At 53.9% G+C, this 226,287-nt stretch carries 242 protein-coding genes, 1 tRNA gene and 1 other annotated feature (1 of these 244 only partly in view); of the genes, 88 read left to right on the top strand and 155 right to left on the bottom strand.

The window, feature by feature from the left end:
- A protein-coding gene (locus tag E3U32_RS18710; protein ID WP_134349969.1) for a heme ABC transporter ATP-binding protein crosses the window boundary here: on the top strand, positions 1-504 show its 3' portion. The gene continues 276 nt to the left of window position 1, outside the view; the window shows 504 of its 780 coding nt (coding positions 277-780); its start codon lies off the left edge, out of view; its stop codon occupies positions 502-504.
- Positions 505-537: 33 nt separating this feature from the next.
- Here the strand turns inward: E3U32_RS18710 and selO are convergent, their stop codons facing one another.
- From selO to thrS, 14 genes are all read right to left on the bottom strand, one after another.
- Positions 538-1,980 (bottom strand): protein adenylyltransferase SelO, encoded by a 1,443-nt coding sequence (selO, locus tag E3U32_RS18705; RefSeq protein WP_134349968.1) that lies wholly within the window; start codon positions 1,978-1,980, stop codon positions 538-540.
- A 61-nt stretch (positions 1,981-2,041) separates the two neighbouring features.
- Positions 2,042-2,758, bottom strand: coding sequence for an EAL domain-containing protein (locus tag E3U32_RS18700; protein WP_134349967.1), 717 nt, complete (start codon positions 2,756-2,758; stop codon positions 2,042-2,044).
- Between the two features lie 293 nt (positions 2,759-3,051).
- The gene (locus E3U32_RS18695; RefSeq protein ID WP_134349966.1) at positions 3,052-3,516 is read right to left on the bottom strand and encodes a C40 family peptidase; all 465 of its coding nucleotides are present in this window, start codon (positions 3,514-3,516) and stop codon (positions 3,052-3,054) included.
- Positions 3,517-3,589: 73 nt separating this feature from the next.
- On the bottom strand, positions 3,590-4,345 hold the full coding sequence (gene btuD / locus E3U32_RS18690; RefSeq protein ID WP_134349965.1) for a vitamin B12 ABC transporter ATP-binding protein BtuD: 756 nt from the start codon (positions 4,343-4,345) through the stop codon (positions 3,590-3,592).
- Positions 4,345-4,896 carry a glutathione peroxidase gene (locus E3U32_RS18685; protein ID WP_134349964.1) on the bottom strand — a complete coding sequence of 184 codons (552 nt, stop codon included), beginning with the start codon at positions 4,894-4,896 and terminating at the stop codon, positions 4,345-4,347. The genes btuD and E3U32_RS18685 overlap by 1 nt, the downstream gene beginning before the upstream one ends.
- Positions 4,897-4,931: 35 nt before the next feature.
- Positions 4,932-5,912 (bottom strand): vitamin B12 ABC transporter permease BtuC, encoded by a 981-nt coding sequence (gene btuC, locus E3U32_RS18680; protein ID WP_134349963.1) that lies wholly within the window; start codon positions 5,910-5,912, stop codon positions 4,932-4,934.
- Positions 5,913-6,016: 104 nt separating this feature from the next.
- Complete coding sequence (ihfA, locus tag E3U32_RS18675; protein WP_003857805.1) at positions 6,017-6,316, bottom strand: integration host factor subunit alpha; 300 nt, start codon at positions 6,314-6,316, stop codon at positions 6,017-6,019.
- A 4-nt stretch (positions 6,317-6,320) separates the two neighbouring features.
- Positions 6,321-8,708 (bottom strand): phenylalanine--tRNA ligase subunit beta, encoded by a 2,388-nt coding sequence (pheT, locus tag E3U32_RS18670; protein WP_134349962.1) that lies wholly within the window; start codon positions 8,706-8,708, stop codon positions 6,321-6,323.
- 15 nt (positions 8,709-8,723) lie between these two features.
- Positions 8,724-9,707: a phenylalanine--tRNA ligase subunit alpha gene (pheS, locus tag E3U32_RS18665; protein ID WP_134349961.1), complete on the bottom strand. Its 984-nt coding sequence runs from the start codon at positions 9,705-9,707 to the stop codon at positions 8,724-8,726.
- Between the two features lie 62 nt (positions 9,708-9,769).
- Positions 9,770-9,894 (bottom strand) — a sequence feature (Phe leader region).
- Complete coding sequence (gene pheM, locus E3U32_RS23670) at positions 9,845-9,889, bottom strand: pheST operon leader peptide PheM (protein ID WP_001386830.1); 45 nt, start codon at positions 9,887-9,889, stop codon at positions 9,845-9,847. It overlaps the preceding feature by 45 nt.
- Before the next feature lie 117 nt (positions 9,895-10,011).
- Positions 10,012-10,368: a 50S ribosomal protein L20 gene (rplT, locus tag E3U32_RS18655; RefSeq protein ID WP_000124850.1), complete on the bottom strand. Its 357-nt coding sequence runs from the start codon at positions 10,366-10,368 to the stop codon at positions 10,012-10,014.
- Positions 10,369-10,419: 51 nt separating this feature from the next.
- Positions 10,420-10,617: a 50S ribosomal protein L35 gene (gene rpmI / locus E3U32_RS18650; protein WP_003030583.1), complete on the bottom strand. Its 198-nt coding sequence runs from the start codon at positions 10,615-10,617 to the stop codon at positions 10,420-10,422.
- Between the two features lie 97 nt (positions 10,618-10,714).
- Positions 10,715-11,257, bottom strand: coding sequence for a translation initiation factor IF-3 (gene infC, locus E3U32_RS18645; protein ID WP_059443439.1), 543 nt, complete (start codon positions 11,255-11,257; stop codon positions 10,715-10,717).
- A 3-nt stretch (positions 11,258-11,260) separates the two neighbouring features.
- Positions 11,261-13,189, bottom strand: a complete 1,929-nt coding sequence (gene thrS / locus E3U32_RS18640; RefSeq protein WP_025757343.1) for a threonine--tRNA ligase — start codon at positions 13,187-13,189, stop codon at positions 11,261-11,263.
- Between the two features lie 215 nt (positions 13,190-13,404).
- On the opposite strand from thrS, the gene yncL reads away from it, so the two are divergent.
- On the top strand, positions 13,405-13,605 hold the full coding sequence (yncL, locus tag E3U32_RS23915; RefSeq protein ID WP_080471855.1) for a stress response membrane protein YncL: 201 nt from the start codon (positions 13,405-13,407) through the stop codon (positions 13,603-13,605).
- 98 nt (positions 13,606-13,703) lie between these two features.
- A complete protein-coding gene (gene yniD / locus E3U32_RS18630) occupies positions 13,704-13,811 on the top strand; it encodes a small membrane protein YniD (protein ID WP_008500658.1) in 108 nt (35 codons plus the stop codon).
- A gap of 80 nt (positions 13,812-13,891) precedes the next feature.
- Here yniD and E3U32_RS18625 read toward each other — a convergent pair whose 3' ends face one another.
- Positions 13,892-14,650: a DUF481 domain-containing protein gene (locus E3U32_RS18625; protein ID WP_134349960.1), complete on the bottom strand. Its 759-nt coding sequence runs from the start codon at positions 14,648-14,650 to the stop codon at positions 13,892-13,894.
- Positions 14,651-14,945: 295 nt separating this feature from the next.
- Here E3U32_RS18625 and pfkB point away from each other — a divergent pair, with 295 nt between their 5' ends.
- The 3 genes from pfkB to E3U32_RS18610 all read left to right on the top strand — a co-directional run bounded on the left by pfkB (position 14,946) and on the right by E3U32_RS18610 (position 17,241).
- Positions 14,946-15,878, top strand: a complete 933-nt coding sequence (pfkB, locus tag E3U32_RS18620) for a 6-phosphofructokinase II (RefSeq protein WP_134350746.1) — start codon at positions 14,946-14,948, stop codon at positions 15,876-15,878.
- A gap of 106 nt (positions 15,879-15,984) precedes the next feature.
- Positions 15,985-16,275, top strand: coding sequence for a type V toxin-antitoxin system endoribonuclease antitoxin GhoS (gene ghoS, locus E3U32_RS18615; protein ID WP_134349959.1), 291 nt, complete (start codon positions 15,985-15,987; stop codon positions 16,273-16,275).
- 105 nt (positions 16,276-16,380) lie between these two features.
- Positions 16,381-17,241, top strand: a complete 861-nt coding sequence (locus tag E3U32_RS18610) for a fructosamine kinase family protein (RefSeq protein WP_008500662.1) — start codon at positions 16,381-16,383, stop codon at positions 17,239-17,241.
- A gap of 36 nt (positions 17,242-17,277) precedes the next feature.
- On the opposite strand, the gene E3U32_RS18605 is transcribed toward E3U32_RS18610, so the two are convergent.
- Positions 17,278-17,814 carry a YniB family protein gene (locus tag E3U32_RS18605; RefSeq protein ID WP_134349958.1) on the bottom strand — a complete coding sequence of 179 codons (537 nt, stop codon included), beginning with the start codon at positions 17,812-17,814 and terminating at the stop codon, positions 17,278-17,280.
- A 148-nt stretch (positions 17,815-17,962) separates the two neighbouring features.
- Between E3U32_RS18605 and hxpB the strand changes: the two genes are divergently transcribed.
- From hxpB to E3U32_RS18590, 3 genes are all read left to right on the top strand, one after another.
- The gene (gene hxpB / locus E3U32_RS18600; protein ID WP_134349957.1) at positions 17,963-18,634 is read left to right on the top strand and encodes a hexitol phosphatase HxpB; all 672 of its coding nucleotides are present in this window, start codon (positions 17,963-17,965) and stop codon (positions 18,632-18,634) included.
- A gap of 100 nt (positions 18,635-18,734) precedes the next feature.
- Positions 18,735-19,325 (top strand): metal-dependent hydrolase, encoded by a 591-nt coding sequence (locus tag E3U32_RS18595; protein WP_134349956.1) that lies wholly within the window; start codon positions 18,735-18,737, stop codon positions 19,323-19,325.
- Positions 19,326-19,452: 127 nt separating this feature from the next.
- Positions 19,453-20,844: an L-cystine transporter gene (locus E3U32_RS18590; RefSeq protein ID WP_134349955.1), complete on the top strand. Its 1,392-nt coding sequence runs from the start codon at positions 19,453-19,455 to the stop codon at positions 20,842-20,844.
- Between the two features lie 48 nt (positions 20,845-20,892).
- Here E3U32_RS18590 and cedA read toward each other — a convergent pair whose 3' ends face one another.
- The gene (cedA, locus tag E3U32_RS18585; protein ID WP_435659355.1) at positions 20,893-21,249 is read right to left on the bottom strand and encodes a cell division activator CedA; all 357 of its coding nucleotides are present in this window, start codon (positions 21,247-21,249) and stop codon (positions 20,893-20,895) included.
- An 86-nt stretch (positions 21,250-21,335) separates the two neighbouring features.
- Here cedA and katE point away from each other — a divergent pair, with 86 nt between their 5' ends.
- Entirely contained in the window at positions 21,336-23,585 is a 2,250-nt protein-coding gene (gene katE / locus E3U32_RS18580; RefSeq protein ID WP_134349953.1) for a catalase HPII, read from the top strand.
- A gap of 89 nt (positions 23,586-23,674) precedes the next feature.
- Here the strand turns inward: katE and chbG are convergent, their stop codons facing one another.
- The 7 genes from chbG to osmE all read right to left on the bottom strand — a co-directional run bounded on the left by chbG (position 23,675) and on the right by osmE (position 29,527).
- Positions 23,675-24,424 (bottom strand): chitin disaccharide deacetylase, encoded by a 750-nt coding sequence (gene chbG, locus E3U32_RS18575; protein ID WP_134349952.1) that lies wholly within the window; start codon positions 24,422-24,424, stop codon positions 23,675-23,677.
- 11 nt (positions 24,425-24,435) lie between these two features.
- Complete coding sequence (locus E3U32_RS18570; RefSeq protein WP_134349951.1) at positions 24,436-25,791, bottom strand: 6-phospho-beta-glucosidase; 1,356 nt, start codon at positions 25,789-25,791, stop codon at positions 24,436-24,438.
- Between the two features lie 110 nt (positions 25,792-25,901).
- Positions 25,902-26,720: a transcriptional regulator ChbR gene (chbR, locus tag E3U32_RS18565; protein ID WP_059310970.1), complete on the bottom strand. Its 819-nt coding sequence runs from the start codon at positions 26,718-26,720 to the stop codon at positions 25,902-25,904.
- Between the two features lie 29 nt (positions 26,721-26,749).
- Complete coding sequence (chbA, locus tag E3U32_RS18560; protein WP_134349950.1) at positions 26,750-27,097, bottom strand: PTS N,N'-diacetylchitobiose transporter subunit IIA; 348 nt, start codon at positions 27,095-27,097, stop codon at positions 26,750-26,752.
- Between the two features lie 47 nt (positions 27,098-27,144).
- Positions 27,145-28,503 carry a PTS N,N'-diacetylchitobiose transporter subunit IIC gene (chbC, locus tag E3U32_RS18555; RefSeq protein WP_134349949.1) on the bottom strand — a complete coding sequence of 453 codons (1,359 nt, stop codon included), beginning with the start codon at positions 28,501-28,503 and terminating at the stop codon, positions 27,145-27,147.
- Positions 28,504-28,583: 80 nt separating this feature from the next.
- Positions 28,584-28,901: a PTS N,N'-diacetylchitobiose transporter subunit IIB gene (gene chbB / locus E3U32_RS18550; RefSeq protein ID WP_008500676.1), complete on the bottom strand. Its 318-nt coding sequence runs from the start codon at positions 28,899-28,901 to the stop codon at positions 28,584-28,586.
- A 281-nt stretch (positions 28,902-29,182) separates the two neighbouring features.
- Complete coding sequence (gene osmE / locus E3U32_RS18545; protein WP_010430142.1) at positions 29,183-29,527, bottom strand: osmotically-inducible lipoprotein OsmE; 345 nt, start codon at positions 29,525-29,527, stop codon at positions 29,183-29,185.
- Between the two features lie 221 nt (positions 29,528-29,748).
- On the opposite strand from osmE, the gene nadE reads away from it, so the two are divergent.
- Entirely contained in the window at positions 29,749-30,576 is an 828-nt protein-coding gene (nadE, locus tag E3U32_RS18540) for an ammonia-dependent NAD(+) synthetase (protein WP_134349948.1), read from the top strand.
- Positions 30,577-30,689: 113 nt separating this feature from the next.
- Positions 30,690-31,568 (top strand): excinuclease Cho, encoded by an 879-nt coding sequence (cho, locus tag E3U32_RS18535; protein ID WP_134349947.1) that lies wholly within the window; start codon positions 30,690-30,692, stop codon positions 31,566-31,568.
- On the opposite strand, the gene ves is transcribed toward cho, so the two are convergent.
- The 7 genes from ves to astC all read right to left on the bottom strand — a co-directional run bounded on the left by ves (position 31,546) and on the right by astC (position 39,259).
- Complete coding sequence (gene ves, locus E3U32_RS18530; RefSeq protein WP_134349946.1) at positions 31,546-32,103, bottom strand: environmental stress-induced protein Ves; 558 nt, start codon at positions 32,101-32,103, stop codon at positions 31,546-31,548. The two genes, cho and ves, sit on opposite strands and share 23 nt — an antisense overlap.
- 297 nt (positions 32,104-32,400) lie before the next feature.
- Positions 32,401-32,898 carry an ATP-independent periplasmic protein-refolding chaperone Spy gene (spy, locus tag E3U32_RS18525; RefSeq protein ID WP_134349945.1) on the bottom strand — a complete coding sequence of 166 codons (498 nt, stop codon included), beginning with the start codon at positions 32,896-32,898 and terminating at the stop codon, positions 32,401-32,403.
- Positions 32,899-33,236: 338 nt separating this feature from the next.
- Positions 33,237-34,202, bottom strand: a complete 966-nt coding sequence (gene astE / locus E3U32_RS18520) for a succinylglutamate desuccinylase (RefSeq protein ID WP_134349944.1) — start codon at positions 34,200-34,202, stop codon at positions 33,237-33,239.
- 9 nt (positions 34,203-34,211) lie between these two features.
- Complete coding sequence (gene astB, locus E3U32_RS18515) at positions 34,212-35,537, bottom strand: N-succinylarginine dihydrolase (RefSeq protein WP_134349943.1); 1,326 nt, start codon at positions 35,535-35,537, stop codon at positions 34,212-34,214.
- Positions 35,524-37,011 (bottom strand): succinylglutamate-semialdehyde dehydrogenase, encoded by a 1,488-nt coding sequence (gene astD / locus E3U32_RS18510; RefSeq protein ID WP_134349942.1) that lies wholly within the window; start codon positions 37,009-37,011, stop codon positions 35,524-35,526. Before astD ends, astB begins: the two co-directional genes overlap by 14 nt.
- Positions 37,008-38,042 (bottom strand): arginine N-succinyltransferase, encoded by a 1,035-nt coding sequence (gene astA, locus E3U32_RS18505; RefSeq protein ID WP_134349941.1) that lies wholly within the window; start codon positions 38,040-38,042, stop codon positions 37,008-37,010. Before astA ends, astD begins: the two co-directional genes overlap by 4 nt.
- Positions 38,039-39,259 (bottom strand): succinylornithine/acetylornithine transaminase, encoded by a 1,221-nt coding sequence (gene astC, locus E3U32_RS18500; protein ID WP_134349940.1) that lies wholly within the window; start codon positions 39,257-39,259, stop codon positions 38,039-38,041. The genes astA and astC overlap by 4 nt, the downstream gene beginning before the upstream one ends.
- A gap of 433 nt (positions 39,260-39,692) precedes the next feature.
- On the opposite strand from astC, the gene xthA reads away from it, so the two are divergent.
- From xthA to E3U32_RS18470, 6 genes are all read left to right on the top strand, one after another.
- The gene (gene xthA, locus E3U32_RS18495) at positions 39,693-40,499 is read left to right on the top strand and encodes an exodeoxyribonuclease III (RefSeq protein ID WP_134349939.1); all 807 of its coding nucleotides are present in this window, start codon (positions 39,693-39,695) and stop codon (positions 40,497-40,499) included.
- 6 nt (positions 40,500-40,505) lie between these two features.
- A complete protein-coding gene (locus E3U32_RS18490; protein WP_134349938.1) occupies positions 40,506-41,189 on the top strand; it encodes a TVP38/TMEM64 family protein in 684 nt (227 codons plus the stop codon).
- A gap of 15 nt (positions 41,190-41,204) precedes the next feature.
- Positions 41,205-42,365 carry an ABC transporter substrate-binding protein gene (locus E3U32_RS18485; RefSeq protein WP_435659354.1) on the top strand — a complete coding sequence of 387 codons (1,161 nt, stop codon included), beginning with the start codon at positions 41,205-41,207 and terminating at the stop codon, positions 42,363-42,365.
- Positions 42,338-43,867, top strand: coding sequence for a thiamine ABC transporter permease (locus tag E3U32_RS18480; protein WP_134349936.1), 1,530 nt, complete (start codon positions 42,338-42,340; stop codon positions 43,865-43,867). Before E3U32_RS18485 ends, E3U32_RS18480 begins: the two co-directional genes overlap by 28 nt.
- Complete coding sequence (locus E3U32_RS18475; protein WP_134349935.1) at positions 43,867-44,487, top strand: ATP-binding cassette domain-containing protein; 621 nt, start codon at positions 43,867-43,869, stop codon at positions 44,485-44,487. Before E3U32_RS18480 ends, E3U32_RS18475 begins: the two co-directional genes overlap by 1 nt.
- 73 nt (positions 44,488-44,560) lie before the next feature.
- Positions 44,561-45,868 carry a sulfurtransferase gene (locus tag E3U32_RS18470; RefSeq protein WP_134349934.1) on the top strand — a complete coding sequence of 436 codons (1,308 nt, stop codon included), beginning with the start codon at positions 44,561-44,563 and terminating at the stop codon, positions 45,866-45,868.
- On the opposite strand, the gene E3U32_RS18465 is transcribed toward E3U32_RS18470, so the two are convergent.
- Together E3U32_RS18465 and E3U32_RS18460 are read right to left on the bottom strand one after the other, a co-directional pair.
- Positions 45,865-46,482 carry a CDP-alcohol phosphatidyltransferase family protein gene (locus E3U32_RS18465; protein WP_134349933.1) on the bottom strand — a complete coding sequence of 206 codons (618 nt, stop codon included), beginning with the start codon at positions 46,480-46,482 and terminating at the stop codon, positions 45,865-45,867. The two genes, E3U32_RS18470 and E3U32_RS18465, sit on opposite strands and share 4 nt — an antisense overlap.
- Positions 46,475-47,044 carry a carboxymuconolactone decarboxylase family protein gene (locus tag E3U32_RS18460; protein WP_134349932.1) on the bottom strand — a complete coding sequence of 190 codons (570 nt, stop codon included), beginning with the start codon at positions 47,042-47,044 and terminating at the stop codon, positions 46,475-46,477. The genes E3U32_RS18465 and E3U32_RS18460 overlap by 8 nt, the downstream gene beginning before the upstream one ends.
- A gap of 75 nt (positions 47,045-47,119) precedes the next feature.
- On the opposite strand from E3U32_RS18460, the gene E3U32_RS18455 reads away from it, so the two are divergent.
- Entirely contained in the window at positions 47,120-47,536 is a 417-nt protein-coding gene (locus E3U32_RS18455; RefSeq protein ID WP_134349931.1) for a pyrimidine (deoxy)nucleoside triphosphate diphosphatase, read from the top strand.
- Here E3U32_RS18455 and E3U32_RS18450 read toward each other — a convergent pair.
- The gene (locus E3U32_RS18450) at positions 47,496-47,774 is read right to left on the bottom strand and encodes a YnjH family protein (protein ID WP_134349930.1); all 279 of its coding nucleotides are present in this window, start codon (positions 47,772-47,774) and stop codon (positions 47,496-47,498) included. The two genes, E3U32_RS18455 and E3U32_RS18450, sit on opposite strands and share 41 nt — an antisense overlap.
- A gap of 227 nt (positions 47,775-48,001) precedes the next feature.
- Between E3U32_RS18450 and gdhA the strand changes: the two genes are divergently transcribed.
- Positions 48,002-49,345, top strand: a complete 1,344-nt coding sequence (gene gdhA, locus E3U32_RS18445; RefSeq protein WP_134349929.1) for an NADP-specific glutamate dehydrogenase — start codon at positions 48,002-48,004, stop codon at positions 49,343-49,345.
- Between the two features lie 107 nt (positions 49,346-49,452).
- Here gdhA and E3U32_RS18440 read toward each other — a convergent pair whose 3' ends face one another.
- From E3U32_RS18440 to E3U32_RS18430, 3 genes are all read right to left on the bottom strand, one after another.
- Positions 49,453-51,366 carry a DNA topoisomerase III gene (locus E3U32_RS18440; protein ID WP_134349928.1) on the bottom strand — a complete coding sequence of 638 codons (1,914 nt, stop codon included), beginning with the start codon at positions 51,364-51,366 and terminating at the stop codon, positions 49,453-49,455.
- A gap of 4 nt (positions 51,367-51,370) precedes the next feature.
- The gene (gene selD, locus E3U32_RS18435) at positions 51,371-52,414 is read right to left on the bottom strand and encodes a selenide, water dikinase SelD (protein WP_134349927.1); all 1,044 of its coding nucleotides are present in this window, start codon (positions 52,412-52,414) and stop codon (positions 51,371-51,373) included.
- Between the two features lie 116 nt (positions 52,415-52,530).
- Positions 52,531-53,082, bottom strand: a complete 552-nt coding sequence (locus E3U32_RS18430; protein WP_134349926.1) for an NAD(P)H nitroreductase — start codon at positions 53,080-53,082, stop codon at positions 52,531-52,533.
- Between the two features lie 167 nt (positions 53,083-53,249).
- On the opposite strand from E3U32_RS18430, the gene sppA reads away from it, so the two are divergent.
- The 4 genes from sppA (at position 53,250) to E3U32_RS18410 (ending at position 58,300) form a co-directional block, all read left to right on the top strand.
- Complete coding sequence (gene sppA / locus E3U32_RS18425) at positions 53,250-55,106, top strand: signal peptide peptidase SppA (protein ID WP_134349925.1); 1,857 nt, start codon at positions 53,250-53,252, stop codon at positions 55,104-55,106.
- Positions 55,107-55,167: 61 nt separating this feature from the next.
- A complete protein-coding gene (gene ansA, locus E3U32_RS18420; protein WP_010430087.1) occupies positions 55,168-56,184 on the top strand; it encodes an asparaginase in 1,017 nt (338 codons plus the stop codon).
- 9 nt (positions 56,185-56,193) lie between these two features.
- A complete protein-coding gene (gene pncA, locus E3U32_RS18415) occupies positions 56,194-56,835 on the top strand; it encodes a bifunctional nicotinamidase/pyrazinamidase (protein WP_134349924.1) in 642 nt (213 codons plus the stop codon).
- A 208-nt stretch (positions 56,836-57,043) separates the two neighbouring features.
- Positions 57,044-58,300, top strand: coding sequence for a glycoside hydrolase family 18 protein (locus tag E3U32_RS18410; protein WP_134349923.1), 1,257 nt, complete (start codon positions 57,044-57,046; stop codon positions 58,298-58,300).
- 62 nt (positions 58,301-58,362) lie between these two features.
- Here the strand turns inward: E3U32_RS18410 and E3U32_RS18405 are convergent, their stop codons facing one another.
- Positions 58,363-58,641: a YeaC family protein gene (locus tag E3U32_RS18405; RefSeq protein ID WP_134349922.1), complete on the bottom strand. Its 279-nt coding sequence runs from the start codon at positions 58,639-58,641 to the stop codon at positions 58,363-58,365.
- Positions 58,642-58,682: 41 nt separating this feature from the next.
- Positions 58,683-59,096, bottom strand: coding sequence for a peptide-methionine (R)-S-oxide reductase MsrB (gene msrB / locus E3U32_RS18400; RefSeq protein WP_134349921.1), 414 nt, complete (start codon positions 59,094-59,096; stop codon positions 58,683-58,685).
- 341 nt (positions 59,097-59,437) lie between these two features.
- Here msrB and gapA point away from each other — a divergent pair, with 341 nt between their 5' ends.
- Together gapA and E3U32_RS18390 are read left to right on the top strand one after the other, a co-directional pair.
- Complete coding sequence (gene gapA, locus E3U32_RS18395; protein ID WP_010430074.1) at positions 59,438-60,433, top strand: glyceraldehyde-3-phosphate dehydrogenase; 996 nt, start codon at positions 59,438-59,440, stop codon at positions 60,431-60,433.
- A 72-nt stretch (positions 60,434-60,505) separates the two neighbouring features.
- A complete protein-coding gene (locus E3U32_RS18390) occupies positions 60,506-61,390 on the top strand; it encodes a D-hexose-6-phosphate mutarotase (protein WP_134349920.1) in 885 nt (294 codons plus the stop codon).
- Between the two features lie 96 nt (positions 61,391-61,486).
- On the opposite strand, the gene E3U32_RS18385 is transcribed toward E3U32_RS18390, so the two are convergent.
- Complete coding sequence (locus E3U32_RS18385) at positions 61,487-62,233, bottom strand: MipA/OmpV family protein (protein WP_134349919.1); 747 nt, start codon at positions 62,231-62,233, stop codon at positions 61,487-61,489.
- A 432-nt stretch (positions 62,234-62,665) separates the two neighbouring features.
- Here E3U32_RS18385 and yeaG point away from each other — a divergent pair, with 432 nt between their 5' ends.
- The 3 genes from yeaG to E3U32_RS18370 all read left to right on the top strand — a co-directional run bounded on the left by yeaG (position 62,666) and on the right by E3U32_RS18370 (position 66,558).
- Entirely contained in the window at positions 62,666-64,600 is a 1,935-nt protein-coding gene (gene yeaG, locus E3U32_RS18380; RefSeq protein ID WP_008500713.1) for a protein kinase YeaG, read from the top strand.
- A 74-nt stretch (positions 64,601-64,674) separates the two neighbouring features.
- Positions 64,675-65,958, top strand: a complete 1,284-nt coding sequence (locus tag E3U32_RS18375; RefSeq protein ID WP_134349918.1) for a YeaH/YhbH family protein — start codon at positions 64,675-64,677, stop codon at positions 65,956-65,958.
- Between the two features lie 99 nt (positions 65,959-66,057).
- Positions 66,058-66,558 (top strand): YbaK/prolyl-tRNA synthetase associated domain-containing protein, encoded by a 501-nt coding sequence (locus E3U32_RS18370; RefSeq protein ID WP_008500735.1) that lies wholly within the window; start codon positions 66,058-66,060, stop codon positions 66,556-66,558.
- A gap of 21 nt (positions 66,559-66,579) precedes the next feature.
- Here the strand turns inward: E3U32_RS18370 and yoaI are convergent, their stop codons facing one another.
- Positions 66,580-66,684, bottom strand: a complete 105-nt coding sequence (gene yoaI, locus E3U32_RS18365) for a small membrane protein YoaI (RefSeq protein WP_134349917.1) — start codon at positions 66,682-66,684, stop codon at positions 66,580-66,582.
- A gap of 145 nt (positions 66,685-66,829) precedes the next feature.
- Between yoaI and E3U32_RS18360 the strand changes: the two genes are divergently transcribed.
- Positions 66,830-67,276, top strand: coding sequence for a DUF441 domain-containing protein (locus tag E3U32_RS18360; protein WP_024908579.1), 447 nt, complete (start codon positions 66,830-66,832; stop codon positions 67,274-67,276).
- On the opposite strand, the gene E3U32_RS18355 is transcribed toward E3U32_RS18360, so the two are convergent.
- Complete coding sequence (locus tag E3U32_RS18355) at positions 67,260-68,051, bottom strand: AraC family transcriptional regulator (RefSeq protein ID WP_134349916.1); 792 nt, start codon at positions 68,049-68,051, stop codon at positions 67,260-67,262. The genes E3U32_RS18360 and E3U32_RS18355 overlap by 17 nt on opposite strands.
- Positions 68,052-68,150: 99 nt before the next feature.
- On the opposite strand from E3U32_RS18355, the gene E3U32_RS18350 reads away from it, so the two are divergent.
- Positions 68,151-69,338 carry a CynX/NimT family MFS transporter gene (locus E3U32_RS18350; RefSeq protein ID WP_134349915.1) on the top strand — a complete coding sequence of 396 codons (1,188 nt, stop codon included), beginning with the start codon at positions 68,151-68,153 and terminating at the stop codon, positions 69,336-69,338.
- 31 nt (positions 69,339-69,369) lie between these two features.
- Here the strand turns inward: E3U32_RS18350 and E3U32_RS18345 are convergent, their stop codons facing one another.
- On the bottom strand, positions 69,370-70,077 hold the full coding sequence (locus E3U32_RS18345) for a CTP synthase C-terminal region-related (seleno)protein (RefSeq protein ID WP_134349914.1): 708 nt from the start codon (positions 70,075-70,077) through the stop codon (positions 69,370-69,372).
- Positions 70,078-70,178: 101 nt separating this feature from the next.
- Between E3U32_RS18345 and E3U32_RS18340 the strand changes: the two genes are divergently transcribed.
- Positions 70,179-70,523 (top strand): DUF488 domain-containing protein, encoded by a 345-nt coding sequence (locus E3U32_RS18340; protein ID WP_134349913.1) that lies wholly within the window; start codon positions 70,179-70,181, stop codon positions 70,521-70,523.
- On the opposite strand, the gene E3U32_RS18335 is transcribed toward E3U32_RS18340, so the two are convergent.
- Positions 70,524-70,829: a hypothetical protein gene (locus E3U32_RS18335; RefSeq protein WP_134349912.1), complete on the bottom strand. Its 306-nt coding sequence runs from the start codon at positions 70,827-70,829 to the stop codon at positions 70,524-70,526.
- An 80-nt stretch (positions 70,830-70,909) separates the two neighbouring features.
- Positions 70,910-71,164 (bottom strand): putative hemolysin, encoded by a 255-nt coding sequence (locus E3U32_RS18330; protein ID WP_134349911.1) that lies wholly within the window; start codon positions 71,162-71,164, stop codon positions 70,910-70,912.
- 309 nt (positions 71,165-71,473) lie between these two features.
- Between E3U32_RS18330 and E3U32_RS18325 the strand changes: the two genes are divergently transcribed.
- Together E3U32_RS18325 and E3U32_RS18320 are read left to right on the top strand one after the other, a co-directional pair.
- Positions 71,474-72,502, top strand: a complete 1,029-nt coding sequence (locus tag E3U32_RS18325; RefSeq protein ID WP_134350745.1) for a sensor domain-containing diguanylate cyclase — start codon at positions 71,474-71,476, stop codon at positions 72,500-72,502.
- A 45-nt stretch (positions 72,503-72,547) separates the two neighbouring features.
- On the top strand, positions 72,548-72,646 hold the full coding sequence (locus tag E3U32_RS18320) for a YoaK family small membrane protein (RefSeq protein WP_014883431.1): 99 nt from the start codon (positions 72,548-72,550) through the stop codon (positions 72,644-72,646).
- Positions 72,647-72,777: 131 nt separating this feature from the next.
- On the opposite strand, the gene E3U32_RS18315 is transcribed toward E3U32_RS18320, so the two are convergent.
- The 3 genes from E3U32_RS18315 to E3U32_RS18305 all read right to left on the bottom strand — a co-directional run bounded on the left by E3U32_RS18315 (position 72,778) and on the right by E3U32_RS18305 (position 76,483).
- Positions 72,778-73,026, bottom strand: a complete 249-nt coding sequence (locus E3U32_RS18315; RefSeq protein ID WP_047348918.1) for a GlsB/YeaQ/YmgE family stress response membrane protein — start codon at positions 73,024-73,026, stop codon at positions 72,778-72,780.
- Between the two features lie 284 nt (positions 73,027-73,310).
- A complete protein-coding gene (locus E3U32_RS18310) occupies positions 73,311-74,795 on the bottom strand; it encodes a sensor domain-containing diguanylate cyclase (RefSeq protein ID WP_435659350.1) in 1,485 nt (494 codons plus the stop codon).
- A 167-nt stretch (positions 74,796-74,962) separates the two neighbouring features.
- The gene (locus E3U32_RS18305) at positions 74,963-76,483 is read right to left on the bottom strand and encodes an EAL domain-containing protein (protein ID WP_134349910.1); all 1,521 of its coding nucleotides are present in this window, start codon (positions 76,481-76,483) and stop codon (positions 74,963-74,965) included.
- Between the two features lie 236 nt (positions 76,484-76,719).
- On the opposite strand from E3U32_RS18305, the gene E3U32_RS18300 reads away from it, so the two are divergent.
- Entirely contained in the window at positions 76,720-78,219 is a 1,500-nt protein-coding gene (locus tag E3U32_RS18300; protein WP_134349909.1) for an EAL domain-containing protein, read from the top strand.
- A 290-nt stretch (positions 78,220-78,509) separates the two neighbouring features.
- Here E3U32_RS18300 and E3U32_RS18295 read toward each other — a convergent pair whose 3' ends face one another.
- The 3 genes from E3U32_RS18295 to icd all read right to left on the bottom strand — a co-directional run bounded on the left by E3U32_RS18295 (position 78,510) and on the right by icd (position 80,505).
- Entirely contained in the window at positions 78,510-78,755 is a 246-nt protein-coding gene (locus tag E3U32_RS18295) for a DUF2543 family protein (protein ID WP_134349908.1), read from the bottom strand.
- A gap of 74 nt (positions 78,756-78,829) precedes the next feature.
- Positions 78,830-79,177 (bottom strand): DUF1304 domain-containing protein, encoded by a 348-nt coding sequence (locus E3U32_RS18290; RefSeq protein ID WP_134349907.1) that lies wholly within the window; start codon positions 79,175-79,177, stop codon positions 78,830-78,832.
- Between the two features lie 77 nt (positions 79,178-79,254).
- Positions 79,255-80,505, bottom strand: coding sequence for an NADP-dependent isocitrate dehydrogenase (icd, locus tag E3U32_RS18285; RefSeq protein ID WP_032657958.1), 1,251 nt, complete (start codon positions 80,503-80,505; stop codon positions 79,255-79,257).
- 117 nt (positions 80,506-80,622) lie between these two features.
- Here icd and rluE point away from each other — a divergent pair, with 117 nt between their 5' ends.
- From rluE to E3U32_RS18255, 6 genes are all read left to right on the top strand, one after another.
- Complete coding sequence (gene rluE, locus E3U32_RS18280) at positions 80,623-81,276, top strand: 23S rRNA pseudouridine(2457) synthase RluE (RefSeq protein WP_134349906.1); 654 nt, start codon at positions 80,623-80,625, stop codon at positions 81,274-81,276.
- Positions 81,277-81,285: 9 nt separating this feature from the next.
- Entirely contained in the window at positions 81,286-81,759 is a 474-nt protein-coding gene (locus E3U32_RS18275) for an NUDIX hydrolase (protein WP_134349905.1), read from the top strand.
- A 40-nt stretch (positions 81,760-81,799) separates the two neighbouring features.
- Positions 81,800-82,912, top strand: coding sequence for a tRNA 2-thiouridine(34) synthase MnmA (gene mnmA / locus E3U32_RS18270; protein WP_134349904.1), 1,113 nt, complete (start codon positions 81,800-81,802; stop codon positions 82,910-82,912).
- Positions 82,913-82,939: 27 nt separating this feature from the next.
- Complete coding sequence (gene hflD, locus E3U32_RS18265) at positions 82,940-83,569, top strand: high frequency lysogenization protein HflD (protein ID WP_013097081.1); 630 nt, start codon at positions 82,940-82,942, stop codon at positions 83,567-83,569.
- Positions 83,570-83,588: 19 nt separating this feature from the next.
- On the top strand, positions 83,589-84,959 hold the full coding sequence (purB, locus tag E3U32_RS18260) for an adenylosuccinate lyase (RefSeq protein WP_134349903.1): 1,371 nt from the start codon (positions 83,589-83,591) through the stop codon (positions 84,957-84,959).
- Between the two features lie 410 nt (positions 84,960-85,369).
- On the top strand, positions 85,370-86,041 hold the full coding sequence (locus E3U32_RS18255) for an SOS response-associated peptidase (protein WP_134349902.1): 672 nt from the start codon (positions 85,370-85,372) through the stop codon (positions 86,039-86,041).
- 125 nt (positions 86,042-86,166) lie between these two features.
- Here the strand turns inward: E3U32_RS18255 and E3U32_RS18250 are convergent, their stop codons facing one another.
- The gene (locus tag E3U32_RS18250; protein ID WP_049056778.1) at positions 86,167-86,739 is read right to left on the bottom strand and encodes a flavin reductase family protein; all 573 of its coding nucleotides are present in this window, start codon (positions 86,737-86,739) and stop codon (positions 86,167-86,169) included.
- Between the two features lie 128 nt (positions 86,740-86,867).
- Between E3U32_RS18250 and E3U32_RS18245 the strand changes: the two genes are divergently transcribed.
- Positions 86,868-87,767 carry a LysR family transcriptional regulator gene (locus tag E3U32_RS18245; RefSeq protein WP_045374596.1) on the top strand — a complete coding sequence of 300 codons (900 nt, stop codon included), beginning with the start codon at positions 86,868-86,870 and terminating at the stop codon, positions 87,765-87,767.
- A gap of 54 nt (positions 87,768-87,821) precedes the next feature.
- Here the strand turns inward: E3U32_RS18245 and E3U32_RS18240 are convergent, their stop codons facing one another.
- The 3 genes from E3U32_RS18240 to E3U32_RS18230 all read right to left on the bottom strand — a co-directional run bounded on the left by E3U32_RS18240 (position 87,822) and on the right by E3U32_RS18230 (position 90,242).
- Positions 87,822-89,090 carry a Y-family DNA polymerase gene (locus E3U32_RS18240; protein ID WP_134349901.1) on the bottom strand — a complete coding sequence of 423 codons (1,269 nt, stop codon included), beginning with the start codon at positions 89,088-89,090 and terminating at the stop codon, positions 87,822-87,824.
- 2 nt (positions 89,091-89,092) lie between these two features.
- A complete protein-coding gene (locus tag E3U32_RS18235) occupies positions 89,093-89,512 on the bottom strand; it encodes a translesion error-prone DNA polymerase V autoproteolytic subunit (protein WP_134349900.1) in 420 nt (139 codons plus the stop codon).
- Between the two features lie 172 nt (positions 89,513-89,684).
- Positions 89,685-90,242, bottom strand: a complete 558-nt coding sequence (locus tag E3U32_RS18230) for a recombinase family protein (protein ID WP_134350741.1) — start codon at positions 90,240-90,242, stop codon at positions 89,685-89,687.
- A 127-nt stretch (positions 90,243-90,369) separates the two neighbouring features.
- On the opposite strand from E3U32_RS18230, the gene E3U32_RS23815 reads away from it, so the two are divergent.
- A complete protein-coding gene (locus E3U32_RS23815) occupies positions 90,370-91,185 on the top strand; it encodes a hypothetical protein (RefSeq protein ID WP_286164392.1) in 816 nt (271 codons plus the stop codon).
- Positions 91,186-91,228: 43 nt separating this feature from the next.
- On the opposite strand, the gene E3U32_RS18220 is transcribed toward E3U32_RS23815, so the two are convergent.
- The 20 genes from E3U32_RS18220 to E3U32_RS18125 form a co-directional block, all read right to left on the bottom strand.
- Complete coding sequence (locus tag E3U32_RS18220; protein WP_134349899.1) at positions 91,229-92,410, bottom strand: tail fiber domain-containing protein; 1,182 nt, start codon at positions 92,408-92,410, stop codon at positions 91,229-91,231.
- Between the two features lie 112 nt (positions 92,411-92,522).
- Positions 92,523-96,329, bottom strand: coding sequence for a phage tail tip fiber protein (locus tag E3U32_RS18215; RefSeq protein WP_166790960.1), 3,807 nt, complete (start codon positions 96,327-96,329; stop codon positions 92,523-92,525).
- Positions 96,330-96,393: 64 nt separating this feature from the next.
- On the bottom strand, positions 96,394-96,870 hold the full coding sequence (locus E3U32_RS18210) for a hypothetical protein (protein WP_134349898.1): 477 nt from the start codon (positions 96,868-96,870) through the stop codon (positions 96,394-96,396).
- Between the two features lie 85 nt (positions 96,871-96,955).
- On the bottom strand, positions 96,956-97,573 hold the full coding sequence (locus E3U32_RS18205) for a tail assembly protein (protein ID WP_134349897.1): 618 nt from the start codon (positions 97,571-97,573) through the stop codon (positions 96,956-96,958).
- Positions 97,566-98,285, bottom strand: a complete 720-nt coding sequence (locus tag E3U32_RS18200) for a C40 family peptidase (protein ID WP_134349896.1) — start codon at positions 98,283-98,285, stop codon at positions 97,566-97,568. The genes E3U32_RS18205 and E3U32_RS18200 overlap by 8 nt, the downstream gene beginning before the upstream one ends.
- Before the next feature lie 2 nt (positions 98,286-98,287).
- Positions 98,288-99,025 carry a phage minor tail protein L gene (locus E3U32_RS18195; RefSeq protein WP_016063063.1) on the bottom strand — a complete coding sequence of 246 codons (738 nt, stop codon included), beginning with the start codon at positions 99,023-99,025 and terminating at the stop codon, positions 98,288-98,290.
- A 55-nt stretch (positions 99,026-99,080) separates the two neighbouring features.
- The gene (locus tag E3U32_RS18190) at positions 99,081-99,419 is read right to left on the bottom strand and encodes a phage tail protein (RefSeq protein ID WP_134349895.1); all 339 of its coding nucleotides are present in this window, start codon (positions 99,417-99,419) and stop codon (positions 99,081-99,083) included.
- Complete coding sequence (locus E3U32_RS18185) at positions 99,416-102,553, bottom strand: phage tail tape measure protein (RefSeq protein WP_134349894.1); 3,138 nt, start codon at positions 102,551-102,553, stop codon at positions 99,416-99,418. Before E3U32_RS18185 ends, E3U32_RS18190 begins: the two co-directional genes overlap by 4 nt.
- Positions 102,537-102,809 (bottom strand): phage tail assembly protein T, encoded by a 273-nt coding sequence (locus E3U32_RS18180; protein WP_010429901.1) that lies wholly within the window; start codon positions 102,807-102,809, stop codon positions 102,537-102,539. The genes E3U32_RS18185 and E3U32_RS18180 overlap by 17 nt, the downstream gene beginning before the upstream one ends.
- A gap of 50 nt (positions 102,810-102,859) precedes the next feature.
- The gene (gene gpG, locus E3U32_RS18175) at positions 102,860-103,291 is read right to left on the bottom strand and encodes a phage tail assembly chaperone G (RefSeq protein WP_134349893.1); all 432 of its coding nucleotides are present in this window, start codon (positions 103,289-103,291) and stop codon (positions 102,860-102,862) included.
- A 10-nt stretch (positions 103,292-103,301) separates the two neighbouring features.
- Positions 103,302-104,045 carry a phage tail protein gene (locus tag E3U32_RS18170; protein ID WP_134349892.1) on the bottom strand — a complete coding sequence of 248 codons (744 nt, stop codon included), beginning with the start codon at positions 104,043-104,045 and terminating at the stop codon, positions 103,302-103,304.
- Positions 104,046-104,054: 9 nt separating this feature from the next.
- Positions 104,055-104,456: a phage minor tail U family protein gene (locus E3U32_RS18165; RefSeq protein WP_134349891.1), complete on the bottom strand. Its 402-nt coding sequence runs from the start codon at positions 104,454-104,456 to the stop codon at positions 104,055-104,057.
- The gene (locus E3U32_RS18160) at positions 104,453-105,031 is read right to left on the bottom strand and encodes a phage tail protein (RefSeq protein WP_032623278.1); all 579 of its coding nucleotides are present in this window, start codon (positions 105,029-105,031) and stop codon (positions 104,453-104,455) included. Before E3U32_RS18160 ends, E3U32_RS18165 begins: the two co-directional genes overlap by 4 nt.
- 9 nt (positions 105,032-105,040) lie before the next feature.
- Complete coding sequence (locus E3U32_RS18155) at positions 105,041-105,283, bottom strand: DNA breaking-rejoining protein (RefSeq protein ID WP_286164391.1); 243 nt, start codon at positions 105,281-105,283, stop codon at positions 105,041-105,043.
- 25 nt (positions 105,284-105,308) lie between these two features.
- Positions 105,309-105,635, bottom strand: a complete 327-nt coding sequence (locus E3U32_RS18150; RefSeq protein WP_134349889.1) for a DUF2190 family protein — start codon at positions 105,633-105,635, stop codon at positions 105,309-105,311.
- Between the two features lie 82 nt (positions 105,636-105,717).
- A complete protein-coding gene (locus tag E3U32_RS18145; RefSeq protein WP_353620396.1) occupies positions 105,718-107,751 on the bottom strand; it encodes a ClpP-like prohead protease/major capsid protein fusion protein in 2,034 nt (677 codons plus the stop codon).
- Positions 107,678-109,177: a phage portal protein gene (locus E3U32_RS18140; RefSeq protein WP_134349888.1), complete on the bottom strand. Its 1,500-nt coding sequence runs from the start codon at positions 109,175-109,177 to the stop codon at positions 107,678-107,680. The genes E3U32_RS18145 and E3U32_RS18140 overlap by 74 nt, the downstream gene beginning before the upstream one ends.
- Positions 109,174-109,389: a hypothetical protein gene (locus E3U32_RS18135; RefSeq protein WP_001704123.1), complete on the bottom strand. Its 216-nt coding sequence runs from the start codon at positions 109,387-109,389 to the stop codon at positions 109,174-109,176. The genes E3U32_RS18140 and E3U32_RS18135 overlap by 4 nt, the downstream gene beginning before the upstream one ends.
- The gene (locus tag E3U32_RS18130; protein ID WP_134349887.1) at positions 109,386-111,488 is read right to left on the bottom strand and encodes a phage terminase large subunit family protein; all 2,103 of its coding nucleotides are present in this window, start codon (positions 111,486-111,488) and stop codon (positions 109,386-109,388) included. Before E3U32_RS18130 ends, E3U32_RS18135 begins: the two co-directional genes overlap by 4 nt.
- Positions 111,488-111,976: a DUF1441 family protein gene (locus E3U32_RS18125; protein WP_134349886.1), complete on the bottom strand. Its 489-nt coding sequence runs from the start codon at positions 111,974-111,976 to the stop codon at positions 111,488-111,490. Before E3U32_RS18125 ends, E3U32_RS18130 begins: the two co-directional genes overlap by 1 nt.
- Positions 111,977-112,376: 400 nt before the next feature.
- On the opposite strand from E3U32_RS18125, the gene E3U32_RS18120 reads away from it, so the two are divergent.
- Positions 112,377-112,817, top strand: coding sequence for a hypothetical protein (locus tag E3U32_RS18120; RefSeq protein ID WP_020884622.1), 441 nt, complete (start codon positions 112,377-112,379; stop codon positions 112,815-112,817).
- A 446-nt stretch (positions 112,818-113,263) separates the two neighbouring features.
- Here the strand turns inward: E3U32_RS18120 and E3U32_RS18115 are convergent, their stop codons facing one another.
- The 18 genes from E3U32_RS18115 to E3U32_RS18035 all read right to left on the bottom strand — a co-directional run bounded on the left by E3U32_RS18115 (position 113,264) and on the right by E3U32_RS18035 (position 125,036).
- On the bottom strand, positions 113,264-113,509 hold the full coding sequence (locus E3U32_RS18115; protein WP_134349885.1) for a hypothetical protein: 246 nt from the start codon (positions 113,507-113,509) through the stop codon (positions 113,264-113,266).
- Between the two features lie 378 nt (positions 113,510-113,887).
- The gene (locus E3U32_RS18110; protein ID WP_134349884.1) at positions 113,888-114,421 is read right to left on the bottom strand and encodes a hypothetical protein; all 534 of its coding nucleotides are present in this window, start codon (positions 114,419-114,421) and stop codon (positions 113,888-113,890) included.
- A complete protein-coding gene (locus E3U32_RS18105) occupies positions 114,421-114,954 on the bottom strand; it encodes a lysozyme (protein ID WP_134349883.1) in 534 nt (177 codons plus the stop codon). Before E3U32_RS18105 ends, E3U32_RS18110 begins: the two co-directional genes overlap by 1 nt.
- Positions 114,954-115,256, bottom strand: coding sequence for a hypothetical protein (locus E3U32_RS18100; protein ID WP_134349882.1), 303 nt, complete (start codon positions 115,254-115,256; stop codon positions 114,954-114,956). Before E3U32_RS18100 ends, E3U32_RS18105 begins: the two co-directional genes overlap by 1 nt.
- Before the next feature lie 82 nt (positions 115,257-115,338).
- Entirely contained in the window at positions 115,339-115,749 is a 411-nt protein-coding gene (locus E3U32_RS18095) for a hypothetical protein (RefSeq protein ID WP_134349881.1), read from the bottom strand.
- 81 nt (positions 115,750-115,830) lie between these two features.
- Positions 115,831-116,436 (bottom strand): hypothetical protein, encoded by a 606-nt coding sequence (locus E3U32_RS18090; protein ID WP_134349880.1) that lies wholly within the window; start codon positions 116,434-116,436, stop codon positions 115,831-115,833.
- Complete coding sequence (locus E3U32_RS18085) at positions 116,433-116,789, bottom strand: RusA family crossover junction endodeoxyribonuclease (RefSeq protein ID WP_134349879.1); 357 nt, start codon at positions 116,787-116,789, stop codon at positions 116,433-116,435. Before E3U32_RS18085 ends, E3U32_RS18090 begins: the two co-directional genes overlap by 4 nt.
- Positions 116,782-117,078 carry a Ref family recombination enhancement nuclease gene (locus E3U32_RS18080; protein WP_134349878.1) on the bottom strand — a complete coding sequence of 99 codons (297 nt, stop codon included), beginning with the start codon at positions 117,076-117,078 and terminating at the stop codon, positions 116,782-116,784. The genes E3U32_RS18085 and E3U32_RS18080 overlap by 8 nt, the downstream gene beginning before the upstream one ends.
- A gap of 139 nt (positions 117,079-117,217) precedes the next feature.
- A complete protein-coding gene (locus E3U32_RS23665; protein WP_164879454.1) occupies positions 117,218-117,385 on the bottom strand; it encodes a hypothetical protein in 168 nt (55 codons plus the stop codon).
- Positions 117,386-117,569: 184 nt separating this feature from the next.
- Entirely contained in the window at positions 117,570-117,893 is a 324-nt protein-coding gene (locus tag E3U32_RS18075) for a hypothetical protein (RefSeq protein WP_134349877.1), read from the bottom strand.
- A 146-nt stretch (positions 117,894-118,039) separates the two neighbouring features.
- Positions 118,040-120,025, bottom strand: coding sequence for an ATP-binding protein (locus tag E3U32_RS18070; RefSeq protein ID WP_166790958.1), 1,986 nt, complete (start codon positions 120,023-120,025; stop codon positions 118,040-118,042).
- Complete coding sequence (locus E3U32_RS18065; protein ID WP_134349875.1) at positions 120,018-121,058, bottom strand: DNA cytosine methyltransferase; 1,041 nt, start codon at positions 121,056-121,058, stop codon at positions 120,018-120,020. Before E3U32_RS18065 ends, E3U32_RS18070 begins: the two co-directional genes overlap by 8 nt.
- A gap of 470 nt (positions 121,059-121,528) precedes the next feature.
- On the bottom strand, positions 121,529-121,762 hold the full coding sequence (locus E3U32_RS18060) for a hypothetical protein (protein ID WP_435659349.1): 234 nt from the start codon (positions 121,760-121,762) through the stop codon (positions 121,529-121,531).
- 195 nt (positions 121,763-121,957) lie between these two features.
- Positions 121,958-122,614 carry a DUF1627 domain-containing protein gene (locus tag E3U32_RS18055; RefSeq protein WP_134349873.1) on the bottom strand — a complete coding sequence of 219 codons (657 nt, stop codon included), beginning with the start codon at positions 122,612-122,614 and terminating at the stop codon, positions 121,958-121,960.
- 17 nt (positions 122,615-122,631) lie between these two features.
- Positions 122,632-123,372, bottom strand: coding sequence for an ATP-binding protein (locus E3U32_RS18050; RefSeq protein WP_134349872.1), 741 nt, complete (start codon positions 123,370-123,372; stop codon positions 122,632-122,634).
- 2 nt (positions 123,373-123,374) lie between these two features.
- Positions 123,375-124,292 (bottom strand): helix-turn-helix domain-containing protein, encoded by a 918-nt coding sequence (locus E3U32_RS18045; protein ID WP_134349871.1) that lies wholly within the window; start codon positions 124,290-124,292, stop codon positions 123,375-123,377.
- Positions 124,293-124,314: 22 nt separating this feature from the next.
- Positions 124,315-124,767, bottom strand: a complete 453-nt coding sequence (locus E3U32_RS18040) for a toxin YdaT family protein (protein ID WP_134349870.1) — start codon at positions 124,765-124,767, stop codon at positions 124,315-124,317.
- Entirely contained in the window at positions 124,767-125,036 is a 270-nt protein-coding gene (locus E3U32_RS18035) for a transcriptional regulator (RefSeq protein ID WP_074135992.1), read from the bottom strand. The genes E3U32_RS18040 and E3U32_RS18035 overlap by 1 nt, the downstream gene beginning before the upstream one ends.
- 72 nt (positions 125,037-125,108) lie before the next feature.
- Here E3U32_RS18035 and E3U32_RS18030 point away from each other — a divergent pair, with 72 nt between their 5' ends.
- The 9 genes from E3U32_RS18030 (at position 125,109) to E3U32_RS17990 (ending at position 134,076) form a co-directional block, all read left to right on the top strand.
- Complete coding sequence (locus tag E3U32_RS18030; protein ID WP_134349869.1) at positions 125,109-125,600, top strand: helix-turn-helix domain-containing protein; 492 nt, start codon at positions 125,109-125,111, stop codon at positions 125,598-125,600.
- An 865-nt stretch (positions 125,601-126,465) separates the two neighbouring features.
- Positions 126,466-126,738, top strand: coding sequence for a hypothetical protein (locus tag E3U32_RS18025; protein WP_134349868.1), 273 nt, complete (start codon positions 126,466-126,468; stop codon positions 126,736-126,738).
- 222 nt (positions 126,739-126,960) lie between these two features.
- Positions 126,961-128,865 carry an exodeoxyribonuclease VIII gene (locus E3U32_RS18020; RefSeq protein WP_134349867.1) on the top strand — a complete coding sequence of 635 codons (1,905 nt, stop codon included), beginning with the start codon at positions 126,961-126,963 and terminating at the stop codon, positions 128,863-128,865.
- On the top strand, positions 128,852-129,091 hold the full coding sequence (locus E3U32_RS18015) for a DUF4060 family protein (protein ID WP_039261940.1): 240 nt from the start codon (positions 128,852-128,854) through the stop codon (positions 129,089-129,091). Before E3U32_RS18020 ends, E3U32_RS18015 begins: the two co-directional genes overlap by 14 nt.
- A gap of 61 nt (positions 129,092-129,152) precedes the next feature.
- Positions 129,153-129,368, top strand: coding sequence for an excisionase family protein (xisR, locus tag E3U32_RS18010; protein WP_010429804.1), 216 nt, complete (start codon positions 129,153-129,155; stop codon positions 129,366-129,368).
- Positions 129,368-130,654 carry a site-specific integrase gene (locus E3U32_RS18005; protein ID WP_039261939.1) on the top strand — a complete coding sequence of 429 codons (1,287 nt, stop codon included), beginning with the start codon at positions 129,368-129,370 and terminating at the stop codon, positions 130,652-130,654. The genes xisR and E3U32_RS18005 overlap by 1 nt, the downstream gene beginning before the upstream one ends.
- Before the next feature lie 73 nt (positions 130,655-130,727).
- Positions 130,728-131,399: a two-component system response regulator PhoP gene (phoP, locus tag E3U32_RS18000; protein ID WP_028019015.1), complete on the top strand. Its 672-nt coding sequence runs from the start codon at positions 130,728-130,730 to the stop codon at positions 131,397-131,399.
- On the top strand, positions 131,400-132,863 hold the full coding sequence (gene phoQ, locus E3U32_RS17995) for a two-component system sensor histidine kinase PhoQ (protein ID WP_134349866.1): 1,464 nt from the start codon (positions 131,400-131,402) through the stop codon (positions 132,861-132,863).
- Between the two features lie 91 nt (positions 132,864-132,954).
- Positions 132,955-134,076 (top strand): cupin domain-containing protein, encoded by a 1,122-nt coding sequence (locus E3U32_RS17990; protein ID WP_134349865.1) that lies wholly within the window; start codon positions 132,955-132,957, stop codon positions 134,074-134,076.
- An 89-nt stretch (positions 134,077-134,165) separates the two neighbouring features.
- On the opposite strand, the gene E3U32_RS17985 is transcribed toward E3U32_RS17990, so the two are convergent.
- Both E3U32_RS17985 and pepT read right to left on the bottom strand, forming a co-directional pair.
- Positions 134,166-134,657, bottom strand: a complete 492-nt coding sequence (locus E3U32_RS17985) for an REP-associated tyrosine transposase (RefSeq protein ID WP_134349864.1) — start codon at positions 134,655-134,657, stop codon at positions 134,166-134,168.
- A gap of 96 nt (positions 134,658-134,753) precedes the next feature.
- Positions 134,754-135,977, bottom strand: coding sequence for a peptidase T (pepT, locus tag E3U32_RS17980; protein WP_134349863.1), 1,224 nt, complete (start codon positions 135,975-135,977; stop codon positions 134,754-134,756).
- A gap of 237 nt (positions 135,978-136,214) precedes the next feature.
- On the opposite strand from pepT, the gene potA reads away from it, so the two are divergent.
- The 4 genes from potA to potD are packed head-to-tail and all read left to right on the top strand — an operon-like array spanning position 136,215 to position 140,023.
- Positions 136,215-137,363 (top strand): spermidine/putrescine ABC transporter ATP-binding protein PotA, encoded by a 1,149-nt coding sequence (potA, locus tag E3U32_RS17975; RefSeq protein ID WP_166790977.1) that lies wholly within the window; start codon positions 136,215-136,217, stop codon positions 137,361-137,363.
- Entirely contained in the window at positions 137,347-138,204 is an 858-nt protein-coding gene (potB, locus tag E3U32_RS17970) for a spermidine/putrescine ABC transporter permease PotB (RefSeq protein WP_134349861.1), read from the top strand. Before potA ends, potB begins: the two co-directional genes overlap by 17 nt.
- On the top strand, positions 138,201-138,992 hold the full coding sequence (gene potC, locus E3U32_RS17965; RefSeq protein WP_134349860.1) for a spermidine/putrescine ABC transporter permease PotC: 792 nt from the start codon (positions 138,201-138,203) through the stop codon (positions 138,990-138,992). The genes potB and potC overlap by 4 nt, the downstream gene beginning before the upstream one ends.
- Positions 138,989-140,023, top strand: a complete 1,035-nt coding sequence (potD, locus tag E3U32_RS17960; protein WP_134349859.1) for a spermidine/putrescine ABC transporter substrate-binding protein PotD — start codon at positions 138,989-138,991, stop codon at positions 140,021-140,023. Before potC ends, potD begins: the two co-directional genes overlap by 4 nt.
- A gap of 47 nt (positions 140,024-140,070) precedes the next feature.
- On the opposite strand, the gene E3U32_RS17955 is transcribed toward potD, so the two are convergent.
- Positions 140,071-141,300, bottom strand: a complete 1,230-nt coding sequence (locus E3U32_RS17955; RefSeq protein WP_134349858.1) for an EAL and HDOD domain-containing protein — start codon at positions 141,298-141,300, stop codon at positions 140,071-140,073.
- 237 nt (positions 141,301-141,537) lie between these two features.
- Between E3U32_RS17955 and E3U32_RS17950 the strand changes: the two genes are divergently transcribed.
- On the top strand, positions 141,538-143,469 hold the full coding sequence (locus tag E3U32_RS17950; RefSeq protein ID WP_134349857.1) for a methyl-accepting chemotaxis protein: 1,932 nt from the start codon (positions 141,538-141,540) through the stop codon (positions 143,467-143,469).
- Between the two features lie 45 nt (positions 143,470-143,514).
- Here the strand turns inward: E3U32_RS17950 and cobB are convergent, their stop codons facing one another.
- From cobB to lolC, 5 genes are read right to left on the bottom strand one after another with little or no spacing between them, the layout of a single operon-like run.
- Positions 143,515-144,336: a Sir2 family NAD+-dependent deacetylase gene (gene cobB, locus E3U32_RS17945; RefSeq protein ID WP_047348973.1), complete on the bottom strand. Its 822-nt coding sequence runs from the start codon at positions 144,334-144,336 to the stop codon at positions 143,515-143,517.
- Positions 144,337-144,350: 14 nt separating this feature from the next.
- Positions 144,351-145,262, bottom strand: coding sequence for an N-acetylglucosamine kinase (nagK, locus tag E3U32_RS17940; protein ID WP_134349856.1), 912 nt, complete (start codon positions 145,260-145,262; stop codon positions 144,351-144,353).
- Between the two features lie 53 nt (positions 145,263-145,315).
- Positions 145,316-146,560: a lipoprotein-releasing ABC transporter permease subunit LolE gene (lolE, locus tag E3U32_RS17935; protein ID WP_134349855.1), complete on the bottom strand. Its 1,245-nt coding sequence runs from the start codon at positions 146,558-146,560 to the stop codon at positions 145,316-145,318.
- Positions 146,560-147,261 carry a lipoprotein-releasing ABC transporter ATP-binding protein LolD gene (gene lolD, locus E3U32_RS17930; protein WP_134349854.1) on the bottom strand — a complete coding sequence of 234 codons (702 nt, stop codon included), beginning with the start codon at positions 147,259-147,261 and terminating at the stop codon, positions 146,560-146,562. Before lolD ends, lolE begins: the two co-directional genes overlap by 1 nt.
- Complete coding sequence (gene lolC / locus E3U32_RS17925) at positions 147,254-148,453, bottom strand: lipoprotein-releasing ABC transporter permease subunit LolC (RefSeq protein WP_166790957.1); 1,200 nt, start codon at positions 148,451-148,453, stop codon at positions 147,254-147,256. Before lolC ends, lolD begins: the two co-directional genes overlap by 8 nt.
- Positions 148,454-148,709: 256 nt before the next feature.
- Between lolC and E3U32_RS17920 the strand changes: the two genes are divergently transcribed.
- The 3 genes from E3U32_RS17920 to ldtC all read left to right on the top strand — a co-directional run bounded on the left by E3U32_RS17920 (position 148,710) and on the right by ldtC (position 154,495).
- Positions 148,710-149,783 (top strand): acyltransferase family protein, encoded by a 1,074-nt coding sequence (locus tag E3U32_RS17920; RefSeq protein ID WP_134349852.1) that lies wholly within the window; start codon positions 148,710-148,712, stop codon positions 149,781-149,783.
- A 149-nt stretch (positions 149,784-149,932) separates the two neighbouring features.
- Complete coding sequence (gene mfd, locus E3U32_RS17915) at positions 149,933-153,379, top strand: transcription-repair coupling factor (RefSeq protein WP_134349851.1); 3,447 nt, start codon at positions 149,933-149,935, stop codon at positions 153,377-153,379.
- A 150-nt stretch (positions 153,380-153,529) separates the two neighbouring features.
- On the top strand, positions 153,530-154,495 hold the full coding sequence (ldtC, locus tag E3U32_RS17910; RefSeq protein WP_134349850.1) for a L,D-transpeptidase LdtC: 966 nt from the start codon (positions 153,530-153,532) through the stop codon (positions 154,493-154,495).
- Between the two features lie 74 nt (positions 154,496-154,569).
- Here the strand turns inward: ldtC and bhsA are convergent, their stop codons facing one another.
- Entirely contained in the window at positions 154,570-154,827 is a 258-nt protein-coding gene (bhsA, locus tag E3U32_RS17905; RefSeq protein WP_134349849.1) for a multiple stress resistance protein BhsA, read from the bottom strand.
- Positions 154,828-155,071: 244 nt separating this feature from the next.
- Between bhsA and comR the strand changes: the two genes are divergently transcribed.
- Positions 155,072-155,707, top strand: a complete 636-nt coding sequence (gene comR, locus E3U32_RS17900) for a TetR family copper-responsive transcriptional repressor ComR (protein WP_134349848.1) — start codon at positions 155,072-155,074, stop codon at positions 155,705-155,707.
- A 59-nt stretch (positions 155,708-155,766) separates the two neighbouring features.
- Here comR and E3U32_RS17895 read toward each other — a convergent pair whose 3' ends face one another.
- The 22 genes from E3U32_RS17895 to yceD all read right to left on the bottom strand — a co-directional run bounded on the left by E3U32_RS17895 (position 155,767) and on the right by yceD (position 174,440).
- Complete coding sequence (locus E3U32_RS17895) at positions 155,767-156,306, bottom strand: glycine zipper 2TM domain-containing protein (RefSeq protein WP_008500779.1); 540 nt, start codon at positions 156,304-156,306, stop codon at positions 155,767-155,769.
- 193 nt (positions 156,307-156,499) lie between these two features.
- Positions 156,500-157,804 (bottom strand): NAD(P)/FAD-dependent oxidoreductase, encoded by a 1,305-nt coding sequence (locus tag E3U32_RS17890; protein WP_134349847.1) that lies wholly within the window; start codon positions 157,802-157,804, stop codon positions 156,500-156,502.
- A gap of 237 nt (positions 157,805-158,041) precedes the next feature.
- Positions 158,042-158,584, bottom strand: a complete 543-nt coding sequence (gene ycfP / locus E3U32_RS17885; RefSeq protein ID WP_008500781.1) for an alpha/beta hydrolase YcfP — start codon at positions 158,582-158,584, stop codon at positions 158,042-158,044.
- Between the two features lie 34 nt (positions 158,585-158,618).
- Positions 158,619-159,644 carry a beta-N-acetylhexosaminidase gene (gene nagZ, locus E3U32_RS17880; RefSeq protein WP_063956716.1) on the bottom strand — a complete coding sequence of 342 codons (1,026 nt, stop codon included), beginning with the start codon at positions 159,642-159,644 and terminating at the stop codon, positions 158,619-158,621.
- An 11-nt stretch (positions 159,645-159,655) separates the two neighbouring features.
- The gene (gene thiK, locus E3U32_RS17875) at positions 159,656-160,480 is read right to left on the bottom strand and encodes a thiamine kinase (RefSeq protein ID WP_134349846.1); all 825 of its coding nucleotides are present in this window, start codon (positions 160,478-160,480) and stop codon (positions 159,656-159,658) included.
- Positions 160,461-161,108 carry a penicillin-binding protein activator LpoB gene (gene lpoB, locus E3U32_RS17870; RefSeq protein WP_134349845.1) on the bottom strand — a complete coding sequence of 216 codons (648 nt, stop codon included), beginning with the start codon at positions 161,106-161,108 and terminating at the stop codon, positions 160,461-160,463. Before lpoB ends, thiK begins: the two co-directional genes overlap by 20 nt.
- Positions 161,109-161,118: 10 nt before the next feature.
- Complete coding sequence (locus tag E3U32_RS17865; RefSeq protein ID WP_134349844.1) at positions 161,119-161,493, bottom strand: YcfL family protein; 375 nt, start codon at positions 161,491-161,493, stop codon at positions 161,119-161,121.
- 1 nt (position 161,494) lies between these two features.
- Positions 161,495-161,854: a purine nucleoside phosphoramidase gene (hinT, locus tag E3U32_RS17860; protein ID WP_006809243.1), complete on the bottom strand. Its 360-nt coding sequence runs from the start codon at positions 161,852-161,854 to the stop codon at positions 161,495-161,497.
- Positions 161,855-162,113: 259 nt separating this feature from the next.
- The gene (gene ptsG, locus E3U32_RS17855; RefSeq protein WP_134349843.1) at positions 162,114-163,547 is read right to left on the bottom strand and encodes a PTS glucose transporter subunit IIBC; all 1,434 of its coding nucleotides are present in this window, start codon (positions 163,545-163,547) and stop codon (positions 162,114-162,116) included.
- A gap of 297 nt (positions 163,548-163,844) precedes the next feature.
- Positions 163,845-164,639, bottom strand: a complete 795-nt coding sequence (locus tag E3U32_RS17850) for a metal-dependent hydrolase (protein ID WP_045284990.1) — start codon at positions 164,637-164,639, stop codon at positions 163,845-163,847.
- 10 nt (positions 164,640-164,649) lie between these two features.
- Positions 164,650-165,654, bottom strand: coding sequence for a DNA polymerase III subunit delta' (gene holB, locus E3U32_RS17845; RefSeq protein WP_134349842.1), 1,005 nt, complete (start codon positions 165,652-165,654; stop codon positions 164,650-164,652).
- On the bottom strand, positions 165,651-166,292 hold the full coding sequence (gene tmk, locus E3U32_RS17840; protein WP_134349841.1) for a dTMP kinase: 642 nt from the start codon (positions 166,290-166,292) through the stop codon (positions 165,651-165,653). Before tmk ends, holB begins: the two co-directional genes overlap by 4 nt.
- Positions 166,282-167,304, bottom strand: a complete 1,023-nt coding sequence (yceG, locus tag E3U32_RS17835) for a cell division protein YceG (RefSeq protein WP_134349840.1) — start codon at positions 167,302-167,304, stop codon at positions 166,282-166,284. The genes tmk and yceG overlap by 11 nt, the downstream gene beginning before the upstream one ends.
- 2 nt (positions 167,305-167,306) lie before the next feature.
- Entirely contained in the window at positions 167,307-168,116 is an 810-nt protein-coding gene (pabC, locus tag E3U32_RS17830; protein ID WP_134349839.1) for an aminodeoxychorismate lyase, read from the bottom strand.
- Between the two features lie 120 nt (positions 168,117-168,236).
- On the bottom strand, positions 168,237-169,478 hold the full coding sequence (fabF, locus tag E3U32_RS17825; protein ID WP_134349838.1) for a beta-ketoacyl-ACP synthase II: 1,242 nt from the start codon (positions 169,476-169,478) through the stop codon (positions 168,237-168,239).
- Between the two features lie 92 nt (positions 169,479-169,570).
- The gene (acpP, locus tag E3U32_RS17820; protein WP_003857954.1) at positions 169,571-169,807 is read right to left on the bottom strand and encodes an acyl carrier protein; all 237 of its coding nucleotides are present in this window, start codon (positions 169,805-169,807) and stop codon (positions 169,571-169,573) included.
- A 154-nt stretch (positions 169,808-169,961) separates the two neighbouring features.
- The gene (gene fabG / locus E3U32_RS17815; protein WP_010429699.1) at positions 169,962-170,696 is read right to left on the bottom strand and encodes a 3-oxoacyl-ACP reductase FabG; all 735 of its coding nucleotides are present in this window, start codon (positions 170,694-170,696) and stop codon (positions 169,962-169,964) included.
- A gap of 12 nt (positions 170,697-170,708) precedes the next feature.
- The gene (gene fabD / locus E3U32_RS17810) at positions 170,709-171,638 is read right to left on the bottom strand and encodes an ACP S-malonyltransferase (protein WP_134349837.1); all 930 of its coding nucleotides are present in this window, start codon (positions 171,636-171,638) and stop codon (positions 170,709-170,711) included.
- 15 nt (positions 171,639-171,653) lie between these two features.
- Positions 171,654-172,607: a beta-ketoacyl-ACP synthase III gene (locus E3U32_RS17805; protein ID WP_023311150.1), complete on the bottom strand. Its 954-nt coding sequence runs from the start codon at positions 172,605-172,607 to the stop codon at positions 171,654-171,656.
- A gap of 6 nt (positions 172,608-172,613) precedes the next feature.
- Positions 172,614-173,648 carry a phosphate acyltransferase PlsX gene (gene plsX, locus E3U32_RS17800; RefSeq protein WP_134349836.1) on the bottom strand — a complete coding sequence of 345 codons (1,035 nt, stop codon included), beginning with the start codon at positions 173,646-173,648 and terminating at the stop codon, positions 172,614-172,616.
- 80 nt (positions 173,649-173,728) lie between these two features.
- Positions 173,729-173,902 (bottom strand): 50S ribosomal protein L32, encoded by a 174-nt coding sequence (rpmF, locus tag E3U32_RS17795; RefSeq protein WP_003857964.1) that lies wholly within the window; start codon positions 173,900-173,902, stop codon positions 173,729-173,731.
- A gap of 16 nt (positions 173,903-173,918) precedes the next feature.
- A complete protein-coding gene (gene yceD, locus E3U32_RS17790; RefSeq protein WP_134349835.1) occupies positions 173,919-174,440 on the bottom strand; it encodes a 23S rRNA accumulation protein YceD in 522 nt (173 codons plus the stop codon).
- A 140-nt stretch (positions 174,441-174,580) separates the two neighbouring features.
- Here yceD and E3U32_RS17785 point away from each other — a divergent pair, with 140 nt between their 5' ends.
- On the top strand, positions 174,581-175,165 hold the full coding sequence (locus tag E3U32_RS17785; protein ID WP_047348996.1) for a Maf family protein: 585 nt from the start codon (positions 174,581-174,583) through the stop codon (positions 175,163-175,165).
- A 79-nt stretch (positions 175,166-175,244) separates the two neighbouring features.
- Here the strand turns inward: E3U32_RS17785 and rluC are convergent, their stop codons facing one another.
- Positions 175,245-176,192 carry a 23S rRNA pseudouridine(955/2504/2580) synthase RluC gene (rluC, locus tag E3U32_RS17780; RefSeq protein WP_134349834.1) on the bottom strand — a complete coding sequence of 316 codons (948 nt, stop codon included), beginning with the start codon at positions 176,190-176,192 and terminating at the stop codon, positions 175,245-175,247.
- A gap of 572 nt (positions 176,193-176,764) precedes the next feature.
- Here rluC and rne point away from each other — a divergent pair.
- Complete coding sequence (gene rne / locus E3U32_RS17770; RefSeq protein WP_134349832.1) at positions 176,765-179,890, top strand: ribonuclease E; 3,126 nt, start codon at positions 176,765-176,767, stop codon at positions 179,888-179,890.
- Positions 179,891-179,931: 41 nt separating this feature from the next.
- On the opposite strand, the gene E3U32_RS17765 is transcribed toward rne, so the two are convergent.
- On the bottom strand, positions 179,932-180,834 hold the full coding sequence (locus E3U32_RS17765; protein ID WP_407057594.1) for a LysR family transcriptional regulator: 903 nt from the start codon (positions 180,832-180,834) through the stop codon (positions 179,932-179,934).
- 145 nt (positions 180,835-180,979) lie between these two features.
- Between E3U32_RS17765 and E3U32_RS17760 the strand changes: the two genes are divergently transcribed.
- On the top strand, positions 180,980-182,194 hold the full coding sequence (locus E3U32_RS17760; protein WP_134349831.1) for an MFS transporter: 1,215 nt from the start codon (positions 180,980-180,982) through the stop codon (positions 182,192-182,194).
- A gap of 75 nt (positions 182,195-182,269) precedes the next feature.
- Here the strand turns inward: E3U32_RS17760 and flgL are convergent, their stop codons facing one another.
- The 11 genes from flgL to flgB all read right to left on the bottom strand — a co-directional run bounded on the left by flgL (position 182,270) and on the right by flgB (position 192,166).
- Positions 182,270-183,223, bottom strand: a complete 954-nt coding sequence (gene flgL / locus E3U32_RS17755; protein WP_134349830.1) for a flagellar hook-associated protein FlgL — start codon at positions 183,221-183,223, stop codon at positions 182,270-182,272.
- 14 nt (positions 183,224-183,237) lie between these two features.
- A complete protein-coding gene (flgK, locus tag E3U32_RS17750) occupies positions 183,238-184,878 on the bottom strand; it encodes a flagellar hook-associated protein FlgK (protein WP_134349829.1) in 1,641 nt (546 codons plus the stop codon).
- A 75-nt stretch (positions 184,879-184,953) separates the two neighbouring features.
- On the bottom strand, positions 184,954-185,907 hold the full coding sequence (gene flgJ, locus E3U32_RS17745) for a flagellar assembly peptidoglycan hydrolase FlgJ (RefSeq protein WP_134349828.1): 954 nt from the start codon (positions 185,905-185,907) through the stop codon (positions 184,954-184,956).
- The gene (locus tag E3U32_RS17740) at positions 185,907-187,004 is read right to left on the bottom strand and encodes a flagellar basal body P-ring protein FlgI (protein ID WP_134349827.1); all 1,098 of its coding nucleotides are present in this window, start codon (positions 187,002-187,004) and stop codon (positions 185,907-185,909) included. The genes flgJ and E3U32_RS17740 overlap by 1 nt, the downstream gene beginning before the upstream one ends.
- A gap of 12 nt (positions 187,005-187,016) precedes the next feature.
- Positions 187,017-187,715, bottom strand: a complete 699-nt coding sequence (gene flgH, locus E3U32_RS17735; RefSeq protein WP_134349826.1) for a flagellar basal body L-ring protein FlgH — start codon at positions 187,713-187,715, stop codon at positions 187,017-187,019.
- 57 nt (positions 187,716-187,772) lie between these two features.
- A complete protein-coding gene (gene flgG, locus E3U32_RS17730) occupies positions 187,773-188,555 on the bottom strand; it encodes a flagellar basal-body rod protein FlgG (RefSeq protein ID WP_008500810.1) in 783 nt (260 codons plus the stop codon).
- Between the two features lie 11 nt (positions 188,556-188,566).
- Complete coding sequence (locus E3U32_RS17725; RefSeq protein WP_049007894.1) at positions 188,567-189,322, bottom strand: flagellar basal body rod protein FlgF; 756 nt, start codon at positions 189,320-189,322, stop codon at positions 188,567-188,569.
- A 20-nt stretch (positions 189,323-189,342) separates the two neighbouring features.
- Positions 189,343-190,593: a flagellar hook protein FlgE gene (gene flgE, locus E3U32_RS17720; RefSeq protein ID WP_134349825.1), complete on the bottom strand. Its 1,251-nt coding sequence runs from the start codon at positions 190,591-190,593 to the stop codon at positions 189,343-189,345.
- Positions 190,594-190,619: 26 nt separating this feature from the next.
- Positions 190,620-191,330: a flagellar hook assembly protein FlgD gene (flgD, locus tag E3U32_RS17715; protein WP_134349824.1), complete on the bottom strand. Its 711-nt coding sequence runs from the start codon at positions 191,328-191,330 to the stop codon at positions 190,620-190,622.
- A gap of 11 nt (positions 191,331-191,341) precedes the next feature.
- Positions 191,342-191,746: a flagellar basal body rod protein FlgC gene (gene flgC, locus E3U32_RS17710; protein ID WP_008500814.1), complete on the bottom strand. Its 405-nt coding sequence runs from the start codon at positions 191,744-191,746 to the stop codon at positions 191,342-191,344.
- Between the two features lie 3 nt (positions 191,747-191,749).
- Entirely contained in the window at positions 191,750-192,166 is a 417-nt protein-coding gene (gene flgB / locus E3U32_RS17705; RefSeq protein ID WP_023311135.1) for a flagellar basal body rod protein FlgB, read from the bottom strand.
- A gap of 157 nt (positions 192,167-192,323) precedes the next feature.
- Here flgB and flgA point away from each other — a divergent pair, with 157 nt between their 5' ends.
- The 3 genes from flgA (at position 192,324) to flgN (ending at position 193,800) form a co-directional block, all read left to right on the top strand.
- On the top strand, positions 192,324-192,983 hold the full coding sequence (gene flgA / locus E3U32_RS17700) for a flagellar basal body P-ring formation chaperone FlgA (protein ID WP_134349823.1): 660 nt from the start codon (positions 192,324-192,326) through the stop codon (positions 192,981-192,983).
- 93 nt (positions 192,984-193,076) lie between these two features.
- Positions 193,077-193,370 (top strand): flagellar biosynthesis anti-sigma factor FlgM, encoded by a 294-nt coding sequence (flgM, locus tag E3U32_RS17695; RefSeq protein ID WP_008500817.1) that lies wholly within the window; start codon positions 193,077-193,079, stop codon positions 193,368-193,370.
- Between the two features lie 4 nt (positions 193,371-193,374).
- Positions 193,375-193,800, top strand: a complete 426-nt coding sequence (gene flgN, locus E3U32_RS17690; RefSeq protein WP_134349822.1) for a flagella biosynthesis chaperone FlgN — start codon at positions 193,375-193,377, stop codon at positions 193,798-193,800.
- A gap of 59 nt (positions 193,801-193,859) precedes the next feature.
- Here the strand turns inward: flgN and murJ are convergent, their stop codons facing one another.
- The 4 genes from murJ to rimJ all read right to left on the bottom strand — a co-directional run bounded on the left by murJ (position 193,860) and on the right by rimJ (position 197,704).
- Positions 193,860-195,395 carry a murein biosynthesis integral membrane protein MurJ gene (murJ, locus tag E3U32_RS17685; protein ID WP_134349821.1) on the bottom strand — a complete coding sequence of 512 codons (1,536 nt, stop codon included), beginning with the start codon at positions 195,393-195,395 and terminating at the stop codon, positions 193,860-193,862.
- A gap of 129 nt (positions 195,396-195,524) precedes the next feature.
- Positions 195,525-196,448 carry a Gfo/Idh/MocA family protein gene (locus tag E3U32_RS17680; RefSeq protein WP_134349820.1) on the bottom strand — a complete coding sequence of 308 codons (924 nt, stop codon included), beginning with the start codon at positions 196,446-196,448 and terminating at the stop codon, positions 195,525-195,527.
- Between the two features lie 2 nt (positions 196,449-196,450).
- On the bottom strand, positions 196,451-197,110 hold the full coding sequence (locus E3U32_RS17675) for a YceH family protein (protein ID WP_134349819.1): 660 nt from the start codon (positions 197,108-197,110) through the stop codon (positions 196,451-196,453).
- Positions 197,111-197,119: 9 nt separating this feature from the next.
- Complete coding sequence (gene rimJ / locus E3U32_RS17670) at positions 197,120-197,704, bottom strand: ribosomal protein S5-alanine N-acetyltransferase (protein ID WP_134349818.1); 585 nt, start codon at positions 197,702-197,704, stop codon at positions 197,120-197,122.
- Positions 197,705-197,940: 236 nt separating this feature from the next.
- On the opposite strand from rimJ, the gene mdtH reads away from it, so the two are divergent.
- The 9 genes from mdtH to E3U32_RS17620 all read left to right on the top strand — a co-directional run bounded on the left by mdtH (position 197,941) and on the right by E3U32_RS17620 (position 204,613).
- The gene (mdtH, locus tag E3U32_RS17665; protein ID WP_134349817.1) at positions 197,941-199,149 is read left to right on the top strand and encodes a multidrug efflux MFS transporter MdtH; all 1,209 of its coding nucleotides are present in this window, start codon (positions 197,941-197,943) and stop codon (positions 199,147-199,149) included.
- 123 nt (positions 199,150-199,272) lie between these two features.
- The gene (locus E3U32_RS17660) at positions 199,273-199,833 is read left to right on the top strand and encodes a lipoprotein (RefSeq protein ID WP_023311126.1); all 561 of its coding nucleotides are present in this window, start codon (positions 199,273-199,275) and stop codon (positions 199,831-199,833) included.
- Between the two features lie 126 nt (positions 199,834-199,959).
- The gene (gene pyrC / locus E3U32_RS17650; RefSeq protein WP_134349815.1) at positions 199,960-201,006 is read left to right on the top strand and encodes a dihydroorotase; all 1,047 of its coding nucleotides are present in this window, start codon (positions 199,960-199,962) and stop codon (positions 201,004-201,006) included.
- A gap of 74 nt (positions 201,007-201,080) precedes the next feature.
- Complete coding sequence (gene dinI / locus E3U32_RS17645) at positions 201,081-201,326, top strand: DNA damage-inducible protein I (protein ID WP_008500826.1); 246 nt, start codon at positions 201,081-201,083, stop codon at positions 201,324-201,326.
- 274 nt (positions 201,327-201,600) lie between these two features.
- Positions 201,601-201,855 (top strand): biofilm formation regulator BssS, encoded by a 255-nt coding sequence (bssS, locus tag E3U32_RS17640; RefSeq protein WP_008500827.1) that lies wholly within the window; start codon positions 201,601-201,603, stop codon positions 201,853-201,855.
- A gap of 115 nt (positions 201,856-201,970) precedes the next feature.
- A complete protein-coding gene (gene solA, locus E3U32_RS17635; protein ID WP_134349814.1) occupies positions 201,971-203,089 on the top strand; it encodes an N-methyl-L-tryptophan oxidase in 1,119 nt (372 codons plus the stop codon).
- Between the two features lie 58 nt (positions 203,090-203,147).
- The gene (locus tag E3U32_RS17630) at positions 203,148-203,261 is read left to right on the top strand and encodes a YceO family protein (protein ID WP_134349813.1); all 114 of its coding nucleotides are present in this window, start codon (positions 203,148-203,150) and stop codon (positions 203,259-203,261) included.
- Positions 203,262-203,469: 208 nt separating this feature from the next.
- Positions 203,470-204,036: a cytochrome b gene (locus E3U32_RS17625; protein ID WP_134349812.1), complete on the top strand. Its 567-nt coding sequence runs from the start codon at positions 203,470-203,472 to the stop codon at positions 204,034-204,036.
- Between the two features lies 1 nt (position 204,037).
- Positions 204,038-204,613, top strand: coding sequence for a YceI family protein (locus E3U32_RS17620; RefSeq protein ID WP_134349811.1), 576 nt, complete (start codon positions 204,038-204,040; stop codon positions 204,611-204,613).
- Positions 204,614-204,654: 41 nt separating this feature from the next.
- Here E3U32_RS17620 and E3U32_RS17615 read toward each other — a convergent pair whose 3' ends face one another.
- A complete protein-coding gene (locus tag E3U32_RS17615; protein WP_134349810.1) occupies positions 204,655-205,704 on the bottom strand; it encodes a rhodanese-related sulfurtransferase in 1,050 nt (349 codons plus the stop codon).
- Positions 205,705-205,925: 221 nt separating this feature from the next.
- Here E3U32_RS17615 and E3U32_RS17610 point away from each other — a divergent pair, with 221 nt between their 5' ends.
- The 3 genes from E3U32_RS17610 (at position 205,926) to E3U32_RS17595 (ending at position 208,685) form a co-directional block, all read left to right on the top strand.
- Positions 205,926-206,852, top strand: coding sequence for a Kdo(2)-lipid IV(A) acyltransferase (locus E3U32_RS17610; RefSeq protein ID WP_134349809.1), 927 nt, complete (start codon positions 205,926-205,928; stop codon positions 206,850-206,852).
- Between the two features lie 143 nt (positions 206,853-206,995).
- On the top strand, positions 206,996-208,213 hold the full coding sequence (gene mdtG, locus E3U32_RS17600) for a multidrug efflux MFS transporter MdtG (protein WP_134349808.1): 1,218 nt from the start codon (positions 206,996-206,998) through the stop codon (positions 208,211-208,213).
- A 97-nt stretch (positions 208,214-208,310) separates the two neighbouring features.
- Complete coding sequence (locus tag E3U32_RS17595) at positions 208,311-208,685, top strand: MysB family protein (protein ID WP_134349807.1); 375 nt, start codon at positions 208,311-208,313, stop codon at positions 208,683-208,685.
- A 6-nt stretch (positions 208,686-208,691) separates the two neighbouring features.
- Here the strand turns inward: E3U32_RS17595 and E3U32_RS17590 are convergent, their stop codons facing one another.
- The 3 genes from E3U32_RS17590 to mdoG all read right to left on the bottom strand — a co-directional run bounded on the left by E3U32_RS17590 (position 208,692) and on the right by mdoG (position 213,078).
- Positions 208,692-208,919: a YceK/YidQ family lipoprotein gene (locus tag E3U32_RS17590; RefSeq protein WP_047349021.1), complete on the bottom strand. Its 228-nt coding sequence runs from the start codon at positions 208,917-208,919 to the stop codon at positions 208,692-208,694.
- 84 nt (positions 208,920-209,003) lie between these two features.
- Positions 209,004-211,532, bottom strand: a complete 2,529-nt coding sequence (gene mdoH / locus E3U32_RS17585; RefSeq protein WP_134349806.1) for a glucans biosynthesis glucosyltransferase MdoH — start codon at positions 211,530-211,532, stop codon at positions 209,004-209,006.
- Positions 211,525-213,078 carry a glucans biosynthesis protein MdoG gene (gene mdoG / locus E3U32_RS17580; RefSeq protein ID WP_032638672.1) on the bottom strand — a complete coding sequence of 518 codons (1,554 nt, stop codon included), beginning with the start codon at positions 213,076-213,078 and terminating at the stop codon, positions 211,525-211,527. The genes mdoH and mdoG overlap by 8 nt, the downstream gene beginning before the upstream one ends.
- Before the next feature lie 254 nt (positions 213,079-213,332).
- On the opposite strand from mdoG, the gene mdoC reads away from it, so the two are divergent.
- Positions 213,333-214,472, top strand: a complete 1,140-nt coding sequence (gene mdoC / locus E3U32_RS17570) for a glucans biosynthesis protein MdoC (RefSeq protein WP_134349805.1) — start codon at positions 213,333-213,335, stop codon at positions 214,470-214,472.
- A 34-nt stretch (positions 214,473-214,506) separates the two neighbouring features.
- On the opposite strand, the gene ymdB is transcribed toward mdoC, so the two are convergent.
- From ymdB to csgB, 5 genes are all read right to left on the bottom strand, one after another.
- Complete coding sequence (ymdB, locus tag E3U32_RS17565) at positions 214,507-215,049, bottom strand: O-acetyl-ADP-ribose deacetylase (RefSeq protein ID WP_134349804.1); 543 nt, start codon at positions 215,047-215,049, stop codon at positions 214,507-214,509.
- 106 nt (positions 215,050-215,155) lie between these two features.
- Positions 215,156-215,476 carry a type 1 fimbrial protein gene (locus E3U32_RS17560; RefSeq protein WP_134349803.1) on the bottom strand — a complete coding sequence of 107 codons (321 nt, stop codon included), beginning with the start codon at positions 215,474-215,476 and terminating at the stop codon, positions 215,156-215,158.
- Positions 215,477-215,636: 160 nt separating this feature from the next.
- Entirely contained in the window at positions 215,637-215,969 is a 333-nt protein-coding gene (csgC, locus tag E3U32_RS17555) for a curli assembly chaperone CsgC (protein ID WP_134349802.1), read from the bottom strand.
- Positions 215,970-216,030: 61 nt separating this feature from the next.
- Positions 216,031-216,483, bottom strand: a complete 453-nt coding sequence (gene csgA, locus E3U32_RS17550) for a curli major subunit CsgA (RefSeq protein WP_134349801.1) — start codon at positions 216,481-216,483, stop codon at positions 216,031-216,033.
- Positions 216,484-216,524: 41 nt separating this feature from the next.
- Positions 216,525-216,980 (bottom strand): curli minor subunit CsgB, encoded by a 456-nt coding sequence (csgB, locus tag E3U32_RS17545; RefSeq protein WP_134349800.1) that lies wholly within the window; start codon positions 216,978-216,980, stop codon positions 216,525-216,527.
- A 764-nt stretch (positions 216,981-217,744) separates the two neighbouring features.
- Here csgB and csgD point away from each other — a divergent pair.
- Genes csgD through csgG form a run of 4 tightly spaced genes read left to right on the top strand, consistent with a single transcriptional unit; the run spans position 217,745 to position 220,086 of the window.
- Positions 217,745-218,395, top strand: a complete 651-nt coding sequence (gene csgD / locus E3U32_RS17540) for a biofilm master transcriptional regulator CsgD (protein WP_134349799.1) — start codon at positions 217,745-217,747, stop codon at positions 218,393-218,395.
- A gap of 4 nt (positions 218,396-218,399) precedes the next feature.
- The gene (gene csgE, locus E3U32_RS17535) at positions 218,400-218,789 is read left to right on the top strand and encodes a curli production assembly/transport protein CsgE (RefSeq protein WP_134349798.1); all 390 of its coding nucleotides are present in this window, start codon (positions 218,400-218,402) and stop codon (positions 218,787-218,789) included.
- Positions 218,790-218,812: 23 nt separating this feature from the next.
- Positions 218,813-219,226 (top strand): curli production assembly/transport protein CsgF, encoded by a 414-nt coding sequence (gene csgF / locus E3U32_RS17530; protein ID WP_134349797.1) that lies wholly within the window; start codon positions 218,813-218,815, stop codon positions 219,224-219,226.
- A gap of 26 nt (positions 219,227-219,252) precedes the next feature.
- On the top strand, positions 219,253-220,086 hold the full coding sequence (gene csgG, locus E3U32_RS17525) for a curli production assembly/transport protein CsgG (RefSeq protein ID WP_134349796.1): 834 nt from the start codon (positions 219,253-219,255) through the stop codon (positions 220,084-220,086).
- 43 nt (positions 220,087-220,129) lie between these two features.
- Here the strand turns inward: csgG and E3U32_RS17520 are convergent, their stop codons facing one another.
- The 4 genes from E3U32_RS17520 to ghrA all read right to left on the bottom strand — a co-directional run bounded on the left by E3U32_RS17520 (position 220,130) and on the right by ghrA (position 223,044).
- Positions 220,130-220,612, bottom strand: coding sequence for a DUF1097 domain-containing protein (locus E3U32_RS17520; RefSeq protein WP_134349795.1), 483 nt, complete (start codon positions 220,610-220,612; stop codon positions 220,130-220,132).
- Between the two features lie 96 nt (positions 220,613-220,708).
- Complete coding sequence (locus E3U32_RS17515) at positions 220,709-221,263, bottom strand: TorD/DmsD family molecular chaperone (RefSeq protein ID WP_134349794.1); 555 nt, start codon at positions 221,261-221,263, stop codon at positions 220,709-220,711.
- Positions 221,264-221,283: 20 nt separating this feature from the next.
- Positions 221,284-222,021 (bottom strand): phosphatase, encoded by a 738-nt coding sequence (locus tag E3U32_RS17510; RefSeq protein ID WP_134349793.1) that lies wholly within the window; start codon positions 222,019-222,021, stop codon positions 221,284-221,286.
- Positions 222,022-222,105: 84 nt separating this feature from the next.
- Positions 222,106-223,044 carry a glyoxylate/hydroxypyruvate reductase GhrA gene (gene ghrA, locus E3U32_RS17505; protein WP_134349792.1) on the bottom strand — a complete coding sequence of 313 codons (939 nt, stop codon included), beginning with the start codon at positions 223,042-223,044 and terminating at the stop codon, positions 222,106-222,108.
- A 232-nt stretch (positions 223,045-223,276) separates the two neighbouring features.
- Between ghrA and E3U32_RS17500 the strand changes: the two genes are divergently transcribed.
- Positions 223,277-223,364 (top strand) — tRNA-Ser (locus tag E3U32_RS17500).
- A gap of 132 nt (positions 223,365-223,496) precedes the next feature.
- On the opposite strand, the gene E3U32_RS17495 is transcribed toward E3U32_RS17500, so the two are convergent.
- On the bottom strand, positions 223,497-224,402 hold the full coding sequence (locus tag E3U32_RS17495) for a LysR family transcriptional regulator (protein ID WP_134349791.1): 906 nt from the start codon (positions 224,400-224,402) through the stop codon (positions 223,497-223,499).
- Positions 224,403-224,511: 109 nt separating this feature from the next.
- Here E3U32_RS17495 and E3U32_RS17490 point away from each other — a divergent pair, with 109 nt between their 5' ends.
- Both E3U32_RS17490 and E3U32_RS17485 read left to right on the top strand, forming a co-directional pair.
- Entirely contained in the window at positions 224,512-225,372 is an 861-nt protein-coding gene (locus E3U32_RS17490; protein ID WP_134349790.1) for a pirin family protein, read from the top strand.
- Positions 225,373-225,392: 20 nt separating this feature from the next.
- Positions 225,393-226,070: an isochorismatase family protein gene (locus E3U32_RS17485; RefSeq protein WP_134349789.1), complete on the top strand. Its 678-nt coding sequence runs from the start codon at positions 225,393-225,395 to the stop codon at positions 226,068-226,070.
- The last annotated feature ends 217 nt before the right edge of the window (positions 226,071-226,287 follow it).

The raw sequence follows: 226,287 nt of genomic DNA, 5'->3' as shown, positions 1-226,287 counted from the left end.
TGGCCGGTTGAAGCGGTCGTCGGCATGGGGCGCGCGCCCTGGACCCGCACGCCTGAAGCATCGGTTATTGAGGAGGTGATGGCCGTCACCGGTTGTTTACCGCTGGCGGGCAGGCAGTTTGCGGCGCTTTCCGGCGGTGAACAGCAGCGCATCCAGCTCGCCCGCGCGCTGGCTCAACTCTGGTGCGACGGTGCGCCGCGCGGCTGGCTGTTCCTTGATGAACCTACGTCGGCGCTGGATCTCTATCATCAGCAGCATCTGCTGCGCCTGCTGAAATCCCTGACCCGTCGGGGACATCTGCACGTGTGCGCGGTGCTGCACGACCTCAATCTGGCGGCGCTGTGGGCGGATCGCATCCTGCTGCTGCACGGCGGAAAAATCGTGTCCCAGGGGAAACCAGAGACCGTTTTACAGGCCGATGCGCTGGCGCGCTGGTACGGCGCGCAGGTCCACATTGGCAGTCATCCGGCTCACGCCGCGCCGCAGGTATTTCTTGCCCCCTGACCGGGCTGGTAAACCGCCACCCGGCAAATAGGGTTAGCTCGAGCAGCTTACCTCCAGCCGCTTGCCCCAGTCAGGCGGGCGGCTTACATAGTCATCATCCCGGTCGGCAAACGGCGTGCGCAACGCCACGTGCAGACGGTGTAACTCGTCGTATTCGCCCTGCTCTGCCTGCTCAATCGCCCGCTGCGCCAGCCAGTTGCGCAATACCATCGCCGGGTTCGTTGCGTTCATCTGCGTCTGGCGGGTGGCGTCATCCACCTGCTCCTGCTGCAGCCGCGTGCGGTACTGAGCAAACCAGTCGTCAAACGCCTGCCTGTCAATAAACTCGTCGCGCAGCGGCGAGGCCGCGCTGTGCTGCTCCGTCTGGCCCAGCATTCGGAAGGTCCGGGTATAATCGCTGCCCTCACGCGCCATCAGAGCAAACAGACCATTGAGGATGTCGTTATCGCCCCTCTCCTGCGTCACCAGCCCCAGCTTGTTGCGCATCAGCGTGCCATACTCTCGCAGCAATATGTCCTGATAGCCGTCAAGCGCATCGTTCAGGGCATCCACATCGATAAACGGCGACAGGGTTTGCGCAAGGCGCTGCAGGTTCCACAGGCCAACCGCAGGCTGATTGTCAAAGCTGTAACGTCCCTGATAGTCGGAATGGTTGCAGATATACCCAGGCTGATAATCATCCAGGAAACCAAACGGACCGTAATCAAAGGTCAGCCCGAGGATCGACATATTGTCCGTATTCATGACGCCATGGGCAAAGCCGACCGTTTGCCAGCGGGCAATCAGGGTGGCGGTGCGGGCCACCACATCCCTGAACCAGAGAACGTATTTATCTGCCTCGCCCTGCAAATGTGCCCAGTGGTGACGAATGGCAAAGTCAGCCAGCTGGCGAACCTTGTCCTGCTCGCGACGATAGTAAAAGTGCTCGAAATGGCCGAAGCGCAAATGGCTTTGCGCAATGCGCATCAGCATTGCCCCTTTTTCCATCGTTTCGCGTGCAACCGGTGTATCACTGGTGACAATCGACAGCGCTCGGGTAGTCGGTATACCCAGCGCATGCATCGCTTCAGAGGCCAGACATTCGCGAATGGTTGAACGCAGTACCGCGCGCCCGTCGCCCATCCGCGAATAGGGGGTAAGCCCGGCGCCTTTCAGGTGCCAGTCAACCGTCTCCCCGCTGGGAAGCCGTTGTTCGCCGAGCAGGATCCCCCTGCCGTCGCCCAGTTGACCCGCCCAGACGCCAAACTGATGTCCGCTATAGACCTGCGCCAGAGGTTGCATACCGGCGAGCAACGTTTCGCCTCCCCAGACGCCAGCGCCCTCAGAACGCTGAAACAGCTCAGGCGGAATAGCCAGTTCATCGGCCAGCCGATCGTTATGCCAGATAAGACGTGAATTTTGTAATGGTGTTGGTTTGAGTGCGGTATAAAAGCCAGGCAACTCGTCATGCCAGTGAGCAGTAAAAGACAGGGTCATAAGTCCTCCTGCTTTTAGTGTAGAGGGTTTACCCGGACTTAAACACGGGCGAAAGCAAGGGTTATCGCTGCTGAACCAGCGTAGTGACGTGTTCTGCAGAGACGGCAGGCCAGAGCGCCCCCTGCATTGCGCCAAAATTGAAGGACAGGACGCGCTGCAACAGGCCGTGGTCGTCAATGCCCGAAACGATCACCGACTGGCAGTGCGGCGTAATTTGCCAGAGGATGGCGCGCATAAATGGCTCAAAAGAGAGCTCAGGAGCACGCTGCTGAATGAAACCCTTGTCGAGAATGACCCGTTTAAATAATCCATCATAGACCGCTTTGAGCGATGCAGCGCCTGCGCCAAAGTTTGCCAGAACCAACGGAAAATGGATCGCCATTCTCGCCAGCTGCAGATCGTCCTTTCCGTTATTTAAACCTGGATAGTTCTCATTAACAGTAAACTCAAGAAACGGATAACGCTCAAGGATTGAAACAGCGTTCCCATTACTTAATAAAAATTCAACAATTACAGGTGTAATATTGATCCATGCAATTAACTGATGCTGAATAAAAAACAGTTTGCAGGTATCAAGCAATTGCAGTTTTTCGTTAAACAGTTCTAACTCTTCGGCTGCTGAAAGCCTTGGGATAACGAGTTCAGTGGGGATCCTCACATCGCTGCCGACGCCAGTAAAATTAACCAGAATTTCTAAACCTTTAAGCTCACCTGCACTATTACGGGCAGGCAAAAGCATCAGTTCAGACTGGTAAGCATTATCTAGCGTAATAATCATTGCACTCGCCCCGCATTAAAGATGAGAGAGGACATCCTGGAGCAATTGCCGACACAATTCCACTGTCTTGATTTTAATAAGATTAATTTCATTAGTTCCGTATTAATTTTCAGATTTATCCCTGAATCTAAAATAATCTTATCCTGGTTACAGAATAATAGCCAGTTTTAGATAAAACAGACACATGCGAGCTTACATAATTTTAGGCAAATTTAACTTTAATCATCTTATTTGAGAAAAACGGCATGGTTTATTAGTTACCATGCCGTCATAAGAGATGCGTCCGACGAAGTCTATATACGTCGTGCCTGCCAGAAATTTTTACGCCAGTAAACATTATCAAGAGATGAGCGCATCACGCCGCGACTGGTTGAGGCGTGAATAAACTGATTGTCTGTATCATATATCCCCACATGAAGACCGCTTTCACCCGATCCGGTTTTGAAGAAAACCAGGTCCCCAGGCAGAAGATCGTCTTTATCAATTTCAGTACCGATTTCAGCCTGTTTGCGCGTTTCGCGCGGTAGCTGTAAATCAAACTTGTCGCGAAATGTCATCAGAACAAAGCCGGAACAATCCACACCACCCCGGCTCATGCCGCCGTAGCGATAAGGGGTGCCGCGCCAGTTGCTCAGCTGATCGTTGAGGCTGGCGATGACGGTGATCGAATCTGAAAGCCGTGGGTTAGGCGGCGTGGCACGATGGCTACTGCATCCCGCAAGAAAGAGTGCGGCCATCAGGATAAACCAGAATCGCATTTCAGACGAATCCTCTGCTTTTTTTATTCTTTTCGTAATTTAGCGTGCAATTGTGCTAACAGGCAAGAAACGGTTACTCCTGCCCGGTAGAAATCAGCATCTTATGTCCCTCTATATCTAGCCTGCGAAACGACATATTGTACGCGCGGGCAAGATTGGGTGGCGTAAGAACCTGATCCCGCGTACCGCTGGCGATCATCTTTCCACGCGACAGCAGCCACACCCGGTGGGCATGACGCAAGGTATGGTTGAGGTCGTGACTGCTCATCACCACGGCGATGCCTTTTCGGCTCAGGGCGCTTAACAGCGTATCCAGCGCCGCCTGCTGCGCCACATCCAGACCGCTCATGGGTTCATCGAGCAGCAGCATCCGCCCGTGAGGATTACCTGCCGGGTGGATCTGAACGATAACAGCCGCCAGACGCACCCGCTGCCATTCCCCCCCGGAAAGCTGGCTGGCATGCCGGGACAGTTTATCTTCCAGCCCCAGGGCCGCAGCCACGTCCGTCAGCAGTGCCGTATGTTGTTTGTCGTGCAAATGCAGCATCAGATAGTGCCAGACAGGCATGGCAAAGGGTGGCAGTTGCTGCTGAACGAGGTAACTGCGCCGATGCGCCAGCGAGACCGGCGACCAGTCGGCAAGCGTATGCTCCAGCAACGTTATCCGCCCTGCTCCGCCGGTCAGGCCTGCCATCCGCGCCAGCAGCGTGCTTTTCCCTGCGCCGTTCGGCCCAACAAGATGCAGGATTTCTCCCGCATTGAGGGTACCGGTTATCGGTTCCAGACGTCCCTTCTCGGCAACGTCCGTGAGCTGCATTAGCAAAGACATTATTTCGCCAGCGCCAGCTTGATAGATTCCATGACAATCGGATCTTCAGGCGTCATATCCGGTGAAAAACGCTGAACGACCTGGCCATCACGGCCAATCAGGAATTTTTCGAAGTTCCACAGAATGTCGTCCGGATAGAGCGGCGCGCGGCCTTTGCTGGCCATGCGTTCATAGAAACCGCTTCCTTCCGGCGCAACGGCTTTCGGTGCGGCAGCGATCAGCTTCGTATACAAAGGATGGCGAGCTTCACCGTTGACGTCGATTTTGCTGAACAGTGGGAACGTCACGCCGTAGGTGGTGCTGCAAAACGTTTTGATTTCCTCTTCGCTGCCCGGCTCCTGTCCCAGGAACTGATTGCATGGGAAACCCAGCACGGTGAAACCGTCCTTCTCCCAGGCCTTCTGAATGTTTTCCAGCTGCTCGTACTGTGGCGTCAGGCCACATTTGGATGCCACGTTGACGATGAGCAACACGTTACCTTTGTAGCCTTCAAGCGTAGTGTTTTCGCCATCAATGGTGGTCACTTCAGTATTCAGGATATCTGACTGCATAGCATTCCCTCAGGTTGTCTTACGGGTATAGTGATTTAACGTCCAGCTTTTAATAGTAGCCAGATAAATACCGGCGCGCCCAGCGTGGCGGTCACCACGCCAATGGGTAGCTCTGCGGCTGTCAGGGCAAGCCGGGCGATGATATCGGCGACCAGCAGCGTGACGGCCCCGGCAACAGCCGAGGCCGGAAGTAAGGTTCGATGGTCCGTGAGGCCACATAGCCGCAGCATGTGCGGAATAACCAGACCGATAAAGCCAATCGCGCCCGCCAGGGCGACGCTAACGCCGACCAGCCAGCCAATGGCGATGACCAGCACATTACGCCAGAACCCTATTGGCATCCCGAGCTGGCGGGCGGAGGTTTCACCCAGCGCGAGCATATTCAGCGGCTGCGCCTGCAGGGCAGCCCACGCGATAACCGGTACCAGCAGCGCCATTAGCCATCCCTGGTGCCAGTCAACGCCGCCAAAGCCGCCCATCATCCAGTACATCAGCTGGCGCAAGTCAAAGGATGTCGAGAAGTAGACCGCCCAGGTCATCAGCGCGCTGCAGATTATCCCCAGCGCCACGCCGGCAAGCAGCAGGCGGCTGGTGGATAAGTGCCGTCTGGCGAAGCGAAGAAGGATCGCTGTTATCACTAATGCGCCGAGAATAGCGCTCAGGCTAATCCCCCATCCGGAGAGTTCTCCCCCGCCCAGCATCACCGCCGCAATCAGCCCCACGCCTGCGCCGTTCGACACGCCGAGCAGCCCGGGCTCCGCCAGCGGGTTATCAAACAACGCCTGCATAATGGTACCGCACAGCGCCAGCGAGGCACCTACCAGAATCACCGCGACGGTGCGCGGTAGACGAATTTGCCAGACGAAGAGCTGCCCGTCAGGCCCCCACCAGCTTCCGGGCCCTATCCATCTGTCGCCGGCGCAGAGGCTTACACCCGCGGCGACAATGAGCAACAGCACCAGCAAAAACAGGCGACGTCGATCGGAACGGTGCTGGCGATGGGCATAATCAAGCATATGTACGGTTATTAGTAGCGTGAGATGTAATTGATTTTACGGTGGGTTTACCAGAGAGCGCAAAGAAAAAAGGCCGCGTGGGCGGCCTTTTTGGTTAGTTCATATTACTCTGCTTTGGGCGTTGCGTTTTCGACACGGCTTTTTAACTTCTGGCCGGGTCTGAAGGTCACCACGCGGCGGGCTGTAATGGGAATATCTTCCCCCGTCTTCGGGTTGCGACCCGGACGTTGGTTTTTGTCTCGCAAATCAAAATTGCCAAAACCGGAGAGTTTTACCTGCTCACCATTTTCCAGAGCACGACGGATCTCTTCGAAAAACAGCTCTACCAGCTCTTTGGCATCCCGTTTGCTAAGCCCAAGCTTATCAAACAGATATTCTGACATTTCAGCTTTTGTAAGCGCCATAGGTTCAATCCCTCAATGATGCCTGGAATCGCTCTTTTAATGCCTCTACACATTTGGCGACGGTAGCGGCAATCTCCTCTTCTTCGAGTGTACGGCTGGTATCCTGAAGGATAAGGCTAATAGCGAGGCTCTTGAAACCTTCTGCTACGCCCTTGCCGCGGTACACGTCAAATAAGTTTACGCCAACTACCTGATTTACGCCAACTTTCTTACATTCGGCCAAAATATCTGCTGCGGGCACGTTTTCCGCGACCACAACCGCGATGTCACGGCGGTTTGCCGGGAAGCGGGAGACGTCCTGAGCCTGAGGAATCACGCGGTCTGCCACCAGGTTCCATTCCAGCTCAAACACGATGGTACGGCCGTTCAGGTCCAGTTTACGCTCCAGCTCAGGGTGAACAACCCCAATGAAACCAACGCGTTTACCGTCTAAATAGATGGCCGCGCTCTGGCCCGGATGCAGCGCCGGGATGGCTTCTGCGCGGAATTCAATTTCAGATAATTTACCGGTCAGATCCAGAATCGCTTCCAGATCGCCCTTCATATCGTAGAAATCAACCGTGCCTTTTGCCAGGTCCCAGTGCTCTTCATAGCGGTTACCGCTGATAGCGCCAGCCAGCATGAGATCCTGACGGATGCCTAAATTTGCCTGATTATCCGGCACAAAGCGCAAACCGCTTTCGAAAATTCGCACGCGGTTTTGCTGGCGATTCTGGTTATAAACGATAGTGCCCAGCAGCCCCGTCCACAGGGACAGACGCATTGCAGACATTTCGCTGGAGATTGGGCTTGGCAGGATCAGCGCTTCCTGGCCCGGGTGGATCAGCTGCTGCAGTTTTGGATCAACAAAGCTGTAGGTGATCACTTCCTGGTAGCCTTTGTCGTTCAGCATGGTTTTCACACGCTTCAGGGACAGGTCGGCTTCACGGTGGGAACCCATCACCAGACCGGCCTGGACAGGCTCGTCAGGGATGTTGTTGTAGCCGTATACGCGGGCCACTTCTTCCACCAGATCTTCTTCGATTTCCATATCGAAACGCCAGGATGGCGCAACGGCTTTCCACTCGTCCTGGCCTTCGGTCACGTCGCAACCCAGACGCTTCAGGATATCGGTCACCTGCGCATCGGCAACATGGTGCCCAATCAGGCGATCCAGCTTGCTGCGACGCAGGGTGATGGTTGCGCGCTTCGGCAGAGTCTCTTCACTGGTGACGTCGATAACCGGGCCCGCTTCACCGCCGCAGATGTCGATCAGCAGACGGGTCGCACGTTCCATCGCTTTGTACTGCAGCGCCGGGTCAACGCCGCGCTCGTAGCGATGTGAGGCATCGGTGTGCAGGCCATGACGACGTGCGCGACCGGTGATAGAGAGCGGGCTGAAGAACGCGCATTCCAGCAGCACGTTTTGCGTCTCATCGTTCACGCCAGAGTGTTCACCGCCGAAGATACCACCCATTGCCAGCGCTTTAGCGTGGTCGGCAATAACCAGCGTGTCAGCGTTCAGTTTCGCTTCGCTGCCGTCCAGCAGAACCAGGGTTTCACCCTCTTTCGCCATACGGACCACAATACCGCCTTCGATACGATCTTTATCGAACGCATGCATCGGCTGGCCCAGCTCCAGCAGAACGTAGTTAGTCACGTCAACTACCGCATCGATAGAACGGATACCGCAACGACGCAGTTTTTCTTTCATCCACAGCGGGGTTGGCGCTTTAACGTTGATGCCTTTCACCACGCGACCAAGATAGCGTGGGCAAGCATCCGCAGCGTCAACCTGAATAGGCAGCACGTCACTGATGGTCGCTTCAACCGGGGCGATCTCCGGCGCGTTCAGCTCGGTCTGGTTCAGCACGGCAACGTCGCGCGCCACGCCGATGATACCTAAGCAGTCAGCGCGGTTTGGCGTGACGCTGATTTCGATGGTGTTGTCATCAAGCTTCAGATATTCGCGGATATCGGTGCCGATTGGCGCATCCAGCGGTAGCTCAATGATGCCGTTGTGATCGTCGGAAATACCCAGCTCGGAGAACGAGCACAGCATGCCTTCAGACGGCTCACCGCGCAGTTTGGCAGCTTTAATTTTGAAATCACCCGGCAGCACCGCACCCACGGTCGCCACGGCCACTTTCAGCCCCTGACGGCAGTTTGGCGCACCGCAGACGATATCCAGCAGACGGTCGCCGCCCACATTAACCTTTGTTACGCGCAGTTTGTCAGCGTTAGGGTGCTGACCGCACTCCACCACTTCACCAACCACCACGCCGTTGAATGCCCCTGAAACCGGCTCAACACCATCCACTTCCAGACCCGCCATGGTGATCTGGTTAGAAAGCGCGTCGCTGTCCAGCGTGGTATTCACCCATTCGCGTAACCACAGTTCACTGAATTTCATTGTTCTGTCCTGCCCTTATTTAAACTGTTTGAGGAAACGCAGATCGTTTTCGAAGAATGCACGTAAGTCGGTCACGCCGTAGCGCAGCATGGTCAGACGTTCCATGCCCATGCCAAACGCAAAGCCGGAGTAAACTTCCGGATCGATACCCACGTTGCGCAGCACGTTTGGATGCACCATGCCGCAGCCCAGCACTTCCAGCCATTTGCCGTTTTTACCCATCACGTCAACTTCCGCAGACGGTTCAGTGAACGGGAAGTAGGACGGACGGAAACGGACCTGCAGATCTTCCTCAAAGAAGTTGTTCAGGAAATCGTGCAGCGTGCCCTTCAGGTTGGTAAAGCTGATGTTTTTATCAACAATCAGGCCTTCCATCTGATGGAACATTGGGGTGTGGGTCTGATCGTAGTCGTTACGATAGACGCGGCCCGGCGCAATGATGCGGATTGGCGGTTCCTGATCCTTCATGGTACGGATCTGAACGCCTGAGGTCTGGGTACGCAGCAGACGCGTAGCGTCGAACCAGAAAGTGTCGTGGTCAGCACGAGCCGGATGATGGCCAGGAATATTCAGGGCGTCGAAGTTGTGGTAATCATCTTCGATTTCCGGGCCAGTCGCCACGGTAAAGCCGAGCTCACCGAAGAAACTTTCAATGCGGTCAATCGTACGTGTGACCGGGTGCAGACCGCCGTTTTCAATACGACGACCCGGCAGAGAAACGTCGATCGTCTCTGCGGCCAGACGCGCGTTCAGCACCGCACTTTCCAGCTCAGCTTTGCGCGCATTCAGTGCCTGTTGCACCTGCTCTTTGGCATCGTTAATCACCGCACCCGCTGCCGGGCGTTCTTCTGGCGGCAGTTCACGCAGGGTAGTCATTTGAAGGGTCAGGTGCCCTTTCTTACCAAGATATTCGACGCGGACATTGTCTAACGCGGCAACATCTGAGGCCTGATTAATGGCGGCTGTTGCACTGGCAACCAGCTCTGCGAGATGTGACATGATTTTCCTCATTATGTCGGTGCAGACACCGATCTGGTGGAGTTATTCTCTCAAATTCAGGCACAAAAAAAGCCTCCATCGGGAGGCTTATCTGGCGCTGTTTTTCGTTTCATCTTTCACGCGCTAGCCTCCTGAACTCAGGTGCTAAAGTAAAAGAAGAAGCGGAAAATAGCAGCATTCATGCTTGCGTTACCTTGTAGGGTAAAAACCGTTAAGACCTTATTGAAAAGCCTGGACCGGTAAAAGTCAATGTTCTGATGATGTTAAAACAAAAGAGGGAGCAAAGCCCCCTCTTTCAACTGGCTTATGCCAGTGCTGCTTTCGCTTTTTCGACCAGAGCGGTGAACGCTACTTTATCGAATACTGCGATGTCAGCCAGGATCTTACGGTCGATTTCAACAGAAGCTTTTTTCAGGCCGTTGATGAATTTGCTGTAAGAAATACCGTTCTGACGTGCTGCTGCGTTGATACGCGCAATCCACAGTTGACGGAACTGACGCTTACGTTGACGACGGTCACGGTAAGCGTACTGACCTGCTTTGATAACAGCCTGGAAGGCAACGCGGTATACGCGTGAACGCGCACCGTAGTAGCCTTTAGCTTGTTTCAAAATTTTCTTGTGACGTGCACGTGCAATTACACCACGTTTTACGCGAGCCATATGTGCTCTCCTGTATCTATATTCTTAGTAAAAAAATTAAACGTTAACGGCTTATGCGTACGGCAGGCACGCGATAACCAGACCCAGATCGCCTTTAGAAACGAGGCCTTTTGGACGCAGGTGACGTTTACGCTTAGTAGATTTTTTGGTCAGAATATGACGCAGGTTTGCGTGCTTACGCTTAAATCCACCACCACCGGTTTTTTTGAAGCGCTTAGCAGCACCGCGTACGGTCTTAATTTTTGGCATCTTAATAACTTCCACTTCGCATTGTTAAATAAACGAAACATAGGCGAACAAAACCTATGAAACCCGAAGGCTCCACAGATTTTGCTGCTTGAAGGCCTTACTGTTTCTTCTTAGGAGCGAGCACCATGATCATCTGGCGGCCTTCGATCTTCGTAGGGAAGGATTCGACTACTGCCAGTTCACTCAGATCTTCACGGACGCGATTAAGCACTTCCATGCCGATCTGTTGGTGGGCCATCTCACGACCGCGGAAACGCAGTGTGATCTTGGCCTTATCGCCATCTTCCAGAAAGCGAATCAGGCTGCGGAGTTTTACCTGATAATCGCCATCGTCGGTACCAGGACGGAATTTAATTTCCTTAACCTGGATAACTTTTTGCTTCTTCTTCTGTTCCTTAGAAGACTTACTCTTTTCATAAAGGAACTTGCCGTAGTCCATAATACGACAAACTGGCGGTTCGGCGTTAGGGCTGATTTCAACTAAATCTACTCCAGCTTCTTCAGCTTTTTCGATCGCTTCTCTCAGACTCACAATCCCCAGTGGTTCACCTTCAAGATCTGTTAAGCGAACTTCCTGGGCGCGAATCTCGCCATTGATACGATTCGGACGTGCCGTTTGAACTCGTTTTCCGCCTTTAATACCTTATTCCTCCAGTTGTTGAAGACTGCGGCTGCGAATCTCTTGTTGCAGCTTCTCAATCACTTCACTTACGTCCAGGCTGCCCAGGTCTTTACCACGGCGGGTGCGAACGGCAACTTTGCCTGCTTCCACCTCTTTATCACCACAGACCAACATATACGGGACACGACGTAAAGTGTGCTCGCGGATTTTAAAGCCAATCTTCTCATTTCTCAAGTCTGCTTTTACGCGAATGCCCGCATTTTGAAGTTTCTGCGTCAATTCTTTAACGTAATCCGCCTGAGAATCGGTAATATTCATCACGACAACCTGCACTGGCGCAAGCCAGGTTGGGAAGAAGCCTGCAAACTCTTCGGTCAGGATGCCGATGAAGCGCTCCAGAGAACCGAGGATTGCACGGTGAATCATTACCGGCACCTGACGCTCGTTGTCTTCGCCAACATAAGAGGCGCTAAGACGCTGAGGCAGGGAGAAGTCCAGCTGTACAGTACCGCACTGCCAAGCTCTGTCGAGACAGTCATACAGGGTAAATTCAATTTTCGGACCGTAGAATGCGCCCTCGCCCAGCTGGTATTCGAACGGAATGCCGTTCTCTTCCAGCGCCACGGCAAGATCCGCTTCTGCGCGATCCCATGTCTCATCGCTACCGATACGTTTTTCCGGACGCGTTGAGAGTTTGACCACGATTTTCTCGAAGCCAAAGGTGCTGTACATATCGTAGACCATACGAATACAGGCGTTAACTTCATCACGTACCTGATCTTCCGTACAGAAGATATGCGCATCATCCTGAGTAAAGCCACGAACACGCATCAGACCGTGCAGCGCACCTGATGGTTCGTTACGGTGGCAGCTACCGAACTCCGCCATACGCAGCGGCAGATCGCGGTAGGATTTCAGACCCTGGTTGAAGATCTGAACGTGGCCTGGGCAGTTCATTGGCTTAATGCAATATTCACGGTTCTCAGAAGAGGTGGTGAACATCGCATCTTTGTAGTTGTCCCAGTGGCCGGTTTTTTCCCACAGCACACGGTCCATCATGAACGGGCCCTTCACTTCCTGATACTGGTACTCTTTCAGCTTGGAGCGTACGAAGGTTTCCAGTTCACGGAAGATAGTCCAGCCATCGTTATGCCAGAACACCATACCCGGCGCTTCTTCCTGCATGTGGTACAGGTCAAGCTGCTTACCGATTTTACGGTGGTCACGCTTCGCGGCCTCTTCCAGGCGCAGCAGGTACGCGTTCAGGGCTTTTTTATCGGCCCACGCGGTACCATAAATACGCTGCAACATCTTGTTGTTGCTGTCGCCGCGCCAGTAGGCACCCGCGATCTTCATCAGTTTGAAGTGATGACAGAAGCGCATGTTCGGCACGTGCGGTCCACGGCACATGTCGACGTATTCTTCGTGATGATACAAGCCAGGCTTGTCATCATGCGAAATGTTTTCGTCAAGAATTGAGACCTTGTAGCTCTCGCCACGCTTCACGAAGGTTTCACGCGCTTCGTGCCAGCTGACTTTCTTCTTGATGACGTCATAGTTCGTTTCGGCGAGCTCGTGCATACGTTTTTCGAGCGCGTCTATATCTTCCTGAGTCAGGGTGTGATCAAGGTCAACGTCGTAGTAGAAACCATTGTCGATAACCGGACCGATCGCCATTTTGGTGTTTGGCCACAGCTGTTTGATAGCATGGCCAAGCAGGTGCGCGCAGGAGTGACGAATGATCTCCAGACCTTCTTCGTCTTTCGCGGTAATGATTGCAAGCGTCGCATCGTTTTCGATCAGATCGGACGCATCAACCAGTTCACCGTTAACGCGGCCGGCGATGGTCGCCTTCGCGAGACCAGGACCGATGTCCAGGGCAACATCCATTGGGCTAACAGCGTGGTCGAAATGGCGTTGGCTGCCATCAGGAAGAGTAATTACAGGCATTTTATATCCTTATTTGCAGTGATGCCCCACACATAAGAGCATATACAAAGAAAATAATCGTGATTTGACAATAGATTACGACACCATCTGACCAACAATCGTCAAATTGGTTCGTCATCATTCACCTGCCGAAAATCAGACTACGTCGGATTTACAGCAAGGCTTGTAATGTTAACACTAACAAAAGGGAGATTGCACCCTCTGCCGGCAGATTGATGCGCTGGCACTTTCGCATGAATTTGCAGGTCGCATATTCCCGGTGCTCGCATTCCAGAAATGCTGGGCTACTCTTGAACAGGTCTTTAAACCCAAAGGTGCATACCATGAACGTATCTAGTAGAACGGTTGTGATATTGAACATCCTTTCAGCCACAGGTTTATTGTTGATTCTCGCCGAACGATTCCACTGGTTCTGAGCCTAACCCTGCGCTGGCATAACCCAATCGATCCTGAGAAGGGGCATATTTCGGCCCTGTTTGGTAGACTGTGGATATCAACGGACAAGGATTAGGTTATGCCAACAAAACGATTTGCCGTAAAACACTGGAAAATGGTGCTGGTGCTGATTGCCATCTGCGGCGCAATGCTGCTACTTCGTTGGGCGGCAATGATTTGGGGCTAGAGGCGAATAGCAGTAATCAGAAGGGACGTCAAAAGGCCTGAGCTGAAATACGGGCCGACAACATCATCGGCCCGCCATTATTACATTCTGTAACCCAGTGAAATCGTGGTTCTGCGATCGGTATGATCCGGTGCAGTTTCTGGTGGTGAAGAGTTCCAGGTCACGTTGTAAGCCACTTTCAGACCAAAGTGCTCGTTGATAGCCACGTTCAGCGCCGTCTCAGAGTTCAGCGTCGTATCGTCGGCACCAAATACTGAAACACCCTGGGTAAATTTGGTGTTGTCCGTCATCTGCCAGGCATAGGTACCGGAAGCGTAACCGAGCGGTTGGGTTTTGGTATCACCATCGGTGTACTCGTCATAACGCACACCCGGACCGAATTCAAAGCGGAAGCTGTGTACCGGACCATTCAGGAACTGGCGACCATAACCGGCGGTAAACACATCGCGCTGACGATATCCGTTGTAACGGTCGGTTAACCAGCTTGCCTGACCAAACAGGTAGTCATAGTCAGTCATGTTGTAACGGCTACGTCCGCCTGCCGCATATTTCTCGGAAGAGCGTTCGTCATTAGCGGACGTGTTGCTGGCATTGCCCCACAGAGACCAGGCGGTGTTGCTACCGTACCAGGTGAGCGTACTGTCCGCCGTCAGAGAAGAGCTTTTCGTGTTACCGGATTGTGCCAGATACCCTGCGTTCAGGTTACCTTCAAAAGGTTTTTTCGCGGTGGTGGGATCGTCCATGACAGTAAAAACGGTATCATCGGCGGCTGCGTTCATAGCTGCAAACACGCCACCCGCCAGCATCAGTGCAGCGGGAACTGTCTTTAAAAGCTTCATTTTATTAAGGAGTCCGTACAACAAAAAAAGAGACCACACGGTCCCGGAATCTTTCTTGAGGATCAATGACAAGGCGTCCAGAGAAAGGTAACAAATTATAAAAAGCCGCAAATAACATAGCAATGTTTTCTTATTTCATTTTTTGAATAAGAACGATCCCAAAAAGCGTTTTATTTTATATAACCCGCGCCTCACTTTTCGTCAGTATTCATATTTAAAATCATACTGTTATTTACATTGCCTTCCTGACAAATGGTGCCAGACTAATAAGAACCCACGCTAAAAGGAGGTAATGATGGTTTCTATCTACACCCTGACGCTCTCCCCTTCCCTTGATTCCGCAACCCTGACGCCGCAGATTTACCCGGAAGGTAAATTGCGCTGTAGCGCCCCTGTCTTTGAGCCCGGCGGCGGCGGTATCAACGTGGCGCGCGCCATTACGCACCTCGGCGGTAAAGCGACGGCAATTTTCCCCGCCGGCGGTGCCACCGGCGAACACCTGGTCTCTCTGCTGGCAGATGAACAGGTGGCCGCAGAGACCGTCGAGGCCAAAGACTGGACGCGGCAAAACCTGCATGTCCACGTGGAATCAAGCGGCGAGCAGTACCGTTTTGTCATGCCTGGTGCGAAACTTAGCGATGATGAATTTCGTCAGCTTGAAGAGAAAGTGCTGACGATAGAAAGCGGTGCGCTGCTGGTAATAAGCGGTAGCCTGCCGCCCGGCGTAAGCCCGGAAAAGTTAACCGCGCTGATTCAGGCCGCGCAGCAACGCGGGATCCGCTGCATTGTCGACAGCAGCGGCGAGGCCCTGCTGGCGGCCCTGGTACCGGGCAATCTTGAGCTGGTCAAACCCAACCAGAAAGAGCTTAGCGCACTGGTCAACCGCGCGTTGACGCAGCCTGATGATGTTCTCACTGCCGCGCAGGAGCTGGTACGCAGCGGCAAAGCACGACGCGTCGTGGTTTCCCTTGGCCCTCAGGGGGCACTGGCAGTTGATGAAACGTCGTCCGTTCAGGTTGTCCCGCCGCCGATGAAAAGTCAGAGCACGGTAGGCGCTGGCGACAGCATGGTGGGCGCGATGACGCTGAAACTGGCGCAGGGCGCGTCGCTGCTGGAAATGACACGTTATGGCGTGGCGGCAGGCAGTGCCGCAACCATCAACCAGGGCACGCGTCTTTGTTCGTTATCCGATACGCAAAAAATTGTCGATTACCTGTCCCGAAATTAACGCCTGTTCCCCTTCATCTTTATGGAGGGGAATGTCATCTCTGAGTCGCCAAACGCAAACTATCGACTATGCTAAGAAAACTTCCATGATAACAATGAGGTGAATTATGAGCAGTGGTGACATCACCCGCTACGTCGTTACCATCAACCTTCATGAAGCATCGCTGACCGAGCTGAATGAGCTCAATAACGCCTTCACCCGGGCTAATTTTCTCCTCACGCTCACGGATGACGAGGGCAATGTTCATGATTTAGGCACCCTGGCATTTGGCCTGATAACCCCCCTGAGCCAGGAAGAGGTTCATGCGCTGGGCGCCAGTCTGGTGGAAAGTGTGACCGACAAGCCAGCCGAAATTGACGTGAAAACCTGGGAAAGCTGGCAGAAAAAAGAACAATAAGTGCCCTGTATGAATTTAAACCGCTCAGGTGTGCGTTAGTTCGTATTTTTTTACCGCAATTATGCGCTAACTTTATGATCTGGCAGACAACATGGGAGAGAGAACATGTGGCAGGCTATCAGTCATCTTTTAAGTGAGCAACTGGGTGAAGGTGAAATCGAACTGCGTAACGAACTGCCAGGCGGTGAGATCCATGCCGCGTGGCATTTACGCTACGCTGGGCGCGATCTTTTCGTTAAATGCGACGAGCGAGAGTTGCTCCCGATATTTACCGCCGAAGCCGACCAGCTGGAGCTACTGTCGCGCAGTAAAACGGTGACCGTCCCGCAGGTCCTGGCCGTGGGTAGCGACCGCGACTACAGTTTTCTGGTCATGGAATATCTCCCTGCCCGCCCGCTGGATGCCCACAATGCTTTCATTCTCGGTCAACAGTTAGCGCGCCTGCATCAATGGAGCGACCAGCCGCAGTTTGGTCTCGATTTTGACAATGATCTCTCCACCACGCCACAGCCCAACGCCTGGCAGCGCCGCTGGTCGACGTTTTTTGCCGAGCAGCGCATTGGCTGGCAGCTTGAGCTGGCCGCTGAGAAAGGGCTTGAGTTTGGCAATATTGATGCCATCGTCGAGCATGTTCAACAGCGTCTGGCATCCCACCAGCCTCAGGCCTCTTTGCTTCACGGCGATTTGTGGTCCGATAATTGCGCGCTGGGTCCCAACGGCCCCTACATCTTCGACCCGGCCTGCTACTGGGGTGACAGAGAGTGCGATCTTGCCATGCTGCCGCTACACCCTGAGCAGCCACCGCAGATATACGACGGGTACCAGTCTGTTTCCCCCCTGCCGCCCGGCTTCCTCGATCGCCAACCGGTATACCAGCTTTATACGCTGATGAACCGTGCCATTCTTTTTGGCGGTGAACACCTTGTTAACGCGCAGCGGGCGCTGGAGCGCATGCTTGCCGCCTGAGAAGAGAACGGGTGGCCTTACCGCCACCCTTATCAATTACAGAAAACCGAGCAGTGAGAAAAAGAAATATCCCGCCACAATGATGAGCACGGGAAGGATATAGAGCGGGAAAATCTGCAGGAAAATGGTATGACGCGGAACAACAATACGGGATTCAATCTGCTCCCGACTCATTCCTTCCGGACCTTTGGCCTGTTCCAGAATTAACTGGTCCTCAACGCCTTCGCGTAAAAAGCGCGTCTGGCGGCTCATTCGCGCGCCAGAGGCCTGCAGGGCCAGGGCGACAAAGATGAGGGCGTAAATCACCCAGAAGCCGATATTCAACTGATGCTGAAAATCCGGGGTGGGTGAGTTGAACCAGAAGACATTCAAAAATGGCGTATTAAAACGCATCATCTCAATCATGACATGAGCGAAATCAAGCATTACCGCATTGATACCCGGCTGTTTTTCGCTGTGATCGTACATAAATTTGAGCACTGAAATCAGCGTAGAAATGACGGCAGGAATAAAAATCACCCAGCCAGCAATACGTTTTAAGACCGCGATGCGTCCAGCTTGTTGATACGTCATCAGTTCCTCTTCATAAAGACGCGTTATTTGTGCCTAAGTCTACCTGCTGGTCATCAATTTCGCCCGCTCTTTAAAAGCAATATGCTAAATTGCAGAGTGTGCTTAGCACTTATCGTCTGTCGAACACCCTGGATAAGGAGACGTTGTGATGTCGACACCGCGCCAAATTCTTGCCGCAATTTTTGACATGGATGGATTACTGATCGATTCCGAACCGTTGTGGGATCGCGCCGAACTGGACGTCATGGCCAGCCTTGGCGTTGATATCAACCGCCGTAATGAACTTCCTGATACGCTGGGTCTGCGCATCGATATGGTGGTTGAACTGTGGTTTGCCCAACAGCCATGGGTTGGACCCGGTCGCGATGAAGTGACCGCACGCATTATCAGCCGTGCCATTTCGCTGGTAGAAGAGAACAAGCCGCTGCTGCCCGGCGTACGTGATGCTGTCGCGCTGTGCAAAGCTCAGGGGCTGAAGGTCGGCCTGGCCTCGGCTTCACCACTGCATATGCTGGAAAAAGTGCTCACCATGTTTGAACTGCGCGACAGTTTCGACGCCCTGGCGTCCGCTGAAAAACTGCCTTACAGCAAACCCCACCCGCAGGTCTATCTGGACTGCGCCGCTAAGCTGGGCCTTGATCCGCTCAACTGTGTTGCTCTGGAAGATTCCGTTAACGGTATGGTGGCGTCGAAAGCCGCGCGGATGCGCTCCATTGTGGTGCCTGCGGAAGAAGGCCGCCACGATCCCCGCTTTGCCCTTGCCGATGTGAAGCTCACTTCACTGGCAGAGCTCACGGCGCAGCACCTGCAGGGCGGTTAACGCCCCCCTCCGGTTGTGACAAACAGTTACACCGTCACCTCTTCCGCCTACTGTATAAAAACCCTATACTGTATGAATTGACAGTTTTGTGGGTTTTATCATGACGGCGGAAGGCCACCTGCTTTTTTCTATTGCGTGCGCAGTATTTGCCAAAAACGCTGAACTCACTCCTGTGCTGGCGCAGGGGGACTGGTGGCATATTGTCCCTTCCGCCGTTTTGACCTGTCTGTTGCCCGATATTGACCATCCCAAATCCTTCCTCGGTCAGCGCCTGAAGTGGGTGTCGAAACCCATTGCCCGCGCGTTCGGCCACCGGGGGTTTACGCACAGTCTGCTGGCCGTGTTTGGCCTGCTGACGCTCTTCTATTTAAAAGTGCCCGATAGCTGGATAGTTCCCGCCGATGCCATTCAGGGAATGGTGCTGGGTTATTTAAGCCATATTCTCGCCGATATGCTCACGCCTGCGGGCGTGCCGCTGCTGTGGCCCTGCCGCTGGCGTTTCCGTTTTCCCATCCTTGCTCCTCAGAAAGGTAACCAGCTTGAGCGCGCGCTGTGCATGGCGCTGTTTGCTTACGCCGTCTGGATGCCACAAACATTGCCCGAAAACAGTGCAGTCCGCTGGTCTTCCCAGATGATTAATTCGCTGCAATTTCAGTTTAATCGCTTTATTCATCACCAGATTGAACAGTAAACCGACAAAATCATCCCGTTTGTCATAACCCATTCCATTTGGATATAAGCGCTACATCACACTTCTGCTAACCTTCCGCCAACAGGATCGGTAAAAACCGACCCGATAATAAATCAGGAGAACGGAGATGAATTTTCCACTCATCGCGAACGTCGTTGTGTTCGTTGTATTGCTATTGCTTCTCGCGCAGGCGCGCCACAAACAGTGGAGCCTGGCGAAAAAAGTGCTGGTTGGTCTGGCCATGGGTGTCGTATTTGGTCTGGCATTACAGGCGATTTATGGCTCCGATAATCCAGTTCTGAAAGATTCTATTCAGTGGTTCAACATTGTCGGTAACGGCTATGTCCAGCTGCTGCAGATGATCGTTATGCCGCTGGTGTTCGCCTCTATTCTGAGCGCCGTTGCGCGCCTGCATAGCGCAACTCAGCTGGGCAAAATCAGCTTCCTGACCATTGGTACGCTGCTGTTTACCACGCTGATTGCCGCGCTGGTGGGTGTGCTGGTAACCAACCTGTTTGGCCTGACTGCCGAAGGTCTGGTTCAGGGGAGTGCTGAAACGGCGCGTCTGACCGCGATTCAAACCAACTATGTGGGTAAAGTGGCTGACCTGACCGTGCCGCAGATGGTGCTCTCCTTCATTCCGAAGAACCCGTTTGCTGACCTGACCGGCGCGAGCCCAACCTCCATCATCAGCGTGGTCATTTTCGCCGCGTTCCTCGGCGTGGCGGCGCTGAAGCTGCTGAAAGACGACGCGCCAAAAGGCGAACGTGTGCTGACCGCGATTGATACCCTGCAAAGCTGGGTGATGAAGCTGGTTCGTCTGGTGATGCAGTTAACCCCTTACGGCGTCCTGGCGCTGATGACCAAAGTGGTTGCCGGCTCTAACCTGCAGGACATCATTAAGCTGGGTAGTTTCGTCGTCGCCTCTTATCTGGGCCTGGGCATTATGTTCGTAGTGCACGGTATCCTGCTGGGCGTGAACGGCGTCAGCCCGCTGAAATATTTCCGTAAAGTCTGGCCGGTACTGACCTTTGCCTTCACCAGCCGTTCCAGCGCCGCGTCTATTCCGCTGAACGTTGAAGCGCAAACCCGTCGTCTGGGCGTGCCTGAATCCATCGCCAGCTTCTCTGCCTCCTTTGGCGCGACCATTGGTCAGAACGGCTGTGCGGGTCTGTACCCGGCAATGCTGGCCGTGATGGTCGCCCCGACGGTGGGTATCAACCCGCTGGATCCAGTATGGATTGCCACGCTGGTCGGGATTGTTACCGTAAGCTCCGCAGGCGTTGCGGGTGTTGGCGGTGGCGCAACCTTCGCCGCGCTGATTGTTCTGCCTGCGCTGGGTCTGCCGGTCACGCTGGTCGCCCTGCTCATCTCCGTTGAGCCGCTGATCGACATGGGCCGTACCGCGCTGAACGTGAGCGGCTCCATGACCGCCGGAACGCTGACCAGCCAGTGGCTGAAGCAGACTGACAAAGCGATTCTGGAAAGTGAAGACGACGCCGAGCTGGCGCACCGTTAATCACTGTAGAAATAAAAAAACCGCCTGATGGCGGTTTTTTTATGGCTGTTATTCTTCAACCTCTTCATCCTGGCGGATCTGCATCGCCCACCGCTGCGCCGCTTCCGGCACTGTAAAAGTGGGAGAGCGGCGGAAATGTTCGCCGATCAGCACAAAGGCCACGAATTTACCCCGCAGTTGCCAGACATCGCGATACCCCTCCACTTTCAGGGCATGGTCAGGCGGCGCGGGCTCAACGCGGGGCACGTAGCTAATAACCTGGCGGTTTTGTTGACGAAGAGGTTTCATAAGCGACTGGTTCACTAAAGCAAATTCTTGAAGCAGGAAAATCCTATGATAGCCGATCCTGCTGCCTTCCGTCGCGCACCGAGTGGGTGAGATAGCTCCTTTCGTTAAGGACGGCATGTGAAAACTCTTAGTTCGCGAGCCATCTCGCGACATTGTTCTATCCTTAATAGGGTTTTTAGCAATGAATCAAGGAGAATCGTGCAATGTCGAACAAAGATAAAACACATCAATCACCCATTCATGGCACTGAAGAATCTCAACCGGGCATGGACTCTCTCGCCCCTTCAGACGGCTCTCACCGCCCCTCCCCTGGCCCTTCCGCCCCTGGCGAACAGCCTACCGCACCGGGAAGTATGAAATCCCCGGACACCGGGAACGAGAAGCTGAAATCCCTTGAGCCGCACCGTAAAGGCGGTGAAGGTTTTGCGCTCACCACCAATCAGGGCGTACGCATCGCAGATGATCAGAACTCCCTGCGCGCCGGGGCGCGTGGGCCAACCCTGCTGGAAGACTTTATCCTGCGGGAAAAAATCACCCATTTTGATCACGAACGGATACCGGAACGCATCGTCCACGCGCGCGGTTCCGCTGCGCACGGCTACTTCCAGCCATACAAGAGCCTGAAAGCGATCACTAAAGCGGATTTCCTCTCCGACCCGGATAAAATCACCCCGGTGTTTGTGCGTTTCTCCACCGTGCAGGGTGGCGCGGGTTCAGCAGACACGGTGCGCGATATCCGCGGCTTTGCCACCAAGTTTTATACCGAAGAAGGTATTTTCGATCTGGTAGGCAACAACACCCCGGTGTTTTTCATTCAGGATGCGCATAAATTTCCTGACTTTGTCCATGCGGTAAAACCGGAGCCCCACTGGGCCATACCACAGGGACAAAGTGCGCACGACACCTTCTGGGACTATGTCTCCCTGCAGCCTGAAACCTTGCATAACGTGATGTGGGCGATGTCAGACCGGGGCATTCCGCGCAGTTATCGTACGATGGAGGGATTTGGTATTCATACCTTCCGTCTGATCAACGCCGAGGGAAAAGCCACGTTTGTCCGTTTCCACTGGAAGCCCGTTGCGGGTAAAGCCTCCCTGGTATGGGATGAGGCGCAGAAGCTGACCGGGCGCGATCCGGACTTCCATCGCCGCGAGCTGTGGGAATCCATTGAAGCAGGTGACTTCCCGGAGTATGAACTGGGCCTGCAGCTCATTCCGGAAGAGGACGAATTTAAGTTCGATTTCGATCTTCTGGACCCGACGAAGCTGATCCCGGAAGAGCTGGTGCCGGTTCAACTGGTGGGTAAAATGGTGCTCAACCGCAACCCGGATAATTTCTTTGCCGAAAACGAGCAGGCCGCGTTCCACCCGGGGCATATCGTGCCGGGGCTGGATTTCACCAACGACCCACTCTTACAGGGACGTTTGTTCTCGTATACCGATACGCAGATCAGTCGTCTTGGCGGGCCGAACTTCCACGAAATTCCGATTAACCGGCCAACCTGCCCGTACCACAACTTCCAGCGTGACGGGATGCACCGTCAGGATATTGATACCAACCCGGCCAACTATGAACCGAACTCCATCAACGATAACTGGCCGCGTGAAACCCCTCCCGGACCGAAACGCGGTGGATTCGAATCGTATCAGGAGCGTATCGATGGCAACAAAATTCGCGAACGCAGCCCGTCATTCGGCGAGTATTACGCCCACCCGCGCCTGTTCTGGAACAGCCAGACGCCGATTGAGCAGCAACACATTATCGGCGGCTTCAGCTTTGAACTTAGCAAAGTGGTACGCACATACATCCGAGAGCGCGTGGTCGATCAGCTAGCGCATATTGATATTCAGCTTGCCCAGAGCGTGGCGGATAACCTGGGTATTACGCTGACCGATGAACAGCGCAACCTGGCTCCGCCAAAAGAGGTTAACGGCGTGAAGAAAGATCCGTCGCTGAGCCTTTATGCGGTGCCGGGTGGCTCGATTAAGGGCCGCGTAGTCGCCATCCTGCTGAACGACAAAACCCGCGCCAGCGACGTGCTGGGGATCATGCAGGCGCTGAAAACCCAGGGCGTGCACGCCAAACTGCTCTATTCGCGCATGGGTGAAGTGACCGCCGATGACGGCTCCGTGCTGCCGGTGGCAGCGACCTTTGCCGGTGCGCCGTCGCTGACCGTTGATGCGGTGATTGTGCCGTGCGGGGATATTGCCAGCCTGCTGAACAACGGTGACGCCGTTTATTACCTGCTGGAAGCCTATAAGCACCTTAAACCGATCGCGCTGTCCGGCGATGCGCGACAGTTTAAAGCGCAGCTGAAGGTGGCAGAACAAGGTGAGGACGGCATTGTCGAAGGAGATAACGTTGACAATGCGTTTATGACGAAGCTGTTTGATTTGCTCGCCGCACACCGCGTCTGGTCTCGCAGCAGTAAGATTGACCTGATCCCGGCGTGAAAAAAGCCGGGTGGCGCTTGCGCTTACCCGGCCTACATTTCGACTGGTTTTGTAGGCCCGGTAAGGCGAAGCCGCCACCGGGCTTTGTTTTAAAGATCCCCGAAAGTCCCCAACCGATACCCACGCTCTGCAATGGCGTATTTCAGCGAGGCCGACGTCAGCACATCCAGCTCCGCCAGACGCGGCCAGCAGTAGGCGCTCTTACGCACGGTATTATCCACAAAGGCAGGATGCGCCATCACTTCCACCGACGTTTCACCACGGGCGGCGGAATCATCCAGCACCTTCAGGAACAGCGCTTCGTCGATTTCATCGCCATAAAACGCGCTGCTGAACCCCGCTGTGGTTGTCACCGCGCACTCCGGCAACCCGCGTATCTCGCGATCCACACGCATCGCCACGCCCTTGCGCTGAGTAAACGCCGCGACAATCGGGAAAATCGCCGGGATCATATGCACGTGGTGATGGCTGTCGATGTGCGTCGGTGCCTGACCAAACACGTCAACAAAGCGGTTGAACTGACACTCCAGTTCGCGGGTAATCTCATCAAGCGGCAGAGCGCCCTGCTCCGCCAGTTCCCAAATCCACTTGCCCAGATGTCCTTCGCGGGTCAGGCCAGGCATCGGCGAAAGCGGCATCCCGAGCGTCAGCACAAAATGCATGCCGACGCCCAGCGCTGGCACTTCGCGGCTCAGCTGCGCCGCGTGTTCAACCGCTTCACCATTAACCAAAGCCGTTGTAGAGGTCACAACCCCCCGGCGACAGGCTTCAATAATGCCGTAGTTTTGGCCTTTCGAGAGGCCAAAATCATCGGCATTAACGATCAGCAGGTTTTCCATTGTGCATCCTCTCAGTGCTGTTTGAACTTCAGCTTCTCGATCGTGGCGGCAAAGTTCGGCAACCATTTTTCATGCGCCAGAATCATCTCCCTGGCCAGCTGCTCCGCATCGCGGTCAGAATGCACCAGCGGGCTAAGGTTCAGCGCCAGCAGCACGTCATTGAGTTCACCGCTTAGCGCCGCGTTGCTGGCAGCCACTTCAAAGCCTTTGATGGTGTGGATAAGACCCATGACCTTATCATCAAAATGGGTGATGCGCGGATGAGGTTTTGCGCCATCGCGCCCCAGGATGCAGGTCATCTCAACGGCCCAGTCAGCCGGGATGTTGTCGATGTGACCGTGATGCGGCACGTTAACGTAGTGCTCCGCCTGCTTGTCATTGTAAATGGCGTTGATGACTTCACATGCGGCATCGGAGTAGTAGGCCCCGCCGCGCTGCTCAAGTTCTTTCGGTTTGACGTTCAGGTTCGGATCTTTATACAAATCAAACAGCTGTTTCTCAACTTTCTGTACTATTTGTGCACGCGCTCCGCCTTTATAGTACTCGCCCATTTCGATAGCCAGCATCTCTTTCTGCTTGAAGTAGTAGAGCAGATAAGAGCATGGCAGCAGATTCAGGGAGCGGATTAACCCTTCGCTGAACGGCAGATCGAAGATATTTTTCACCGATGCGGCAGTCAGGCGGCCGGAAGCCACACCGTCGAGCAGTTCGGCAAAACGCGATTTTCCGTTCACGATAACGTCTTTAATAAACACCATGTGGTTCAGGCCGAACAGATCGATAGAGAGATCGTCGTTGTCGGTCAGCTCCAGCACGTCACGAATGAACATTTTCATGCCAATCGGAATATTACAGACGCCGATAAACCGTTTGAACCCGGTGTGGCGATAAACCGCCTCGGTCACCATCCCGGCCGGGTTGGTAAAGTTAATCACCCACGCGTTCGGGCAGACCTCCTGCACATCTTTGACGATGTCGAAAATGACCGGAATGGTGCGCAGACCTTTAAACAAGCCGCCCGCGCCGTTGGTTTCCTGCCCCAGATAACCGTGGCTCAGGGGAATGCGTTCGTCCAGTTCACGCGCTTTGAGCTGGCCCACGCGCAGCTGGGTGGTCACGAAGTCAGCGTCTTTTAATGCCTGGCGACGATCGAGCGTCTTATGCACGGTCAAGGGTACACCGGCTTTTTCAACCATTCGTTTGCACAGGTCGAAAATGATATTCAGTTTTTCCTGACCTTCCTCAACGTCAACCAGCCATAATTCGCTGACCGGTAATTCATGATAACGTTTCAGGAAACCTTCCAGTAATTCCGGGGTATAGCTGCTGCCGCCACCAATGGTCACGACTTTTAATTTCTTTTGCATAACATCTCCCTTCGTGTATCAGGTTAATCGCCTGCAAGGTATAGCGGACTCTTCCCGCTATTTGGGCAAGCAATCAAGGCAATATTTGTGGCGAATGAAATCGCCAGGTACTAATTAATTACCGTCAAATTTTTCCGGTAACTGTTTGGTGTGAATGAGGTAAATTTCTTAAAGGTTTTTATAAACAGGCTGGGGCTACTGTAACCGGACTCATAAGCAATATCGGTGACAGAATAGTTGGTAATTTCCAGCTGTTTTTTGGCAAAGTTAATGCGGATTTCATTAATAATCTGCACGGGCGTTTTACGATAATAACGCTGCGTCGCACGGGTCAGATATTCCTGGGATTTTCCCGACAGAGAGACCATATTTTCCAGCGCGTTTTCGCTGAACTGACCTTTATCGTGCATCAGTTCAACGGTGCTGCGCAGCCATTGCGGGATATCATCCGTCACCTGCTGCTCTTCACGATGATGACGCAGTCGGTTCATCACGTAGAAGGTGACCGTTTCAATAAACTCATCAAATTCATTGTCGCGGAAGTTAAGCGAGGCAATTACCGTTTCAATCCAGGTCATGAACTCGTTTTTGACCCGATAGACCTGGGACGCCACAAAACAGAACGGCACCAGCGGCAGGTAGTGCTTCTCAAAGAAGCGTCTGCTGACGCCCACGTTCAGAATGCGGGTCGCACCAAATTCGTAAAAGCTCTGGTGATGGGATCCCATCGGCAGGAAGACAAAATCCCCTCGTTCGAGCAGAACGCGCTTGCCGTTGATCTCCTGGTAGTAGCGACCGGTCAGAACAATCGTGAACTCGTAGTAGTCATGCTGGTGCAGACCACTGGCGCTTTCCGTCTTGTTGTAGATAACCACGTGAAAATTCTTGCCATTAAACAGCTGCTGCTCAAGTGCGGTTTTAATTTCCATCGTGCTGACCTCCTGCCACTCAGTCTGACTTACTGCATCTTCTCGTGAAGCTCGATTAGCTCCGCCACCAGCTCACGCGCCAGCATCGACGTCATCAGATGATCCTGCGCGTGGACCAGCACCAGACTGACCTTCATTTTTCCTTCACCCTGATCACCTTCAATCAGCTTTGTCTGCACCAGGTGCGCTTCATTCAGCGCCATACGGGACTGGTCCATCATGGTTTTCGCGGCGGCGAAATCCCCCTGCTTGGCCTGCTTGAGTGCGGCATACGCCAGGCTGCGGGCCTGCCCGGAGTTGATGATAAGACCCATCACCACTTCTTCGAGATCGTTCTCTGCGGTTTCTTCTGCAACGATACTATCCAAATCTAACATCTTTAAGCTCCTTGTGGCTGGCGCGAGCTGCCCCGCGCCGGTCAATCTTAGAATTTCAATGAGAGGGCAATATCCTCTTCGCTCTCTTCTTCATCGATGATGGTGGCGGCTTTGTTCGCAATCGCCACAAACGGCATATAGAGCAGGGTTGCAATCCCGAGGTTGAATATCGCCAGCAGGAAGGCTGCAACGCTACCGTTGGTGTTGAAGAAGGCGCCCAGACCCGCCGGCATGGTCCACGGTGCAATGTTGGTGACTGGCGGAATGATGCCCATGTAATACGCCGTCAGGGTAATAGCGGCCAGCAGCGGCTGAATCAGGATGAACGGAATGAACATCACCGGGTTCATGATGATTGGCAGACCGAACAGAATCGGTTCGTTAATCTGGAAGATGCCTGATGGCAGCGCCAGCTTCGCGACCTGACGGTAATCAGCGCGACGAGAGACAATAAAGACCGCGATGATCAGACCCAAGGTCGCCCCGGTACCACCCAGGAAGATATAGGAGTCAAGCATCGGCTTCGCCCACACATGGAAGGTTTTACCCGCTGCCAGCGCCGCGTCAACGGAGCCGTACTGCTGGTAAAGCGCAACGTTTTCCAGTGCCCATGGGGTCATAATCCCGCTGTCCAGCGCGGCCAGTGCCAGTGAACCATGCACGCCGAAGAACCACAGCAGAGAAGTGAAAATCACATACGCCCAACCAACCACGCCACCCATCGACGCCAGCGGCGTAGAGATAGAATCCATGATGATCTGGTGGAAGTTCGTGCCCCAGTGAGAAAGCGCCCAGGCAATAATCCCCATAATGGAGAGGATAATGAAGCCTGGAATCAACGCGGAAAATGAACGAGATACAGATGCCGGTACGCTATCCGGCAGGCTGATAACCCAGTTGCGACGGATAATAAAGGTGAACATCTCCGCCACCACCAGACCGATAACAATACCGGAGATGATGTTAGCCCCGCCCAGCCAGTTGGCACCAACGGCATAGGCTTCACCGACGCTGTAAGGGGTTACGGTCATAAAGGCGGCAACGGATAATAACCCGGCGGCAAGTGGATCCACTTTCCGCTCTTCTGCCAGCGCCATCCCAATAAAGAAAGGCGCCATCAGCGACATAATCCCCAACGTACCGTTATAGACGTTGCCGCCGATGGCTTTTAAACCGTTAAGGGTTTCAATAGTGGACGCGTCTAACCGAATTCCTAATGAATAAAAGAAGGAACCTTCACCAAAGCTCAGAAAAACGTTGTTAATTAAAACGAACATGGCCCCGGCCAGCGTCAACGGCATTAATTTAATAAAGCCGTTTTTGATGGCATTAACGTGAGGCTGCTTTCCTATTTTAACAGCAAAAGGAAGGAGTACCTTTTCAAGTGAAGCGATGACTTTACTCATAGGAAAATACCCTTAAATGCCGCAACAGAGGTTACGGCGTAATTGTGTGTGAAATTACTCTTTGACGGGAAAAATAAAAATTAATTAGCAGCTTTTTTAATTGCTGCCACAGCAGCTTTCAGTACACCTAAACCATCAATCTTGCCGTACAGCCCCGAGTCGATCACCTCGACCGGTTTATTGGGTAACAGTCGTTGTATTTCGGGCAACATATAGGCAATTTGCGGTCCCAGTAAAACAACGTCGGCGGTCTGGCCCTTTTCGCCCGCCAGCGTCTCTGGAAACGCTTCAATCACCACAGGGACTTCATACTTTTCAGCCTGCGCACGCATCTTTGACACCAGCAGTGAGGTTGACATGCCCGCTGAGCAGAACAGGTAGATATGTTTCTTTTCCATCGTAATTTCCCTCTTGTATGACTACCTGCCATCGCGCTATCACTCGACTCGCTGTCCCGGCAGACAGGTAGCTTGCGTACTGTTGTTTGTCGTTGGAGTGAGTATACGCAATGGTACAGACAGGGGATAATTCTGGATAGACTCAAATTGTCTCTCATTGACCTGGCTTGTTGACTCCCTTCACATTTCGGGCAAATAATTCGCGCAAAGAAATAAGATTTACGTATGCATAAAAAAACCGGCCCATGGGCCGGTTTGTTAACATTCTCAGGTAAGCAGCGTTACTGCGCCTTAGGTGCCTGCGGATCGGTATCGTATTCAGCACAGGTCTGATAGCCGGAGTTAATAACATGACCGGTATCATCCAAGGCGACAAAGTAGGTTTCTGCCTTACCATCACGTTGACCCAGGATATAGGTCTGGCAGGTCCCTTTCGCATGAATCATGGTCACTTCAGAAGAAGGTTTACCGGCAATCGCAGCCACCTGCGAACGGGTCATCCCTTTTTTGACGTCTTTCACTACGGGCTGCGTAAACTGATCCTTGGTGCGATCGTAAGCCGTACACCCTGCCAGCATAGTCAGTACCGCCGCTGCGCTAAGAATTCCTGCTACGTTCTTGTTCATATTCCGTCCTCTTGTTTATCAGCGTGTTATCTAAGCATGGGATAAAAAGTACTATTGTTCAACTTTGTGAATTGTGCCAGACGAATTTCGGAAAATTCTAATAAAACAACGATAACCTGCTAAATCGACGCAAATTAACGCACTCGAAACTGTGATCCTTGTCGTTTCTCGCCCAAAGGGTTAGTTTTAACAGTTAACACATTCTGTTTATGGGGGGCGTGATGGCTCTGCAACAAGAGATTATCCAGGCGCTGGGCGCGAAGCCCGCGGTAGATGCAAATGAAGAGATCCGCCGCAGCGTGGATTTTTTAAAATCGTATTTAAAAACGAACTCTTTCCTGAAATCTTTGGTGCTGGGCATCAGCGGCGGCCAGGATTCGACGCTGACCGGCAAGCTCTGCCAGATGGCGATTTCAGAGCTGCGCGACGAGACGGGCGATGAGACGCTGCAGTTTATCGCTGTACGTCTTCCTTATGGCGTACAGGCCGACGAGCAGGATTGCCAGGACGCCATTGCCTTTATCCAGCCTGACCGCGTGCTCACCGTCAATATTAAAGGATCGGTGCTGGCAAGCGAGCAGGCGCTGCGCGAAGCGGGTATTGAGCTAAGCGATTTTGTTCGCGGCAACGAGAAAGCCCGCGAGCGCATGAAAGCGCAGTACAGCATCGCCGGGATGACCAAAGGCGTCGTCGTAGGCACCGACCATGCGGCAGAAGCGATCACCGGTTTCTTCACCAAATACGGCGACGGCGGCACCGACATTAACCCGATCTTCCGCCTCAACAAGCGTCAGGGTAAGCAGCTGCTTGCCGCTCTGGGCTGCCCTGAGCATCTCTATAAGAAAGCACCGACAGCGGATCTGGAGGACGATCGTCCTTCCCTGCCGGATGAAGCGGCCCTTGGCGTCACCTATGACAACATTGATGATTATCTGGAAGGTAAAAAACTGGATGACGGTACCGCGAAAATCATCGAAAGCTGGTATCTGAAAACCGAACACAAACGTCGCCCTCCGATTACGGTGTTTGACGATTTCTGGAAAAAATAAACGCAAAACGGCAACCCCGTTTCGTAGGCCGGGTAAGCGCAGCGCCACCCGGCTCTTTTTTAACCACCACACACCTGCTACACTGTATACCTGAACAGTATATGGAGTGGTATGTGAGCAGGCGTCAATCCGCCCCGCGTCTTGAGTTTGAAGCGGCGGCTATCTACGAATATCCCGAGCACCTTCGCCCCTGGCTTGAGGCACTGCCTAAGCTGCCGGGCGTGTACATTTTTCACGGTGAAAGCGACACTCTGCCGCTCTATATCGGCAAAAGCGTCAATATTCGAAGCCGGGTGTTATCCCATCTGCGTACGCCGGACGAGGCCGCCATGCTGCGCCAGTCGCGACGTATTACCTGGTTCCAGACGGCGGGAGAAATGGGCGCGTTATTACTGGAAGCGCGGTTAATCAAAGAACAACAACCGTTGTTCAATAAGCGCCTGCGCCGCAATCGTCAGCTCTGCTCCCTGCAGATAACCGCCGGCAAACCGCAGGTTGTCTACGCGCGCGAAGTCGATTTTTCTCATGCCCCGAATCTCTATGGGCTGTTCGCCAATAAACGTGCCGCACTCCAGGCGCTGCAAACGCTGGCGGACGATCTACAGCTTTGCTACAGCCTTTTGGGTCTGGAGGCAACCACCCGCAGGCGCGCCTGTTTCCGATCCGCGCTGAAGCGCTGTGCGGGCGCCTGCTGTGGGAAAGAGAGCGTTGAGGCGCATCACGCCCGGCTCCTCGCAGGCCTGGCGACCATCAGCGTTAACTGCTGGCCGTGGGAAAATGCCGTCGCGCTAAAAGAAGTGGGTGAAGCGATGACCCAATATCACATTGTCAACAACTGGTTCTGGCTGGGCGCCGTCGACGACATCAACGACGCGGCAACCTTGTTGCGCACGCCCGCCGGGTTTGACCACGATGGCTACAAAATTCTCTGTAAACCCGTTTTAGCCGGTAAGTTTGAGGTCATTGTGCTCAATGACCTGGCAGCCACGTGATTTCGCTGAACAACAGGGTACCCTGAGGCTCCAGCAGACGCAGAGTATGGGTCCCCTCCTCCCAGCTGGCACCCTGATCGGCTGTCAGCAATTTATCGCCCAACTGCCATGCACCGCTTAACACGAAGACCACGCCCCCGCGTGTTCCAAAGGTGGTAAAGGTACGGTCGGCAACGCGCACCTTCGCCTGACAGCAGTCGCGACGGGTCATAATGTTGAAGTCCATCGCCATCTTTCCATCCGAAAGCAGCGCCTTTACCGGCAGGTCGCCGGCAAAACTGTAGGGCTGATGGTGCTTGAGGATATGAAAGAACGCCTGACCGGCATCGAGCGTCACCTCCCCTCCTTCCAGCAAGGTAATCACCCGATCGACGCCGGGGAAAGAGGAGAATTCGCCGTTGCTGGCGATAGTCGCGATACTGGCACGCCAGTGAAAATCGCGCGTCGCGGGAGGGAAACAACAAATCTCACGCGTTTCGCCAGCACCATTGCGCCAGAGGCTGACCGGCATCTTACGGATATCAAAGAACTCCATCACCACTCCTGAATGGCACAACCCGTGCCAGGGCAAGGATATCGCTATCGTTGCTGTCTTGTTTGTTATCGTTGGGTATTCACAGACACAGTATCGGCAGCAGAGCGGACAGGCCTTAGCAGAACGTTAATAAAAATTCTAACGCCATGACTCTACAAACATTCTCTGAAGCGACTACAGGAGAATACCGCGCTGGCGGCGGCAGACAAGAGGGCAGGAAAGAAAAACCGCCGGTCCTGTCCACAGCGGTTGCGCTTTTGTGGACAGGATCCCGGCGGTCTTAAGAGAGTGAACCGATTATTCGGTTGGTGCTGGCATTTTACCTTCCATCGCCGGACGTTCTGTCAGACGCTTCTCAAAATTCGCATTAAATTGTTTTTTCTGTTCCGGCGTCAGAATGTTGTAGATCTTATTCTGGGTTTCCATATGAGCCAGCATGCGGGCTTTGTGCTGCTCGGCCATTTTGTCGATCTGCGCTTCGGCTTTCGCCTTATCGAAGCTGTCGCTGGCGATGATGTCATGCATCGCACGACGCTCTTCAAGCGGAGGACGTTTCATCTGGTCGCGTTCGCTTTTCTTGATGTCGCGGATCTGCTGCTTCTGCGCATCCGTCAGGTTGAGATCCTTAAACATCATCATCTCGTTGTGCATACCCGGCTTGCCTTTATGATGCATCATCATTTTGCCTTCAGCAGGCGCAGCAGCGGTAGTGGTCGCGGTATCTGCGGCGAACGCCATGCTAGTAGCGCCCAGAGCCAGGGTAGAAGCAACAAACAGTGCAGTAAACTTACGCATAATTTATTTCCTTTCTTTCAGTTATTCTTCGGCGCTATGCCGTGTTGACGAGATTAACTTTACGGGGTTTATCGTCAATTAGTCAGAGCAACGGTAAAACAATGAAAGTGTAAAAAACAAATTTTCGCCAAATGTGGAGGAAATAAGGATAAAGCGTGGAGAGTTGCAACAAAAAATATTCAATACGATGATTTTAAAGAAATTAAGCAGAAGTATAGCGAAGTGAAGATTAATAATAAAGCAATTCACCAGGAATATTCCGCAAAAGAAGGGTGAGCGCTTTAAACGTTAAGAAAAGAGATTGTATTTCCCCTCCCGGATGACAAGAGGGGAAACGTTCAGGATATTTTTTCCAGCATCAGTCCGGCTCGCAGGCCAAACGCCACGGTGGGATTCGGGAATAAAACATACTCGGTTTTTTTTTGTACCTCGTAACGCTCTTCGCCATCTTCAGCCAGCAGCGCCCCTTTGCGAAACGGCGTGAAGTTCAGGGTGTGCGCGGCCATATGAAGCAGGAAGGCATCGCTGCGGCGCGTGATCTGCTGCACGACCCGATACCGCTCAACGGGCTGATGCGCGTGCTCGGGAACCGTCCCGCCCAGCAGCGCCCGAAGGGCAAGGTGCGTTGGCGCAAAGCGGGACAGATCGTTCTGGCCGAACGGCAGTGCTTTTCCCAGCTCCAGCGTACAGGCCAGCGCGCCGAAGTTTTCACAGGTAAAGTGGGTAAACGTTCCGCCCGGCGACTGATGAAATACCAGCGCCTCCAGCCCCGCGTCACCCAGCCAGCTCAGGAATGCTTCATCCCACGGCTGATTGCGCTGCGGCAGAACGCCAAAGCGGACATGGTAAGACGCGCGAATGGCGGTATGCAGATCAAGATGCCAGCGCGCGGGTCCCGCAGCCGCAAAAAACGCGGTCACGACGTTCTCCAGCCACTGTGCCCGCGCCGTTTCGTCACTCTGCGGGAACTGCGACCAGCGCCCGCCGAACATGCGGTTAATGTCACTCACCAGATACCGTTTGTTTTGCGCCAGCGCAGGCGGATTCCCGAGCACCACCAGCACGCGGCACGTAAGCGCAATCTCTCCGCGATACAGCGCGCGCAGCAGCAGGTCAACAATCTCAACGGGCGCCGTTTCATTCCCGTGGATGCCCGTTGAAAGCAGCAGCGACAGCTCGCTTTTTGCACCCGGCGTCAGCTCAAGCACCCCGCGCCCCAGCCAACGCCAGCGGAATGAGGGGCCCTGCCCCTCATTCTGTTCCGGCGTTTCATCGGCCAGGGTCAGTGCCAGTAAATTTTCCATACCCACTCCTTAGCGCTGGAACGGATAAACCGATCCCAGCTGCAGGATTGATGTTAACGCGTCCAGCGCCTCGCGCCCTTCGCGCAGCAGCTGCGGGTCGACCAGGTCAGCCTGCGTTAGCCGGTCGCGATAGTAGCGTTCGACCCAGTCATTCAGCCGCGTAAAGAGCGTATCGTTCATCATGACCGCCGGGTTCACCGCCTGCATTTCGTCCTGGGTTAATACCACGCGCAGGCGTAAACAGGCTGGACCACCGCCGTTGGCCATGCTTTCACGCAGGTCAAACACGCGCAGCTCGTCAATCGGGTTATCGGCCTTTACCATCTCCGTCAGGTATCGCCACACTCCGTTATGATCCCGGGACTCTTGCGGCAGGACCAGCATCATGCTGCCGTCATCGCGGCTCAGCAACTGGCTATTGAACAGATACGTTTCGACCGCATCCTGCACGCTGACCGCCTGCGTTGGCACCTGAATCGGCATAAATCCAGGCACGCGTTCACGCAGCGTGGCAAGCAGCGTATCCTGATGGGCAAACGCCTGCTCGTGGCAGAACAGCACCTGGCGGTTAGAGACGGCAATCACGTCGTTATGGAACACGCCCTGGTCGATCACCTGCGGGTTCTGCTGGGCAAAAATTACCTGTGAAGGATTAACCTGATTCAGGCGGGCGACCGCCTGGCTGGCCGCCAGCGTCTGGCGCGCGGGATAGCGAACAGGGGCGGAATGACCACCCTCCTCGCGCCCGTAGATAAACAGCTGCACGCCAGGATCGCCGTAATCGCCCCCCAGACGGTTATGGTTGGCGGCACCTTCGTCGCCAAACATCGCCACCTGCGGCAGGGCCTGATGCACCTCAAAATGGGCGTCATGCTTGAAAATGGCGCGCAGCACGCGCTCGGTGGTTTCCGCTTCGGTGGCGCGGTGGAATTTGTTATTCAGGTTCGCCACCGTCAGATGGACTTTGCCATCCAGGGTATCGGCTGACGGTGCGACGGTCGCGGCGTTTGCGACCCACATCGAGGAGGCGGAGCTTGCCGCAGAGAGAAGGTGCGGCGTCTGCGTACCCGCTTTTTCGACCACCTGCTCATCGCTGCCGGTGAAGCCGAGCTGGCGTAACACCGCCACGTTCGGGCGTTCCTGCGGCGGAATAACCGCCTGCGGGAAACCGGCATCCGCCAGCGCCTTCATTTTTAGCAGCCCCTGCTTCGCCGCCAGCTTCGGGTTTGAGACCTGAAAGCGGTGCTTCGTCGAGGCTTCATTACCAAAGGAGAGACCGGCATAGTGGTGCGTCAGCCCCACCAGCCCGTCAAAGTTAACTTCACGCGCTTTCATGACGATCCCCTCCGGTAAAATCCAGCCCCGGGTTGAGCGTTTCCGGCAGCGTCAGCGCCGGGGTTTCCAGGCTCGCCATCGGCCATGCACAGTAATCCGCAGCATACCACGCGCTGGCGCGATGGTTGCCCGACGCGCCCACGCCGCCGAATGGCGCGGTACTCGCCGCACCCGTAAGCGGTTTGTTCCAATTCACAATCCCGGCGCGCGCTTCCAGCAGCAGTTGTTCAAACTTCTCGCGATGCGGCGAAATCAGCCCGCTCGACAGGCCGTAGCGGGTGTTATTGGCCATTGCAATGGCCGCATCAAAATCGTCGTAGCGCCAGACGCACAGCAGCGGGCCAAAGACCTCTTCATCCGGCACGTTGCTCGCCCCGCTCATTTCAACGATGCCCGGCGTCAGCAGCGAGGTACCCGGCTGAACCTGCTTCGGCTCGAGTAAGGTTTTCGCGCCGCGCGCGACGTGGTCCTGCCAGGCCTTCAGCACGTTCAGCGCGGCCTGCTCGGAAACCAGCCCACCGATAAACGGCTGCGGGTCGGCATCCCACGCGGCTGGCACCAGACGCGCGCTCACCTCTACCAGACGTTTCAGGAAAGCATCCCCCTGCACGCCCCGCTTCACCAGCAAACGGCGGGCGCAGGTGCAGCGCTGTCCGGCGGTAATAAAGGCGGACTGAATCGTCAGGTGCACCGCGGCGTCGATATCATCAGGGTCTTCCACAATCAGCGGGTTATTGCCGCCCATCTCCAGCGCCAGAATTTTCTCCGGCTGTCCCGCCAGCTGGCGATGCAAGTGATAGCCCGTACCGGCGCTGCCGGTGAACAACAGACCGTCGATATCGCTCAGCGCGCTCAGCGCCTGACCGGTTTCACGACCACCCTGCACCAGATTCAGCACGCCCGGCGGCAGGCCAGCCTGTTCCCACAGCTTAACCACCGCCTCGCCGGTGAGCGGCGTTAACTCACTCGGTTTGAAAATAACGGTATTGCCCGCCAGCAGCGCGGGCACAATATGGCCATTCGGCAGATGCCCCGGGAAGTTGTACGGACCAAACACCGCCAGTACGCCGTGCGGGCGGTGGCGCAGCGTGGCCGCGCCGTCCGGCATGTCGGTGTGCTGTTCGCCGGTGCGGGTGTGGTACGCCTTCACCGAAATGGCGATTTTATTGATCATCGCCGTCACTTCCGTTGCCGCTTCCCAGCGCGGCTTGCTGGTTTCAGACGCGATGATGCGCGTCAGTTCGGCTTTGTTCGCTTCCAGCAGCCCGGCAAATTTTTCAACCATTGCCTGGCGCACGGCGAAAGGCTGTTTTGCCCACGCCGGAAACGCGCGGCGAGCGGCATGACAGGCCTGTTCTACCTGCGCGGCGCTGGCGTCGTTCCCCTTCCAGAGCACCTCTTTACCTACCGGATTGGTCTTTACGCGCTGTTCGCCTTCGCCCGTGACCCAGTCACCGTTAATCCATAATGTCATGCTGTTTTCTCCTCAGGGCAGAGACGCACCAGGCGAACCTTATCGCCGGCGTTACATTTCAGGGCATCCAGCTCCGCAGCCGTCAGCACCAGACGTTCACATTTCGGGTTGGTCCGCACCAGCATGGCGCGGAAGTTGGTGTAATTTTCGTTCGACACAAGGCATGCCGGCCAGTCACCCGGCGCGGGCTGGCCTTCAGAGACCTCAACCAGCCGGCTTTTACGGATTGCGCGTACGCGGTCGATATCGCATTCAAGCGTAGGCCCACCGTCAAAGATGTCGACATAGTTACGGTAGCGGAAGCCCTCTTTCTCCAGCACCGCGCGGGCAGGCGCGGTTTGCGGATGAACTTCGCCGATCACCGCCTGCGCTTCCGGCGTTAAGAAATGGGTATAGATAGGATGCTTTGGCATCAGCTCCGCGATAAACGCTTTCTGACCGGTACCGCACAGGTAGTCCGCCCGGCTGAACTCCATTGAGAAGAAGCGCTCGCCCAGGCTCTCCCAGAACGGTGAGTATCCGGTGTCGTCGATCACGCCGCGCATCTCTGCGACCACTTTTTCGTTAAAGCGATCGCGGAAGGCAGCCATAAACATAAAGCGCGATTTGGAAAGCAGATAGCCGTTGCCCTCTTTGCGCCACGCCGGGTCGAGGAACAGCGTGCAGAGCTCGCTGGCGCCCGTGTGGTCGTTACAGAGAAACAGCGTAGGCAGCGCGTTATAGACGTTCAGTTCTTTCGAGGCATGAACCATGGTGCCGACGCGGTAGTTGTACCACGGGTCGTTAAGCCCAACGGCCACTTCAATGGCGCAGATCCCGGCCACGGTCCCCGTGTCGGTGTCTTCCAGCACGAACACATACCCCTGTTCGCTTTTTGGCAACGTCCCCTGCCAGGTTTGCAGGGCGCGCTCAATGCGCGCCGACAGCGTTTTTTCATCGGCAGGAAGCGAGGTCAGCCCGCCTCCCGTCTTACCGGCAAGCTGCATGAGCCCGGCGATATCGCCGCGCTCAACGGGACGGATGACCATCATGATGACACCCCGGACTTCACCTGTTCACACGCCAGCGCAAAACGATCCAGACCGGTTTGCACCTCTTCCTCGCTGACAATCAGCGCAGGAGCAAAACGCACCACGTTGGCACCGGCAATCAGTACCATCACGCCCATTTTTGCCGCTTCCTGTGAAATAAGTTTAGCTTTTCCAGCAAACTCAGAGGTGAGTTCACAGCCAATTAACAGCCCCAGCCCGCGAATTTCTTTAAACATCCCCGTTTTGCTGTTGATGGCATTCAGGCGTTCAACGAACCAGTCGTGACGTTGTTTAACGCCTTTCAACACCTCAGGCGTGTTAATGATGTCGAGAACCTGTCCGGCAACGGCGGTTGCCAGCGGGTTGCCGCCGTAGGTGGTGCCATGGGTGCCCACGGTCATCACGCTGGCGAATTTATCGGTGGTCAGCATCGCCCCAATCGGGAAGCCACCGCCCAGCGCTTTTGCGGTAGAGAGAACGTCCGGCGTGACGCCGTAATGCATATAGGCATACAGCTCGCCGGTGCGGCCCACGCCGGTCTGCACTTCGTCGAAAATCAATACCGCGTCGTGACGGTCGCACAGCTCGCGCAGCCCCTGCAGGAAGGCTTTTTGCGCCGGTAGAACGCCGCCCTCGCCCTGCATCGGCTCTACGATCACCGCGCAGGTGGTGTCGTTAATCAGCTCGCTGGCGGACTGCAGATCGTTATAGATGCCGTGGCGAATATCCGGCGGCAGCGGTGCGAAATCCTGCGAGTAGGAAGGCTGGCCGCCCGCGCTGACGGTAAAGAGCGTGCGCCCGTGAAACGCATTTTTAAACGCCACGATGCCGCTCTTGTGGGTACCAAATTTATCGTGCGCATATTTGCGCGCCAGCTTCAGCGCCGCTTCGTTGGCTTCTGCCCCCGAGTTACAGAAAAAGACTTTTTCAGCAAACGTCGCGTCGATCAGCTTTTTGGCCAGACGCAGCGCAGGCTCGTTGGTGAAGCCGTTGCCGGTATGCCAGAACTTCGCCGCCTGGTCGTTCAGCGCCTGACGCAGCGCCGGGTGTGCATGACCCAGCGCATTCACCGCAATCCCACCTGCAAAGTCGATATACTCTTTACCCTGCTGATCCCACAGGCGCGAGCCTTCCCCACGAACCGGAATAAAAGCCGCCGGAGCGTAAACCGGCATCATCCATTCATCGAAATTTTCACGCGTAATTGACAGAGACATAGCGACCTCATCCGGTAAATAAAAAGTTATTTGAATGTTAAATAATTGAGTGTTTGCACTGTGAATGTATATTGCAGCCTTCGTGCCAGCCAGCGATAAAAATGCATAAACGGGTTGGAGCATCAGAATATCAATGAGTTACAATATGGAGTTATTCACTGTTAGTGCATAAAAAGTGAATATTTTTACGACAAGCGGCGCTTTGCCGCATGAAAATCAGAAAGAGTATGCACGAGCCAAATATAATTCTGGAATTGTGATCGCTCGCGAAATTTATCGGTCATTTACGCCCTGTTTGGGGGCGAAGCGCGTCAGAATGGTGCAAATATTGCACCACTGGCATTATCTGTCGCAGTTATTGGTGGATCCCCGTAACAGTTGTCGCAAATTCTGCTACCATCCTTGCACTATTCACCTTGCACTGGCAGCGACTATGAAATTTGTCTCTTTTAATATCAACGGCCTGCGTGCCCGCCCTCATCAGCTTGAAGCTATCGTTGAGCAACATCAGCCAGATGTGATCGGCCTGCAGGAGACCAAGGTTCACGACGACATGTTCCCCCTCGAAGAGGTGGCGAAACTTGGTTACAACGTCTTTTATCACGGTCAGAAAGGACACTATGGCGTCGCGCTGCTCACCAAAGCGCCGCCGGTTTCCGTGCGTCGCGGCTTCCCCGGCGACGGTGAAGAGGCGCAGCGTCGCATCATCATGGCGGAAGTGCCTTCTGCGCTTGGAAATATCACGGTCATTAACGGCTATTTCCCGCAGGGTGAGAGCCGCGATCACGAGACAAAATTCCCGGCCAAAGCGAAGTTTTATCAGGATCTGCAGGACTACCTGACAACCGAACTCAAAAAAGAGAATCCGGTGCTGATTATGGGCGACATGAATATTAGCCCGACGGATCTGGATATCGGTATTGGCGAAGAGAACCGCAAGCGCTGGTTACGTACCGGCAAATGCTCCTTCCTGCCGGAAGAGCGTGAGTGGATGGAGCGCCTGCTGGGCTGGGGCCTGGTGGATACGTTCCGCAATGCCAACCCGGAAACGCAGGACCGCTTCTCGTGGTTTGACTACCGCTCAAAAGGCTTTGACGACAACCGTGGCCTGCGTATCGATCTCCTGCTGGCCAGTTCACCGCTGGCGGAACGCTGCATTGAAACCGGGATCGACTACGATGTCCGCAGCATGGAAAAACCGTCTGACCACGCGCCGGTGTGGGCTAAATTCAAGCTGTAATGACGCGTGAACAGTCGAAAAATCGCATTCCTGTGCGCCCTTCTGGGCGCATTTGTTCTGACGTTTGTCGTGCTTCCCCCGGGCACACTCTCCCTGGAAGGGATTAAAACTCACCAACAGGCGTTACTCTCCCATGTTGACCACGAACCGCTACGAAGCGCGCTGATCTTTTTTGCGCTCTATGTGCTGGTCTCCGCCCTGTCGATACCCGGCGCGGCAATCTTGACCCTGCTGGGCGGTGCGCTGTTTAGCCTGTGGGAAGGCACCGTGCTGGTCTCGTTTGCCTCGACGCTCGGGGCCACGCTTGCGATGCTCGCCAGCCGTTATCTGCTGCGAGACTGGGTCCAGCGCCGCTTTGCTCAGCAGATGAAAACGGTGAATGCCGGCATAGCGCATGACGGCGCGGGCTATCTTTTTGCCCTGCGCCTGATGCCGCTGTTCCCGTTTTTTCTGGTGAATTTGCTGATGGGTCTGACCCGCATTGGAGTCTGTCGCTACTGGTGGGTTAGCCAGGTCGCCATGCTGCCGGCCACGGTTATCTTTCTGAACGCCGGACGCGAGCTGGGAAACGTGTCATCGCTCCGCGATATTTTGTCGCCGGGCATGCTATTCGCCTTTACACTATTGGGGTTATTACCGCTGGCTAGCCGATGGCTGTTTTCCCGTTTCACCTCTTCGTTCAAAAAGTGAGGCATTATGCGCCGTGTGCGTTTTTGCGCGTTTCTGACTGGTCTGCTGCTGACCGCCCCCCTCTGTGCCGCCGACAGCTGGCACGCTATCCAACAACAGGCCAAAGGCCAGACCGTCTGGTTTAACGCCTGGGGCGGCGATCCGGCGGTCAACCGCTATCTGGAGTGGGTCAGCGGTGAGATGCAAACACACTACGCCATTACCCTCAAAATCGTCCCGCTGGCGGACGCTGGCGATGCGGTAAAACGGATCCAGACGGAAGCCGCCGCAGGGCGTAAGACGAACGGCTCAGTCGACCTGCTGTGGGTTAACGGGGAAAACTTCCGCACGTTAAAAGAGGCTAACCTGCTGCAGACCGGGTGGGCACAGAGGTTGCCAAACTGGCGCTATGTCGATACCCGCAAACCCGTAACGGAAGATTTTGCCATTCCAACCGACGGCGCGGAATCGCCGTGGGGCAGCGCGCAGCTGACCTTTATCGGCCGTAAATCCAGCATGCCGACGCCGCCGGAGGATCCTCAGGCGCTGCTGGCCTACGCGCAGCAGCACCCGGGCAAGGTCAGCTATCCTCGCCCACCCGATTTTACCGGCACGGCATTTCTCGAGCAGCTGCTTCTGACGCTCACCGCTCACCCGCAGGCGCTGGAAAAGGCACCCGATAACAGCTTTGCCCAGGTGACGTCGCCGCTCTGGGATTACCTCGACAAACTCCACCCGCTGCTGTGGCGAGAAGGCAAAGACTTTCCGCCGTCACCTGCACGCATGGATAACTTGCTTGCCAGCGGTAGTCTGAACCTGTCGCTGACCTTCAACCCTGCGCATGCGCAGCAAAAAGTCGCCCGCGGCGAACTGCCCGCCGACAGCTACAGCTTTGGTTTTCACGGCGGAACGATTGGCAACGTCCATTTTGTGGCGATTCCGGCGAATGCCAGCGCGAGCGCAGGGGCAAAGGTGGTCGCCAATTTCCTGCTTTCACCGCAGGCGCAAATCCGCAAAGCCGACCCGGCCGTCTGGGGAGATCCGAGCGTGCTGGATGCAAACGCATTGCCAGAAGGTGAAGCGAAACAGCTGCTGGCCCACACGCCACAGGGCCTGCCGAAGGTGCTTGCAGAGCCGCAGTCCGCCTGGGTAAACGCGCTGGAGCAGGAATGGCTGCGTCGTTACGGCACCCGCTAAGCGGGCTTGTCTGGCTGGCGATGGCGGTTATCTATCTGCCGCTCCTGCCCGCCGGTGCAATGCTGTTAGCACCGGCGTTTTCTGTGACAAACTGGCAGCTGCTGCTCAACGACCCGCAGCTGCCTCAGGCAACCGTCGCCACGCTGGTATCAGCGCTCATTGCCACGCTGGGTGCCTTGCTGATTGCCCTTATCCTCGTCAGCCTTTTCTGGCCCGGCAAACGCTGGCGACGCCTCACTACGCGCCTGCCGTGGCTGTTGGCGATCCCGCACGTGGCGTTCGCCACCAGCGCGTTACTGCTGTTTGCCGAGGGCGGTTTGTTTTATCAGGTCTGTACCGTCTGTACGGCTCCATTTGACCGCTACGGCGCCGGACTGGGTGTGACGCTTGCCGTCAAAGAGAGCGCGTTTGTGCTGTGGGCCATTTACGCCGTGCTGCCGGAAAAACGGCTCGCGCAGCAAAAGATCGTCCTGCAGACCTTCGGTTACGGACGGTTTCAGATACTTAACTGGCTGATCCTGCCGACGATCGCCCCGGTCCTCGGGGCGGTGATGCTGGCGGTACTGGCGTGGTCGCTGTCGGTGGTGGATGTGGCGATCGTTCTCGGCCCCGGAAACCCGCCAACCCTGGCCGTGCTGGCCTGGCAGTGGCTGAGCCAGGGCGACGCGCAGCAGCAGGTAAAAGGGACGCTGCTGTGCCTGCTTCTCCTTCTGCTGCTGGCCGCCCTTGCCGCCCTGGGGTACGGCCTCTGGAAAACCTGGCGTCGCAGGGTTCCTGACCTCACCGGAACACGCCGCAGGTCTCAGCGCGTTCTGCCTGAACGTGCATTAAGCGGCTTTCTGCCCGCATGCGGCATACTGTGCGCTGCGGTTCTGCTCATGCTGGCGCAGCGAGACGATATCGGGCCCGTGGGTTCCAGCCTTTCCTTCGGCCTGCTGTCGAGCCTGATTGCCCTGGTCATCAGTTTTCTCTGGCTGGAATGGGGGCCACAGCGCGGCGCAGCGTGGGTGTGGTTACCGCTTGCCCTTCCGGCACTGCCGCTCGTCACCGGCCAGTACGCGATTGCGTTGCGCCTGGGGCTCGACGGGCACTTTGCCGCCGTGCTCTGGAGCCATCTGCTGTGGGTATTACCGTGGATGCTGCTGGTGCTGCAGCCCGCCTGGCGCCGGATCGATCCCCGGCTTATCCTTACCGCCAGAACGCTCGGCTGGCGACGGGCAAAAATCTTCTGCCTGCTGAAATGCCCTTTGCTGTTGCGCCCTGCACTGCTGGCCTTTGCCATCGGTTTTTCAGTCAGCATGGCGCAATACATGCCGACCCTGTGGCTGGGCGCGGGGCGTTTCGCCACGCTGACCACCGAGACCGTCGCGCTCAGCAGCGGGGGAAGCATCCCGGTTCTGGCTAACCGGGCGCTGGGGTTACTGCTGGTTACGGGGGCAGTGTTTGGCCTTGCCGCACTGCTATCACGGCTCGCGGGCCGCTACCGACAAGGATTACGTTAATGCTGAAGGTAAAAGATCTCACCATCGAACCGCTTTTCCGCGAGGTCAATTTTTGCGTGCCCCGCGGAGAGATTATCACCCTGATGGGCACCTCCGGCAGCGGGAAATCGACCCTTTTTGCCTGGATGGTCGGCGCACTGTCGGACGATTTTCAGGCGCGGGGCGAACTGTGGCTCGATGCGCGTCGCTGCGACGGCCTTCCCGTGGAATCTCGCGGGCTGGGCATTCTCTTTCAGGACGCGCTGCTGTTTGACCCTTTCAGCGTCGGGCAAAATTTGCTGCTGGCGTTGCCTGAGCGGATCGTCGGACACGCGCGTCGGGAAGCGGTCGAGCAGGCGCTGGATTCCGCCGGGCTGGGCGACCGTTACGCCAGCGATCCGGCCACCCTCTCCGGCGGGGAGCGCGCCCGGGTCAGCCTGCTGCGCGCCCTGCTCGCTGAGCCGCAGGCGCTGCTGTTGGATGAACCGTTCAGCCGCCTCGATAAAGCGTTACGGGCGTCATTTCGGGCATGGGTATTTGACGCCGTCCGCGAACGCGATATCCCGGTGGTGCTGGTCACGCACGATGAGGACGATATTCCGCCCGGAGGCGAGCGGATTGAGATTTCTCGCTGGCAATAATGTGCTAACGCAATGTTTTCCGTTTCGGGAGAGACGACAATGCCCCCCTCTTTTATTGACGTCAGGTTATTCGATGAAACGTGTTTCTCAACTGACCGCGCTGGCCCTGCTCTGCGGCCTCGCCTCTTTTTCCTCTCTGGCGGCTGATATGCCCAACGCGATGACGCTGTCTCAGCTTCAGGCACAGCACGGCATGCCTGTCGACACCCGCGCCAGCGCGTTCTATAACGGCTGGCTGCAAACGCTCAGCGGCCCCTCCGGACATGAACCCGCCGCACTCAACCTGGCAGCGGCCTGGCTGGACGCGATGAGCGACGAGCAGATTGCGCTCTGGGCCAAACAGCATCAGCTTACGCCTGCGACAGCCATTGCGCTGTACGGTGACGAGAGCGATAACCAGGCGGTGAAAGCGCGTCTGGAGAAGGCCGGATACCGCCATGTTTCGCTTCTCAGCGATGCCCTGCAGACGCCCGACCGCCTTCAGCGCCTGCCTCATTTTGAACAGCTCGTCTACCCGCAGTGGATCCACCGCCTCCAGCAGGGTAAACCCGTGACCGCCGCGCCGGCGGGTGACTGGAAAGTGATTGAGGCCGCCTGGGGCGCACCGAAGTTTTACCTGCTGAATCACATTCCCGGCGCGGGCTACATCGACACCAACGAGGTGGAAAGCGAGCCGCTGTGGAATAAAGTCTCCGACGACAAGCTAAAAGCGATGCTGGCGAAGCACGGGATCCGTCACGACACTACCGTCATCTTGTATGGCCGCGACGTTTACGCCGCCGCGCGCGTGGCGCAGATTATGCTGTATGCAGGCGTGAAGGATGTCCGTATTCTCGATGGCGGCTGGAAGGCGTGGTCGGATGCAGGCCTGCCGGTTGAGCGCGGTACGCCCGCGAAAGTCACACCGGCCCCTGATTTTGGCGCGCCGATCCCCGGCCAGCCGCAACTGATGGTCGATATGGAGCAGGCGCGCGGGATGCTGCACCGCCAGGATGCCTCCCTGGTCAGCATTCGCTCGTGGCCGGAATTCATCGGCGAAACCAGCGGCTACAGCTACATCAAGCCAAAAGGTGAAATTGCCGGTGCCCGCTGGGGCCACGCAGGCAGTGATGCCACCCACATGGAGGATTTCCATAACCCGGATGGCACCATGCGCAGCGCTGACGATATCGCCGCCCAGTGGAAGCGCTGGAATATTCGACCGGAACAGCACGTCGCGTTTTACTGCGGCACCGGGTGGCGGGCGTCAGAAACCTTTATGTACGCCCGGGCGATGGGCTGGAAGAATGTCGCCGTCTATGACGGCGGCTGGTACGAATGGAGCAGTCACCCGCAGAACCCGGTCAGCACCGGCGAGCGCGGGCCAGAGAGTGCTCTCTAAGGGTTGAGGGACTTCAGCGTCACATAACCGCTCCAGATGCGCGTTGTGGTGGTCAGCCAGCACAGCGCGCCGAATACCCACGCAAACAGCGCAAAGTGTGCCGGGAAAAGGCAGCACAGCACAAACAGCGCGATGGTCTCTGTCCCTTCCGTTAACCCACCGATGTAATAAAACGATTTGTGCGCATAACCGGGGTTGTCAATGTCGTGCTTCGCGGCCAGCGCCGCAAAGGCCAGAAAACTGCTGCCGGTGCCGATAAACGCAAACAGCAGCCAGGCGGCGGCCAGTGAATTCTCTGCAGGAGCAGCCAGCGCAAAGCCAAACGGTACGAGGGCGTAGAATAAAAAATCGAGCGCGATATCGAGAAATCCCCCCGCATCCGTCAGCCCTCTCCGGCGCGCCAGTGCACCGTCCAGACCATCCAGTAAACGGTTGAGCACGATGGCGGCAAGCGCGGCCGGATACCAGCCAAGAGCCAGAAACGGCAGCGTCAGCACGCCGATGGCAAACCCGGACAGGGTTAATCCGTCGGGCGTGATGCCCGGCTTATCCAGCAGGGACACCAGACGATTCAGGGCCGGTTTTATGCGCGGGTGCAGGTGGCGATCAAGCATGGGGAGTCTCGTTAAACGTGGCGCACAGCCCCTGAGCCGGAATGTCCAGGGCGGCATTAAAGCGGGCAGAGAGATTCTGAAACGCAATGAGCGCCGTCATCTCGGTAATGGCATCATCCGTAAAGTGGCGTTTCAGCGCCGTTCTGATTGCCTCATCCGCCCGAGGAGGCGTGGCGGTCACCGCCTCGGCGTAGGCCAGCGCCGCGCGCTCTTGCTCAGTGAATAAAGCTGAATCATGCCAGTTCCCCACGGCCTGGACTTTATCCAGCGCACCGCAGCGCTCGGCCAGCCGCAGGCTGTTGGCATCAACACAGAATGCGCAGTGACAGAGTTGCGACACCCGCGTCATGAGCAGCGAACGCAGCACGGGCGTCAGGCGCGCGTGACGACGCTCCAGAAATCCGACAAACAACGCCACCAGCCAGAAAAGACGCGGCATGCGCCCCCACCAGCGCGTGGGGTTAAGCACGGCGCCAAAATGTTTTTTCTGCATGGCGGCAATCGGTTTTAAACTCGCCGGAAGGGTTGGGATGGGCTCGACCCAGGTGGACGTCTCTTTCACCGGATTCTCCTGATGGCTGGACTCTGACAAAGGGCACGATAATATGGTGTTTTACGTTATCAAGTATTGACGCCCATGCTAAAAACAATTGATGTCGTTGCGGCCATCATCGAAAAAGACGACAAAATTTTACTGGCGCAGCGCCCTGCCCACGCTGACCAGCCCGGGATGTGGGAATTCGCAGGTGGAAAAGTGGAAGCCGGAGAGACGCAGCCCGAGGCGCTTGTTCGCGAACTGTGGGAAGAACTCGGCATTCAGGCCTGGCCGGGGCAGTACGTGGCGAGCCACCAGCGGGAAGTCTCGCAGCGGGTAATCAACCTTCATGCCTGGCACGTTCCTGCTTTTAGCGGCGAGCTCGCGGCGCACTACCACAGCGCGCTGGTGTGGTGTACGCCTGAAGAGGCGTTTGGCTACGCCTTAGCCCCAGCGGATATTCCGCTACTGGAAGCGTTTATTGTTTTACGCGACGCCAGACCAGCGGGTTCGTGCTGATGGTGCGTTCATCGCGCTGGCACTGCAACAGGACACCATCCGCTTTCACCACGGCCCCTTCCGAGTAGTTCTGATTCTGATAGATGCAGCACTGATTGCAGGGCTGCACCGTTTGATTCTGGCCGCTGGAGCTAAAAACCTCCGGCGGTATATTCACTTCCACATCCGGGCGAATGCGGTCAGCCTGAGCGCCTGCGGTCAACATTAAAGCTAACGTGGCCATCACGTAACGGTTCATAGACTTACCTTCCTGTTTTGTCCTGATAATGACTATAACGGTAAATCGCGCAGAACCTTTAATTTAACGCGCCATCGCTTTTGGTTATGACTCAGCCCGGGTCATTAATTTCCCTTTCGGCATAAATTTCTGCTTGCTTCACAAAGCGGTACGGGTGGTATAGTCAAAAAAACAACACAAATCGCCTACGTCATATACAAACATTATTATAAGAGGTTCTTATATCTATGGATCAGACACGCACTCTGGAAAGTTTCCTTGCCCATGTTCAGCAGCGCGACCCGCACCAAAGCGAGTTTGCCCAGGCCGTTCGTGAAGTGATGACCACCCTGTGGCCCTTCCTTGAACAAAACCCGCGTTATCGTCAGATGTCTCTGCTTGAACGCCTGGTCGAGCCAGAGCGCGTGATCCAGTTCCGTGTGACCTGGGTGGACGATCGTAATCAGGTTCAGGTTAACCGCGCGTGGCGCGTGCAGTTTAACTCCGCCATCGGCCCGTTTAAGGGTGGGATGCGCTTCCACCCTTCCGTGAACCTGTCGATTTTGAAATTCCTCGGCTTCGAGCAGACGTTTAAAAATGCGCTGACCACTCTGCCGATGGGCGGCGGTAAAGGCGGCAGCGATTTCGACCCGAAAGGCAAAAGCGAAGGCGAAGTCATGCGCTTCTGCCAGGCGCTGATGACCGAACTCTATCGCCACCTGGGCCCGGATACCGACGTTCCTGCCGGTGATATCGGCGTGGGCGGACGTGAAGTGGGCTTTATGGCCGGGATGATGAAAAAGCTCTCCAATAACAGCGCCTGCGTCTTTACCGGCAAGGGGCTGTCGTTTGGTGGGAGCCTGATCCGCCCGGAAGCCACGGGGTACGGCCTGGTCTATTTCACCGAGGCCATGCTCAAGCGCCACGGTTTAGGCTTTGAAGGCATGCGCGTGGCGGTGTCCGGCTCCGGCAACGTGGCGCAATACGCTATCGAAAAAGCGATGCAGTTTGGCGCCCGCGTGGTGACGGCGTCAGACTCCAGAGGCACAGTGGTGGATGAAGCCGGCTTCACGGCGGAGAAACTGGCACGCCTGTGCGAAATTAAAGCCAGCCGCGATGGCCGTCTCGCAGACTATGCCGCGGAGTTGGGTCTGACGTATCTGGAAGGCAAACAGCCGTGGAGCGTGCCGGTGGATATCGCCCTGCCGTGCGCAACGCAGAACGAACTGGATGTGGACGCCGCGCGTACCCTGATTACCAACGGCGTGAAGGCGGTGGCCGAAGGGGCGAATATGCCGACCACCATCGAAGCGACCAATCTGTTCCTGGAAGCGGGCGTGCTGTTTGCGCCGGGCAAGGCCGCAAACGCGGGCGGCGTGGCGACCTCCGGCCTGGAGATGGCGCAAAACGCCGCGCGTCTCGGCTGGAAGGCGGAGAAAGTGGATGCACGCCTGCACCATATCATGCTGGATATTCACCACGCCTGCGTGGAGTATGGCGGCGAGGCATCGCAAACCAACTACGTGCGCGGGGCGAATATCGCCGGGTTCGTGAAGGTGGCGGATGCAATGATTGGGCAGGGCGTGCTTTAAACTTTTGCTGCGTTCTCGCTCTGTAGGCCCGGTAAGGCGTAGCCGCCACCGGGCTTTTTTTCAGGCCGCAGCGCTGCTTTTCGCCGGGTGGCGGCTTCGCCTTACGTTTAAGAGGCTGCCGCGCTCTTTTTCTTTTTAAACGGCTTTTTCGCACCGCCGCCCGGTGCCACCATTCCTCTGAACCGCTTCACCGGCGTGCTGCGCGCCTGATCGATCAGCTGGTACAGCGTCCCCACCAGCGGCTGCATAAAGTCCTGATAGCGGCACTGCTTTTCGCTGATCTGCGTCAGCACCGACTCCCAGTGTGCGGTCATGTCCGGCCTGGCGGCCAGCTCCGGCAGAGAGTGGATTAGCGCGCGGCCCGGTTCCGTTGAATGGATGTAGCGTCCCTTTTTCTCCAGGAAGCCACGCTTAAAGAGCAGCTCAATGATCCCCGCGCGGGTTGCTTCCGTACCCAGACCATCGGTGGCGCGCAGGATCTTCTTCAGATCTTTATCCTGCACGAACCGGGCGATCCCGGTCATCGCTGAAAGCAGCGTCGCATCAGTGAAATGGCGCGGAGGCTGGGTCTGACGCTCAACCACTTCGCCCTTCTCGCACAGCAGTTCATCGTCTTTAGCAACGACCGGCAGCGGCGTGCCGTCGTTCTCTTCGTCACGTTCTTTGTTACCCAGCAGCGTACGCCACCCCGCTTCTGCCAGGAAACGCGCTTTGGCGACAAATTTCCCTTTGGCGATCTCCAGTTCGATCACGCACTTACGGAATACCGCATCCGGGCAGAACTGCATCAGATACTGACGCGCAACCAGGTTATAGACCTTCGCTTCGTTTTCGGTCAGATTCACGTTGCTGGCGCGGGCCGTTGGGATAATCGCGTGGTGGGCATCCACCTTTTTATCATCCCAGCAGCGGTTATGGGTGTCCGGGTTTACCGCCGGCTGCGGGAGCAGATCCGGCGCGTGGACGCTAATGGCGTTCATCACCGAATGGCGTCCGGCAAAGTGCTCTTCCGGAAGATAGCGGCTATCCGAACGCGGATAGGTGATGAGCTTATGGGTTTCGTAGAGCTTCTGGCAGATATCCAGCACGTTCTGCGCGCTCAAGCCAAACTTTTTGGCGGCCTCAATCTGCAGCGCAGACAGCGAGAACGGCAGCGGCGCGGGTTCTGATTCCCGTTTATCGTTATAGCTGGTGACGATTGCCGGCTGACCGGTAATGCGGTTAACCACGTGTTCCGCCAGCGGACGGTGCAGCAGGCGCCCCTCTTCATCCTGGTAGGATTCACAGGCGTCGCTCGGCTGCCAGACGGCGGTAAAGCGCTCGTCTTTCGGGGTGACGATATGCGCTTTCACTTCAAAGAAATCTTTGGCGACGAAGTTCTCAATCTCTTCGTCACGACGCACGACCAGCCCCAGCACCGGCGTCTGCACGCGACCCACGGAGAGTACGCCCTGATAGCCCGCGTTACGCCCGAGGATGGTGTAGGCGCGGGTCATGTTGATACCGTACAGCCAGTCCGCGCGCGCGCGCGCCAGCGCGGAGACGCACAGCGGGATAAACTCGCTGTTGGAACGAAGACGCGAGATCGCACGCTCGACCGCCTGCGGGTTGAGGTCGTTGATGAGGCAGCGCTGTACCTGCTGGCGCTTTTCCGGCGCCAGTTCAAGATAGTCCAGCACTTCATCCACCAGCAGTTGTCCTTCCCTGTCCGGGTCACCCGCGTGCACGATTTCAGCGGCTTCATGCAGGAAGCGCTTGATCACGTTCAGCTGTTTGGTGACCGAAGGCCGGGGCTGCAGGCGCCATTTTTCAGGCACGATGGGTAGATCGTTCAAATTCCAGCGGGCGTAGCGGCTGTCATAGACATCCGGCTGCGCCTGCTCAAGCAGGTGACCAATACACCAGGTGACCACCTGCCCGTTACCGCATTCGATAAAGCCATCGCCCTTGCGATGCGGTTTAGGCAGCACGTCGGCAATGGCTCGGGCCAGACTCGGCTTTTCGGCAATAAACAACCGCATCGAATTAACGGATCTCAATCATCGGTCGGCCACCGCGTGCTGTGACCAGCTCGCCGATCGCCGTCAGGGTAATGCCAAACTCGGCGGCTGTCGCCTGAACCTCGGCTTCAGATTCCGGCGTGACCGCCAGCAGCAGGCCGCCGGAGGTTTGCGGATCGCACAGCAGGTTGCGCCATTCTTCCGGCATTTCACCCATCAGGTGGCCGTAGCTGGCGAAGTTGCGCTGGGTACCGCCCGGGACTGCACCCTGAGCAATGTACTCTTCTACGCCCGGCAGCTTCGGCACGTCCTGATACCAGACCTTCGCCTGCACGCCCGCGCCCTGACACACCTCGGAGAGGTGTCCCAGCAGACCAAAACCGGTTACGTCGGTCATCGCCTTCACGCCGTCGATATTGGCGAATGCTGCACCTGCGAGGTTCATCTGGCACATAACTTCTGTCGCCAGACCTTTGTGTTCCGGTTTCAGCAGGGATTTTTTCTCGGCGGTGGTCAGCACGCCAATACCCAGCGGCTTGGTGAGGAACAGCTTGCAGCCCGCCTGCGCGGTGCTGTTGCGCTTCACGCGTTCGGTAGGGACCACGCCCGTGACGGCCAGGCCGAAGATAGGCTCCGGCGCATCAATCGAGTGACCACCGGCCAGCGCAATTCCCGCCTGCTGGCAGGCAAAACGACCGCCATCAATCACCTCGCGGGCAATTTCCGGCGCAAGGGTGTTGATTGGCCAGCCCAGAATGGCGATGGCCATAATCGGTTTGCCGCCCATGGCGAAGATATCGCTGATGGCGTTGGTGGCCGCAATGCGCCCGAAATCGAACGGGTTGTCGACAATCGGCATAAAGAAGTCAGTGGTACTGATAATACTGGTGCCGTTACCTAAGTCATAAACTGCAGCATCGTCGCGCGTTTCATTGCCGACAAGCAGGTTCGGGTCGACAAACTTCGCCTGTTCACTGTGCAGGATGGTCTCCAGCACTTTCGGGGAAATTTTACAACCGCAACCGGCTCCGTGGCTGTATTGCGTTAAACGAATGGTTTGCTCGCTCATGGACGTCTCCTGTCATCTCAATCGCGCTATGGTAGCGCTCATTCCATAAAGAGGTAAGTATGACTGTCTGAATTCTGCGGCAGATGCTCAGAATCCAGACAGTTTAGCGTGCGTTATCAGAAACGGCTGACGAAAGGCGTCGTGTCCGGCACGCTGATGGTGCTGGAGGCTTTAAGCTGCGGGGTACCGAGATAGAGGAAACCGACAATTTTGTCATGCTCACCGCAGCCAAAACCGTCACGGACTACCGGGCTTTCGGTCAACGGACCGGTGCGCCAGATACCGTTAAACCCTTGTGCAACGGCGGCCATTTGCATCGCCATCACTGCACAGCCTGCAGACATTTCCTGTTCCCAGACGGGCACTTTATGGTCAGCCTGGCATTTTGCCACGACAGCGACGATCATCGGGGCGCGGAACGGGGCATTACGCGCCTTGTCGATCCCCTTCTCATCCTGCCCTGCGGCAACCGCGCCCTGCTCCAGCAGTTGGCTGAAACGATCGCGCCCTTCGCCTTCAATCACAAAGAAGTGCCACGGCTGCAGCGTGCCATGATCGGGGGCACGCATACCGGCACGCAGAATGTTCTCCATCTGCTCGCCTGCCGGGGCAGGTTCGGCCAGGCGGGAAGCGCTACGGCGGTTAACAAGCAGTTCGAGTGCGTCCATTGGTTAACTCCTTTCTTGAAATTTACTCACAAAATTAACACGACGGCAGATTTTGTTACAGCCTGGCAGGCGATTCCTGCTGACAAGTGGCGGTTGGGTCATTACGATAACCCAACATTACCGTCCAGTGGCGACGGAAACAGTCATTTTCTGGTTAGGGAGAATACATGCGAACCCTTTGGCGAATTATTGCCGGTTTCTTTAAATGGACGTGGAGACTGCTCAACTTCGTCCGCAACCTGGTGATGAATATCTTCTTCATCTTCCTGGTTCTGGTTTGCGCGGGCATCTGGATGCACATCAGCAGTGCAAATCAGGCGCAGCACTCAACGCGCGGCGCGCTATTACTCGATATCACCGGCGTGATCGTTGATAAGCCTTCCACCAGCAGTCGCCTGAGCGTGATTGGTCGCCAGCTGTTTGGCGCAACTTCAGACCGTCTGCAGGAAAACTCGCTGTTCGATATCGTTGATTCCATCCGTCAGGCGAAAGACGATCGTAACATCACCGGGATCGTGCTGGATCTGAAAGATTTTGCCGGAGGCGATCAGCCTTCAATGCAGTACATCGGTAAAGCGCTGCGCGAATTCCGCGACAGCGGCAAGCCGGTTATTGCCGTGGGCGACAGCTACAGCCAGGGGCAATATTATCTGGCGAGCTTTGCCAACAAAATCTGGCTCTCCCCTCAGGGTACGGTCGATCTGCACGGCTTTGCCACCAACGGCCTGTACTACAAGTCTCTGCTCGACAAGCTGAAGGTCACCACCCACGTCTTCCGCGTCGGGACCTATAAATCTGCGGTTGAGCCGTTTATCCGCGATGACATGTCCCCTGCCGCCCGTGAAGCAGACAGCCGTTGGATTGGCGAACTGTGGCAGAACTATCTGGGCACCGTTGCCGCTAACCGCCAGATAACGCCTGAGCAGGTGTTCCCTGGCGCGCAGGGCGTGCTGGAGGGTCTGCGCAAAGTTGACGGTGATACCGCGAAATATGCGCTTGATAACAAACTGGTTGATGCCCTGGGCACCAGCGCCGAGATTGAAAAATCCCTGAGCAAACAGTTTGGCTGGAGCAAAGAGGACAAAAATTACAGCGCCATCAGCATGTATGATTACTCGACGAAAAAACCGGATGAGAACGGTGACAGCGTTGCGGTCGTCTTTGCGAACGGTGCCATCATGGACGGTCAGGAGACCCCGGGGAACGTGGGCGGCGATACTACCGCGTCACAAATCCGCGATGCTCGCCTCGATCCGAAAGTGAAAGCGATTGTCCTGCGGGTGAACAGCCCTGGCGGCAGCGTCAGTGCCTCTGAGGTGATCCGCGCTGAGCTGGCTGCGGCACGAGCCGCCGGCAAACCGGTAGTCGTATCAATGGGCGGAATGGCCGCCTCCGGGGGGTACTGGATCTCAACGCCAGCCAACTACATCATCGCCAACCCAAGCACGCTGACCGGCTCAATTGGCATCTTCGGGGTCATCAACACCGTGGAAAACAGCCTGGATTCTCTGGGCGTGCATACCGATGGCGTTGCCACCTCTCCGCTGGCGGATGTGTCGGTGACAAAATCCCTGCCGCCAGAAGTCTCTGAGATGATGCAGCTCAGCATTGAGAATGGCTATAAGCGCTTTATCACCCTGGTAGCGGACTCGCGTAAAAAGACGCCTGAGCAGATCGACCAGATTGCACAGGGCCACGTCTGGACCGGCCAGGATGCGAAGAGCAACGGTCTGGTCGACAGCCTGGGCGACTTTGATGACGCGGTGAAGAAAGCCGCCGAACTGGCGAAGCTCAAGCAGTGGCATATCGAGTATTACCAGGACGAGCCGTCGTTCTTCGATATGGTCATGGACAGCATGTCCGGCTCGGTACGCGCCATGCTGCCGGAGGCGATGCAGGCTTACCTGCCAGCGCCGGTCGCCACGGCGGCGAAAGCGATGAAGGCGGAAAGCGATAAGCTCGCGGCCTTTAACGATCCACAAAGTCGTTACGCGTTTTGCCTGACCTGCGCTAACGTCCGTTAAAACCGTCCCCTCTTCTCGCGAAGGGGGGATTTTTTCTTTTGAATAACAAGAACTCACTACCATGCAGAAGAAATCGATTTATGTAGCCTACACCGGCGGTACCATCGGTATGCAGCGCTCTGAAAACGGCTATATCCCTGTCTCCGGTCATCTTCAGCGTCAGCTTGCGCTGATGCCAGAATTCCACCGTCCGGAAATGCCTGACTTTACAATCCACGAATACGAGCCGTTGATGGACTCTTCCGATATGACGCCGGAAGACTGGCAGCACATCGCGGACGACATTAAAGCCCATTACGACCAGTACGACGGCTTTGTGATCCTGCATGGTACCGACACCATGGCCTTTACCGCCTCGGCGCTCTCCTTCATGCTGGAGAACCTCGGCAAGCCGGTCATCGTCACCGGGTCGCAAATTCCGCTGGCGGAGCTGCGCTCAGACGGTCAGATCAACCTGCTTAACTCCCTGTACGTTGCGGCGAATTACCCGATTAACGAAGTGTCGTTGTTCTTTAACAACCGCCTCTATCGCGGGAACCGCACCACCAAAGCCCATGCCGACGGTTTTGACGCCTTCGCCTCGCCAAACCTGCAGCCTTTGCTGGAGGCGGGCATTCATATCCGTCGTCTGGGAACACCGCCTGCGCCAAATACCGCCGGCGAGCTGATTGTGCATCCGATCACTCCGCAACCGATTGGCGTGGTCACCATCTACCCGGGTATCTCTGCGGATGTGGTGCGTAACTTCCTGCGCCAGCCTGTCAAAGCGCTGATTTTGCGCTCCTACGGCGTAGGCAATGCGCCGCAGAACGGCGAATTCCTGAAAGAGCTCCAGGAAGCCAGCGAGCGCGGGATTGTGGTGGTAAACCTGACGCAGTGTATGTCCGGTAAAGTCAACATGGGCGGCTATGCCACCGGCAACGCGCTGGCGCATGCGGGAGTAATCAGCGGCTTCGATATGACCGTTGAGGCAACGCTGACTAAACTTCACTATTTACTGAGTCAGGATCTGGATATTCAGTCCATTCGCAGCGCGATGATGCAAAACCTGCGCGGCGAACTGACGCCTGACGAATAAGGAGGTCTCATGAAGCAACGCGCCCTGCTCCTGGTCGATTTGCAAAATGATTTCTGCGCGGGCGGTGCGCTGGCCGTCGCCGAAGGTGACAGCACCGTTGACGTGGCAAACACGCTGATTGACTGGTGCAAAGCCCGCAGTGAAGCGGTTGTCGCGAGTCAGGACTGGCACCCGGCTAACCACGGCAGCTTTGCCAGCCAGCACAGCGTTGAGCCTTTCACTCAGGGTGAACTCGACGGATTGCCACAAACCTTCTGGCCGGATCACTGCGTGCAGCAGACGGAAGGCGCGGAGCTGCATCCGCTCCTGAATCAGAAGGCCATCGATGCGGTGTTCCATAAAGGTGAAAACCCGGCTATCGACAGCTATAGCGCGTTTTTTGATAACGGGCATCGCCAGAAAACAGCGCTGGACGCGTGGTTACGTCACCATGAAATCACGGAGCTGATTGTGCTGGGCCTGGCAACGGATTACTGCGTGAAGTTTACCGTGCTGGACGCGCTCCAGTTAGGCTATACCGTCAGCGTGATCACCGACGGCTGCCGCGGGGTGAACATTCAGCCGCAGGACAGCGCCCAGGCGTTTATGGATATGGCCGCGGAAGGCGCAACGCTGTATACGCTCGAAGACTGGCTGGAGACGCAGGCGTAAGCCTTTTTTAGCCGGGTGGCGCTGCGCTTACCCGGCCTACAAAACCAAAGAAAGTAGGCCAGCCGCCACCCGGCATTTCTTCCCCAATCCCCATAAAGTGAACTCCCTCGCATCCTCAGCGAAGCGGCAATGCTATTCTCGTCAGGTTGTTTTTTCGCCACGCCTTTTCTGTGGCGTGGTTGTTTTGTTTAGTCAAAGAGGAACTTGTATGATACGTTTGCCCTTGCTGGCAGCATTGCCCTTGCTTTGCGCGTCACTTGCCTCAGCCAATTCCCTGATGTCCGTGGGCTACTTCAATGGGGGTGGCGATGTCACCGCCGGACCGGGTGGCGACATCAACAAATTAGACGTCCGCCAGATTACTCATCTGAACTACTCGTTTGGTCTGGTCTATAACGATGAAAAAGACGAAACCAACGCCGCACTGAAAGATCCGGCAAAGCTGCACCAGATCTGGTTATCACCCAAAGTCGCCTCCGACCTCGCATTAATCCCTACCCTGCGTAAACAAAATCCGAACCTGAAAGTCCTGCTCTCCGTTGGCGGCTGGGGCGCGCGTGGTTTCTCTGGCGCAGCGGCAACCAAAGAGAGTCGCGCGGTATTTATCCGCTCCGCGCTGGAGATTGTCGACAAATACGGTCTGGACGGGATCGATCTCGACTGGGAGTATCCGGTAAACGGTGCATGGGGACTGGTCGCAAGCCAGCCCGCCGACCGGGATAACTTCACCGCCCTGTTAAAAGAGATGCGCGCTGCCTTCGGGCACAAAAAGCTGGTTACCATTGCGGTGGGTGCCAATGCGGAAAGTCCGAAAAGCTGGGTGGATGTCAAAGCCGTCGCTCCGCTGCTCGACTACATCAACCTGATGACCTACGACATGGCGTACGGTACGCAGTACTTCAACGCCAACCTGTATGACTCCCGCGCCTGGCCGACGGTGGCCGCCGCGGACAAATACAGCGTGGATTTTGTGGTGAACAACTATCTGGCCGCCGGGCTGAAGCCGCAGCAGATGAACCTCGGAATCGGTTTCTATGGCCGCGTGCCAAAGCGCGCGGTGGAGCCGGGCATTGACTGGACGAAACCCGATGCGCAAAAAAATCCGGTCACGCAGCCCTACTTCGGACCTCAGGAAATAGAGTTGTTCAGGTCACTCGGCTATGACCTGAGCAAAGATACCTACGTGAAGTACAACGATATCGTGAAGAAGCTGCTGAACGATCCGCAAAAGCGTTTTACCGAGCATTGGGATGAACAGGCAAAAGTGCCGTGGCTGTCGGTGAAAGGTGCCGATGGCAACGCGCTGTTTGCGATTTCGTATGAGAACCCACGCTCCGTTGCGATAAAAGCGGGCTATATCAAAGAGAAAGGTCTCGCCGGGGCAATGTTCTGGGAGTACGGTGCGGATGACGAAAACCTGCTAGCGAAGCAGCTGGCGGAGTCGCTCGGGATCCCGCATAAGTAGTGAGGCAATCAAGCCCTCTCCCCTGTGGGAGAGGGTTGGGTGAGGCCATCACCCCCACACCGTTATTGCATTTTCATCGTCACAATCGGCTTCGGCGTGATGCCAAAGTCCTCTTTCAGCTCACGCTTGCTCTTCATCACCATCTGACCCTGGGTGTCGATCGTCATGTGCTGCGCGTCGGTGTTATTGCGCGCCTGCCACAGCATTACCAGCTGCAGGCTGTTCTCTTTTTGCTCCGGCGTCAACGCGACGCCATCGGGCCATTTTCCCAGCTCTACGGCGGTTACCAGGCGCTGATAAATCTCCGGCGTCATGCCGTTAATCATGTCATCAATATTCAAAATCGTCCCCTTTCAAAGGAATAATTTGCTGAATCGTTTTTTCAACCCTTGATCTGGTCGCCGTTTTCGTCGTCAGTGAAGCTCATTGAAGCCGAATTCACGCAGAAACGCTCACCCGTTGGCTGAGGGCCATCCGGGAAGACGTGTCCCAGGTGCGCATCGCAGGTGCCGCAGCGAATTTCCGTGCGCACCATACCGTGCGACGAGTCGGTCAGGTAGCGGATTGCCTCATCGCTCACCGGCTCGTAAAAGCTCGGCCAGCCGCAGCCAGAATCAAATTTCGTTTGTGAATTGAACAGAGGGGCATCACAGACCAGGCAGTGGTAGACGCCGTCTCGCTTGTTGTGCAGTAAACGCCCGGTGAATGGCGGTTCCGTTCCGTGATTCTGCGTCACGTAAAACTGCATTTCTGTGAGGTTTTTTTTCAAATCATCAGGGTTACGTTGGTTCGACATATGCTTACATCTCGCTGTAGAAACAGACATCTTTTAACCCGGATTCTAACAAAACATTAACACCCTTGCGTGCACTTTTGATCTAAACTTATGTGTCGCGAAAAGGCGGTCAGGCAATTGTGATCATGTTCACATTTTTATCCTGCGAGGACTTTAAAATTCCGGGCGCAGCCCCCATTTGGTTGCAAGCTCAAAGGGAAAGTGAGGCGAGTCAGTCGCACAAACGTTAGTCACAGGATTGATTTGTCGCAATGATTGACACGATTCCGCTTGACGCTGCGTAAGGTTTTTGTAATTTTACAGGCAACCTTTTATTCACTAACAAATAGCTGGTGGAATATATGACTATCAAAGTAGGTATCAACGGTTTTGGCCGTATCGGCCGTATTGTTTTCCGTGCTGCTCAGAAACGTTCTGACATCGAAATCGTTGGTATCAACGATCTCCTGGACGCTGAATACATGGCGTACATGCTGAAGTACGACTCAACTCACGGTCGTTTCGACGGCACCGTTGAAGTGAAAGACGGCCACCTGGTTGTTAACGGTAAAACCATCCGCGTTACTGCTGAGAAAGACCCAGCTAACCTGAAATGGAACGAAATTGGTGTTGACGTTGTAGCTGAAGCTACCGGTATCTTCCTGACCGACGAAACCGCGCGTAAACACATCACCGCTGGTGCGAAGAAAGTTGTTCTGACTGGTCCTTCCAAAGACAACACCCCAATGTTCGTTCGTGGTGCAAACTTCGAAAAATATGCTGGCCAGGATATCGTATCTAACGCATCCTGCACCACCAACTGCCTGGCGCCGCTGGCTAAAGTTATCAACGACAACTTCGGTATCGTTGAAGGCCTGATGACCACCGTTCACGCTACCACCGCTACTCAGAAAACCGTTGATGGCCCGTCTCACAAAGACTGGCGCGGCGGCCGTGGCGCGGCTCAGAACATCATCCCATCTTCTACCGGTGCTGCTAAAGCTGTAGGCGTTGTACTGCCAGAGCTGAACGGTAAACTGACTGGTATGGCGTTCCGCGTTCCAACTCCTAACGTATCCGTTGTTGACCTGACCGTTCGTCTGGAAAAAGCTGCTTCTTATGAAGAAATTAAGAAAGCAATCAAAGCTGCTTCCGAAGGCGCAATGAAAGGCGTTCTGGGCTACACCGAAGACGACGTTGTATCTACCGATTTCAACGGCGAAGTGTGCACTTCCGTGTTCGATGCTAAAGCAGGTATCGCACTGAACGACAACTTCGTTAAACTGGTATCCTGGTACGACAACGAAACCGGCTACTCTAACAAAGTACTGGACCTGATCGCTCACATCTCCAAATAAGTTGAGATGAGTGCTTGATCCAAAAAGGCGACTTCGGTCGCCTTTTTTATTTATAAGACAGAGGATTGCTTAATGATTAATAAAATTTTTGCACTTCCGGTAGTCGAACAACTTACCCCTGTGCTTTCCCGCCGTCAGATTGACGGTGCCGACGTTATCGTCGTTGACCATCCACGCGTGAAGGCCTCCGTGGCGCTGAACGGCGCTCACCTGCTCTCCTGGAAACCGGAAGGTGAAGCCGAAGGTTTATGGCTGAGCGATGCGACCTCTTTCAAAAAAGGGGCGGCTATCCGCGGTGGTGTACCGATCTGCTGGCCGTGGTTCGGCCCGTCCGCACAGCCGGGTTTGCCTTCTCACGGGTTTGCCCGTAACCAGCAGTGGACCCTGAAAGCGCATAATGAAGATGAAAACGGCGCAGTGCTGACCTTTGAGCTGCAGGCGAATGATGAAACCCGCGCCCTCTGGCCGCACGATTTCACCCTGTACGCCCGCTTTAAGCTGAGCAAAACCTGCGAAATCGAACTGGAAGCCCACGGTGAATTCGAAACCACCGCTGCCCTGCATACCTACTTCAACGTGGGTGATATCAGCGCAGTGAAGGTGAGCGGCCTTGGCTATACCTTTATCGACAAAGTAGATAACGCCAAAGAAGGTAAACTGAGCGACGGGGTACAAACGTTCCCTGACCGTACCGACCGCGTCTATCTGCACCCGGAAGCCTGCAGCGTGATCCACGACGGCGCGCTGAACCGTGGAATTGAAGTCGTTCATCATCATCACAGCGACGTCGTGGGCTGGAACCCGGGTCCGGCGCTTTCTGTCAGCATGGCCGACATGACGGATGAGGGTTACAAAACGTTTGTCTGCGTGGAAACCGCCTGCGTGAGCACCCCGCAAAAAGCGAGCGACGAAAAGCCGTCTCGTTTAGGGCAGACGATTAAAATCGTGAAGCGCTAAGGTATTTATCCTCCCCTGCTTCACTGCACCACACCAAAGCAAACGGGGCGCAAGCGCCCCGTTTTGATGCACGGATTGCACGATTTCAGTGCACAATCAGAACTTGTAGGTCACACCGACAGAGAAAATACCTGCCCATGATTTATCAACCATCGGGCTATCCTTCACTTCATCGCTCAAACGCTCATAGCGACCGGTACCGTATACGCTCCAGTCACCGAGGAAGTTGTAGCTCGCGGTCAGCTCCAGGTAGGGATCCCAGCCGTCATCTGCGCTATAGCTTTTCAGACCACTGCGGCGGGACTCGTTTTTAGACACGCCGTAATAGTAGTCGTTGTAGTTCTCGCTGTTGTACTGCACACCGATACCTGGCGTCAGGGTCAGCGCACCGTTGGTGTAGCGATATAACCACGCCAGATCCCAGATAAAGCCGTTGCTGTTATCCAGCGTATCACCCGCCAGGGCAGTTCGCAGGAAACCATACTGGGTGTTATGCACATACGAGAGACCCGCCATCATGGAGCTTTTGCGCTTGTCGAGCTGGCGAAGCGCATGGCTGTCGCTGTCTCCCGGCTTGAAGTGCGTTGGGTCGTAGTAGGCCATGATGGAGAGCTTATCGGCCGTATCGTTCCAGAGATAGTAGCCGCCGCCTAGCCCACGGAACCAGACGTTATCGCCTTCATAGGTGACAACGGGAACGGGATAAACATCGCGGTCATACTGTTTATACGGGCTGTTAATGACGCCAACGCCCGCACCAACCGTCCACTGACTTTCCGCCTGTGCGGTGCTCACTGCGGTCGCGGCAAGGATGCCCAATGCCAGAAGTTTGAGTTTGGTCACAATCCATTCTTTCCTGTAGTCAAATAATCAGCGGATGAAGTGTAACCGCCATTCCCGTACATCCCAAAATTTTTTGCCTGCTAATCAGTCTGATTAACCCGTTATTTTTAACTTTTCAGATGACAACCCACTTTCATTTATATGACCACTGTATGAAAAAGGTGCTTTTGGCTTAGAACCACAGTGGAAATTTTTGGATGAGTTATTGATATGTCATTGAAAGTAGATTTTATCGGCATGCAAGTTTTGCAAATGCCATCTACGCTTTAATTTAAGAAGAGTTTTCCTGAACACCCTGCGGTTCTTAGCGTCTGACCTGGCACACAGGTTGCTGCTCTGGCAGTGAGGTGCGAGAGATTCTCTTCCGGGAGCCTCCACTACTCATACGAACGGCTCTTATCCTGTGCTAAAAAAACGAAAGGACGGCATGCCATGAATATATTCGATCACTATCGCCAGCGCTATGAAGCTGCCAAGGACGAAGAGTTCACACTGCAGGAGTTTCTTACCATCTGTCGGCAAGATCGCAGTGCCTATGCCAATGCGGCAGAACGGCTATTGATGGCTATTGGTGAGCCAAACATGGTTGATACTGCCCTGGAACCCCGGCTTTCCCGTCTCTTTTCGAATCGGGTAGTCGCCCGATACCCGGCGTTTGAAGAGTTCTATGGTATGGAAGATGCCATCGAACAGATTGTTTCCTATCTGAAGCATGCCGCTCAGGGTCTGGAAGAGAAGAAACAGATCCTCTATTTACTCGGTCCGGTGGGTGGCGGTAAATCCTCGCTGGCTGAACGCCTGAAGTCGCTGATGCAGCGCGTCCCTATCTATGTACTGAGCGCTAACGGCGAGCGCAGCCCGGTGAACGACCATCCGCTGTGCCTGTTTAATCCGCAGGAAGATGCGCAAATTCTGGATAAAGAGTATGGCATCCCGCGTCGCTATCTCGGCACCATCATGTCACCGTGGGCGGCTAAACGTCTTCACGAGTTTGGTGGCGATATCACCAAATTCCGCGTGGTGAAAGTCTGGCCATCTATCCTCGAACAGATCGCCATCGCCAAAACAGAACCCGGTGATGAGAACAACCAGGACATTTCGGCCCTGGTGGGTAAAGTCGACATCCGTAAGCTGGAAAACTTCGCGCAGAATGACCCGGATGCCTACGGTTATTCGGGTGCCCTGTGCCGCGCTAACCAGGGGATTATGGAATTCGTCGAGATGTTTAAAGCACCGATCAAAGTGCTGCATCCTCTGCTGACGGCTACTCAGGAAGGGAACTATAACGGGACGGAAGGTATCTCCGCCCTGCCGTTTAACGGAATTATTCTCGCCCACTCAAACGAATCTGAATGGGTGACCTTCCGCAATAACAAAAACAATGAGGCCTTCCTTGACCGTGTTTACATCGTCAAAGTGCCTTATTGCCTGCGGATCTCCGAAGAGATCAAAATTTACGAGAAACTGCTTAATCACAGTGAGCTGGTGCATGCTCCCTGCGCGCCGGGCACCCTGGAAACGCTGTCTCGCTTCTCCATCCTTTCGCGTCTGAAAGAGCCGGAAAACTCCAGCATCTACTCTAAAATGCGCGTCTATGACGGTGAGAGCCTGAAAGATACCGATCCGAAAGCGAAGTCGTACCAGGAATACCGCGATTACGCCGGGGTCGATGAAGGGATGAACGGTCTGTCCACGCGTTTCGCGTTTAAGATCCTCTCCCGCGTCTTTAACTTCGACCATGCGGAAGTGGCGGCCAACCCGGTTCATCTGTTCTACGTGCTGGAACAGCAAATCGAACGCGAGCAGTTCCCGCAGGAGCAGGCTGAACGCTACCTTGAGTTCCTGAAAGGTTACCTGATCCCGAAATACGCTGAGTTCATTGGCAAAGAGATCCAGACGGCCTACCTGGAATCCTATTCAGAATACGGGCAGAACATTTTCGACCGTTATGTCACCTATGCTGACTTCTGGATCCAGGATCAGGAGTACCGCGATCCGGATACCGGCCAGCTGTTTGACCGTGAATCCCTGAACGCGGAGCTGGAAAAAATCGAGAAGCCTGCCGGGATCAGCAACCCGAAAGACTTCCGTAACGAGATTGTGAACTTCGTCCTGCGCGCCAGAGCGCATAACAACGGACGCAATCCGAACTGGACCAGCTACGAGAAACTGCGCACGGTCATTGAGAAGAAAATGTTCTCCAATACCGAAGAACTGCTGCCGGTGATCTCGTTTAACGCCAAAACCTCAACCGATGAGCAGAAAAAGCACGACGATTTTGTCGACCGTATGATGGAAAAAGGCTACACCCGCAAACAGGTTCGCCTGCTCTGCGAATGGTATCTGCGCGTGCGTAAATCGTCTTAAAACAAGTGCCCGGTAGCGTTTAGCGCTTGCCGGGCCTACAAAATGCAAGTTGGCAAATGCAGTACGGGGGGTATATGACCTGGTTTATTGACCGGCGTCTTAACGGCAAAAACAAGAGCACGGTGAACCGCCAGCGCTTCTTGCGTCGTTATAAAGCGCAAATTAAACAGTCTATCTCCGAGGCCATCAACAAACGCTCGGTGACCGACGTCGACAGCGGCGAGTCTGTCTCCATCCCCACCGATGACATCAGCGAACCGATGTTTCATCAGGGGCGAGGCGGCCTGCGCCATCGCGTACACCCAGGTAATGACCACTTCGTTCAGAACGACAGAATCGAGCGTCCTCAGGGCGGCGGCGGTGGTTCAGGAAGCGGTCAGGGACAGGCCAGCCAGGACGGTGAAGGTCAGGACGAATTTGTCTTCCAGATCTCGAAAGACGAATATCTCGACCTGTTGTTTGAAGACCTGGCGCTGCCGAATCTGAAAAAGAATCAGCATCGTCAGCTAAATGAATATAAAACCCACCGCGCGGGCTATACCGCAAACGGCGTGCCCGCCAATATCAGCGTCGTGCGTTCATTACAGAATTCGCTGGCGCGACGCACGGCCATGACGGCAGGTAAACGTCGTGAACTGCGCGAGCTGGAGAGCAGTCTGAAGGTTGTGGAAAACACGGAGCCAGCGCAACTGCTGGAAGAGGAGCGCCTGCGTAAAGAGATTGCAGAGCTGAGGGCGAAGATCGAACGGGTCCCGTTTATCGACACCTTCGACCTGCGCTACAAGAACTACGAAAAACGTCCGGAACCTTCCAGCCAGGCGGTGATGTTCTGCCTGATGGACGTTTCCGGCTCAATGGACCAGGCCACCAAAGACATGGCGAAGCGTTTTTATATTCTGCTCTACCTGTTCCTGAGCAGAACCTATAAGAACGTGGAGGTGGTTTATATCCGCCACCACACTCAGGCGAAAGAGGTAGATGAACATGAGTTCTTCTACTCGCAGGAGACCGGTGGGACCATTGTATCAAGCGCCCTGAAGCTGATGGATGAAGTGGTGAAAGAGCGTTACGACCCGTCGCAGTGGAATATTTATGCTGCGCAGGCGTCGGATGGCGATAACTGGGCCGACGACTCACCGCTGTGTCACGACATTCTGGCGAAGAAAATCCTGCCGGTAGTGCGTTACTACAGCTATATCGAAATCACCCGTCGCGCACACCAGACCCTGTGGCGGGAGTATGAACATCTGCAGTCGATGTTCGATAATTTTGCCATGCAGCATATCCGTGACCAGGATGATATTTATCCCGTGTTCAGGGAGCTGTTCCACAAGCAATCTGCCACCAGCAATGCATAATCCCACAGCCAGCGAACTCGCTGGCTGTTCTCTTTCGACCCCGTTCATCCCGTGCTAATGTAGCAAGCTGCATACTGGATTATCACCGGGAAAATCGTTATGACTGACGACGTTATTGGAACAGGGACCCACCAGCAACTGATTACCTTACTCACCGAGCAGGGCGCACGCTTTCGCGTCATGGAGCACGAGGCGGTCGGGAAGTGCGAAGCGGTGAGTGAAATTCGCGGGACCGACCTGCGGCAAGGTGCAAAAGCCCTGGTCTGCAAAGTGAAGGGTAATGGCGTAAAAAAACACGTGCTGGCGATCCTGGCCGCCGATCTGCAGGCCGATCTCAGCCAGCTTGCCAGCCATTTTGGTGGGCTAAAAGCCTCTCTCGCCAGCCCGGCCGAAGTCGATGCCCTGACCGCCTGCGTTTTCGGCGCTATCCCGCCCTTTAGCTTCCATCCTGATTTGGCGCTGGTTGCCGACCCGCTGCTGTTTGAGCGCTTTGACGAAATCGCGTTTAACGCCGGCCTGCTGGAGAAATCCGTGATTATGGATACCCAGGACTACCTGCGCATCGCCCGTCCCGAGCTTGTGACATTCCATAAAGCGTAACCGCGATGACGGGCGTTTCTGTCAGCCCTTTCTATCCAGAAACAGCACGGAGGCGACGAGAATAACGGCTATAGCGAAAAACGATGAGGAGATAATCAGCGTTTCAACAAACATGTGATCGTTCATGACGGCGACCCCTTTTGCGGTATCTGCCTTTGTTTTAATCCGTGTAAATGACAAGGTTATGACAGCGATAAAATCTTTTTAAAACTGTCCTGCGCCGTTTTTCCGCGTACAGTAATCAGGTTGATTATTTTGGCAAGGATTCCCTATGTTTGACCCTACTCTGCTCATTCTTCTGGCACTCGCCGCGCTCGGCTTTGTCAGCCATAACACCACCGTCGCCATCTCGATTCTGGTGCTGATTATTGTTCGCGTGACCCCGTTAAATACCTTTTTCCCGTGGATAGAAAAACAAGGCCTCACCATCGGGATCATCATTTTAACCATTGGGGTAATGGCGCCCATCGCCAGCGGCACGCTTCCCGCCTCAACGCTGCTGCACTCGTTTGTAAACTGGAAATCGCTGGTGGCGATCGCGGTGGGGATTTTCGTCTCGTGGCTGGGCGGACGCGGCGTGACGCTAATGAGCAGCCAGCCCTCGCTGGTGGCGGGTCTGCTGGTGGGTACCGTGCTGGGTGTCGCACTCTTTCGCGGCGTTCCGGTGGGCCCGCTGATTGCGGCAGGCCTTGTCTCTCTGTTTATTGGGAAGTCGTAGTCAGGCTGGCCATATAACGCGCCGGTGTCTGACCCAGCCCCTTCTTGAACATGGTGATAAACGCGGTGGTAGAGTCATAACCCAGTGACTGTGCCACCTGCTGTACCGATTTCCCACCAATCAAATGCTGTAGCGCCACAATCAGCTGCAGCTGGTGCCGCCAGCGGCGAAAGCTTAAGCCGGTCTCTTTCACCACCAGCCGTGCCAGGTTGCGTTCGCTCATGGCAAAGTGGCTCGCCCACTGCGCCAGCGTCTGCCAGGCCGCGGGCTCTTCCGCCATTTTTTCGCTCATCAGCCGGATTTTTGGATGGGGCGAGACGGGCAACTGCAGATGCTCCTGGCGCTGGATCGGCAGCTCGTCAAACAGGACGTCCACCAGGCGCGATGTCGCCGCAAGAGAGAGCTGTTCACGCGATTTTTCCGCGAGCGATAAAATCAGTTCCCGCACCAGGGGGGAGATTTTCAGGGTGCAGCAGCGCTCGGGCAAGCTGGCAGCTCCCGGTTCAATGAACAAAAAGCAGAGCTGCGCACCCGGCGTAGCCCTGTTGCTGTGCGGCATTTGGCCGGGGATCCAGACGGCGTACTGGGGCGGTACCATCAGCATGGCATTTTCCACTTCACAGGTGATCGCACCGCCAAGGGCCAGAATCAGCTGCCCCTTACGGTGATGATGCCGGGGAATATATTGTTCCTCCGTCACCACGCGGATGCGAAATGCGACGGCCGCATCATGTTGGCTATCAGGATCGTAGCCGTCCAGTCCAAGACCAATCATCAGGTTGTCCGATATTAGCGATAAACTGTCATTTTAGCCTGATTTCAACCGCTGAGAAAATCGGTATTGTGTGCGCTCGCTTGAACGTATGAGAACATAATGACTACTGCTATTCGCACTTCAGGAAAACACGGCGCGCTGCTGATTGCAGGTATCCTGATGATGGCCACAACGCTTCGCGTCACCTTTACCGGGGCAGCCCCGCTGCTCGATACTATTCGTCTTGATTATGGCTTAAGCACGGCGCAAACCGGTCTGCTGACCACCCTGCCTCTGCTGGCCTTCGCCCTTGTCTCGCCGCTCGCCGCCGGGGTGGCCCGGCGTGTCGGCATGGAGCGCAGCCTGTTTATTGCCCTGCTGCTGATTTGCGTCGGAATTGCCGTGCGCTCCCTGCCTTCCGCCGCCCTGCTTTTCATTGGAACGACGGTCATCGGCTGCGGTATAGCGCTGGGGAATGTGCTGTTACCGGGATTAATTAAACGCGACTTTCCGGGTCAGGTGGCGAAACTCACCGGAGCCTATTCCCTGACGATGGGCGTGTCGGCGGCGCTCGGTTCGGCGCTGATTGTTCCCCTGGCGCAGGGCGCGGCGGGCTGGCATGGCGCACTGCTGATGCTGATGGTGTTTCCGCTGGTCGCGCTGCTGCTCTGGCTGCCACAGTGGCGACAGAAGCACGTCGCGACGGTAACGGGCGCTGGCGCGCTGCATAATCGCGCGATCTGGCGCTCGGCCCTTGCCTGGCAGGTGACGCTCTTTTTGGGAATTAACTCTCTGATTTACTACGTGATCATCGGCTGGCTACCGGCAATATTGCTCAGCCACGGCTATAGCGAAGCGCAGGCCGGCTCGATGCACGGTCTGTTACAGCTGGCTACGGCCGTGCCGGGGCTTGCCGTTCCACTGATCCTCCACCGTCTGAAGGATCAGCGGGCGATAGCCGGCGCGGTGGCGCTGATGTGCGCGATAAGCGCGGCGGGGTTGTGGTTTATGCCTGACCTGGCGGTGATGTGGACGCTGGTGTTTGGCTTTGGCTCCGGGGCAACGATGATCCTCGGCCTGACGTTCATCGGCCTGCGCGCCAGCTCTGCACACCAGGCTGCGGCGTTGTCCGGAATGGCGCAGTCGATTGGCTACCTGCTCGCCGCCTGCGGTCCCCCGCTGATGGGGAAAATTCACGATACCGCAGGAGACTGGCAAATCCCACTTCTGGGCTGCGCGCTGGCCGCCATGATAATGGCCATCTGCGGCGTGTTAGCCGGGCGAGACCGGGAGATCGCGCCCCGTTAAATCCAGAGGCAGACCATCGGGTCTGCCTTTTTTACCCGCGCGCCGCGCGTAGCATCGCCTGCACCAGCACGACCGGACGTCCTTCCAGCGCGGCACGCTCATGCTGGAATAAGGTGATCACAAAGAATGGATGCGTAACCAGTTCCGCGGCACGAATTTCTCCCTGGTCGTCCCAGCCCGTAACATGCATATCACCGCTTTCCAGCGCCTGTGCAAACGCCGGCGACACGCCATAGTTACAGTGATACCCCTCTTTAATTTCCGACCTGCCGTAGGCTTTCGCAATCAGCGTATTATTACGCAGCTCAATCGCATCGGTTTTTTCCACCAGCGAGCAGGTCAGCGGCGCAATCACCATGGTGCCTTCGGTATCCGTCTCAGCATGTGCCGCATCGCTCCAGCCCAACACATTACGGGCATACTCAATCAACGCATGCTGGAACCCACCGCAGGTACCAAGGAATGGAATGCTGTTTTCACGGGCGTAGCGCGCGGCGATAAAAGCGGCTTCCGTGTTTTTATAGGGGCTTGCAGGAACCAGCCAGATAGCATCGTAGCCCACCAGATCCTCAGGGCTTGTCAGCTCCGTGGTAGCAAGCCAGTCGTAATCGGCGGTGAGGTCAAGGACTGCGGCGGCGTCGTCAATAGCCAGCGGGATCGCCTGATGCGCAATAACATTGGGATTGTAATCGCCCACCAGCGCAATGCGCAGCGTCGATTTAACCGGGAGGTGTTCCATGAAAGGTTCCTTATGCCAGAGAATTATCAGATAACATAAGGAACCTCAGACTACCGATCTTCTGCAATTATCACAATACCTTAAATTGGGAGGGTGGAATTATGATTCAATGCAAACGCGTATACGAACAGGCAGGTCCGGGCGACGGCTATCGGGTTCTGGTGGACAAACTGTGGCCACGCGGGGTTAAAAAAACAGACCTCGCGTATGATGAATGGTGTAAAGCGCTCACACCTTCGAATGAATTACGCAAGGCCTTTCACAGCGAAACCATTGATTTTTCAGCCTTCAGTCAGGCCTATCGTGAAGAGCTGGCGCGGCATGCGGACGAAGGAATGCGCCTGGCGGCACTGGCAAAAAAGCAGACCGTCACCCTGCTCTACGGCGCAAAAAACACGGAGCAAAATCACGCCCTGGTTTTAGCCGACTGGCTGCGCCATCTGTAATCAGCCGATCGTCAACTCATCCACGATTTGCGGCGCTTCATCCGGGGTGAGCGGCATCAGATGTTCGGGGCGAACAAACGCAAAGCCGTGCTGATTGTCGAAGGCGTAGACATCACCCGTCACCAGCCAAAGCGCGCGGTCTGCGGTAGCGGGTAACTGCGTCATTACGCCATTGACCGGGTTAACGAAACGCATTCCAGGCTGGCAAAGGCCAAACAGCTCAACAGATTTACCAATATTGCGACGGCCAGACGCCGTACGGGCACCCACGATCATCGCCATGCTGCCCGGTTTAAGCTGAAACATACTTCTCTCACGATAACGGTAGCCAGGAACTGGCTAAGAATAATCCTAAAGAGAAGTGTATCGCAGACAATATTACTTTGTCACCTGGTGGGTTGCGGATGATCGCGACGATAGAGCGTCCATTCATCGATCACTTCACCACCCGGTAATTTGCACTCGGTACGGACGCCCTGCGGGCTTTGAACCGGGATCTGTTCCCCGCCTTTCTCCAGGCAGTAAACGGAAGCCGGGTTTGCCATACCGATAACGTGTGGCGGTTTCGGCGCATCAGGTGGCGTTGCTTTTGTAGTGCAGGCGACTAAGGGGAAAGCCAGCGCCAGAAGCATAAATCTCATCTCTTTGATCCTTTTGACATCATTACAGACTAAGGGTAACGGGTCACCGCCGCTTTCTCCATGATTTCTCCATTTTAACTGCACTTTTCATCACTACAGTGTGGCATGTTCTCAATATGACCAGAGAACATCATTCCGTAATCAAGATGTCTTTGCCCCGGTCTCAACAACGGGGCCTTTTTTCTCGCTCGCTGCCCTCACCCTGCATATATTAAATTTCCTATATTCATGTTTTACTATGCCCGAAGTCTAAAAACTCAGCATAACATGCAGATGCAGACGTCTTCTGCCTGGGAGTCACTCTACGTCATGTCGGATATTATCCTTGCCCGTGTTTCAGAAACCCTCGCCACTGAACAATCCCTTGAAAGTCTCGTTCGTCAGCTGCTGGAGATGCTGGAGATAGTGACCGACATGGAGTCAACTTACCTCACTAAAGTCGATATCAAAGCCCGGCTGCAGCATATTCTCTATGCCCGCAACAGTAAGCAGATGGAGATCCCCGAGGGGTTGAGCGTTCCGTGGGATGAAACGCTTTGCAAGCGCGCGCTTGATAGCGACACGCTGTTCAGCAACGACGTGCCCGAACGTTGGCCCGAGTGTGAAGCCGCAAAAGCGCTTGGCATTACCACCTACATGAGCATCCCCGTGCATCTTGCCGATGGTTCGCTCTACGGGACGCTCTGTGCCACCAGCACGGCCAGGAAACCGCTCAGCGATCGCGGTGAGCAGGTGCTGAGATTATTCGCCGGTTTGATTGGCCAGTACATCCAGAAAGAGTCGCTGGTTACCCAGCTTCGTGAAGCCAATGCGGCCCTCATTGCGCACTCTTATACCGATGCCCTGACCGGGTTACCCAACCGTCGCGCCCTGTTTGAAGATCTGACGACCCTGTTTTCTCTGGCGCGGCATCTTAAGCGTAACGCCATCATCGCGTTTATCGACCTGGATGATTTCAAACTGATTAACGATCGTTATGGCCACGAAGCGGGCGATCGGTTCCTGATTGAAGTCGGCAAGCGTTTGACGGAAGAAAAACAGCAGGACGATATCATTGGCCGGCTGGGCGGTGATGAGTTTCTGGTGGCTTCGCTGAGCCAGTCCCACAGTGAAGGGGATAAGGCGCAGGTAGCAATGCTCAGAACGCGCCTCAGCGCCTGCATTGCCGGTGAATACTGGCTGGGCAGCGTCAATCTCATCTATCCCGGTGCCAGTCTTGGCGTTATCGAAGTGGACCCAGGCGTAACCGATCCGGACACGGCGTTACGCACCGCAGATATCGCGATGTATCAGGATAAGAAAGGAAAAAGCAAAACACGCTTTCTCACCATGGATTAACCCCGTACACTCTACGGCATGATAGAAACCGAAACAGGTGATGGTATGAGAATAGGGATCCTCTTCCCGGTCGTTATTTTTATAACGGCGGTGGTTTTTTTAGCATGGTTTTTTGTCGGTGGTTACGCGGCTCCAGGGGCATAAATGAGAAAAACGACCCTCATTATGCTGATCGTTGCCATCGCGGCGTTTGCCGGCACGCAGCTTGGATGGTGGTGAACCCGCATTACGTAAAAAGGCCGCCATCTGGCAGCCTTTTTCAACGCTTTTAAGCCTTAGCTTTTGATCTTTCTGTAGATAAACAGAACAACCAGCGCACCGATCACCGCGACGGCGAAACTGCCGAAGTTAAAGCCATCGACCTTGCCAAAACCGAACAGTGTGCTGATCCAGCCGCCGACTACCGCGCCGACAACACCCAGTATTACGGTGACGATAAACCCACCGCCATCTTTGCCCGGCATGATCCACTTCGCCAGAATACCCGCAATAAGCCCAAAGATAATCCAGGATAAAATTCCCATAACTTTCCTCTCTGTATGGTTTTTGTCATTAAATCAACGACACAAAAAGAATAGCACAGGATTTGAGAAAGGAAATTTGTGATAAGCATCACAACGAGAGAGTGCGCAATTATTCATCAACAAAAAGAACGCGGCACATAAACTGTGGGGTTGCATCTTTTGTTGAGAAAGATTATCTTTCTCAACACTGAATAGTTGAGAGAAACACTCAGGTATTCAGTACGACATTGCTCACATTGCTTCCAGTATTTCTTGCCCACTTTCGAGTGGGCTTTTTTTTCCAATCACACCCCGACAAAAGCGTATCGGTTGCGCCCGGCGCGTTTTGCCTGGTAGAGCGCCTGGTCAGCAGCAATAATAATATTCTGCTGGCTGCCCGCGATGTCGACCGCACGTGCTGTGGAAATCCCGACGCTAACCGTCACCCGTCCGAAGGGGCTGAAAGCATGCGCAATTTGCAGCGAGAATACATTGCGAATAATCGTTTGAGCCAGGCGAAGCGCCTCCTGAATATCCGTATCAGGTAATATCAGCGCAAACTCCTCCCCACCATATCGCGCCACTATTTGATTATCACGGGTAAGACTCTCCCTGAGACTGTTTCCGAGCATTGCCAGACACCGGTCCCCTTCAGGATGGCCGTAGTTATCGTTGTATTTCTTGAAGTAGTCCACATCCACAATCAGCATCGAAATCGGCGCGTCATGTGCGGCACACAGAGCGATTTCCGAGAGAATTTTTTCATCAAAGATGCGACGGTTGTACAACCCGGTCAGTGCATCCTCAGAAGCGATAATCTTCAGCGCCTTGTTATCCCTTGTTTTTCTGGATAAGTCGGAATACAGGAAGTATGACGCGACAATGAGTATCGCCGTAAACACGAAAATGAGAACCGCAAGCTGAATCGCCTGCTTGCGCCAGGATGAGAGGGCTTCATCAATACTGACGGCCACGGTGGTGACCAGTCCGTAGCGTTTGTTTTTCTCATAGGCATAAATGCGCTCGATTTTGTCAAACCGGGAGACGGAACTGGCTATCCCAGTATTTTGTACCTTGAGGTATTTTCTGAAGAGAGGTGAATCAGAAACAATCGTGCCGATATAGGTATTTTTAAAAGGATAGCGGACCAGTAACACGCCTGATTGCGTCGTTAAGCCAATCACACCCGAATGACCGATATTAATCTGCCCGTAGAGCGCGAGAAAATTTTCGATACCCAGCGTTACCACCACCACACCATTAAAGGCCCCGGTGTGGGTTTCAAGGCGCCGGCTAATGGTGATAACCCATTTACCATTGGTTCTGCTGACCACGGGCTCACCAATAAAAATCTGCTGACTTTTATTTTCCTTGTGATAGATAAAAAACTCTCTGTCCGAGCCTTTGCGGGGACCGGTAAAAGTTTCGTGCAATGCGGTAAAGATATCGCCCTGAGCATCGTAAACAACCACATTATTAATCTGGGTAAGTAGATTATCCTGATTATTTATCATCCGCTGAATATTGGTCGCCTGCTGCGGCGTCATGCCATAAATTTCGATTATGTCGGAAACGGTAGTAATTAACATTTCACTCTGGCGCATGATCCCCTCAGTGTAGACATCAAGGGTATGGCTCAGGTTAGCGACGCTGGTATTAATTTGCTGGATTGACTGCTGTCTCGACGTGGCAATTTGGACGGCAAGCGACAGAGAGATGATCAATGAGACAATGATGACGGTAATGGTTGTTGTGTAAAAAGTATTTTTCACATGCACGAGCTTTTCCACCTTATCACGCCTGACATCCCTGGCTGACAACTCTTGCCACTGTAACAAAGCTCAGGATAAGAGGAAAATGAATTGCACTTAAGCATACAACACAAGCTCGTCTTTATTTCGTTTTTCACCACCTGGCGACCGGCACTATTCCAGGCCCTCTGCACAGGCAAAAGTTTTTACAGACTTACGGTCTCCCTGGGTTTAGATAAAATGACTTTAATAAAGTCTATATAGGAAACGGGTTTACCAAAATAATAACCCTGCAACAGGGTAATCTCATTACGGTTGAGATACTCCAGCTGCTCCTTCGTTTCTACGCCTTCCGCTACAATGTGCAACGAAAGTTTTTTCGCCAGGTCTATGACACAGTCCAGCAGGATCGTTGAATCCTTCTCCTCTGAAACCCGGCTCACAAAGCTCTTATCGATTTTAATATAGTCAATGGCAAGCGTATTAAGGCACGATAGCCCGGAATAGCCCGTACCAAAATCATCCAGCGCAATGACAAAACCAGCGTTATGAAGCGTGTTGAGGTTTTCCACCAGATGAGGATTATCGATTAACGGTTCACGTTCGGTCACTTCAAGAACCAGTTTAACTTCTTTACCCTGAAACCCTTTTCCGAAGACGTGGCAGTCACCAATGAAAGAAGGTGCATTGATGTGTCTGGCGCTGATGTTCACCCCGATATGAAACCCATCCGGTAACTTAGGCAAAAGCGGCTTAAGCTGAGTCACCACTTTCGCCATCAACCCTTTGGTCAGCGGAATAATTAAACCGCTACGTTCGGCAATCGGAATAAAGACATCCGGCGGGATAAAGCCTAATCCTGGATGCTTCCATCTTGCCAGTACTTCAACGCCATACAACCCGCCGGTATCACCGTTTACGATCGGCTGGTAATAAGGAACGATCTCCCCTTGCAAAATGGCCTTACGCAGATCGTCTTCAAATGAGGTACTTTTCCCCTTGTAACGGTGGATCAAAATGCCCACCGTCACGGATAACGCGAGAATAAGCAGTATCAGACTCCATCCCTGGTGCAGCAGCCGCGTCAGGCTAAAAAAGGCAGGAGGCTGCCAGGCCAGACTAAAGGGGAAATGCGGTGATGCCGTTAGCGACCCTGTCCACGAAGCAGCTTTCCAGCCGGTGACATCGCCGTTGCGCACAAGCATTCTTTCGCCAACAACTAACCTCAGGTCAACGCTGTTGGATGCGTTCGCAATAACGTCCTGCAAATGTGCGTCACTAACGCTGACAATGACGCGCCCTCCCACAATGGGCATCTGGAATATGAGTACCGGAATACCGTTCACCAGTCGATTGCCGGGTAACAGCATCAATTTTTCGTCAGGTAACGTCTCCGGATGAATAATTAATACGCCATTCCCTGGAAGAGAAGTACAGATGATTTTACCCTGCTGCTGGATCATGATGGCGCGCAGATGCGGTTTTAGCGCTGCTTCTGTCCCCAGCGCCAGCTGTCCGCTACTGGTACACCCTTGAGCCGCAACGTGTTTCGCCGTGTTGGCCGCACTGGTGGCTTCAGCAAGAATATTTTCTATTTTTTGGGTGCTTGCCGTGGCGGTGTGAATATTATTAGCTTTCGCCATCTGCCATAACTGCCAGTTAATAATCAGGATGCCGCTCAGAAAGAGAAACAGGGCACTGAGAATGGGGATCATCACGTTGCGCACGATGTTTTCCTTAATAGAAAAAACAAGCATGGAGGATCTGGAAGAAGCGACTGTGGCTAACCCGGCGTTGCTTATAGCAATGAAAAAAGCTTAGCTGAGATTTGTCTTAAAAAACTGATGCTTTCGTATGAGTTAGTCTGTCTGAATGTGCTCACCTGCCGTGACTATCAGGCTTGTACCTTGCCCTGGCTGTGTTAAGATTTGTGAAATCAGGGAGCGAACAGGATAACCGGGAAATGAAAAAACTCATTGCCGTTGCTATTGTTTCAACGCTTCTGGTCATCCTGTCTCTTTATGCCGTCAATGCTGTTATCGTGGCTCAGCAGAAGAGCAAACAGCTAGAAATATCCCATACACTTTTACATTATTCAGAAGACCTGTCCCAAAGCGTGGCGCTGGCACTCAAAAGCATTACTACGCAGGGATGTGATAAAGCCAGCCTTGATAGCTACAGACAACTAACGCTTAATAACCATTATTTCGACGATATCGGTTTTATCGAGAAGGGAAAAATAGTCTGTACTGCGTTTTGGGGGAAACTTGCCACGCCCGTTGCGCTTCCTGCAGAACTGCATAAAACGCCGAGAGGCTTTCTCCTGGCGCAGTTTTCCAGAAAAGATTTTTTCACAGGTAATGCGGCTGTTTATAATAATATTATTATCTTCACCTCCCGCTATGCTTACGATAAATTCACCCCTGTTACCGCAAGCTATTCTCTGAGTGCCACCACCAAAGACTTCGGCAGAGTCTTTTTTTCGACCACCCCTGAGTTAAAAGAGCAGAGCTGGCTGCATTCGGCGTTGTTTACCCTTACTCTGACGCAGTGCAGCGCCTTCTGGGACCTGTGCGTCATCGTGAAGCATCACGACGCAGGACTGGCCTCGTTACCCCCGTTTATCTTTACGTTTCTCACGGTCATTCTCTATTTTATCTGGGTCGCGATAACGTTATTTATCTTCCGTATCTATGAAGATCGTTTCTCTCTGGAACGCACGCTGATTAAAGCCGTCATAACGAATACCATCAGCGTTAACTACCAGCCCATTATCCGCATTCACGATCAAAAAATCGTAGGTGTAGAAGTTCTGTCGAGATGGCGCGATCAAAAACACGGTGACGTCTCTCCGGAGCTGTTTATCCCATTAATTAAGAAGATCGGTCTGTATAAAAAATATTATGGCAATATTATCGGAAAATCCCTTGCAGAAATTGCCCCGCTGGCGATTAAACATCAGCTGGTAGTCTCAATTAATGTTGGGCGAAAGGAAATTGAAGATGGGCAGTTCATTAACATTTTGCGTCGTGAATGTTTAGTCAATCACCTTCCTCTTTCCCTGATGAAGGTCGAACTTTCTGAGAAAGCCGTTTCCACGGCAGATATCCTCGAGGAATTCTGTCAGGAACTCAAATCGCTCGGCGTTAAAATATCAATAGATGATTTTGGCGTGCAAAATTCGAACCTCGCCCGCCTGTCACTGCTTGAATATGATGAAATCAAAATCGATAAGTCGCTGGTGGATGGTATCAGCGAGCATTATAAGCAAAACATCTTTGCAATCTTTAGCGATGCCCTCGCAAAATTGAATAAAACGCTTGTTTTCGAGGGGGTGGAAAATGAAATTCAATATCGCTTTATTGCGAGCAGATATCCCGATGCGCTGATTCAGGGATGGTATTTTTCAAAAGCACTCACCCGGAGTGAGCTGGCGAAGCGACTCACCGGTGTCGCACCGTAACCATAACCCGGCGTGCTCGTATTTTTTCTGCCTGGGCGTTTCCATTTTTTACGTAAAAACATATAGTCGTCACAATCAGACGGTAGATTACCCCGAAGCACACTCTTATTTTGGTTAAAAACGTGAAATTATCCTTACTATTCCCAGTGGTACTCTTTTGTCTGACCGTTATTTTCGCGCTGTTTATCGACGCCCCCGCTTCACATATTCTGCGGAAAAAATGCATGTGGTCCGATAGCGTGATGCTGAGCTGTATCGCAAAGCATCAGCATAATGGTTTTTGAGGCAGGCTATTCATTTCCCCACTGATTGAGGAAATTCGCAACATCATCAATGCGACCCGCACGGATCCCGGCCTCAGTTGCCATCTCTTGCTGGGCTTCCTCGCTGATCTCCTCATTATTCGCTAGACGGGTGAGCAGCAGCTGGAAATAGTGTGCCAGCGCGTCGCGCTCTGACTCTCCGACCTGCTCTGCAGCTTCCGTCGTGTATTCATCGGCAATGTCATAATATTTCAGTGGGATATCGTTGTTCATCACAGTCTCGTCTCTAACCTGTATGGGTAAAGTCATGAGTATATCGGACGCCTTACCTCAACCAAAGCATTGCTTCAGATGAGCAACGCAAGCAGCGCTGCGAGAGCGGGCATGGCCTGCACATACAAAATTTTTCGGCTGGCGGTTACTGCACCAAATACACCGGCTATTAACACGCAGGCCAGAAAGAAGATGGACACCTGAACCCCCTTCTCGCCGAGGCAAAGGCTCCAGAGCAGACCTGCCGCCAGAAAACCGTTATACAGCCCCTGATTTGCGGCCAGCACGCGGGTGTCACGCGCAAAGTCGGGACGCAGATTAAAGGCCTTGTGCCCGGTTTTTGTGTTCCACAGGAACATTTCCAGCACAAGAATATAGAGATGAATTAACGCAACAACAGTGATAAGTACCGTGGCTAACATCGTGCTGTCTCCCGCAGGCAGAGGCAAAAAAAACGGGAACCCTCAGGCTCCCGTTCTCGTTTAACCCAGAATCTGGATTACATGTTCGCGATAATCGCGTCGCCAAACTCTGAACATTTCAGCAGTTTAGCGCCTTCCATCAGACGTTCGAAGTCATAGGTGACGGTTTTCGCGTTGATCGCGCCTTCCATACCTTTGACGATCAGGTCTGCGGCTTCGAACCATTCCATATGACGCAGCATCATCTCTGCGGACAGGATGATAGAGCCTGGGTTCACTTTGTCCTGACCTGCGTATTTTGGTGCAGTACCGTGGGTCGCTTCGAACAGGGCGCACTCGTCACCGATGTTCGCGCCTGGGGCGATACCGATACCGCCAACCTGAGCTGCCAGGGCGTCAGAGATGTAGTCACCGTTCAGGTTCATACAGGCAATCACGTCGTATTCTGCAGGACGCAGCAGGATCTGCTGCAGGAACGCATCGGCGATTACATCTTTAATGATGATCTCTTTGCCGGTGTTCGGGTTCTTAATCTTCTGCCATGGGCCACCGTCGATCAGCTCACCGCCGAACTCTTCTTTCGCCAACTGGTAACCCCAGTCTTTGAACGCGCCTTCGGTGAACTTCATGATGTTGCCTTTGTGAACCAGGGTCACAGAGTCACGGTCGTTGGTGATTGCATATTCGATGGCCGCACGCACCAGACGCTTGGTTCCGTCTTCGGAGCACGGCTTAATGCCGATACCGCAATGCTCAGGGAAGCGAATTTTCTTCACGCCCATCTCTTCGCGCAGGAATTTAATCACTTTTTCTGCGTCAGCAGAGTCAGCTTTCCATTCGATACCTGCGTAGATGTCTTCTGAGTTTTCACGGAAGATAACCATATCGGTCAGTTCAGGGTGCTTAACCGGGCTTGGGGTGCCCTGATAGTAACGAACTGGACGCAGACACACGTACAGGTCCAGCTCCTGACGCAGTGCCACGTTCAGGGAACGGATACCGCCGCCAACTGGCGTCGTCAGTGGGCCTTTAATAGCAACGCGGTAGTCACGGATCAGGTCCAGCGTTTCTGCTGGCAGCCAGACGTCCTGGCCATAAACTTGAGTAGATTTCTCACCGGTGTAAATTTCCATCCAGGAAATTTTACGCTCGCCTTTGTAGGCTTTCTCAACAGCGGCATCAACCACTTTCAGCATTGCCGGGGTAACGTCTACACCGATACCGTCACCTTCGATGAACGGGATAATCGGATTGTGAGGAACGTTAATCTTGCCGTTTTGCAGGGTGATCTTTTTACCTTCCGCCGGAACAACTACTTTGCTTTCCATTAACCTCTCCTTCGAGCGCTTCTGGTTGTTACTGATCTTATGTTAATAAATTGTAATGAGCCCTTCGATAGTACCTGATTGTCCTGCGCCATGAAAGGTCTTCGTTATTAGGCTATAATGCGGCAATTGATAACGCCTGAAAATACCATGAAGAAAACTTCTTTTACAAAACACCGGGTTGAGCGATTCAGCTCGCGACAACCCGCCAGAAGACCACAGGAAACCCAGCCAAAGCGGGTTATTCTGTTCAATAAACCCTACGATGTTTTGCCGCAGTTCACCGATGAAGCCGGGCGAAGCACGCTAAAGGACTACATTCCTGTGCAGGGCGTTTACGCCGCCGGGCGTCTGGACCGCGACAGCGAAGGCCTTCTGGTCTTAACCAACGACGGCGCGTTGCAGGCGAAGCTCACGCAGCCCGGGAAACGTACAGGCAAAATTTACTTCGTCCAGGTGGAAGGCGAGCCGGATGAGGCGACGCTGGCGACATTACGCAGCGGCGTCACGTTGAACGATGGCCCAACCCTGCCGGCAGGTATTGAACGCGTGAATGAACCGGAGTGGCTGTGGCCGCGCAACCCGCCCATCCGCGAACGCAAATCTATTCCGACAAGCTGGCTCAAAATCACCCTTTATGAAGGCCGCAACCGTCAGGTTCGGCGCATGACCGCACACGTCGGCTTCCCTACCCTGCGTCTGATTCGCTACGCTATGGGCAGCTACACCCTGGAAACGCTTGCCAACGGTGAATGGCGAGACGTTACCGTTTAAGGAGTCACTATGTTTAAACCTCATGTCACGGTAGCCTGCGTGGTCCACGCCCGGGGTAAATTCCTTGTGGTTGAAGAGAGCATAAATGGCAAAGCGCTGTGGAATCAGCCTGCCGGGCACCTTGAAGCCAACGAGACCCTGCTGCAGGCTGCGAAACGCGAGCTGTGGGAAGAGACCGGCATTCACGCTGAGCCTCAGCACTTCATCCGTATGCACCAGTGGATCGCGCCTGATAGCACACCGTTCCTGCGTTTTTTATTTGCCGTTGAGCTTAGCGAAACGTGCGCCACAGCGCCGCAGGATGACGATATCGACCGCTGTCTGTGGGTCACCGCCGACGAGATCCTGAACGCGCCAAACCTGCGCTCGCCGCTGGTTGCGGAAAGCATTCGCTGCTGGCAGTCTGCCGGGCGCTTGCCGCTGGATGTTATCGGCGCATTTAACTGGCCGTTTACAGAGGGTGTCAACGGTGGGGGGGCGTGATAGAATACGCCGCCTTGAAGTTCAATGTCGTGAGTATTCCATGTCAGATAACAGCCAGAAAAAAGTAATCGTCGGCATGTCCGGCGGTGTCGATTCCTCCGTTTCCGCCTACCTGTTACAGCAACAGGGCTATAAGGTGGAGGGCCTGTTCATGAAGAACTGGGAGGAAGATGATGGCGAGGAATATTGCACGGCCGCAGCGGATCTCGCCGACGCGCAGGCCGTGTGCGATAAGCTCGGCATTGAACTGCACACCGTTAACTTTGCCGCAGAATACTGGGACAACGTTTTTGAACTGTTCCTCGAAGAGTACAAAGCGGGACGCACTCCGAACCCGGATATTCTGTGCAACAAAGAGATCAAATTTAAAGCCTTCCTGGAATTCGCCGCGGAAGATCTGGGCGCAGACTATATTGCGACCGGCCACTATGTGCGTCGTGCAGATGTGAATGGCAAAAGCCAGCTGCTGCGCGGCCTGGACGGCAACAAAGATCAAAGCTACTTCCTCTATACGCTGAGCCACGAGCAAATCGCCCAGAGCCTGTTCCCGGTCGGCGAGCTGGAAAAGCCGCAGGTGCGTAAAATCGCCGAAGAGCTGGACCTGATCACCGCGAAGAAAAAAGACTCTACCGGCATCTGCTTCATCGGCGAGCGCAAATTCCGCGATTTCCTGGGTCGCTACCTGCCTGCACAGCCGGGTAAAATTGTTACCGTCGACGGTGAAGAGATTGGCCAGCATCAGGGACTGATGTACCACACCTTAGGTCAGCGTAAAGGCCTGGGTATCGGCGGGACCAAAGAAGGTAGCGAAGATCCATGGTACGTTGTCGACAAAGATGTCGAAAACAATATTCTGGTTGTTGCTCAGGGTCATGACCATCCGCGTCTGATGTCCGTTGGCCTTATCGCGCAACAGTTGCACTGGGTCGATCGTGAGCCGCTAAAAGGCACGCTGCGCTGCACGGTGAAAACACGCTACCGTCAGACCGATATTCCTTGCACCATTACCGCGCTCAATGACGATCGCATTGACGTGCGTTTCGACGAGCCGGTCGCCGCCGTCACCCCGGGTCAGTCTGCTGTCTTCTACAGCGGTGAAATCTGCCTGGGCGGCGGGATCATTGAACAGCGCCTGCCGCTGACCGCTGTTTAACACGATTGCACACATAAAGGAGACCGTGTGGCGAAGAACTACTATGACATCACCCTGGCACTGGCAGGAATTTGCCAGTCAGCCCGTCTGGTGCAACAGCTGGCACATCAGGGTCATTGCGACGCTGATGCCCTGCACGTTTCACTCAACAGCGTTATCGACCTCAACCCCGGCTCGACCCTGGGTGTGTTCGGCGGCAGTGAAACCAATCTTCGTCTCGGTCTTGAAACCCTGCTTGGCGTGCTTAACGCCAGCAGCCGTCAGGGGTTAAACGCAGAGCTGACCCGCTACACGTTGAGCCTGATGGTGCTGGAGCGTAAGCTGAGCGCAGCAAAAGGCGCGCTCAATACCCTGGGCGATCGCATTGCCGGGTTACAGCGTCAGCTCGACCATTTTGACCTGCAGTCCGAAACGCTGCTGAGCGCCATGGCCGGCATTTATGTTGATGTCATCAGCCCGCTGGGCCCGCGTATTCAGGTCACCGGCTCCCCTGCGGTGTTGCAAAGCCCACAGGTACAGGCAAAAGTGCGCGCTTCCCTGCTGGCAGGGATCCGCGCCGCCGTGCTGTGGCACCAGGTTGGCGGTGGCCGCCTGCAGTTAATGTTTTCTCGTAATCGCCTGACCACTCAGGCAAAACAAATTCTTGCTCATTGTTAACCTCCCGGAGTTGCGAATTATGGAATTATCCTCACTGACCGCCGTATCCCCTGTCGATGGACGCTACGGCGATAAAGTCAGCGCGCTGCGCGGGATCTTCAGCGAATATGGTTTGCTGAAGTTCCGTGTTCAGGTTGAAGTACGCTGGCTGCAAAAGCTGGCCGCCCAGGCAGCAATCAAGGAAGTTCCTGCTTTTGACGAAAAGGCAAACGATTACCTTGATAAAATCGTTGCTGAGTTTAGCGAACAAGACGCCGCACGCATTAAAACCATTGAACGCACCACCAACCACGACGTGAAAGCGGTTGAGTACTTCCTGAAAGAGAAAGTAGAAAGCGTTCCTGCGCTGCATGCGGTGTCTGAGTTCATTCATTTCGCCTGTACCTCTGAAGACATCAACAACCTGTCGCACGCCCTGATGCTCTCCACCGCACGCAAAGATGTGGTGCTGCCTTACTGGCGTAAAATCATCGACGCGGTGAAAGCGCTGTCCGTGGAATACCGCGATATCCCACTGCTCTCCCGTACCCACGGTCAGCCAGCCACCCCATCCACGATGGGTAAAGAGATGGCGAACGTGGCGTACCGTATGGAGCGCCAGTACCGTCAACTGGAGCAGGTCGAGATCCTCGGCAAAATCAACGGCGCGGTCGGTAACTATAACGCCCACATTGCCGCGTATCCGGAAGTCGACTGGCACCAGTTCAGCGAAGAGTTCGTGACCTCTCTGGGTATTCAGTGGAACCCGTACACCACCCAGATTGAGCCGCATGATTATATTGCGGAGCTGTTTGACTGCATCGCCCGCTTCAACACCATTCTGATCGACTTCGATCGTGACGTGTGGGGCTACGTCGCGCTGAACCACTTCAAACAGAAAACCATCGCCGGTGAAATTGGATCTTCCACCATGCCGCACAAAGTGAACCCGATCGACTTCGAAAACTCCGAAGGCAACCTGGGTCTGGCGAATGCCGTGTTGCAGCATATGGCAAGCAAACTGCCGGTATCCCGCTGGCAGCGCGACCTGACTGACTCCACCGTACTGCGTAACCTGGGCGTGGGTATCGGCTACGCGCTGATCGCTTACCAGTCCACTCTGAAAGGCGTGAGCAAACTGGAAGTGAACCGCGATCGTCTGCTGGACGAGCTGGATCATAACTGGGAAGTCCTCGCGGAGCCGATTCAGACCGTAATGCGTCGTTACGGTATCGAAAAACCGTATGAAAAACTGAAAGAGCTGACCCGCGGCAAACGCGTTGACGCCGAAGGGATGAAGCAGTTTATCGACGGTCTGGCCCTGCCAGAAGAAGAGAAAACGCGTCTGAAAGCGATGACTCCGGCGAACTACATTGGCCGCGCCATCACCATGGTCGACGAGCTGAAGTAATGTCCCCTCCCCCTTTCCGCCCGGAAAGGGGGTTGCTTTTCCCCGGTTTACTCAATGTTTATCCCCACAGCAACATAATCAGCGTTAGACTGCACAGATAAAATATCAACAGCCGCAACATCAACAAATTACAATTATTTCAGTCACTTACCTTGGCAATCACTCGGACATTATCGGACATTAAAGGCCAATTTCACGCCCCAAAACGCGCCCCTCAGCTCAATTCTGCCCCCAAATCTGCCCCCAAAATACCCAACTTTGCGTAGCTCCTTCCAGTTTCGCAAAGCCTCACTTTACCGTCTCGCTGACTTCCATCATCATGCCCCTATTTCAAAATCATAAAGTTTCGGTGCGCACCTGTTTTTTTTCTCCCTGCCCTATACTTTCAATCTGACTGACTGGAGGTTTCTATGTGTGGACGTTTTGCACAAGCACAAACCCGTGAAGAGTATCTGGCTTACTTGGCCGATGAAGCCGATCGTGACATTGCCTATGACCCGGAACCTATTGGCCGGTACAACGTCGCGCCTGGAACCAAAGTTCTGCTGTTGAGCGAACGCGACGAACAACTGCACCTCGATCCGGTATTCTGGGGCTACGCGCCCGGGTGGTGGGATAAGCCGCCATTGATTAATGCGCGCGTCGAAACTGCGGCCACCAGCAGAATGTTCAAACCTCTCTGGCAGCATGGCCGGGCAATCTGCTTTGCTGATGGATGGTTCGAGTGGAAGAAGGAAGGCGACAAGAAGCAGCCATATTTCATTCACCGGGCAGACGGTCAGCCGATATTTATGGCCGCGATCGGCAGTACGCCATTTGAACGCGGCGATGAAGCGGAAGGCTTTCTGATAGTGACGTCTGCAGCTGACAAAGGCCTGGTCGATATTCACGACCGCCGGCCGCTGGTTCTGTCACCTGAAGCGGCGCGCGAATGGATGCACCAAGACATAGGCGGGAAAGAAGCTGAAGAGATAGCGTCCGACGGCGCCGTGCCTGCCGACAAGTTTATCTGGCACGCCGTGACGCGCGCCATGGGTAATGTGAAGAACCAGGGGCCGGAGTTAATCGAGGCAGCACGATGAAAGGACAAATAGACTTGGTACGTCCGAAATGAGCGAAAAGCGGACATCTTAAGTCGGTTGTTTTTATTTATACTATTACCTCTATGTAGCCATGTTATATGGCTACATTTATACAGCAGTAAGGATTAGTCTTTTCCTGGACCATAATTGAATTTTGTACCTTTACCAATGGCGTAAAACTGTCCGCCAGCTACGTAATGGACAGTACGTAATTCATCAGGCGCATCATCAAAAATCCAGTGCCCATTTCTGAAAACGCGGTCATCACTCCATGCTCCGACAATTTCCCCCATGAACAAGTTGTGCTGCTTTTCATTTTCTACATTGGGTATGACCTTACAGACTAGCCAGCCAGCGCAACCTTCAACTAAAGGAAGGTCAAACTCTTTCTGATAAAACAGTGGAATTTTACTGTTTTTATCGGGTGTGTCAGAATAACTGTGGCCTCCAGCATATAAAACCATTTCCATCTGTTTTACTACTGGGATCTGGACAACGTAATATCCACTTTTTTCTACAAGTCCGCGAGTAAATGCCTGTGGACCTATAAAAGCCATTACTTTATTATTTCCTACTAACCCCACCCAGGCCGCTGCCATGACATTTTCAATGCCATCATTTTTAGCTGATATCATCGTCGTTGGCCCGACCTGCAATAAACGATAGGCTTTGTTTAACTCTACTGGTTGAATTGACATAATTTTCTCTTTTGAGTTCTGATAAAAATTAAGACAGGTTACTTATTTGATTGTTCGATTATATGAGTGGAATAGTTGCAAATTAATTGCTATTATCAAAATACATTATTGCAATTTTCACAACAATCATGAACAAACTTGATGCCCTAAAGTTTTTTATCATTGCCTCTGAAACCCTGAACTTCCGCGAAGCAGCCATAAAGCTGTCGGTTTCACCATCAGTAGTAACCCGAACAGTCGCTGAGTTGGAGAAACAGCTTGGTGAACCTCTTTTCAAACGCAATACTCGGTCGATCTTTCTTACCAGTTTCGGTGAGTTATTTTTACCCCAAGCGAAGCGACTGCTGGAAGATTCTGAAAAGTTATTTCTGATGGCGAAAGATGATAATGAAATGAAAGGTATTGTTCGTATCACATTACTTCGATTTCCAAAACATGAGCAAATCTTGTATGAACTGTTGACTGCACTGCGTCCATATCCTGAGTTATTTATCGACTGGCGTTTAGATATGATGAAACTTGATACTATCGAGCATCGTATCGATATAGGCATACGCGTAGGGCGAGAGCCTAATCCAAACTTTATCATTAAAAATATCGGGCAAGTTGAACATATTTTGGTTGCATCCCCTGAACTCATAGCGCGCCTGGGAGCACCAACTGATTTAGAAGATCTTCGACAGCGTTATCCATTTAGTGGTTTAATTAATCCTGAAACGGGGAAATCATTTGAGTTTATGAGTGACGCAGTGAATACTTTTGTCCCTCGTCATATTGAGTTTTATACTACAGACCCATACGCCGAAATTCAGGCTGCATTGGCCGGAAAAACGGTTGTACAATCCAGCGATTTTATCTGTAGGGAGTACTTAGCAAGCGGCCAACTTGTTCCCCCACTGCCAGAACTGCGACAGGAGAAATGGCAATTTTATTTATATCGACCTTACCAGCTGATTACTCCCAAAAGGGTCACGGTCGTTTTCTCACTATTAGAAAAAATATTACGCAAATATTTCACATCTAAATAATACTTTCCTTAACGTCTGCTCCTGGCACAAAGCGGACGAAGAAATCAGAAAAATTTATCGGACTCTAAGCAGATCTGAAAATCTCGTTGTATATCGAGGCGACAACATTTCTCGCTTCATCTGCCAATGTTGTTGGATGCCCTGACCGGCAAAGTAGAGCGTTCCTTTCCCGTCTTTCGCGTTCAGGTGATCAAGTACTTCCATTAAGCGGTCACTTCCAACACGCGGCGCGTTCTCGTCGAACAGATTAAGCTGGGCCACACCTTGGCTGAAGAAGTCACCCAGCATTATTCCTGCCTTCTGGTACCGGTGACCATCCTTCCAGATTTTGTCCAGGCACTTTACCGCGGCGTTGATGATGTCGCGGGAATCCTGAGTGGGAGTAAGAAGCTTCATGGATGCACTATTACCGTAATATGGCTCGTTAAGCGCAAAGGGAGAGGTTTTCACGAATGCGGAGATAAAGCGGCAATACTGATGCTCGCCGCGAAGCTTTTCGGCGCCACGCGCCGCATAGCTGCAGATAGCCTGACGCATCTGCTCATACTCAGTAACGCGTTCGCCGAATGACCGACTACAGACGATTTCCTGCTTTGCCGGTGCAAACTCCTCCAGATCCAAACATGGTTCGCCGCGCAGCTCCCGGACAGTTCGCTCGAGTACCACGTTAAAGTGTTTACGGATAATCCAGGTGCTTTGTTCTGAGAGGTCCAGAGCAGTTTTGATACCCATGGCGTTCAGCTTCTTACTGATGCGCCTGCCTACGCCCCATACATCCTCTACAGGCACGACAGCCAACAACCGACGTTGCCGATCGATATTGGACAAATCAACAACTCCGCCCGTCTGACGCTGCCATTTTTTGGCGGCGTGATTTGCCAGCTTTGCAAGGGTCTTACTTTGCGCAATCCCAACTCCCACGGTCAGGTGCGTACGCTTTAGAACCGTAGCACGGATCTCTTTGCCGAACTCCGTCAGATCCCTGCAGTTGCGAACACCAGTCAGGTCGCAAAAAGCCTCGTCGATTGAGTATATTTCGACACGAGGGCTCATTTCCTCCAGTGTGGTCATAACCCGGTTGCTCATGTCTGCGTACAGCTCGTAGTTACTGCTGAAGCAAACAACGCCAGCACGCCGGAAAAGCTCCTTTTGTTTGAAGAAAGGCTCACCCATGGTGATTCCGGCGGCTTTGGCCTCGGCGCTGCGTGCAATTACGCAGCCATCATTATTCGAGAGAACGACAACCGGGCGTCCCCTCAAATCAGGCCGAAACACCGTCTCGCATGATGCGTAGAACGAATTCACATCACAGAGCGCGAACATGTTCAGCTCGCCGATTTAACGATGAAAGTCACGACGCCGAAAACGTCCAGCGTGTCTTCGCTGCCTACAATGATCGGACTGTAGGCGCTGTTCATTGGATTGAGTTGCACGGTCGGGCGCAACTGCAGGCGTTTAACAGTGAACTCCCCTTCCACCGCTGCGATGACAATGTCACCGTGCACAGCAGTCCTGGAGCTGTCTACCACCAGCAGATCGCCGTCGCTGATCCCGGCTTCAATCATAGAATCACCCGCGGCTTTGACGAAATACGTTGAACTCGGGTGAGCGACAAGTAACTCATTGAGATCGATGCGCTGTTCAACGTAATCAGCTGCGGGGCTTGGGAAACCACACTGCACTAAGTCACTGAAAAGCGGGAGAGCAATAATTTCTCGCAGTTCTGCAGGCCTGATAAATTCCATACGACACACCCTGAATACTGTTTTTATATACAGTAGTTTCATTTGAGTATGCACGCAAGACAGAGGGTCTGTCATAGCTGATTAAAGCTTCGCCGTTTCGTTTCTAAGTTTCTACGTCGCTTCGAATTATGAGTTTTGTAAATTTTATGGGCGTTACTCTATGTGGGCAGATTTAAGCCAGATCTGAAGCAGGAAATTTTTTATAAAGCGTGCATACGGCAACGTCATAAATTATCGCTACCTGCTTCCTGTCCAGACCGTTCGCTATCAACCGACCTGCCTGAGCCCATTGCTCCTGGGTAAGCTTCGGACGCCTGCCGCCGATTCGCCCTTTCTCACGAGCTGCGGCCAGACCTGCCCGGGTACGCTCCACAATCAACTCCCTCTCCATTTCCGCCAGGGCTGACATGATATGAAAGATGAAGCGGCCCATCGGGCTTGATGTGTCGATGCTGTCAGTGAGGCTCTTAAAGTGGATGCCGCGCTGCCGGAGTTCGTCCACCAGCAGCACCAGATTCCGCATGCTACGCCCAAGGCGATCCAGCTTCCAGACTACCAGCGTATCCCCCTCATTCAGCGCCTTAAGAAGCTTTTTCAACGCTGGCCGGTTCGCCACTGTTCCGCTCATTTTTTCTTCGAAAATCTGCTCACATCCTGCGCGTTCGAGCGCTTGTCGCTGAAGATCCGTATTTTGGTCATTTGTTGACACCCTTACGTAGCCAATTTGCATATTTTTCACCCAGTTATTTCTGCAAAAAAATCAGGTGAAGTTATCGGCCAGGCCGCTCAAGAGCAATTTATAAAACGTCGGTTTAGGAAACAGCGCCACCAGGAACGTTGGAACGGCGGCGGGAACGGTGGCCGCAGGCGACGATTCGCGATTCGACAAAATTGCCAACTTAGGAAGTGCAGCCCTGAAAGATGTTGGTTTTAATGTTGGGAATATTGCAACAGTCCATTCCGGGAGAGGATCATCAGCAAATCCAGTTCAAAAAATCTGGGATGGAATATATGAGCCAGGGGTAGCAGGGGCATTATTTCCTGAAAGTTGCGTTATTCAGGTTTTACCCGGTCCGACTCCCTCTGAGTGGGGTGAGCTTGGCATAGGATATGGAACTGCAAACAGGGCATTCATTGCGAAAGCTTCTTACAGTTCTACGTTACCGACTGGAAATATTACGGTGATGGAGCTGTGGCACTCACATAATACAACGGTCGATGCGAACGGTTTTCTTAAGCGAGCTTCTCCAGTAGTGAAGATTTTTAAAGATGGCGATTATGAAACTAACGACGAATCAGCAGGTGTTACTGTCACTCGTCTGGATGTCGGCCAATATCTGATTGAAGGTTGTGAAGCTCTCAATTCAGACGCTGCCTGGGGCGGTATCGACGGAGGTTTTGAGATTCCAACAGACAGGAATAAGCAACCGCTGATATGGCTGGATTATGAGGTTAACGCCGATGGCTCTGTGCTGGTAAAAACCTATCACCGTACCCACCTTTCAGCACCAGCATTTGCCAGGAATGAGTGTGCTGGATTGGCAGATGGCGATCCCATTGATATCCCGGCTGACCAGTTCATATGCGTTCGTGTAGAAATGCCAGCGAGCAGCATCTGGAATCAGAAACAGAACCAACTGGAAGAATCTGTAAAGCAGGAACAAGGTTCATAAGAAAACCGCAGCCCGTCATATGCCGGAACGGGCTGCAAATTATTCAGCTTCCTGATTCCAGTTTTTCAACCTTACTCGTCAAACTATCGACCTTAACCAACAGAGCAAGAATAGCTTCATGGTGAAGGGCTGCCGCCACACCTGATGTGTCTAAGGCCAGTGTTTTTTCCACAATCTCGCCATTTTCCAGCCTTGTTTCCCCATACTCTTTTACCGCTTCAGGGAAAACTTTTTTAACCTCCTGAGCGATAAAGCCGTAACCATGCAGATTGTTATCTTTACGATCCCACTCTACCCCCCTGAATAATTTCATCTTATCCAGAGCATCCTCGATAGTTTTAATATTGTCTTTGATTCTGGCATCAGATGTATTTACCCAATTGCCGACCGCACGGCCATCGACATTAAAACTCCATACAGGGTTACCTCTTGGAGCATTTACCCCGATCAATATTTGCTCAGTCTCATAATCATTCGTGCTATAAGCGGCAACAATAAATCCCTGTGAATTTGGTCTTTTTAGTTTCATCCCTCCATAAACAGCCCCCTGGTCACCCGGCTTTACCGTTTCAAGCATCGTTGTATGGCCGTAGGAGTGATCAATATATAAAGCGTCACCATTGATAGATGTACCGCCATTGATTGTACCTCCGCTCTTTCCGTTCACAGTTCCGAACCGTGAATCATCGCCAGCTGCCACTGTTCCCGCCGCAGCGCCAACGTTCCTTGTGGCGCTGTTTCCCAAACCGAGGTTTGTGCGAGCGTCTGCTGAGTTCGTTGCCCCGGTGCCTCCCTGGTCAATCGGGAGAGCACCATTGCTCCCTTTCTGCGCCAGTTTACCGATGCCAGGAATGGTTACAGAGGTGCCGTTGATGGTAACGGTGATACTCTGGTTTGCTGAGGTGGTGGCGAACGTCTCCCAGGCGCCAATATTCTCGTCATACTCTTTGATGAGCTGAGACATGGCCTGTGCCAGCCCATCAACCGAGATAATGTCCGACACAAGAATTCCATATTTCTGGCCGCTCAGCGCAGGGGAAGCGGCAGGCGTAACCGTCATTGACGTGGCGCTGTTTACGGATGAAATCTGGAACAACTGCACCGGGTTAGACATAACAATAATCGTCTGGCCAGCGCGGACCTGACTGGCGGGTGCCATCCAGTTCGTGCCGGTGCCAGTTGCGGTGTTTCCATTAACGGCGATGGTGCCAGTGTTATAAAGCATATTTTCTCCAGGCAATAAAAAAACCCGCCGGGGCAGGGTTGATATTCAAAATAGTCGACTGATTTTGACGAGTGTATTTATCGCGAAAACAGATGGGAGGAAGGATTCAGGCTTAACTTAATGACGTACCCTGTGGCGTAACGATCGCAATTATAGGACTTGTCAATATTCTCCCGCTCCCCGAAGCGCTGAGAGTGATCGTTTTTTCCTCACCCGCTGCAAGGTCGTAAGAGTAACCAAACGATTTTCCCGCAGTACGGTCTGCTTGTTCCTCACCGTTAACAAAGAAACGACAGCCCGCTGTGTACTCATTTATATTAAAAAATATTGATAGCCTGACTGGCAGTCTTGGGTTTCCTCCATAATTAATATTAAAGCTTCGGTTTGCGCCTGCTTCTTTACCAAAGGCAGAATACATTTTGGACTCTGAGATATTACCGACAATTTTGTTTGCATAAACGGTACCCTGAAAATCTCCGTCGGTAGCATATACAGTCCCCCTGAATTCGCCGTTCGTGGCGTAAACCGTTCCTCGCACGGTTACGTTATTGAAAACGGCGTAACCCGATTTGTTGATGTGCCAGCCGACGTTCCCGGTGCCGTCCCATGTGGAGGACTGGATGTAGTTGCCGATTTTGGTATTGTCGATTGATCCGTTGCCAATCACCGTATCCCGGATAAAGGTTTGCCCGTTCTGAATGACGAACGGAAGCGTAACCGCTGCGCCAGCCTGATGAGTCACCGCGAAGCGGTCTGCCAGGAAGATAACCTGCGACTGCATGCCGGATGGCGTATTCTCCACGCCGATCCCCATCCCTGCGGCGTAATACTGCCCGTTGCTGGAGACCCCAACCTTGATGTTGTACATCGCGCTGAGGTCGCCGTTTACGTTCGCTATGGCCTGAGCGTTGGTGGTTATCGCCGCCGTATGCCCGTTGACGGTCGCCGTGATGGAGTTTATCTGCGTGGCCGTGGCCTGCTGATAATTCGAAACCGTCTGGCTTAGACTGTTGATGGATGCCGTATTACCGTTGACGTTCGTCTGCAGGCTCAGCAATGCGCGTGCCGTTGCCTCTCTGTCAGTGACTATCACCTCATCAATGCGGTCCAGCTGCGCGCTGTTACCCGCAACCGATGCCGACAGGGTTTTACGCGTGGCCACCTGAGCGAGGTTGGCCTGGATTATCGCAATTGCCGAGTTCTTCACGCCTCCTGTCATGCCGTCCATCGACACAGAAATCTCGTCTATCTTCACTTCGGCCTGCGCCAGCCCGTCAGCGTTCTCCAGGATATCCTTCGCCAGCTGCTCCAGTTCGTCGTTGGCCTGTTTGATATCGTTAGCCATGCCAGCAATTTTTTCATTGCTGTCCACCGCGTTCTCGATCAGGTCCTTGAACGTTTCCGACTCTTTCATATCCTCCAGAATGTCATTGGTTATTTCGCTGACATCTATCGAGGACGTGCCCATGATCCAGTCGGTCCAGTCCCCGGCGTTACCGATACGGTCAATCAGGCGCGCGCGGTACCACTGGCGAACGCCGGCAGGCATGGGGCCATGCTGATAATCTGCAGCCGGGTACGGCACTAGGACCAGCAGTTCAGGATTGGCGTAGTCGGCAGTTGTGGCGCGCTGAATCTCTGTATAGGCCGTGTCGCCTGAGCCATCCGGAAATTTCCAGGTCAGGTCGATATGCCAGACCACATCTTCGGTCGCCAGGAAGTTGAGCGGAGTACCCGGTTTTCCCGTTTTTCCGGAGAGATAAGTTGTTTCACCGTATCCCCATGGTGACGACGTATCCTGCGCATTCAGCGCACGGACGCGCACGTCATAGCTGCCCGAATAAATGCCCTGAACCGAGAAACCCTGCGCGCTGGTAACCGGAACGTTTATCCAGTCCCCGTTGTCCTTACGCCACTGGGCAACGTACCGGATTGCGCCCTCTACCTTATCCCATGACACGTCCAGGCTTGCTACAGTCAGCCCCTGAGACACATGATCGCTCTCAGTCACCACGATATTCTTCGGAGCAGACAGGACGCTTATCGGCGTGACGGTGATCGGGGGCGACTCGACCCGAACACCGTCATCGATGTAACGGTATTTATTTGGATCGTGCTGAACGGCCGTAATAGTGAAACCGCCTGTGCTGTCGTCGTTAGCCGCGATTGAAGTGACCCTGAAGTACTGTATCGCGAGGTTATCACTGTCTATCGCCCACACAGCACCGGCGGCAGGTGCCTGACTGAAGGCCGTAGCCACCGTCACCGTTATTTTATCGGCGCTCACAGCGCTGATTGTCCGCGTCTGGGCTTTTCCATCTGGCAGGTTAACCACCAGCCGGTCTTTCGCCGCGTAGTCTATTTCTCGATCCAGCGTAATCTGGCGGCCGTTGACCGCCACTATGCGGCCACCGTTCTCCTTGCCGGAGCGGAAAGGATCGGCGACACCGATAATCTCAGCGGGCAGAGGGATGTACCCGTCCAGCCCCACCCCAAACGATACGGTGCCGTCTTTGGCATTGGAGAGTAATACCCAGCGACCGCGCCGGTGCGCTTCACTTTGCGAGGTGCAGCCGATTGCGGTCAGGGACGTCTGCCTGACGTCGTAACGCTCTACCAGCGCCGAATCGTAGACCCCCTCAACGGTATCGCTGTAATGGTTCTGCGGATCGGACCAGGACACCAGGCAGGAGCTGTAGCGATTCTTGTATGAGCCGCCCGCATAAGTAAACAGCCCATCGATCACATTTGAGGCGTTATAAACCCAGTCAACATCGTCCTGCGGGACGTCTGCCTGGACATAAATCTGATCGTTGCCCCAGAACGTTATTCCTCGAAATACCGCGGCGAGATCGTTAAGTACCTGCCAGGCGTCCTGCTGGCTCTGAATGAAAACGTTGCAGGTGAAACGCGGTTCGGTACCACCGGCCCCGTCGGAAACCATTTCGTCGCAATACTGGGCAATTGAATACAGCGCCCACTTATTCACCATGGACGCATCCACGCGCGTGCCCATGCCGTAAATTTCATCCAGAACCAGATCGTAAAAGATCCAGGCAGGGTTATTGGACCAGGCCATTTTGAACCCGCCGGACCATGAACCAGAATAGGTTCGGGTTATCGGATCGTAATTATCCGGAACCTTAATCAGCTTGCCTTTTATCTTACAGGTCACTTTCGGCGCGCTGCCGTTGAACTGGCTGCTGTCCACTTCGACATACAGGAGCGCGGTTAAAGGATAACGAAGCTTGCTGTCGATGACTTCCGCATACGAAAACACCTTGAAGGCGTTAACCAGTTTCGAATTTGATCCGCTGGCATCAGCCGTAATACGCCTGACCCTGACAGACCAGCCGGACGTAGATTTTGGCAGATCGATACGGTGGTCACGCTGATATTCCGTCGTGGTCTTTCCGTCAAACTTGCCGTTTACAACCGTTTTCCAGGCGCCGCCGTCCGTTGATAAATCGATTGCATACTCGGTGACCGTGCCCACCATATCGCCGTTATCTTTATAGAGATACTGGACCGGAAGGCTGAGCTTGATGCGGATGGCATCCAGGGAAAGATTGGTAAACTGGCGTGTCCAGGGCGCGGTGGTGGTGACAGTTGTGCCAACCGCCAGCTCGTTATCGACCTGGGGCATCCCGGCAATATAGGTCTGGTCCTGTGTGCCCTTGCGGAACTCCCATTTCACGCCGCTAAAGTTGTATTCCCCGCTGTCGTTTGCCAGCGGCGTATCGTTGAGAAAAATATTCTGAGCGATCAGGTCACCCTGTATTTCTCCCTCAGAAACGGCAATGAGCATTTTTAATTTTGCGACCGACAGCAGATCGTCAGGTTGCTCAACCGGAGTATGCGCGCTTCCACCGCCCCCTTTTGCACCCTGTATGATGGTTTCACCATGGAGAAGTTGCATTTTTACCCCATTAAAAAACCCAGCCTGAGCTGGGTTATTTGTTAGTATTAATGATGGTGTCTTATTACATGTTTTTGTAATAACTAACTTTTGAGTCAAAGTCCTGTTTTGCGAGTGGCGTTTGACTGGTTACATAAGCTTCCCACGAACTATAAGCCTCAACAAGAGCACGACGTTCCTCTGTGTCTTTAGTATTGGCTTTCATGGTTTCAAACACATTCGCCCCAATTTCTTTAAGCTTGCTCTTTCTGGTGGCGCTACATGTTGTTATTGCATCAGCTACCGAATTATCCCATCCAACTAATTGAAGAATCTCTATACGCTTCTGAATAACAAACTGATCTGCCGAGGCATTAAGCGCAGCCTTGGATAAAAAGTCCGCAAACTCCTTTTTACTATGCGGCATTTGTTTTGGCATCGTAATGTTATCTTCACAATTTGCTAAATCAGCGTATTGCTTTTGTAAATTGTTATTCTGATTTTGTGGGGCACAACCTGAAATAAAGAGCACACCTAATAAGACCAAACCGTATTTTTTCACTTTCATCTCCTTGATCAGCATCGTTTTGGACATGATAACCAAGGGAGATTGCAATGTAACGTTCATCTTATTCGGTTGCATTTCACTATTGCTGATCGCTCGAGTACATACCGGCGCTGACTATCGCTCCCCCAGCCTCGATCAGACCGTAGGCCAGGGGGACAGGATGCCCCATAGCGACGGTATTGACCGGCGCCCCGAAGGCATAGTTAGGCGTGTTGTCCGTGCTGGAGGATTTACCCGCGCCGAAGGATGGCTGGGGTGTGAGCATCTGGACAACGCCGCCCAGCATCATTGACACCCCAACCCCGGTCAAAATTGACGTGGCGCTGATGGCTGTTGCACTCATGGCTGCCCCCCAGGCTGCCATGCTCGCACCAGCGGTAAAGAATGCAGCGACCAGCGCAACGGCACCGACAACTATCTGCAGGACGCCCGAACTTTTGGCCCCCTCATAAACGGGCACGATCCGGTACACGCTTCCACCGCGGGTCATATCAAACTCTTCCAGCCCGATATTGTTGTCACCGTTAAAAAAGGCGAAACGGATCCCCTTCATATGAGCTTCCGACATATATTTTTTGAACCCGGGAACCTGTGAACACATGGCCCTGAGCATTTCGCGCAGATCGGCAACATCAAACTGAACGCGTTTACCGAAATTTTTAGCCATTTTCCCTTCGAGAATAAGCGTCTTAACCATGCATTCTGTCCTTATGCCTGACCACCCGGACCGTTCTGTCTCGATAATATTTTCCATAAGGCGTTCGCGAAGAAAGGTGCCCGAAAAGATGATGGAGAATGATGTTGTCACCCACATATACCGCGGCGTGATTAGTCACCGATGCCTGCACAGTCATCATGATGATGTCCCCTGGCTGCATTGCACCGGCGGCAATCTCAACAAATCCCTCACGCTCCCAGTTGTCATCGTAGAGCCGTTCCTTGCCGCTCTCCCACCATTCGTAAGGTACTGAATAGTTCCCGAGAACAATGGCGTATTCGCGCAGATAAAATTCACGGATAAGCGACCAGCAGTCGGCGTAACCCAGTACCCACTGCCGCCCGGCATAATCCCGGTCTTCACGCGGGGAAATCGTACAAAAATCCCCGTCCGGCCAGGACATGATCCCCCACTCAATCCCCGACCAGTCGCACTGGATCCGGTCCAGCTCCGAGGGCACCAGCCGAACCACATCCGGATGGGAATGAATGAGCATGATGATCTCACCGCGCACGCGGGCAGCGAGCTGATCTTCCGGGGAGAGCGTGAATGTCTCCTCGGGCTTATCTGCAATGTTGCGGCAGGGAATAAAGATTTGCTGCTGGCCTGACTGAACAATCAGACCGCAGGCTTCTTTGGGGTATTCAGCAGCGACGTGCTGACGGATAGCATCCAGCAATTTTTCACGCATATTTATTTCCCCTGTAGGTTGGCGGCCGGAAAACCACCGAACGGCAGCGGCGCGTCCGGGCCGTGACGATCCTGACAATCCTGCCGGCGGCCGCCACAAACGTCTTTCGACGGGTCATCGGTCGGTGTACCGTCTTTGGTAAAGTATTTCGTGCCGTTGTAATCGCATCCGGTCCCGCTTCGGTACCAGCCCCGCATACACCAGGTGCAGACAGGGGTAATTTGCCGTGTCGGCAGCTGCAGGCTCTGAATATCGAAAGGAGAACACAGCTCAAAATCAACCTGTACCCGCGTCTCTGCGGTTTTAGCATTGACGTAAAAGAGCTGTACGCGCTCATCGGCCGGACTGGCACCCGGGTTACCGTTTTTCCAGTTGGCGGCATCGAGATACTTCGAAAGCGTGGTATGGATTTTGACCTTAGCCCTGACCATATCGTCATATTCAAGACACAGCGCGGTGACATAGTTTCCGACGTTCCCGACGGACAGCGTGGGCGTTGGCTGGGAACCTGTACTCGACAACTCCATCCCCTTCAGTTCGTAGGGATGGGGATCGTACTGGTTTCCCTGCCAGATAATGGCGGGCAGATTTTCTGCGGCGAAGGCTGCCCACCCCTCTTCCTGAATATTGTGCGCATGAAAACGCAGCACCTGATCCATACCGAATTCAGTGCCGTCGATCTCAATCAGCTGAATAACGCTGCCGGGCTCAAGCTGTTGGATGTCTGCCGTAAAACTCATTCTTCCCCCATAAAAAAAGCCGCCCGGAGGCAGCTTTCAGTGTTTGTCGAGAAAATCAGGGCGCGAACGCCTGTTCAAAAGTGAAGGCCACAGTGGCTTTTTTCCCGGTAGGGAAAGAAACGCTGAACGAATCGGCTTTCATTCTGAACAGCTTTTTTTCACCCCATGGCGTGGTCCACCAGAACGATTTAGTAACGTGAGACATCAGAAAAGCGCGCAGCGCAGCCGCCTCCTGTCTGGTGCCCGTCCAGTCCAGGCTCCACGTTTCCTGTTTTTCGTTGATCCCCATCCCCGCTATCTGTTTGTAGCCATCCCCGAACTGGGCCTGCAGCGTTCGGGCTGTTTCAGTGCCCTGCGCTGTTTTTCGCGTGCGCCAGGTAAACGTGTCTGTCACGGTGTCCTCCTCGAATAAAGCACGCCGCCTGCGGACATTTCTTTTTTCAGTCGCTCGGTGATTGTCTGCTGAATAATCGCCTGCAGCTGTTTCGCCGTCCCCGTGGCGTTCGCCTGATTTATGCTTCCGTCACTCCCCTGCTGGCTGATGCTGACTGGGGCATAAACACTGATCCCGCCCATGCCAGCACCGGCTGCGCTCCCGCCGCCGACCAGACCACCCGAGGCATACCCTCGCATCAGGCGATAGAGATTAGCCACGCCGATGCGGCTTGTTGATTCTTTGGTGAAGACGAATTCCCCGCGGTGAACGATACCGGCTGGCTCGTACTTGCCGCCGTGCCCGGTAAAACCGCCCACGTCAAAACCCTGTGGCCGGAATGACGGGACCGCGAATGACTGACCTGCAGAGGAGGTTTTCGCCCCGCCGCTCACCCAGCCCATTGCGCTCTGGATGGTGTACGCCACCAGCAGCTGGTTGATAACGGAGACAATCATTTTAAGGATCGAGCTGGTGAAGTCCCTGAAGCTCGCCTTCCCGGTTGTCGTCAGGCTGGTAAGCTGGCCCGCCAGCCCGCTGAACGTAGCCTGCGAAATCTGCTGAACGGAGCTGAAAACGTTTGTCGCTGAATCCTGATATTCGGCCCAGCCCTGTTTAGCACCGGCCAGCCAGTTTGCGCGCAGTTCATCTTCAGCCTCGAACGTCGCCCTTTGCTCTTCCAGAACCTTTTGCTGTGCCTGAGGGTTGTACGAATAGCTTTCGCTGAGACGCTGCAGCGTAGTTTGTCGCCCTGCTTCCCGGGTGGATACCCCCTCAGACTGAGCCTGCAGACCTGCCCTCGCGGCCTTTTGCTGCTGTTCAAACTTCACGGCCTGATCGGCCAGTTGATTGAGCTTTTGCTGGCTGGCAACCTTATCGCCCAGGTCGGCCAGCTGCCGCTTGTACTCGAGCGTTTCTTCCTTGTGCGCCAGCAGGGATTTTTCCTGCGCCGTAAGCTGACGACGCCCCGCGGCCTCCTGCAGAACGGTGAACTGATTTTCAGTCTGCCAGAGATCCTGACGCTGTTTACTTATGACGTCGTTCACGCTGGTATGCTGCTCAAGCGTTTTAAGCTGGGCCTGAAGAGTGAGAAGTTCGGCCTGCGCCTTTTCCTCGGCTTTGTCCCCGGCGGGCGTTGAATAGCTTTTGCCTTTCGGAGTTTTTGGATCCTTCCACTGCTTTTCAATCCCGGCGCGGGCCGCGGCAATGTCCTTTTCAGTCCACAGCGTGGCGACACCGTCTTTTGCATCCTGGCGGTTTTTCTCAATAAGCTGACTGAGCTTTTTCTCTGCTGAAGCCCGCTTTTCTGCTGCCGTCGCGCCGGACTCCACCAGCTGGTTAAACTGCTGCTGGCTGCGGATTGCCTGAGCCTGCTGGTCCGTTCGCATTTTTTCCCGCGCGGCTGCCAGCCCTTCCTGGGCGTATTGCTGATCGGCAAGATCGTAAGCCTGCTTTTTCAGCTCCACCTGCTGGCGCGCGTTTCTCAGCCTTTCCGCATCAGCTTTCTGCAGAACGTTATTACCGGCATAATCCGGGTCGACCTTAAGATTGCTGGACAGAGCGCGGTACTCTTTCTCTGCTGCCTGCCATTCAGCAAAAGAGTCCTGGCGCTTCATCGCGGTGTCAGGATTACGCCCAACGCCCAGCATCGCATCCCACGCACCGGAGGCGGCATTCTTCACCCAGTTCCAGGCTTTTTCGAGGGATCCGAGATTATCCTCGACAGCACCGGCACGCTGAATGACCGCGTCGGAATATGCCCGCATGGCCAGCTCGGCGGCTTTCTGAGAATCCCCCAGCGCCTGAGCAGAGGCAATCTGTTCATACTGGGTGGCCGTCAGAAAGTGCAGGGAATCGTTGAGCGTCGCGACCGCGTTAACCGGATCATCCTTCAGGCGTTTAAACTGATTTATGGTTTCGTCGACGGCCTGCCCGGTAGCCTGCTGCAGCCTGGCGGCAACATTGCTGACCATGCTGACGTCATTACCGCTGAACGCGCCGCTGCCAACGACCTGCGCCAGCACGCCTGCAGCGGCATGCTGCGTGATGCCATTACCGGCCAGCGAGCGCGCCAGCGCCTGAAGCTGCCCTGACGTTTTCCCCGCGTAGTTCCCGGTCAGGATCAGCTGCCTGTTAAATTCCTCAGACTCTTTGCTGCCGTCATACCAGGCCTTACCCAGCCCGAATACCGCCGCGGCAATCCCACCAACCATGCCGGCGATCCCAAGCCCGCGCAGCGACAGCAGCTGGTCTATCCATCCTGCCCGGTTCGCCAGCGTGATCCCGGAGCCGCGCAGCGCGCCGAAGTTACCGCGCATGACCTCGCCGATAAGTACCCCCAGCTCCTGCCGGGCAGCAGCACTTTGCAGCCCCAGACCGTGCGTGGCCACTTTGGCAGCTTCAAGCTTGCGGATATAGACCTCAGCCGCATCGCTGGCACCGACCTGCGCCGCCTTCATGCGCAGCAGCTCGGTACCGGAGAGCTTTTGCTCTGCAACCTGTTGCTTCAGCTGGCTAAGGAATCGCGTGCGCGCTGCGGCCGATTTTTCCTCCACGATCTGCAGTTCTTTTTGACGGGCCGTGGTGCGAGAAATAAGGGCGAGATAATCCTGCTGGGTTATGTTTCCCTGTGCCCTGGCTGCGCGAAAGCGCGCCTGAACGTTCGCAAGCGACTGTGTTTCACCATTGAGCTGGCGAACGCCGTCAATCTGGCGGAAAAATGATGCCGCCAGTTCATCCTGTCGGCGGGCAAGCGCTGCGGCCTGCCCGTCATTCTCACGCATGCGCTTGTTAAGTTCGGTCACGCGGCGATGAGTTTCATCAACGGACTTAGAAACGTTCTGCCAGTCTTTTGTCAGCCCTTCCGTTGCGGCCGACTGACGGGCTTTCATGTCTGCGGCCGCTGCCGCGCCAGCGTCGCCCACGGTTTTAAACGCAGCCGCCTGCCGCTCGGAAGCGCGCTGCATTCGCGTCTGGACTTTTTCAGAGTCCTCAGCCATCCCGGTTAGCTGGCCCTTTATGCGGGCAACCTGCTCACTAAACGTGGCGCTGTCGACGTCAAGGTTGATGACCAGATCGCTAATCTGCTGGGCCATATCGGATACCTCCTGTTATCCCCTCAGCTGCGGCCATCAGCGCATCATCATCCGGCTCGTCATCGCTGATGACGATACCGGAAGGAGAAAGCAGGCTGAAATGTGCGGGGGTAAGTTCCGGGTCGCGGAAGAAAAGAGTGGAGATGGAATAAAGCAGCTCTGAGAAATGCGCATCGAGCTGCGCGTCCTGAAAATAATGCTCCCGGTAGAACTGGTGCCAGTCGCCCAGCTCACTGGAAGTCATTCCAGCCAGCATGGCGCGCCAGTCGGGTCGCCCGAACTCGCGCGCCAGATTCAGGACAAACTTCAGCTCGCTGGCAAGGGCTTTTCCGCCGTAACGGGTTCTGCGCTTTCGGCCTCCGCTGAGGTATCCGGATCGGCAGGATTGTCATCCTCAACCGGAACGAGCATGCCGGAGAGCAGCTTTATTTCCATTTCTGCTTTACCGATCGCCTCCGGCGGCCAGCCGCTAAGCACCTGCTGATAAAGCGTCTCCACATCCGTGCCAGCCGGATCGTTATGCCACAAAGACATCGCAATCAAACGCGCACCGCAGCGAATATTTGAGCCAATCAGCCTGGCCGTCATTTCCTGATCGCTGATGCCGTCGCTGTCAGCGCTGACGGCCTTTTCCTCTGCGGCCATAAACGTGATGTACTCAATACGCTGAAGCGCCGACAGCTCGAAAATGGTCAGTGATTCTTTTTGCCAGGTGAACTTCTCTTTTTTCAGAAACATGCGTCCTTCCTTACGCTGCAGTTACGGTGACTTTGCAGACCGCAACGAAATTACCGTCGCTGGTCATAACAATAACGTCAGCGGTGCCTGCCGCCACGCCGGTGACGGTGATCGCATTACCGCTGAGGGTGACCGTTGCTTTTGCCCCGTCTGAGGTTGCCACGCGGAACGAGGTATCTGAGGCGCTGGCAGGGTTAACCGTCACATTTAGCGTTGTGGTTGCGCCGACGGCCACGCTTGCCGTGGCTTTATCGAGCGTAACGCCGGTCACGGGGATATTCGGGGTCCCGCTTTCTTCTGCCAGTTCTGGCTTGCCGGTATTGGTGATTTTCGCTGTACGGGTAATGACCTCTTTTGCCGGAATGGCTTTACCCAGGCTGCTGCACCAGCCGCGGAAAACGTCGACGGTACCGTTCGGGTATTTGATTTTGTAATAGCGTACTGAGCCATCAATAAACCATGCGACAAGGTCTTTTTGCCCTTCTTCGCCCGGTTTCCAGGCGAGGGTGAACGAGGTATCGCCAGCAGATTTTGCCCCCTGGGCCGTCGCGTTCCAGTCGGCATCCTCGTCGTCGAGGTAAGTGTCGTCATACGATTCGGCGGTCATTTCGCCCGGCGTCAGCTCTTTAATTTTCGCCAGGCGGTTCCAGTCGATATCCGAGAGTGGGTTAGCGAAAGCGTTGCCCGTTCCGGTGTAAAGCCAGAGTGTGGTACCGGCACCTTTCACGGGGGCCAGCGGGTTTGGAGTAGGCATAAGTACCTCTTAAATTGAATAGGTGATTAAGTACGTGAAATCGACTGAACCCCAGGTGGCCATTTCATCATCCCGCTGATAGTCATAACCCTGCGGGGTGAACGTCTCGACCAGTTCGGTCAGACCCGGGATGAAGGCCATTGCCGGATACACTTTCTCTTCCATCCAGGAATCAAGCGCGCTGTCGGGGCTGGAGGCTTTAAGAAATACCTCGATGTGAACAACCGCCTGCCACGAATCTTCGTCAAGCGAATCGCCGGTGTACTCCGCGTCAGAAAGGTATACAGCCACGGCAGGGAGATCCTGCACTTCAAGAAAAACAGGGCGCCCGTCAAACCAGGTGACCGTGTCAGTGATCTCGGCTTTCAGTTTTGCCAGAATGGCTGCACGAATTGCGCTGTGTCTGTTCATCGCTTCAGGTGGATCCTCAGTTGGTTTTTCAGGGCTGCGGAAAGTTCTTTGGGCATATCGCTTTCAATTAGGCGCTTTGAAATAGCGGTGAAGGCCACGGTGAGCGGTGTCTCAAGAGGAACTTTTACCACATCAATCGGATAACGGGCCTGACCTACGCGCCGCATGACCTGCCAGCGCCCGTTCGAAAGCTGTTGGATAAAAGCGTTACGAAAGGTATAGGGCCCGATTTTAAGGACGCTGCCCGCTCCGTTTCTGGCCCCTTTTTTACGCGAGAGCCGGACGCGCGCCGTGCCGAGCTTTATCGCAGGAAGATTACCGCGGTTGATTTTTATCGACGCGACCGGGCGATCGTGACGGGCCTTGCGCAGACGTGAACGCTGGCGGACCAGACGAACCGGAAGCCCCTTTTTCCGGTTATCATCAACTGTTGCTTCTTTCGCTACAGCTTTGCTCCCCTGGCTTATCGTTCTGCTGGCCACCCGGTTAAGTGCTTTTGCGGTTGCCTCAGGAACGATTAACCGGCTGAGGCTGTTCAGGTTCTGAATAGCCCTTTCCAGTCCTTTCACAGACATAGCGCCTCCTCATTCGAGATGGATGCGGGGTTTTCCGTTGAACATGTCATAGCGGGTAACGGTCAGGTTCTTACCGTCGTAATCGACACTGTCGTTTCGGCATGGCTGGTAAAGCTCAGAGAAAACCACCAGCGAAGTACCCGTTCCCGACAATGGCCCCATTTCCTCGAGCTGCTCGGCGGGAACAACGTCATAGCTGCTGCCATTTATGATCGCTGTCTTTCCCATCTTTTTTATGGTGGCCGCGTCCATGCGCGCCGCCATCCGGTCAAAGGGGTTAGGCATTGATCTTAACTTCAACAACGGTGGTGTTTGCCCCTGCATCTTCCCAGGCGATGCCCGCGGCAACGGCGTCCGTTTCTTCGATCGTGATTTTGCCGTCCTTCAGATACACCTGCGCCCCGGCAGTAACCGCATCTGCGGTAACTTTTGGCAGGAGGAAAACACCCTCAGTAAAACCGTCCCCGGTATCGCCAGCCGGGATATCGGTAATTGCAACCGCGATAAGTTTTCCAACAACAACCGGATCGCCGCTGTGAACATCGGTTGCACCACTGTTTACCAGAGGGATCGTTTTCCCGTCCTGCGCATAGTTCTTAGCCATAACTTCTCCATTCAGCCCCTTGCGGGGCTGGTTTCAGGTATAAAAAAAGCCCTTACGGGCGTCTGTTTGTCAGGACTGTTTTTTACTGACCAGAGGATTTGGTCATGCCGCGATAGTCCAGCGGCGCCACGCCAGCATCAATACGCACTTTCGTGGCGATACCATCAGTGGTGAAGCCTTCCTGCTGATCGATGTATGGCGTGTCGACGCCGTTGAGATAAGCGACCTCAATGGTGTCGGTGCCCTTCGCGGCAGCCAGATACCAGGCTTTCGCATCAGCTTCATCCAGGCGTGGTTCGGCAATGACCTCTGCAAAGTTCTGGATAGGGTTAACGATCCCGGCATTGATGTCTGCACCTTTAACACTGGCCGACTTGATGGTCTGATTTGCCAGAGTTTCCAGGGCGACGGGCACCAGCATGTAGGCCGGACGGATATTCAGGGTTCGCTCCCCCTCCTTCTGCAGACGCATCAGCTTGCGCGATTCGTCCAGGCTGGCCACAGAAATTGCGCCCGCGCTCAGGTTCTTGTGATCGGCATGGAACAGCGCCTTTCCGTCTGAGAGTTTCGGGTTTTTGGTCAGAATGGCGTAAACCAGATCGCCAATCGTTGCTTTCGCCGCGCGCCCCATCTTCATCAGTACGTCGGTAAGCTGGTTCAGATCGTCGTTGATGATCGCCTGGCGGGTTACTGAGAAGATTTCACCATACGTGGCAAGCGCGATGGTTTCGCCTTTGTCACTGGTAGTGATGTACTTGTACTCAGCCCCTTCGCGAACCTGTCGCAGAGAAGGGAAACCACCCATACCGACACGATGCGCCGTTTTGAAGTCCGACAGCTGGCCTTTTTTGGTCCACTGCTCGAAGGTTTCCTGCGCCTCGTCCCAGCCCTGAATCAGCGCTTTGTTCGCAACATCAAGCAGAATGTTGCCAAAGTCAGAGGTGCTGTGGGTCAGCGCCAGGCCAACCATCTGCATCGGGTTGTAGCTGGCCACGCCGATACCTTTTTCAGTCAGGGCCATACGCGCATACTCGCGCAGCGTCATACCGTTATAAACGTTATCCCGCTCCTGACCTTCGAACCCGGCACGCGCCATCAGTGCCTGGCGAATACCATCCGCGACGAAGTTACCATTGCCCGCATGAATATGCGGCTGGGTGGTTTTATTGGACGGCGTGGCCGTTTTACCGAGTTCTGCCAGCAGCAAATCTTTCGCCTTATCGACGGAACAATCAGGGTCGGCCACACACTGATTCTGCAGATCCATGTGCTTATTGCCGAACATGGCAAAGAGATCGCCGATAGCGTTAACACGGGCTTTCTGCTCAGCCAACACCTGCGCGCGGATCGCATTTTCATCCGGTGCCGGGTCTGTTTTTGCCTGCGGTGCCTGAGGCTGGGTAATAACCGGGTCACGCGGGGTAGTGTTGCGCGGCGGGGTGATCATGTTGCGAATGCTTTTTGGCATTTTTTCAAATTCCTCAATACGTTTTGAATGAATACAGGCCATAGCCTGAAGGGATGGTGTCACCTGGTCGGCAAAACCCAGTTCAAGGCACTCGCTGCCGTTCATCCAGGTTTCGTCCTCCAGCATTGCCGCAATTTCTTCGGTGGATTTTCCGGTTTTCTGCGCATAAGCCGGGATAAGAACGGATTCAACCTTGTCGAGAAGATCCGCATAGTCGCGCATATCGCTCGCGTCACCACCAGCAAACCCCCAGGGCTTATGGATCATCATCATCGTGTTTTCAGGCATGATGACCGGATTGCCTACCATCGCAATCACCGAGGCCATGGAGGCCGCCAGACCGTCGATATGCACGGTAATCGCCGCGCCGTGATGCTTCAGCGCGTTATAAATAGCAATACCGTCGAAGACATCACCACCGGGCGAGTTGATATAAAGGTTGATGTGGGTGACGTCCCCAAGTGCCCGGAGATCATTGACGAACTGTTTCGCCGTTACGCCCCAGTACCCGATTTCGTCATAAATAAAAATGTCGGCTTCGCTGTTATTGCTGGCCTGCATGCGGAACCACGAATTACTTTTTGCGCTGGCTTTCGGACGGTGGCGCGCCCGGTTCTTTGGCTTCGGCACTGGTGCCTCCTTTATCATTGGCGGGGTCGGTGTCAAACACCAGGCCCTGTTCACGGTTCTCGTCAACCTCCGCTTTACGGCGTGACTTAACATCATCCGGGTTGCGACCGCTGGCACGTATCCAGTCGGATTCAGTAGCAGCACCGCCGCGGATCTGCGTTTTCCAGGCATTCGCTTCTTTAACGGGATCAATCCACGGCATAACGGGCCCCGAATAAACCGCGTTATAAAGCGAGTCCATATCGATGCCTCTCGGCAACTTGATTTCTCCGGCAGCAATAGCCATCTTCAGCCAGGCCCGGTACATGGGCCGGGTCACTGAACCGATGAACCAGTCCTGAAGAATCAGATATCCGTCGGTTGACTCGACAAGCTCCTGCCGCTGGGCACTGTACGTTCCGTTGTAGTTTCTGGATGTGCTGGAAAAGCTGAGGCGACTGCCTGCGGACACGGCACGCAGCTGTCCGTTACGAAACGACTCGAGGTTAGGGTTCGGGCGATCGGATTTAATCATCCCGATTTCTTCCCCGGCCTGCAGCTCGTCATAGAGCATACCGGGCTGAATCATCAGCTCGCGGTCATCGCTGCTGGAATCAGACTCGAAGCTCTGTCCGTCGCCTTTTTTGATATACATGCCGAGTGCGGCAGCAATTCTGGCAGCGGTAAGCTCCGAATCTTCGTACTCTTTCAGCGCGCTCAGACGCATCAGAACACCTGATAAAAGAGACGTTCCGCGGGTCTGGTGCAGGCGTCGAGTGAATTTGAGATGAAGCATGTTTTCTGCATCTATCTCTTTGGTATCGAACTGACGCCCGGATACTGGCAGGCTTTTATAGACCTGATATTTTTTCGGGCACCCCCAGTTATCGACAAAAACGCCCTGATTGAGCTGGGTGGCGGCATCGCTGTTCATCGGCACGAAGTCCGGCTCCAGCGCTTCCAGCCAGAACGGCACGCCAGCAACCGGCTGAAGACCATTTCCGGTACCGCGAACCAGCTGAGCAAATACCTCACCGTCCCGGAGCCACGTTCGCAGCATCAGCCGCTCCAGCATGGGACGGGTAAACTGGGTTGTGACATCGGGTCTTACGGACCATTCGCCCCACTTTCTGCGGATATCAGTGGCCAGCTTTTTAGCTATCTTCCCGTTACTCAGCATCGGATGCGGTTCAACTATGATGCCCTTCGCACCCACCACCCTTTCTTCCAGCTTGTCGAAAACGCCAATCACCAGATCGTGGTTGTTGTCCAGCCAGCGTGCCTGCTGCCTCAGTGAAACCGCCCCCATCTGGCTGAGCTGATCGGCTGAACGATTTTCCTTCTGGGCTTTGTGGGTACGCGTTTGCTTTACCGCCTCATACGCCTTAATAACCGCGCGGGCACGCAGGCGTGAGGCTTTCCAGCCTGGTGAAAACAGGCCAATCGCATCATCTAAAAAACTCATCCAAACCTCGCCAGCCTGTAGCCGGGTCGCCCGCGGCGTTTGTTATTGAGCGTTGCCAGTCGTCGCTCCCATTCCTGACGGCCTTTTCTGATTTCCGACAGGTTTTCGAGCGTCATCTGCTGCCCGTTGAAAGTGATTGATTTCCCCTCCAGAACAGACAGCTCGGCTGCAGCGTAGCGGTCGATCATGTTTTGAATATCTGCTGGATTCACACCCAACCTCCTGACGAAGACCACGGATTAGCCTGCTCGGTTACGGGCTTCTCACGTTTTGGTTTTGATTTAGATTTCGGCGCAGGCGGCGGGGATGGCATTTCGCCAGCTTCCGTCTGCGTATCCTCGATCCACGTTTCCCGCCGTGCCCACTCAGGAGCAGACGGCCATTTGATTTTTTCGTAACCACTAAGTATGGCGAGCGCGTCGGCATAAACGAGCAGGTCAAATGCTTCGTTTGCACCCCGGCCGGGCTTACTCCATTTCCCTTCATTAGAGCGTTCCTCATACGTCAGTTCGTCATAGAACCAGCTGCCCAGCCAGGCGGGGAAATGCACATAGCCAGGGCCGGGTGAATCACGCCACAGCGCATTATTCACCCGGTCTTTAAGGGCATCGGTCTGGAGAAGATAAAGAGGCACATCACCCGTCGCCTGTGCGCGGCGCGTTGATCTGCCCGTGTTGTCGGGGAACGTTCGCTGGATAAGTTTGCTACGCCTGACGCTGTCCCCCTTGAAGAGATAGATACGCTTACCCAGCCCCTCACGGCGACATCTGCGCCAGAACTTGTAGGCATTATCCGTCACACCATCTTCGCCCCCTGAGTCCACGGCCATCGACATCAGCCGCATGCCCTTTGACGGGTCAGTTGCGAGTGGCCACGTTTTATCAAAGACGTCGGTGAGTAAAAGATCCCAGTCCTCCGGATAGCTCGCCGGGTCCACCTGAATGCTTTCCCCGTTGCCGTCGCAGCGCAGCGAATGCCGGATGTTGTAACGGTCAACTATCCAGCGCTCACCCATACTTCCATAACCCGTAATCTGCACAACAAAGCGCCGGTTGCGCCCGGCCTGCACGTCCACGGTCGCAGTGAGAAACTGCACGCCGTCCGGTACCGAACGTTTTGGGACTTCTTCGGCACGCTGCTCGAGCAATTCACTTTTACGCTGCTCCATGCTGGCCCGCGGCAAATAGGGCCTGCCGAAATCGGTGTTGATCACCGTCTTCAGGGTTTCTTCGCTGCGCGTGGATTCATATTCCTGCTCGGCGGTCAGGAACTTATAAATAAGCTGCGCCCAGGTCTGGTAAGCAGCTGCCGGACCTTCCATCCAGAAGGAGGCAATACGGGAACGACGGCCATCACCGCTAACCTGGCCTTTCCTGTCGATGGTTTGCCCGTCCCGGAGCCAGACACATTTCATGTTAAGCGCACGCTTCATGTCCGGTGTGATCCTGCCTTTACAGGCCGGGCACTGTAGAAAAGCCGCTTCGCTTGCAAGCACAGGATCGCTGCTGTCGCGGTACCCGGTCATATTGTCCATTTCCGGCTGGAAATATTCGCCGCAATGCGGGCATGGCCAGTACAGACGACGGCGGTCACCACGGTTATAGAGCGATAAAATTCCGGTGGTCGGAGGGGCTTCATGGGGCGTGGAGCGCCGCCATTTTGTGTCTCTGATATCCCTCCCGGGCGAGCTTTCAACCAGCGTCATCCCGGAGGACATGAATGTCGTGGTACGCTTCGATGCCAGTGAAAAAGCATCACCCTCCCCGTCGATATCTTCCGGAAAGCGGTCATAATCCGTCAGCGCCACACTCTTATAGTCCGAGGACGACATGATATTGACGGATGGCCAGCCAAGCTTCAGATAGTTACCGGCGCGGAATGTACGGTCGTAGACGTTGTTATCGTTACGTCTTGGGCTTAGCCGGGTTTTAACTTCAGGGCTACAGCGAAAAGTACGGTCCAGGCGTTTTTTGGAATGCTCGCGCGCTTTTTCCTCGGATACCTGAATCACAAGCATATCTGCTGGATCGCAGACAATGTTATAAACAATCCAGCCGTCAATCAGCCCGATGGTTTTACCCGTTCGCGCCGGGCCCACAAATACCACTGCATCGTATTCACGCGATGCCAGGCAGTTCATCGGCTCTATCACATAAGGTGCAAGATCCGGATCCCATGGAACGGAATTTCCGGCCCCCATTGGCACGCGCATATAAGTACTGACCGCATCGGCCACCGGCATACGACGCGGGGCTCGTAAAATACCGGAAACATCGCGGCGGATGTCCCTGGCGGATGCCCGCTTTGCCATCAGTCCTCCTCTGGCTCTTCCTCCTCTTTTTCAGCGTCCTGCACCCTCTCCGCCATCTGGTCGCGCAGATCATCGATAACGCTTTGCACACGAACAACCGCTGCAGGCGTTAAAGCACAGTCGCGCTCGAGCACATCCGGGAGGGTTTCAAGTACCATGACGACGGCTTTCGCCATCAATGAGAATTCTCGCGCCACTTCATCTGCAGGTATTAACTGCCCCGTATCCTGTTCGAACTTCAGCCTCTCATTCTCTGCTTTCCAGTGGGACAGCCTGTCAGAGGGGGGCATATCATCGATGTTGGCCGAAACGGTAGGGATCATCAGTTCGGTCAGAATGTCGGTCACCAGATAGAGCTTTAACTTGCTGTTGCTGCCTTGAGCAGGTTCAACATTTTTCAGTCTCGCGGCAACCGTCTGCCGGTGTACGCCGGTTATCCCTGCCAGCTGGTTTATATTGAGTTTTAAAGTGGCAATTTCCTGGTCCATGATGGTGAACACTTTTTGAACGATTCGACATCTTGCGAAAATGGCCTCTAATTAAATCAAAGACCTGCGCACATGATGATGATGACCCTGGATCCTAAAAACTAGCCGTTTCCCGCGAGCGCGCCGCCCCGTGGCAAGCCCCCCTTCCGGGAGGACCCATCATAAAATGTTTAGCAGTAGATGTTAGGAGAAAGTATGCCCAACGATGCTGCATGGCGAAGCTGCTGAGTCGTTATTACTATGCCTACCCGCGATGAAATGGCATAGGCGGGTGCCTACGGGGCACGATGAATATTGATCTACACATCATCTCATCAAATATGATTGATTTTTTTGAAGAAAGCCTTTCTCATAGACATAAAATTTGATTATCATTAACGTTTACTCAAAGGAGAAGATTATGAACGAAAAGTACTTGGACGTTTATAAATTGGCCAGATGCGTACAATATAATGAAGACTTAAAAATTAAATTAGACACTTTTAAAGCAGCAATAATAAATGGATTCGATGAAAGTGATTTTAATAAAGATGCTTTTAACTATCATGTTAATACCAGTGGCAATCTATTACTCAACATACCAATCTTCGAGTGTTTCATTGAATTTCATCATAGTTTGAAAGTAACCAATGGTAATCCATGTTTCAAAATCGTTGCTAAGGAGATTGACGCATCTGAAGAAAAAGAAATCTTAACCCTATTCTTAGATAGATCCGGCTTCGTGTATTTTGAAGAGATCGATCAAAACAAGAGATTTGAATACAACTCCCAGGATATATTCCTAGATGTTTTAGATGCTGTAATCAAAAAGCTTTCAGTCAAAGGAAGAATTTCCTATTAAAATAAAGCTCAGCGATTGAATTTTTATTATACGATTCCCCCGCCAGACGTTGTATGTGAAATGATATTTTTCTTAGTCTGGCGGTCAAGAAATTATATTTAGCGATCAGCCTTGTAGACTGACTTTATTCAGTCATAACACTCTTTCTATAAGTACTGTCTTCAATACAACGAAGTCGCTTACCAGCTTAAGTTTGCCTCATGACATCTTGTCTTTGTTCGTATTATTTTCTAAGACGTTAGCGATATTATTAGATGTCAGACATTATAAGTATCTTAATTCGTCGCGCGAGACACTTAGAGGGCGATGACCCGCCCATCGTGGTAGCAATAAAAAAAGCCACCAACTAATGCTAGTGGCTTGAATTGTGTCGCAACCAGCCGGATTTTATGAATATGTCTCTCAAACAAATATCATTTGCAACGTTAGCCTATGCAACCCCTAAACTAAAACTTTTCTTTAATCGATTTAATAATCGATTCGGTACTGGTGGACTGAACCTTAATCACATCGCTAGCATAATTTACGAGAATCAATGATAAATCTAATTTAAGCAGAGCCTCATCTCCGCCTTTACGAACTCGCTCAATAATACTATCAACTTGAGATGTTGGCGGGAAAACGCCTTTATTATGCTCAACGATGGCTTCTGCAATCGCCCTAATTTTTTTAAGATCTTCACTATTACTCATAAGGACTCCTATTAGTAGGTATCTCCGTTATACTCATATATGACTCAAAAGTAAAGACCATAAGATTGGTAGGGCAGGAACAAATTCGTATCATTACAGGCATTCAGCATATGCTTATGTGTAATACCAGCTGACGATTAAACTCGACTCTCTGGCAGGAAAAGTTTGTCCAATTTGAATTCCGAGCCAAACCTACAACAATTTTTCAATTATTATAGACACTAATTTATAGTGTGCTAGAACGTTTTTCTCGTCACCTGTCGTTCAAAAACTACCTTACCCAAAAGGATTTGTGGTTCATGTTAGTACCTTTTTTTAGTATGCCCCCATGATGAACGAGGCTAGTCTATACATGGCTGAAAATAACAATTGCCTTTTTCATTTGTGAAGACGGATACTTTTACGTTCTTGCTCTATTTGGCGGATACCAGCAAAGTTATTGTTACCCTTCTCTATAACATCCAGCAGCGGCTTAATCCACAATACTGCCTGGCAATATGTCATTGGGCTGGCGGCAACGGCACGATCATTGGTTGCGTCAGTTCTGTCGGTATCGGTGTGCATTGCGCTGGAACGTAAACGGTATGCGTATTCGAGCAGCCCACCAGCAATGTCAGCAGGAACAGGCAGATCACAGGTTTTTTCACGGCGGAGAATCTCTCGGTATTCAATTACGGTTTCTTCGGTGCTGGTGTCGATCAGGGAGTTAAGCCTGTTGGCATGTTCTGCAACCTGATTGAATCGATTAAAGTTAAAAGCCTGATTGGCGATCACCTGCTCCTGCAAAGAGTTGTTACTTCGCAGGACGTTGATATCGCTCTGAAGGCTACTGGCGTCTGAACAACTCTTAACGAGAGCGACTGACAGGCCAGCGATAACGACGACGCCGATAAGACCCTGATTAATTTTCATCAGTCCAGCCCCCAGCAAGCCAGCGCACCTTCCTGGTCCCGTCGCTCAACTTGACCATAGCAGCCATTCTTCTGGCCTTTGGTCAGGCGGCAATCACGGCCACCATCTTTAATCCACCAGCGGATAGATTCACAGGCTCCTTTCCGGTCACCAGCATTGATGCGCTTATAGAACGTGGACGGGAAGCACTTTCCCGGTCCGATGTTGTACGGGCAGAAAGATGCGATCCCGGCTTTCTGCGGTCCGGTGAGCGGTACCGTAATATTGCGGTCAACCCACGCCAGAGCCTTATTGCGTTCGATGGCGTTCACCTGATTGCATTTGGCCTGTGTCAATTTCATGCCCTGCACAACCGGTTTACCATCAACCCTCGTGGCGCCGCGGCAAATCGTCCAAATACCACCGCCATCTTTGTACGCCGTGAGGCTGTTACCCTCCTTCTCATTCAGGAACTGCTCGAGAATGACGGATGCTGGCGCACCAGCGAGTACCAGCCCCAGAACAGCAGCACTCAGTTTTGCTCTGGTCCCCATCAGTCACCTTCCTTTTGTAATGCCTCAACGACCACGCTTGCTGCTGCGGGACGTTCGTGAAGGGGTTTGTCCCCAACGCCTTTCAGGTAGTCATTGACCATTTTTGTTCGCTTCTCATCCTCTTTACGCATGCGGTGTGCATCTACACGACCGTTGATGTAGGAGGCAAGCGAGATAAGCAAACCAGCAGCGCCAAAGAACATGAACACCAGATCCTGAGTGGTAAATCCAATGGCAGAAGCCAGAGCTGCGACCCACGCGAAGAACTGCGTGAAGATGTTCCCTGAATCGTTCATTTTCATCGTCTCTCACCTCGCTGTGTGCGGGTGCTGTGTGATAGGTAATAAAAAAGCCACCGTCAGGTGGCTTCGAAGGGGATAAATTTTAGTGTTTTTGTTCGGGTGGAATTTTCGATGTCAAAAATGAACCGCTCATCATTTCTCTATCGACTACAGTTCCGCAGTATGGGCAGCATAATTCTTCAAGCTCTTTACCTCCCGGAACTCCCTCGCCAATGATGGAAAAAGTAAACTCTTTTTCACACTCTGGGTTAATGCATTTGGAAATACCCATATTCGCCTCTCGTTGATGGTGACGAGAAAATCTTAAGGCCAAATCATTTATTGAAAAAATTAAATTTGATTGTACCGGAGATATGACAGGGGTACTGGTGCAATGCACCTTCGCGAATACCCCTGTCGTATCGCCGGATAACAAAAAACCCCGGCAGGCGGGGTTTAAAGTTTTTTCAAATTGTCGCTTTACATCGCTGCCATCGTGGCGCAGCTCTGCCAAGCATGAATGGATTATCTGATTTTCTGGCCCGTTTTCAACATTATTTCGAATAAATAGCACTTTTTGCCAATTAACGTATCATCATGAATTTTCTTTCAGGCCCTTCCTCGCTGACAGAAACACCTTCGCCCTGAATATTTCCAGGCACCATCGCACACGCTTTCTGGCCTCAGAAGCGGTGAGCCACGGGGCCAGGGTCTGCAGTTCTCTGGTGATGTCCGCTATCTTTTTGCGCGTGGTGTAATACTGGCGCCCAACGATATAAACTGGATCCTTCAAATCGAACGCCTGCAGCACCACATCCTCAATAAATTTTGCATCGTCACTTTTCATCGCTGCGTCTATGACATTTACCTGCGGCTCCGGCCAGAGTATCGAGCGCGCGCGTCTCATTGCCTGCTCACCACGGAATCCCTCTTCTCTCGCCTGGTTCAACGCCGCGGTAAATCGCTCAAGCGCTTTATCAGACCAGTTTTTCCCGCTTATCACGTTCCAGCACGAATGGCCGCACGGTTTGGCCGGAGCCGTTCCGCCGCGCACCGCTTCCCCCCACACTGTTAGCAGCGATTTAATCCACCCGGACTGGATATCAGTCAGGAGAATACTTTTCCCGAGCCAGCTCTTGCGTGGTGCCATTGCGGTTTTTCCCAGCCCTTCAAGATACTGGCGTTTCTGGCGTGGCGTCATTTCATATCCTCGATAATTATCATTCCGGTTTCGCCCCATATTTTTGATGCCCGGGCGTCCCAAATGTGGGAATCATCCTCAAACAAGGCGTCCAACAGAGATTTTGTTAAGTTGTCCAGATCGGGTTTTTGCTGGTGGGGCTGGCCGTCCATAGACGCGCGCTTTTTCTTGCTCCAGCTCTGCGGCATCGGCAAAACGAAGGTGATATGGGCGCCGTTCTCCGGCACCTGGATTCCATGAAGGCGGACTTCATCGCAAAACAGGCGATAGTGCATCACCGGCGGCCGCTGTTTCCATTTATCGCGGCGGGTCATGCGGGGTTTTCCGACTGGGGTAATGATGTATTTAGGCATCGGTGCCCTCACCCAGCAGATAGAGCACCTGCACCAGCAGTTCTGTTTCAGTGCCGTGCTTCATTTCCCAGGCGCGACGGCCAGCATGAATCGCTACACCATAACCGCCGTTGCGATGATGCATATGGCACAGGGGAATTGATTTTCGATGGTCAGCGCGCTGGCTTGTGCCCTGTCCGATTCGGATGTGGTGGATTTCCGCAGGCGTTTCGCCCAAGTTCTGATTTCTGCACACGATGCAGCCCTGCGCGGCCACACGCGAAAGATGGAGGCTATCTGCTTTCTTCATGCTGGACCACCAGCATAAGCAGAAACACCGCGCATAGACTGGCGGTGTGAGTAATTCGAGGTAGTTCTTTGCGCCATCACTTTTCTCCGGTGATGGTGCGACAGGCGCTGGTTGTTCAGGCCAGCTTGATTATTATAAATCAGTTGTCAGGGTTGCGGAAGCGCTCAGCATGCTGCAGGAGAGATTCGCGGGTAATCAGTATTGCTTCGAGCGGGATAGGTATCACGATAAAAGAACCATCGTCATTGGTCACTACCTCATAACGTCCAGCGGGGCGAACGGCAGCTATTAATTCTTGCTCATTCATAACGCAAAATCCTATTCAATTCAGTCATCCCCGAAACGCCGGGGTCAGCCCTTTTCTCCCTGCGCACTGAACGTTACTGAAGCAGCCCTTCTCGCGAACGCTTAATAGGTTAGATAGACCAATTAGCCGTAATTGGTCTGTGTAACCGATCTGCTTTCAAGACACAGGAATCAGATCCAGCCTTCTAAATCACAGGCCGATTGTCGGTATCTGTTACACGATTTAGTTGGTGCGTTACCACGCCCATTACGGTTGCATCGTCCAGCGCATCGCCCTCGATAGCCTCTCCATCCTGAGTGATCAGCGCTTTCCCCTGGACTTTTGCGAAGTCCAGACTGCCGCAGAACGAAATCAGGACGGTGTCACCCACTTCCGGCTTTCTGGCAACGTTTATGATCGCGTACCCGGCTGATGTTTCGATGGTTCGGCAGTTGCCGTCATAGCCGCATAAGCAGGTTATAGTGAGCTTCTGCTCTGCGTAGTCTGCTGCTGGTGATGGAAAACCCATGATAACTACCCTGATAATTAACTGTATATTTATACAGTACACTCAGGAGTAAGATTGATCAACGGCTTAACAGCACGAAATGTTAAAAAATAGGCGATTAAGGATTGAAAAAAACCCGCCGGAGCGGGTTAAATCGAGGGAGGAAATTATACAGATGTTAGAGGAGCATCTTGTGTTTCCGGTGAGGCCGTAGATAACAATTCTTGCATTCTCTGGTCTCCTGGTGCGCGAGTAGATAAATGTTCTAAAAACTCACGCCATTGCCGTTTTGCATCAGAAAGGAGGTCTTCCCATGTCAAAGTATACATTTCTTGCTCTTGCAATGTTTTGAGTTTCTTATTTAAAGTGGCGCTACGCTTAAGAAAATCATCAGCTACAAGATAGCCTGAGACCCGATTAAATGGCCCTCCAGTTGCAGATTCTAAATAGACTCTGAAGGTATTCACGTATTCTTCAAATCGATTTATATGATCTTTATCTATTTTCAAACCTGGCCTCATAAATTCTAATACCAGTAGATGCTCTCCACTAGAAAGGACCAAGTCTACTCTGCCCTTGAAATCAGGATCATGTTCAATATCAGATTCTTTAGCTGCTTCTTTAGCTATGTGTTGTACATTTCTTTCAATAGCATAAGTTTCCCATTTAGGGGCGATTAGCCATGGGTTTTTTGCAATATAATCTCTTACAGCATTTTCCAACTCTCTCGTACGAATGCGTGCCTCAAGACCACTAATAGTGTCAAGTTTCGCTTTAACAGACTCTGCTGTATGAAGAGCCTGGATAGTATTCGCTTCAATGAGTATCTCAAGCAACTTCGTTCCATCCATGTCAGGAACGGAAGCTACGTCTCTAATAAGCTCTTTTAGACGCCCACCTTCCCACGCAGTGAGAATAGAGTTACCAATATGTCTAAATTGCTCCTGACCGATTTGTTGAATAGATGCAATACGCTTTAAAGCTGTTATTACGGTTTTTTTCTCTACACCTAGTTTGTCTAGCCTGTTTCTAAAATCGTCGATCTTACTTTCAATCAATCTGGTTTTTTCATCAGCTCTTCTTTCTTTCCAGACTCTTAATAGTTCTCGAACTCGCTTCTGTCCCCACTCTTCCAACTTTGCAAGGTGATGACTACTCCAATTCAATCTTTGCCGCTCAGTAGAAATAACATCATCACTAAATTCGTCTAAATAATCAGCAATTACCGCCCCGGTCATATATTCTGGTCCATTTTGACTTGGCAACCCGCCAGTCAAGTTAAACATGAAAGGTCTTTGGGCTAGTTTTTTATGAGCGTAAATGGATATGCCTTGCAACTCATCATCCTTGATCGTTTCTTTAAGGAAGAATACACGCCATTTGATCTCAAATCCGTCAACGATTTCTTTGCCATATCCCAAACTGTCAATTTCAGTTAGAGAATCAGGTCTTTCTGAAACATCATAATCTCTTGGAAAACTATATTCTGCTTTAGAAAAAAAGTCCTCCACGGGCATGGCTTTGTTATTAATTTTAACTAAAAAATCATCGCCACCAGAATTGATTGCAAATCTCCTAGCCATAGAAGTAGCAAAAGACGACTCGCTTAATAAACGACTGATTTTCAAGGATCTAAGTGTTATTGTTGTTCCATGATTTACTTTTTCTGATTCGTCAGCTGCGGTGTGTGTAGTAACATCAATAGCCATGCTTTCAGTTTTAACGTAATCATCAGACGACCGAATTTTATTTAGATCCAAAGTAAAATTCGTCTTTTCGCCCGTTTCTCTACTCACAGTGCAAATTTCTATAACCTCAGATATTCCAAAACCAGCAAACTTGCCGATTCCTTTCCTACCCATTAGGTCTCTTTTAAACAAACTTGACTTTGCGACAGGATTATCTTTTCTTTTATCAAAGCCCACAGTAAGGAATTTTTTTTGACATTCTTCGAATGTCATTCCAACTCCGTTATCTTTTATGACAATAGTTCTGTTTTCAGTTGTTGGAAGAGTGATATCAACTTCTGTAGCATCAGCATCCCAAGCATTCGAAACCATTTCAGCTATTGCAGCTGTAGGGCTTTGATACATTTGAATACCTAAATGATCGATTATCCTGCCATGAAAATTCAGAAATAACTTATTATCCATAATTCGCCTCATTTTTAGCTATGTGTTCCTTGATAAGCTCAGCATGACGTTTAATGAACTCGGGAGGTAAAGCATTCCCAATCATTAATGCAGCTTTGTCTTTACCAAACTTAGTAGGGAAATAGTAATCCATCGGAAAAGTTTGTAGCAGGGCCGCCTCTCGCAGAGTTATTGCTCTGTCTTGTTCTGGGTGTAAAAAACGCCCTTTTGAAGGGTTAGTACATCCGCTCGTAATGGTAGGAGCTACATCATCCCACTTCATTCGACCATAAACATCACGGAAACCATCTGGATATCGTTTATGACATGGTAGCCAATATTCGTATGGAAGTTGAGAACGACTCCCCCCATCTTTAGGAATAAGACTTATGAGTTTTTTTACCTTTTCTGTTCTTTTTTCAAGGATATTATGCAGCGGGTCATTACTATTTTCAGGCTGAGTTAAATGCCCTATAGCATCGCGTACAGTTGTTAAATTACTATTTTTTTTCGCACGGGCAAGTTGACCATATCGTGATGCAAGTAACACCATACGCCTACGCCTTTGTGGGACACCAAATTTGCTGGCATCCTCAACTAGCACTGAGTTATCATCAATATGGTAACCTAACTCTTTTAGTTTAGATGTAAAGATATTTATACGCTCATCAGACGCTAATGCAGGAACGTTTTCAACCATTACCACTTTAGGTAAAAATACTTTTACAAACTCTAAAAAATTAAATATGAGTTCATTTCGTTCATCAAAGACGGCCGCAGTTTTATTTTTAGTTCTTAATGAAGAAAACCCTTGACATGGTGGACAACCTGCCAGTAAGTCCAATTGACCTTGCTGAATTTTTAATTGCGCCATTAATTCAACCGGCGATATTGCTCTTATATCTCCAGTTATTAAGTTAACATCTGGATGGTTGAAATTATAAGTTTCGGATACAATAGCTTCTTTTTCGATTGCTGAAATGACATCAAAGCCAGCCATTTTTAGCCCGACTGTCAAACCACCAGCCCCGCAAAAGAGATCAATTGCTTTCATTTTATGCTTTCCGTTCCATCGCGTATAGTAAGAATCTAACCAAGAATCATATGAACTTGGGTGACTTTTTACAATGTTTATCACGCTTGTTTCGTTGATTGGCACAGTCCAGTTCACATACCGAGGATGAAGCATCATGCCACTCATAGCCTAGAATGTTATCTAACGTCGGGTATGACTAAGACTCCCCATTTTCAGCCATCCTACAAGCATTCCAGCCAATAGCATATGACACCTAGGTACCGAGCACTCCTTGGCGCTCAGCTCAGCTGACATCTCGAAAACTTCAAGCGCATTGGCTGATGTTATGTTTTCCAGGAGCGTCACCTTCCTCGCCTCCAGCTCAGTCTGCTGTGCGATCATTCGCTTTGCCAGCCAGCATTTCTTTTAATCGCCGTAAGGATTGTCAGCAATCTCTCTCAGGCGATCGGTGCTGATATCACCGCCATCAGCACGGAAAGGTTTAACTGTCATTGGGCGGACTCCTCAAACAAAACGTCACCATCAATGCCGCCGACCTGATAAAGCACTGAACCATCTTCATGGTATTCCATCGGCGCTGCGCTCCATCCCTCCCCGTCCAGTTCGTCATCATCACCGACCAGAACAAAACCTCCTGCAACTACACGGGCTGGGTACGTTTCCCCCTCAGTCCACCAACCCTCGGTATCTTTTGTGCATTTGAGAAGTAATAATTTGCTCACTTTGCCTCCACTAACTCTTTCCATTTTTCTTGAAGCAGCTGCCGTGCCGCTGCCTCTCCATCAGGCGGGAACGAAAACCCCGCGCGGACTCCAGGGCAACCGTTAGAACAGCGGACCTCTGCCGAACCCCAGTTCATTCCCCTGCTGCGAACTCTCAGTGAAGGAGCCATGCCACATTCAGGGCATTTCGGTAAATCAGTCATTCCCCAGCCCCTCCAGCAGATGCTTATGGCGGCGCAGCTCGCGAACGGCCCCCTGCAGACGCTGCAGGTTTGCCAGCTTCGCTTTCGTGCGGCGGATTTCGGTTGAGATATAACGCGATGACGGAATAATCAGATCATCCGGACGGCTGGCGAAAGCCGGGATATCCCCAATAATTTCTTCCAGCGTTTTGCTCTCCTGAGCCGGTGCAGACTTGGCTTCCGCTGCTGCGGGCTCCTGCTGCTCTGGCTGTATTGCTGGTTCACCCGCCAGGCTCCAGGTGATGTTTTTACCGTCCACATGCCGCAGAACCAGACCGTCCTTGCACATCGCACCAAGCGATGCATTCAGGGCTCGCGAACCTTTGCCCAGCTTTTCAGCGACCTGATTTGCGCTCATAGCTCCCTGGCCCTGCATTGCTGCCAATACCCTCTCCACCAGCGGTGATGGCTGCTTGGGTCTGATACGCTTCGGCTGATGCTCCTTCGCGGTACCGATCGACCATGACCCATCGAAGAAATCGCACAACCCCTCTTCCTTCTGCTCGCGAAGCATTTTCAGTGCTTCTACGGGTTCGATATCCAGGCGGGCTGCTACATCGAGGTAGGTTGCTTTACCCATTGCTTTCAGTGCGTCGATTATTGATTCCATAATTTTCTCCTCAGAATTTACTTAACAGGTCTCAGGTGGCTAACGTTTCCGCGATAGCTCTCCCAGTCAAAGTTCACCCAAATGCCGTTATCCATGCGCAGACGGTCAATAACCCTTTCACCTAGGGTTTCTACCAGCGCGTCGTAATTCAGGTTGGTCAGAACGCCAACCGGGCGCATTGCGGCCAGGCGGCGATCGATAATCTGGTTCAACAAAACTTTCTCGCCGCGGCTGTCACGCTGAATGCCTACTTCGTCGAGCACCAGCAAATCCACTTTGCAGAGGTCATCCAGCAGCGCGGCTTCAGAACGCCCTTCGTCATAACAGGCCCTGGCGCGCAGGGTCAGGTCCGGCACGGTCACAATCAGAACCGTTCGCCCCTGTTTAAGCAGATAATTTCCGATCGCCGCTGAGAGGTGGTTTTTCCCCGTGCCGGGCTTGCCGGTGAAAACGAAGCTCGCAAAGCCGGTTCCAAAATTTTGCGCATAACTCTTTGCCATACACAGGGCATGGCGCTGTCCATCGCCTTTCACCGTGTAATTCGCGAAACTGCAGCTGCGGTGCAGGTTCTGGATACCGGATCGCCCGAAAATTTTCTCTGCTCGTGTCTGCTGGTTGAGTTTGTCCACCTCAGCCGCACGTTTCTGCTCTTCCTCACGCTGCCAGGCCATCAGTTCTGCAGCGTTCTTGAATTTGGGTTCTACGCCTTGCGGAATTACGCGGCGAAGGCGATCGAGAATGGAACCTGCGTTTTGCATGCTTACCCCCTGAATCCTGGCGGAACGGTGTTATCTGGACGGGAGATCTGATTGATATCCCGTCCACCAGCCTGGTGATGCCCTTTGCCCGGTGCCGACAGGCGGATAATCAGGTCATCCCATTTTTCGCGGAGTTTGGCCGGGCATTTCACCTGGCGAACCCAAAACGTATCGCTCTGAACGCGCTTGAACATTTCACAAATTTGCTTGTGGCTACGGCCATCAAGGGTGCGCATCAGACGAACGTCATTCGCCCAGACCGTCCAATTCGGCTCTTTCGGGCGAACGATCTCGCCGTCAAAGGTTGCGGCCTCCTCGTAGAGTTTCAGCACGCGCTTCCAAATCCATTGCGCACAGGTCAAATCTTCCTGGCTACCCCACTGGCGTTTCGCAGGGCTACAAACCACTGCTTCCGGGTGACGATTTAAAAATTCTGCTTTTGAAATCTTCCCGTCGGACTGCGAAGCATCCGGACGAGAATTATTTTCTGGTTCTTTGACTGGTTCAGAAGAGTGACTGATTCTGGGTGAATCTCCTTCACTATCCCCTGGTGAACGAGCTGCATCATCTGGTGAATTTCCTGCACCAGCCCCTGGTGAATTTGCTTCACCATCCTGGTGAATCTCCTGCACTACCCTCGCACTGGTATTTGCACCGCTCAGGGTTAGTCGGTAGAAATTGCTGCCATTGCCTTTCGGCCCCGATCTGGTCTCTTTTCGCATCAGTCCAGACTCGCAAAGCGCGGCAACATGATTCATGACGGAACGACGGCTAATCTCACACTGATCAGCGATATGCTGATAGCTCGGCCAGCATTCGCCCTGGTCACTTGCGTTATCGGCCAGCTTAAGTAGGACCAGCTTACGAAGCGGGTTTCCTACCTTGACCTTCATCGCCTGAACCATCAGTTCCATGCTCATAGAACACCTCAATACAACTGAACTAGGCTACGCTTGAACAAGTCGAAACCAGCTTCACTTTGACGCCGACCAGCTGCGCCAGCGCGTCGATAGCTTCCAGAGTTTCGCGGCGGATTACCGGTTGCGGTTTGCCAGTGATGACGGCATTGGTGGCTTCGATACACTCTTTGTTAACCCTGGCAGCCCGGTAGAGCATGCAGTCTTTCTGCTCCAGCTCGTTATCAATGGCGGTGCGGATGGCATAGCTCAGGGCTTCAGCCTGTTTCAGGTAATTGGGCGTATCGTTGCGGAATGCACGCTGAATAATCTGCTTGTTGTTATGCAAGCGCCGCGCGTACTCGTCAGGGTCCTTCACGTTATCCAATGGCTGAAGCAGATCGCCAAAGTGATGCGGGGTTATCAGCTGCGTGACTGTCTTCCAGCCCTTTTCCTGCGCCCAGGACTCCAGCTCACATGCCAGTTTTTTGATTTCCATCACTCAGACTCCCTCTGTGAACGTGGGATATCCTGAACAGGAATTCCGCTGGTAGGGGTTGGATGCAAATCCGGACGTAACTCATGCGGGGTGACAGTCCAGCCGCCAAATTCACATAGCTTTATCACTCGCTCACTTGGAACTCGGTTTCGGATAATCCAGTTTGCTACTGACTGTGAGGACTTAAAGTTGAATTTGCGGGCGACGGCCGAAACCGAACCAATCGACCTCACAGCCTTTTCCGTTATGTTCTTGTATGAAGTAGTCATCGTGTTCTCCTGAATGAGTCGATGACTGCAATATACTACATAAAGTAGATATTACAACTACGAAAAATAGAAATGACTATGAACGCGCCGTGCCTTACTCTTCTACCTATGGTAGAAAAAGCGAATAAACATCAGGATTTCGCTAACCGGCTGACCGAAGAAATGCGCAGACAGCGCCGTTCCGTAAAGGATTTAAGCCAGGCTTGCGATGTCACATACGAAATGGCTCGTCGTTATACGCTGGGCACGGCTAAGCCACGCGATGAGAAACTGCAAAAGATAGCTGACTGGCTAAATGTCCAAGCGGCATGGCTTGACTACGGCGAAGGTGAGAGCGCGCCTACTAAGCTTTCTGAAACAGAGTTTTCGGGCTTCCCCGCGACAGAACCCGACACTGACAGCGATGGGGAATTCAGGGATTTAAGCGAAGACGAAAAGCGGCTGGTTCGAGTGTATCGGCAGTTCCCAAGTGTTGAAGCCAAGAACATGCTACTGGCTTTCGAAATGCGGTACAAACAGCTATATGATTTCTTTCTGAAGTACGCCAACACTCCGCAGAAGTAAAAAAAATCCCAAAGAACCCGGCACATGCCGGGTTTTTTTACGCCTTCACCCGCTACTATAAGTAGTGCAAACCTCTTCAATTTCTACTTTCAGTGTTGACACATCTACTTTATGTTGTATTCTCTACTCATCGAAGCACAACAGGTGCGACAGGTAAACGTTCCGCCTACCCGGCGATAAGGGTGATCAGCCAAGCAAAGCAGCAAACAGGGGTTCGAGATGGAAAAAGCATACGAAGAGTATTTCAACAGTCTGGCCGAGGGTGAAGAAGCACTGAGCTTTTCCGAGTTCGTCCAGGCAGTTTCTTGAATGTGGCGTAAGCCAAAGGCTTGAAGGCGGTTTTCTCAGGTTGCGCGCTAAAGCATAGCGGGGAGAACCTGGGGCGGAGAGCAAACCCCGCGATGCAGAACTTGAAATACCTGCACAGACCAATAAGCCGCATGGCAGCGTAACTGCCCTTTACATCTGCTCTGGCGAGGTGGCGCCGCCGGACCAGGGCAGATGAATCGTCCACAACATGTAAGCGCATTCCTCTTTTCACTGGTGGGGATCGGTTTGTTAACTGGCGGAATGCGCTTCCAGTTGTGGGCAATCGAAATTGTAGATGGCTGTTAATAACCTTATAGGGGATTCATTATGACAGACTTTAATCGTCAACCATCGCGGCAACAGGCAGTCCGCCTTAACTGGTTTGAAATAAAACTTCGAAAACTTTGTTATTTGCTTGCTCAAAAAGGCAACCCTGAACTCTGAAGGTTAATAGCGTCGATAAAACGCAATAACCTAACTGTCATTTAATTATACACGATTAAAAACCATGCCTTAAACGGCAGGGGTTCTCTCAACCTAAAACAAGGTGTCTGAAATGAAATTAGAAGTAACAACCATTGAAATGGGTCTGGCAATAGTAAACAAAGAAATTGCGACATTTAATATTAACGGGATTATTTCAGGCGTGGTTCATTTGCCATCCTCTGACCCTGTTACCGTTGTGCTTGATGGTGGCTATGTGTTGGGCGAGTTTCATTGTCCAGTATGCGCTGTTAAGCACATTAGCTTGCTGTCTGTGAAGTTCGCCGAAGCACAGAACGCCTGCGGTATGTCCTATTACGATCACAAAGGCCAACTACTTAACTGATATGGATGACATCATTTGTCATTGCGCTGTTTGCTGCCGCGAATATAAAAAATCGGAAATGCACGAAAGGAAAACAGACATATATCCATTTAAGCGCACGATTTACTTATGTGAGCAATGCAATGAAAAAAGAGAGAGGCGTGACGCGTTAAAAACTGTAAAACGCGTTATTCGTAAACCATACCGCTAAACATCACCCCCCAAAAGATTTAAGAGGTAATTATGACTATTGAATTAAAAACTTTCGGCGGTGCTTATTTCCCGAAGGATAAAGCATTAAAAAAACATTCGGATTTAAAACCGCTTGCCACAGCTGTTAATGCGGCCACAAAAGCCATTGCTGAAGCCGTTATTTTCGGCAAGCTGGCAGCAGAACATCCAGAACACATTGATGATTTCTTCAAAGTAAAGATCTGGGAACACCGCGAAGGTTTGCCGTGCCCTGAGCTTGATGTGTTCTCACCTGATTTTTTCGACACTGTGGCTATCTGGAATGTGAATGCAGGTGAACCAGCTGCGGCACCACAGCCTGAATCTGAAGAAAGGACGGAATGGGAGAACAATAAGGCACAGGAAGAAATTAAAATCGTTGCGCAGCTCGACCAGGCATCCCGGGCAGCTTGTCTGGCACTGTTCGGCCCGGTCCCTGGAATCACTTCAGCGCAGTACGGCCAGATCATCGATCTGAAGAATGATGATGAACCCAGCTTTGCCCGCGAGCTGGCCGAAGCACTATCCAAAGAAACACGATCGCTGGCCCTGGCACCGGAACGGCAGGAGCAATTACTCGCCTGGGTACGTGAGAACACAAAAGAATCTGCACAGTGGCCAGACATTAAAAAGCAGATCACTAAATGGATCGATACGCCGATTGATAAGCGACCTCAGCCTGCTAGCACTAACACCGAAGAAAACCGCACGGACACTGACTCCACTCTGGGCGGAGGAAACAAGACAGACCGTAGCCCGGATCTGGCACACAACCTGTCTACGCTGAAGATAGAGGTTGCTGTTGCGATTCTGGGCATGTACGACGAGATCGATATTTACTGGATCCCGAATAGATTATTTATTCCGGCAAAAGCCATGGCCGAAGCAGAACAGGACCCCCGCTTTACTGCATGGTGGAAAAAACTGCGCGGCACCCCCGGTATACTGGATTATTCCCGGGCAGCCATCATCGCCTTGATTAAATCGGCTCCGGAAGAACTCTGGATAGATCCTGTCGCGCTGCGCGAGTACATCAATCGCGAGTTGGTTGAATTTGACCACGCGCACCCAGATCAGAAAACGGTTGATGCGGCTTGCCGCCCAAAATCCCGCGCCACCCCTGAGGTAAACGAAAATGATGAAGCCAAACCGCCTGTACCTGGCGAAACTCAGCCACCAGCAGTTTGCCCTGCCAAAGCTGCGCAGCTCGACAAAGAACTCAATGAGGCATTCGCTCAGAGCTCAGCGCCAGTGCAGCAGCCCACAGACCAGCCGAAAGTGGAGAACCTGGGCGGAGGCGTCTTTTCTGTCGATGCACTGATAAATACCTCCCCCTCAAATGAAGTCGAAAAACAGGAAGTGCCACCAGCGCTAAGTGTTCGCGAGATTGAAATCGCCCAGGCATTAAACGAGCTGATGTCCGGGCGCACAAGCATCGGTGACCAGGATGATATCGAAAATCTCATCACCACCACGGGTAAAGACATCGAGCATATTTCCCCGTTACTGATTGCAGATATCACCACGACTGAATTCTGTCTGTCGCCTGAGTTCAGTGATGAAGAAGTATATGAAGTTGCTACAACGATTCTTGAACAGTGGTCTAACGATATCAGCGTTCGTCAGAAAATTGCGCTTGATGCAATCGTGGAATACCGCCGCCCGGCACCACCAAAATCTGTCGTGCTCGATCCGCCTGCAGTTACTGCAAAGCCGGATGCCGAGCCCGAACCGGTAGCTGAGACAAACACGCCGCTTTCATCGATTACCTACCAGCAACAGCTGACCATTGCAGCGTTGCAGGGCTTATGTTCCAACCCGGCATATTGCAATCAGTATGAGGAATTACCGGCTATGGCCGCCGGGCTTGCCCGCAGCGTGATCAACCATCAGGAAGGTCCCAGTGCGTCTGATTAACCGTAGCAAGGGAGACAGCATCGGCGGGCCAGCATGCGCCGCCGCGCTCAAATGCCATTTTGAGAAATTTGGCGAGCATGGTCGCAGCGACAAACAGACGTTTTACACCATCAGGATCCAGGGGAGAAAAATTACGGTTGAGGTTGTAAACCGCCCACGTAGTTACGTGGCCACGGCAATGACCCGCGCCAGGAGCCTCCAATGTCTGCCCGGGCTTGGTCGGTGATTTTTGACAATCAAATTACTATCTGCCGCTGCGGTATCGTGGCGGCGTCATGGAGTTAAGCATGGCGCAAATCATTTTTGATGAAGAGTGGATGGTGGCGGGAAAGCTCACTGAGAAAACGGGGCTCGATGACAGGCAAATAAAAGCTTATCGCCTCGGATGCTGGATTGAAGGAGTTCATTTTAAGCGAGTACCCGCGGTACCCGGTGGAGAAAGCAAACGCGCTTTGGTCTGGTACAACTTTCCGCTGATTAATAGATTTATTCAGGAAGCATGATGAACTTTCCAACCGGCGTTGAACTTCATAACGGAAAAATCAGGATCACATTTACCTATCGCGGCATTCGCTGCCGCGAAGTTCTCCGTGGCTGGGTAGTTAACAGCAGCAATATCAAGAAAGCGGGAAACCTTCGCGCCGTCATCGTGAGTGAGATCCAGTTCGGCCAGTTCGACTACGCGGCGCGCTTCCCTGAATCGAAGGCTCTTAAAAAATTCTCATCAACAAAGCGGATCACGACATTTAAAGAACTGAGCGATTTTTTCATTGATACAAAGGCACTGGAGGTGTCGGGGGCTACGCTGCATTCACTCACATCTGCAGTTAACACACTGAAACGTGTTGTGGGAGAAAATACTCCCCTGGCTGATATTCAGCACGCCGATATCCTGAACTATCGCAAAGAGCTGCTGACTGGCAGCGTATTAAACCCTTCAATGCCTAACCTGGTTAAAAAGGGACGCGCGCCCTCAACAGTCAATAAACAGATGGCGGTTTTATCAGAAATGCTGAAGCTTGCGAATCGAAGTCAGTTTATATTACACGCTCCTTATGAGGGCGTATCCCGGCTCAAGCTATCTAAGGCAGACCCCGATCCGCTTCTACTTCATGAGTACCAGGCACTGATTGCCGCCCTTCCCCGAAAGCTGGCTTTGATCATCATTGTAGCCGTCCACACGGGAATGAGGCCCGGCGAGATTTGTGCTCTGGCGTGGGAGGATATCGATCTGAGAAAAGGTGAGATTCACGTATCAAGGAGCCTGACGAACAAGCGGGTGTTTGTGCCGCCAAAAACAGATGCTGGCATCAGAACGATCACGCTGCTTAAGCCTGCTCATGATGCGCTGCTCGAGCAGTTCGAAATCACCGGCAATAATCCAAGACAGCAGATCATTTTCCATCACCGGGAAATCGGCAAAACCGAGCCACAAAATCTGCGATTTGTGTTTTCTCCTGAAAAGAAATCGGAAGTGAATGAGAGCTTTTTTTCCAAAAACTCAATTTCTTATGGATGGAAACGGGGCACTAAACTTTCGGGAATACGTGAGAGAAATCCTTATCAGTCCCGACACACATTCGCATGCTGGACACTTATGGCCGGTGCTAACCCTTCCTTTATCGCCAGCCAGATGGGCCATGAGGATGCGCGAATGGTGTATGAGGTTTATTCGAAGTGGATCGGCGATATGAACCAGGATCAGGTCAACATGCTGAACAATCAGATGCCAACAGCTTTGCCCCCAAGACGCCCCCAAGGGATTGGAAGTATTAAAAAAGTCATTTAATTTCATAACGCTGGTTCCAAACTCCATAATCAGCGTTAAACTATTCATACTATTAATTCTGGGAGAAAAGATGATGCGCGTACTGGTTGTTGAGGATAACGCATTGCTACGCCATCACCTGAAGGTTCAGCTTCAGGAGATGGGACATCAGGTGGACGATGCTGAAGATGCAAAAGAAGCCGATTATTATCTCAATGAACATCTGCCGGATATCGCCATTGTCGATTTAGGGTTGCCTGATGAAGATGGCCTGTCGTTAATTCGTCGCTGGCGCAGCCATGATGTTTCCCTGCCGGTTCTCGTTCTGACCGCACGTGAAGGCTGGCAGGATAAGGTCGAAGTGCTCAGCGCGGGTGCAGATGATTACGTCACCAAGCCGTTTCATATTGAAGAAGTGGCGGCGCGCATGCAGGCGCTGTTACGCCGCAACAGCGGGCTGGCTTCACAGGTTATTTCCATCCCGCCTTTCCAGGTTGATCTCTCCCGCCGGGAGTTAGCAATCAATGATGAAGTGATCAAGCTCACCGCCTTCGAATACACCATCATGGAAACGCTGATCCGTAACAATGGCAAGGTGGTGAGCAAAGATTCCTTAATGCTCCAGCTCTACCCTGACGCCGAACTGCGCGAGAGCCATACCATTGATGTGCTGATGGGACGTTTGCGTAAAAAAATTCAGGCGCAGTATCCACAGGATGTGATTACCACCGTCCGTGGCCAGGGCTACCTGTTCGAATTACGCTAAATGAGACGGATTTTGCGCCATATTTTGCCCCTGTCGCTGCGGGTGCGTTTTTTACTGGCAACGGCCGCCGTGGTACTGGTGCTGTCGCTCTCCTACGGCATGGTCGCTCTGGTGGGCTACAGCGTCAGTTTTGATAAAACCACCTTTCGACTGTTGCGTGGCGAAAGCAATTTGTTTTATACCCTGGCGAAGTGGGAAAACAACAGAATCACCGTCGAAATGCCGGAAAACCTCAACCAGCAGAGCCCCACGCTGGCCCTGATTTATGACGAAAAGGGTAAGTTACTTTGGGCCCAGCGTGAAATCCCGTGGCTGGTCAAAAGCATTCGTCCGGAATGGCTCAAAACCAATGGGTTTCATGAAATTGAAGCGGATCTCAACACCACCAGCTCGCTGATCCGTGAAGATCGCTCCCTGCAGCAAAAGCTGAACGAGATCCGCACTGATGATGCCGAAACGGAAATGACGCACTCCGTTGCGATTAACCTCTATCCGGCGACGCTGAACATGCCGCAGCTGACCATCGTGGTGATCGACACCATTCCGGTCGAACTGAAGCGTTCTTATATGGTCTGGAGCTGGTTCATTTACGTTCTGGCTGCGAATCTGCTGCTGGTGATCCCACTGCTGTGGGTCGCGGCGTGGTGGAGCTTACGCCCCATTGAATCACTGGCGAAAGAGGTTCGGGAGCTGGAGGAACATCATCGTGAGAAGCTTAATCCGGAAACTACTCGTGAACTCACCAGCCTGGTGCGCAACCTCAACCGGCTGCTGAAAAGTGAACGCGAACGCTATGATAAATACCGTACTACCCTTACCGACCTTACTCACAGCCTGAAAACCCCGCTGGCCGTCATGCAGAGCACCCTGCGTTCAATGCGCAGCGCAAAGCTGAGCGTCGATGATGCCGAGCCGGTGATGCTGGAACAGATCAGCCGTATTTCACAGCAAATTGGCTATTATCTGCACCGCGCCAGTATGCGTTCAGGAAGCGCGCTGCTAAGCCGTGAACTGCATCCGGTGGCACCGATTCTGGATAACCTCACGTCCGCCCTCAACAAGGTGTATCAGCGTAAAGGGGTGAATATCAGCCTCGATATCTCGCCTGAGATAAGCTTTGTAGGTGAAAAAAATGATTTCATGGAGGTGATGGGTAACCTGCTGGATAACGCCTGCAAATACTGCCTGGAGTTCGTAGAAGTGTCTGCACGCCAGACGGATACCGAACTGCATATTATCGTTGAGGATGATGGCCCGGGGATCCCACGCAATAAACGTGATGTAGTGTTCGATCGTGGTCAACGCGCCGATACGTTGCGTCCCGGTCAGGGCGTTGGATTAGCCGTCGCCCGGGAGGTTGTCGACCAGTACGACGGAAAAATCGAAACCAGCGAAAGTTTGCTGGGCGGCGCCAGAATGGAGGTTATTTTTGGTCGTCAGCAGCCCACATCGAACGATAGTTAACCCGTTATGTGAAAAATGCGAGGATCTCGCAGCCGGGGGGCTGAGCTTCCGTTATAATCCGAGTCAGTAAGAGCCTGCGGAATAAAAAAATATGGATTATCACTTAACACTCAACTGGCCCGAGTTTATTGAACGTTACTGGCAAAAGCGCCCGGTGGTTCTGAAACGCGGGTTCAGCAATTTTGTCGACCCTATCTCGCCTGACGAACTGGCCGGTCTGGCCATGGAAAACGAAGTCGACAGCCGTCTGGTCAGCCACCAGGACGGCAAATGGCAGGTCAGCCACGGTCCTTTCGAAAGCTACGATCACCTCGGTGAAAACAACTGGTCGCTGCTGGTGCAGGCGGTTAACCACTGGCACGAGCCAACTGCCGCCTTAATGCGCCCGTTCCGCGCACTGCCCGACTGGCGAATGGACGATCTGATGATCTCCTTCTCCGTGCCGGGTGGCGGCGTGGGCCCGCATCTGGACCAGTACGACGTGTTTATCATTCAGGGTACGGGCCGCCGCCGCTGGCGCGTGGGCGAGAAAGTGCCAATGAAACAGCACTGCCCGCATCCGGACCTGCTTCAGGTTGATCCCTTTGAAGGAATTATCGATGAAGAGCTGGAGCCGGGCGATATTCTCTACATTCCGCCGGGATTCCCTCACGAAGGTTACTCCCTGGAAAATTCGCTAAACTACTCCGTTGGGTTCCGCGCGCCAAGCGGCCGCGAGATGATCAGCGGATTTGCCGACTATGTTCTGCAGCGCGAGCTGGGCAGCTATCGTTACAGCGATCCGGACGTGCCTGCGCGCGAGCATCCGGCCGATATCCTGCCCGCAGAGCTGGATAAGCTGCGCGGCATGATGCTGGATCTGATCAACGAACCGGAACATTTCCGACAGTGGTTTGGTGAGTTTATCAGCCAGTCGCGTCATGAGCTGGACGTTGCACCGCCAGAGCCGCCTTATCAGGCCGACGAGATCTATGATGCCCTTCAGCAGGGCGATAAGCTGGTGCGTCTGGGCGGGTTGCGCGTGCTGCGTATTGGTGAGGAGGTGTTCGTCAACGGCGAGAAACTGGATTCCCCGCACCGTCCGGCGCTGGAAGCGATTGCCAGCCATCTGACGTTGACTGCCGAAACCTTTGGCGATGCGCTGGAGGATCCGTCCTTCCTCGCAATGCTGGCCGCGCTGGTCAATAGCGGGTACTGGTTCTTTGAGGACTGAGTCGCTTTAATGCCCGGTGGCGCTTCGCTTACCGGGCCTACGTTCACTGGTTTTGTAAGCCGGGTAAGGCGAAGCCGCCACCCGGCTTTTTACTTCCGCTCACCCGCCGCAAAATCCTCGATCTCTCCGGCCCAATCCACCGGATACAATTCTTCCCGTACGTCCCGATGGAATGTCGAAAACGGCCAGTCGCTGACCTTACTGACATAGCCATGTTTCACCGGATTGATGTAAATGTAATCCACATGCCGACGGTAGTCCTCTTCATTACGGACGGTGTGCTCCCAGAAGCGTGGCTGCCATATATGGCGCATGTCGATGTTGCGGCTAAATGTCTTTTTGATGTCCCGCCAGCGGGCGGAAAAATCACTGTCTCCTTCCGGTAAGGTCCAGATACAGTGCATATGCTCAGGAAGGATAACCCAGGCGTTTATTGTAAAAGGCTTTGCACGTTTAACTGCGGCAGTCGCGGCACGGAGGCTATCGATATGACGGGTGAGCAAATCGCTCTGACGGTTTTGCAGGTTAACGGTAAAAAACCAGGTGCCGCCGGGAGCGTAGTGGCGACGATAGTTTGACATGGGCGCTCCTTGCCTTAATGCCGGGTGGCGGCTGCGCCTTACCCGGCCTACATTCCGATCGTAGGCCCGGTAAGCGAAGCGCCACCGGGCAATGTCTTACCGCGTCGCAGTTAACTCCGCAATCCGCACAATCACCTTCACCGCTTTCTCCATCCCTTCCAGCGTCACGAACTCATGTTTACCATGGTAGTTATATCCCCCGGTAAACAGGTTCGGGCACGGTAACCCCATGAATGAAAGCTGCGAGCCGTCGGTACCACCGCGAATCGGTTTTAATACCGGTTCAATGTCGCAGTCGCGCATGGCCTGCTGGGCGATATCAAGAATATGCGGATGGGCCATCACCTTCTCACGCATATTGTAATAGCTGTCTTCGATGATCAGCTCAATATAGCAATCAGGATGTAAGCCTTTGCCCACCTTCTTCGCAATTTCCATCATCTTGCGCTTGCGCGCCTCAAAGGCTTTTCGGTCGAAATCGCGGATGATGTAGTGCATCTGCGCGCTGTCCACGGTGCCTTTGATGCTGGTCAGGTGATAGAAACCTTCATACCCTTCGGTCTGTTCAGGGCTCTCTTCCACCGGGACTTCCGCGTGAATTCGCGACGCCAGTGACAGCGCATTCACCATGACGCCTTTAGCCGAACCGGGGTGAACGTTGTTGCCGACAATTTTGATCGTGACGGATGCGGCATTGAAATTTTCATACTCCAGCTCACCGACACCGCCGCCGTCGACGGTATAGGCCCACTGCGCGTTGAAGGCTTCCACGTCGAAGTGCTTCGCGCCCTTGCCGACCTCTTCGTCCGGCGTGAAGGCCACGCGGATATCCCCATGTGGGATATTTTTGCCCTTCAGCACCGCCAGCGCCGTCATGATCTCCGCGATGCCCGCCTTGTCATCCGCGCCCAGCAGCGTTTTACCGTCGGTGGTAATCAGCGTCTGGCCCAGCAGCTGGTGCAGAACCGGGAACATGACGGGAGAGAGCACTTCGTCGCCAATGCCCAGCGCAATGTCACCACCGCGGTAGTTTTCAACAATCTGCGGGTTCACATGTTTCCCGCTAAAATCCGGAGAGGTGTCGACATGGGAGATAAAGCCAATCGCGGGAATGTCACCCTGGACATTCGCCGGCAGCGTTCCCATCACAGTGCCTTTCTCGCTTAACGTGACGTTGACCAGCCCCATGGCGTCAAGCTGCTCTTTAAGCAGGTTTAATAGCTTCCACTGGCCTTCGGTGCTCGGCACCTGGCGAACACCCGGCTTAGATTGGGTATCCAGCGAAACGTACTGTAAAAAACGCTCAAGTAATTTATCCATGCAGTCACCCTCACTTTTTGTGACAACATTATCAATAAGCATCAAAACGCAAATATTGCGTCAGGTCACTTTTATCCCGCAAACGAGAATATTTTCCGTTTATATCGTTATACGTAAGTAAATGTAGCTTATGAATCAGTGACAAGGATTGGCGATCGCAGGGGATTGCCGTAGAATGTCCGCCCTCATTACGAGTCACCAAGGTGGTTACACACAAACCCCGCTTCAGTCTGCTGCCTGAGGCGTCTATATGGGACAGCGCAAAAATTGAATACACAATCCCGTTCACTTTCGCCGCTGGTGAAACTGGAACGAATTCGTAAAAGTTTTGATGGTAAAGACGTCATTTCCGACCTCAATCTCACCATCAATGACGGTGAGTTTCTTACGCTGCTTGGCCCCTCTGGCTGCGGCAAAACAACCGTACTGCGCCTTATCGCCGGGCTGGAAAACGTCGATAACGGCCATATCCATCTTGAAAACCAGGACATCACGCGGGTTCCCGCCGAAGATCGCCACGTCAATACCGTCTTTCAGAGCTATGCCCTGTTCCCGCACATGACCGTGTTTGAGAACGTGGCGTTTGGCCTGCGGATGCAAAAAACTCCGGCGAATGAGATCGAACCGCGCGTCACCGAAGCCCTGCGTATGGTGCAGCTTGAGACGTTTGCCCAGCGTAAACCCCATCAGCTTTCCGGCGGCCAGCAGCAGCGCGTGGCCATCGCCCGCGCCGTCGTCAACAAGCCACGCCTGCTCCTGCTGGATGAATCCCTCTCGGCGCTGGATTACAAACTGCGCAAGCAGATGCAGAACGAGCTCAAGGCCCTGCAGCGCAAGCTCGGCATTACCTTTGTCTTCGTCACGCACGATCAGGAAGAAGCTCTGACTATGTCCGACCGCATCGTGGTGATGCGCGACGGCAAAATCGAGCAGGACGGCACGCCGCGTGAAATTTACGAAGAGCCGAAGAACCTGTTTGTGGCCAGCTTCATTGGTGAGATCAATCTCTTCAACGCCACGGTGATTGAACGTCTGGATGACCAGCGCGTGCGGGCTAACGTTGAAGGCCGCGAGTGCAATATCACGGTGAATTTCCCCGTCGAAACGGGACAAAAGCTCAACGTTCTGCTGCGCCCGGAAGATCTGCGCGTCGACGAAATTCACGGCAACACCGAGGCCGAAGGACTTATCGGCTATATCCGCGAGCGCAACTACAAAGGGATGACGCTGGAATCCGTCGTTGAACTGGAGAACGGCAAAATGGTAATGGTCAGCGAGTTCTTTAATGAGGACGACCCTGACTTCGACCACTCTCTCGACCAGAAAATGGTTATCAACTGGGTAGAAAGCTGGGAGGTTGTGCTGGCTGATGAAGAACACAAGTAAGTTCCAGAATGTGGTGATTGCCACTATCGTCGGTTGGCTTGTGCTCTTTGTCTTTTTACCCAACCTGATGATTATCGCCACCAGCTTCCTGACCCGCGACGATACAAACTTCGTTAAGCTGGTCTTTACGCTGGACAACTACGCGCGCCTGCTCGATCCGCTCTATTTTGACGTGCTGCTGCACTCGCTCAATATGGCGCTGATTGCCACCGTTGCCTGCCTGGTGCTGGGCTACCCGTTCGCGTGGTTTCTGGCGAAACTGCCGCAGAAGGTGCGCCCGCTGCTGCTGTTTTTACTGATTGTGCCGTTCTGGACCAACTCGTTAATTCGCATCTACGGGCTGAAAATTTTCCTCAGCACCAAAGGCTATCTCAACGCGTTTCTGCTGTGGCTGGGGGTGATTGATACCCCGATACGCATCATGTTTACCCCGAGCGCGGTGATTGTGGGTCTGGTCTATATCCTGCTGCCGTTTATGGTGATGCCGCTCTACTCCAGTATTGAGAAGCTGGATAAACCGCTGCTGGAAGCGGCAAAAGATTTGGGCGCCAGCAAGCTCCAGACGTTTATTCGCATTATCATCCCGCTGACCATGCCCGGCATCATCGCGGGTTGTCTGCTGGTGATGCTCCCGGCGATGGGCCTGTTCTACGTATCTGACCTGATGGGCGGAGCGAAAAACCTGCTGATTGGGAATGTGATCAAGAGTCAGTTCCTCAACATTCGCGACTGGCCGTTCGGTTCCGCGACCAGCATTACGCTGACGGTGGTAATGGGGCTGATGCTGCTGGTCTACTGGCGCGCTTCACGGCTGCTGAATAAGAAGGTGGAACTCGAATGATCGGTCGACTGCTTCGCGGCGGTTTTATGACCGCCATTTACGCTTACCTTTATATCCCGATTATCATTTTGATCGTTAACTCGTTTAACAGCTCGCGCTTTGGCATCAGCTGGCAAGGTTTTACCACCAACTGGTACAGCCTGCTGATGAACAATGACAGCCTCCTGCAGGCCGCGCAGCACTCGCTGACGATGGCGATTTTTTCCGCCACCTTCGCCACGCTGATTGGTTCGCTCACTGCCGTCGCGCTGTATCGCTATCGCTTTCGCGGCAAACCGTTCGTCAGCGGCATGCTGTTTGTGGTGATGATGTCACCGGACATCGTGATGGCCATTTCGCTACTGGTGCTGTTTATGCTGCTGGGCGTGCAGCTTGGCTTCTGGTCACTGCTGTTCTCCCATATCACCTTCTGCCTGCCGTTTGTGGTGGTGACGGTCTTTGCGCGCCTGAAAGGGTTCGACGTGCGCATGCTGGAGGCGGCGAAAGATTTGGGTGCCAGCGAGATGACCATCCTGCGCAAAATCATCCTGCCGCTGGCGATGCCCGCCGTCGCGGCGGGATGGCTGCTCAGCTTCACGTTGTCGATGGATGACGTGGTGGTCTCCTCTTTCGTGACCGGGCCGAGCTACGAAATTCTGCCACTGAAGATCTATTCGATGGTAAAAGTCGGCGTCTCGCCTGAGGTGAACGCGCTGGCGACCATTCTGCTGGTGTTCTCGCTGGTGCTGGTCATTGCCAGCCAGCTTATTGCTCGTGATAAAACAAAATCTCAGGGGACAATGAAATGAAAAAAATGCTCGCCGCTGCGGCACTGGTGCTTGGAATGGGTGCCGCGCACGCTGATGACAGCAAAACGCTCTACTTCTACAACTGGACCGAGTATGTGCCGCCGGGCCTGCTGGAACAGTTCACGAAGGAGACGGGTATCAAGGTTATCTACTCGACCTACGAGTCGAATGAAACCATGTACGCCAAGCTGAAAACGTACAAAGACGGCGCGTACGATCTGGTCGTGCCTTCCACCTATTTTGTCGACAAAATGCGCAAAGAGGGGATGATTCAGAAGATCGATAAAACGAAGCTAACCAATTTTTCAAATCTCGATCCGGAGATGCTTAACAAACCGTTCGATCCCAATAACGACTACTCCATTCCATATATCTGGGGCGCGACCGCGATTGGCGTCAACGGCGATGCCCTCGATCCTAAAACGGTCACCAGCTGGGCCGACCTGTGGAAACCGGAATACAAAGGGAGCCTGTTGTTAACCGACGATGCGCGCGAAGTGTTCCAGGTCGCGCTGCGTAAACTGGGCTACTCAGGCAACACGACGGACCCAAAAGAGATTGAAGCGGCGTATAACGAGCTGAAAAAGCTGATGCCTAACGTGGCGGCATTCAACTCTGACAACCCGGCAAACCCGTATATGGAAGGCGAAGTGAATCTGGGGATGGTGTGGAACGGCTCCGCGTATGTTGCCCGCCAGGCCGGTACGCCGCTTGAGGTGGTCTGGCCGAAGGAAGGCGGGATCTTCTGGATGGATAGCCTCGCTATCCCTGCCAATGCGAAAAACGTGGATGGCGCGATGAAGTTGATTAACTTCCTGCTGCGCCCGGACGTGGCGAAACAGGTTGCTGAGACGATTGGCTACCCGACGCCAAACCTGGCTGCGCGCAAGCTGCTGAAGCCTGAAGTGGCGAACGATAAATCGCTTTATCCGGATGCCAAAACCATCAGTAAAGGTGAATGGCAGAACGACGTCGGCGACGCCAGCCGCCTCTACGAAGAGTATTACCAGAAATTAAAAGCGGGCCGATAAACCGTATCGCGCTCTTCCTCACGCCGCCTGTTTGGCGTGAGGAAGGATTAACTGACCGCATTCTCCCCAGCCCAGATCGTTGCCCTTCTCATCGCCTCGACCACGTCCTCATCGGACAGACCCAGCGCCTGACGGATCCCGGTCGCCTCATCCCACTGCTGCTGTTCATAGTAGCGGCAAAGATTAATGATATCGGCTAACCGCCCCTCCTGATGGCACAGCGCGTTGCTCACATTCTGCGGCACCGCAATTTGCTTCATCAGCTCTGCCATCGGCAGCTCAAGCAGGGTATCGAGCAGTGAAAACAGGCCGCACATGAACGCATTTTCAGCCAGCGCCGGTTCCTTCATCGTCTCAGCAATCAGCTCGCAGAACTTACCGCGCATCATACTCAACGGGTAAAGCTCGCTGACGGTGTCATTGCCCGCGCTTGCCAGGACCACAACGGCAACAAACCGTCTCAGCTGGTTTTCACCAAGGTATCTGAGCACTTCACTCAGGGTTAACTTGCTGAAATTACAGGCACCGATATGTTTAAATGCGGTGTGCTTCATGTAACGCATGATTTTCCAGGACAGCGTCAGGTCGGTTTTTATCAACGACTCGATGATCCGAAAATCAGGTTTATTGCGCCCAACTTCCATTTGCAGACGGAAAATCGCCAGCTGATTTTGCGACAACCGTTTATATTTAATGACCTCCGGACGGCAGAAAAAATAGCCCTGAAACAAAGAAAAACCTTCTTTCCGGTATTGTTCGAATTCCTCTTTAGTCTCAATTTTTTCAGCGAGATATTTAATATGCCCGGTCAGATTTTTACGCTCACTTAGATACTCTTTAATTTGCGCTAAGGTATAATTTCTGACATCGAATTTCAGTATCGAAATATAAGGTAAAAAAGCATCCCATTCCGGTGCAAGGGTGAAATCATCAAGCGCAAACTGATAGCCGTGCGCATTCATCTCCCTAACGGCCTGCAGTAGCTCTGCCCCCGGCACAGCATCTTCAAGGATCTCAATGACCACGCTCTCTTTATCGAGCGCTTCACCACTGCGGTCGATGACCATTCTTGAAGGGAAATTAATAAACGACGTATGTGCCCCGGCGATGCGCTGGGACGGCACACATAAAAACTGGTCTGATATCATTCTGGATGTGGCGTATTCCGCCGACACATCCGGAAAGCGGTTTGTCATCCCATCTCTGAAGAGCAGCTCGTAGGCTACCGTATTCATCTCAGGGTTAAAAATGGGTTGCCTCGCGATAAATCCGTACATATCCCATCCTCCTCTACAACTTTATATTTATTAGCATCCTCTTTCTACACCACGATAACGAGCATTATCGAGCGCTATTTTGATTGAATGCACAAAATAAAAGCATCCACACTAATTAACGGGATTTAATATTATGGAATTTAAATTAAATATATCCGGCGCTCTACAGAAAGAGGCTGAAATATCCGATAAGTACTGAGTGCCTGCCCGACATGCACGACATTACGGGAGATGAGAATGAAAGACGCCATGGTCCGAAAACAAAAAATAAGAGTCAAGACGTTGATGCTATTGTCCATTTTCCTCACCGTGACGGTGGGCTTTACGGCAACGATCGGGTTTATGATGTGGCAGTGGATGGCGAAGCAGGAGGTTCTGGCCAAAAAACATATCCGTCAAATTGCTGAGGTGCAATCGTTGCAGGTCAGTAAACAGCTGGATTCTGCCCTGGCGGCCGCCCGGGATATGGGCAACAGCGCCCTGGCGCTGCGAGAAGCGGGCGTGACCGATCGTCAGAGCCTTAATCAGCTGCTCATCCACTACCTCTCCGCTCACCCACAGTTTCTCTCGATGTCGATGGCCTTTGAGCCCAACGCGTTCGACGATAAAGATGCCACCTTTGCCGGTCAAAGCGGGGAAGATCCTGGCGGGCGTTACGCCCGCTACGTCGACCGCGACGCCACCGGCAAACCGGCATTACACCTGCTGACGGATATCGAAACGCCCGGCAGCGGGGATTATTATTTGCTGCCGAAACAACGGCATAAAGAAGTGATCATCGAGCCCTATATTTACCCCTACAACGGCGTAGACGTGATGCTCACCTCGATTGCCGCCCCCATCATGCATGACGGCCAGTTCCTGGGTTCGGTCACCTCTGACTTCTCCCTTGCCACGCTGCAATCGACGATCGGGGCGATTAAACCGTGGAACGGAACAGGCTACGCCCTGCTCCTTTCCGCAGGCAACAACGTGGTGTCCAGCCCGGACAAACGTGCTGCAGGCAAGCCTTACGCGGGCCAGATTGCGGGTCATGAGGTTATCCGGGAAAACGATCCGCTGCTGAAAGAGGATGCGTTTATCACCTGGCAGGAGATCGCCGTCGGTAATAGCCAGACTCCGTGGAAACTCGCCATTGTCACCCCGGTCAGCGAAGTGATGGCCGAAGCGCGCGCATTTTTACTGAAAGCCATCGCCATGATGGTGTTAAGTATCGTTGCGGTTAGCCTGGTGATGGCCCAGATCTTTACCCGCAAAGTTGACCGCCCGGTTGGAGGGGAACCTTCGGAGGCCGCCGGGATCGCCCTGGCCGTTGCCCGGGGAGATCTGAACAACACCATCCCGGTTCGTTCCGGGGATACCCACAGTATTTTTTATGCCCTGCACACCATGCAGATGCAGCTCAAGCGCATCGTCGATAATATCAGCGAAGCCAGCCATTCCGTGCACGGCGGCACCAGCGAAATTTCGGCGGGCAACCTTGACCTCGCCTCACGTACCGAAGAACAGGCGGCGGCAATTGTTGAAACGGCAGCCAGCATGGAAGAGATTTCGGTCACGGTGAAGAATAACGCCGACAACGCGCACAAGGCCACCACGCTGACCGATCGCGCCGCAAGCCTCGCCGGGCATGGCGAAACGCTGGTGAACGACGTGGTCGTTGTGATCGGGGAGATTGATGAGAGCGCACGTAAGATCGGTGAGATTAACAGCATCGTCGATGGCATCGCCTTCCAGACCAATATCCTGGCGCTGAATGCTGCCGTTGAAGCCGCACGCGCGGGCGAGCAGGGGCGCGGTTTTGCGGTGGTGGCAGGCGAAGTGCGCAATCTTGCCCAGCGAAGCGCTAATGCGGCAAAAGAGATCTCTCAGCTGATTGCCGAGTCCTCAGGCCGCGTCAGCAAAGGCGTTGAGCTGGTCAATGAAACCGGCGTGATGATGAAGCAGGTGATTGAGGCGGTGTCGCATGTGCATCTGGTCATCAACGATATTGTTCAGGCGCTGGACGAGCAGAATCGGGGGATTAGCCAGGTCAGCACCGCCGTCAATCAGATGGACAGCACCACCCAGCAGAACGCCTCTCTGGTTCAGCAGATCTCTGCGGCGGCACTCTCGCTGGATGAACAGGCTAAATCGCTGGAGAAGACGCTGGCGTTCTTTCATTCATAAATAATAAGGCACCCGCAGGACGGGTGCCTTTTCACGCGATTGCCGTTACAGCCCTTTCAGCAGCTTGTCGACAAACTCCGGAACGACCGCGCTTGCCAGGCCATAGTGCTTCTCTTCAAACTCGCTGCCCACCTGGCTGGGCTCCAGATTAAGTTCTACCGTATGCGCACCGTGCAAGCGCGCTTCGTGAACAAACCCTGCCGCCGGGTAAACATGACCGGATGTGCCGATGGCGATAAACACGTCTGCCATCGCCAGCGCGCTGTAGATCTCATCCATCCCCAGCGGCATTTCGCCAAACCAGACCACGTGCGGACGCAGGCGCGACGGGAACTGGCAGCAGTGGCATTTATCCTCTGGCAGCACGTCCTCTTTCCAGTCCAGCACCTGACCGCTCCAGGCGCAGCGAACCTTGAGCAGCTCACCGTGCATATGGATGATGTTCTTATTGCCGGCCCGCTCGTGCAGGTTGTCGATATTCTGCGTCACCAGCAGAAAACGATCGCCCAGCGCCTCTTCCAGCTTCGCCAGCGCCAGATGCGCCGCATTTGGTGCAATCTCTGGCTGGAGAAGCTGGCGACGGCGGGCATTGTAAAACGCCTGCACGAGATCCGGATCGCGGGCAAAGCCTTCCGGCGTGGCTACATCCTCCACGCGGTGTTCTTCCCACAACCCGTCCGCCGCGCGGAAGGTTCGAATTCCTGACTCGGCGGAGATCCCCGCCCCTGTCAGCACCACCACTCTGGGTTTATCCATCGCTTCTGGCATCATTCTGTCTCTGAAAAAAATCCGCTGGCGCAAGCGCTCACGTAAGCGGCGTTTGTTTTTGCGAAAACGGCTGAGTCGACCCTGGCGACGCGACAGCATAGAAACCTCGTAAACTAATCGGTGAGATGAAGGAATGCGGCTCCGCGCATGCCTCCTGCGTCCCCGTGTCGCGCGCGTTCAATACGCGGCACGCGGGCGACCGGCAATAAATGTCGGGGCAAACGCCCGGACAAGCGTTCCGTAATCGCGGTAAAGTTTGAAAGCCCTCCCCCTATCACCAGCAGATCCGGGTCAACGATGGTGAGAATATTTCCCAGACATACCGCCAGCAGATCCAGATAGCGCTCGACGTGCTCACGCGCCTGCGCATCATCTTGCTCCCACAGGGTAATGATTTGAGGGGCCTCAAGTTTCTGATGATAGAAGTGTTCGTAAAGCCATGCAAACCCGCGGCCGGAGAGATAGTTCTCAATACAGCCGTGCTGGCCGCAGCCGCAGCGGGTCAGCGGAAAATCACGTCCGACGACGTCCAGCGCGTCCACCGGCAAGCGAATATGACCAAATTCGCCGGTGATGTAGCTGCGCCCGGTGATTGGTTTTCCGTTGATCACGATCCCCCCGCCGACGCCGGTGCCGAGGATCAGTCCCATTACCAGCGGATATTGACGGAATTCATCATCCCAGGCTTCAGAGAGTGCAAAGCAATTGGCATCGTTGTCTAAACGCACGTCGCGTTCAAGGAGTGCAGAGAGATCGGCGCGCAGCGGTTTACCGCTGGCAGCAGGAACGTTGGCGGCATACAGCGTGCCGTCGTCAGTTTCGGGCATACCCGGAATACCAATGCCGACGCTGCCTTTCACGCCAAAGCGTTCATCGGCCTGCGCCACCAGCGCGGCAATGGCGGTTAAAAAATCGTCGTAGCTTTCGCGCGGCGTGGGAACGCGGGTTTCCCACTGCAGTTTGAGGTCTTTATCAAACACGCCGAGCGCAATCTTGGTGCCGCCAATATCAAATCCGTAATACATAACGCATTCCTCTTTTAACCTGGCGGCCCGAAAGCCGCTAGATCATGACGTAATTACTGGCCACTTAATACCCTCGCCGGATCAATTCGGCTTGCGCGACGCGCCGGATACCAGCTTGCCAGCAGACTCAGTAAAAGTGCTGTAACCAGCACATAAAAAACGTCCAGCCAGTGCAGTTCAGACGGCAGGAAGTCAATAAAATAGATGTCACCCGACAGGAACTGGTGGCCAATGAGCTTTTCAATGCCGTTGATAATCGGCGTCAACTGCAGGGAAACCACCACGCCAATTACCACGCCGCACAGGCTGCCAAACAGCCCTGCCAGCAAACCGTACCAAACGAAGATGGCGCGAATAAGACCGTCTTTCGCCCCCAGGGTACGCAGTACGGCAATGTCACCGCTCTTGTCTTTGACCGCCATCACCAGCGTCGAGACGATATTAAAGCACGCGACACCAATCACCAGCACCATCGCCAGATACATAATGGCGCGGATCATCTGGATATCACGGTACATATAGCCGTAAGTGCCGATCCAGCTCTTGATGTAGACATAGTTATTGGTCACGCTGCCCGCGTCGCGTACCAGTTTGTTGGCGTTAAAGACGTAGTTAACCTTGATGGCAATGCCCGTTACGCTGTCGCCCATGTCGAGATACTGGCGAGCATCCTCCATCGGCACCATTGCAAAGCTATGGTCAAGTTGACCGCTCAGTTGAAGAATACCGGTGACGTGCAGGCGCACGCGTTTAGGCTGCTGCAGTTTGTGATCGGCGCTGGCGTTCGGGATCATGATCGACACCCAGTCGCCCTGCTTCACTTTCAGGGCATCGGCAACGCCTTTACCCATGATGATTTGCTGCTCGCCGGCCTTAAAGTTCGCCCACGCGCCGTTCTGCACATATTTCGGCAGCGCGCTCAGGCGTTCTTCCTGGACGGGGTTCACCCCTTTCACCTGAATGGCGCGCAGGTTTACCCCGCTCTCCACCAGCCCGGTAAAGTTAATATAGGGTGCGGCAGCGGCGATGCCCGGGACCTTTTCCACTTTGGTCAGGGCATCGCTCCAGTTGCTCCAGGGCTGGTTAACCGGTTCGATTTCACCGTGCGGCACCACCGCCAGAATGCGGTTATTCAGCTCACGCTCGAAGCCGTTCATGGCGCTCAGGCCGACAATCAGCACCGCCACACCCAGGGCGATACCGATGGTCGAAATGACGGAGATCAGCGACACCATACCGCCGCGACGGCGACCGCGGCTAAAGCGTAGCCCAATGAGTAACGATAACGGTGAAGCCATTACTCCGCTCCCATCAGGGTCAGTTCTGCATTCAGATGGCCGTCGCGCATCTCAAGCTGGCGCCCCATGCGTTTTGCCAGTTGCAGATCGTGGGTTACAACCAGAAATGCGGTGCCCTGCGAGGCGTTCAGCTCGCCCAGGAGCTGGAAAATACTATCCGCATTGCGCGCATCCAGGTTACCGGTAGGTTCATCCGCCAGCACCAGACGCGGATTGTTCACCAGCGCGCGGGCAATCGCCACGCGCTGGCGCTCGCCGCCAGAAAGCTCCGACGGACGGTGGCTACCGCGATGGCCCAGCCCTACCGCTTTAAGCATGTCGCTGGCGCGGGTATTAATTTCTGCCGGTTTCTTTTTACCGATCAGCAGCGGCATCGCCACGTTTTCCAGCGCCGTGAAATCCGGCAGCAGGTGGTGGAACTGGTAGATAAAACCGAGTTCGCGGTTACGCAGCTCGGCCTTCGCCGCGGAGGACATTTTGCTCATCGGCTGGCCGGAGAAAATCACGTCGCCGTTGGTTGGGGTATCCAGCCCGCCCAGCAGGTGTAATAAGGTACTTTTGCCGGAGCCAGAGCTACCGACAATCGCCATCATCTCGCCTTCACCCACGCTGAAGCTCACATTGTGCAGCACGTCAGTCTGCACAGAGCCTTCCTGATAGCGTTTGGACAGGTTGTCGCATTGCAACAGGATCTTATTCATAACGTAAAGCCTCAGCGGGTTGGGTGGCGGCGGCGCGCCAGGAAGGATAAAGCGTAGAAAGCAGCGCAATGGCCATCGCGGCCAGCGCAATACCGACCACCTGCAGCGGCTCGATAGCCACCGGCAGCGCCGCGCCATCAAGCAGCGCGCCAATGATCGGCATTAAGTTATTAAGCTGGCTGGCAAGCAGCGCGCCCAGCGCCGCCCCGAGCAACGCCCCGATAATCCCGGCGCTCGCGCCCTGCACCATAAAGACCGCCATGATCTGGCGCGGCGTGAGCCCCTGGGTTTGCAGAATGGCGACTTCGCCCTGTTTTTCCATGACCATCAGGCCCAGCGAGGTGATGATGTTAAAGGCAGCTACGGCCACGATCAGGCTCAGCAGCAGCCCCATCATGTTTTTTTCCATGCGAACGGCCTGGAAAAGTTCGCCTTTACGCTCGCGCCAGTCCTGCCATTTCGTGCCGTCCGGCAGCTTTTGCTGGCTGAGCGTATCGACCTTCAGCGGCGCGTCGAGCCACAGGCGCCAGCCAGTGATATTCCCTGCCGGATAACGCATCAGGCGTGATGCGTCCTGGATGTTAACCAGCATCTGGTAACCATCGACTTCGCTGTTGGCAGCAAAGGTACCAATTACGGTGAACAGACGCTGGCTTGGCAGGCGACCCATCGGCGTAAACTGGCTGGCTGAGGGCACCATCACGCGCAGCTGGTCGCCACGGTTGACGCCAAGCTGGCCGGCAAGCTGTTCACCTAAAATAACGTTGTATTTTCCGGCTTCGAGATCGGTCTGCTTCACGTTAACCAGGTAAGGCGTCAGCGGGTCGTTTTGCGCCGGGTTAATACCCAGCATCACGCCGACCGCCACGCTTCGGGCGCTTTGCAGCACCACGTCGCCGGTCGTCAACGGCGCAACGCGCGTGACACCCTGTAACTTCGCCGCGCTTTCCGGCAGCTGCTGCGGGTTAACCGAACCGTTAGTAGATGAGAGTACGGCCTGCGGCATCAGCCCCAGGATGTTGTTTTGCAGCTCGCGCTCAAAGCCATTCATGACGGAAAGCACCGTCACCAGTGCCATCACGCCAAGCGTAATGCCAATAGTCGAAAGCCAGGAGACAAAGCGACCGAAGCGGTCCGCGGCGCGCCCACGCATGTAACGTAAGCCTATGAAGAGTGCGACAGGTTGGTACATGAAATCCGTCTGTTTGCTGATAGCAGACCCACGAGTATATAAGCGAATCCGTTTAGCGTAAATGACTGAAACAGTAAGCTTTGGTAATCATTTTTCCGAAAAATTCAGATAAATCAGGATGCTAATGTCTGAAACCACACCTCGCAACCTCCACCTTTTCCGAAAAACCTCCTGATACAGACTGTTACCCATTACATCCTGGTTTCGTTTTAGAACAATTGCTCGTTCGTTTATGGCAATAAGGTAGTGGCGAACAATGAAGCAAAAAGCATTATGGATTAACCAGATAAAAGGGCTGTGTATTTGCCTGGTGGTTATCTATCATTCGGTTATCACGTTTTATCCGCATCTGGTCGGGCTGCAACACCCGTTCTCCGGGCTTCTCGCCAAATGCTGGGTCTATTTTAACCTCTATCTCGCACCGTTCCGTATGCCGGTCTTCTTCTTTATTTCCGGCTATCTGATCCGTCGTTATATTGACGAGGTGGGCTGGCGAACCAGTCTCGACAAACGGATCTGGAGCATTGTCTGGGTCCTGGCGCTGTGGGGCGTCCTGCAATGGCAGGCGCTGACCCACCTGAACGCCTGGCTGGCGCCCGAGCGTGAGCTTGCCACCTCGTCGAACGCGGCCTACGCCGACTCGCTCTCAGGATTTGTGCTGGGGATGCTCACCGCCAGCACCAGCCTGTGGTATCTGTATGCCCTGGTGGTGTACTTCACGCTGTGTAAACTGCTCAGCCGCTGGAAGCTGCCGGTACTGGGACTGTTGGCACTGGCGAGCATCGCGATCAACTTCCTGCCGCTGCCGTGGTGGGGCATGAACAGCGTAGTCCGTAACATGATCTACTACAGCCTCGGGGCGTGGTACGGCGCAGAGCTGATGGCGTGGATGAAAAGCGTCAACCTGCTCCGCATCTGGCTGGTTACCGGTGCTTTCGCTGCCGTCTCCGTGGTGCTGTGGTTTGCTAACGTTCCGCTGTTGCTCTCATTGCTGTCGATTGTGTTGATCATGAAGCTGTTCTACAGCCTTGAGCAGCGCTATGCCGTTCACCCGAACAATCTGCTGAATGTGATTGGCTCAAACACCATTGCGATTTATACCACCCACCGCATCTTAATCGAGGCCTTTAGCCTGTTCCTGATTGGCGAGATGAATGCCGCCTCGTGGCCGGTCTGGGCAGAGCTGGGCTTAATTCTGGTCTACCCGTTTGCCAGCCTGCTTATCTGTACCCTTGCAGGGCTCGGGGTGCGTAAAATCTCTACCGCGCTGTTTGGGGACGTTTTCTTCTCTCCTCCGTCTACGCTGCCCCTGTCACCTTCAACGCGTTAATGCCCTCTCCGCCCCCGTTTCGGGGGCGTTTAGCCCTGCCGTGCGGTTACGATTTGCTTATGTAAAACGATCGAGGATAATAAAGACATTGCGTATCAGTGATATGCCCCAATACTGTTGGTATATCCATAAGAGACTCTGACATAGCCATGCCTGAACACTATCGTTATTCCTTACCTGTCAAAGCGGGTGACCAGCGCCAGCTGGGTGAACTCACGGGCGCGGCATGCGCCACGCTGGTGGCGGAAATCGCCGAGCGCCATCCTGGCCCGGTGATACTGGTTGCCCCGGATATGCAAAACGCTCTGCGCCTGCACGACGAAATTCGCCAGTTCACCGATAGCCTGGTGTTCAGCCTGGCCGACTGGGAAACACTGCCGTATGACAGCTTCTCTCCGCATCAGGAGATCATCTCCTCGCGCCTGTCGACGCTCTATCAGCTGCCGACCATGCAGCGCGGCGTGCTGATTGTTCCGGTGAACACCCTGATGCAGCGCGTCTGTCCACACAGCTATCTGCATGGCCACGCGCTGGTGATGAAAAAAGGCCAGCGCCTGTCCCGCGATGCCCTGCGCTCGCAGCTTGACGGTGCCGGTTATCGCCACGTCGACCAGGTAATGGAGCACGGGGAATACGCAACCCGCGGCGCGTTGCTCGACCTTTACCCGATGGGCAGCGACCAGCCGTATCGTCTGGACTTTTTCGATGATGAAATCGATAGTCTGCGCGTATTCGACGCCGACACGCAGCGCACGCTGGAAGAAGTGGAGTCCATCAATTTACTGCCCGCGCATGAGTTCCCGACGGACAAAACCGCTATCGAACTGTTCCGCAGCCAGTGGCGCGATAAGTTCGAGGTGAAGCGCGACGCCGAACATATTTACCAGCAGGTCAGTAAAGGCACGCTTCCTGCCGGGATCGAATACTGGCAGCCGCTGTTCTTCAACGAGCCGCTGCCTGCCCTGTTCAGCTACTTCCCGGCGAATACGCTGATTGTTAACACCGGCGATATCGACGCCAGCGCCAGCCGCTTTGAAAGCGAAACCCGCGCCCGCTTTGAAAGCCGGGGCGTTGACCCGATGCGTCCGCTGCTGCCGCCGGAAGCGCTGTGGCTGCGTACCGACGAGCTCAACGCCGAGCTGAAGCGCTGGCCGCGACTGCAGCTCAAAACCGATTCGCTTGCCGATAAAGCTGCCAACACCAACCTCGCCTTCCGGACGCTGCCGGACCTGGCCGTTCAGGCACAGCAGAAATCACCGCTGGATAATCTGCGCAAGTTCCTGGAATCCTTTACCGGGCCGGTGGTGTTCTCCGTTGAGAGTGAAGGCCGCCGCGAAGCTTTAGGTGAACTGCTGGGGCGCATTAAAGTTGCGCCGAAGCGCATCCTGCGTCTGAGCGAGGCGACCGGAAACGGTCGTTACCTGATGATTGGCGCCGCCGAGCACGGGTTTATTGATACACTCAACAACCTGGCGCTGATTTGCGAAAGCGATCTGCTCGGTGAGCGCGTCGCGCGTCGCCGCCAGGACAGCCGTCGTACCATCAATCCGGACACGCTGATCCGGAACCTGGCCGAGCTGCATCCGGGCCAGCCGATTGTTCACCTGGAGCATGGGGTTGGGCGTTATCAAGGGATGACCACGCTGGAAGCGGGCGGTATCAAAGGTGAATACCTGATGCTGACCTATGCTAACGACGCCAAACTGTATGTCCCGGTCTCCTCCCTGCACCTCATCAGCCGCTATGCGGGCGGTGCCGAAGACAATGCGCCGCTGCATAAGCTGGGCGGAGATGCCTGGGCGCGCGCGCGCCAGAAAGCCGCGGAAAAAGTGCGCGACGTGGCAGCCGAACTGCTGGATATCTACGCGCAGCGCGCGGCCAAAGAGGGCTTCGCCTTTAAACATGATAAAGAACAGTACCAGCTGTTCTGCGACAGCTTCCCGTTTGAAACCACGCCGGATCAGGCTCAGGCCATTAACGCCGTGCTGAGCGATATGTGCCAGCCGCTGGCAATGGACCGCTTAGTCTGCGGCGACGTCGGCTTCGGTAAAACCGAAGTGGCGATGCGCGCCGCCTTCCTTGCGGTTGAAAACAACAAGCAGGTGGCGGTGCTGGTGCCGACCACCCTGCTCGCTCAGCAGCACTTCGACAACTTCCGCGACCGTTTCGCCAACTGGCCGGTACGTATCGAGATGCTCTCGCGTTTTCGCAGCACCAAAGAACAGACGCAGATCCTGGAACAGGCCAGCGAGGGTAAAATCGACATTCTGATCGGCACCCACAAGCTGCTGCAAAGCGACGTGAAGTGGAAAGATCTGGGGCTGCTGATCGTCGACGAAGAGCACCGCTTCGGGGTACGTCATAAAGAACGCATCAAAGCGATGCGCGCCGACGTCGATATCCTGACCCTGACCGCAACGCCGATCCCGCGAACCCTGAACATGGCGATGAGCGGCATGCGCGATCTGTCGATTATTGCTACGCCGCCGGCACGTCGTCTGGCGGTAAAAACCTTTGTTCGCGAGTACGATAATCTGGTGGTCCGTGAGGCCATTCTGCGTGAAGTGCTGCGCGGGGGGCAGGTGTACTACCTCTACAACGACGTGGAAAATATTCAGAAAGCGGCAGATCGGCTGGCGGAGCTGGTACCGGAAGCGCGCATTGCTATCGGTCACGGGCAGATGCGCGAGCGCGAGCTGGAACGGGTGATGAACGACTTCCACCACCAGCGCTTTAACGTGCTGGTGTGCACCACCATCATTGAAACCGGTATTGATATCCCGACGGCGAATACGATTATCATCGAACGCGCGGATCACTTCGGTCTGGCGCAGCTCCATCAACTGCGCGGCCGCGTCGGGCGTTCGCACCATCAGGCCTACGCCTGGCTGCTGACGCCGCATCCGAAAGCGATGACCACCGACGCACAAAAGCGTCTGGAAGCCATCGCCTCGCTGGAAGACCTCGGCGCAGGCTTTGCGCTGGCGACACACGATCTCGAGATCCGCGGCGCCGGTGAACTGCTGGGTGAGGACCAGAGCGGCTCGATGGAGACCATCGGCTTCTCGCTCTATATGGAGCTGCTGGAAAACGCGGTTGATGCCCTGAAGGCCGGACGCGAGCCGTCGCTGGAAGATCTCACCAGCCAGCAGACCGAGGTCGAGCTGCGTATGCCTTCTCTGCTGCCGGACGATTTCATTCCGGATGTGAATACCCGACTGTCGTTCTACAAGCGCATCGCCAGTGCGAAGAAGGAGAACGAGCTTGAAGAGATCAAGGTTGAGTTGATCGATCGCTTTGGTCTGCTGCCCGATGCGGCGAGAAATCTGCTGGATATCGCTCGCCTGCGCCAGCAGGCACAGAAGCTCGGCATTCGTAAGCTTGAAGGCAACGAAAAAGGCGGCGTGATTGAATTCGCCGAGAAGAACCACGTCAACCCGGTGTGGTTGATTGGTCTGCTGCAAAAACAGCCGCAGCATTTCCGTCTGGATGGTCCAACGCGTCTGAAATTTACCCAGGAACTGACTGAGCGCAAAAACCGTATGGACTGGGTGCGCAATTTTATGCGTCAGCTGGAAGAGAACGCGATCGCGTAGCCAGCCTTTCCCCCCGTTAGCACCGTGCTACCGGGGGGACAATTTACAAACTCTTTGCACTTCACCCGATCTTCCCGACACACCCATTCGCCATAATTATCTTTAACGCCTTATAAAACAATAACCTTATCATTTATATGGACTATGGTGATGATGACCTCTTCGCGTTTTACCCGCTGGATGACCTTGTTTGCGCTGGCAGCGACCGTTGCGGTTGCGCTTCCCGCTCGTGCAAACACCTGGCCACTTCCACCGCCCGGCAGCAAGGTTGTGGGGGAAAACCGCTTTCATGTCGTTGAAAACAATGGCGGTTCTCTGGAAGCGATTGCCAAAAAATATAACGTCGGTTTTCTGGCTCTGCTGCAGGCTAACCCTGGCGTCGACCCGTACGTCCCGCGCGCGGGCAGCGTATTGACCATCCCGTTACAAACTATCCTGCCGGACGCCCCGCGCGAGGGGATGGTAATCAATCTGGCAGAGCTACGTCTCTATTATTACCCGCCGGGTAAAAATGAAGTGACCGTCTACCCTATCGGGATTGGCCAGCTGGGCGGCGACACGCTAACGCCGACGATGGTCACCACCGTCTCGGATAAACGCGCGAACCCAACCTGGACCCCGACGGCTAATATTCGTGCCCGTTATAAAGCACAGGGCATTGACCTCCCCGCCGTGGTGCCGGCAGGCCCGGATAACCCGATGGGACATCACGCGATCCGCCTGGCGGCTTACGGTGGGGTCTATCTGCTGCATGGAACGAATGCGGATTTTGGCATCGGCATGCGCGTCAGCTCCGGCTGTATTCGTCTGCGCGATGATGATATCAAAACGCTGTTTAACGTCGTTACGCCGGGGACCAAAGTAAATATTATTAATACGCCGATTAAAGTTTCTGAGGAGCCCGGCGGCGTGCGGCTGGTTGAAATTCACCAGCCGTTATCGAAAAACTTAGGCGATGACCCGCAGACATTACCTATTAGTCTGAACGCCGCAATGGTGAGCTTCAAAACGAATGCGAATACCGATGGCACAGTCATGGAGCGCGCAATGGAAGCCCGTTCAGGCATGCCGACTGATGTCACCCGACATCACGATGTCGTCCAACAGCCGCTGTAATACAGAAAGAAAAACGCCCTGCATAAGCAGGGCGTTTTTTATTGCAGTGGCATAAATGAGGGTTTATGCCCGGCTTATTTGTAGATTACAGCCGTGCCGTGCAGCGTGTTAGGACCGGTCACTGAGGTAATACGGAAAGATTTCGCACCCATCTCTTGCGCTTTTTGTGCCAGCTGATCTTCCAGCGAACCCAGGTTAGTCCCGGCCGATGCGGAGATAGTCCCGACTTTATGCTGGTCAGCTGGGGTGGATTGCACTTCAACAGCAGCAAAGCTTGCGAAAGAGAGTGAGCTCAAAACGGCGGCAGCGATGAGGGTTTTTACGTTTTTCATGATGTTTACCTTTAGCAGATGAATTTGGAGGTCGTTAGTCATTTAGTTAACGATCGATAGGTAAATCATAAATGTGATCCAGCTCACGCGTCAACATAATTTCATAACGAGCGTTAACTTAATTTTAAAGTCGTTATTTTTCATACTCATATGATTAATTTATTTTTAAGCATTCAGCGCTGGTGATGCCTTGCGTTTATTTTTATAATGGTTATTCAACAAACCAACAGAGGACCAACGGCAAATGACAACCGATGTCACGAGTTGTGCTAAGAAAAGCCGTGGCCGACCAAAAGTGTTTGACAGGGATGCAGCGCTTGATAAGGCCATGACTCTCTTCTGGCAACATGGGTATGAAGCGACCTCGCTTTCCGATCTGGTAGAAGCCACCGGAGCCAAAGCGCCTACGCTGTATGCTGAATTTACCAATAAAGAGGGGCTGTTCAGGGCAGTGCTGGACAGGTACATTTCGCGCTTTGCGGCGAAACACGAAGCCCAGCTTTTTTGTGAAGAGAAAAGCGTTGAACAGGCTCTGCGAGACTACTTCACCGCCGTAGCAACCTGCTTCACCAGTAAAGACACGCCTGCGGGCTGCTTTATGATTAACACCTCTGCTACCCTTGCGGCGTCGTCTAAAGAGATCGCCAATACGGTGAAATCGCGTCATGCCATGCAGGAGGAGACGCTGAGCGCGTTTCTGGCTCAGCGCCAGCAGCGCGGTGAAATCCCTGCACACTGTAACCCTCAGGTGCTGGCGCAGTACCTGAGCTGTATTTTGCAGGGGATGTCGATCAGCGCCCGTGAAGGGGCCACTCTGGAAAAACTGCAGAATATTAGCGACACCACGCTGCGGCTGTGGCCTGAGCTACTTAAAATCTGAAGCAAAAAAAAGCTCCTCAGCCTGAGCGCATGAGGAGCTAAATTCAGAGAACATCTTTTTTACACTTTGTTATTCAGAACCAGCTGGCCATTTCCATCCAGAGGGATTTGCGTGCCCGGGTCTTTATCCATGCGGATTTTGCCCTGCTGATCGCCAATTTTGTACGTCACGTCATAACCCAGCATTTTTTCCGACTTGTCATAGACGGTTTTGCAGCGTTGCTGAGTCGTAGTGTAGGTATCGTTATCCTGCATCGCGCCCTGCACCTGGTTACCGGCATAGCCACCGCCCAGCGCGCCGACCACGGTCGCCACATCTTTACCACGGCCACCACCAAACTGGTGACCAATGACCCCACCTGCTACCGCACCCAGAACAGAGCCGGCAATACGGTTTTCATCCTGAACCGGACGGCGGTGAGTCACGGAGACGTTGCGGCACTCCTGACGAGGGGTTTTCACAGTTTCTTTAATCGGTGTAGCAGAAACTACCTGTGCATACTGCGGGCCGCGATCTAATACGTTCAGACTGGCAACGGCGGCCACACCTAGCGCAGCCGCGACGCCAATCCCTATACCCGCCAACATTGATTTATTCACGGGACTTCCTCCTTTGTTGCTATTGGTAACAATTTTGCAATGGAGGTACGGCTTCGCCAATCAGATAAAGGATTAAAAAAGGGGCGATGAGGGGAGATACATTCTATTTAGGAGAACTCTTAAGCACGCATTCTGTGATCTGCAGCACGATATGCTAAAAACTCCCTCCGGAAGGCCCGGAGGGAGTGAAAGATTAGTGCAACTTCAGACGCGGGCGGATCACGCGGTTGATTCTGCCCACCAGCATCATCAGCCCGGTTTTAAAGTAGCCGTGCAGCGCGATCTGGTGCATACGGTACAGAGAGATATACACGAAGCGTGCAATGCGCCCTTCTACCATCATCGAGCCACGCATCAGGTTGCCCATCAGGCTGCCGACGGTAGAGAAGTTAGACAGCGATACCAGAGAACCGTGGTCTTTGTAGACATAGGCTTTCATTGGCTTACCTTTAATCTGCGCCAGAATGTTGTGCAGAACCAGGCTTGCCATCTGGTGCGCCGCCTGCGCTCGCGGCGGCACGAAGCCTCCTTCAGGACGCGCACAGGAAGCGCAATCGCCGATAGCAAAGATCTCAGGGTCACGGGTGGTTTGCAGCGTCGGCTCCGTCACCAGCTGGTTGATGCGGTTCGTTTCCAGACCACCGATCTCTTTCATAAAGTCAGGTGCTTTAATACCTGCCGCCCAGACCATCAGATCCGCTTTGATGTACTCGCCATCTTTGGTGTGCAGGCCACCTTCGTCGGCGCTGGTCACCATGGTCTGTGTTAACACCCGCACGCCCAGTTTGGTAAGTTCATTGTGCGCCGCACCGGAAATACGCGGTGGCAGAGCAGGCAGAATACGTTCACCAGCTTCAACCAGCGTCACGTTCAGCGCGTCGTTGGTTAACCCTTTATAGCCGTAGCTGTGCAGCTGCTTCACCGCATTGTGCAGTTCAGCGGACAGCTCAACGCCCGTCGCACCGCCGCCGACAATAGCGATATTCACCTTACCGTTCGCACCCATATTGCTGGTGTACTTCAGGAACAGGTTCAGCATTTCCTGATGGAAACGACGCGCCTGGTGCGGGTTATCGAGGAAGATACAGTGGTCTTTCACGCCAGGCGTGTTGAAATCATTGGAGGTACTGCCCAACGCCATGACCAGCGTGTCATACGCCAGTTTGCGCTCAGGGACCAGCAGTTCCCCTTTTTCATCGCGCAGCTCTGCCAGGGTAATGGTTTTGCTTTCACGGTTGATGTCAACCGCCGAGCCCAGCTGGAACTGGAAGTGATGGTTGCGCGCGTGCGCCAGATAGCTGAGCGCGTCCACGCCCTCGTCCAGAGAACCGGTCGCCACTTCGTGCAGCAGCGGTTTCCACAGGTGGCTGTGGTTACGATCCACCAGCGTAATTTTGGCTTTTTTACCGCGACCCAGCTTTTTGCCCAACTGTGTAGCCAGCTCCAGCCCGCCAGCTCCACCGCCTACAATCACTATCTTTTTCAATGGCGTAGTCAACGTGACCCCCTCAAATTATTAACCAATTGTTAATTAAAAGTTATAAAAATAGCCCTTAATTAACAACAGGTTACAGCACTGAAACCATTCAGGTGCATTGAGAATAACACGTCAGGCGCATTGGTCATACCAAAATTGATATGCATCAAGTTTTGATGGCGTAAAAGTAGACAATCCTGGTCAAAAAGAAAGCCCGGCACGCTTTCGCGTCCGGGCTTCTGGACCTGCTTCAGGGGTTTAACCCAGCGTTTTGAAGGCCTTGATACGCTGCAGGTGCGGAGAGATGTTCTTAAACTTGTGGGTCTGTTCTTCGTCCCAGACGATCTCATAGTAATGATGCAGCAGTTCTGCAGCCCGGTGGCTGTTGAGCGCCTCATCGTTACGCGACAGGATCACCAGACAGCGGTCGCGGTTTTTCTCCCGAAAATTGCTGACGCACTTGGTCGCAATATCGACATACTCTTCCGGGCGGTCAATTTTGCCTTCCATGTTCTCGTTCGGGAAAAGGTTAGGATTGAACACGACCTGGCGGATGTCGCACAGGAAGCCAATCCGCTCGGCCCAGTAGCCGCCCAGACCCACGCCGCAAATCAACGGGCGATCGTCGACGTTGAGCTGCAACATCTTGTCCACTTCTTTGAGCAGATGCTGCATATCATGCTTCGGATGGCGCGTGCTGTAGCTGATCAACCGTACATCCGGATCGATAAACTGCAGCTGCAGCACCTTCTCATGATTACCAGGACTGTTAGAGTCAAAACCGTGTAAATAGATGATCATCGTCTTCTCACCACGCTACGCCTTCCGGGAGGGTTTACAGGCTGGCTTTATGTGCCTGCCAGCGCTCATTCAGGTCTTCAAGCCGGGCGTTGACCGTCTTCCAGCGCGCCGAATCCATCAGCTCCTGACGGCTAAATGAACCTTTATGATACAATTGTGTAACACGCTCTGCATTGATCGGCGACAGGTTATCCAGCACGCTAACGGCACCTTTACGATTATTGCAGACTAGGATCATATCGCAACCAGCGTCCAGTGACGCCTGACCGCGTTCTGCGTAACTACCCATAATCGCCGCCCCTTCCATCGATAAATCGTCGGAGAAAATCACGCCATTGAAACCCAGCTCCTGGCGCAGAACGGTTTTCAGCCAGTGCGGAGAGCCGCTGGCAGGACGCGGATCTACGTCGCTGTAAATCACATGCGCAGGCATAATGGCATCGAGCTTGTTATCAGTGATAAGCGACTGGAAAACCGACATATCTTTGGCACGAATTTCCGCTTCAGGGCGCGGATCGCGCGGCGTCTCTTTGTGGGAATCCGCCGTCACCGCCCCGTGGCCCGGGAAGTGTTTTCCGGTGGTCTTCATCCCTGCATCATGCATGCCGTCGATAAACCGGGTCGCCATTGCCAGCGCAATACGCGGATCTTCATGGTATGAACGTTCGCCAATCGCGGCGCTGATATGCCCCACGTCCAGAACCGGGGCAAAACTGATGTCGATATCCATGGCAATCATTTCACTGGCCATCAGCCAGCCGGCGTCCTGCGCCAGTTTTCCACCCTCTTCCGTGCCTAACAGCGCGGCAAAAGACTGGGCTGCCGGCAGGCGGGTAAACCCTTCACGAAAACGCTGCACGCGTCCGCCTTCCTGATCGACGGCCACCACCAGATGATTGCGCGACGCGGCGCGGATCTGGCGCACCAGCTCACGCAGCTGCGCCGGATCGTGATAGTTGCGGGTAAACAGGATCAGGCCACCCACCAGCGGATGCGCCAGAATTTCACGCTCCTCCGCATCCAGCTCAAACCCTTCTACATCCAACATGACTGGACCCACATCCACCTCTCTTATCCTTTTGTTTGTAACTGACGCCAGGCATCGTCTGCCAGCGCAATAAATTGTTTGTCTCTGGACTGCTGATAGCGCATTTCAAACCAGCCGGCCATTAATATGACGACCCAGGGACGCCAGCGCCTGACCTGACGCGTCAGCGCATCGACGTCAATCTTTGCCGCCTGGGCATAGTCCCTGATGAGCGTCTGCCGCGCGGCGTCACTCTCCATCCAGACTGCCGCCAGCTCCAGCGCCACATCGCCGTCCCCGGCATATTCCCAGTCGATAAGCCTGATACCTGCTGACGTATGCACAATATTTCCGGCATGAACATCCATGTGCAACGGTGAGAGCCGAATCGGCTGTGGCTCGCCCGATTTACGCAACCGTTTAAGATGTGTCAGCCACGTTGGGGTGCGTCTGTCAGGCAAGGCTTGCTGCCAGTAGTGTTCAAGCAACGGGAATAACGTGATTCGCCATCCCAGACGTGGCTGCCGGTGTAAATGATACAGCATTGCCGCAAGCTCTGGGGTGTCCGGCAGCGCGCTTTTAACCTCACCTTCCAGGTACTCGACGGCCATCCAGCCCTGTCTGAAAAAACGGGGGTCAGGCACGAGATCTGACGCAAGACGTTTCAGGGCACGAAACTGTCGACGGAAATGGGAAGCAGGCGCAAAGGGATCGTGATTCTGCCGTAAGACCAGACGGTGTTCGCCCTGCGCTATAATGCAACTCGCGCCGCCAAGCCCGGAATGGGCCTGCGGCGCGATAAGGCGATACTGAGGAAAATAGCGTGTCAGAATCTCTTCACGCGTGCTGTCATTGTTGCGTAACCGCACCTTTACCTGACCAGATGATTTCGCCTGTCTGAACCAGCATCAGCTGCATCTGCAGGGCTGGCGTATTCACGTTACCGGTGGCGTTAGAGTACAGCACATACTGTGCGCCAACGTTACGGGCAATACCGATAGCCTTGCTACGTGTGCCGAGGCTATCCTGCGGCGACAGGCCCAGCTGCTGTTTCGCTACCGCGAGCTGCTGAGCCGAGACCAGCGTAAACTTACCGTTATTTGCCAGGGCATTGCGCAGGGTTTCCGTCGCTTCGCCCGCGTTAAGCGAACCGTTGGTACGGTTGTTCACGGTGTCGACTAACAGCACGCTGCCTGCCGTCACGCCCTGTGCCTGCAGCATTTTACCCACCATCGGCTGCATTGCGCCGTTCCAGTCGTAATGGCGCACGCGCGGCGCGGGCTGCGAAGTCTGGTCCGGATGCTCAATTGGTCCAGGCTGTGACGGAATAGACGGCACAGATGGCACGGTTGGCTGCGGCTGCGCTGGCTGCGTCGGCTGTTCAGTGCCCGGTTTAGCCTCTTCCACAGGCGCAGGCTGTTCAGTACGCGTCACACACCCTGCCAGAAACAGAGCGAAAGCTGTCACGAGCGCATAGCGGCTCAAATTTTTAATCAAGATTCACCCCTTAGAGATATAGATAAAGTCTCACCTTATGCGCACCCAGATAATTGGCGCTGCCATAGAGCGTTACCGACGACCTTGCCGGAATAGTGACGCTGCGCGGCGCCTCCAGCGGATGCATTTCAAGACCTCTTACGTCATACCAGAAAAAACGGTAGTGGACCGTCACTGGGTCATGTCTTTCATTGAAGAGCGTAGAGGAGGCTGACGAGTTAATTTCACTGATGGTCAACGCGGGTTGCTGCGCCGTGATGCCCGCAGCAAGCACGGAAGATTCCATCACCAGCGTCTGTTCATCATTCACAGGGATCGCCGGGCGCGAGCTGCACCCTACGATCATCATCGTCATTACCAGCGCTGCAATACGCCCTTTAAGCATGTTAAAGACCTTTGTGTGCCAGCATCGGCCCCAGAGGACGTCCACCCAGCAGATGCATGTGAATATGATAAACTTCCTGCCCGCCATGACGGTTGCAGTTCATGATCAGACGGTAACCGTCTTCTGCAATGCCTTCCTGTTCAGCGATTTTCGCGGCCACCGTCAGCATACGACCTAACGCCACTTCGTGCTCGGTTTTTACGTCGTTTACGGTAGGAATCAGAATATTGGGAATGATAAGGATGTGCGTCGGGGCCTGAGGGGAAATGTCCCGGAAAGCCGTCACCAGTTCATCCTGATAGACGATATCCGACGGGATTTCGCGACGGATAATTTTACTGAAAATCGTTTCTTCAGCCATGACCTTTTCCTTATTTGTTTAGTCTGGTGCGATGCGTCCGCTGTTGGCACACTCTCTGGATGAGTGCATGACACAATTCAAGAGTATGAGCGAGTTTCTCCTGTCCTTTCAACCTTCTCCCCCGATTTCTTTCCTGAATGTTTATCAGCTGGATGAAGAGTGACCGCTCTTGCGTCCTGGTGATGTTTTTTAAGACATAAAAAACCGCAGCAATAAAAAAGGCAGCCATTCGGCTGCCTTAGTCTCCCCAGGTCACAACTTAGTTGCTGCGGATGTACTCATCCATTTCGGTTTTCAGGTTATCGGATTTAGTACCGAAGATTGCCTGTACACCCGAACCTGCAACAACAACACCTGCTGCGCCCAGTTTTTTCAGACCCGGCTGGTCAACTTTTGCGACGTCAGCAACGCTAACACGCAGACGAGTGATGCACGCGTCCAGGTTAGTGATGTTCTCTTTACCGCCGAACGCTGCAACCAGGGCCGGAGCCATTTCGCTGGTAACGGCTGATTTGCTGTCTTCTGACGCATCTTCACGGCCTGGTGTTTTCAGGTCCAGTGCTTTGATCAGCACGCGGAAGATGGTGTAGTACGCAACGGCATAGCACGCGCCTACAATTGGGAACAGCCACAATTTGCTGCTGTTACCAGACAGAACGATGAAGTCGATCAGACCGTGAGAGAAGGACGTACCGTCACGCATACCCAGCAGGATACAGATTGGGAACGCCAGGCCCGCCAGTACAGCGTGGATGATGTACAGGATCGGCGCAACGAACATGAAGGAGAACTCGATCGGCTCGGTGATACCGGTCAGGAACGAGGTCAGCGCTGCGGAGATCATGATACCGCCCACTTTTGCACGGTTCTCTGGCTTAGCAGAGTGCCAGATGGCAATCGCAGCAGCCGGCAGACCGTACATTTTGAACAGGAAGCCGCCAGACAGTTTGCCTGCAGTTGGGTCGCCCGCCATGTAACGTGGGATGTCACCGTGGAATACCTGACCTGCTGCGTTGGTGAATTCACCAATCTGCATCTGGAATGGAACGTTCCAGATGTGGTGCAGACCAAATGGTACCAGGCAACGCTCGATGAAGCCGTAGATACCAAACGCGACAACCGGGTTCTGGTAAGCAGCCCACTGAGAGAAGGTCTGAATAGCGGAGCCGATCGGTGGCCAGATGAAGGACAGGATCACGCCAGTGAAAATCGCTGCCAGACCAGAGATGATCGGAACGAAACGCTTGCCCGCGAAGAAGCCCAGATACTCAGGCAGCTTGATGCGATAGAAGCGGTTAAACATATACGCTGCAATCGCACCGGAGATGATACCGCCCAGCACACCGGTGTCCGCCAGGTGTTTCGCGGCGATCTCTTCTGCCGGTAAATGCAGAACCAGCGGCGCAACCACAGCCATGGTTTTCACCATGATGCCGTAGGCAACCACTGCAGCCAGAGCAGATACACCATCGTTATTGGTGAAGCCCAGCGCCACACCGATCGCGAAGATCAGCGGCATGTTAGCAAAAACAGAACCGCCTGCTTCGGCCATCACGTGGGACACTACGGCTGGCAGCCAGCTGAAGTTTGCAGAACCGACACCCAGCAGGATACCTGCGATAGGCAGTACGGATACTGGCAGCATCAGCGATTTACCGACCTTTTGCAGGTTAGCAAATGCATTCTTAAACATAATTGAGAGTGCTCCTGAGTATTTGTGCTTTTTTTACGCTTTCACGCATTGGCCCGGGGGGAGTACCGTGCCGTGGACAGGACATCTAAGCGCCCTTTATTTATTACACAGAGTAAAATAATTCCCTCTGAGTTTGTTTGACGGCTATCACGTTTCAGCTTAAGGCGGTCGAAAAACTTTCAGTTATTTACAAAAAGCATGTCCGGATGTGTCTAAAAACACCGTCACCGCCCCAAATGAGGCGGTGAACTTTACTCGTTTTATTTATTAATTACGAGCCTAAAAAAAACAGGTGTATCAAACAGATTGCAGGCGGGCGGGGTCGATATGGAACAGCGTAGAGAAGTTTTCCGTGGTGACGCGGGCCAGTTCTTCAATACTGACGCCTTTAAGCACGGCCATGTACTCCGCAACGTCTCTCGTCATGGCCGGTTGGTTCTCTTTACCGCGATGCGGTACCGGAGCCAGATAAGGAGAGTCTGTTTCCACCAGAATGCGATCGAGCGGAACATAGCGCGCAGCATCACGAAGTTGCTCTGCGTTACGGAACGTCACGATCCCAGAAAACGAAATATAAAACCCTAAATCAAGCAGTTTACCCGCTGTTTCTCTGTCTTCTGTGAAACAGTGTAGTACGCCACCACAATCCGTCACGTTTTCTTCCCGGAGGATCGCCAGCGTATCGGCACGCGCATCGCGGGTATGAACAATGACCGGCTTGTTAAGTTCGCGGCCAATACGGATATGATGGCGGAAGGACTCCTGCTGGCGCGGTTTGGTTTCCGGCGTGTAGAAATAGTCCAGCCCGGTCTCGCCCATCGCCACCACGCCCTCTTCCGCTGCCAGTCGGCGCAGATCCTCGACGTCGTACGCCTCGTCCTGATTCAACGGGTGCACGCCGCAGGAGAACACCACGTTATCGCGAACGCCCACCAGCTCACGCATTGTGCGATAGCCCGGCAGCGTCGTCGCCACCGCAAGGCAGAATTTCACATCGCGGGCAGCGGCTTTCGCCAGCACGTCATCCACGTTTTTATGCAGAGATTGATAATCCAGGCCATCAAGATGGCAGTGTGAGTCGACTAAAAACATAATGTCTCTCTCAGAGATGGGAAACAGGCGGTGTGACGCCTGGTTGCAGGTAATGTTCAATACGCAGTAACTGGTCGGTCAGTAAAAGCTCGCGATTAAGACCAGTCACGGTTAAAAGCTGTTCGCGGCTCTGGCAAATGTCATGAAGCATCGCGTGAAGAATCGTGCCTGAGAGGCGGTTCGCCAGCGTATTCACTAGTGGCCATACGTCCGGGTTAGTCAGCAGCGTTGCTCCTTGCTGGAGCTTGAGCGCATCCAACAGTAAGGAGGCCAGCCAGTGCAGACGCTCATCGGCCCGATCGCAGTTCAGTGCCGGCAGTAAACTTAGCCAGTCCTGGCTGTTAAGTGAAGATTCGACGGCCCGGCAGAGCGTTTCTCGCTGTGACCAGATGTCTGGTTGCAGTAATGCCAGTGCCGCCGCGGGCGCTCCGCTGCTCAGGCGCAGTGCGGACAGCGCACACTCAGGTGACGTTGTCACCTCTCGCTCCAGCCAGCTCAGCGCCCACGTTTCCTGAGGCACAGCAAGGTGATGAAGACGACAGCGGCTGCGCAACGTCGCCAGTAATCGTCCCGGATCGCGGCACGAGAGGAAAAACCACGTTTTTTCCGGCGGCTCTTCCAGCGTTTTAAGAAGGGCGTTAGCCGCCGCCTCGGTTAGCAGCGTGGCGTCTTTAAGCCAGACCACTTTAGCGCCGCCCAGCCGCGCGTGTTCGTACAATTTTTCACTGACTTCACGCACGGCATCAATACCGAGCGCGCTTTTGCCCTTCTCAGGCTCAAGCGTGTAGTAGTCAGGATGTGTGCCCGCCTGCATTAGCTGGCAGCCGCGACATTTACCACAGCTTTTGTGCCCTTCGGGCTGCTGACACATCAGAAAACGGGTGATGGCATAAATCAACGCATCCTCACCCATGCCTGGCAATGCCTGAATCAGTAACGCATGATGCCCCCGACCTGCCTGATAGCTGCCGATCAGCTGTTCAAAGTGCGGACGCAACCATGGATACCATTTCATGCCTGTTGCTCCTGTACCCACTGCGTAACGGTCTGCTGAATGTCGCGCGTGACGTCGTCCAGGGATTGCGTCGCATCAATGGTGCAAATTGAGCTGTCCTGTGCGGCCAGTTCAAGATAGCGCGCACGGGTGCGGTTAAAGAAATCAAACGACTCTTGTTCAATGCGGTCCAGCTCGCCGCGCGCGCGGGCACGTTTGAGACCCACTTCCGGGGTAACATCCAGATAGAGCGTCAGGTCAGGGCGAAAATCACCCAATACGGCATTACGCAGCGTTGCCAGCATTGTCTGGTCAATACCGCGTCCTCCGCCCTGATATGCCTGAGTCGAAAGATCGTGACGGTCGCCGATTACCCATTTGCCGTCGGCCAGGGCGGGCTTGATAACCGTTTCAACCAGCTGTACGCGCGCCGCGTAGAACATCAGTACTTCGGCCTTGTCAGTGATAACTTCGTCGCCGACAGATTTAATATCCAGCACCAGGCTGCGCAGCTTTTCAGCCAGCTGCGTGCCACCCGGCTCGCGGGTAAATACCATGTCCGCCACGCCAAGCGCTTTGAGCGTATCCACCACCACGTTGCGGGCGGTGGTTTTACCCGCCCCTTCGAGTCCCTCAATGACAATGTATTTACTGCGCATTTTTTTCCTTAAGTGCCTTCAGATAGTCCTGAACAGAGCGATTGTGGCTGGCAAGGTTGGTGTTAAAGGTGTGCCCCCCTTTTCCATCAGCCACAAAATAGAGATACGGTGTTTTAGCCGGATGCGCGGCTGCTTTGAGCGAAGCCTCGCTCGGCGTGGCAATCGGGCCTGGCGGTAAACCGCTAATCACGTAGGTATTATACGCCGTTGGCGTCTCCAGATCTTTCCTGGAGATCTTGCCGACATAGCTCTCGCCCATGCCGTAGATGACGGTAGGGTCAGTTTGCAGACGCATGCCGATGCGCAGACGGTTGATAAATACCGACGCCACCCGTTCGCGCTCAGCAGCGACGGCCGTCTCTTTCTCAATGATTGAGGCCATCGTTACAAACTGGTTCCGATCGCTGTAAGGCAGTCCTTCCATTCGCCCTTCCCAGGCAGAATCTACTGCGGCGACCATTTTTTTGTGCGCCCGCTTCAAAATCGCCACATCGGTCGTACCCGCCGTGTACATCCAGGTGTCTGGCCAGAACCAGCCTTCCACCCAGTCTGGATGTTCAAGTTTCAGCACCTCGGCCACCGTCTGATAGCGATCGTCTTTTAATGTGTGTTTGATATACGGCGCGTCACGCAGCTGTTTGAGGTAATCGCTCAGGCGCATCCCTTCCACAAACCGCAGAGGGAACTGCGCTTCTTTGCCGCTTTCCAGCAGCTGCAGCATCTCTCTGACGGTCATTCCCGGCGTAAAGCGATAGGTGCCAGCTTTGAAATGGGACAGTTCAGGTTCCACGCGCAATAACCACTGGAATACCCGGGGACGATTGATAATCTTGTCGCCATAGAGCTGTTCCCCAAGCGCCTGGCGGCCGGTGCCTGCTTTCAGGGTAAAGATCGTCTCGTCTTTAATCAGGATCTTACTGTTCGCCAGTTGGCGAACTTTCCATACGCCTGCTCCGCCAGCGACACCCAGCGCAACGATGAGGATAAGGACAAAGCGCAACATTTTTTTCATGACTACCTGGTTTGCTCACATTTCGGGGCTAAAAACTGAAACAGCTCGCGCGAAGACCAGCGTTGTTGACCATACGCGCGAACAGGTACAACAGGCATCAGCGCATTACACATGATGACCTCATCTGCGGTCTGCAGCGCCGCTTCGCCTGCACTTACTTCGACAACGCGAAAGCCTGAGTGTGCCAGCTGCTCCAGACAAAACTGACGCATTAACCCGTTAACGCCAGCCTGATCCAGCGACGGAGTGAACACCTCTCTCCCCTGTCGCCAGAGTAAATTAGCCGCACAGCATTCCGTAATGAACCCTTCGCTGTCAAGAACCAGCGCCTCATCGGCGTCCGTCTGTTCAAGATGAGTACGAATGAGCACCTGCTCCAGGCGATTGAGGTGCTTAATCCCGGCCAGCATGGGGTTTCGTCCCAGTCGGATCGGGCTCAGCGTCAGCGTGACGCCCTCTTCTCGCCAGCGAGAGTAATGCGCGGGATAGGCAGAGACAGAGAGGATACGCGTTGGGCTAAGACACGATGCAGCGCTGTAACCCCGACCACCGCTGCCGCGGCTGATAATGACTTTGAGTACGCCGCTCTGCTTCCTGGATGCCAGTTCGCACATTTCCTGACGCAATGTGTCCCAGTGCGTAAATGGGATCATTAGCGTTCCACAGCCATGTTGCAGGCGTCGAATATGCGCCTCCAGCAGGCAGACATTGCCGTCCAGAATGCGCGCGGTCGTAAAGCAACCATCACCGAACTGTATCGCCCTGTCGCTGGCAGGCAGCGCGTCCTGCTCAAGGCCATTAATTAAAAACATGGTGGCTCCTATGCGTAGGCGTTTAGTCTGGCAGGATGCCCTACAGCCAACAAGAAGAGTAGACATAATAAAAAAGGTCCGGCAAGCGGACCTTTCTTAAGTGCTATCGGGTCTTCAGGATCAGATCTTTTTGAAGATCAGAGAACCATTCGTGCCGCCGAAGCCAAAGGAGTTACACAGGGTGTACTCCATACCGCTAACCTGGCGCGCTTCGTGAGGAACGAAGTCCAGATCGCAACCTTCATCCGGGTTATCCAGGTTGATGGTTGGCGGAACAGCCTGATCGCGCAGCGCAAGGATCGAGTAGATAGACTCTACTGCACCCGCCGCGCCCAACAGGTGACCGGTCATGGATTTCGTGGAGCTTACCATTACGCGGCTGGCAGACTCGCCGAAGATAGACTTAACCGCCTGAGCTTCTGCTTTATCGCCTGCAGGTGTAGAAGTACCGTGCGCGTTAACGTAGCCAATCTGAGCTGGAGTGAGACCCGCATCACGGATTGCGTTTGCCATCGCCAGCGCGGCACCCGCGCCGTTCTCCGGAGGAGACGTCATGTGGTAAGCATCGCTGCTCATACCAAAGCCAACGACTTCAGCATAAATTTTCGCACCACGTTTTTTCGCGTGCTCGTACTCTTCCAGTACGATCATGCCCGCACCGTCGCCCAACACGAAACCGTCACGATCTTTATCCCATGGACGGCTTGCCGCCTGAGGATTATCGTTGCGGGTAGACAGCGCACGTGCGGCACCAAAGCCACCCACGCCAAGCGGGGTACTGGCTTTTTCAGCGCCACCTGCAACCATAGCATCTGCATCGCCGTACGCGATCATACGCGCGGCCTGGCCGATGTTATGCACGCCAGACGTACAAGCGGTCGCGATAGAAATGCTTGGCCCACGCAGGCCGAACATGATGGTCAGGTGACCTGCCACCATATTAACAATCGTGGACGGAACGAAGAACGGGCTGATTTTGCGCGGTCCGCCATTCATCAGAGATGTATGGTTTTCCTCGATCAGGCCAAGACCGCCGATACCGGAGCCAATAGCGGCGCCAATACGGGTTGCGTTCTCTTCCGTAATCTCAAGGCCAGAATCCTGCATGGCCTGAATGCCAGCGACAATTCCATATTGAATGAAGGCATCCATCTTGCGCTGTTCTTTGCGCGAGATAAATTCTTCACAGTTAAAATCCTTTACTAAGCCAGCAAATTTCGTTGCATAGGCGCTAGTATCGAAATGGTCGATTAGGCTGATGCCGCTCTGACCGGCAAGGAGAGCTTTCCAGGTGGACTCTACGGTATTGCCGACAGGAGACAACATGCCAAGTCCGGTCACAACTACACGACGCTTAGACACGTTTGTCCTCCAGGGAGGGAAAAATAAAAGAGATTCGTGGGACTAAAAAAGATAAAACTCAGGCGGTCGAATGACCGCCTGGAGATGTTCACTTACGCCTGGTGACCGTTGATGTAATCAATGGCAGCCTGAACGGTGGTGATCTTCTCAGCTTCTTCGTCCGGAATCTCAGTATCAAACTCTTCTTCCAGAGCCATTACCAGCTCAACGGTGTCAAGAGAATCTGCGCCCAGGTCTTCAACGAAGGAAGCGGAGTTCACAACTTCTTCCTGCTTAACGCCCAGCTGTTCGCCGATAATTTTCTTAACGCGTTCTTCGATAGTGCTCATACTCTTAAATTTCCTATCAAAACTCGCTTTCGCGATGGTTTTCGTAGTGTATAAAATGTTGAAAAATTTGCAACTAAATCCCGGCAGTTCGTACCACGATTTTACGTTATTTTGAGGCCATTCGCCCTAATAACGCAAATATTTTTCATCGTGGTTAAACCATATACATCCCGCCGTTGACGTGGAGGGTCTCACCAGTGATGTAACCCGCTTCGTCAGAGGCTAAAAATGCAACCGCACTGGCAATTTCTTTAGGGTCGCCTAAGCGGCCCGCAGGAACAGCTGCCAGCGTACCCGCACGCTGATCATCAGTCAGCGCACGCGTCATGTCCGTTTCAATAAAGCCCGGAGCAACAACGTTTACAGTAATACCGCGGGACGCGACTTCACGCGCCAGCGACTTACTGAAACCGATCAGACCTGCTTTCGCCGCAGCGTAGTTAGCCTGACCAGCATTTCCCATGGTACCAACCACAGAACCGACAGTGATAATACGACCATGACGCTTTTTCATCATAGCGCGCATTACCGCTTTTGACAGACGGAATACAGATGACAGGTTGGTTTCGATGATATCGTTCCACTCGTCGTCTTTCATTCGCATTAACAGGTTATCACGAGTGATCCCGGCATTGTTTACCAGAATATCCACTTCACCAAATTCTGCGCGAATATTTTCCAGAACAGATTCGATAGATGCAGGTTCGGTCACATTCAGTACCAGACCTTTACCGTTTGCACCCAGATATTCGCTGATGGCCTGAGCGCCATTCTCGCTGGTTGCTGTACCAATCACCTTCGCGCCGCGCGCAACCAGTGTTTCAGCAATTGCACGCCCGATACCGCGGCTTGCGCCAGTCACCAGGGCAATTTTTCCTTCAAAACTCATGGTATTCCTCTTTTATTGCGAGAGTGCCGCTGACATCGCTTCCGGCTCGTTAATCGCCGAGGCTGTCAGGGTGTCAACAATACGTTTTGTCAGACCGGTGAGGACTTTCCCTGGGCCGACTTCATACAGATGCTCAACGCCCTGAGCGGCCATAAACTCAACGGTTTTGGTCCACTGTACCGGGCTGTAGAGCTGGCGAACCAGCGCGTCACGGATAGCTTCCGGCGTGGTTTCACATTTCACATCGACGTTGTTCACAACGGAAATCGTCGGTGCGTTAAACGTAATTTTTTCCAGCTCAACCGCCAGTTTCTCGGCTGCTGGCTTCATCAGCGCGCAGTGAGACGGCACGCTGACAGGCAGCGGCAGCGCACGTTTTGCGCCCGCGGCTTTACAGGCTGCACCGGCACGTTCAACCGCATCTTTGTGACCAGCGATAACCACTTGGCCCGGCGAGTTGAAGTTTACCGGCGAAACCACCTGGCCTTCAGCGGATTCTTCACACGCTTTTGCAATGGAAGCATCGTCAAGACCGATGATAGCAGACATGCCACCCGTACCTTCTGGCACCGCTTCCTGCATGAATTTGCCGCGCAGTTCAACCAGACGGACCGCGTCAGCAAACGCGATCACACCGGCATAGACCAGCGCAGAGTATTCACCCAGGCTATGGCCCGCAAGCAGCGCTGGCGCTTTACCACCCTGCTGCTGCCAGACACGCCACAGCGCAACAGATGCGGTCAGCAGCGCTGGCTGGGTCTGCCAGGTTTTGTTCAGTTCTTCGGCCGGCCCCTGCTGGGTCAGCGCCCATAAATCATAACCCAGTGCATCGGAAGCTTCACGGAAAGTCTCTTCAATTACCGGATAGTTTGCTGCCATTTCAGACAACATCCCAACGGTTTGAGAACCCTGCCCCGGGAATACAAAAGCAAATTGCGTCATTTTTTATTCCTTATCCTAGAAACGAACCAGCGCGGAACCCCAGGTGAACCCGCCACCGAAGGCTTCAAGCAAGACCAGCTGGCCCCGTTTGATTCGCCCGTCGCGTACCGCTTCATCAAATGCGCACGGTACTGACGCCGCAGAGGTGTTGCCGTGGCGATCCAGCGTCACCACAACGTTATCCATCGACATGCCCAGCTTTTTAGCGGTCGCGCTGATGATACGCAGGTTCGCCTGATGCGGCACCAGCCAGTCGAGGGCGGTGCGTTCAAGATTATTCGCTTCCAGCGTCTCATCGACAATGTGCGCAAGCTCAGTCACCGCCACCTTGAACACCTCATTACCTGCCATAGTCAGGTAAATGGAGTTATCCGGATTAACGCGATCGGCGTTAGGCAGTGTCAGCAGCTCACCGTAGCTTCCATCAGCATGCAGATGCGTGGAGATGATACCCGGCTCTTCAGACTGCCCCAGCAGCACTGCACCCGCACCATCACCAAAAATAATGATCGTTCCGCGATCGGTCGGATCGCAGGTACGCGCCAGCACGTCAGCACCGATCACCAGCGCATATTTGACGGCACCGGATTTAACATACTGATCGGCAACGCTCAGTGCATAGGTGAAACCTGCGCACGCGGCAGCGACGTCAAACGCCGGACAGCCCTTAATGCCGAGCATGTTTTGCACCTGGCACGCCGCGCTTGGGAAAGCGTGGGTGGCAGACGTCGTGGCAACCACGATCAAACCAATCTGTTCTTTATCAATGCCCGCCATTTCGATAGCACGCTGTGCGGCTTCGTAACCCATGGTCGACACGGTTTCGTCTGGCGCGGCAATACGACGTTCACGGATACCTGTGCGCGTGACAATCCACTCGTCAGACGTATCTACCATTTTTTCCAGATCGGCGTTGGTACGCACTTGTTTTGGCAGGTAGCTGCCGGTACCTAAAATCTTCGTATACATGTACGCTCAGTCACTTTTAGCTAATACAGATTCCAGGCGAGCGGCAATCCGCTGAGGGACTTGCCGCTGCACCGCCTGCACTGCCTGTTCAATCGCGACAGCAAATGCTCGCTGATTGGCGGCACCATGACTCTTAATCACGATGCCGCGCAATCCTAACAGACAGGCGCCATTATACTGGTCGGGGTTGAGGTGACTGAATCGCCGCGTCAGGCTTTTTTGTAACCAACGCTTTAATAAAATCAACCACCAGGCGCTTTTTTTGCCTTCTCCCTGCGATTTCAGCAGAGAAAGAAACATGCGCACGACCCCTTCCATGGTCTTCAACGTGACGTTTCCGGTGAAGCCATCGCACACCAGAACATCCGTTTTACCCGTCAACAACTCATTGGCTTCGAGATAACCAATATAGTTGATGGAGGGAACCTGTTTGAGCAATTCAGCCGCTTCGCGAATGCTGTCCAGGCCTTTGGTCTCTTCTTCACCAATGTTCAGTAACGCAACACGGGGATTGTTGATCCCGACCACTTCTTCCGCCAGCACCGATCCCATCACGGCAAACTGAGCCAGCATTGTACTATCACAGTCGACGTTAGCACCCAAGTCGAGCACCACCGTCTTACCCTTTTGTTGGTGCGGTAACACCGTCACCAGCGCCGGGCGCTCAATACCATCAATAGGCTTGAGCAACAATTTCGACAGCCCCATCAGCGCGCCGGTATTTCCCGCACTGACGCAGGCCTGCGCGCGCCCTTCTTTCACCAGCTCCAGCGCCATTCGCATCGAACTGCCGCGGCTATTACGAATAGCCTGTGAGGGTCGGGCATCACTGGCAATAACTGACTGCGCAGGAATAATCTGCAGACGTGAACGTTGTTCAAAGTCAGCTTTTGCAAGTAATGGCGTGATTGTGTCGGGATTGCCGACTAATAGAAGAGTGAGTTGCGAATTAGAATTCAGTGCCTGCAATGCTGCAGGCACTGTCACGGAAGGGCCAAAATCTCCCCCCATGACATCTAACGCCAGGGTTAGACGTGTCAAGGTATCGTCGCAGCCTGGTTCGGTAAATTCCCCGTTTGCACGGGGAAATCCTCACTAAGCCTAATCACGCTGACGCGTGATTACTTAGTGATAACCTTGCGGCCGCGGTAGAAACCGTCAGCGGTGATGTGGTGACGCAGGTGTTTCTCACCAGAAGTCTTGTCTACAGACAGGCTGGTAACTGCAGTCAGCGCGTCATGGGAACGACGCATGCCACGTTTGGAACGGGTTGGTTTATTCTGTTGTACGGCCATGGACCTTACTCCTCAATTACTTACGCTTTAAGCTGGCTAATACGGCAAATGGGTTTGGTTTTTGCGCTTCATCAGGCAGTTCACCAAAGACCATGTCCGCCTCGGACACTTCACAGTGTTCAGAATCATGCACCGGAACCACTGGCAAGGTGAGGATGATTTCATCTTCAACCAGAGCCAGAAGATCGATTTCACCGAATTCGTTAACCTCAATCGGCTCATACGCTTCCGGGAGTGCTTCAGCCTGTTCGTCAGAACGAACCGGACTGAAACAATACGTTGTGTGAACATGCTGTACAAACGGTTTCCCGCAACGCTGACACTCGAGCGTTACCGTCACCTTTGCATCACCGGTTAAAACGGCGAGACGCTGGTTGTCGATAGCGAACGACATGGAGCATTCTACATCACTGTCCACACTGACTACAGATGCGGCAATACGCTCAGCCTGATCGGAAGTATAGATACCTTCGTAATCGAGGCGTTTTTGAGCCGTACGAACCGGATCAAGAGTCAGGGGTAATTTTACCTTTTGCATAGGGCGCGCATATTAACTTTGTAACGTCATAGAGTCAAAGAAAAAGGCAACCTGGGCTGCCTTTTGCCAATTATTCGCACACATTGCGGCCTGTAGTTTAAAATGGCTGGCATCGATACGCTATATCTGGTGATAAAAATATGCCAAATCTTGTTCTCGCCTCCACGTCACCCTACCGCCGAATGCTGCTGGAAAAGCTCGGGATCCCGTTTGAATGCGCCGCGCCAGAAGTCGATGAGACGCCACAGCCGGGCGAGTCACCGCGTCATCTGGTGACGCGTCTTGCTAAGGAGAAAGCACAATCGCTGGCTGCACGCTATCCCTCGCATTTGATTATAGGCTCCGATCAGGTTTGCGTGCTGGACGGCGAAATCACCGGCAAGCCCCATACGGAGGAGAACGCCTGCCAGCAGCTTCTGCGTGCGCGAGGCAGTATCGTCACCTTTTATACGGGCCTGGCGCTCTATAACTCCGCCTCTGGTCACCTGCAAACGGAATGCGAGCCGTTCGACGTGCACTTTCGCCATCTCAGTGAGCAAGAGATTGTGGATTACGTACGCCGGGAGCGTCCGCTGAACTGTGCGGGTAGCTTCAAAAGTGAAGGATTGGGGATTGCGCTGTTTGACAAGCTGGACGGTCGCGATCCCAACACGCTAGTAGGATTGCCGCTGATTGCCCTGTGTCAGATGCTAAGGCGAGAAGAGTGTAATCCGCTGACAGCGTGACTTTTGCCCAGTGGCGCTTCGCTTGCATGGACCTACGGATTTCATAGGCCGGGTAAGCGCAGCGCCACCCGGCACATAATCAGCCGCGCAGAACCTTAAGACAGCGTTTCAACTGCTCATCCAGCGGCGCTTCAATACGGATGATTTCACCCGTATTAGGGTGGGTGAACTTCAGCGCTGCCGCATGCAGGAAGAGACGCGACAGCCCGGTGCCTGCCAGCTGCTTATCAAATTCCCTGTCGCCATACCGGTCATCAAACGCGATAGGATGCCCTGCAAACTGGGTATGCACGCGGATCTGGTGGGTGCGACCGGTAACCGGGCTGCAGCGCACCAGCGTGGCAAACTCATAGCGTTCTTCAACTTTAAAACGCGTCTCAGACGGTTTACCTTCCTGGCTCACACGAACAATACGCTCGCCGCTTTGCAGTATGTTCTTCAGCAGCGGCGCCTGTACTACTTTCACATGGGACTGCCACTGACCGCGAACCAGCGCCAGATAGTCTTTCTGCATGCCTTTTTCACGCAGCTGTTCATGCAGAGAACGCAGCGCAGAACGCTTTTTCGCTACCAGCAGTACGCCAGAGGTGTCACGGTCAAGACGGTGAACCAGTTCAAGGAAACGCGCTTCCGGGCGCAGGGCTCGCAGCCCTTCAATCACGCCGAAGCTCAGGCCACTACCGCCATGGACAGCCGTTCCTGACGGCTTATTCAGCACCAGAATGTGGTCGTCTTCGTAGAGGATTACATCGCTCAGGGCTGCTACTTTCTGTAGCTTAGGTGAAACGGTCTCTTCTTCTCGTTCAGCCACGCGCACCGGCGGAATACGTACTTCGTCACCGGCTTCGAGTTTGTACTCAGGCTTGACGCGTTTTTTGTTAACCCGCACCTCGCCCTTACGCAGGATGCGGTAAATCATACTCTTTGGCACGCCTTTCAGCTGGGTGCGCAAAAAGTTATCGATACGTTGCCCCGCGTCATCTTCGGCGATGGCAACCATTTTTACGGATGGAGTCTCTGTTTTCATGGTTGGCGATTCTAAATATCGTCAGCCATTAGCGCCACTCATTTTTCTATGCTTATATTTACTTTTATCCGGCCTGTCCCCCGTTTCGCGCAATCGATTTGGTGGTTATTAAACCAATCACCACCCCGAAGTGAAGAAACTGTGAGTAACCGGGTGATAATTGGTAAAAGTCATCTTGCTATAACCCGGCGAGCAGTGGAATAATGAGGCTGTTTTCCGTGTTAAATCCTGGTTAAGTAAGGATGTTGACGGAATGACCAATTTTGTCTGACCGATCATCCACGCAGCAATGGCGTAAGACGTATTGATCTTTCAGGCAGTTAGCGGGCTGCGGGTTGCAGTACTTCCCGGTATAAGGATTGTTCTCTGGAGAGTTCTTCCCAGGCAATTCCCCTGATAATTGCGCTGTGTTTCCGTATGAAGCACAGGCAACCGACACTCTGCGCCTCTTAAGCGAGCGACAACCGTGAGGTTGGCGACGTGAATAGACACGAGGCCATCGGTTCATACCCCGGAAAGCGTCACCTTGCCCGCAGCTTTGTCGTCAATGTAAGAATAACGAGTAAGTTACGATGAAAAGAATGTTAATCAACGCAACTCAGCAAGAAGAGTTGCGTGTCGCCCTTGTGGATGGGCAGCGCCTGTACGATCTGGATATCGAAAGTCCTGGACACGAACAGAAAAAAGCGAACATTTACAAAGGTAAAATCACCCGCATTGAACCAAGCCTTGAAGCTGCATTTGTCGATTACGGTGCTGAGCGTCATGGTTTCCTCCCTCTGAAAGAAATCGCCCGCGAATATTTCCCTGCAAACTACAACGCCCATGGCCGCCCAAACATCAAAGATGTTCTGCGTGAAGGTCAGGAAGTTATTGTTCAGATTGATAAAGAAGAGCGTGGCAATAAAGGCGCCGCACTGACTACCTTTATCAGTCTGGCGGGGAGCTATCTGGTTCTGATGCCTAACAACCCGCGTGCGGGTGGTATCTCTCGCCGTATCGAAGGCGATGACCGTACCGAGCTGAAAGAAGCGCTGGCGAGCCTCGAACTGCCTGATGGCATGGGGCTTATCGTGCGTACCGCAGGCGTAGGCAAATCAGCCGAAGCGCTGCAGTGGGACCTGAGCTTCCGTCTGAAGCACTGGGAAGCTATCCAGAAAGCTGCGGAAAGCCGCCCTGCTCCGTTCCTGATCCACCAGGAAAGCAACGTTATTGTGCGTGCCTTCCGTGATTACCTGCGTCAGGACATCGGTGAGATTCTGATCGATAACCCGAAAGTGCTTGAGCTGGCTCGCCAGCACATCGCCGCGCTGGGTCGTCCGGATTTCACCAGCAAAATTAAACTGTACACCGGTGAAATCCCGCTGTTCAGCCACTATCAGATCGAATCCCAGATTGAGTCCGCCTTCCAGCGTGAAGTGCGTCTGCCGTCCGGCGGTTCTATCGTTATTGATACCACCGAAGCGCTGACCGCTATCGACATCAACTCCGCGCGTGCAACGCGCGGTGGCGATATCGAAGAGACCGCCTACAACACTAACCTCGAAGCCGCTGATGAAATCGCCCGCCAGCTCCGCCTGCGCGACCTGGGTGGTCTGATTGTTATCGACTTCATCGACATGACCCCTGTACGCCACCAGCGTGCGGTTGAAAACCGCCTGCGCGAAGCGGTGCGTCAGGACAGGGCGCGTATCCAGATTAGCCATATCTCACGCTTCGGCCTGCTGGAGATGTCCCGTCAGCGTCTGAGCCCGTCTCTCGGTGAGTCCAGCCATCACGTTTGTCCGCGCTGCTCCGGCACCGGTACCGTGCGTGATAACGAATCTCTGTCCCTCTCTATCCTGCGTCTGATTGAAGAAGAAGCGCTGAAAGAGAACACCAAAGAGGTTCACGCCATTGTGCCGGTGCCCGTTGCCTCTTACCTGCTGAACGAAAAACGTGCAGCGGTAAGTGCAATTGAAGCGCGTCAGGGTGGAGTTCGCTGCATCATCGTGCCAAACGATCAGATGCAGACCCCGCACTATCACGTGCTGCGCGTCCGTAAAGGCGAAGAGACAACCACACTCAGCTATCTGCTGCCTAAGCTGCATGAAGAAGAGATGGCCCTGCCTTCCGATGAAGAGCCTGCTGAACGTAAACTGCCAGAGCAGCCTGCGTTAGCGACCTTCATCATGCCAGAAGCGCCACCGGAAACAGCCCTGGAAAAACCTGCTGCAACACCTGTGGTGCAGAAACCAGAAGCCACTGTAGCGAAAGCCCAGCCGGAGCAACCGGGTCTGCTGAGCCGCTTCTTCGGCGCACTGAAGAAAATGTTTGCCGGCGAGGAAGTTCAGCCAGAGCAACCGAAAGAAGAGCCAAAAGCGGCCAAACCTGAGCGTCAACAGGACCGCCGTAAGCGTCAGAACAACCGCCGCGATCGTAATGACCGCAACGACCGTAATGATCGTAGCGAGCGTCGTGACAACCGTGACAATCGCTCTGAGAATGGCGAAGGCCGTGAGCAACGCGAAGACAACCGTCGCAACCGTCGCGAGAAACAACAGCCGAATGTTGAAGATCGTGAAATTCGCCAGCAGGCGGGCGATGAGTCTGAGAAGAGCAAGCAGCGTGACGACCAGCAGCCGCGCCGCGAACGTAGCCGTCGTCGTAACGACGAGAAACGTCAGGCGCAGCAGGAAGTCAAAAACCTGAACCGCGAAGAACCTGCTGAACAGCAGGACGGTGAGCAGGAAGAACGTACTCAGGTTATGCCGCGTCGTAAGCAGCGCCAGCTTACTCAGAAAGTTCGCTTCACCTCCGAAGCAACCGAAGAGTCAACCATTGTCGCCGCTGAAACAAGCGAGAGCGCAACCGGTACACAGCTGGCAAAAGTCGACCTGCCAGCTGTCGTTGAAAACAACGCTGAACAGGATGAAAACGGTGAAAACCGTGATAACGCCGGCATGCCGCGCCGTTCACGTCGTTCCCCACGTCATCTGCGCGTCAGCGGTCAGCGCCGTCGTCGCTATCGTGACGAGCGTTATCCTACTCAGTCGCCAATGCCACTGACCATTGCCTGTGCTTCGCCAGAAATGGCCTCCGGCAAAGTCTGGATCCGCTATCCGGTTGCTCGCCCGGAGCAGGTTGTTGAAGAACAGCCTGTGACCGAAGAGGTGATTGCACCTGTCGCTGTAGTTGAAGAGGTGGTGACTGAAGCGGCTACCGTGGTTGAACCGCAGGCAGTTGAGGTTGAAACCCCGCACGCGGTAGAAGTGGAAACCACGCATCCTGAAGTGATTGCCGCGCCGGTTGAAGCCGCACCGCAGTTTATTGCTGAAGAAGACACCGTAGTGGCTGAAGAGGTTGTGGAAGAAGCACAGCCTGCCGCCACTGTTGAAGAAGCGGCAGAAGTCGTAGTTGAAACCGTTACTGAAGAAGTTGTTCAGGACGTTGAGATTGCCGTCGAACCTGTTCGTGAAGCCGAAGAAGCGAAAGCGCCAGAAGTGAAACCAGTGCCGGTTGTTTCTGCACCAGCCGCGGCCCACGTGGCGACAGCACCTATGACGCGCGCTCCAGCGCCGGAATACGTGCCTGAAGCCCCGCGTCACAGTGACTGGGAACGCCCTGCTTTCCACTTTGAAGGTAAAGGCTCCGCAGGCGGCCACAGTGCAACGCATCAGGCGACTGCACCAGCGACGCGTCCGCAGTCTGTCGAATAACGACACAGAAAGTAAAAAGCCGACCTCCGGGTCGGCTTTTTTTATGGCTGCTGCACGGGCTTTCTCATCCCGGTGACCTCCGGCATTACCTGCCGCATCAGTTCCAGAAAACGCCGCAAGCGTGCCGGATAATAACGGGACCAGGGGTAAACCAGATGCACCGGTAACGCCGCTGGCTGCCACTCTGGCAGCAAATGCACCAGCCGCCCTTGCCGAATATCATCCTGTACCGTCCAGCTGGATACCACCGCCACGCCAAGGCCGGTGAGCGCCGTATTGCGTGCGACATACAGGCTGTCGGTACTGAGGCGTGGGGTAATAGTCACTCGTGCGGTAGCGGGTGATGCATCGTGAAAAAGCTCCACATGGCGCTGGTAGAAAGAGCTGATAGCTATCCAGGGAAACTGTTGCAAATCCTCCGGCGTGTTGACCGTTGGAAAACGGGCCAGCAGTTCCGGAGAAGCCACCACCGAGCGCGGCACTTCCGCCAGCAGCACGGATACGGTCGCCGGATCGACTTCCACACCTACCCGAATGGCACAGTCAAGGTTGTCGCCGAGGAAATCCGCCGACCGATCGTTAAGCATCCACTCAATAGAAAGCTGCGGATAGCGTTGCAAAAATTCGGTTACTGGTTTCAGAAGCTGGTCCTGACCAAATGCGTGCGGTGCCCTCACCCGCAATACGCCTACAGGTTCATCTTCCGACTGGCCCACCTCATCTTCCAGCGCCAGCCAGCTGTCAATCACCCGACGGGCGTGCTGATAGCAGCGCTCGCCGTCATCCGTCAGCCGCATCGTGTGGGTGGTGCGTAACATCAGGCGCACGCCCAGCATTGTCTCAAGCGACTGTAACCGTCGGCTCACCGTGGCCTGGGTTGTTGCCAGCTGTCGTGCCGCCGCAGAGAGCGAACCCGCCTCAACAATCCGGACAAACGTCCGCATCAACTCCACCCTGTCTATACGCTCAGCTCTTATCATTGCATTTACACTTATACGTTCAACGTATAAGCGTTTTACCACCGGGCTGGCTACCGTCGCAAGGCATACTGATAAAAAATAGCTGCACACGACGAATGAGGAACAACGTATGAACACAACAACCACTCCCCACGCTGCAAGCCGCTGGGTGATTTTTATGCTGGCCCTGGGGGCTGGTTTCAGCGTGGCATCAATCTACTACGCGCAGCCCCTTCTGCCGCTGATGGGTGCCGACCTTCATCTGAGCATTGAAGGCATGGGGCTGGTTCCCACATTGACTCAGGCAGGCTACGCGCTCGGCATCCTGTTCCTGCTTCCCCTGGGCGATCGCCATGACCGCAGGACGTTAATCCTGATTAAAAGCGCCGCGCTGGCTCTGTTTCTTCTCGGCTGTAGTCTGACCGGGCAGCTCCATTCTCTGCTGCTGGCAAGCCTGCTCATCGGCATGGCCGCCACCATGGCACAGGATATCGTCCCCGCTGCGGCGATTCTCGCTCCGGAAGGCAAACAGGGGAAAACCGTGGGCACGGTAATGACCGGGCTGCTGCTGGGTATTTTATTATCAAGAACCGTGAGCGGCGTGGTGGGCGAAGCGTTTGGCTGGCGCGTCATGTACCAGCTGGCCGCGGCGAGCATTACGTTCATCGGGGTGATGATGTGGATGGTACTCCCCCGTTTTGCCATTCACTCCACGCTGAGCTATCCGGCTCTGATGCGCTCAATGGAACATCTGTGGCGTCGTTACCCGGCTCTGCGCCGCGCGGCGCTGGCTCAGGGTTTTCTGTCGATTGCCTTTAGCGCCTTCTGGTCTACGCTTGCGGTCATGCTGCTGGAACGCTATCACCTTGGTAGTGCCGTAGCGGGTGGTTTTGGTATTGCCGGAGCCGCCGGTGCGTTAGCTGCACCGCTGGCAGGTGGTCTGGCGGACAAACTGGGCGCGGGAAAAGTCACGCAGCTTGGTGCCGTCCTGGTGACCGTCTCCTTCGCCCTGATGTTCCTGATGCCCGCGTTGGGTGTTCATGGGCAGCTGATTCTGATCGCCCTCTCCGCCGTCGGGTTCGATCTGGGTCTGCAGTCCAGCCTGGTCGCCCACCAGAACCTGGTATACAGCCTTGAGCCGCAGGCACGTGGTCGCCTGAACGCTCTGCTCTTTACAATGGTCTTTATCGGTATGGCGCTGGGTTCAGCGTTAGGCAGCAATATCTACTCGGTAGCTGGCTGGACGGGCGTGGTCGCGCTGGCGACAGTCTGTGGCGTCATTGCACTGGCAATCCGTTTGATTGAAAGCGCACGCGTTGCCTCCGCACCGGCAGAAGCTGCATAAAAAAAATGCCCAATCCAGACGGATTGGGCAGTAAAACATGCCCAGTTTCAAGACATGTTCTAAGAGGTCAAGATGTTATTTGTTCAGCTGGAACAGAGACATGCCCTGCATATCGCTAAACGCTTTATAAGAGGCCTGCAGAGCCGCCTGCTGCATGGTGTAAGAGGAAATCGCTTCGTTCCAGTCGACGTCCACCAGATCGCTCATCTGCTTTGTTTGACCCAGCGCGCGGTCATCACCCAGCGTATCGAGTTTTTCCAGCTCGTTCATCTTGGTTCCCACATCCGCAACAACCGTCAGGACATTGTTCTGGGAGTTCTTGATGCCGATTTGCGCGTTGGCAATCACCTGGCTTTGCGCCGTTGCCGCAGCGGGATCGTTCTCAACCGGTGTCTTCAGCGACGCAATGGCAGAATCAAGGATTTTGAACATGTTTGTTTCGCCATATCCACCACCCGGCAGTTGTTCCGCATTACTGGTAATGCTGTTAAAAATCTGCTGGCCAGTATGGCTAATCGCCATATTTCGCGCCGTATCAACCTGCTGCATGATGGCCTCAGTGCCACCGTTGTAATCCCCGGTAGCGGCATCAAACGGTGCGCTCTCGGTTTTGTATCCCGCAAAGATAAAGCGACCATTGCCATCCGTCGTGTTGGCCAGGTTCATCAGCTGATCGCGAATCCCCTGAATATCGGTCGCCAGAGAAAGACGGTCGTCATCGCTTAACGTGCCGTTCGAGGCGTAAACCAGCTTCTCGCGCACGCTTGAGATCGCGGTGTTCACCTGGGTTAACACGTTATCCTCCAGCGAGACCTTTTGCGTTGCAAAGGTACGCGCGAGGGCGAACTGGCTGTTTTGCGACTGAGATTGCGACAGAACGATGGCCTGTGACGCGGCGATAGGATCGTCCGACGGACGATTGACGCGTTTACCGGTGGACATCTGCTCGCCGTAGCTCAGCCATCTGCTCTGGGAATCGGTGATCCCACGCATATTCTGTTCGTACATCATCTGGGTGCTAATACGCATTGTTCACCTCAACCTTAACGAATGTTGATAATTGCATCGAAGAGCGTACTGGCAGTTTGTAGTACCTGAGCATTGGCCAGGTAATACTGCTGATAACGCTGCAAATTGCCATACTCTTCGTCGAGGTTTACCCCAGAGATGGTCTGCTGCTGCTTAATTAACTGTGTTTCCACATTGGCTTTCGTCTGGCTACTCACCTTCAGTGACGCCGTCGAGCTACCGACGGTACTGACGAGAGAGGCATACGCATCGTTGAAGGTTTTGTTGCCCCCCACTACTTTAGCGTTTTGCAGATCGAGCAGCTTTTGACCATTACGGTTGTCGCTTTCACCGCCGTTCTGCAGCGACGCCATCGCCAGTTTGGACTCGTCGCTGATCGCCAGATCCATGTTCATGATGACGTTAGAAACAGGCTTCACGGTAAAACTGTCTTTGGTATTTGCCGTGCCGCTCACATTGACGTTAAGGCCATCAAACGACAAATTGCCGCTGGCGTCCGGGGTCATCGTAAAGCTGGTTTTGTCTGATGTACGAGTGACAGTCCAGTCGGTGCCATTAAATTGCAGCTTATAATCTGTCGCCTGGACTTGTTTACTGTCCGCCACAGACGCCGTGACAACCGCAGAACCACCATTCTTGCTGTTGGACAGCACCGCCGGAGAACCAAAGTTGAACAGCTTACCGCCAGCATCACCGTTAGCATCAAAACCGGCTTCATGCTGCGTGTTCATCGCATCGGCAAAGGCCAGCGCCATCTGGTTCAGGCTGTTACGGGCTTTATCCAGATCTTCAGTACGGAAGGTCAGTAAACCGCCTAAAGAACCGGTGGTGATAAATTTCTCAGGGATCTCAATATTACCCGCCACGTCATCAACGTAGGCGATGGTAGTACGAGACGGATCGGCACTGGACTTCACGGCCGCCAGCTGGCTGGCTTTGCTGCCCTGCACCAGGCTGTACCCGTTACCGAGAGAGATATTAAACGTGCCGCTATCCTGTACGGAGACTTCCACGCCAACGATTTTGTTCAGTTCAGTCACGAGCTGATCGCGCTGGTCAAGCAGGTCGTTAGGCGAAGCACCCGCACCGACACCGGTCAAACGAGAAATCTGATCGTTCAGATTCGCAATCTGTGTCGCGTAGTTGTTGATCTGAGACACGCTGCTTGAGATGGCGGTATTAACCTGCGTGTCCTGGTCACGGAGATACTGATCGTTGGTTTTAAACTGATTGACCAGACCACCCGCTTTACCCAGCACCGTCTGACGTGCAGCCGGGTCTTCCGCGTTGCTCACCAGGGTTTGCAGGCTTTTGAAGAAATCCTGCAACGTGGTGGAGAGCGAGTTGGTGGTATCGGAGAGCACATCGTCAATTTTTGACATCTGCTGATAGCGCGTCGTCAGACCGCTGCTCTGCGTCTGCGCAGCGCGCAGCTGGTTGGTGATGAAAGCGTCATACTCACGCTGGACACCGGAGACATACACCCCGTTACCCACCCAGCCACCGCCGGTCAGCGTACTGTTAGAGGCGCCCAGCACCGTGGTCTGGCGGGTGTAACCTGCCACGTTATAGCTTGAAATATTATTACTGACGGTATTGAGTGCCGACTGCGCAGCACTGAGGCCACTCATGGCGCTGTTAATCAAACTGGACATGGGGGTTCCTTTTATACGTTCAGACACGAGTCCTGATGAAGGTTATCGGCAACCTCCACCGGGACTTGAGAACTTTCAGAACAGATTTTCAATATCTGTGCTATAGGCTTTGCTGACCTTCTCGCCCATGGATTTCAGCTGTTGAATCATGCTGGTGAGCTTACGCGCATAGTTCGGGTCGGTCGCGTAGCCCGCGTTTTGCAGCGCCTGCGCGCCCTGCTCCGCTGTCGACGCCTGCGTGACGGCGGTATAACGCGGATTTCGGCTCAGCAGCCCCACATAGTCGGACAGTGCTTCCAGATAAGAGCTGTAGACACGGAATTTTGCTTTGACCTTCACCGCCGCACCGTTCTCGTATTCGGTGGTGGTGATCTCCGTTGTCGGCCCCTTCCAGCTGGAGGTGGCCTTCACGCCGAAGATGTTGAAGCTCGGCTCGCCGTTTTCCTTGCGGATCTGGCGCTGACCCCAGCCCGACTCCAGCGCCGCCTGTGCCAGAATCAGGTGATGCGGCACGCCGCTCTGTTCGCTGGCAAGGCGCGCAGGCAGCGAAAGCTGCGCCAGGAAGTCTTTGCTGTCACCCGAGAGCGGCTCATCACCACTGCTCGTCGCTTTCGGCATGGCTTTACGCACCATTTGCGTCAGGGCCTGGTTCTGATAACTGGTCACCGTTTGCAGGTCGAACTTCATCGGCACCTGCTGCGGCTGCTCCTGGGGCTGAATGCCCTGCGCGGCTTCGGTCTGTTTCACAATCATGTCAGCCAGACCGAGGCCTTTACCGGCGGTCATCTGCTGCGCAATCTGCTGGTCATACATGCTGGTGTAGAGACGCGTTGAATCGCTGCTGAACATCCCGTCTTTCGGCAGGGTTTCACGCATGCTTTTCAGCATCATCTGTACAAACATCCCCTCCACCTGGCGGGCGACCGGGCGGATATTCGCCGCCGGGTCTTTGCCTGCTTTGGTTTTCAGTTCGTTGAGCGACTGGGCATCCCAGGCTGCACTGGTCAACAGTTTGCTATCGGTCAGCATTAGATGATTTCCAGTTTGGCGCGCAGGCAGCCCGCGCTTTGCATGGATTGCAGGATGGACATCAGGTCCATCGGCGTTGCCCCCAGGGCGTTCAGGGCACGCACCACGCTGTTCAGGTTGGCGCTGGAGCGAACGCTCTGCAGTGACCCGCCGCTCTGACGCATATCAATCTGCGTTTGCGGTGTTACCACCGTCTGACCGCCACCAAATGGCGTAGTCGGCTGGCTCACGTTCGCGGAGCGGTTTACCGTTACAGAGAGGTTACCCTGCGCGACGGCACAGCTGTCCAGCGACACTTCCCGGTTCATCACCACTGAACCAGTACGGGAGTTGATGATCACTTTGGCATCCTGTACCGGAACGTTCACTTCCATATTCTGGATATCGGCCAGCATACGCACCTGGTTGCTGCTGCCCGGGGAGGTACGGATCTGCACGGTACGCGCATCGAGCGCCGTTGCATTACCATAGCCGCGGCTGCGGTTGATGGTATCGGCAATTTGCTGCGCCATCGTGAAGTCTTCATTATTGAGCTGCAGATTAATGGTATTGCCTGCGCCAAACTGGGTCGGCAGTTCACGCTCAATGATCGCACCGTTGGTGATACGTCCACCGTTCAGCTGGTTCACCTGCACGCTGCTTCCGCCTGCGGATGCACCCGCACCGCCGACCAGAATGTTACCCTGTGCCAGCGCATACACCTGGCTGTCGACGCCCTTCAGCGGGGTCATCAGCAGCGTACCACCGCGCAGGCTTTTGGCGTTACCCATTGAGGAAACCACCACGTCAATGGTCTGTCCCTGACGCGCAAACGCCGGGAAGGATGCGGTGACCATCACCGCGGCCACGTTTTTCAGCTGCATGTTGGTTCCGGCCGGCACGGTAATGCCGAGCTGGGAAAGCATGTTGTTCAGGCTTTGGGTCGTGAATGGCGTTTGGGTCGTCTGGTCACCGGTACCATCCAGCCCCACCACCAGGCCATAGCCAATCAGCGAGTTCTCACGTACGCCCTGGACGCTGGTGAGATCGCGAATACGGTCAGCCTGGGCAAACGTTGCCACCAGCGCGAGCGCCACGGCGAAGATCGATTTAAACATGGGTCACCTCGCTTACATCGGCGATAAATTAAGGAAGAAGCGCTGCAGCCAGCCCATATTTTGCGCTTCATTGATATAGCCGTTACCGACGTACTCAATGCGCGCATCCGCCACCTGGGTGGACGGAACGGTGTTGGTGCCGCTGATGGTGCGAGGGTTAACCACGCCCGAGAAGCGAATGAATTCAGTGCCCTGGTTGATGGCAATCTGTTTTTCACCCACAACGTGTAAGTTGCCGTTAACCAGTACCTGGTCAACCGTAACCGTCAGCGTACCGCTGAAGGTGTTGCTGGCGTTCGCGCCGCCTTTACCGTTAAAGGTATTACCGCCAGAGGCATCGACATCAGCACGCGCGTTGCCGAACAGGCCCTGCAGATAGCGCGGTACGGTATCGAAGCCAAAATTCGTTTTGCCATCGCGGCTGGCATTCGCCGACGAGCTTTTGCTCGCGCTGACGTTTTCCTGCAGCACAATGGTCAATGTATCGCCGACATTACGCGGGCGGCGATCTTCAAACAGCGGCTGATAACCGTAATTAATCGGCTGCGCGGTCTGGAAAATGGAACCGTTTACCACTGGCGATGGGCCAGGAACGGGTTGGGCAGTCGTCGCACCCTGGACCAATGGTTTAGACGGGATCAAAGCACACCCGCTGAGGGTGACAGCCAGAACAGTCAGTATCGGATAACGAAACGCCGCGTTTTTTTGCATTGCCTTCATCTTCGAAAACAGGGAGCCGGCGCGGCGTTTACCGCACCGGGCTACACCTTAGAGTTGCGTCAGTTTCTGCAGCATCTGATCGGTCGTCGACACTGCTTTACTGTTAATTTCATACGCGCGCTGGACCTGGATCATATTCACCAGCTCTTCCGCCACGTTCACGTTGGAGGTTTCAACATAGCCCTGATACAGCAGGCCCGCGCCGTTCAGGCCCGGGGTGCTCTCATTTGGCGTACCGGAGGATTGCGTTTCGGTGTAGAGGTTCTCACCAATGCTTTCCAGACCGGTATCGTTCATGAAGGTGGTCAGGTTGAGCTGTCCTACCTGAACAGGCGCAGCCTGCCCCTGCTGGGTCACGCTGACCACGCCGTCACGTCCGATGGTAATGCTCAGGGCGTTCGCCGGGATGGTAATCGCAGGTTGAACCTGGAAGCCGCCCGCCGTCACCAGCTGACCGTTCTGATCGACCTGGAAAGAGCCGTCACGGGTATAGGCAGAGGTCCCGTCAGGCAGTTGCACCTGGAAGAAGCCCTGGCCCTTGATCGCCACGTCTTTACTGTTGTTGGTCTGAGACAGGTTACCCTGGCTGTGCAGACGCTCGGTGGCCACCGGACGAACGCCGGTACCGATCTGCAGACCTGACGGCAGCGTCGTCTGTTCAGAAGACTGCGCACCCGGCTGGCGGATGGTTTGATAAAGCAAATCTTCGAAAACGGCGCGCTGACGCTTGAAACCATTGGTGCTCACGTTTGCCAGGTTGTTGGCAATCACGTCCATGTTGGTTTGCTGGGCGTCCAGGCCAGTTTTCGCGATCCATAAAGAACTGATCATAAGGAGTCCTGTTAACTCATAGCCAGAAGTTGGTTAGCCTTGCCCGCGTTTTCATCCACGCTGCTGATGATCTTCATCTGCATTTCAAAACGACGGGCGCTGGCAATCATGTCGCTCATGGCGGCTACCGGCTTGACGTTACTGCCTTCCAGAACGCCAGACATCACGCGGATGCTTGGATCGGCCTGTAACGTGGCACCACGCGTCGCCTGAGCCGCCTGGGTCAAACGGAACATGCCGTCGTCGCCACGCTGCACCTCTTTGCCTTCAGCTTTAACCAGCTTCAGACGTCCGACAGGCGCAACCGTGTTAGCCGGGTCGCCCGGGTTCAGCGCCGAAATGGTACCGTCCGCGGCGATAGTCAGCTCAGAGCCTTCTGGCACGGTCAGCGGACCCGCTTCACCCATTACCGGGTGACCCTGAATCGTTAGCTGGCCCGTCGCGCTCACCTGGATATTCCCGTTACGGGTGTAGCCTTCGCCGCCGTCCGCCGTTTGCACCGCCAGCCAGCCGTCCTGCTGCAGGGCAACGTCCAGCGGGCGCGAGGTGTAATCCATCTGCCCTGGCGTCATATCTGCGCCAGGGGTCGATGCGGTGACCAGCGTACGGGTCGGCAGGGAAAGCCCTTCCACCGGGACCGCACGCAGCGCATTAAGCTGCGCGCGAAAGCCGGGCGTAGAGGCGTTTGCCAGGTTGCTGGCGGTAACAGCCTGCTGATTGAGCGTCTGACTTGCCGCGCCCATCGCGGTATATATTGCGTGATCCATTGCGCTTTCCTGTTAGCCGCTTAACGCAGGTTAACCAGCGTGTTGAGGATCTGGTCCTGGGTTTTGATGGTCTGCGCGTTAGACTGATAGTTACGCTGCGCGACGATCATGTTCACCAGTTCTTTACTCATATCCACGTTAGAAGCTTCCAGCGCGCCGTTGGTCAGCTTGCCGAAGTTACCGGTGCCTGCCGTGCCCAGCAGCGCCACGCCGGAGGACTGAGAGGCAGACCAGACGTTATCGCCTTCCGATTTCAGGCCTTCGTTGTTGGCGAAGTTTGCCAGCACGATCTGACCCAGAACCTGAGACTGTTCGTTAGAGTAGCTTCCCACTACGGTGCCATCGTCGTTGATCTGGTAGCTCACCAGATCGCCAGGCTTGTAGCCGTTCTGATTGGTTGCCACAACGCTGTTCACGCCGGTGTTCTGCTGCATGGAGTTCTGGAAACTCAGGGAGAAGGTCGCCGCCGTCGCACCGCCGACAGAGCCGGTGGTGATATTAATGGCTGGCGTGGCGTTTGGGGTTCCGCTCAGGACACCCGCAGCGTCGTAGTTATAGACACCCGCCAGGTTACCGTTCGCATCGTAGTTCATCTGCGCCGCTTTCGTCGCTGTAGAACCTGCTACGCTGCCGTCCTGAGTGTAAAGATCCCATTTATTGTTTGCTGTCTTAACGTAGTAGACATACATGTTATGGGCGTTACCCTGGCTGTCGAAGACGGTCACGGTACCTTTTTTGTTATAGGTATCCGGGTTAGTCGCATCGAACGGGGCAGTTTGAACAGGGTCGGTTGAGTTGAGGTTGATCTGCTGCGTCGCGGTGGTGGTGGCTTTCGCCGACATCAGCGTATTCGGAATGGTGATAGCCTGAGGGTTCGCACCGGTCTGAACAGTTGGAGGCGTTCCTGCTACCGGGTAGCCCGTCAACTGCATACCCTGCATGTTTACCAGCGTACGGTTTTCGTCCAGCTTGAACTGGCCGTTACGGCTGTAGAACACAGAACCGTTGGAATCGACCATACGGAAGAAACCGTTCTGGCTAATGGCAACGTCCAGACCACGACCGGTATTGGTGGTGGTACCGTCGGTAAAGTCCTGAGTGATGCCTGCGACCTTCACGCCGAGGCCGACTTTGGAACCGGCAAACATGTCTGCAAAGGAAGCAGAACCGGATTTAAAACCATAGGTCGCGGAGTTGGCGATGTTGTTGCCAATGACGTCCAGGTTGGTGGCCGCAGCATTCAGGCCGCTGACCGCTTGAGAAAAGGCCATGACTTACTCCTGATAAGTGTTAAGGCTTAGATAATCTGCCGAACTTCGTCGAGTGTGGTGGTACCAGAGGTACCCAAATCCAGTTTGTTGCCGTCGCTACCTTTAATCACGCCCTGGACCAGCGCGAACTGCAGCGGCTGCGCCACCAGCTGGGTTGTCCCGTTGCTGGCGCTGATTGCCACTTTGTAGGAACCGTTCGGCGCTTTGGTGCCGTCGGTCAGGGTGCCATCCCAGGTAAAGGTGTGAACGCCCGCCTTCAGTTCACCGATATCAATGGTGCGCACTACCGTGCCGTTGCCATCGGTAATGGTCGCAGTGACTTTCTCCGCCGGCTGCTGCAGTTCAACGCCAAACGGCGTGGTGGTCGTGGTGGCGTTGCCATCGGTGGTGCTGGTGCCCGCCAGGATGGTGGTACCCGGGATCATCACCCCGTGACCAATCAGGCTTGCCGCCTGCAGAGACTGGGCACTGTTAATCTGTCCAGAGACGGAACCGAGGGTGGTGTTCAGTTTCTCAATGCCGCTCACGGTACTGATCTGCGCAAGCTGCGTGGTCAGTTCGTTGTTCTGCATTGGGTTAGTAGGATCCTGGTTCTTAAGCTGAGCCACCAGCAGCGTCAGAAAGCTGCCCTGAAGATCGGAGGCGTTACTCCCCGTCAGGGAGTTAGAACCTGTCGAACTTTTCGTGTTATTAACACCCGAGTTCGTAGGATCATTCACATTTACGGCGATGGACATGCATGTCTCCTTTACTGGCCGAGAGTGAGTGTTTTGAGCATCATGCTCTTCACGGTATTAAGCACTTCGACGTTGGCCTGGTAGCTACGCGAAGCCGACATGGAGTTCACCATCTCACCCACCACATCCACGTTTGGCATTTTCACGTATCCGCTGGCATCCGCGAGCGGGTTACCTGGCTCATACACCAGCCTGTCCGGCGCCTGGCTCTCTACCACATCAGACACCTTCACGCCGCCCGTCGCCGCACCTGGCGCAGCATCGACCTGAAAGACTACCTGTTTGGCACGATAAGGCTGTCCGTCTGGTCCGGTCACGCTGTCGGCGTTCGCCAGGTTACTGGCAGCCACGTTCAGACGTTTGGACTGAGCGGTTAACGCCGAACCGGCGATATCAAAAATATTCAGCAAGGCCATCTATCAGTTGCCCCCCTGCAGGACGTTCATCATGCCTTTGATTTGTCCGCCGAGTACGGTCAGGCCCGTCTGGTATTTCAGGCTGTTGTCGGCAAACTGTGTACGCTCCCGGTCCATATCCACGGTGTTACCGTCGAGTGAGGGCTGATCGGGAATGCGATAAAGTAAATCGGTCGCTGGCGCGGTCATCGCCTGAGCAGGAATATGGCGAGAGGATGTCATGGCAAGTGCAACACCCGTTCCTTCGGCACGTCCACGCTCCATCACCTTTTTGAGTTCACTGGAAAAATCAATATCGCGCGCCTGAAACCCCGGGGTATCGGCGTTAGCGATGTTGGCGGCTAAAATCTCCTGCCGCTGGGCGCGTAAATTGAGCGCTTCCTGCTGAAAACGTAACGCGGCGTCGAGTTTATCGAGCATGTCTCCTCCGCTGATGGCAAAATTTCAGTTCACAGCTTAAATCTCACCCGGTCTCCCCTATCGACGGAATAAGCGCAAAATGCGTCGCTATTTATTCCGTTGATGCAAAACCACTGCAGGTAGAATTCATTCAATTCTGGAAACGGTGGAACTTGCGATGCAAACGTTAAAACGTGGCCTGGTGGCGACTTTCTTGCTGTTTAGCCCTCTGGTGCAGGCTGAAGGTTTACAGGATCAATTAACGGCTTTTTTTGCTGAAAAACTGGCAGGCTTCAGCGATGACGTTAACGTTACCGTGCGCACACCACCGAATCTGTACCCCACGTGTGACCAGCCGTCATTCAGCGTGACGGGGACCACCAGGCTGTGGGGAAATGTGAACGTGCTGGCACGCTGCGCCAACGAAAAGCGCTATTTACAGGTTGCAGTTCAGGCGACGGGCAATTATGTTGTCGCCGCCGTGCCCATTGCGCGCGGCAGCGTGCTGCAGGCAAATAGCGTGACGCTGAAGCGCGGGCGTCTGGATCAGCTGCCTCCACGAACCATGCTGGAAATGAATCAGGCGCAGGATGCCGTCAGCCTGCGCGATGTCGCACCCGGCCAGCCGATACAGCTCTCGATGCTGCGTCAGGCATGGCGGGTAAAGGCGGGTCAACAGGTGATGGTTGTAGCCAACGGAGAGGGCTTTAGCATTAACAGTGAAGGGAAAGCGTTAAACAATGCCGCGGTGGCGCAAAACGCCCGCGTCAGAATGTCCTCAGGCCAGGTGGTGAGCGGAACCGTCGACTCTGATGGGAATATTCTGATTAACCTATAATCTTTTTAAAGATTTCGCGGCGCGTGCCGATAAATATTCCACTAATGATGATGTCAGGCGCAAACGCCGCGAACCCTCGATGAGGACAACACTATGAGCATTGATCGTACATCAGCCCTGAAGCCGGTAAGCGCTGTACAACCTCGCGAAACGAATGACGCTACGGCGCAGAAAACGCGTCTGGAAAAACCGTCAACGTCCAACAGCACCAGCGTAACCCTGAGCGACGCTCAGGCAAAACTGATGCAGCCAGGCAGCAACGATATCAATATGGAACGTGTTGAAGCGCTGAAAACGGCTATTCGTAACGGTGAACTGAAAATGGATACCAGCAAGATCGCTGATGCCCTGATTCAGGAAGCACAGAGTTTCTTACAGAGTAACTAACCGTATGAGTCGACTGTCAGAAATACTGGATCAAATGACGGTTGTTCTGAACGACCTGAAAACGGTAATGGACGCTGAACAACAGCATCTCTCTTCCGGTCACATTAACGGCAGCGCGTTGCAGCGTATTACTGAAGATAAAAGTTCGCTTCTGGCGACGCTGGATTATCTGGAGCAACAGCGCCGCACTGAGCAAGATCCTAAGCGCAGCGCCAATGACGATATTATTGAGCGCTGGCAGACCATTACTGAAAAAACTCAGCACCTGCGCGATCTTAACCAGCACAACGGCTGGCTACTGGAAGGTCAGATTGAGCGTAATCAGCAGGCGCTTGAGGTATTGAAACCGCATAAAGAAACCGGACTGTACGGTGCGGATGGTCAGACAGCGACTGCGCGTATTGCGGGTGTTAAAAAGATTTCGATTTGAAGCATAAGCGACAAATCATGCAGCGGGGAGCACCATAAGGTGAACTCCCCTTTTGGCGTTTATGCCGTACGGCGGGCAAACTCTTTCACTTTGAAACCCAACACGGCGAGCGTGGCAAAGTAAGCCACCACACCGACGCCCACAACGGCCATCAGCCGCATCAGACGGTAGGGCATCGTGCCCTGGGACCACTCCGGCATCACGTACAGCATGCCAAGTAACGCGGCAGACATCACCAGTACCGCAACGATCAGACGCACGAGGAAACTCCCCCAGCCCGGCTGCGGCGTGAAGATATCCTGCTTGCGCAGTTGCCAGTACAGCAGCCCGGCGTTCAGACAGGCCGCCAGACCAATCGATAATGACAGGCCTGCATGCTTCAGCGGACCAATAAACGCAAGGTTCATCAGCTGCGTCATAATCAGCGTGACAATGGCAATTTTCACCGGCGTTTTGATGTTCTGACGCGAGTAGAAGCCCGGCGCCAGCACCTTGACGACGATCAGCCCCATCAATCCGACCGAGTAGGCAATCAGCGCGCGCTGGGTCATGGCGGCATCAAAGGCGGTGAATTTCCCGTACTGGAATAGCGACACCGTTAGCGGTTTAGCCAGGATACCCAGCGCCACCGCGCTTGGCAGGGCCAGCAGGAAGCAGAGACGCAATCCCCAGTCCATCAGGCGGCAATACTCATCGTGATTGCCGCTGGCAAAACTTTTCGACAGCGACGGCAGCAGGATGGTCCCCAGCGCCACGCCCAGCACCCCGGACGGAAACTCCATCAGACGGTCGGCGTAGTACATCCAGGATACCGAGCCGGACACGAGGAAAGAGGCAAAGATAGTGTTGATGATAAGCGAGATCTGGCTGACGGAGACGCCAAGAATGGCGGGTCCCATCTGCTTAATGACGCGCATCGCCCCGGCATCTTTGAGATTGATGCGCGGCAGCACCAGCATGCCAATTTTTTTCAGATGCGGCAGCTGATAGGCCAGCTGCAGCACGCCGCCCACGGTAACCGCCCAAGCCAGCGCCAGCACCGGCGGGTTGAAATGCGGCGCGGCGAACAGGGCAAAACCGATCATGCTGACGTTGAGAAACGTCGGCGCAAACGCCGGGACAGAGAAGCGGTTCCAGGTGTTCAGGATCGCCCCCACCAGCGAGGCTAGCGAGATCAGCAAAATATAGGGGAAGGTAATACGCAGAAGCTGCGAGGTCAGGGCAAATTTATCTGCCGTATCGGCAAAACCGGGCGCGGTCACCATAATCACCCAGGGCGCGGCCAGCATCCCGATGACGGTCACCACCGCCAGGGCCAGCGTCAGCAACCCGGAGACATACGATACAAATACGCGCGTCGCGTCTTCGCCCTGCTTGCTTTTATATTCCGCCAGGATGGGCACGAACGCCTGGGAAAACGCCCCTTCAGCAAATATACGACGCAGCAGGTTCGGCAATTTAAACGCGACGAAAAAGGCGTCCGTTGCCATCCCTGCACCAAAGACCCTTGCCACAATCGCATCACGCGCAAAACCCAGTACGCGAGAGAACATGGTCATCGAGCTGACGGCTGCCAGCGATTTTAATAAGTTCATTAACGTGAATTTCCAGAACCATACGGATTTGTAGACCGGGTAAGCCTAAGCGCCACCCGGCAAAGCCAACAAGCGGCGCTTAGTCTAACCGGATTTCAACGAATTACTATCCGCAGATGTTACAGCGAGTTATTCACTCATGGCTTCGCGCCAGAGCCGTTCCACAATGCGCTGTGCCATAATGGCCTGTTCGCCGGACGTTTCAGGAACCGTCTGATTTTGCACACAGGTGATAAAGTGGCGGGCGCAGCCTGCGAAACCGCGCTGCTCCAGGGTACTCTGCCAGCCGGGGGCCGGAAGCGTCACCACACCGTTCCCCTTCTCCTCGCGCCACGCCCGCATGTCGGTAATGTCGTACAGCCCGCCGTCGGTGACGGCCTGGACGCACTCGCGCTGGCTGCCCGCGCGACGATGCATGCTGGTCGTAATCTGCAGATGGTCAATCGCGAAGTGATGTTCGGCATAGACCATCTCGCCCTGTTCATTCGTCAGGAGCGTCCCGCTTTGCAACTGCGCATTGCCGCCGGCGAGCCACAGCGCCGTATCCACAACGTGCAGATAGTCATCCAGCAGCGTGAAGCGCAAATCGTTCGGCCCAATGCTGTCGGTGCGGTGCTTATCCATGCGCAGCGAAGCAAGACTGCCGGACTGCGCCTTCAGCTGCTGGTAAAGCGGTGCGAAGCGACGGTTGAAACCGACCATCAGCGTCAGGTTTTTACGTGCTGCCAGCTCAATCAGCCGTTCTGCGTCCTGCACATTTTCTGCCAGCGGTTTATCCACGCAGACGTGGACACCCGCATTGAGCAGCTCGCTCACCACCTGATAGTGGGTTGCCGTTGAGGTATGAACGAACACCGCATCGCACTCGCGGGCCAGATCCTGCAGGGAGGCGGCATAAGGGATGCGCCAGGTTTCGCAGATACGTTCTGCCTTTTCCCGGGTGGGTGACCATGCCCCCTGAAGCGTCCAGTCGGTCGCCGCACCCAATACCGGTAGCCAGGCTTTTTGCGCGATACCGCCCAGCCCCACTACGCCTACACGTAATTTTTTCACTGTTAATCTCCCAGGTGTGCCAGCAACGCATCCAGACGCTGTTTCAACCCGGCGACTTCTTCTTCCAGCGCCTCTACGCGCGCGGCAAGGCTGTCGTTGGTTGCTGAAGATTCAGCATTGGCAGGGTCACTCGCCACGGTCGCGGTATCAACGTCGCCGCTGAACAGATGCATATAGCGGCTTTCACGTTTGCCCGGCTCGCGCGCCAGACGCACCACGTAAGGGCCATCCTCACGAGAAGCCAGACCTTCCAGGGTCTGCTCGACCTCCTGCATATCGCTGAACTCATGCATACGAGAAGCGCGCGTTCGCAGCTCCCCCGGCGTTTGCGCCCCACGCAGCAACAGCGTGGTGATGACCGCCACTTCTGCACTGCTCAGCCTCAGGTCGCCAAATTCGGAGTTACAAAAGCGCTGTTCGTATTTGGTCACGCGGTTGCCGAAGCCGCTGACGGTGCGCAGATAGTGGCGTTTTACCAGCGCATCCAGCACGTCCTGAACGTCATGTTCGCTAAGGTTCATCACCGGCTCGCGGTTGGTCTTCTGGTTGCAAGCCATGGTCACGGCGTTGACGGAGAGCGGATACTGCTCCGGCGTGGTGACCTGTTTTTCGAGTAAGCACCCAATCACGCGCGCTTCTGTTCCGTTTAGCTGATACTTCATCTCTTCTCCTTAACGACCTGCAGTCCAGTCCCGGGTGGTTAATGCCGTCAGAACGTGGTCGCGCCACTCTCCGTCTATCAGCAGATAGTCTTTGGCATAGCCCTCTTTCTCGAACCCTAAACGCGCCAGCAAATTCCCGCTACGCTGATTATGTGGCATATAGTTCGCCATAATGCGATGGATATGCTGCGTGCGTTGCATATAACGGATCGCCACCGTTAGCGCCTCAAACATCAGCCCCTGCCCCTGCCATTTCTGGCCAATGGAGTAGCCCAGGTAACAGGCGTGAAACGATCCGCGCACCACGTTTGAAAAATTGGCTATCCCGATAATCTCTTTCTCTTCAGGATCCAGCAGCGCGAAATAAAACGCACTGCCCTGCTTGTGAAATTCCGTAATCATGCTGAGGCGCGCCTGCCAGCCGGAAGGGTAACAATGGCTCTCATCCCGAACGGGTTCCCAGGGTTTTAAAAACTGGCGATTCTCGGCGTAATAATCCGCCAGACGCCAGGCATCACGCTCATGCACCAGACGAACGACCAGCCTGTCCGTTGTCAGACGCACTTTTGGCACATTGCTGCGATAGCCAAACATCGATACCACTCCTTCCCGTCACTTCTGCTTACCCATTAGCTTTACTATACCTGTGCCTGTGCCGTCTGTGAAAACAGTGACATACCATTTTGCCCGCTTTTCACATTTTTCGATGAGAACTCTCTATCAAAGCGCGCTTTTGATAAAAAAATATTGTCACGTGCAGGGGTGGGAAAATACGCAGTGACACCGCAGAATGTTAGCGTGCTCACCATCTTATTTTCCCTGGAGGGAAAATGTCCCGCGTATCACAGGCCAGGAGCCTGGGTAAATATTTCCTGCTGGTCGATAACATGCTGGTCGTGCTCGGCTTTTTTGTCGTGTTCCCCCTCATCTCGATTCGCTTCGTTGATCAAATGGGCTGGGCGGCGCTGATGGTCGGTATCGCGCTGGGGCTACGCCAGTTTGTTCAGCAAGGCCTGGGCGTATTTGGCGGTGCCATCGCTGACCGCTTTGGCGCTAAACCGATGATCGTCACCGGCATGCTGCTCCGCGCGGCAGGCTTTGCCACGATGGCGATTGCCCAGGAGCCCTGGCTGCTCTGGTTCTCCTGCTTCCTCTCCGGTATCGGTGGCACGCTGTTCGATCCGCCGCGCACCGCGCTGGTGGTGAAGCTTATTCGCCCACAGCAGCGCGGCCGTTTCTTCTCCATTCTGATGATGCAGGACAGTGCCGGGGCCGTTGTCGGCGCGCTGCTGGGAAGCTGGCTGCTGCAGTATGACTTCCGTCTGGTCTGTGCGGCTGGCGCGGTGCTCTTTATCCTGTGCGCACTGTTTAATGGCCTGTTCCTGCCGGCGTGGAAACTGTCGACGGTTAAAGCACCGGTCCGGGAAGGGCTTGGCCGCGTCCTGCGCGACAGGCGTTTTGTCACCTATGTGTTGACTCTGACGGGATATTACATGCTTGCAGTGCAGGTCATGCTGATGCTGCCGATCATGGTTAACGACATTGCGGGTACCCCTGCTGCCGTTAAGTGGATGTATGCCATTGAAGCCGCGCTTTCCCTGACGCTGCTCTATCCGATTGCCCGCTGGAGCGAACAGCGCTTTCGTCTGGAACATCGCCTGATGGCCGGCCTGTTCCTGATGACGCTGAGCATGATGCCGATCGGTCTGGTGAACTCTCTTCAGCAGCTGTTTACGCTGATTTGCACGTTCTATATTGGATCCATCATCGCCGAGCCTGCCCGTGAAACGCTGAGCGCCTCGCTTGCGGATGCACGCGCGCGTGGCAGCTATATGGGATTCAGCCGGCTGGGGCTGGCCCTTGGCGGCGCGTTAGGTTACGCCGGCGGCGGTTGGTTATTTGATGCCGGCAAAGCGTTACATCAACCCGAACTCCCCTGGATGATGCTCGGCGCTGTGGGCTTTATGACGCTCCTTGCCCTGTGGTGGCAGTTCAGCCAGAAGCGCAGTGCGAGCGGCATGCTTGAGCCAGGCGCATAACCTTTCCCTCGGGCGGGAACCTCTCCCGCCCCACTTCTCAGTTTTTTCTGCTGGTTTCTGCCATTTCACACTGACATACTGGCGTAACAGGACAGAAGCGCCGATTTTTCGTTGAGGAACACTATGAAGAAAATTGTCTTTGCCGCTGCATTAGTTGTCAGCGGACTGCTGGTTGGCTGTAACCAGCTCACGCAATATACCGTCAGTGAACAGGAAATAAATCAGGCGCTGGAAAAACATAATAACTTTTCTAAAGACATTGGCGTGCCGGGGCTTGCGGACGCGCATATCGTGCTGACGAATCTGACCAGTCAGATTGGACGGGAAGAGCCGAACAAAGTCACCCTGGCAGGCGATGCGGACCTCGATATGTCATCCCTCTTTGGTAATCAGAAAGCCAACATCAAGCTCAAGCTGAAGGCCCTGCCCGTTTTCAACAAAGAGAAAGGGGCAATTTTCCTGCAGGAAATGGAAGTCGTCGATGCGCAGGTTTCTCCGGACAAGATGGCGCCGGTTCTGCAAACCCTGATGCCCTATCTGAACCAGTCGCTACGTAATTATTTTAATCAGCAGCCCGCATACGTCTTAAGTGAAGACAAAAGCAAGGGTGAAGCCCTGGCGAAAAAATACGCAAAAGGGATAGAGGTGAAACCGGGAGAAATTATCATTCCTTTCACCGATTAACCTGAAGGGCGCTGCGGCGCCCTTTTTTTTACAGAAAAGTGTGCAAACGAAAACGTTTCCGCTTATGATTTGTGTCCGGCAAAAACAGCCATCCTTATGACTGATTCCTGACAAGCCGGAGCTTCCATGACTGCACAACCCCAGGTTCTTAAAATCCGCCGCCCTGACGACTGGCATATCCATCTGCGTGATGGCGATATGCTGAAAACCGTCGTGCCTTATACCAGCGAAATTTATGGCCGCGCGATTGTTATGCCTAACCTGGTTCCACCAGTCACCACCGTCGATGCCGCGATTGCCTACCGCCAGCGCATCCTTGATGCCGTTCCCGCGGGGCATGATTTTACCCCGCTGATGACCTGCTATCTGACCGACTCACTGGACCCGAACGAAGTGGAGCGCGGTTTTAACGAAGGCGTATTTACGGCGGCGAAACTCTACCCGGCGAATGCCACCACCAACTCCAGCCACGGCGTCACCAGTATTGATGCCATCATGCCGGTACTGGAGCGCATGCAAAAACTGGGCATGCCGCTGCTGGTCCATGGTGAAGTGACGCATGCCGAGATTGACATCTTCGACCGTGAAGCCCGTTTTATCGAAACCGTGATGGAGCCTCTGCGCCAGCGTCTGCCTGCGCTTAAAGTGGTCTTTGAGCATATCACCACCAAAGACGCAGCAGAGTACGTGCGTGACGGCAACGAACTTATCGCCGCCACCATTACGCCGCAGCACCTGATGTTTAACCGTAACCACATGCTGGTGGGAGGGGTACGCCCTCACCTGTACTGCCTGCCCATCCTTAAGCGCAACATCCACCAGCAGGCGCTGCGCGAGCTGGTTGCCAGTGGGTTCTCCCGCGCGTTCCTTGGCACCGATTCCGCGCCTCATGCCCGCCATCGTAAAGAGGCGAGCTGCGGCTGCGCAGGCTGTTTCAACGCCCCAACTGCACTTGCCAGCTACGCGACCGTATTTGAAGAGATGAATGCTCTGGAACATTTCGAAGCGTTCTGCTCCCTTAACGGCCCGCGTTTTTACGGCTTACCGGTCAATGACTCCTTCATCGAACTGGAGCGTAAAACGAGCCAGGTTGAGGAGTCCATTGCGCTGACGGATGACACCCTGATCCCATTCCTGGCGGGCGAAACCGTAAACTGGACGGTAAAACGTTAAAAAATCAATGCCCCTTGTTGTCAAACCGATAATATACCTGTATAAATAAACAGTATATTACACAGGGGGCATTTATGCGTATTGAAGTCACCATAGCCAAAACAACTGTTCTGCCTGCCGGCGCGCTTGATGCACTGGCAGGCGAATTATCCCGTCGTATTAACAACACTTTTCCCGACAACGCGGGTGCCGTAACGGTGCGTTACGCCGCGGCGAACAACCTCTCCGTCATTGGCGCTGCGAAAGAAGATAAAGATCGCATCAGCGAGATCCTGCAGGAAACGTGGGAAAGCGCTGACGACTGGTTCATCACAGATTAACACTGCTCCCTCATTGTGTTTTTTTGCCGGGTCGCCCCGGCTTTTTTTCGTCTAAAAATTCTGGAAGTTCAAATTAATTCGGCATCTTCTTTAAGAATCGTGAACGAGATGGTGTTTTATTGTTCGAACAATCCTAAAAAGCAGAAAAATGTGTTGCCACCTGTTTATTTTTCCCTTCGGAACCCTTATTACTTGATATACTGAAGATGCTTTCAGAAAAACATGCATTGAACCTCAGAGCCGTTGTCTTCTAACACGCATTAAGGGGGTTATAATGGAAAAGAATAGTGAAGTGATCCAGACCCATCCACTTGTTGGCTGGGATATCAGTACCGTAGATAGCTACGATGCACTGATGCTGCGTTTGCACTACCAGACCCCGAATCAACTCAACCGTGAAGAAGCGGAAGTTGGACAGACGCTGTGGCTAACAACAGACGTCGCCCGTCAGTTTATTTCTATTTTAGAGGCAGGTATTGCAAAAATAGAATCTGGCGACTATCAGGAAAACGAGTATAAACGGCACTAACCGTACGCCATTTTTCACTCAACAGGCACCTTCGCGGTGCCTTATTTATTTCTCCCTTGTCTAACCCCGCGTTGTTAATTACTCTGCTAACAAAACGTAAGTTTACGAGACGCATATGAGATACGACTTAATCATTATTGGTAGCGGCTCCGTGGGTTCCGCTGCCGGTTATTACGCGACACAGGCAGGTCTGAACGTCCTGATGATTGATGCCCTTCGCCCTCCCCATGCGGAGGGTAGCCATCATGGCGACACCCGCCTCATACGTCATGCGTATGGTGAAGGTGAGCGCTATGTGCCGCTGGTGCTTCGCGCCCAGACGCTATGGGACGAGCTGGCGAAACAGACCGAAGAGCGCATTTTCGAGCGTACCGGGGTTATCAATCTTGGCCCGGCCCACTCTGATTTTCTCGCCGGCGTCGAGCGCAGCGCAACAGCCTTTAATCTTGAGGTTGAGAAACTGGACGCGGCGGGCATTACCGCGCGCTGGCCTGAAATTACCGTCCCGGACGATTATATTGGCCTCTTTGAAGCTAACTCCGGGGTGCTGCATTGTGAAACGGCGATCAAAACCTGGATCGACCTTGCCGCAAAAGCCGGCTGCGCGCAGCTGTTTAACTGTCCGGTGGATGCCATCACGCATGACGCTGATGGCGTTACGGTGACCACCCTTGACGGTGAGTATTCCGCGTCCCGCCTGCTGGTGAGCGCAGGAACCTGGGTCACCCACCTGCTGCCAGAGCTGCCAATCCAGCCGGTGCGCAAGGTTTTCTCCTGGTTCCAGTCGGATGGTCGCTACAGCGCGCAGAATAAATTCCCGGCCTTCACCGGTGAATTACCGAATGGCGATCAGTTCTACGGTTTCCCTTCCGAGAAAGACGCATTGAAAATCGGTAAACACAACGGTGGCCAGGTTATCTCCTCTCCTGAAGAGCGTAAACCCTTCGGCGCCTTCCCACAGGATGGTTCTGAAGCCTTCTCGTTCCTGCGTAACATTCTTCCTGGCGTCGGTGGCTTACTGTATGGCGCGGCCTGTACCTACGACAATACGCCGGATGAAGACTTTATCATTGATACGCTACCGGGACATGACAACACCCTGCTTATTACCGGGCTGAGCGGTCACGGCTTTAAGTTTGCTTCCGTGCTGGGTGAAATCGCCGCGCAGTTTGCCCAGGGTATCAGGCCGCAGTTTGATCTGACGCCCTTCTCACTCTCGCGTTTTAACGGATAATCTCCAACGGGCTTCGGACGTCGGAGCCCGTTTCATTCACACTGCATTGCGGAGCGATATGCGCAGGATCGTTAGCTTTCTTATGAATAATATTCGCGAGCATTTTATGCTCTATATCTTGTTGTGGGCGCTGCTGGTCATTATTGATTTTGTTTACATTGTATTTTATTGAAAAGCCACACTGACAATAATTGACATTAATTTAGCTTTATTGAAGCTCTCAATTTCATCTTGCACGAAGACATTGAATTACCTTTCTCGATCCTTTTCAAAATCGCTGAAATAAATAAAATAAAAATCAATATACATTTATTTCAGTTGCAATATCACGCCTTCCCGTTCATTTTTACCCTTCGGTTAATTTGAAAATGGACATTCTGATGCAATTGCGTAACTCCTCCCGGCGCTACGGAATAATATCCATAAGTTTGCACTGGATATTTGCTATTGCCGTCTACGGTATGTTTGGCCTTGGGCTCTGGATGGTCACGCTTAGCTATTATGATGGCTGGTATCACCAGGCACCGGAGTTACATAAAAGCATTGGTGTCCTGCTGATGCTGGGGCTGGTTTTTCGCGTGATCTGGCGACATATTTCCCCACCGCCCGCCGCGCCGAAGACCCACAGTAAAATGACCCGCCTGGGTGCCGTTGCGGCGCATATCGCACTCTATGCGCTACTCTTTGCCATCCTGATTAGCGGCTATCTCATCTCGACAGCAGACGGTAAGCCGATTAGCGTTTTTGGCATTTTTGACATCCCGGCAACGCTAAGCGATGCGGGCGCTCAGGCTGACACCGCAGGAGTCATTCACCTCTGGCTTGCCTGGAGCGTCGTGATCCTGTCTGTGCTGCACGGGCTTGCCGCCCTCAAACACCACTTTATTGATAAAGACGATACGCTAAAGCGCATGCTTGGCCGCTCGTCCGTTGACTCTGGAGCATAAAATGAAAAAACACCTGCTGGGTATCGCACTGGGTTCTCTGTTATTTACCACCGGTTCCGCCGTGGCGGCTGATTATAAAATTGATAAAGAGGGCCAGCATGCTTTCGTCAATTTCCGTATTCAGCATCTGGGATATAGCTGGCTATATGGGACCTTTAAAGATTTTGACGGCACGTTCAGCTTTGACGATAAAAACCCTGCCGCCGATAAAGTCAATGTGACTATTAATACTAACAGCGTCGACACGAACCATGCTGAACGTGATAAACACTTGCGCAGTGCGGAATTCCTCAATGTGTCGAAATTCCCGCAGGCCACCTTTACCTCTACGGACGTGAAGAAAGACGGTGATAAGCTCAATATTACCGGAAACCTGACGCTTAACGGCGTAACTAAACCGGTCACCCTTGAGGCTAAATTACTGGGTCAGGGAGACGATCCCTGGGGCGGTAAACGTGCAGGTTTTGAAGCCGCAGGCAAAATTCATCTGAAAAATTTTAATATCACAACAGATTTAGGCCCCGCGTCTCAGGATGTTGAGCTCATTATTTCGGTTGAAGGGGTTCAGCAGAAGTAATCATTGCGCCCGGCAGGTGTTCACCCTGCCGGGCATTACCATTATTCCGGGTCAGGGATACCCAGTTTGGTATTCAGACGGCCGCGTGATTTATTGAAAATCTTATTGCCGTTTTCACGTCCCGCGCGACGACGACGCTGCTCTTCTTCCGGCAGGATGCTCTCTTCGCTGCACAGTTCGCTACAGCAGCCGTTAAACTTCTCGGCACAGGCCGGGCACTGAATGAACAGCAGATGACAACCGTCGTTTTTGCAGTTGGTATGGGTATCGCACGGCGCGCCGCACTGGTGGCAGTGGGCAATCACGTCTTCGGAAATACGCTCGCCCATACGCTCGTCAAAGACAAAGTTTTTCCCGATAAAGCGTACCGGTAAACCCTGCTCGCGGGCCCGGCGGGCGTACTCAATAATGCCGCCTTCAATGTGCCAGACCTTATTAAAGCCGTTGTGCTTCATCCACGCGCTGGCTTTCTCACAGCGGATACCGCCGGTGCAGTACATAACGATTTTTTTATCTTTATGTTCCTGCATCATCTCAACCGCTTTAGGCAGTTGCTCGCGGAAGGTATCGGCCGGGATTTCCATCGCGTTCTCGAAATGCCCCACTTCATATTCATAGTGGTTACGCATATCAATGAACACGGCATCCGGATCGTCCAGCATCGCATTCACTTCCGCAGCCTTAAGATATTCACCGACATCCGCCGCGTTAAACTCAGGATCGTCAATACCGTCCGCCACGATGCGTTCACGCACCTTCATGCGCAGCACCCAGAAAGATTTCCCGTCATCATCCAGCGCAATGTTCAGGCGTAAGCCGTTGAGGGCCGGGTCGAACTGATAAAGACAGTCACGGAAAGCGCTCACTTTGCTTTCCGGTACGCTAATCTGCGCGTTGATACCTTCGCGGGCGAGATAGACGCGTCCGAAGACGTTCAGCGCCGTGAACGCCTGATAAAGCGCATCGCGGGTCGCCTGCGGATCGTCGATGGTGAAGTATTTGTAGAATGAGATGGTTGTGCGCGGTTCGGTTTCAGCCAACATACGCGCTCTTAACATCTCATTCGATACGCGGTTGTGTAACACTGGCATGGTGTACAGTCCTGGAATCGTTAGAGAGAATGAAAAATCGGTCGGCATCATATAGCAAACAAAACCAATTTACATCCACACAATTTACGCTACATTTCACACACCCTGATTTATCAGGCATAACAATTGCTGTATTCGTGCACGTTTCGAAGGCAGATATTTTGGCTACGTCTCAAAAAATGAGACACTAGCGAGACAGGACGTTTGAACACAGGAAAGACATGACCCAGTTACCAAAATTTACTGCTGCGCTTTTGCATCCCCGCTATTGGTTGACCTGGCTTGGCATCGGCTTTTTATGGCTACTGGTACAGCTTCCCTACCCCGTTATTTTCCGGTTGGGTAAATTTCTGGGCCGTTTCGCGCAAATATTTATGAAGCGCCGCGCCAGAATAGCGTATCGCAACCTTGAGCTGTGTTTTCCGCAGATGAGCGAATCAGATCGTCGCGATATGGTCACGAAGAATTTCGAATCCGTCGGGATGGGGCTGATGGAAACCGGTATGGCATGGTTCTGGCCGGACAAACGCATGGCCCGCTGGAGCGAAGTGACGGGAACCGGCATGGAGCCAGTGCATACACTGCAGGCCAATCAGACGGGCGTTCTGCTGATCGGCGTCCATTTCCTGACGCTGGAAATTGGGGCACGTATGTTTGGTATGCAGGCGCCCGGCATTGGCGTTTATCGTCCTAATGACAATCCGGTCATCGATTTAATCCAGACCAACGGCCGCATGCGCTCGAACAAAAGCATGATCGACCGTAAAGATCTGAAGGGTATGATCCGCGCGCTAAAATCCGGTGAAGTTGTCTGGTATGCGCCAGACCATGACTATGGCCCACAATCCAGCGTATTTGTCCCCTTCTTCGCCGTTGAAGAGGCCGCCACAACGACCGGCACCTGGATGCTGGCGCGTATGTCCAAAGCCGCCATCGTGCCTTTTGTTCCCCGCCGTAAGCCGGATGGTTCAGGCTACGAGCTGATTATGCTGGAGCCGGAACTCGCGCCGCCGCTTGACGATGCAGAAACCACCGCGCGCTGGATGAACGGCATTGTCGAGAAGTGCATCATGCTCGCGCCGGAGCAGTATATGTGGCTGCACCGCCGCTTTAAAACCCGCCCAAAAGGCACACCGTCCCGCTATTGATTTTCATCATGCGGCCTCAGGGCCGCATACTGTTTTAGCTTTAAAAGCTCCTCCTCATTGCGACAATCATAACCCAGGCGCATAATTAGCAGGCTTATTACTTCATGCTCCAGGTGCTCTTGCACCTCATTATGCGGATTGTTATGTCACCCTCAGATGCTCCCATAAACTGGAAGCGTAACCTCACGGTTGCGTGGCTAGGCTGTTTTCTTACTGGCGCGGCGTTTAGCCTGGTCATGCCTTTCCTGCCGCTCTACGTCGAACAGCTGGGCGTGACGGGTCACAGTGCACTCAATATGTGGTCCGGTCTGGTGTTCAGCATCACGTTTCTCTTTTCCGCGATTGCTTCACCCTTCTGGGGCGGCCTTGCCGACCGCAAGGGACGAAAAATCATGCTGCTACGTTCGGCGCTGGGGATGGCGATTATCATGGCGCTGATGGGCGTGGCGCAGAACGTCTGGCAATTTCTGATCCTGCGCGCGCTGCTGGGCTTGCTGGGGGGATTTATTCCCAATGCGAACGCCTTAATCGCCACGCAAATGCCTCGCCATAAGAGCGGCTGGGCGCTGGGGACGCTTTCAACCGGTGGCGTGAGCGGTGCCTTGCTTGGGCCACTGGCCGGTGGATTACTGGCGGATAACTACGGCCTGCGGCCGGTCTTCTTTATCACCGCCAGCGTGCTGTTCCTCTGTTTTATCGTCACCCTGCTCTGCATTCGTGAAAACTTCACGCCCGTCGCCAAAAAAGAGATGCTCCACGCCAAAGACGTGCTGGCCTCGCTTAAAAACCCCAGACTGGTGCTGAGCCTGTTCGTGACGACCCTGATTATTCAGGTCGCAACTGGTTCGATTGCCCCTATTCTGACGCTATACGTTCGCGATCTGGCGGGTAACGTCAACAATATTGCATTTATCAGCGGGCTGATTGCCTCCGTGCCCGGTGTGGCGGCGCTGATTAGCGCCCCGAGGCTGGGGAAGCTGGGGGACCGCGTCGGCCCGGAAAAAATCCTGATCTGTGCGCTGGTGATTTCCGTCCTGCTGCTTATCCCCATGTCGATGGTGCAATCCCCATGGCAGTTGGGCGTTCTGCGCTTTTTGCTGGGCGCCGCCGACGGGGCGTTACTGCCCGCCGTACAGACCCTGCTGGTCTACAACTCCACAAACCAGATTGCCGGGCGTATCTTCAGCTATAACCAGTCCTTCCGCGACATCGGCAACGTCACCGGACCGCTTCTCGGGGCAGGGATCTCCGCCAGCTTCGGTTTTCGCGCCGTCTTTATCGTGACGGCTGGCGTCGTGTTGTTCAATGCTATTTATTCGTGGTTCAGTTTATCCCGCGCGTTACGGCCAGTGACGGAATAAGACGAACGCCTGACAGCTTATTTTCGCATTCATACTTGCAGAATCTTATATTCAGCTATTCTTTCCCTGAAACCTTCTGGAAAACAGGGAGACACCAATGACCATGTACGCCACGCTGGAAGAAGCTATTGATGCCGCTCGCGAAGAGTTCCTCTCCGACAATCCCGGCGTTGAGGAAGAAAATGCTGACGTGCAGCAGCTTAATATCCAAAAATACGTTTTGCAGGATGGGGATATTATGTGGCAGGCCGAATTCTTTGCCGATGACGGTGAAGAAGGGGAATGTTTGCCGATCCTGAGCGGTGAAGGTGCGCAGGCCGTCTTTGATGGCGACTATGATGAAATCGAGCTACGGCAGGAATGGCTGGAAGAAAACACCCTGCACGAGTGGGATGAGGGCGAATTTCAGCTCGAGCCACCACTGGATACGGAAGAAGGTCAAACCGCAGCCGACGAATGGGACGAGCGTTAATTTACGCTACTCGTAAGGGCCGTGGCTGGCATCGATGGGCAGCAACAGCGTGTCGAAAATCAGCGAGAACGGCAGGTCGAGCACGGTCAGGTAGCGCCATGCTGAATCGCGAACATCCCATTTTACGCCCGGGTAATACTGATTTCCGTGGCCTTGCCCTGGAATGGTGCGGCTGATGATACTGCCGCAGCCGCTCAGCAGGCATGCCATCATGACGACGATGATTATTCTCATCAATAACCTCTAAAAAAATACCGGCGATTAAGCCGGTATTTTATTTGGCGGGTAGCGCTTTGCTTACCCACCCTGCTTAACAACTTACTTCGCCTTCAACGCCAGCGGGTTCAGCTTCAGATCTTTATAGTAGTTTACCCACGAAGAGTATCTCTCCGGAGCAGACCACACCCGATAGTGAAGACGCGCCATGGTGACCGGGTCGCTCAACAGCACCAGACGACGGTCGCGGTTGAGTTTTTCCGGGGTCTCGTTCAGCGCTTGCTCAACGTGACGATCGCGGGCAATCTCCAGCACATGGCTGGCACGGTGACGCGCCGTCGCCATTGCCGTCGCCAGGGCGTTGAATGACGGGTTAAACACGGCGTGCATGAAGCCGTCATCCAGCGAGCGACTGCGGTTCTGCTCGAGATAAGTATCGGTATCCACCAGCACCTGCGGCGGGGAATACTCTTCCGGGATCAGGAACAGCTTCCAGCGTTTAGTGCGCAGCCCAACCGTTGAACGGCTTGAGATGACGGACACAAACGGCGACAGGATCAGCGAGAAGACGATCGGCGCCAGCCAGAACAGGAAGCGCAGATCCAGCCAGGCCATTCCGGCCGCCCACACCAGACCCAGCAGCAGCTGAGAACCGTGACGCATAAAGGCTTCACTCCACGGCGTGGAGTCGTCATCACGCTGCGGGGAGTTCCAGACCACTTCCCAGCCCAGGAACGCACTGACCACAAACACGGTGTGGAACAGCATACGCACCGGTGCCAGCAGCACGGAGAACAGCACTTCCAGCAGCAGTGAAAGGGTCACGCGGAAGAAACCGCCGTACTCTTTCGAGCCTTTGCACCAGATCAGGATGATACTGAGCAGCTTAGGCAGGAACAGCAGCACCATGGTGGAAGCAAACAGCGCAATCGCCAGCTCCGGACGCCACTGCGGCCACACCGGGAACAGCTGGCGCGGCTGCAGGAAGTATTGCGGCTCCGTCAGGGCATGGACGACCTGCAGCGCGGTCGAGAGCGCAAGGAACATAAACCACAGCGGTGCGGAGAGATAAGACATCACGCCCGTCAGGAACACCGCACGGTGAACCGGGTGCATCCCTTTAACAAGGAACAGGCGGAAGTTCATCAGGTTACCATGACACCAGCGGCGGTCACGCTTGAGCTCGTCCAGCAGGTTCGGCGGCAGCTCTTCGTACGATCCCGGCAGGTCGTAAGCAATCCAGACGCCCCATCCGGCACGACGCATCAGCGCCGCTTCCACGAAGTCGTGCGACAGAATAGAGCCCGCAAACGAACCCTCACCCGGCAGCGGCGCCAGCGCACAGTGTTCGATAAACGGCTTCACGCGGATAATGGCGTTGTGACCCCAGTAGTGGGATTCACCCAGTTGCCAGAAGTGCAGACCCGCCGTAAACAGCGGCCCGTAAACACGGGTGGCGAACTGCTGGCAGCGCGCATAAAGGGTGTCCATACCGGACGCTTTTGGCGAAGACTGAATGATGCCCGCGTTCGGGTTGGCTTCCATCAGACGCACCAGACCGCTCAGGCAGTCACCGCTCATGACGGAGTCAGCATCCAGCACGACCATGTAGCTGTACTGGTTACCCCAGCGACGGCAGAAGTCATCGATGTTACCGCTTTTACGCTTCACACGACGGCGGCGGCGGCGGTAGAAGATCTGCCCTTCGCCCTGCACTTCTGCAATCAGTTCCATCCACGCTTTTTGTTCTGCAACGCAGATATCCGGGTTGTAGCTGTCACTCAGGATGTAAACGTCGAAATGCTCCGCGTTGCCGGTGGCCTTTACAGACTCCCAGGTCGCGCGCAGGCCCGCAAATACGCGGTCAACGTCTTCGTTACAGATAGGCATAATCAGCGCGGTACGGTGCTCAGGATTGAGGGGTTCATCCCCGACCGTTGACGCCGAAATGCTGTATTTGTCACGCCCCATCAGCAGCTGCAGGAAGCCCATCAGCGCGGTCCAGAAACCGGCCGATACCCAGCAGAAAAGAACAGCAAACAGCAGGAGGATGCCGCTCTGCAGAATATACGGCAGCAGCTGCATGAAGGAGACCCAGAGATCCTGGCCCATCATGTCCGTTGGGTTGATAAACGCCCAGCCCTGGTAAGGCAGGATGGTTTTCATGTACCAGGTCGCGACGACCGTCTGCGCCAGCGTCAGAAGCAGCAGGATGTAGCGACGGATGGTCCCCACGGTACGCCATTTCTGTTCAGACGCCTGCTCTTCTTTCGTCAGGCGTGACAGATAGCGCGGCGTCACATCACGCCCGCGCAGGCGATCCCAGAAGCGACCAACCGGGTTGGTGCGCCATGGATCGGGGAACATTGAGGAACGCGTGGCCTTCGGCATAGCCTGAAGCTGATCGCGCCCTTCGTCGTCTTTAATCAACTGCCCTTCTGCCAGCGAGTCTGGCCATGCCTGCTCCAGACGCGCCTTTACTGACCCCAGCGGCGTATCATCATCACGGGAAAACTGACGATGTTCACCATCCAGCGCGGTGTGAACCGCGCGGATGTCGCTCTTAGGCAGCGCCGCTTTCTCAATATCCGTCAGCGGCATGGCATCGATATATTCAGATGTATTATTCATTGGCAGGTAGCTGATAGCTCCAGGTTTCACTCAGCGGCTGATCGTCACTGACCAGCGCAGCACGCATTTCAGTGGTCTGTTTCGGATCTTTCACTTTCACGCGCAGGGTCAGACGCCAGCCTTTGGTTACCGGGTTGTAACGCACGGTGTTCTCAACGATTTCACCGTTATCACCGATGCTGGCCTGAGCGGCAACGGCAGTATCCGGCGACAGTTTCTTCATATCCTGGCCTGTGAAGTCCACGACAAAGGCCACGGTACCGTCAGGCTGACGGATAAGATTAGACTGCTTCACATCGCCCGTAGAGCGGCGAGTCTGCATCACATACGCGTTATCCGGCGCATGCAGCTTATCTTCATCGCGGCTGAAGGTAATGGTGTACTTGAAGTTCATCTCTTTACCGGCTTCCGGCAGCTGATCCGGCGTCCAGTAAGCGACGATGTTATCGTTGGTTTCGTCGTTGGTTGGGATTTCAACCAGCTCGACCTTACCTTTACCCCAGTCACCGTTTGGCGTAACCCAGGCGCTTGGGCGCTGATCGTAGCGATCGTCCAAATCTTCAAAGCGGGAGAACTGACGACCACGCTGCAGCAGGCCGAAACCTTGCGGGTTTTCCATCGCGTAGCTGCTAACGGCCAGATGTTTAGGGTTATTCAGCGGACGCCAGATCCACTCGCCGTTACCGGCATGAATAGACAGACCGTTGGAGTCATGCAGTTCCGGGCGGAAGTTGGTTGCCGGCGACGGCTGGTTCGGCCCAAACAGGAACATACTGGTCAGCGGCGCAACGCCCAGTTTGCCTACTTTATCACGCAGGTAAACCTTAGATTGCACGTCAACCACCGTGTCACGACCCGGCATAATCACAAAGCGATAGGCACCGGTTGCACGCGGGGAATCCAGCAGCGCATAAATAGTCAGACGTTTGTCCGTTGGTTTTGGACGTTCAATCCAGAACTCACGGAAACGTGGGAACTCTTCACCTGATGGCAGCGCGGTATCAATGGCCAGTCCGCGCGCAGAAAGCCCGTACACCTGTCCCGCGCCAATCACGCGGAAATAGCTGGCGCCAAGCATGCTGACGATTTCGTCGTTTTTATCTTTGCTGTTGATTGGGTAAAGCACCTTAAAGCCTGCGAAGCCCAGGTCTTTCACCGTATCTTTGTCGTGCTGCACATTGCCAAAATTGAAGTAATCCGGGCTGTATTTGATCTTACGTACCGCTGTTGCCGTCACTTCATTGATGGCAACAGGCGTGTCGAAGTACATACCCTGATGATAAAATTCAAGCTTGAACGGGGTCTTAATATTGCTCCAGTACGCTTTGTCGTGATTGAACTGGATCTGCTGATAGTCCGCATACTTCATGTCGCGGAAAACGGAGGGCAAGTTGCTTTTCGGCGCTTCGTAGCTCTTGCCTGCCATCGATTTTGCCTGTTTTGCGACATCGTCGATGTTAAAGGCCAGTGCCGATGAGGTATACAGTGATAACACCACTGCAGCACCTAACCAACGCATTTTCATCATCTGTGGTTTATGTTTCATAATAAGTAAGCACTTCCCCCTTTGTGTGCTTATATCGATCCGATCCATTTTAATGGAAACTCAGGCAATCCGACAACATTATCACTGCTTTGTTCAGCTGCTGGCTCATGGATTAAGCAAATGAAAGAACCCGCTATTCACTTTGCGTGCTTATCCTGGAGACAGGGTGTCGGTCTTGGTGTAGGGTTGCCTTCGAATGTAACCATTATGAGTCTTAGGGATAAGGCGAAAAGTCTGAGAATGCACAAAGTTATATGAGCACATCACCAACAGAACGTGAATATTTCCTCGACTCGATCCGGGCATGGCTGATGCTATTGGGGATCCCCTTTCACATCTCGCTGATTTACTCCAGCCACACCTGGCATGTTAATAGCCAGATGCCCTCCTGGTGGCTGACGCTGTTTAATGACTTTATTCACGCCTTCCGTATGCAGGTGTTTTTTGTCATATCCGGCTATTTCTCTTACATGCTGTTTCTGCGGTATCCGCTCAAACGCTGGTGGAAGGTGCGCGTGGAGCGCGTGGGGATCCCCATGCTGACCGCTATTCCGCTACTGACGCTGCCGCAATTCATTATGTTGCAATACGTCAAGGGCAAGGCCGAGAACTGGCCAAATCTGTCGCTGTATGAAAAGTACAATACGCTGGTCTGGGAGCTGGTGTCTCACCTGTGGTTCCTGCTGGTCCTGGTGGTGCTAACAACGGTTAGCATGTTGATTTTCAGCCGCCTGCGTCGCCATTTGAGTCATAAAGCCGACACCCTTTTCGCCAACATCACGATGGGCAAACTGACGGTGCTCTTTTTGCTGCTCGGGATTGCCTATGCCGCCGTGAGACGGGCCCTGTTTATCGTCTATCCGCCGATTTTGAGCGATGGATTGTTTAATTTTGTGGTGATGCAATCGCTGTTCTACATTCCGTTCTTTTTAATCGGCGCGCTGGCCTTTATTTATCCGAAACTGAAATCGCTGTTTACCACGCCGTCACCGTGGTGTGCACTGGGGGCCACCCTCGCATTCGCGGCCTATCTGCTGAACCAGCGCTACGGCAGCGGCGACGCCTGGATGTATGAAACAGAAAGCGTGATCACTATGCTGCTGGGCCTGTGGATGGTGAACGTGGTATTCGCGCTGGGCCACCGTTTGCTGAACTTCAAGTCCAGCCGCGTAACCTATTTCGTTAACGCCTCGCTGTTTATCTATCTGGTGCATCACCCGTTGACACTGTTCTTCGGGGCTTACATCACGCCGCATATCGCCTCTAACACGCTGGGCTTCTTTACCGGTCTGGTATTTGTGGTGGGGATTGCGATTGTGCTCTACGAAATCCATCTGCGGATCCCGCTCCTGCGTTTCCTCTTTTCAGGAAAACCACAGGCGAAAGCCTCATAAACAAACGCGGCGCACAGAGTGCGCCGCGTTTGTTTCAGGTATCCAGTTCCTGCCCACGTTGGGTCAGCAACCGCTGATAGAGGTGCGTGGTTTCTTCATCGAAACAGACAAAGATAACTTTTTCCGGCATCGGTTTTAACGACAGATAGCGGTAAACGGTTTCGACAGCGATCGTTGCGGCGGCCGCTTTAGGGTAGCCATACACGCCGGTGCTGATGGCCGGGAACGCCATCGTTTTGTAACCGTTGTCGGCGGCAAGCCGCAGACAGTTTCGGTAAGCCTCTTCCAGAATGCTCGCTTCGTGGCGATCGCCGCCGTGCCATACGGGGCCTACGGCGTGAATGACCGCTCTGGCAGGCAGATTGCCCGCAAGCGTAATCACCGCATGGCCGGGAGGACATTCGCCTTGCTGTTGCCGCACGGTTTTACAGGCTTCCAGCAGCTGCGGTCCGGCCGCTCGGTGGATGGCACCGTCCACGCCGCCTCCCCCCATCAGGGAAGGGTTAGCCGCATTGACGATGACGTCGACGTGCATGGTCGTAATATCGCCATGGATAACTTCAATTTGCGGTTTCATAAAACCCCTCTGCAACCCGCCATTTTTTTAAGTGTATCGCAGAGGAGCTCGGGAGAAAAAACTATCAGAAAAAATCCTCTTCCGCCGCAGGGCGGAAGAGAGAGCATTAGCGATACTGGATTTCGACAACCGCGAGCGTTTTTTCAGGATTAAGGTATTTCATGCTTAGCGTCGCCTGGTTCGACTCGGACGCCTTGCCGTTAAGCGCCTCTTCGTAGCTAACCATACGCGTTTGCATACGGTTATTTTCCGGACATGACATAGCAAACTGCCGCTTTTGCGGTGTGACTTCACAGGGGTCGGCGACAATAGCACCGCGAAAATGAATGACGCCGCCCTCAGCAAGGGTGGCTGAATATGCGGGCAAACTAAAAGCAGAAACGATCAGGCCCAGTCCCATCGCGAGCTGAGCGAAAGAGTTGTTCATTACAGGTACTCCTCAATGAAAATCGTCCTTGAGGGGTAAACGCGCTTCATTATGACAAACGAAGTCTCACGTTAAGGACCATAATGACTTGATCCCTGATATCAGCATAGCTCAACGGCACAGCCCCGCCACATTCGCAATTCATTGATTTAATGAATGATTACAGCGAGCTTCCCGCTGGCGACCACTGTTGTGATAGATGAAGCGATTTACCATCAGTAACGGTGACGACGATTTTTACCGTGTCTCCTGCGTCAATATTTAAACTCAATCGCATCAAATCAATCGTCTGATTAGCGGGTATAAAAAGTGTGTTTTGCTGTCGGGAAGAACTTTGCCCTCCCTGCCCTTCCCGCACGGAGACAATCTGAACCTGACAATCACACGGTTCCGTCAGCATGACCTGCGGAATAATGGTGGTCATATTTTCCTGCTGGGACGTTTTAAAGGTTATCTGGCTGGAAAGCGCGGCAAGGAGAATTAAGGTATTCATGATGAACTCCCGAAAAAAAACAGGGCGCATGCCCTGTTTTTTTGTAGCACAGATTTCAGTATCAGTACTGATGAGCTGTCGCGTGGTTACCAAAACCAATCTGGGTAACGTTGACAGTAGAGTTAGAAGCAGTCTGGTCTACGAGTGCACCGTTGAGGCCACCATACTGGCTAACATTCATAACGGACTTTTTACTGTTCCACTGATCAAGTGTTGCACTGTTGCCGAAACCGTTCTGGGTCAGGTTGATTTTACTGTCATCAGAGCCCTGACCAACGTCAGCGCCGTTACCGCCACCTGTCTGGCTAATATTCAGGACTGAATTTCTGGCATCGGTCTGAAGGGCAACCGCGGAGTTACCGCCACCGTTCTGATAGATATTCAGGGTTGAATTTGGGCCGCCGTATCCGCCATGACCATGTCCATGACCCCATCCGCCCTGATTAATCATACCAGCCATAGCACTACCAGAAACTACGATTGCTGCAAGTGCTGCCACTTTGATAAATTTCATGGTAAACCCCCATCGGATTGATTAAAGTCGTCGCGAAAGCGCTAGCGTTGAATAACGCGAATGGCCATTTGCGACTGTTTCTGCACTACAACTGCGGTTTTCTGCGTACCGTACTGCGTAATATTTGCTCTATTACCCGACCCTTTCTGGATAATTTTCGCGCTATTACCGTAACCATCTTGCGTAATACCTGCATCATTCGCGTTACCGCTCTGATCGATCCAGGCAATATTGTAACTCCCTGATTGATCAACTCTCGCTCTGTTGCCAGCCCCATCCTGGGAAACAATTGACAAGAGTTTTGAACCGTCCTGGCGAACCTGGGCATTATTAAGCACGCCCTGTTGACCAATAATGGCTGCCTGATTTAGTGATGAAAGACTCAATTCGTTAACCGCAAAGTTATATTCAGAGTTTGCCAAATCTGAATTAGCCGCGGTTACAAATCCAGGCGCACCCAGTAATGTAAACATCATAAATAACGATGTGTTTTTCATGTTGTCACCCTGGACCTGGTTATTTAATCACTCCATAACCATATAGCAATGCTACTTGTTAAAACGACTCGTATTGTGTTAACGCGTCGTTACGGTGAAGAGTATGTCCGCTGAAACATTTTAAATATCTCACCCGCGCGGCTTATTTTTATTTATCGGGTCACCACAAAGTCGTAATTTACAGTAAAAAACACTTTAAGCAGGCCAGCTTATATTTCTTATTACACCGTTTTTCAGATCAGGTTGTACAACAGGAGGAAGGCTGTCCACGCTTCCTCGCGCGTTGTTTAAACGTAACGGCAGGAAGACATTTTTTCACAGTGCGTGACACGAGGCTTGTTTTCTTAAGCTCTAAACTCACTCATTCGTTGCCTTAGAAACAATCTGTAACTCATACTTGACTTCAGTGAAAATAAAATAACAAATAACATTAAAAATCAATCATATAAAAATATTTGTATGATTTTTAAAATGTGTGCACCTATATTTAGGTGTACAACTTTTCTATCAAAAAAAGGCTTTCAAAAAGACACGTTTTAACAAATTAATATTGATTTTTACATTCAGTTACATGTTTAACACTTGCTTTAAACTTCGTAAAAGCTAGATTGAAATTAGATGTACGAAATTGGTTTTATATTTACCTCCCTGTGGAGGTTATGGTTAGATTCTACACACAGCAGTGCAACATCTGTCAGTACTTCTGGGGTTCTCTTTTAAACAGGAGAACAGCTGCCAGGTGCCAAAAAAAGTGGGGTTTCATCATGTATAATGAAGTCCATAGTTTACATGGTCATACATTACTGTTGATCACAAAACCTTCTTTGCAAGCGACAGCTTTATTACAACATTTAAAGCAATCTTTATCACTGAACGGGAAACTGCATAATATTCAACGTTCTTTTGATGATATTGCACCTGGCAGCATCATTCTGTTTGATATGATGGAAGCAGATAAAAAGCTTATCCATTACTGGCAAGATATTTTAAGCAGGAAAAACAACAATATCCGCGTGCTATTGTTGAATACACCTGATGAGTATCCTTTCAGAGATATTGAAAGCTGGCCGCATATCAATGGCGTGCTCTACGTCACTGAAGAAGAAGACCGGGTGGTAGAGGGCCTGCAAGGTATAATGCGCGGAGAGTGTTATTTTTCGCAAAAACTTGCCAGCTATCTCATCACGCATTCTGGAAATTATCGCTATAACAGTTCAGAGTCCGCCCTGCTCACGCACAGAGAGAAAGAGATCCTGAACAAATTACGCATTGGTGCTTCAAATATTGAAATCGCCCGTTCGTTATTTATCAGCGAAAATACGGTAAAGACGCACCTTTATAATCTTTTCAAGAAGATAGCTGTTAAAAACCGAACTCAGGCTGTTTCGTGGGCAAACGATAACCTCAGGCGTTAATCACATGAAGCGCACGTTGAGTTGGATCGCCGCAGCGAGTTTCCTGCTCGCTGCAGGGAATCTGAAGGCCGTCGAGGTCGAAATTCCCGGATTGTTAACAGACCATACTGTCACTTCGGTCGGGCACAGTTTTTACCGTGCCTTCAGTGACAAATGGGACAGTACCTACACTGGAAATATAACAATCAACGAGCGGCCCAGTGCACGATGGGGAAGTTGGATAACAATAACGGCTAATCAGGACGTTATTTATCAAACGTTTTTATTCCCAACGAAATTAGACTTCGATAAAAACGTAGTTTTAGCACTGGCACAATCAGAAGACGCTATTAATCGCCTGCAAATAGATAAAGCGCTATTAAGCACCCGCGATTTAGCAAAAGATGAGTTCTAGCGAACCGATATCTGGAGGCTGTCATGCGTATTGCATATGCAGTTGTTTCGATAATGCTGATCACACCCATAAGCTGGGCCGGAAACATGACGTTTCAGTTCCGTAACCCTAACTTTGGCGGTAACCCTAACAATGGCGCGTTCCTGCTGAATGAGGCTCAGGCGCAAAACTCTTATAAAGATCCAAGCTTTAAGGATTTCAATGTTGATACCCCGTCCGCGCTGGACAACTTCACCCAGGCTATCCAGTCGCAGATTTTAGGGGGGTTGCTAACCAACATTAATACCGGGAAACCCGGCCGAATGGTGACCAACGACTTTATTGTCGACATCGCCAACAGGGATGGACAGCTCCAGTTGAACGTTACCGATCGTAAAACCGGAAAACTCTCCACCATTCAGGTTTCCGGTCTACAAAATAATTCAACTGACTTCTAAACAATAGCTAAATAAGGACAACGATCATGCAGCGCTTCCTGATATTTGTTGCAGTGTGCTTATTGAGCGGTTGTTTAACTGCTCCACCTAAAGAAGCTGCAAAACCTACATTAATGCCTCGGGCCCAGAGTTATCGTGATTTAACGCATTTACCTTCCCCTACGGGGAAAATATTTGTCTCCGTGTACAACATTCAGGATGAAACCGGACAATTCAAACCTTATCCGGCAAGTAACTTCTCCACGGCAGTGCCGCAAAGCGCTACCGCCATGCTGGTTACCGCGCTCAAGGATTCACACTGGTTTATTCCTCTGGAACGTCAGGGGCTACAAAACCTGTTGAATGAACGGAAAATTATTCGTGCCGCCCAGGAAAATGGCACCGTCGCGGACAATAACCGCTCGCCTCTGCAATCGCTGGCGGCGGCGAACGTAATGATTGAAGGATCGATTATTGGTTACGAAAGTAATGTTAAATCGGGCGGTGCGGGAGCGCGGTACTTTGGTATCGGCGCGGATACCCAGTATCAGCTCGACCAAATCGCCGTTAACCTGCGTGTGGTCAACGTCAGTACGGGTGAAGTGCTCTCTTCGGTGAACACCAGCAAAACCATACTGTCATATGAAGTCCAGGCCGGGGTGTTCCGCTTCATCGATTACCAGCGTTTGCTGGAGGGTGAAATTGGCTATACCTCTAACGAACCGGTCATGATGTGTCTGATGTCAGCCATCGAAACCGGCGTGATCTTCTTAATCAACGACGGTATCGATCGCGGGCTGTGGGATCTGCAAAACAAAGCAGAAGTACAGAACCCGATACTGGTGAAATACCGCGATATGTCAGTACCTCCGGAATCCTGACAGGAAGCGCATAAAAAAGGCGAGATACCTATCTCGCCTTTTTTTATTCACTCACCGCAGTGATGTTTTGCGCTTTTTCCCGCCGCGACGCCAGCCATAGACCGCTGTTTTTCATGGCATAGCCAAACAGCAACCCCAGCGCCAGTGAGGGAACCACCAGCTTCCAGTCACCCTGCCCTGCAAAGGTCGCGCACGCCCCCATAAAGGTTCCCGGCACAAACGAAAGCAGCAGGTGCTTAGCCTGAATGCACATCAGGAAGGCGACGACGCCCGTCATGATATACCCCAGCAACTCCATATGAGGCGCCAGTGCGCTGCCTTTCATGATTACCAGCGCCCAGATGACACCGCTCATCAGCGTGCAGCCTGAGATAAAGAGCCCTTTGACACCGCCCTGCGGGCAGGCGAAGTAGGCCGTGCAGCCGAGGAACCCGGCCCAGCTGAGCAGTCCGAGAGACACGGCCACCCATCCCCAGAGACCGGAGAGAATACCCGTCGTTAAAGCGATACAAAGTAATATGTTCATGGCGCGCATCTTAGCAGAAGCGCACCATGGAAATGAGATCATCCGCACATTACGTGCAAATCAAAATATGGAGTTGCAGAATTTATGTGATATAAATCACTCTTCATTCTCTTCTTCCAGCTCATCCCACATTGCTGCGATAGCGTCGCGGGTTATCGGTGCCAGCGTTCTCCAGAATGGCGAGGTGGCATGCGCTTCAACTTTACCCAGGAATGTCCCGACCCACGGCAGCAGGTACGTTTCGAACAGGGTTTCGATGGCTTCGTTCTCATCATCTCCGGCGTTGTCTTCGATCCAGGACGCCGCCAGCAGCAGCGTACCGATATGATCAGCTGGCGTATCGCTCAGCGGCATACCGCGCGTGGAGAGGAAAGCGCGGACTTCCGCTTCCGTTGCCCCTTCCTGCCAGGCAGAACGGTATGGCGACACGCGGCACTCATCACCGACGAACAGCGCATTGTAATCGGTCGCAATCTGCTGCATGTCGCAGCTTTTTTGCAGACGCTCCAGTAAATCATCCTGCTCCAGCGGCCAGTTCTGCGCCAGCTTACCTTCACGAATTAACGTAAAGAGCGGCACCAGCAGCGGGTCTTGCGGCTGGCGATAATAGAGCGTACCCAGCACGCGACAAAGGATGGAGAACTCATTCATTTTATTATTCCATTACACAATTAAAGATCGGCGAATTCGGCAATCGGTTCCATTCCGCGCGACTCGAGAAAATCGAGCATGCGGCGTGGGGTCACGTTCAGGATTTGCGCTTCCGGGAAGTTAACATCATTCAGCACTTTCAGGCACTCGCTGAAATCACCCAGCGTGAACGCGGTATGGGAATCTGAGCCCAGCGCCACCATGCCGCCCGCATCGCGTACCGCGGCCGCCACCTCGCGGCAGTTGGCTTCACTGCCCTTGCGTGAATGAACGAAGGAGGAGTTGTTAATCTCCAGCGCGACGCGGTGCTTCGCTGCCGCCTGCGCGACAGCCTGAATATCAATCGGGTACCTCGGATTGCCGGGGTGGCTGATAATATGCACGTTGCCGCTGGCAATGGTGGCAATCATCGCCGCGGTGTTGGTCTCTTTATCCTGAGGCGCAAAGACAGGCTCGTGGAAACCGGCGAGGATAAGGTCAAGAGATGTTAGCATCGGCCCGGTGCAGTCGATCTCACCGTCGGTATTTTTGATGTTCGCCTCAATGCCGCGCAGTATCCCAATGCCGTCCACCAGACGTGGCCAGATCCGCATATTCACAAAATGCCAGTAGTGCGGCGCATCCGCCATGTCCGGGCCATGATCGGTGATCGCAAAAAGCGTGATGCCTTTGAGCTTCGCCTGGGCGATATAATCATGGAGGTTGCTATACGCGTGGGTACTGGCGACGGTGTGCATATGCAGGTCAACGGGATACATCTCTCTCTCCTCTGCGGTTTTTCCAAAGGATAGCAGTTATCAGCGGCGAATATTAGCAAAAACCCGGCGAACGCCGGGTTTCTCTCAGTAGCCGCGCTGTCTGTCGACCTGGCCGGTGACCGCGTTGCCCTTTTCCATTTCGCTGATGGTATGGCATATATAGGCCACCGCTTCTGCCGGACGCGTCACGGCTGCCACGTGCGGGGTCATCGCCACGCGCGGGTGTGCCCACAGCGGGCTTTCCGCCGGCAGCGGCTCGCGGCTGTAGACATCCAGCATCGCACCTTTTAGCTTTCCGCTGTCCAGCGCCTTAAGCAGATCGGCCTCCACCAAATGCACCCCGCGCGCCAGGTTCATCAGGTAGCTCCCATCGGCTAACTGGCTGAGCAGGGCTTCATTGATGATCCCTACCGTTTCCGCCGTGTTTGGCAGCAGGTTGATGAGCACGCGCGTGCCGTTCAGAAAGGCCGGGAGTTCGTCCGTTCCGGCAAAGCTCTCTACGCCCGGATAATCTTTGCGGCTGCGGCTCCAGCAGCGCAGGGGGAATCCCCACGGGGCGAGGGCTTCAGCCACTTTTGAGCCCAGCACGCCGGCGCCGAGAATACCGATGGTAAACTCATCGCGCTGATAATCCGGCAGCGGCTCCCAGCGGGCCTGCTGTTTAAAGGCCTGATAGTCATCAAAACGGCGGAACCAGTGCAGCACCTGGCTCACGGCATACTCCTGCATTTGCTGCCCCATTCCGGTATCTTCCAGACGGAACAGGGGAATCTCTTCCGGCAGCATCTCAGGATGTGCCTTCAGCTTGCTCAGAATGGAATCCACGCCGGCTCCCAGGGCAAAAACGGCCTTCAGCTTACGCCCCTGCAGCATTTCTACCGGCGGATGCCAGACCAGCGCGTAGTCAGCATGTTCGTTATCACCGTGCTTCCACTCGCGAACGCGTGCGCCGGGTAACGCCGCCGTAAGCGCCTTGATCCAGTAAGCCGTATCAAATGTTGGGTGATAGAAAAGTATATCCATAGTCATTCCTGCCTTTCATTGCGCTGATTTATTTTGCTTTTTAACTGGATTGTCAGCATAACAAATTTATTGCGCGGCTGTGTTGCTGATAAAAAAGGCGCTTTCAGCACATTTAAGAATCATGTTGCCTGAAGTTTGTCTAAACACGCTAAATTACTGAAAAAGTGAGTTGACGGCAGTTCGGCTTTTCCTTACATTAGCGCCCGTCCCGACAACATCGGGATGACAATATGGTGAGGTGTCCGAGTGGCTGAAGGAGCACGCCTGGAAAGTGTGTATACGGCAACGTATCGGGGGTTCGAATCCCCCCCTCACCGCCATATTTGAGATGAGAGCTCGTACGAAAGTACGGGCTTTTTTCTTTTATATTCTCCGAAAAGAGGGATTCGAACCTTGAAACTCCCTGCGCTCTTTATGTCGGGTGGCGCTTCGCTTACCCGACCTACAAAAAGCTACTCTTCAACCATCTTCGCATACTCTTCCGTCAGAAAATCCACCAGCGTTCTGACGGACGGCAGCAAACCGCGTCTGGAGGGATAAACGGCATGAATCACTTCCCGCCGCGGCTCCCACGCCTCAAGCAGCCGAACCAGCGCCCCTGACGCCAGCTGATCCTTCACCATCAAAATCGGTAGCTGCACCACGCCGATGCCTGCCATCGCAGCTTCACGAAGCGCGAGCATATCGGTGGTGATCAGCCGGGGATGGTAATGGATCTCTGCTCTGGCACCTCCAGGACCGGACAGCTCCCATTTATGGATGTGTTTACCCTCGTTCATGCTTAGCCCGGGCCAGGCGCTGAGTTCAGACGGGGCTGCCGGTTTTCCCATGCGTTGAATCAACGCCGGACCGGCCACCAGACAATGTCCCCTGTCAGCCAGCACCCGTAGCACCAGGTCGCTGTCATCAAACGGCCGCGGGCGGACGCGGATCGCGATATCCACCCCCTCACCCACCAGGTCTACCCGCCGGTTGGTCGCCTCAAGCTGAAGATTGATCCCAGGATAGCGCGCCATAAATCGCGCCAGCATCGGGCCAACGTGGACATGCAGCAGCGTTATTGGGCATGTGATCCTGACGATGCCGCGCGGTTCAGCCTGCAGCGCCGCCACGGCTTCCTCAGCGGCCTCCGCCTCCACCAGCATCGCTTTACAGTGCTGATAGAAGGTCTGTCCGACCTCGGTCACCGTGAACTGTCGGGTTGTTCGATGGATGAGCCGCACGCCAAGGCGCTCTTCAAGCTGGGCTATCCGGCGGCTTAGCCTGGACTTGGGCAGGTCAAGCGCCCTTCCCGCCGCCGCAAAGCCACCGTAGTCGACCACCTTCACAAACCAGACAAAGTCGTTGAGATCCTGCATAAATCCTCATCGTTCTATTTTCAGAACAGTGAATGCCATTTTCACTATCTACCGGGATATTAACTCTGAATATAAGCTAATTACATCAACAGAACATCAGGAGTTAATCATGAAAAACGTAACAGGCGTTTATACCGCTCCTCGTCAGCACTGGGTTGGCGATGGTTTCCCGGTCCGTTCAATGTTCTCTTATCAGACGCACGGCGAGCCGCTCAGCCCGTTTCTGCTGCTGGACTACGCGGGCCCGTACACCTTTCCGGCAGATGGTGCGAAACGCGGCGTTGGCCAGCACCCTCACCGGGGTTTTGAAACGGTCACCATCGTCTATTCCGGTGAAGTGGAGCACCGCGACTCTACGGGCAAAGGCGGCGTCATTGGCCCCGGCGACGTGCAGTGGATGACCGCAGGCGCAGGCATTTTGCACGAGGAGTTCCACTCCAGCGCGTTCTCGCAAAAAGGCGGGGAACTGAAAATGATGCAGCTTTGGGTCAACCTGCCGGCGAAGGACAAGATGGCGGCGCCGGGCTACCAGAGCATAACGAGTGATGCAATCCCGGTTGTAACGCTACCGGACAACAGCGGCACCCTACGGGTGATTGCCGGTCGCTACGACACGGCTTCCGGCCCGGCGCACACCTTCTCGCCGCTGAACGTCTGGGATATCACCCTCAATCAGGGCAGTCACGTCACGCTTAATCAGCCCGAAGGCTGGAGCACGGCGCTGGTTGTGCTTGAAGGCAGTATCTCGGTGAACGGTACCGCTCAGGCGGGTGAAGCCCAGCTGGTCGTGTTAAGTCAGGAAGGCAACAAGCTGCACCTCGAAGCCAGCAGCGATGCAAAAGTGCTGCTGATGGCCGGCGAGCCGCTGAATGAACCTATTGTGGGCTATGGCCCGTTTGTGATGAACAGTAAAACCGAAATCAACGAAGCCATTCGTGATTTCAACTCCGGCCGCTTCGGCCAGATCTGAACGTAATAAAGGAGAAGAAGATGTCTACACCTGCGAATTTTAATGGTACCCGTCCGGTCATTGATGTGAACGATGCGGTGATGCTGCTTATCGATCACCAGAGCGGCCTGTTTCAGACCGTTGGCGATATGCCAATGCCGGAATTGCGTGCCCGTGCGGCAGCGCTGGCAAAAATCGCGACCCTGGCGAAGATCCCGGTGATCACCACCGCATCCGTCCCACAAGGGCCGAACGGACCGCTTATCCCGGAGATCCACGCCAACGCGCCGCATGCGCAATATGTTGCCCGTAAAGGCGAGATCAACGCCTGGGATAACCCGGAATTTGTGGCAGCGGTAAAAGCGACCGGACGCAAGACGTTGATTATTGCGGGCACGATCACCAGCGTTTGCATGGCCTTCCCGTCGATCAGCGCGGTGGCGGATGGGTATAAAGTGTTTGCGGTGATTGATGCCTCCGGCACCTACAGCAAAATGGCGCAAGAGATCACCCTGGCGCGTGTTGTACAGGCCGGCGTAGTGCCGATGGATACGGCAGCGGTAGCCTCTGAGATCCAGCGGACATGGAACCGTGAAGATGCGGCGGAGTGGGCGGAGGTATACACCCACATCTTCCCGGCTTACAAGCTGCTGATTGAGAGCTACGGCAAAGCGCAGGAAGTCGTTAAAAACAGCGAAGTGCTCGATTCACAGCGTTAATCCCCTGCTCCATGGCGTAAAAACCATGGAGCTGATTATTGCTTAACCGAACAGGCACTAAAGCTGAAAATCTGCTTGACCGTGTTAGCGCAACTCCCTATAGTAGCGCCCCGTTGCCCCCCAAGCGGTCAGGCAGCAAAACAATATGGTGAGGTGTCCGAGTGGCTGAAGGAGCACGCCTGGAAAGTGTGTATACGGCAACGTATCGGGGGTTCGA

It is taken from the genome of Lelliottia nimipressuralis (assembly GCF_004402045.1).
Classification (GTDB): Bacteria; Pseudomonadota; Gammaproteobacteria; order Enterobacterales; family Enterobacteriaceae; genus Enterobacter; species Enterobacter chinensis.
This window is presented reverse-complemented; position numbering and strand designations above follow the sequence as displayed.

Bases quoted from the DNA above. Each gene is read 5' to 3' on its own strand.
- pheT (WP_134349962.1), bottom strand. From the start codon at position 8,708: ATGAAATTCAGTGAACTGTGGTTACGCGAATGGGTGAATACCACGCTG.
- astD (WP_134349942.1), bottom strand. From the start codon at position 37,011: ATGACATTATGGATTAACGGTGACTGGGTCACGGGCGAAGGCGAACAG.
- chbG (WP_134349952.1), bottom strand. From the start codon at position 24,424: ATGGAAAACCTGCTGATCGTTAATGCCGATGATTTTGGCCTCTCGAAA.
- E3U32_RS18470 (WP_134349934.1), top strand. From the start codon at position 44,561: ATGAAACGTGTTTCTCAACTGACCGCGCTGGCCCTGCTCTGCGGCCTC.
- E3U32_RS18375 (WP_134349918.1), top strand. From the start codon at position 64,675: ATGACCTGGTTTATTGACCGGCGTCTTAACGGCAAAAACAAGAGCACG.
- E3U32_RS18125 (WP_134349886.1), bottom strand. From the start codon at position 111,976: ATGGACCAGGAAATTGCCACTTTAAAACTCAATATAAACCAGCTGGCA.
- E3U32_RS17675 (WP_134349819.1), bottom strand. From the start codon at position 197,110: ATGAAGTATCAGCTAAACGGAACAGAAGCGCGCGTGATTGGGTGCTTA.
- E3U32_RS18230 (WP_134350741.1), bottom strand. From the start codon at position 90,242: ATGCAAATTGGCTACGTAAGGGTGTCAACAAATGACCAAAATACGGAT.
- astE (WP_134349944.1), bottom strand. From the start codon at position 34,202: ATGGAAAATTTACTGGCACTGACCCTGGCCGATGAAACGCCGGAACAG.
- flgB (WP_023311135.1), bottom strand. From the start codon at position 192,166: ATGCTCGATAAACTCGACGCCGCGTTACGTTTTCAGCAGGAAGCGCTC.
- pabC (WP_134349839.1), bottom strand. From the start codon at position 168,116: ATGTTTTTAATTAATGGCCTTGAGCAGGACGCGCTGCCTGCCAGCGAC.
- E3U32_RS18080 (WP_134349878.1), bottom strand. From the start codon at position 117,078: ATGAAGAAAGCAGATAGCCTCCATCTTTCGCGTGTGGCCGCGCAGGGC.
- flgA (WP_134349823.1), top strand. From the start codon at position 192,324: ATGCAAACGTTAAAACGTGGCCTGGTGGCGACTTTCTTGCTGTTTAGC.
- E3U32_RS17485 (WP_134349789.1), top strand. From the start codon at position 225,393: ATGTCTACACCTGCGAATTTTAATGGTACCCGTCCGGTCATTGATGTG.
- E3U32_RS18695 (WP_134349966.1), bottom strand. From the start codon at position 3,516: ATGCGATTCTGGTTTATCCTGATGGCCGCACTCTTTCTTGCGGGATGC.
- mfd (WP_134349851.1), top strand. From the start codon at position 149,933: ATGCCTGAACACTATCGTTATTCCTTACCTGTCAAAGCGGGTGACCAG.
- icd (WP_032657958.1), bottom strand. From the start codon at position 80,505: ATGGAAAGCAAAGTAGTTGTTCCGGCGGAAGGTAAAAAGATCACCCTG.
- E3U32_RS18195 (WP_016063063.1), bottom strand. From the start codon at position 99,025: ATGAGTTTTACGGCAGACATCCAACAGCTTGAGCCCGGCAGCGTTATT.
- ihfA (WP_003857805.1), bottom strand. From the start codon at position 6,316: ATGGCGCTTACAAAAGCTGAAATGTCAGAATATCTGTTTGATAAGCTT.
- yoaI (WP_134349917.1), bottom strand. From the start codon at position 66,684: ATGAACGATCACATGTTTGTTGAAACGCTGATTATCTCCTCATCGTTT.
- btuC (WP_134349963.1), bottom strand. From the start codon at position 5,912: ATGCTTGATTATGCCCATCGCCAGCACCGTTCCGATCGACGTCGCCTG.
- mdoC (WP_134349805.1), top strand. From the start codon at position 213,333: ATGAGCACATCACCAACAGAACGTGAATATTTCCTCGACTCGATCCGG.
- E3U32_RS18145 (WP_353620396.1), bottom strand. From the start codon at position 107,751: ATGATAAAGGAGGCACCAGTGCCGAAGCCAAAGAACCGGGCGCGCCAC.
- pheS (WP_134349961.1), bottom strand. From the start codon at position 9,707: ATGTCACATCTCGCAGAGCTGGTTGCCAGTGCAACAGCCGCCATTAAT.
- phoQ (WP_134349866.1), top strand. From the start codon at position 131,400: ATGAGACGGATTTTGCGCCATATTTTGCCCCTGTCGCTGCGGGTGCGT.
- E3U32_RS17805 (WP_023311150.1), bottom strand. From the start codon at position 172,607: ATGTATACGAAGATTTTAGGTACCGGCAGCTACCTGCCAAAACAAGTG.
- pfkB (WP_134350746.1), top strand. From the start codon at position 14,946: ATGGTTTCTATCTACACCCTGACGCTCTCCCCTTCCCTTGATTCCGCA.
- E3U32_RS18100 (WP_134349882.1), bottom strand. From the start codon at position 115,256: ATGAAAATGAACGATTCAGGGAACATCTTCACGCAGTTCTTCGCGTGG.
- pyrC (WP_134349815.1), top strand. From the start codon at position 199,960: ATGACTGCACAACCCCAGGTTCTTAAAATCCGCCGCCCTGACGACTGG.
- murJ (WP_134349821.1), bottom strand. From the start codon at position 195,395: ATGAACTTATTAAAATCGCTGGCAGCCGTCAGCTCGATGACCATGTTC.
- acpP (WP_003857954.1), bottom strand. From the start codon at position 169,807: ATGAGCACTATCGAAGAACGCGTTAAGAAAATTATCGGCGAACAGCTG.
- yceD (WP_134349835.1), bottom strand. From the start codon at position 174,440: ATGCAAAAGGTAAAATTACCCCTGACTCTTGATCCGGTTCGTACGGCT.
- holB (WP_134349842.1), bottom strand. From the start codon at position 165,654: ATGAAATGGTATCCATGGTTGCGTCCGCACTTTGAACAGCTGATCGGC.
- nagK (WP_134349856.1), bottom strand. From the start codon at position 145,262: ATGTATTACGGATTTGATATTGGCGGCACCAAGATTGCGCTCGGCGTG.
- bssS (WP_008500827.1), top strand. From the start codon at position 201,601: ATGGAAAAGAATAGTGAAGTGATCCAGACCCATCCACTTGTTGGCTGG.
- E3U32_RS18475 (WP_134349935.1), top strand. From the start codon at position 43,867: ATGCTGAAGGTAAAAGATCTCACCATCGAACCGCTTTTCCGCGAGGTC.
- E3U32_RS17950 (WP_134349857.1), top strand. From the start codon at position 141,538: ATGAAAGACGCCATGGTCCGAAAACAAAAAATAAGAGTCAAGACGTTG.
- msrB (WP_134349921.1), bottom strand. From the start codon at position 59,096: ATGTCGAACCAACGTAACCCTGATGATTTGAAAAAAAACCTCACAGAA.
- E3U32_RS18345 (WP_134349914.1), bottom strand. From the start codon at position 70,077: ATGGAACACCTCCCGGTTAAATCGACGCTGCGCATTGCGCTGGTGGGC.
- dinI (WP_008500826.1), top strand. From the start codon at position 201,081: ATGCGTATTGAAGTCACCATAGCCAAAACAACTGTTCTGCCTGCCGGC.
- hinT (WP_006809243.1), bottom strand. From the start codon at position 161,854: ATGGCTGAAGAAACGATTTTCAGTAAAATTATCCGTCGCGAAATCCCG.
- pepT (WP_134349863.1), bottom strand. From the start codon at position 135,977: ATGGATAAATTACTTGAGCGTTTTTTACAGTACGTTTCGCTGGATACC.
- flgC (WP_008500814.1), bottom strand. From the start codon at position 191,746: ATGGCCTTGCTGAATATTTTTGATATCGCCGGTTCGGCGTTAACCGCT.
- E3U32_RS18070 (WP_166790958.1), bottom strand. From the start codon at position 120,025: ATGGATAATAAGTTATTTCTGAATTTTCATGGCAGGATAATCGATCAT.
- astB (WP_134349943.1), bottom strand. From the start codon at position 35,537: ATGAAAGCGCGTGAAGTTAACTTTGACGGGCTGGTGGGGCTGACGCAC.
- E3U32_RS18005 (WP_039261939.1), top strand. From the start codon at position 129,368: ATGAACTTTCCAACCGGCGTTGAACTTCATAACGGAAAAATCAGGATC.
- E3U32_RS18115 (WP_134349885.1), bottom strand. From the start codon at position 113,509: ATGAGTAATAGTGAAGATCTTAAAAAAATTAGGGCGATTGCAGAAGCC.
- csgF (WP_134349797.1), top strand. From the start codon at position 218,813: ATGCGTATTGCATATGCAGTTGTTTCGATAATGCTGATCACACCCATA.
- E3U32_RS17515 (WP_134349794.1), bottom strand. From the start codon at position 221,263: ATGAATGAGTTCTCCATCCTTTGTCGCGTGCTGGGTACGCTCTATTAT.
- E3U32_RS17560 (WP_134349803.1), bottom strand. From the start codon at position 215,476: ATGAACAACTCTTTCGCTCAGCTCGCGATGGGACTGGGCCTGATCGTT.
- ves (WP_134349946.1), bottom strand. From the start codon at position 32,103: ATGGAGTTCTTTGATATCCGTAAGATGCCGGTCAGCCTCTGGCGCAAT.
- E3U32_RS18110 (WP_134349884.1), bottom strand. From the start codon at position 114,421: ATGAAAATTAATCAGGGTCTTATCGGCGTCGTCGTTATCGCTGGCCTG.
- rimJ (WP_134349818.1), bottom strand. From the start codon at position 197,704: ATGTTTGGCTATCGCAGCAATGTGCCAAAAGTGCGTCTGACAACGGAC.
- chbC (WP_134349949.1), bottom strand. From the start codon at position 28,503: ATGAGTAAAGTCATCGCTTCACTTGAAAAGGTACTCCTTCCTTTTGCT.
- phoP (WP_028019015.1), top strand. From the start codon at position 130,728: ATGCGCGTACTGGTTGTTGAGGATAACGCATTGCTACGCCATCACCTG.
- E3U32_RS18120 (WP_020884622.1), top strand. From the start codon at position 112,377: ATGAACGAAAAGTACTTGGACGTTTATAAATTGGCCAGATGCGTACAA.
- spy (WP_134349945.1), bottom strand. From the start codon at position 32,898: ATGCGTAAGTTTACTGCACTGTTTGTTGCTTCTACCCTGGCTCTGGGC.
- E3U32_RS18595 (WP_134349956.1), top strand. From the start codon at position 18,735: ATGACGGCGGAAGGCCACCTGCTTTTTTCTATTGCGTGCGCAGTATTT.
- E3U32_RS18130 (WP_134349887.1), bottom strand. From the start codon at position 111,488: ATGGCAAAGCGGGCATCCGCCAGGGACATCCGCCGCGATGTTTCCGGT.
- E3U32_RS23665 (WP_164879454.1), bottom strand. From the start codon at position 117,385: ATGAATGAGCAAGAATTAATAGCTGCCGTTCGCCCCGCTGGACGTTAT.
- E3U32_RS18605 (WP_134349958.1), bottom strand. From the start codon at position 17,814: ATGACGTATCAACAAGCTGGACGCATCGCGGTCTTAAAACGTATTGCT.
- gapA (WP_010430074.1), top strand. From the start codon at position 59,438: ATGACTATCAAAGTAGGTATCAACGGTTTTGGCCGTATCGGCCGTATT.
- E3U32_RS18200 (WP_134349896.1), bottom strand. From the start codon at position 98,285: ATGCGTGAAAAATTGCTGGATGCTATCCGTCAGCACGTCGCTGCTGAA.
- E3U32_RS18185 (WP_134349894.1), bottom strand. From the start codon at position 102,553: ATGGCCCAGCAGATTAGCGATCTGGTCATCAACCTTGACGTCGACAGC.
- bhsA (WP_134349849.1), bottom strand. From the start codon at position 154,827: ATGAAAAACGTAAAAACCCTCATCGCTGCCGCCGTTTTGAGCTCACTC.
- E3U32_RS18170 (WP_134349892.1), bottom strand. From the start codon at position 104,045: ATGCCTACTCCAAACCCGCTGGCCCCCGTGAAAGGTGCCGGTACCACA.
- purB (WP_134349903.1), top strand. From the start codon at position 83,589: ATGGAATTATCCTCACTGACCGCCGTATCCCCTGTCGATGGACGCTAC.
- gdhA (WP_134349929.1), top strand. From the start codon at position 48,002: ATGGATCAGACACGCACTCTGGAAAGTTTCCTTGCCCATGTTCAGCAG.
- E3U32_RS18140 (WP_134349888.1), bottom strand. From the start codon at position 109,177: ATGAGTTTTTTAGATGATGCGATTGGCCTGTTTTCACCAGGCTGGAAA.
- E3U32_RS18295 (WP_134349908.1), bottom strand. From the start codon at position 78,755: ATGAACAACGATATCCCACTGAAATATTATGACATTGCCGATGAATAC.
- csgC (WP_134349802.1), bottom strand. From the start codon at position 215,969: ATGAATACCTTAATTCTCCTTGCCGCGCTTTCCAGCCAGATAACCTTT.
- ymdB (WP_134349804.1), bottom strand. From the start codon at position 215,049: ATGAAACCGCAAATTGAAGTTATCCATGGCGATATTACGACCATGCAC.
- potC (WP_134349860.1), top strand. From the start codon at position 138,201: ATGATCGGTCGACTGCTTCGCGGCGGTTTTATGACCGCCATTTACGCT.
- E3U32_RS17760 (WP_134349831.1), top strand. From the start codon at position 180,980: ATGAACACAACAACCACTCCCCACGCTGCAAGCCGCTGGGTGATTTTT.
- E3U32_RS18055 (WP_134349873.1), bottom strand. From the start codon at position 122,614: ATGGAATCAATAATCGACGCACTGAAAGCAATGGGTAAAGCAACCTAC.
- E3U32_RS17490 (WP_134349790.1), top strand. From the start codon at position 224,512: ATGAAAAACGTAACAGGCGTTTATACCGCTCCTCGTCAGCACTGGGTT.
- chbA (WP_134349950.1), bottom strand. From the start codon at position 27,097: ATGTTAGATTTGGATAGTATCGTTGCAGAAGAAACCGCAGAGAACGAT.
- flgG (WP_008500810.1), bottom strand. From the start codon at position 188,555: ATGATCAGTTCTTTATGGATCGCGAAAACTGGCCTGGACGCCCAGCAA.
- astC (WP_134349940.1), bottom strand. From the start codon at position 39,259: ATGTCTCTGTCAATTACGCGTGAAAATTTCGATGAATGGATGATGCCG.
- flgM (WP_008500817.1), top strand. From the start codon at position 193,077: ATGAGCATTGATCGTACATCAGCCCTGAAGCCGGTAAGCGCTGTACAA.
- E3U32_RS18410 (WP_134349923.1), top strand. From the start codon at position 57,044: ATGATACGTTTGCCCTTGCTGGCAGCATTGCCCTTGCTTTGCGCGTCA.
- csgG (WP_134349796.1), top strand. From the start codon at position 219,253: ATGCAGCGCTTCCTGATATTTGTTGCAGTGTGCTTATTGAGCGGTTGT.
- flgL (WP_134349830.1), bottom strand. From the start codon at position 183,223: ATGCGTATTAGCACCCAGATGATGTACGAACAGAATATGCGTGGGATC.
- yeaG (WP_008500713.1), top strand. From the start codon at position 62,666: ATGAATATATTCGATCACTATCGCCAGCGCTATGAAGCTGCCAAGGAC.
- flgJ (WP_134349828.1), bottom strand. From the start codon at position 185,907: ATGCTGACCGATAGCAAACTGTTGACCAGTGCAGCCTGGGATGCCCAG.
- E3U32_RS17985 (WP_134349864.1), bottom strand. From the start codon at position 134,657: ATGTCAAACTATCGTCGCCACTACGCTCCCGGCGGCACCTGGTTTTTT.
- E3U32_RS18430 (WP_134349926.1), bottom strand. From the start codon at position 53,082: ATGGACGCACTCGAACTGCTTGTTAACCGCCGTAGCGCTTCCCGCCTG.
- sppA (WP_134349925.1), top strand. From the start codon at position 53,250: ATGCGAACCCTTTGGCGAATTATTGCCGGTTTCTTTAAATGGACGTGG.
- E3U32_RS18440 (WP_134349928.1), bottom strand. From the start codon at position 51,366: ATGCGGTTGTTTATTGCCGAAAAGCCGAGTCTGGCCCGAGCCATTGCC.
- mdoG (WP_032638672.1), bottom strand. From the start codon at position 213,078: ATGAAACATAAACCACAGATGATGAAAATGCGTTGGTTAGGTGCTGCA.
- yncL (WP_080471855.1), top strand. From the start codon at position 13,405: ATGCGCTGGCACTTTCGCATGAATTTGCAGGTCGCATATTCCCGGTGC.
- osmE (WP_010430142.1), bottom strand. From the start codon at position 29,527: ATGAACAAGAACGTAGCAGGAATTCTTAGCGCAGCGGCGGTACTGACT.
- E3U32_RS18325 (WP_134350745.1), top strand. From the start codon at position 71,474: ATGTCGGATATTATCCTTGCCCGTGTTTCAGAAACCCTCGCCACTGAA.
- flgD (WP_134349824.1), bottom strand. From the start codon at position 191,330: ATGTCCATCGCCGTAAATGTGAATGATCCTACGAACTCGGGTGTTAAT.
- E3U32_RS18275 (WP_134349905.1), top strand. From the start codon at position 81,286: ATGTTTAAACCTCATGTCACGGTAGCCTGCGTGGTCCACGCCCGGGGT.
- thrS (WP_025757343.1), bottom strand. From the start codon at position 13,189: ATGCCTGTAATTACTCTTCCTGATGGCAGCCAACGCCATTTCGACCAC.
- E3U32_RS18215 (WP_166790960.1), bottom strand. From the start codon at position 96,329: ATGCAACTTCTCCATGGTGAAACCATCATACAGGGTGCAAAAGGGGGC.
- E3U32_RS18255 (WP_134349902.1), top strand. From the start codon at position 85,370: ATGTGTGGACGTTTTGCACAAGCACAAACCCGTGAAGAGTATCTGGCT.
- rplT (WP_000124850.1), bottom strand. From the start codon at position 10,368: ATGGCTCGCGTAAAACGTGGTGTAATTGCACGTGCACGTCACAAGAAA.
- E3U32_RS17495 (WP_134349791.1), bottom strand. From the start codon at position 224,402: ATGCAGGATCTCAACGACTTTGTCTGGTTTGTGAAGGTGGTCGACTAC.
- flgN (WP_134349822.1), top strand. From the start codon at position 193,375: ATGAGTCGACTGTCAGAAATACTGGATCAAATGACGGTTGTTCTGAAC.
- rpmI (WP_003030583.1), bottom strand. From the start codon at position 10,617: ATGCCAAAAATTAAGACCGTACGCGGTGCTGCTAAGCGCTTCAAAAAA.
- E3U32_RS17785 (WP_047348996.1), top strand. From the start codon at position 174,581: ATGCCAAATCTTGTTCTCGCCTCCACGTCACCCTACCGCCGAATGCTG.
- E3U32_RS18020 (WP_134349867.1), top strand. From the start codon at position 126,961: ATGACTATTGAATTAAAAACTTTCGGCGGTGCTTATTTCCCGAAGGAT.
- ycfP (WP_008500781.1), bottom strand. From the start codon at position 158,584: ATGATCATCTATTTACACGGTTTTGACTCTAACAGTCCTGGTAATCAT.
- mdtG (WP_134349808.1), top strand. From the start codon at position 206,996: ATGTCACCCTCAGATGCTCCCATAAACTGGAAGCGTAACCTCACGGTT.
- E3U32_RS18240 (WP_134349901.1), bottom strand. From the start codon at position 89,090: ATGTTCGCGCTCTGTGATGTGAATTCGTTCTACGCATCATGCGAGACG.
- rne (WP_134349832.1), top strand. From the start codon at position 176,765: ATGAAAAGAATGTTAATCAACGCAACTCAGCAAGAAGAGTTGCGTGTC.
- csgA (WP_134349801.1), bottom strand. From the start codon at position 216,483: ATGAAATTTATCAAAGTGGCAGCACTTGCAGCAATCGTAGTTTCTGGT.
- mdoH (WP_134349806.1), bottom strand. From the start codon at position 211,532: ATGAATAATACATCTGAATATATCGATGCCATGCCGCTGACGGATATT.
- nadE (WP_134349948.1), top strand. From the start codon at position 29,749: ATGGCTCTGCAACAAGAGATTATCCAGGCGCTGGGCGCGAAGCCCGCG.
- xthA (WP_134349939.1), top strand. From the start codon at position 39,693: ATGAAATTTGTCTCTTTTAATATCAACGGCCTGCGTGCCCGCCCTCAT.
- cedA (WP_435659355.1), bottom strand. From the start codon at position 21,249: ATGCCGTCCTTAACGAAAGGAGCTATCTCACCCACTCGGTGCGCGACG.
- btuD (WP_134349965.1), bottom strand. From the start codon at position 4,345: ATGTCTTTGCTAATGCAGCTCACGGACGTTGCCGAGAAGGGACGTCTG.
- lolD (WP_134349854.1), bottom strand. From the start codon at position 147,261: ATGAATAAGATCCTGTTGCAATGCGACAACCTGTCCAAACGCTATCAG.
- E3U32_RS18700 (WP_134349967.1), bottom strand. From the start codon at position 2,758: ATGATTATTACGCTAGATAATGCTTACCAGTCTGAACTGATGCTTTTG.
- E3U32_RS18035 (WP_074135992.1), bottom strand. From the start codon at position 125,036: ATGACTACTTCATACAAGAACATAACGGAAAAGGCTGTGAGGTCGATT.
- katE (WP_134349953.1), top strand. From the start codon at position 21,336: ATGTCGAACAAAGATAAAACACATCAATCACCCATTCATGGCACTGAA.
- potB (WP_134349861.1), top strand. From the start codon at position 137,347: ATGAAGAACACAAGTAAGTTCCAGAATGTGGTGATTGCCACTATCGTC.
- E3U32_RS18165 (WP_134349891.1), bottom strand. From the start codon at position 104,456: ATGAACAGACACAGCGCAATTCGTGCAGCCATTCTGGCAAAACTGAAA.
- tmk (WP_134349841.1), bottom strand. From the start codon at position 166,292: ATGCGCAGTAAATACATTGTCATTGAGGGACTCGAAGGGGCGGGTAAA.
- E3U32_RS18450 (WP_134349930.1), bottom strand. From the start codon at position 47,774: ATGAACCGTTACGTGATGGCCACGTTAGCTTTAATGTTGACCGCAGGC.
- E3U32_RS18390 (WP_134349920.1), top strand. From the start codon at position 60,506: ATGATTAATAAAATTTTTGCACTTCCGGTAGTCGAACAACTTACCCCT.
- flgE (WP_134349825.1), bottom strand. From the start codon at position 190,593: ATGGCCTTTTCTCAAGCGGTCAGCGGCCTGAATGCTGCGGCCACCAAC.
- E3U32_RS18040 (WP_134349870.1), bottom strand. From the start codon at position 124,767: ATGGAAATCAAAAAACTGGCATGTGAGCTGGAGTCCTGGGCGCAGGAA.
- ghoS (WP_134349959.1), top strand. From the start codon at position 15,985: ATGAGCAGTGGTGACATCACCCGCTACGTCGTTACCATCAACCTTCAT.
- E3U32_RS17615 (WP_134349810.1), bottom strand. From the start codon at position 205,704: ATGCCAGTGTTACACAACCGCGTATCGAATGAGATGTTAAGAGCGCGT.
- E3U32_RS17520 (WP_134349795.1), bottom strand. From the start codon at position 220,612: ATGAACATATTACTTTGTATCGCTTTAACGACGGGTATTCTCTCCGGT.
- csgD (WP_134349799.1), top strand. From the start codon at position 217,745: ATGTATAATGAAGTCCATAGTTTACATGGTCATACATTACTGTTGATC.
- ldtC (WP_134349850.1), top strand. From the start codon at position 153,530: ATGATGACCTCTTCGCGTTTTACCCGCTGGATGACCTTGTTTGCGCTG.
- csgB (WP_134349800.1), bottom strand. From the start codon at position 216,980: ATGAAAAACACATCGTTATTTATGATGTTTACATTACTGGGTGCGCCT.
- cobB (WP_047348973.1), bottom strand. From the start codon at position 144,336: ATGCTGTCGCGTCGCCAGGGTCGACTCAGCCGTTTTCGCAAAAACAAA.
- lolC (WP_166790957.1), bottom strand. From the start codon at position 148,453: ATGTACCAACCTGTCGCACTCTTCATAGGCTTACGTTACATGCGTGGG.
- E3U32_RS17765 (WP_407057594.1), bottom strand. From the start codon at position 180,834: ATGCGGACGTTTGTCCGGATTGTTGAGGCGGGTTCGCTCTCTGCGGCG.
- E3U32_RS18075 (WP_134349877.1), bottom strand. From the start codon at position 117,893: ATGGGTTTTCCATCACCAGCAGCAGACTACGCAGAGCAGAAGCTCACT.
- potD (WP_134349859.1), top strand. From the start codon at position 138,989: ATGAAAAAAATGCTCGCCGCTGCGGCACTGGTGCTTGGAATGGGTGCC.
- E3U32_RS17590 (WP_047349021.1), bottom strand. From the start codon at position 208,919: ATGAGAATAATCATCGTCGTCATGATGGCATGCCTGCTGAGCGGCTGC.
- E3U32_RS18105 (WP_134349883.1), bottom strand. From the start codon at position 114,954: ATGGGGACCAGAGCAAAACTGAGTGCTGCTGTTCTGGGGCTGGTACTC.
- E3U32_RS18205 (WP_134349897.1), bottom strand. From the start codon at position 97,573: ATGGTTAAGACGCTTATTCTCGAAGGGAAAATGGCTAAAAATTTCGGT.
- fabD (WP_134349837.1), bottom strand. From the start codon at position 171,638: ATGACGCAATTTGCTTTTGTATTCCCGGGGCAGGGTTCTCAAACCGTT.
- E3U32_RS18030 (WP_134349869.1), top strand. From the start codon at position 125,109: ATGACTATGAACGCGCCGTGCCTTACTCTTCTACCTATGGTAGAAAAA.
- ansA (WP_010430087.1), top strand. From the start codon at position 55,168: ATGCAGAAGAAATCGATTTATGTAGCCTACACCGGCGGTACCATCGGT.
- E3U32_RS17865 (WP_134349844.1), bottom strand. From the start codon at position 161,493: ATGCTTAAAGGGCGTATTGCAGCGCTGGTAATGACGATGATGATCGTA.
- E3U32_RS17595 (WP_134349807.1), top strand. From the start codon at position 208,311: ATGACCATGTACGCCACGCTGGAAGAAGCTATTGATGCCGCTCGCGAA.
- comR (WP_134349848.1), top strand. From the start codon at position 155,072: ATGACAACCGATGTCACGAGTTGTGCTAAGAAAAGCCGTGGCCGACCA.
- E3U32_RS17850 (WP_045284990.1), bottom strand. From the start codon at position 164,639: ATGTTTTTAGTCGACTCACACTGCCATCTTGATGGCCTGGATTATCAA.
- E3U32_RS17620 (WP_134349811.1), top strand. From the start codon at position 204,038: ATGAAAAAACACCTGCTGGGTATCGCACTGGGTTCTCTGTTATTTACC.
- mdtH (WP_134349817.1), top strand. From the start codon at position 197,941: ATGTCCCGCGTATCACAGGCCAGGAGCCTGGGTAAATATTTCCTGCTG.
- csgE (WP_134349798.1), top strand. From the start codon at position 218,400: ATGAAGCGCACGTTGAGTTGGATCGCCGCAGCGAGTTTCCTGCTCGCT.
- E3U32_RS18330 (WP_134349911.1), bottom strand. From the start codon at position 71,164: ATGAGATTTATGCTTCTGGCGCTGGCTTTCCCCTTAGTCGCCTGCACT.
- E3U32_RS17630 (WP_134349813.1), top strand. From the start codon at position 203,148: ATGCGCAGGATCGTTAGCTTTCTTATGAATAATATTCGCGAGCATTTT.
- E3U32_RS18045 (WP_134349871.1), bottom strand. From the start codon at position 124,292: ATGAGCATGGAACTGATGGTTCAGGCGATGAAGGTCAAGGTAGGAAAC.
- E3U32_RS18250 (WP_049056778.1), bottom strand. From the start codon at position 86,739: ATGTCAATTCAACCAGTAGAGTTAAACAAAGCCTATCGTTTATTGCAG.
- E3U32_RS18315 (WP_047348918.1), bottom strand. From the start codon at position 73,026: ATGGGAATTTTATCCTGGATTATCTTTGGGCTTATTGCGGGTATTCTG.
- E3U32_RS18625 (WP_134349960.1), bottom strand. From the start codon at position 14,650: ATGAAGCTTTTAAAGACAGTTCCCGCTGCACTGATGCTGGCGGGTGGC.
- E3U32_RS18235 (WP_134349900.1), bottom strand. From the start codon at position 89,512: ATGGAATTTATCAGGCCTGCAGAACTGCGAGAAATTATTGCTCTCCCG.
- E3U32_RS18610 (WP_008500662.1), top strand. From the start codon at position 16,381: ATGTGGCAGGCTATCAGTCATCTTTTAAGTGAGCAACTGGGTGAAGGT.
- yniD (WP_008500658.1), top strand. From the start codon at position 13,704: ATGCCAACAAAACGATTTGCCGTAAAACACTGGAAAATGGTGCTGGTG.
- E3U32_RS18360 (WP_024908579.1), top strand. From the start codon at position 66,830: ATGTTTGACCCTACTCTGCTCATTCTTCTGGCACTCGCCGCGCTCGGC.
- hxpB (WP_134349957.1), top strand. From the start codon at position 17,963: ATGTCGACACCGCGCCAAATTCTTGCCGCAATTTTTGACATGGATGGA.
- E3U32_RS17660 (WP_023311126.1), top strand. From the start codon at position 199,273: ATGAAGAAAATTGTCTTTGCCGCTGCATTAGTTGTCAGCGGACTGCTG.
- E3U32_RS18590 (WP_134349955.1), top strand. From the start codon at position 19,453: ATGAATTTTCCACTCATCGCGAACGTCGTTGTGTTCGTTGTATTGCTA.
- E3U32_RS18355 (WP_134349916.1), bottom strand. From the start codon at position 68,051: ATGATTGGTCTTGGACTGGACGGCTACGATCCTGATAGCCAACATGAT.
- gpG (WP_134349893.1), bottom strand. From the start codon at position 103,291: ATGTTTCTGAAAAAAGAGAAGTTCACCTGGCAAAAAGAATCACTGACC.
- E3U32_RS18290 (WP_134349907.1), bottom strand. From the start codon at position 79,177: ATGTTAGCCACGGTACTTATCACTGTTGTTGCGTTAATTCATCTCTAT.
- E3U32_RS18685 (WP_134349964.1), bottom strand. From the start codon at position 4,896: ATGCAGTCAGATATCCTGAATACTGAAGTGACCACCATTGATGGCGAA.
- E3U32_RS18050 (WP_134349872.1), bottom strand. From the start codon at position 123,372: ATGCAAAACGCAGGTTCCATTCTCGATCGCCTTCGCCGCGTAATTCCG.
- fabG (WP_010429699.1), bottom strand. From the start codon at position 170,696: ATGAGTTTTGAAGGAAAAATTGCCCTGGTGACTGGCGCAAGCCGCGGT.
- flgH (WP_134349826.1), bottom strand. From the start codon at position 187,715: ATGCAAAAAAACGCGGCGTTTCGTTATCCGATACTGACTGTTCTGGCT.
- pncA (WP_134349924.1), top strand. From the start codon at position 56,194: ATGAAGCAACGCGCCCTGCTCCTGGTCGATTTGCAAAATGATTTCTGC.
- E3U32_RS18180 (WP_010429901.1), bottom strand. From the start codon at position 102,809: ATGCTGGCTGGAATGACTTCCAGTGAGCTGGGCGACTGGCACCAGTTC.
- E3U32_RS18455 (WP_134349931.1), top strand. From the start codon at position 47,120: ATGCTAAAAACAATTGATGTCGTTGCGGCCATCATCGAAAAAGACGAC.
- selD (WP_134349927.1), bottom strand. From the start codon at position 52,414: ATGAGCGAGCAAACCATTCGTTTAACGCAATACAGCCACGGAGCCGGT.
- E3U32_RS18465 (WP_134349933.1), bottom strand. From the start codon at position 46,482: ATGCTTGATCGCCACCTGCACCCGCGCATAAAACCGGCCCTGAATCGT.
- E3U32_RS17610 (WP_134349809.1), top strand. From the start codon at position 205,926: ATGACCCAGTTACCAAAATTTACTGCTGCGCTTTTGCATCCCCGCTAT.
- chbB (WP_008500676.1), bottom strand. From the start codon at position 28,901: ATGGAAAAGAAACATATCTACCTGTTCTGCTCAGCGGGCATGTCAACC.
- E3U32_RS18245 (WP_045374596.1), top strand. From the start codon at position 86,868: ATGAACAAACTTGATGCCCTAAAGTTTTTTATCATTGCCTCTGAAACC.
- flgK (WP_134349829.1), bottom strand. From the start codon at position 184,878: ATGTCCAGTTTGATTAACAGCGCCATGAGTGGCCTCAGTGCTGCGCAG.
- E3U32_RS18335 (WP_134349912.1), bottom strand. From the start codon at position 70,829: ATGTTTCAGCTTAAACCGGGCAGCATGGCGATGATCGTGGGTGCCCGT.
- astA (WP_134349941.1), bottom strand. From the start codon at position 38,042: ATGATGGTCATCCGTCCCGTTGAGCGCGGCGATATCGCCGGGCTCATG.
- E3U32_RS18155 (WP_286164391.1), bottom strand. From the start codon at position 105,283: ATGGACGCGGCCACCATAAAAAAGATGGGAAAGACAGCGATCATAAAT.
- ptsG (WP_134349843.1), bottom strand. From the start codon at position 163,547: ATGTTTAAGAATGCATTTGCTAACCTGCAAAAGGTCGGTAAATCGCTG.
- E3U32_RS18340 (WP_134349913.1), top strand. From the start codon at position 70,179: ATGATTCAATGCAAACGCGTATACGAACAGGCAGGTCCGGGCGACGGC.
- mnmA (WP_134349904.1), top strand. From the start codon at position 81,800: ATGTCAGATAACAGCCAGAAAAAAGTAATCGTCGGCATGTCCGGCGGT.
- E3U32_RS18370 (WP_008500735.1), top strand. From the start codon at position 66,058: ATGACTGACGACGTTATTGGAACAGGGACCCACCAGCAACTGATTACC.
- rpmF (WP_003857964.1), bottom strand. From the start codon at position 173,902: ATGGCCGTACAACAGAATAAACCAACCCGTTCCAAACGTGGCATGCGT.
- E3U32_RS18025 (WP_134349868.1), top strand. From the start codon at position 126,466: ATGAAATTAGAAGTAACAACCATTGAAATGGGTCTGGCAATAGTAAAC.
- E3U32_RS18065 (WP_134349875.1), bottom strand. From the start codon at position 121,058: ATGAAAGCAATTGATCTCTTTTGCGGGGCTGGTGGTTTGACAGTCGGG.
- ghrA (WP_134349792.1), bottom strand. From the start codon at position 223,044: ATGGATATACTTTTCTATCACCCAACATTTGATACGGCTTACTGGATC.
- selO (WP_134349968.1), bottom strand. From the start codon at position 1,980: ATGACCCTGTCTTTTACTGCTCACTGGCATGACGAGTTGCCTGGCTTT.
- E3U32_RS18350 (WP_134349915.1), top strand. From the start codon at position 68,151: ATGACTACTGCTATTCGCACTTCAGGAAAACACGGCGCGCTGCTGATT.
- solA (WP_134349814.1), top strand. From the start codon at position 201,971: ATGAGATACGACTTAATCATTATTGGTAGCGGCTCCGTGGGTTCCGCT.
- E3U32_RS17510 (WP_134349793.1), bottom strand. From the start codon at position 222,021: ATGTATCCCGTTGACCTGCATATGCACACCGTCGCCAGTACCCACGCG.
- E3U32_RS18160 (WP_032623278.1), bottom strand. From the start codon at position 105,031: ATGTCTGTGAAAGGACTGGAAAGGGCTATTCAGAACCTGAACAGCCTC.
- E3U32_RS18090 (WP_134349880.1), bottom strand. From the start codon at position 116,436: ATGACGCCACGCCAGAAACGCCAGTATCTTGAAGGGCTGGGAAAAACC.
- lolE (WP_134349855.1), bottom strand. From the start codon at position 146,560: ATGGCTTCACCGTTATCGTTACTCATTGGGCTACGCTTTAGCCGCGGT.
- E3U32_RS17920 (WP_134349852.1), top strand. From the start codon at position 148,710: ATGAAGCAAAAAGCATTATGGATTAACCAGATAAAAGGGCTGTGTATT.
- E3U32_RS18300 (WP_134349909.1), top strand. From the start codon at position 76,720: ATGAAAAAACTCATTGCCGTTGCTATTGTTTCAACGCTTCTGGTCATC.
- E3U32_RS17740 (WP_134349827.1), bottom strand. From the start codon at position 187,004: ATGTTTAAATCGATCTTCGCCGTGGCGCTCGCGCTGGTGGCAACGTTT.
- xisR (WP_010429804.1), top strand. From the start codon at position 129,153: ATGGCGCAAATCATTTTTGATGAAGAGTGGATGGTGGCGGGAAAGCTC.
- E3U32_RS17990 (WP_134349865.1), top strand. From the start codon at position 132,955: ATGGATTATCACTTAACACTCAACTGGCCCGAGTTTATTGAACGTTAC.
- rluC (WP_134349834.1), bottom strand. From the start codon at position 176,192: ATGAAAACAGAGACTCCATCCGTAAAAATGGTTGCCATCGCCGAAGAT.
- E3U32_RS17625 (WP_134349812.1), top strand. From the start codon at position 203,470: ATGCAATTGCGTAACTCCTCCCGGCGCTACGGAATAATATCCATAAGT.
- yceG (WP_134349840.1), bottom strand. From the start codon at position 167,304: ATGAAAAAAATGTTGCGCTTTGTCCTTATCCTCATCGTTGCGCTGGGT.
- chbR (WP_059310970.1), bottom strand. From the start codon at position 26,720: ATGGAAATTAAAACCGCACTTGAGCAGCAGCTGTTTAATGGCAAGAAT.
- E3U32_RS17725 (WP_049007894.1), bottom strand. From the start codon at position 189,322: ATGGATCACGCAATATATACCGCGATGGGCGCGGCAAGTCAGACGCTC.
- E3U32_RS18570 (WP_134349951.1), bottom strand. From the start codon at position 25,791: ATGCAAAAGAAATTAAAAGTCGTGACCATTGGTGGCGGCAGCAGCTAT.
- E3U32_RS18320 (WP_014883431.1), top strand. From the start codon at position 72,548: ATGAGAATAGGGATCCTCTTCCCGGTCGTTATTTTTATAACGGCGGTG.
- E3U32_RS18150 (WP_134349889.1), bottom strand. From the start codon at position 105,635: ATGGCTAAGAACTATGCGCAGGACGGGAAAACGATCCCTCTGGTAAAC.
- E3U32_RS18480 (WP_134349936.1), top strand. From the start codon at position 42,338: ATGGCTGCGTCGTTACGGCACCCGCTAAGCGGGCTTGTCTGGCTGGCG.
- E3U32_RS17955 (WP_134349858.1), bottom strand. From the start codon at position 141,300: ATGTACGGATTTATCGCGAGGCAACCCATTTTTAACCCTGAGATGAAT.
- E3U32_RS18220 (WP_134349899.1), bottom strand. From the start codon at position 92,410: ATGCTTTATAACACTGGCACCATCGCCGTTAATGGAAACACCGCAACT.
- rluE (WP_134349906.1), top strand. From the start codon at position 80,623: ATGCGGCAATTGATAACGCCTGAAAATACCATGAAGAAAACTTCTTTT.
- E3U32_RS18085 (WP_134349879.1), bottom strand. From the start codon at position 116,789: ATGCCTAAATACATCATTACCCCAGTCGGAAAACCCCGCATGACCCGC.